Origin of the sequence: Methylobacterium sp. FF17 (genome assembly GCF_025813715.1) — a bacterium.
In the GTDB taxonomy this organism is placed as follows: domain Bacteria; phylum Pseudomonadota; class Alphaproteobacteria; order Rhizobiales; family Beijerinckiaceae; genus Methylobacterium; species Methylobacterium flocculans.
Window position 1 is genome coordinate 571,495 of record NZ_CP107532.1, and the last position, 229,068, is coordinate 800,562.

General features: G+C 69.8%; 207 protein-coding genes, 2 tRNA genes and 1 riboswitch (1 of these 210 only partly in view). Of the genes, 91 read left to right on the top strand and 118 right to left on the bottom strand.

Annotated features, from left to right (window positions below; genetic code table 11):
- The 9 genes from lnt to OF380_RS02585 all read right to left on the bottom strand — a co-directional run.
- A protein-coding gene (gene lnt, locus OF380_RS02545) for an apolipoprotein N-acyltransferase (protein ID WP_264049231.1) crosses the window boundary here: on the bottom strand, positions 1-1,635 show its 5' portion. 42 nt of this gene lie to the left of the window's left edge; 1,635 of the gene's 1,677 nt are visible here — the first part of the coding sequence; it begins with the start codon at positions 1,633-1,635; its stop codon lies off the left edge, out of view.
- Positions 1,636-1,645: 10 nt separating this feature from the next.
- A complete protein-coding gene (locus tag OF380_RS02550; protein WP_264049232.1) occupies positions 1,646-2,752 on the bottom strand; it encodes a hemolysin family protein in 1,107 nt (368 codons plus the stop codon).
- 36 nt (positions 2,753-2,788) lie between these two features.
- Positions 2,789-3,286, bottom strand: coding sequence for an rRNA maturation RNase YbeY (gene ybeY / locus OF380_RS02555; RefSeq protein WP_264049233.1), 498 nt, complete (start codon positions 3,284-3,286; stop codon positions 2,789-2,791).
- A gap of 5 nt (positions 3,287-3,291) precedes the next feature.
- Complete coding sequence (locus tag OF380_RS02560) at positions 3,292-4,416, bottom strand: PhoH family protein (protein WP_404810526.1); 1,125 nt, start codon at positions 4,414-4,416, stop codon at positions 3,292-3,294.
- A 168-nt stretch (positions 4,417-4,584) separates the two neighbouring features.
- Positions 4,585-5,946, bottom strand: a complete 1,362-nt coding sequence (miaB, locus tag OF380_RS02565; RefSeq protein ID WP_264049234.1) for a tRNA (N6-isopentenyl adenosine(37)-C2)-methylthiotransferase MiaB — start codon at positions 5,944-5,946, stop codon at positions 4,585-4,587.
- Positions 5,947-6,021: 75 nt separating this feature from the next.
- Positions 6,022-6,903: a lysophospholipid acyltransferase family protein gene (locus tag OF380_RS02570; RefSeq protein WP_264049235.1), complete on the bottom strand. Its 882-nt coding sequence runs from the start codon at positions 6,901-6,903 to the stop codon at positions 6,022-6,024.
- 27 nt (positions 6,904-6,930) lie between these two features.
- Positions 6,931-7,452, bottom strand: coding sequence for a GNAT family N-acetyltransferase (locus OF380_RS02575; protein WP_264049236.1), 522 nt, complete (start codon positions 7,450-7,452; stop codon positions 6,931-6,933).
- On the bottom strand, positions 7,449-8,126 hold the full coding sequence (gene tsaB, locus OF380_RS02580; protein ID WP_264049237.1) for a tRNA (adenosine(37)-N6)-threonylcarbamoyltransferase complex dimerization subunit type 1 TsaB: 678 nt from the start codon (positions 8,124-8,126) through the stop codon (positions 7,449-7,451). Before tsaB ends, OF380_RS02575 begins: the two co-directional genes overlap by 4 nt.
- A gap of 164 nt (positions 8,127-8,290) precedes the next feature.
- Positions 8,291-8,857 (bottom strand): NifU family protein, encoded by a 567-nt coding sequence (locus OF380_RS02585; RefSeq protein ID WP_264049238.1) that lies wholly within the window; start codon positions 8,855-8,857, stop codon positions 8,291-8,293.
- A gap of 234 nt (positions 8,858-9,091) precedes the next feature.
- Here OF380_RS02585 and rplS point away from each other — a divergent pair, with 234 nt between their 5' ends.
- Positions 9,092-9,547 carry a 50S ribosomal protein L19 gene (gene rplS, locus OF380_RS02590; protein ID WP_055957797.1) on the top strand — a complete coding sequence of 152 codons (456 nt, stop codon included), beginning with the start codon at positions 9,092-9,094 and terminating at the stop codon, positions 9,545-9,547.
- 124 nt (positions 9,548-9,671) lie between these two features.
- Here the strand turns inward: rplS and OF380_RS02595 are convergent, their stop codons facing one another.
- Together OF380_RS02595 and OF380_RS02600 are read right to left on the bottom strand one after the other, a co-directional pair.
- Positions 9,672-11,693 carry a putative bifunctional diguanylate cyclase/phosphodiesterase gene (locus OF380_RS02595; RefSeq protein WP_264049239.1) on the bottom strand — a complete coding sequence of 674 codons (2,022 nt, stop codon included), beginning with the start codon at positions 11,691-11,693 and terminating at the stop codon, positions 9,672-9,674.
- Between the two features lie 375 nt (positions 11,694-12,068).
- Positions 12,069-13,658 (bottom strand): catalase, encoded by a 1,590-nt coding sequence (locus tag OF380_RS02600; RefSeq protein ID WP_264049240.1) that lies wholly within the window; start codon positions 13,656-13,658, stop codon positions 12,069-12,071.
- Positions 13,659-13,796: 138 nt separating this feature from the next.
- On the opposite strand from OF380_RS02600, the gene OF380_RS02605 reads away from it, so the two are divergent.
- The 11 genes from OF380_RS02605 to rimM all read left to right on the top strand — a co-directional run bounded on the left by OF380_RS02605 (position 13,797) and on the right by rimM (position 26,142).
- On the top strand, positions 13,797-14,771 hold the full coding sequence (locus OF380_RS02605; RefSeq protein WP_264049241.1) for a LysR substrate-binding domain-containing protein: 975 nt from the start codon (positions 13,797-13,799) through the stop codon (positions 14,769-14,771).
- 48 nt (positions 14,772-14,819) lie between these two features.
- Positions 14,820-15,869 carry an AbrB family transcriptional regulator gene (locus OF380_RS02610; RefSeq protein ID WP_264049242.1) on the top strand — a complete coding sequence of 350 codons (1,050 nt, stop codon included), beginning with the start codon at positions 14,820-14,822 and terminating at the stop codon, positions 15,867-15,869.
- A 1-nt stretch (position 15,870) separates the two neighbouring features.
- Complete coding sequence (locus tag OF380_RS02615) at positions 15,871-16,218, top strand: diacylglycerol kinase (protein ID WP_264049244.1); 348 nt, start codon at positions 15,871-15,873, stop codon at positions 16,216-16,218.
- A gap of 115 nt (positions 16,219-16,333) precedes the next feature.
- A complete protein-coding gene (gene ilvA / locus OF380_RS02620; RefSeq protein ID WP_264049245.1) occupies positions 16,334-17,878 on the top strand; it encodes a threonine ammonia-lyase, biosynthetic in 1,545 nt (514 codons plus the stop codon).
- A gap of 242 nt (positions 17,879-18,120) precedes the next feature.
- Complete coding sequence (locus OF380_RS02625) at positions 18,121-20,271, top strand: methyl-accepting chemotaxis protein (protein WP_264049246.1); 2,151 nt, start codon at positions 18,121-18,123, stop codon at positions 20,269-20,271.
- Between the two features lie 174 nt (positions 20,272-20,445).
- Positions 20,446-21,336, top strand: a complete 891-nt coding sequence (lgt, locus tag OF380_RS02630) for a prolipoprotein diacylglyceryl transferase (RefSeq protein WP_264049247.1) — start codon at positions 20,446-20,448, stop codon at positions 21,334-21,336.
- Positions 21,333-22,415 carry a class I SAM-dependent methyltransferase gene (locus OF380_RS02635; protein ID WP_264049248.1) on the top strand — a complete coding sequence of 361 codons (1,083 nt, stop codon included), beginning with the start codon at positions 21,333-21,335 and terminating at the stop codon, positions 22,413-22,415. The genes lgt and OF380_RS02635 overlap by 4 nt, the downstream gene beginning before the upstream one ends.
- A gap of 726 nt (positions 22,416-23,141) precedes the next feature.
- Positions 23,142-23,366, top strand: coding sequence for a glutathione S-transferase (locus tag OF380_RS02640; protein WP_264049249.1), 225 nt, complete (start codon positions 23,142-23,144; stop codon positions 23,364-23,366).
- A gap of 38 nt (positions 23,367-23,404) precedes the next feature.
- A complete protein-coding gene (gene ffh, locus OF380_RS02645) occupies positions 23,405-24,964 on the top strand; it encodes a signal recognition particle protein (protein WP_264049251.1) in 1,560 nt (519 codons plus the stop codon).
- Between the two features lie 111 nt (positions 24,965-25,075).
- Entirely contained in the window at positions 25,076-25,438 is a 363-nt protein-coding gene (gene rpsP, locus OF380_RS02650; protein WP_055957770.1) for a 30S ribosomal protein S16, read from the top strand.
- Between the two features lie 17 nt (positions 25,439-25,455).
- A complete protein-coding gene (gene rimM / locus OF380_RS02655) occupies positions 25,456-26,142 on the top strand; it encodes a ribosome maturation factor RimM (protein ID WP_264049252.1) in 687 nt (228 codons plus the stop codon).
- A gap of 86 nt (positions 26,143-26,228) precedes the next feature.
- On the opposite strand, the gene OF380_RS02660 is transcribed toward rimM, so the two are convergent.
- Both OF380_RS02660 and OF380_RS02665 read right to left on the bottom strand, forming a co-directional pair.
- The gene (locus OF380_RS02660) at positions 26,229-27,800 is read right to left on the bottom strand and encodes a sensor domain-containing diguanylate cyclase (RefSeq protein ID WP_264049253.1); all 1,572 of its coding nucleotides are present in this window, start codon (positions 27,798-27,800) and stop codon (positions 26,229-26,231) included.
- A 100-nt stretch (positions 27,801-27,900) separates the two neighbouring features.
- Positions 27,901-28,665 carry a class I SAM-dependent methyltransferase gene (locus tag OF380_RS02665; protein ID WP_264049254.1) on the bottom strand — a complete coding sequence of 255 codons (765 nt, stop codon included), beginning with the start codon at positions 28,663-28,665 and terminating at the stop codon, positions 27,901-27,903.
- A gap of 71 nt (positions 28,666-28,736) precedes the next feature.
- On the opposite strand from OF380_RS02665, the gene trmD reads away from it, so the two are divergent.
- The 3 genes from trmD to mtnA all read left to right on the top strand — a co-directional run bounded on the left by trmD (position 28,737) and on the right by mtnA (position 31,980).
- A complete protein-coding gene (gene trmD, locus OF380_RS02670) occupies positions 28,737-29,438 on the top strand; it encodes a tRNA (guanosine(37)-N1)-methyltransferase TrmD (protein ID WP_264049255.1) in 702 nt (233 codons plus the stop codon).
- A 131-nt stretch (positions 29,439-29,569) separates the two neighbouring features.
- A complete protein-coding gene (locus OF380_RS02675; protein WP_264049256.1) occupies positions 29,570-30,739 on the top strand; it encodes a phosphoserine transaminase in 1,170 nt (389 codons plus the stop codon).
- Positions 30,740-30,882: 143 nt separating this feature from the next.
- Positions 30,883-31,980: an S-methyl-5-thioribose-1-phosphate isomerase gene (mtnA, locus tag OF380_RS02680; protein ID WP_264049257.1), complete on the top strand. Its 1,098-nt coding sequence runs from the start codon at positions 30,883-30,885 to the stop codon at positions 31,978-31,980.
- Positions 31,981-32,052: 72 nt separating this feature from the next.
- Here the strand turns inward: mtnA and OF380_RS02685 are convergent, their stop codons facing one another.
- The 4 genes from OF380_RS02685 to OF380_RS02700 form a co-directional block, all read right to left on the bottom strand.
- Positions 32,053-33,048 (bottom strand): MaoC family dehydratase, encoded by a 996-nt coding sequence (locus OF380_RS02685; RefSeq protein WP_264049258.1) that lies wholly within the window; start codon positions 33,046-33,048, stop codon positions 32,053-32,055.
- A gap of 57 nt (positions 33,049-33,105) precedes the next feature.
- Positions 33,106-34,203 (bottom strand): redox-regulated ATPase YchF, encoded by a 1,098-nt coding sequence (gene ychF, locus OF380_RS02690; RefSeq protein ID WP_264049259.1) that lies wholly within the window; start codon positions 34,201-34,203, stop codon positions 33,106-33,108.
- 68 nt (positions 34,204-34,271) lie between these two features.
- Positions 34,272-34,880 carry an aminoacyl-tRNA hydrolase gene (pth, locus tag OF380_RS02695; protein ID WP_264049260.1) on the bottom strand — a complete coding sequence of 203 codons (609 nt, stop codon included), beginning with the start codon at positions 34,878-34,880 and terminating at the stop codon, positions 34,272-34,274.
- 126 nt (positions 34,881-35,006) lie between these two features.
- Positions 35,007-35,696: a 50S ribosomal protein L25/general stress protein Ctc gene (locus tag OF380_RS02700; protein WP_264049261.1), complete on the bottom strand. Its 690-nt coding sequence runs from the start codon at positions 35,694-35,696 to the stop codon at positions 35,007-35,009.
- Between the two features lie 423 nt (positions 35,697-36,119).
- Here OF380_RS02700 and OF380_RS02705 point away from each other — a divergent pair, with 423 nt between their 5' ends.
- Positions 36,120-36,644: a retropepsin-like aspartic protease family protein gene (locus tag OF380_RS02705; RefSeq protein WP_264049262.1), complete on the top strand. Its 525-nt coding sequence runs from the start codon at positions 36,120-36,122 to the stop codon at positions 36,642-36,644.
- Between the two features lie 7 nt (positions 36,645-36,651).
- Here OF380_RS02705 and mutS read toward each other — a convergent pair whose 3' ends face one another.
- Together mutS and OF380_RS02715 are read right to left on the bottom strand one after the other, a co-directional pair.
- Positions 36,652-39,405, bottom strand: a complete 2,754-nt coding sequence (gene mutS / locus OF380_RS02710) for a DNA mismatch repair protein MutS (protein WP_404810527.1) — start codon at positions 39,403-39,405, stop codon at positions 36,652-36,654.
- Positions 39,406-39,576: 171 nt separating this feature from the next.
- On the bottom strand, positions 39,577-39,870 hold the full coding sequence (locus OF380_RS02715) for a hypothetical protein (RefSeq protein WP_264049263.1): 294 nt from the start codon (positions 39,868-39,870) through the stop codon (positions 39,577-39,579).
- A 191-nt stretch (positions 39,871-40,061) separates the two neighbouring features.
- Between OF380_RS02715 and hrpB the strand changes: the two genes are divergently transcribed.
- Complete coding sequence (gene hrpB / locus OF380_RS02720; protein ID WP_264049264.1) at positions 40,062-42,563, top strand: ATP-dependent helicase HrpB; 2,502 nt, start codon at positions 40,062-40,064, stop codon at positions 42,561-42,563.
- A complete protein-coding gene (locus OF380_RS02725) occupies positions 42,560-43,006 on the top strand; it encodes a DUF805 domain-containing protein (RefSeq protein ID WP_264049265.1) in 447 nt (148 codons plus the stop codon). Before hrpB ends, OF380_RS02725 begins: the two co-directional genes overlap by 4 nt.
- 2 nt (positions 43,007-43,008) lie before the next feature.
- On the opposite strand, the gene lpxB is transcribed toward OF380_RS02725, so the two are convergent.
- The 9 genes from lpxB to OF380_RS02770 form a co-directional block, all read right to left on the bottom strand.
- Complete coding sequence (gene lpxB / locus OF380_RS02730; protein ID WP_264049266.1) at positions 43,009-44,181, bottom strand: lipid-A-disaccharide synthase; 1,173 nt, start codon at positions 44,179-44,181, stop codon at positions 43,009-43,011.
- A complete protein-coding gene (locus OF380_RS02735) occupies positions 44,178-45,038 on the bottom strand; it encodes an LpxI family protein (protein ID WP_264051158.1) in 861 nt (286 codons plus the stop codon). Before OF380_RS02735 ends, lpxB begins: the two co-directional genes overlap by 4 nt.
- Positions 45,039-45,073: 35 nt before the next feature.
- On the bottom strand, positions 45,074-45,886 hold the full coding sequence (lpxA, locus tag OF380_RS02740) for an acyl-ACP--UDP-N-acetylglucosamine O-acyltransferase (protein ID WP_264049267.1): 813 nt from the start codon (positions 45,884-45,886) through the stop codon (positions 45,074-45,076).
- Entirely contained in the window at positions 45,883-46,338 is a 456-nt protein-coding gene (fabZ, locus tag OF380_RS02745; protein ID WP_404810593.1) for a 3-hydroxyacyl-ACP dehydratase FabZ, read from the bottom strand. Before fabZ ends, lpxA begins: the two co-directional genes overlap by 4 nt.
- Positions 46,339-46,513: 175 nt before the next feature.
- Positions 46,514-47,569, bottom strand: a complete 1,056-nt coding sequence (lpxD, locus tag OF380_RS02750) for a UDP-3-O-(3-hydroxymyristoyl)glucosamine N-acyltransferase (RefSeq protein WP_264049269.1) — start codon at positions 47,567-47,569, stop codon at positions 46,514-46,516.
- A gap of 45 nt (positions 47,570-47,614) precedes the next feature.
- Positions 47,615-50,176 (bottom strand): outer membrane protein assembly factor BamA, encoded by a 2,562-nt coding sequence (bamA, locus tag OF380_RS02755; RefSeq protein ID WP_264049270.1) that lies wholly within the window; start codon positions 50,174-50,176, stop codon positions 47,615-47,617.
- Positions 50,177-50,529: 353 nt separating this feature from the next.
- Positions 50,530-51,690: an RIP metalloprotease RseP gene (rseP, locus tag OF380_RS02760; protein WP_264049271.1), complete on the bottom strand. Its 1,161-nt coding sequence runs from the start codon at positions 51,688-51,690 to the stop codon at positions 50,530-50,532.
- A gap of 163 nt (positions 51,691-51,853) precedes the next feature.
- Complete coding sequence (locus OF380_RS02765; protein ID WP_264049272.1) at positions 51,854-53,428, bottom strand: DHA2 family efflux MFS transporter permease subunit; 1,575 nt, start codon at positions 53,426-53,428, stop codon at positions 51,854-51,856.
- 5 nt (positions 53,429-53,433) lie between these two features.
- Positions 53,434-54,642, bottom strand: a complete 1,209-nt coding sequence (locus OF380_RS02770) for an HlyD family secretion protein (RefSeq protein WP_404810528.1) — start codon at positions 54,640-54,642, stop codon at positions 53,434-53,436.
- A 123-nt stretch (positions 54,643-54,765) separates the two neighbouring features.
- Here OF380_RS02770 and OF380_RS02775 point away from each other — a divergent pair, with 123 nt between their 5' ends.
- Positions 54,766-55,410, top strand: a complete 645-nt coding sequence (locus OF380_RS02775; protein WP_264049273.1) for a TetR/AcrR family transcriptional regulator — start codon at positions 54,766-54,768, stop codon at positions 55,408-55,410.
- A 7-nt stretch (positions 55,411-55,417) separates the two neighbouring features.
- Here OF380_RS02775 and dxr read toward each other — a convergent pair whose 3' ends face one another.
- The 8 genes from dxr to OF380_RS02815 all read right to left on the bottom strand — a co-directional run bounded on the left by dxr (position 55,418) and on the right by OF380_RS02815 (position 62,710).
- Positions 55,418-56,581: a 1-deoxy-D-xylulose-5-phosphate reductoisomerase gene (dxr, locus tag OF380_RS02780; protein ID WP_264049274.1), complete on the bottom strand. Its 1,164-nt coding sequence runs from the start codon at positions 56,579-56,581 to the stop codon at positions 55,418-55,420.
- 13 nt (positions 56,582-56,594) lie between these two features.
- Positions 56,595-57,458 carry a phosphatidate cytidylyltransferase gene (locus OF380_RS02785; protein WP_264049275.1) on the bottom strand — a complete coding sequence of 288 codons (864 nt, stop codon included), beginning with the start codon at positions 57,456-57,458 and terminating at the stop codon, positions 56,595-56,597.
- A 2-nt stretch (positions 57,459-57,460) separates the two neighbouring features.
- Positions 57,461-58,288, bottom strand: a complete 828-nt coding sequence (locus tag OF380_RS02790; RefSeq protein ID WP_404810529.1) for an isoprenyl transferase — start codon at positions 58,286-58,288, stop codon at positions 57,461-57,463.
- Between the two features lie 64 nt (positions 58,289-58,352).
- Positions 58,353-58,919: a ribosome recycling factor gene (frr, locus tag OF380_RS02795; RefSeq protein WP_264049276.1), complete on the bottom strand. Its 567-nt coding sequence runs from the start codon at positions 58,917-58,919 to the stop codon at positions 58,353-58,355.
- A 154-nt stretch (positions 58,920-59,073) separates the two neighbouring features.
- Positions 59,074-59,796 carry a UMP kinase gene (gene pyrH / locus OF380_RS02800; RefSeq protein ID WP_264049277.1) on the bottom strand — a complete coding sequence of 241 codons (723 nt, stop codon included), beginning with the start codon at positions 59,794-59,796 and terminating at the stop codon, positions 59,074-59,076.
- Between the two features lie 156 nt (positions 59,797-59,952).
- Complete coding sequence (gene tsf / locus OF380_RS02805) at positions 59,953-60,876, bottom strand: translation elongation factor Ts (RefSeq protein WP_264049278.1); 924 nt, start codon at positions 60,874-60,876, stop codon at positions 59,953-59,955.
- Positions 60,877-61,063: 187 nt separating this feature from the next.
- Complete coding sequence (locus tag OF380_RS02810) at positions 61,064-62,131, bottom strand: 30S ribosomal protein S2 (protein WP_264049279.1); 1,068 nt, start codon at positions 62,129-62,131, stop codon at positions 61,064-61,066.
- 204 nt (positions 62,132-62,335) lie between these two features.
- On the bottom strand, positions 62,336-62,710 hold the full coding sequence (locus tag OF380_RS02815) for a PH domain-containing protein (protein ID WP_264049280.1): 375 nt from the start codon (positions 62,708-62,710) through the stop codon (positions 62,336-62,338).
- Positions 62,711-62,804: 94 nt separating this feature from the next.
- On the opposite strand from OF380_RS02815, the gene OF380_RS02820 reads away from it, so the two are divergent.
- The 14 genes from OF380_RS02820 to radA all read left to right on the top strand — a co-directional run bounded on the left by OF380_RS02820 (position 62,805) and on the right by radA (position 75,972).
- Positions 62,805-63,566, top strand: a complete 762-nt coding sequence (locus OF380_RS02820; RefSeq protein WP_264049281.1) for a pyridoxine 5'-phosphate synthase — start codon at positions 62,805-62,807, stop codon at positions 63,564-63,566.
- Entirely contained in the window at positions 63,563-63,976 is a 414-nt protein-coding gene (acpS, locus tag OF380_RS02825) for a holo-ACP synthase (RefSeq protein WP_264049282.1), read from the top strand. Before OF380_RS02820 ends, acpS begins: the two co-directional genes overlap by 4 nt.
- A gap of 116 nt (positions 63,977-64,092) precedes the next feature.
- Entirely contained in the window at positions 64,093-64,893 is an 801-nt protein-coding gene (lepB, locus tag OF380_RS02830; RefSeq protein ID WP_264049283.1) for a signal peptidase I, read from the top strand.
- Positions 64,894-64,906: 13 nt separating this feature from the next.
- Positions 64,907-65,701, top strand: coding sequence for a ribonuclease III (gene rnc / locus OF380_RS02835; RefSeq protein ID WP_264049284.1), 795 nt, complete (start codon positions 64,907-64,909; stop codon positions 65,699-65,701).
- Positions 65,702-65,774: 73 nt separating this feature from the next.
- Positions 65,775-66,677 carry a GTPase Era gene (gene era / locus OF380_RS02840; RefSeq protein ID WP_264051161.1) on the top strand — a complete coding sequence of 301 codons (903 nt, stop codon included), beginning with the start codon at positions 65,775-65,777 and terminating at the stop codon, positions 66,675-66,677.
- A gap of 130 nt (positions 66,678-66,807) precedes the next feature.
- The gene (locus OF380_RS02845; RefSeq protein WP_404810530.1) at positions 66,808-67,728 is read left to right on the top strand and encodes a class I SAM-dependent methyltransferase; all 921 of its coding nucleotides are present in this window, start codon (positions 66,808-66,810) and stop codon (positions 67,726-67,728) included.
- Between the two features lie 50 nt (positions 67,729-67,778).
- The gene (locus OF380_RS02850; RefSeq protein ID WP_264051163.1) at positions 67,779-68,480 is read left to right on the top strand and encodes a pseudouridine synthase; all 702 of its coding nucleotides are present in this window, start codon (positions 67,779-67,781) and stop codon (positions 68,478-68,480) included.
- 409 nt (positions 68,481-68,889) lie between these two features.
- Entirely contained in the window at positions 68,890-69,366 is a 477-nt protein-coding gene (gene rpsF, locus OF380_RS02855; RefSeq protein WP_055956175.1) for a 30S ribosomal protein S6, read from the top strand.
- A gap of 3 nt (positions 69,367-69,369) precedes the next feature.
- Positions 69,370-69,654, top strand: coding sequence for a 30S ribosomal protein S18 (gene rpsR / locus OF380_RS02860; protein WP_238281979.1), 285 nt, complete (start codon positions 69,370-69,372; stop codon positions 69,652-69,654).
- Between the two features lie 158 nt (positions 69,655-69,812).
- Complete coding sequence (locus OF380_RS02865) at positions 69,813-70,814, top strand: DUF2232 domain-containing protein (RefSeq protein ID WP_264049285.1); 1,002 nt, start codon at positions 69,813-69,815, stop codon at positions 70,812-70,814.
- A gap of 27 nt (positions 70,815-70,841) precedes the next feature.
- Entirely contained in the window at positions 70,842-71,405 is a 564-nt protein-coding gene (gene rplI, locus OF380_RS02870; RefSeq protein ID WP_264049286.1) for a 50S ribosomal protein L9, read from the top strand.
- A gap of 290 nt (positions 71,406-71,695) precedes the next feature.
- Positions 71,696-73,183: a replicative DNA helicase gene (locus tag OF380_RS02875; protein WP_264049287.1), complete on the top strand. Its 1,488-nt coding sequence runs from the start codon at positions 71,696-71,698 to the stop codon at positions 73,181-73,183.
- 189 nt (positions 73,184-73,372) lie between these two features.
- On the top strand, positions 73,373-74,485 hold the full coding sequence (alr, locus tag OF380_RS02880; RefSeq protein WP_264049288.1) for an alanine racemase: 1,113 nt from the start codon (positions 73,373-73,375) through the stop codon (positions 74,483-74,485).
- 50 nt (positions 74,486-74,535) lie between these two features.
- Complete coding sequence (gene radA / locus OF380_RS02885) at positions 74,536-75,972, top strand: DNA repair protein RadA (protein ID WP_264049289.1); 1,437 nt, start codon at positions 74,536-74,538, stop codon at positions 75,970-75,972.
- Between the two features lie 11 nt (positions 75,973-75,983).
- Here radA and OF380_RS28680 read toward each other — a convergent pair whose 3' ends face one another.
- Positions 75,984-78,200: a M10 family metallopeptidase C-terminal domain-containing protein gene (locus tag OF380_RS28680; protein ID WP_318784437.1), complete on the bottom strand. Its 2,217-nt coding sequence runs from the start codon at positions 78,198-78,200 to the stop codon at positions 75,984-75,986.
- 596 nt (positions 78,201-78,796) lie between these two features.
- Here OF380_RS28680 and OF380_RS02905 point away from each other — a divergent pair.
- From OF380_RS02905 to OF380_RS02925, 5 genes are all read left to right on the top strand, one after another.
- The gene (locus OF380_RS02905) at positions 78,797-79,402 is read left to right on the top strand and encodes a CvpA family protein (RefSeq protein ID WP_264049290.1); all 606 of its coding nucleotides are present in this window, start codon (positions 78,797-78,799) and stop codon (positions 79,400-79,402) included.
- Between the two features lie 108 nt (positions 79,403-79,510).
- The gene (gene purF / locus OF380_RS02910) at positions 79,511-81,001 is read left to right on the top strand and encodes an amidophosphoribosyltransferase (RefSeq protein WP_264049291.1); all 1,491 of its coding nucleotides are present in this window, start codon (positions 79,511-79,513) and stop codon (positions 80,999-81,001) included.
- Positions 81,002-81,008: 7 nt separating this feature from the next.
- Positions 81,009-81,758, top strand: coding sequence for an SDR family NAD(P)-dependent oxidoreductase (locus OF380_RS02915; RefSeq protein ID WP_264049292.1), 750 nt, complete (start codon positions 81,009-81,011; stop codon positions 81,756-81,758).
- A 339-nt stretch (positions 81,759-82,097) separates the two neighbouring features.
- Positions 82,098-82,517, top strand: a complete 420-nt coding sequence (locus tag OF380_RS02920) for a dihydrofolate reductase (RefSeq protein WP_264049293.1) — start codon at positions 82,098-82,100, stop codon at positions 82,515-82,517.
- Between the two features lie 36 nt (positions 82,518-82,553).
- Positions 82,554-83,681, top strand: coding sequence for a carboxylate-amine ligase (locus OF380_RS02925; protein WP_264049294.1), 1,128 nt, complete (start codon positions 82,554-82,556; stop codon positions 83,679-83,681).
- A 9-nt stretch (positions 83,682-83,690) separates the two neighbouring features.
- Here OF380_RS02925 and der read toward each other — a convergent pair whose 3' ends face one another.
- From der to OF380_RS02940, 3 genes are all read right to left on the bottom strand, one after another.
- Positions 83,691-85,049, bottom strand: coding sequence for a ribosome biogenesis GTPase Der (der, locus tag OF380_RS02930; RefSeq protein ID WP_264049295.1), 1,359 nt, complete (start codon positions 85,047-85,049; stop codon positions 83,691-83,693).
- A 45-nt stretch (positions 85,050-85,094) separates the two neighbouring features.
- The gene (locus tag OF380_RS02935) at positions 85,095-85,808 is read right to left on the bottom strand and encodes a tetratricopeptide repeat protein (protein WP_264049296.1); all 714 of its coding nucleotides are present in this window, start codon (positions 85,806-85,808) and stop codon (positions 85,095-85,097) included.
- A 149-nt stretch (positions 85,809-85,957) separates the two neighbouring features.
- A complete protein-coding gene (locus OF380_RS02940) occupies positions 85,958-86,566 on the bottom strand; it encodes an NnrU family protein (RefSeq protein WP_264049297.1) in 609 nt (202 codons plus the stop codon).
- A 112-nt stretch (positions 86,567-86,678) separates the two neighbouring features.
- On the opposite strand from OF380_RS02940, the gene OF380_RS02945 reads away from it, so the two are divergent.
- Entirely contained in the window at positions 86,679-87,854 is a 1,176-nt protein-coding gene (locus OF380_RS02945; RefSeq protein WP_264049298.1) for a hypothetical protein, read from the top strand.
- On the opposite strand, the gene OF380_RS02950 is transcribed toward OF380_RS02945, so the two are convergent.
- Positions 87,838-88,749: a LysR family transcriptional regulator gene (locus tag OF380_RS02950; RefSeq protein ID WP_264049299.1), complete on the bottom strand. Its 912-nt coding sequence runs from the start codon at positions 88,747-88,749 to the stop codon at positions 87,838-87,840. The two genes, OF380_RS02945 and OF380_RS02950, sit on opposite strands and share 17 nt — an antisense overlap.
- A gap of 101 nt (positions 88,750-88,850) precedes the next feature.
- On the opposite strand from OF380_RS02950, the gene OF380_RS02955 reads away from it, so the two are divergent.
- Positions 88,851-89,837 carry an aldo/keto reductase gene (locus OF380_RS02955; RefSeq protein WP_264049300.1) on the top strand — a complete coding sequence of 329 codons (987 nt, stop codon included), beginning with the start codon at positions 88,851-88,853 and terminating at the stop codon, positions 89,835-89,837.
- Between the two features lie 10 nt (positions 89,838-89,847).
- On the opposite strand, the gene OF380_RS02960 is transcribed toward OF380_RS02955, so the two are convergent.
- Both OF380_RS02960 and OF380_RS02965 read right to left on the bottom strand, forming a co-directional pair.
- On the bottom strand, positions 89,848-92,424 hold the full coding sequence (locus tag OF380_RS02960) for an ABC transporter permease (RefSeq protein ID WP_264049301.1): 2,577 nt from the start codon (positions 92,422-92,424) through the stop codon (positions 89,848-89,850).
- 3 nt (positions 92,425-92,427) lie between these two features.
- Entirely contained in the window at positions 92,428-93,120 is a 693-nt protein-coding gene (locus tag OF380_RS02965) for an ABC transporter ATP-binding protein (protein ID WP_264051165.1), read from the bottom strand.
- A 178-nt stretch (positions 93,121-93,298) separates the two neighbouring features.
- Here OF380_RS02965 and OF380_RS02970 point away from each other — a divergent pair, with 178 nt between their 5' ends.
- Positions 93,299-93,922 carry an arylesterase gene (locus tag OF380_RS02970; RefSeq protein WP_264049302.1) on the top strand — a complete coding sequence of 208 codons (624 nt, stop codon included), beginning with the start codon at positions 93,299-93,301 and terminating at the stop codon, positions 93,920-93,922.
- A 71-nt stretch (positions 93,923-93,993) separates the two neighbouring features.
- Positions 93,994-94,533, top strand: coding sequence for an RNA 2',3'-cyclic phosphodiesterase (gene thpR / locus OF380_RS02975; protein ID WP_264049303.1), 540 nt, complete (start codon positions 93,994-93,996; stop codon positions 94,531-94,533).
- Positions 94,534-94,580: 47 nt separating this feature from the next.
- Here thpR and coaA read toward each other — a convergent pair whose 3' ends face one another.
- From coaA to petA, 11 genes are all read right to left on the bottom strand, one after another.
- Positions 94,581-95,576, bottom strand: coding sequence for a type I pantothenate kinase (gene coaA / locus OF380_RS02980; RefSeq protein ID WP_404810594.1), 996 nt, complete (start codon positions 95,574-95,576; stop codon positions 94,581-94,583).
- A 26-nt stretch (positions 95,577-95,602) separates the two neighbouring features.
- Positions 95,603-95,926, bottom strand: a complete 324-nt coding sequence (locus tag OF380_RS02985) for a phosphoribosyl-ATP diphosphatase (RefSeq protein ID WP_264049304.1) — start codon at positions 95,924-95,926, stop codon at positions 95,603-95,605.
- Positions 95,927-96,021: 95 nt separating this feature from the next.
- Positions 96,022-96,798: an imidazole glycerol phosphate synthase subunit HisF gene (gene hisF / locus OF380_RS02990; RefSeq protein ID WP_264049305.1), complete on the bottom strand. Its 777-nt coding sequence runs from the start codon at positions 96,796-96,798 to the stop codon at positions 96,022-96,024.
- An 18-nt stretch (positions 96,799-96,816) separates the two neighbouring features.
- Positions 96,817-97,575, bottom strand: a complete 759-nt coding sequence (hisA, locus tag OF380_RS02995; RefSeq protein WP_264049306.1) for a 1-(5-phosphoribosyl)-5-[(5-phosphoribosylamino)methylideneamino]imidazole-4-carboxamide isomerase — start codon at positions 97,573-97,575, stop codon at positions 96,817-96,819.
- Between the two features lie 48 nt (positions 97,576-97,623).
- Positions 97,624-98,286, bottom strand: coding sequence for an imidazole glycerol phosphate synthase subunit HisH (gene hisH / locus OF380_RS03000; protein ID WP_264049307.1), 663 nt, complete (start codon positions 98,284-98,286; stop codon positions 97,624-97,626).
- The gene (locus OF380_RS03005; protein WP_264049308.1) at positions 98,283-98,768 is read right to left on the bottom strand and encodes a DUF2628 domain-containing protein; all 486 of its coding nucleotides are present in this window, start codon (positions 98,766-98,768) and stop codon (positions 98,283-98,285) included. Before OF380_RS03005 ends, hisH begins: the two co-directional genes overlap by 4 nt.
- 37 nt (positions 98,769-98,805) lie before the next feature.
- Complete coding sequence (hisB, locus tag OF380_RS03010; protein ID WP_264049309.1) at positions 98,806-99,408, bottom strand: imidazoleglycerol-phosphate dehydratase HisB; 603 nt, start codon at positions 99,406-99,408, stop codon at positions 98,806-98,808.
- Positions 99,409-99,504: 96 nt separating this feature from the next.
- A complete protein-coding gene (locus OF380_RS03015; protein ID WP_264049310.1) occupies positions 99,505-100,380 on the bottom strand; it encodes an S-methyl-5'-thioadenosine phosphorylase in 876 nt (291 codons plus the stop codon).
- Positions 100,381-100,465: 85 nt separating this feature from the next.
- Positions 100,466-101,356: a cytochrome c1 gene (locus tag OF380_RS03020; protein WP_264049311.1), complete on the bottom strand. Its 891-nt coding sequence runs from the start codon at positions 101,354-101,356 to the stop codon at positions 100,466-100,468.
- Positions 101,357-101,378: 22 nt separating this feature from the next.
- Complete coding sequence (locus OF380_RS03025) at positions 101,379-102,665, bottom strand: cytochrome b (protein ID WP_264049312.1); 1,287 nt, start codon at positions 102,663-102,665, stop codon at positions 101,379-101,381.
- 33 nt (positions 102,666-102,698) lie between these two features.
- Positions 102,699-103,208 carry a ubiquinol-cytochrome c reductase iron-sulfur subunit gene (petA, locus tag OF380_RS03030; protein WP_264051167.1) on the bottom strand — a complete coding sequence of 170 codons (510 nt, stop codon included), beginning with the start codon at positions 103,206-103,208 and terminating at the stop codon, positions 102,699-102,701.
- 624 nt (positions 103,209-103,832) lie between these two features.
- Here petA and OF380_RS03035 point away from each other — a divergent pair.
- Both OF380_RS03035 and OF380_RS03040 read left to right on the top strand, forming a co-directional pair.
- Complete coding sequence (locus OF380_RS03035) at positions 103,833-104,525, top strand: TerC family protein (RefSeq protein ID WP_264049313.1); 693 nt, start codon at positions 103,833-103,835, stop codon at positions 104,523-104,525.
- A 148-nt stretch (positions 104,526-104,673) separates the two neighbouring features.
- Positions 104,674-107,478 carry a PAS domain S-box protein gene (locus OF380_RS03040; RefSeq protein WP_264049314.1) on the top strand — a complete coding sequence of 935 codons (2,805 nt, stop codon included), beginning with the start codon at positions 104,674-104,676 and terminating at the stop codon, positions 107,476-107,478.
- A gap of 146 nt (positions 107,479-107,624) precedes the next feature.
- Here the strand turns inward: OF380_RS03040 and OF380_RS03045 are convergent, their stop codons facing one another.
- The 4 genes from OF380_RS03045 to edd all read right to left on the bottom strand — a co-directional run bounded on the left by OF380_RS03045 (position 107,625) and on the right by edd (position 113,863).
- Positions 107,625-108,554, bottom strand: a complete 930-nt coding sequence (locus tag OF380_RS03045) for an amino acid ABC transporter substrate-binding protein (protein WP_264049315.1) — start codon at positions 108,552-108,554, stop codon at positions 107,625-107,627.
- Positions 108,555-108,844: 290 nt separating this feature from the next.
- Positions 108,845-110,488: a porin gene (locus tag OF380_RS03050; RefSeq protein WP_264049316.1), complete on the bottom strand. Its 1,644-nt coding sequence runs from the start codon at positions 110,486-110,488 to the stop codon at positions 108,845-108,847.
- Between the two features lie 888 nt (positions 110,489-111,376).
- Positions 111,377-111,994 (bottom strand): bifunctional 4-hydroxy-2-oxoglutarate aldolase/2-dehydro-3-deoxy-phosphogluconate aldolase, encoded by a 618-nt coding sequence (gene eda, locus OF380_RS03055; RefSeq protein WP_264051168.1) that lies wholly within the window; start codon positions 111,992-111,994, stop codon positions 111,377-111,379.
- A 45-nt stretch (positions 111,995-112,039) separates the two neighbouring features.
- A complete protein-coding gene (edd, locus tag OF380_RS03060) occupies positions 112,040-113,863 on the bottom strand; it encodes a phosphogluconate dehydratase (protein WP_264049317.1) in 1,824 nt (607 codons plus the stop codon).
- A gap of 337 nt (positions 113,864-114,200) precedes the next feature.
- On the opposite strand from edd, the gene OF380_RS03065 reads away from it, so the two are divergent.
- Together OF380_RS03065 and OF380_RS03070 are read left to right on the top strand one after the other, a co-directional pair.
- Positions 114,201-115,460, top strand: a complete 1,260-nt coding sequence (locus OF380_RS03065; protein WP_264049318.1) for a GGDEF domain-containing protein — start codon at positions 114,201-114,203, stop codon at positions 115,458-115,460.
- A 326-nt stretch (positions 115,461-115,786) separates the two neighbouring features.
- Entirely contained in the window at positions 115,787-116,656 is an 870-nt protein-coding gene (locus OF380_RS03070) for a DUF4336 domain-containing protein (RefSeq protein ID WP_264049319.1), read from the top strand.
- Between the two features lie 118 nt (positions 116,657-116,774).
- Here the strand turns inward: OF380_RS03070 and OF380_RS03075 are convergent.
- The 3 genes from OF380_RS03075 to OF380_RS03085 form a co-directional block, all read right to left on the bottom strand.
- Positions 116,775-116,861 (bottom strand) — tRNA-Leu (locus OF380_RS03075).
- Between the two features lie 37 nt (positions 116,862-116,898).
- The gene (locus tag OF380_RS03080; RefSeq protein ID WP_264049320.1) at positions 116,899-118,089 is read right to left on the bottom strand and encodes an FAD-dependent monooxygenase; all 1,191 of its coding nucleotides are present in this window, start codon (positions 118,087-118,089) and stop codon (positions 116,899-116,901) included.
- 22 nt (positions 118,090-118,111) lie between these two features.
- Positions 118,112-118,366 carry a zinc-finger domain-containing protein gene (locus OF380_RS03085; RefSeq protein ID WP_264049321.1) on the bottom strand — a complete coding sequence of 85 codons (255 nt, stop codon included), beginning with the start codon at positions 118,364-118,366 and terminating at the stop codon, positions 118,112-118,114.
- Positions 118,367-118,589: 223 nt separating this feature from the next.
- Here OF380_RS03085 and map point away from each other — a divergent pair, with 223 nt between their 5' ends.
- The 6 genes from map (at position 118,590) to OF380_RS03115 (ending at position 124,508) form a co-directional block, all read left to right on the top strand.
- Entirely contained in the window at positions 118,590-119,420 is an 831-nt protein-coding gene (gene map / locus OF380_RS03090) for a type I methionyl aminopeptidase (RefSeq protein WP_264049322.1), read from the top strand.
- A 76-nt stretch (positions 119,421-119,496) separates the two neighbouring features.
- Positions 119,497-120,204, top strand: a complete 708-nt coding sequence (radC, locus tag OF380_RS03095) for a RadC family protein (protein ID WP_264051169.1) — start codon at positions 119,497-119,499, stop codon at positions 120,202-120,204.
- A 125-nt stretch (positions 120,205-120,329) separates the two neighbouring features.
- Positions 120,330-121,769, top strand: a complete 1,440-nt coding sequence (locus OF380_RS03100) for a circularly permuted type 2 ATP-grasp protein (protein ID WP_264049323.1) — start codon at positions 120,330-120,332, stop codon at positions 121,767-121,769.
- 129 nt (positions 121,770-121,898) lie between these two features.
- Complete coding sequence (locus OF380_RS03105; RefSeq protein ID WP_264049324.1) at positions 121,899-122,843, top strand: alpha-E domain-containing protein; 945 nt, start codon at positions 121,899-121,901, stop codon at positions 122,841-122,843.
- A 38-nt stretch (positions 122,844-122,881) separates the two neighbouring features.
- Positions 122,882-123,709, top strand: a complete 828-nt coding sequence (locus OF380_RS03110) for a transglutaminase family protein (protein WP_264049325.1) — start codon at positions 122,882-122,884, stop codon at positions 123,707-123,709.
- A gap of 46 nt (positions 123,710-123,755) precedes the next feature.
- On the top strand, positions 123,756-124,508 hold the full coding sequence (locus tag OF380_RS03115; RefSeq protein ID WP_264049326.1) for a peptidase: 753 nt from the start codon (positions 123,756-123,758) through the stop codon (positions 124,506-124,508).
- 87 nt (positions 124,509-124,595) lie between these two features.
- Here OF380_RS03115 and OF380_RS03120 read toward each other — a convergent pair whose 3' ends face one another.
- From OF380_RS03120 to OF380_RS03160, 9 genes are all read right to left on the bottom strand, one after another.
- Entirely contained in the window at positions 124,596-125,252 is a 657-nt protein-coding gene (locus OF380_RS03120; protein WP_264049327.1) for a thiamine phosphate synthase, read from the bottom strand.
- A gap of 40 nt (positions 125,253-125,292) precedes the next feature.
- Positions 125,293-126,084 carry a thiazole synthase gene (thiG, locus tag OF380_RS03125; protein WP_264049328.1) on the bottom strand — a complete coding sequence of 264 codons (792 nt, stop codon included), beginning with the start codon at positions 126,082-126,084 and terminating at the stop codon, positions 125,293-125,295.
- A 4-nt stretch (positions 126,085-126,088) separates the two neighbouring features.
- A complete protein-coding gene (thiS, locus tag OF380_RS03130; protein ID WP_264049329.1) occupies positions 126,089-126,301 on the bottom strand; it encodes a sulfur carrier protein ThiS in 213 nt (70 codons plus the stop codon).
- The gene (thiO, locus tag OF380_RS03135) at positions 126,298-127,443 is read right to left on the bottom strand and encodes a glycine oxidase ThiO (protein WP_264051170.1); all 1,146 of its coding nucleotides are present in this window, start codon (positions 127,441-127,443) and stop codon (positions 126,298-126,300) included. Before thiO ends, thiS begins: the two co-directional genes overlap by 4 nt.
- A 141-nt stretch (positions 127,444-127,584) precedes the next feature.
- Positions 127,585-127,713, bottom strand: a riboswitch (TPP riboswitch).
- 47 nt (positions 127,714-127,760) lie between these two features.
- Complete coding sequence (locus tag OF380_RS03140; RefSeq protein ID WP_264049331.1) at positions 127,761-129,008, bottom strand: adenylate/guanylate cyclase domain-containing protein; 1,248 nt, start codon at positions 129,006-129,008, stop codon at positions 127,761-127,763.
- A 175-nt stretch (positions 129,009-129,183) separates the two neighbouring features.
- On the bottom strand, positions 129,184-131,178 hold the full coding sequence (gene rpoD / locus OF380_RS03145; RefSeq protein ID WP_264049332.1) for an RNA polymerase sigma factor RpoD: 1,995 nt from the start codon (positions 131,176-131,178) through the stop codon (positions 129,184-129,186).
- A gap of 198 nt (positions 131,179-131,376) precedes the next feature.
- Positions 131,377-133,299 (bottom strand): DNA primase, encoded by a 1,923-nt coding sequence (gene dnaG / locus OF380_RS03150; protein WP_264049333.1) that lies wholly within the window; start codon positions 133,297-133,299, stop codon positions 131,377-131,379.
- A 106-nt stretch (positions 133,300-133,405) separates the two neighbouring features.
- Positions 133,406-135,403, bottom strand: coding sequence for a methyl-accepting chemotaxis protein (locus tag OF380_RS03155; RefSeq protein ID WP_264049334.1), 1,998 nt, complete (start codon positions 135,401-135,403; stop codon positions 133,406-133,408).
- Between the two features lie 399 nt (positions 135,404-135,802).
- Positions 135,803-136,264: a GatB/YqeY domain-containing protein gene (locus OF380_RS03160; protein ID WP_264049335.1), complete on the bottom strand. Its 462-nt coding sequence runs from the start codon at positions 136,262-136,264 to the stop codon at positions 135,803-135,805.
- 206 nt (positions 136,265-136,470) lie between these two features.
- Between OF380_RS03160 and carA the strand changes: the two genes are divergently transcribed.
- From carA to OF380_RS03200, 8 genes are all read left to right on the top strand, one after another.
- Positions 136,471-137,712, top strand: coding sequence for a glutamine-hydrolyzing carbamoyl-phosphate synthase small subunit (carA, locus tag OF380_RS03165; RefSeq protein ID WP_264049336.1), 1,242 nt, complete (start codon positions 136,471-136,473; stop codon positions 137,710-137,712).
- A 192-nt stretch (positions 137,713-137,904) separates the two neighbouring features.
- Complete coding sequence (locus OF380_RS03170) at positions 137,905-138,282, top strand: hypothetical protein (RefSeq protein WP_264049337.1); 378 nt, start codon at positions 137,905-137,907, stop codon at positions 138,280-138,282.
- Between the two features lie 165 nt (positions 138,283-138,447).
- Entirely contained in the window at positions 138,448-141,933 is a 3,486-nt protein-coding gene (gene carB / locus OF380_RS03175; protein ID WP_264049338.1) for a carbamoyl-phosphate synthase large subunit, read from the top strand.
- Positions 141,934-142,058: 125 nt separating this feature from the next.
- Positions 142,059-142,532 (top strand): transcription elongation factor GreA, encoded by a 474-nt coding sequence (gene greA, locus OF380_RS03180; RefSeq protein WP_264051171.1) that lies wholly within the window; start codon positions 142,059-142,061, stop codon positions 142,530-142,532.
- A gap of 7 nt (positions 142,533-142,539) precedes the next feature.
- Positions 142,540-143,052, top strand: coding sequence for a hypothetical protein (locus OF380_RS03185; RefSeq protein WP_264049339.1), 513 nt, complete (start codon positions 142,540-142,542; stop codon positions 143,050-143,052).
- 110 nt (positions 143,053-143,162) lie between these two features.
- Entirely contained in the window at positions 143,163-144,194 is a 1,032-nt protein-coding gene (locus OF380_RS03190; protein ID WP_264049340.1) for a mitochondrial fission ELM1 family protein, read from the top strand.
- A 14-nt stretch (positions 144,195-144,208) separates the two neighbouring features.
- A complete protein-coding gene (gene trxB / locus OF380_RS03195; protein ID WP_264049342.1) occupies positions 144,209-145,183 on the top strand; it encodes a thioredoxin-disulfide reductase in 975 nt (324 codons plus the stop codon).
- Positions 145,184-145,435: 252 nt separating this feature from the next.
- Positions 145,436-146,326 (top strand): LysR family transcriptional regulator, encoded by an 891-nt coding sequence (locus tag OF380_RS03200; RefSeq protein ID WP_264049343.1) that lies wholly within the window; start codon positions 145,436-145,438, stop codon positions 146,324-146,326.
- Between the two features lie 13 nt (positions 146,327-146,339).
- Here the strand turns inward: OF380_RS03200 and msrP are convergent, their stop codons facing one another.
- From msrP to OF380_RS03220, 4 genes are all read right to left on the bottom strand, one after another.
- Positions 146,340-147,296 (bottom strand): protein-methionine-sulfoxide reductase catalytic subunit MsrP, encoded by a 957-nt coding sequence (gene msrP, locus OF380_RS03205; RefSeq protein WP_264049344.1) that lies wholly within the window; start codon positions 147,294-147,296, stop codon positions 146,340-146,342.
- A 131-nt stretch (positions 147,297-147,427) separates the two neighbouring features.
- Positions 147,428-149,122 carry an AMP-binding protein gene (locus OF380_RS03210; RefSeq protein WP_264049345.1) on the bottom strand — a complete coding sequence of 565 codons (1,695 nt, stop codon included), beginning with the start codon at positions 149,120-149,122 and terminating at the stop codon, positions 147,428-147,430.
- Positions 149,123-149,207: 85 nt separating this feature from the next.
- A complete protein-coding gene (locus OF380_RS03215) occupies positions 149,208-149,903 on the bottom strand; it encodes a hypothetical protein (RefSeq protein WP_264049346.1) in 696 nt (231 codons plus the stop codon).
- 6 nt (positions 149,904-149,909) lie between these two features.
- On the bottom strand, positions 149,910-151,406 hold the full coding sequence (locus OF380_RS03220) for a leucyl aminopeptidase (RefSeq protein WP_264049347.1): 1,497 nt from the start codon (positions 151,404-151,406) through the stop codon (positions 149,910-149,912).
- Between the two features lie 285 nt (positions 151,407-151,691).
- Between OF380_RS03220 and lptF the strand changes: the two genes are divergently transcribed.
- Genes lptF through rsmA form a run of 5 tightly spaced genes read left to right on the top strand, consistent with a single transcriptional unit; the run spans position 151,692 to position 158,534 of the window.
- Positions 151,692-152,852, top strand: coding sequence for an LPS export ABC transporter permease LptF (gene lptF, locus OF380_RS03225; protein ID WP_264049348.1), 1,161 nt, complete (start codon positions 151,692-151,694; stop codon positions 152,850-152,852).
- Between the two features lie 13 nt (positions 152,853-152,865).
- Positions 152,866-153,954: an LPS export ABC transporter permease LptG gene (lptG, locus tag OF380_RS03230; protein WP_264049349.1), complete on the top strand. Its 1,089-nt coding sequence runs from the start codon at positions 152,866-152,868 to the stop codon at positions 153,952-153,954.
- A gap of 56 nt (positions 153,955-154,010) precedes the next feature.
- The gene (locus OF380_RS03235; protein ID WP_404810532.1) at positions 154,011-156,608 is read left to right on the top strand and encodes an LPS-assembly protein LptD; all 2,598 of its coding nucleotides are present in this window, start codon (positions 154,011-154,013) and stop codon (positions 156,606-156,608) included.
- Positions 156,609-156,642: 34 nt separating this feature from the next.
- Positions 156,643-157,677, top strand: coding sequence for a 4-hydroxythreonine-4-phosphate dehydrogenase PdxA (gene pdxA, locus OF380_RS03240; RefSeq protein WP_264049351.1), 1,035 nt, complete (start codon positions 156,643-156,645; stop codon positions 157,675-157,677).
- On the top strand, positions 157,674-158,534 hold the full coding sequence (gene rsmA, locus OF380_RS03245; RefSeq protein WP_264049352.1) for a 16S rRNA (adenine(1518)-N(6)/adenine(1519)-N(6))-dimethyltransferase RsmA: 861 nt from the start codon (positions 157,674-157,676) through the stop codon (positions 158,532-158,534). The genes pdxA and rsmA overlap by 4 nt, the downstream gene beginning before the upstream one ends.
- A gap of 141 nt (positions 158,535-158,675) precedes the next feature.
- Here rsmA and OF380_RS03250 read toward each other — a convergent pair whose 3' ends face one another.
- The 3 genes from OF380_RS03250 to OF380_RS03260 all read right to left on the bottom strand — a co-directional run bounded on the left by OF380_RS03250 (position 158,676) and on the right by OF380_RS03260 (position 161,655).
- The gene (locus tag OF380_RS03250; protein WP_264049353.1) at positions 158,676-159,683 is read right to left on the bottom strand and encodes a TIM44-like domain-containing protein; all 1,008 of its coding nucleotides are present in this window, start codon (positions 159,681-159,683) and stop codon (positions 158,676-158,678) included.
- An 87-nt stretch (positions 159,684-159,770) separates the two neighbouring features.
- The gene (locus OF380_RS03255) at positions 159,771-160,934 is read right to left on the bottom strand and encodes an ATP-binding protein (protein WP_264049354.1); all 1,164 of its coding nucleotides are present in this window, start codon (positions 160,932-160,934) and stop codon (positions 159,771-159,773) included.
- Positions 160,935-161,022: 88 nt separating this feature from the next.
- Positions 161,023-161,655, bottom strand: a complete 633-nt coding sequence (locus OF380_RS03260) for a S24 family peptidase (protein ID WP_264049355.1) — start codon at positions 161,653-161,655, stop codon at positions 161,023-161,025.
- 205 nt (positions 161,656-161,860) lie between these two features.
- On the opposite strand from OF380_RS03260, the gene OF380_RS03265 reads away from it, so the two are divergent.
- A complete protein-coding gene (locus OF380_RS03265) occupies positions 161,861-162,220 on the top strand; it encodes a DUF952 domain-containing protein (protein ID WP_264049356.1) in 360 nt (119 codons plus the stop codon).
- A 30-nt stretch (positions 162,221-162,250) separates the two neighbouring features.
- On the top strand, positions 162,251-163,339 hold the full coding sequence (locus OF380_RS03270) for a quinone-dependent dihydroorotate dehydrogenase (protein WP_264049357.1): 1,089 nt from the start codon (positions 162,251-162,253) through the stop codon (positions 163,337-163,339).
- A 45-nt stretch (positions 163,340-163,384) separates the two neighbouring features.
- Here the strand turns inward: OF380_RS03270 and OF380_RS03275 are convergent, their stop codons facing one another.
- Complete coding sequence (locus OF380_RS03275; protein ID WP_264049358.1) at positions 163,385-163,813, bottom strand: hypothetical protein; 429 nt, start codon at positions 163,811-163,813, stop codon at positions 163,385-163,387.
- Between the two features lie 50 nt (positions 163,814-163,863).
- Positions 163,864-164,157 (bottom strand): hypothetical protein, encoded by a 294-nt coding sequence (locus OF380_RS03280; protein WP_264049359.1) that lies wholly within the window; start codon positions 164,155-164,157, stop codon positions 163,864-163,866.
- A 281-nt stretch (positions 164,158-164,438) separates the two neighbouring features.
- On the opposite strand from OF380_RS03280, the gene OF380_RS03285 reads away from it, so the two are divergent.
- Together OF380_RS03285 and OF380_RS03290 are read left to right on the top strand one after the other, a co-directional pair.
- On the top strand, positions 164,439-166,736 hold the full coding sequence (locus OF380_RS03285) for an FdhF/YdeP family oxidoreductase (RefSeq protein WP_264049360.1): 2,298 nt from the start codon (positions 164,439-164,441) through the stop codon (positions 166,734-166,736).
- Positions 166,733-167,038, top strand: coding sequence for a Rha family transcriptional regulator (locus OF380_RS03290; protein WP_264049361.1), 306 nt, complete (start codon positions 166,733-166,735; stop codon positions 167,036-167,038). The genes OF380_RS03285 and OF380_RS03290 overlap by 4 nt, the downstream gene beginning before the upstream one ends.
- A 181-nt stretch (positions 167,039-167,219) precedes the next feature.
- Here OF380_RS03290 and OF380_RS03295 read toward each other — a convergent pair whose 3' ends face one another.
- Complete coding sequence (locus OF380_RS03295) at positions 167,220-168,326, bottom strand: alkene reductase (RefSeq protein WP_264049362.1); 1,107 nt, start codon at positions 168,324-168,326, stop codon at positions 167,220-167,222.
- Positions 168,327-168,432: 106 nt separating this feature from the next.
- Positions 168,433-169,317, bottom strand: a complete 885-nt coding sequence (locus OF380_RS03300; protein ID WP_264049363.1) for an HpcH/HpaI aldolase/citrate lyase family protein — start codon at positions 169,315-169,317, stop codon at positions 168,433-168,435.
- Between the two features lie 229 nt (positions 169,318-169,546).
- On the opposite strand from OF380_RS03300, the gene OF380_RS03305 reads away from it, so the two are divergent.
- A complete protein-coding gene (locus OF380_RS03305) occupies positions 169,547-169,879 on the top strand; it encodes a DUF167 domain-containing protein (RefSeq protein ID WP_264049365.1) in 333 nt (110 codons plus the stop codon).
- Between the two features lie 19 nt (positions 169,880-169,898).
- On the opposite strand, the gene OF380_RS03310 is transcribed toward OF380_RS03305, so the two are convergent.
- The 8 genes from OF380_RS03310 to OF380_RS03345 all read right to left on the bottom strand — a co-directional run bounded on the left by OF380_RS03310 (position 169,899) and on the right by OF380_RS03345 (position 175,933).
- Positions 169,899-170,252, bottom strand: coding sequence for a hypothetical protein (locus OF380_RS03310; RefSeq protein ID WP_264049366.1), 354 nt, complete (start codon positions 170,250-170,252; stop codon positions 169,899-169,901).
- 43 nt (positions 170,253-170,295) lie between these two features.
- Positions 170,296-170,667 carry a tRNA-binding protein gene (locus OF380_RS03315; RefSeq protein WP_264049367.1) on the bottom strand — a complete coding sequence of 124 codons (372 nt, stop codon included), beginning with the start codon at positions 170,665-170,667 and terminating at the stop codon, positions 170,296-170,298.
- Between the two features lie 7 nt (positions 170,668-170,674).
- Positions 170,675-171,499, bottom strand: a complete 825-nt coding sequence (locus OF380_RS03320; protein WP_264049368.1) for an FTR1 family iron permease — start codon at positions 171,497-171,499, stop codon at positions 170,675-170,677.
- Positions 171,500-171,536: 37 nt separating this feature from the next.
- Complete coding sequence (locus tag OF380_RS03325; RefSeq protein ID WP_264049369.1) at positions 171,537-172,973, bottom strand: 4Fe-4S binding protein; 1,437 nt, start codon at positions 172,971-172,973, stop codon at positions 171,537-171,539.
- Between the two features lie 22 nt (positions 172,974-172,995).
- Positions 172,996-173,340: a cupredoxin domain-containing protein gene (locus OF380_RS03330; protein WP_264049371.1), complete on the bottom strand. Its 345-nt coding sequence runs from the start codon at positions 173,338-173,340 to the stop codon at positions 172,996-172,998.
- 4 nt (positions 173,341-173,344) lie between these two features.
- Positions 173,345-173,902: an iron transporter gene (locus tag OF380_RS03335; protein ID WP_264049372.1), complete on the bottom strand. Its 558-nt coding sequence runs from the start codon at positions 173,900-173,902 to the stop codon at positions 173,345-173,347.
- A 194-nt stretch (positions 173,903-174,096) separates the two neighbouring features.
- Positions 174,097-175,467, bottom strand: coding sequence for an MATE family efflux transporter (locus tag OF380_RS03340; RefSeq protein ID WP_264049373.1), 1,371 nt, complete (start codon positions 175,465-175,467; stop codon positions 174,097-174,099).
- Between the two features lie 31 nt (positions 175,468-175,498).
- Positions 175,499-175,933 (bottom strand): DUF971 domain-containing protein, encoded by a 435-nt coding sequence (locus OF380_RS03345; RefSeq protein WP_318784662.1) that lies wholly within the window; start codon positions 175,931-175,933, stop codon positions 175,499-175,501.
- Between the two features lie 214 nt (positions 175,934-176,147).
- On the opposite strand from OF380_RS03345, the gene moaA reads away from it, so the two are divergent.
- Positions 176,148-177,185: a GTP 3',8-cyclase MoaA gene (gene moaA, locus OF380_RS03350; protein WP_264049375.1), complete on the top strand. Its 1,038-nt coding sequence runs from the start codon at positions 176,148-176,150 to the stop codon at positions 177,183-177,185.
- 77 nt (positions 177,186-177,262) lie between these two features.
- Positions 177,263-178,129: an NAD(P)-dependent oxidoreductase gene (locus OF380_RS03355; RefSeq protein WP_264049376.1), complete on the top strand. Its 867-nt coding sequence runs from the start codon at positions 177,263-177,265 to the stop codon at positions 178,127-178,129.
- Here OF380_RS03355 and miaA read toward each other — a convergent pair.
- Positions 178,107-179,084, bottom strand: a complete 978-nt coding sequence (gene miaA / locus OF380_RS03360) for a tRNA (adenosine(37)-N6)-dimethylallyltransferase MiaA (protein ID WP_264049377.1) — start codon at positions 179,082-179,084, stop codon at positions 178,107-178,109. The two genes, OF380_RS03355 and miaA, sit on opposite strands and share 23 nt — an antisense overlap.
- Before the next feature lie 19 nt (positions 179,085-179,103).
- Here miaA and serB point away from each other — a divergent pair, with 19 nt between their 5' ends.
- Entirely contained in the window at positions 179,104-180,000 is an 897-nt protein-coding gene (serB, locus tag OF380_RS03365) for a phosphoserine phosphatase SerB (RefSeq protein WP_264049378.1), read from the top strand.
- 204 nt (positions 180,001-180,204) lie between these two features.
- On the opposite strand, the gene OF380_RS03370 is transcribed toward serB, so the two are convergent.
- The 6 genes from OF380_RS03370 to OF380_RS03395 form a co-directional block, all read right to left on the bottom strand.
- Complete coding sequence (locus tag OF380_RS03370; protein WP_264049379.1) at positions 180,205-181,740, bottom strand: DegQ family serine endoprotease; 1,536 nt, start codon at positions 181,738-181,740, stop codon at positions 180,205-180,207.
- 209 nt (positions 181,741-181,949) lie between these two features.
- Entirely contained in the window at positions 181,950-182,918 is a 969-nt protein-coding gene (gene hflC, locus OF380_RS03375) for a protease modulator HflC (RefSeq protein ID WP_264049380.1), read from the bottom strand.
- Complete coding sequence (gene hflK / locus OF380_RS03380) at positions 182,915-184,081, bottom strand: FtsH protease activity modulator HflK (RefSeq protein ID WP_264049381.1); 1,167 nt, start codon at positions 184,079-184,081, stop codon at positions 182,915-182,917. Before hflK ends, hflC begins: the two co-directional genes overlap by 4 nt.
- Before the next feature lie 264 nt (positions 184,082-184,345).
- Complete coding sequence (locus OF380_RS03385; RefSeq protein ID WP_264049383.1) at positions 184,346-184,861, bottom strand: dihydrofolate reductase; 516 nt, start codon at positions 184,859-184,861, stop codon at positions 184,346-184,348.
- On the bottom strand, positions 184,861-185,655 hold the full coding sequence (locus OF380_RS03390) for a thymidylate synthase (protein ID WP_264049384.1): 795 nt from the start codon (positions 185,653-185,655) through the stop codon (positions 184,861-184,863). The genes OF380_RS03385 and OF380_RS03390 overlap by 1 nt, the downstream gene beginning before the upstream one ends.
- A gap of 131 nt (positions 185,656-185,786) precedes the next feature.
- Positions 185,787-186,641 carry a CPBP family intramembrane glutamic endopeptidase gene (locus tag OF380_RS03395; RefSeq protein WP_264049385.1) on the bottom strand — a complete coding sequence of 285 codons (855 nt, stop codon included), beginning with the start codon at positions 186,639-186,641 and terminating at the stop codon, positions 185,787-185,789.
- A 389-nt stretch (positions 186,642-187,030) separates the two neighbouring features.
- On the opposite strand from OF380_RS03395, the gene OF380_RS03400 reads away from it, so the two are divergent.
- Entirely contained in the window at positions 187,031-187,729 is a 699-nt protein-coding gene (locus OF380_RS03400) for an SspB family protein (RefSeq protein WP_264049386.1), read from the top strand.
- A 46-nt stretch (positions 187,730-187,775) separates the two neighbouring features.
- Here the strand turns inward: OF380_RS03400 and OF380_RS03405 are convergent, their stop codons facing one another.
- Complete coding sequence (locus tag OF380_RS03405) at positions 187,776-189,173, bottom strand: cytochrome P450 (RefSeq protein ID WP_264049387.1); 1,398 nt, start codon at positions 189,171-189,173, stop codon at positions 187,776-187,778.
- Positions 189,174-189,316: 143 nt separating this feature from the next.
- Between OF380_RS03405 and fumC the strand changes: the two genes are divergently transcribed.
- The 3 genes from fumC to OF380_RS03420 all read left to right on the top strand — a co-directional run bounded on the left by fumC (position 189,317) and on the right by OF380_RS03420 (position 191,337).
- Entirely contained in the window at positions 189,317-190,729 is a 1,413-nt protein-coding gene (fumC, locus tag OF380_RS03410) for a class II fumarate hydratase (RefSeq protein WP_264049388.1), read from the top strand.
- Positions 190,730-190,743: 14 nt separating this feature from the next.
- Positions 190,744-190,935 (top strand): DUF4169 family protein, encoded by a 192-nt coding sequence (locus OF380_RS03415; RefSeq protein ID WP_264049389.1) that lies wholly within the window; start codon positions 190,744-190,746, stop codon positions 190,933-190,935.
- 183 nt (positions 190,936-191,118) lie between these two features.
- Positions 191,119-191,337 (top strand): ribbon-helix-helix domain-containing protein, encoded by a 219-nt coding sequence (locus OF380_RS03420; RefSeq protein ID WP_264049390.1) that lies wholly within the window; start codon positions 191,119-191,121, stop codon positions 191,335-191,337.
- Here the strand turns inward: OF380_RS03420 and OF380_RS03425 are convergent.
- The gene (locus OF380_RS03425) at positions 191,287-192,117 is read right to left on the bottom strand and encodes a helix-turn-helix transcriptional regulator (RefSeq protein ID WP_264049391.1); all 831 of its coding nucleotides are present in this window, start codon (positions 192,115-192,117) and stop codon (positions 191,287-191,289) included. The two genes, OF380_RS03420 and OF380_RS03425, sit on opposite strands and share 51 nt — an antisense overlap.
- A gap of 187 nt (positions 192,118-192,304) precedes the next feature.
- Here OF380_RS03425 and OF380_RS03430 point away from each other — a divergent pair, with 187 nt between their 5' ends.
- Positions 192,305-193,207, top strand: a complete 903-nt coding sequence (locus tag OF380_RS03430; RefSeq protein ID WP_404810595.1) for an MBL fold metallo-hydrolase — start codon at positions 192,305-192,307, stop codon at positions 193,205-193,207.
- A gap of 16 nt (positions 193,208-193,223) precedes the next feature.
- On the opposite strand, the gene OF380_RS03435 is transcribed toward OF380_RS03430, so the two are convergent.
- The 4 genes from OF380_RS03435 to OF380_RS03450 form a co-directional block, all read right to left on the bottom strand.
- Positions 193,224-194,606, bottom strand: a complete 1,383-nt coding sequence (locus OF380_RS03435; RefSeq protein WP_264049393.1) for a heterodisulfide reductase-related iron-sulfur binding cluster — start codon at positions 194,604-194,606, stop codon at positions 193,224-193,226.
- A 155-nt stretch (positions 194,607-194,761) separates the two neighbouring features.
- On the bottom strand, positions 194,762-195,946 hold the full coding sequence (gene glcE, locus OF380_RS03440; protein ID WP_264049394.1) for a glycolate oxidase subunit GlcE: 1,185 nt from the start codon (positions 195,944-195,946) through the stop codon (positions 194,762-194,764).
- A 102-nt stretch (positions 195,947-196,048) separates the two neighbouring features.
- On the bottom strand, positions 196,049-197,521 hold the full coding sequence (locus OF380_RS03445; protein WP_264049395.1) for a lipopolysaccharide biosynthesis protein: 1,473 nt from the start codon (positions 197,519-197,521) through the stop codon (positions 196,049-196,051).
- Positions 197,522-197,602: 81 nt separating this feature from the next.
- A complete protein-coding gene (locus OF380_RS03450; protein ID WP_264049396.1) occupies positions 197,603-198,613 on the bottom strand; it encodes a magnesium transporter CorA family protein in 1,011 nt (336 codons plus the stop codon).
- 213 nt (positions 198,614-198,826) lie between these two features.
- On the opposite strand from OF380_RS03450, the gene groES reads away from it, so the two are divergent.
- Together groES and groL are read left to right on the top strand one after the other, a co-directional pair.
- Entirely contained in the window at positions 198,827-199,114 is a 288-nt protein-coding gene (gene groES, locus OF380_RS03455; RefSeq protein WP_056094907.1) for a co-chaperone GroES, read from the top strand.
- Between the two features lie 88 nt (positions 199,115-199,202).
- Positions 199,203-200,846 (top strand): chaperonin GroEL, encoded by a 1,644-nt coding sequence (gene groL, locus OF380_RS03460; protein ID WP_056467192.1) that lies wholly within the window; start codon positions 199,203-199,205, stop codon positions 200,844-200,846.
- Positions 200,847-200,963: 117 nt separating this feature from the next.
- Here the strand turns inward: groL and OF380_RS03465 are convergent, their stop codons facing one another.
- The 6 genes from OF380_RS03465 to OF380_RS03490 all read right to left on the bottom strand — a co-directional run bounded on the left by OF380_RS03465 (position 200,964) and on the right by OF380_RS03490 (position 206,909).
- Positions 200,964-202,151 carry a DUF1501 domain-containing protein gene (locus OF380_RS03465; protein WP_264049398.1) on the bottom strand — a complete coding sequence of 396 codons (1,188 nt, stop codon included), beginning with the start codon at positions 202,149-202,151 and terminating at the stop codon, positions 200,964-200,966.
- Between the two features lie 11 nt (positions 202,152-202,162).
- Positions 202,163-203,683, bottom strand: a complete 1,521-nt coding sequence (locus OF380_RS03470; RefSeq protein ID WP_264049399.1) for a DUF1800 domain-containing protein — start codon at positions 203,681-203,683, stop codon at positions 202,163-202,165.
- Between the two features lie 76 nt (positions 203,684-203,759).
- A complete protein-coding gene (locus OF380_RS03475; RefSeq protein ID WP_264049400.1) occupies positions 203,760-204,314 on the bottom strand; it encodes a hypothetical protein in 555 nt (184 codons plus the stop codon).
- A complete protein-coding gene (locus tag OF380_RS03480) occupies positions 204,304-205,221 on the bottom strand; it encodes a ParA family protein (RefSeq protein ID WP_264049401.1) in 918 nt (305 codons plus the stop codon). The genes OF380_RS03475 and OF380_RS03480 overlap by 11 nt, the downstream gene beginning before the upstream one ends.
- Positions 205,222-205,273: 52 nt before the next feature.
- Positions 205,274-206,083: a hypothetical protein gene (locus OF380_RS03485; protein ID WP_264049402.1), complete on the bottom strand. Its 810-nt coding sequence runs from the start codon at positions 206,081-206,083 to the stop codon at positions 205,274-205,276.
- A 178-nt stretch (positions 206,084-206,261) separates the two neighbouring features.
- Positions 206,262-206,909 carry a 2OG-Fe(II) oxygenase gene (locus tag OF380_RS03490; protein ID WP_264049403.1) on the bottom strand — a complete coding sequence of 216 codons (648 nt, stop codon included), beginning with the start codon at positions 206,907-206,909 and terminating at the stop codon, positions 206,262-206,264.
- 219 nt (positions 206,910-207,128) lie between these two features.
- Between OF380_RS03490 and OF380_RS03495 the strand changes: the two genes are divergently transcribed.
- Together OF380_RS03495 and OF380_RS03500 are read left to right on the top strand one after the other, a co-directional pair.
- Positions 207,129-207,404 carry a hypothetical protein gene (locus OF380_RS03495; RefSeq protein WP_264051172.1) on the top strand — a complete coding sequence of 92 codons (276 nt, stop codon included), beginning with the start codon at positions 207,129-207,131 and terminating at the stop codon, positions 207,402-207,404.
- A gap of 118 nt (positions 207,405-207,522) precedes the next feature.
- The gene (locus tag OF380_RS03500) at positions 207,523-209,634 is read left to right on the top strand and encodes an ABC transporter ATP-binding protein/permease (RefSeq protein ID WP_264049404.1); all 2,112 of its coding nucleotides are present in this window, start codon (positions 207,523-207,525) and stop codon (positions 209,632-209,634) included.
- A gap of 12 nt (positions 209,635-209,646) precedes the next feature.
- On the opposite strand, the gene OF380_RS03505 is transcribed toward OF380_RS03500, so the two are convergent.
- The 3 genes from OF380_RS03505 to OF380_RS03515 are packed head-to-tail and all read right to left on the bottom strand — an operon-like array spanning position 209,647 to position 211,275.
- On the bottom strand, positions 209,647-210,363 hold the full coding sequence (locus OF380_RS03505) for an LrgB family protein (protein WP_264049405.1): 717 nt from the start codon (positions 210,361-210,363) through the stop codon (positions 209,647-209,649).
- The gene (locus OF380_RS03510; protein ID WP_264049406.1) at positions 210,360-210,788 is read right to left on the bottom strand and encodes a CidA/LrgA family protein; all 429 of its coding nucleotides are present in this window, start codon (positions 210,786-210,788) and stop codon (positions 210,360-210,362) included. Before OF380_RS03510 ends, OF380_RS03505 begins: the two co-directional genes overlap by 4 nt.
- Before the next feature lie 13 nt (positions 210,789-210,801).
- Positions 210,802-211,275 (bottom strand): tellurite resistance TerB family protein, encoded by a 474-nt coding sequence (locus OF380_RS03515; RefSeq protein WP_264049407.1) that lies wholly within the window; start codon positions 211,273-211,275, stop codon positions 210,802-210,804.
- Between the two features lie 225 nt (positions 211,276-211,500).
- On the opposite strand from OF380_RS03515, the gene OF380_RS03520 reads away from it, so the two are divergent.
- Positions 211,501-211,576: transfer RNA gene (locus OF380_RS03520), tRNA-Thr, on the top strand.
- Between the two features lie 261 nt (positions 211,577-211,837).
- On the opposite strand, the gene dps is transcribed toward OF380_RS03520, so the two are convergent.
- A complete protein-coding gene (gene dps, locus OF380_RS03525; RefSeq protein WP_264049408.1) occupies positions 211,838-212,392 on the bottom strand; it encodes a DNA starvation/stationary phase protection protein Dps in 555 nt (184 codons plus the stop codon).
- A 429-nt stretch (positions 212,393-212,821) separates the two neighbouring features.
- On the opposite strand from dps, the gene OF380_RS03530 reads away from it, so the two are divergent.
- Both OF380_RS03530 and OF380_RS03535 read left to right on the top strand, forming a co-directional pair.
- The gene (locus OF380_RS03530; protein WP_264049409.1) at positions 212,822-214,117 is read left to right on the top strand and encodes a glycosyltransferase; all 1,296 of its coding nucleotides are present in this window, start codon (positions 212,822-212,824) and stop codon (positions 214,115-214,117) included.
- Positions 214,114-214,944, top strand: a complete 831-nt coding sequence (locus OF380_RS03535) for a WecB/TagA/CpsF family glycosyltransferase (RefSeq protein WP_264049410.1) — start codon at positions 214,114-214,116, stop codon at positions 214,942-214,944. Before OF380_RS03530 ends, OF380_RS03535 begins: the two co-directional genes overlap by 4 nt.
- Before the next feature lie 73 nt (positions 214,945-215,017).
- On the opposite strand, the gene OF380_RS03540 is transcribed toward OF380_RS03535, so the two are convergent.
- A complete protein-coding gene (locus tag OF380_RS03540) occupies positions 215,018-216,322 on the bottom strand; it encodes a lipopolysaccharide biosynthesis protein (RefSeq protein ID WP_264049411.1) in 1,305 nt (434 codons plus the stop codon).
- Positions 216,319-217,458, bottom strand: coding sequence for a glycosyltransferase family 4 protein (locus OF380_RS03545; RefSeq protein ID WP_264049412.1), 1,140 nt, complete (start codon positions 217,456-217,458; stop codon positions 216,319-216,321). Before OF380_RS03545 ends, OF380_RS03540 begins: the two co-directional genes overlap by 4 nt.
- 609 nt (positions 217,459-218,067) lie before the next feature.
- Between OF380_RS03545 and OF380_RS03550 the strand changes: the two genes are divergently transcribed.
- The 4 genes from OF380_RS03550 to OF380_RS03565 all read left to right on the top strand — a co-directional run bounded on the left by OF380_RS03550 (position 218,068) and on the right by OF380_RS03565 (position 222,373).
- Entirely contained in the window at positions 218,068-219,315 is a 1,248-nt protein-coding gene (locus OF380_RS03550; protein WP_264049413.1) for a GNAT family N-acetyltransferase, read from the top strand.
- 5 nt (positions 219,316-219,320) lie between these two features.
- On the top strand, positions 219,321-220,229 hold the full coding sequence (locus OF380_RS03555) for a polysaccharide deacetylase family protein (protein ID WP_264049414.1): 909 nt from the start codon (positions 219,321-219,323) through the stop codon (positions 220,227-220,229).
- A 35-nt stretch (positions 220,230-220,264) separates the two neighbouring features.
- Entirely contained in the window at positions 220,265-221,365 is a 1,101-nt protein-coding gene (locus tag OF380_RS03560) for a GNAT family N-acetyltransferase (RefSeq protein ID WP_264049415.1), read from the top strand.
- A 66-nt stretch (positions 221,366-221,431) separates the two neighbouring features.
- On the top strand, positions 221,432-222,373 hold the full coding sequence (locus OF380_RS03565) for a hypothetical protein (RefSeq protein WP_264049416.1): 942 nt from the start codon (positions 221,432-221,434) through the stop codon (positions 222,371-222,373).
- Between the two features lie 16 nt (positions 222,374-222,389).
- Here OF380_RS03565 and OF380_RS03570 read toward each other — a convergent pair whose 3' ends face one another.
- From OF380_RS03570 to OF380_RS03585, 4 genes are all read right to left on the bottom strand, one after another.
- Positions 222,390-223,355: a UDP-glucuronic acid decarboxylase family protein gene (locus OF380_RS03570; protein ID WP_264049417.1), complete on the bottom strand. Its 966-nt coding sequence runs from the start codon at positions 223,353-223,355 to the stop codon at positions 222,390-222,392.
- 23 nt (positions 223,356-223,378) lie between these two features.
- Positions 223,379-224,731, bottom strand: a complete 1,353-nt coding sequence (locus OF380_RS03575) for a UDP-glucose dehydrogenase family protein (protein ID WP_264049418.1) — start codon at positions 224,729-224,731, stop codon at positions 223,379-223,381.
- A gap of 535 nt (positions 224,732-225,266) precedes the next feature.
- Entirely contained in the window at positions 225,267-225,476 is a 210-nt protein-coding gene (locus OF380_RS03580) for a hypothetical protein (RefSeq protein WP_264049419.1), read from the bottom strand.
- A gap of 340 nt (positions 225,477-225,816) precedes the next feature.
- Positions 225,817-227,688 (bottom strand): ABC transporter ATP-binding protein, encoded by a 1,872-nt coding sequence (locus OF380_RS03585; RefSeq protein WP_264049420.1) that lies wholly within the window; start codon positions 227,686-227,688, stop codon positions 225,817-225,819.
- A gap of 102 nt (positions 227,689-227,790) precedes the next feature.
- Here OF380_RS03585 and OF380_RS03590 point away from each other — a divergent pair, with 102 nt between their 5' ends.
- Together OF380_RS03590 and OF380_RS03595 are read left to right on the top strand one after the other, a co-directional pair.
- Entirely contained in the window at positions 227,791-228,258 is a 468-nt protein-coding gene (locus tag OF380_RS03590; RefSeq protein ID WP_264049421.1) for a tRNA (cytidine(34)-2'-O)-methyltransferase, read from the top strand.
- Between the two features lie 87 nt (positions 228,259-228,345).
- Positions 228,346-229,035 (top strand): PspA/IM30 family protein, encoded by a 690-nt coding sequence (locus OF380_RS03595; protein WP_264049422.1) that lies wholly within the window; start codon positions 228,346-228,348, stop codon positions 229,033-229,035.
- Positions 229,036-229,068: the final 33 nt, after the last annotated feature.

Sequence of the window (229,068 nt, forward strand, 5' to 3'; positions counted from 1 at the left end):
GCCCGCCAGGGCGAGGGCGAAGGGCACGTCGCCCAGGCGCGCGTAGAGCGTCCGGCCGGAGATGCGGGCCGGAAGGTCGGCATCGAGGATGCCCTCCACGCCGAGCGGCAGGCTCGCGGTGATCCGCCCGTAGGCATCGACCACGGCGGAGATGCCGGTGTTGGCGTCGCGCACCAGGGGCAGGCCCTCCTCCACGGCGCGCAGGCGTGCCTGGGCGAAGTGCTGGCGCGGCCCGGGCGTGTCGCCGAACCAGGCGTCGTTGGTCAGATTGAGAATCAGCCCCGGTACCGGCGGCGGCCCCGTCGGCGTGGCGCCGGGCACGATCGCACCGGGGAAGATGGCCTCGTAGCAGATGGTCGCCGCCACGGGCGGCAGGCCCGGCACCGTCATGATGCGCTGGCGCGCCCGGTCCCCGGCCGTGAACCCACCCGGAATCGACACGAACTGCCGGATCCGCAGCGCCCGCAGGGTCGCGTCGAGGGGCCCCGGCAGGTACTCGCCGAACGGCACGAGGTGGACCTTGTCGTAGATGTCGCCGAAGCTCGGCCCGGACGCGATGGTCAGGATGCTGTTGAAGAAGCGCGGGCGCTCCTCGCCCGCCGCCGTCTCCATCCGGGCGGCCCCGGTGATGAGTTGCCGGCCGGGCGGGAAGGCGGCGGCGATCCGCGCGAGGGCTTCGGGGTCGCGCTGGATCAGGAAGGGGAAGGCCGATTCCGGCCAGATCACGTGGGTGACGTCGACGATGCCGGTGCGATCCGGTCCGCTGGCCCGGTCGCTGAGCTCCAGGTAGCGGTCGAGGATGTCCTGCCGGTTCTCCGGCCGGAACTTGGCGTCCTGGTTCAGGTTCGGCTGGACGAGGCGCAGGCGCACGCCCGCCACGGGCGGCGACGGAGCGGGGGGCACGCGCGCCGCGCCGAAGGCCGCGAGGCCCACCAGCGCGAGGGCCGCCAGGCCCGAGGGCGCGAAGCGGCCCAGCCGCGTCTCGGCCACCGGCAGGGTGGCGGGCGCGGCCGCGATCGCGACGGCGAGCAGGGTCAGGCCGTAGAGCCCGACAACGGAGGCGCCCTGCATGAGCCAGAGATTCTGGCCGAGCGCCATGCCGAGGGCGTTCCAGGGAAAGCCCGTGAAGAGATGGCCGCGCAGCCACTCGCAGGCGGCGATCCCGACCGCCAGCGCCACGATCCGGAGGGAGCTCCTGGGCCAGAGCAGCCGCGCGAAGGCGAAGCCGGCGGCGTAGAACAGCGCGAGCACGGCGGGGAGCCCGAGGACGCCGAGGGGCAGGGCCCAGAGGAATTCGTCCGCCTCCACCAGGAAGGCCGAGCCGAGCCACCACAGGCCGGCGGTGAGGTAACCGAAGCCCCAGGCCCAGCCGATGAGGGCGGCGGCGGCGACCGCACCGCGTGTGGCGCGCCGACCGGTGGCGGCGCCGTCGAGGAGCCAGACCGCGAGGCTCAACGAAACCACGAGGGCCGGAAACAGGCCGAATGGCGGCATGCCAAGGGCTCCGACGGCCCCGGCGACGAAGGCCACGGCGATGCGGCGCCAGCCCGCGGTCAGCATGACCCACTGCGCGAGGGACGCGAGCGGGCCCGTCGCCGGACCGCGCGCGACGCGGTCCGCGGGTCCTGACGTCATCGTCGATCCGTCACGGTGCGGAGGCTTCGGCCGGCGGCGTCGGGGCCGGCAGGGCCAGCGGCACGACGGCGGTGATGCGCGCGTCGCCGCGCTGCAGGCGCAGGCGCTTCACCCGGCGGGGATCGGCGTCCAGCACCTCGAAGGCGAGGTCGCCCGGACCGCTGATGATTTCGCCGCGCGCGGGCACGCGTCCGGCCAGGGTCACGATGAGGCCGCCGATCGTGTCGATCTCCTCGGCCATGTCGCCGACCGCCGCCACGAGGTCGACGCCGCTGGCCGCCGACACTTCGGCGAGGCCCGCGCGGGCGTCGGCCACGAACACATCGCCCTCGCCCTCCACGCGCTGGATCAGCTGGCCTTCCGCGACGTCGTGCTCGTCCTCGATGTCGCCGACCACCATCTCCACGAGATCCTCGATGGAGATCAGACCGTCGGTGCCGCCATACTCGTCGATCACGAGGGCCATGTGGGTCCGCGTCGCCTGCATCCGGACCAGGAGGTCGATGGCGGGCATCGAGGGCGGCACGAAGAGCACGGGGCGCTGGATCCGGGCCTCCGCCAGGGTGACGGAGAGGTCGACCTGGGCGAGGTTCAGACTGCGCAGGGCGCGCATCCCCCGCCGCGCGCGGGGCGGCAGCACGGGAGCGGCCTCGCCCTCCCCCTGATTCGGCGCGACACGGCGCACGCCGGTCTCGGCCCGGGCCGCGATGTGATCCACGAAGTCGCGGATGTGGACCATGCCGCGCGGGTCGTCGAGGGTCTCGCCGTAGACCGGCAGGCGCGAATGGCCGGCGGTGCGGAACAGCTTCAGGAGGTCACCGAGGTTCGTCTCCATCGAGACCGCGACGATGTCCGCCCGGGGGATCATCACGTCGTCGACCCGCACCTTGTGCAGTCCGAGCACGTTCTTGAGCATGGCGCGTTCGAGGGGCGAGAACGCGTTCTCGCCGGTGTCGGGCTCGGCCAGAGCATCCTCGATGTCGTCGCGCAGCGAATCGCGCGGCCGCAGATGGAACACGTGGAGGAGGCGGTCATACCAGGGCTCGCGGGCCTGGGATTCCCCGTCACCGTTGCTGGGCGCGGCTTGAGCCGCGCCGCGACTTCGATCGTTTGTCATGTCTCTCTGATCTGAGATGTCAGGCGATAGAACCGGTCACTCTGCGCAAGGTTCTGCGGCATACGGGTCCGGAACGCCGAGCGTGCGAAGGGCTGCCACTTCGAGCGCTTCCATCGCGTCGGCATCCGCCTCGCCGGTCTCGTGGTCCTGACCGAGCAGGTGAAGGGTGCCATGGACTAGGAGGTGCGCAAGATGGTCGCTGAGCGGCTTCGTCTGCTCGGCACTTTCGCGCAGCATTGTGTCATACGCAAGAACGACATCGCCGAGCGGCATCGCCACCCCTGCATGGGCGGGCTGCGCGGGGGCGGGAAAGGACAGGACGTTGGTGGGCTTGTCCTTGCCGCGCCAGCTCCGGTTCAGCTCCTGCACCACCGCGTCGGTGGTGAGCAGGATGCTGATCTCGACCGGCCCGCCGGGCGGCTCCGGGGCGACGGCGAGGCCCGCCTCCACCGCGCGAATCACGAAGGCTTCGAGGTCCGGCGCCACCGTCTCCCAGCGCGAATCCTCGATCGCCACGTCGATCTCGGCCTCCATCGGCGTCATGCCGGCGGCCTCCGGCGCGGAGGCGGGCTCCGATCCGCGTCGCCCTCGCCGTGGAAGGCCGCCTCGTAGGCGGTGACGATGCGGCGCACGAGGTCGTGGCGCACCACGTCCACATCGCGGAACGTGATTCGGCCGATGCCCTCGACGCCGTCGAGGACGCGCACGGCCTCGACGAGGCCCGACTTCTGCCCCGGCGGCAGGTCGATCTGGCTCGGGTCGCCGGTGATGATCATGCGGGAGTTCTCACCGAGGCGGGTGAGGAACATCTTCATCTGCATGGAGGTGGTGTTCTGCGCCTCGTCGAGCAGCACCACCGCGTTGGTCAGCGTGCGCCCGCGCATGAAGGCGAGCGGCGCGATCTCGATCACCCCGGTCTGCAGGGCCCGGTCGACGTGGCGCGATTCCATGAAATCATAGAGGGCGTCGTAGATCGGGCGGAGATAGGGGTCGACCTTCTCGCGCATGTCGCCGGGCAGGAAGCCCAGGCGCTCGCCGGCCTCCACGGCGGGGCGGGAGAGAATCAGGCGCTCGACATGGCCCTGTTCCAGCAGCGAGACGGCGTGGCCCACCGCCAGCCAGGTCTTGCCGGTTCCGGCCGGCCCTTCCGCGAAGACGAGCTCGTGGCTGCGCAGGGCCTTCATGTAGGCGTCCTGCGCCGCGTTGCGGGCGCGGACCGCCCCGCGCTTGCGCGTGGCGATCTGGTCGAAGACCGGGCGGTCCGGCTCCGCGCTCACCTCGGCTGCCGGGAAGAGGTTGCCCTGCTGCGTCGTTTCCTGGATCGCTCCGTCCACGTCGCCGAGGGTCAGCGGCAGGCCGCTCGTCCGAACCCGGGCATAGAGACGCTCGAAGACCTTGCGGGCCTTCTCGGCCGCCTCGACGCCGCCCTTCACCACCAGGTGGTTGCCGAGCGCCGTGGCGGTGACGCCGAGTCGCCGCTCGATATGCGCGACGTTCTGGTCGTATTGGCCGAAGACGAGGCTCGCGAGGCGGTTGTCGTCGAAGGTGAGCGACACCTCCTGCGTCTCCTCCAGGCCCCCGAGGCCCGCGGCCGGACCACGCCCCCGCAGCGCGCCGCTGCGTCCGCTCGAACCCTCAGATCCTGCCACGCCGTTGTCCTTCATCGAGGTTCATGCATCGAGGTCCGTGCATCGACGTCTGTGCATCGAGGTTATGCGTTCGCTGCCGGCCCGAGGCAGGCGTCCGGAGACGTTGCGGAGATCGGGTTTCGTTGCGCCACGTCCACGGGTCCACCGGCGCGGCGTATCGCCCGGGGTGGTCCGCGTTCCGGCTCAAGCGGCCGCCGCCGTACCGCCCGGCGCAACCTCGCCGGCCCCCACGGCCTCGCCGAACAGGCTGTTCGAGCCGGCGCGGACCACCCGCACGGGCAAGAGGGTGCCGATGGTCGAGGCGGGCGCGTCGAACTGGACGGGCAGGAGTTGGGGCGTCTTGCCGGCGACCTGACCAGGATGCCGGCCGGCCTTCTCCACCAGCACCTCGACCACGCTGCCGACCGCAGCGGCGTTAAAGGCGTGGCGCTGGGCATCGAGCAGGCCCTGCAGGGCGGCGAGGCGCTGCGACTTCACCGCCTCCGGGACCGCGTCGGCGCTCTCGGCCGCCGGTGTGCCGGGGCGCGGGCTGTACTTGAACGAGAAGGCGCTGGCGAAGCCGATCTCACCGACCAGCCTCATCGTCTCCTCGAACTCAGCATCGGTCTCGCCGGGGAACCCGACGATGAAGTCCGACGACAGGGCGATATCCGGCCGCACGGCGCGCACCCGCTCGATCAGGCGGCGATAGGCATCGCCCGTATGCTTGCGGTTCATCGCCTTCAGAACCCGGTCGGAGCCCGACTGCACCGGCAGGTGCAGGTAGGGCATCAGCGCCGGGATCGTCCCGTGGGCCGCCACGAGGTCGTCGCCCATGTCGTTGGGGTGGCTGGTGGTGTAGCGCAGGCGCAGGAGGCCCGGGAGCTGCGCCAGTTCGCGCATCAGCACCGGCAGGGTGGCGCTGGCGCCGTCGCGGGCCAGGCCGTGATAGGCGTTGACGTTCTGGCCGATCAGCGTGATCTCGCGCGCGCCGCCGCGCACCAGCCCCTCGGCCTCGGCGAGGATCGCGTTCACCGAGCGTGAGACCTCGGCGCCGCGCGTGTAGGGCACCACGCAGAAGGCGCAGAACTTGTCGCAGCCCTCCTGCACCGTGAGGAAGGCGGTGACCCCTTGCGTGCGCCGCTTGGGGAGATGGTCGAACTTGTCCTCGACGGGAAACTCGGTGTCGACCACGCGCTTCGTGCGCGAGCGGGCCAGGAGGTCGCCGAGCCGATGGTAGTTCTGCGGACCGACGACCACGTCGACGGTGGGCGCGCGGGCGAGGATCTCGGCCCCTTCAGCCTGCGCGACGCAGCCCGCCACCACGATCCGGGTGTCGTGTCCGGCCTCGGCCCGCTCACCCTTCAGGACGCGCAGCCGCCCGAGCTCGGAATAGACCTTGTCGGCGGCCTTCTCGCGGATGTGGCAGGTGTTCAGGATGACGACATCCGCCTCCTCCACCGCGTCGGTGGCGGCGTAGCCCTCGGCGCCGAGCACGTCCGCCATGCGGGTCGCGTCGTAGGCGTTCATCTGGCAACCGTAGGATTTGACGAAGGCTTTCTTCAACAGTCCGGTTCCGGAAGGTGCGCGCGGGACATTTCGCGTCGGCCATAGCACGGATCACGGGTGCCGTCGCGACCCCTAATGGGTGGGCAAGCCCGCCTCGGGAACGTCCCCGCCCCGGGCCGGCGCCGGGCTCCGTCCCGGCCAGACCGGCCCCAGGGGGGCGCGCCCCGTCATCGCGCGCTGCACGGCTTCGCGCACGGATGCTTCGGCGAGGGCCGTGGCCCGCTTGCGGTCCGTGCCGGCCTCGAAGGCGATCGGCGCGCCCCAGACCACGTGGACGTCGATGGGCCCGCCGTCGAAGAAGCTGGCGAGGTGGGGCGCGAGATCCATGTCGCCGTACCAGGCGACCTCGGGCCGCTCGCTGCGGATCAGGGGGAGCCCGTTACGGCGCGGATAGGTGATCGCCAGGGGCTGCAGCCGGATCCGGCCCGGACCGCCGCCCTCGCCGGCGAGGGCCGCGCGGGCCGCCCCCACCAGCGAGGAGCGGAAGGGCAGCAGCCGCGTCCCGTCCCCCGTCGTGCCTTCGGCGAAGAGGACGATGAGGTCGCCGCCCGCGATGCGCTCGGCCACCGTGGCGTTGACGCTCGCCGTGTCGGCCCGGCGGGCGCGGTCGATGAAGACCGTGCGCTGCAGGCGCGCCAGCGTCCCGATCACCGGCCAGCCGGCGATCTCCGATTTCGCCACGAAGGAGAGCGGCCGCAGGGAGCCGAGCACGATGATGTCGAGCCAGGAGACGTGGTTGGCGAGCACCAGGGCGGGTTCGCCCGGCTCCGGCGGCGTGCCGCTCTGGGTGACGCGCAGCCCGAAGAGCAGCACGAACAGGCGGTGGAAGAGCACCGGCATCCAGGCCGCGACCCGTCCCCGGCCCAGGCGCAGGCTGAGGAGGTGCGGCCCGACGATCACCAGGAACAGGAGCGCGCAGAGGAGCAGGCGGCCGACCGTGGCGAGGCGCGTCATCGGCGGCTCACCGTGTGGCGCGGCGGATCACGCCAGCACCGCCGTCATGGTCAGGGCCGTCGCCCGGCTGCCGTCGGGGCGGGTGTAGTAGCCCGTCCGTTCGCCCACCCGCCGGAAGCCGTGCCGGGCATAGAGCTTCAGGGCCGGGGCATTGCCCTCGTCCACTTCGAGGTGGACCGTGCGGATGCCGGACTGGACCAGGTGGTCGAGATGGGCGCTCACGAGCTTGTGGGAGAGCCCGCCGCCCCGCACGCCGGGCGCGAGCACCACGGTGAGGATCTCGGCCTCGTCCGCGGCGCGACGCGAGAGCACGAAGCCCTGGATCGCGCCGTTCTTCCAGAGGGCATGCGCCTCGGTGGAGCGCTCGCACAGCATGCGCTCGAATTCGTGGGCGTCCCAGGGCCGGGCGAAGGCGGTGGCGTGGATGCGGGCGAGCGCCCGTGCCTGCCCGGAATCCCGCAGGGGCGTGACGTAGGGGGCCGTCCCCCAGGCCTCCCACCAGGCGGTCCAGACCTCGAACGGCCAGAACGGCGTCAGCGGACGGGTCATCGGCGGGCGAGCCTCGCGTGATCCTGCGGCTGGGCGTCGGGGCCGCGCAGGTAGAGGGGACGGGCGAGCGCCTGGGCCGGATCGGCCAGCATGCCGAGGGAGGCGATCCAGGCGATCTCGGGGGCTCCCGTGCCGGCCACCTCGGCGTGGAGGCCGCGCGCCTTGGCGGCGGCGGCGATCATCGGCGCGCCGGACCCGACCAGGGTGAGGGTGCCGGCGAGCATGGCGGCGGCCTCGTCCACGGGGACGTGGCTCGGCGGCACGACGATGCCGTCGGTCATGCTCATGGCCTGGAGATAGACCGAGCCGTGGCGGGCATCGATGGCGGCGGCGATGAGGCCGTCGCCGTTCAGCGCCAGGAGGGGGGCGAGCAGGGCCGAGAGGGTGGTGACCCCGACGACGGGGATCCCGGTGGCGAGACCGATGGCGCGGGCCGCCGAGAGGCCGACGCGCAGGCCGGTATAGCTGCCCGGGCCCACGGTGACGGCGACCCGGTCCAGCGCCTCGAACCCGCCGGTGACGCGCGAGACCACGCGCTCCACCATGGGCAGCAGCGCCTCGGCGTGGCCACGCCCGAGGATCATCGATTCCTGTGCCAGGAGATCGTCGGTGGTGTCCGATGCGATGCAGACGGAACAGGCGTCGAGCGCCGTGTCGATGGCGAGGATACGCAAACTCACTCCCGAAGGTGACACACGCCCGGGCACGCGAAGTGCCGGGCGGCACCAGCCTAAGACGAAAAAGGCCGCTTCGTCACGGCGAAGCGGCCCCTCAAAGCGAATTTCACGCGGCCCTGTTGCGGCTTTGCGTCGAAGACCTGTTCTCGGATGGCCCGCGCTCAGATCGCCTGGACTTCGCGGATCTCCGGCAGGAAGTGGCGGAACAGGTTCTGCACGCCGTTGCGCAGGGTGGCGGTGGAGGACGGACAGCCCGAGCAGGCCCCCTTCATCTCCAGGTAGACGACACCCTCCTTGTAGCCCCGGAAGGTGATGTCGCCGCCGTCGCCCGCCACGGCGGGACGCACGCGGGTCTCGAGCAGGTCCTTGATGGTCTCGACGGTCTTGATGTCGGCCGGGTCGAAGAATTCCTCGGCGTCGTCGCTGCCCGCCACGTGGCCCTCCGCCAGGACGGGTGCGCCGGACTGGAAATGCTCCATGATGGCGCCAAGCACCGCCGGCTTCACCTGCGGCCACAGGTTGTCGTCCTCGGCCTTGGTCACGGAGATGAAGTCGTGGCCGAGATAGACGCCGCTGACGCCGGGCACGTCGAACAACCGGGTCGCCAGGGGCGAGCGGGCGGCGGCCTCGGAGTCGCGTGCCTCGAAGGTGCCCTCGGGCAGGACCACGCGTCCGGGCAGGAACTTCAGGGTCGCGGGATTCGGGGTGGCTTCGGTCTGGATGAACATTCTGGCAAAGTCCTCGTCCGCTGCGCCGGTTCAAGGCCGGCCGGGAATGGCGCCGGGATGCCCCGACGCCCCTCCTCATGTGGACCGCGCCCGCGATTTTCTCAACCGCTCCGGCGATTGGACAAGCCCCCACGGCTCGTGTAAGGCCCGGCTCAACTCAAAACAGGATGCCGAAATCCTGACGCACGCGATCCCATTCGGGGATCACGGGCGCGCACCGGCAGGAACTTGACCATGAACATCATCCAGCAGCTCGAGCAGGAGCAGATCGCTTCGCTCGGCAAGACGATCCCCGATTTCCAGCCCGGCGACACGGTCACCGTGAACGTCAAGGTGAAGGAAGGCGAGCGTACCCGCGTGCAGGCCTACGAGGGCGTCTGCATCGCCCGCTCCGGCGGCGGCCTCAACGAGAGCTTCACCGTCCGCAAGATTTCCTACGGCGAGGGCGTCGAGCGCGTGTTCCCGCTCTACTCGCCGCTGATCGATTCGATCGCCGTCGTCCGTCGCGGCAAGGTGCGCCGCGCCAAGCTGTACTACCTGCGTGACCGTCGCGGTAAGTCCGCCCGTATCGTCGAGCGCGCCGACCGCCCCGCCGAGAAGGCCGCTAAGGCCGATGCCTCGAAGGCGAACAAGGACGCCCGCAAGGCCGAGAAGGCCGCTAAGAGCGCTGCCAAGACGGCAGCAGAGTAAGACTGCCGCAGAGTAAGACTGCCGCCCATCGAGGATCGCTGGGTTCGCGGGCGCCGTCCCGCGCCCCTCCCTCGGCATCAGGCCCGTTCGCGCAAGCGAGCGGGCCTTTTTCGTGGCTCGCCGATCAGCCCCGCGCGGCCACGCGGCGCGCCGCGATCGTCCCCGTGCCGGCCGCCCAGCCACGCCGGGTGATTCGGGCGGCGAGATCGTTCCCGGTGATCCAGGCCAGCGCCTCCGTCGGCGGCATGGCGCGGGCGAAGTGGTAGCCCTGCACGGCCGGGCATCCGAGGCGGCGCAGCAATTCGAACTGTGCACGCGTCTCGACACCCTCCGCCAGCACCGTCACCCCGAGGGTGCGGGCAAACGCCAGGATGGCCTCCAGCAACACCCGGTCCTGGAGATTGTCTGCGATCCCGTGGATGAAGCTCCGGTCGACCTTGAGGCTGTCGAAGCGCAGGGTTCGCAGCGATCCGATCGACGAGTAGGCCACGCCGAAATCGTCGACGATGATGCTCACCCCCATGTCGATGAGGGCGTCCACATCCTCCCCGCCGCGCTCGTTGGAATAGACCGCCTCCTCGGTGATCTCGATGGCGATGCGGCCGGCGGACAGGCCGTGCGCGGTCAGCTCCGCGGCGACCATGTCGGCGATGGGATAGGTGCCGAACTCGTTGGGCGAGATGTTGACCGAGACGATGGGGTCGTGGTGCCCGCTGGCATCGAGCAACCGCACGAGGGCGCAGGCATCCCGCAGGATGACCCGCGTCAGGTCCCGCGACCGCCGCGTGGCGGCGGCCGCCGCAATCGCGTCCGGCGGCGCGATCCAGCCGAGCTGCGGATGCTTCCAGCGCAGCAGCGCCTCGAAGCCGATGACGAGGCCGGTGGCGCAGTCGATCTGCGGCTGGAACCAGGCCTGGATCGCCCCGGTCTCCAGCGCCTCGGGAAGGTCGCGCTCGATCTCGCGCCGGGTCCGCAGCTGCTGGTCCATCGCATCGACGAAGGGCCGCCAGGTGCCGCGCCCCTCGGACTTGGCGGCGTAGAGCGCCAGATCGGCATGGGTCTGCAACTCGGCCAGGGTGCGTCCGTCGAACGGGTGATGGGCCACGCCGACGCTGGCGCCCGCATACAGGGCCTGGCCGGAGCGGGTGACGATGTCGCCGAGGCGCCGGACCACCGACTCGGCGAGGGCGGCCCCGGCCGCCTCGGTGGGGTGCCCGCCCACCAGGGCGGCGAACTCGTCGCCGCCGAGGCGCGCGATCACCGCGTCGGGACCGAGCACCTGCCGCAGCCCGACGCCGACCTCGATCAGGACCTCGTCGCCGATCGAATGCCCGAAGGTGTCGTTGATCCACTTGAACCGGTCGAGGTCGATCAGCATCAGCCAGAGTGAAACCGGCTGCGTGGCCGCCTGGGCGAGCCGCGCCTCCACGGCCTTCTGGTAGGCGGCGCGGTTGAACAGGCCGGTGAGGTGATCGTGCGTCGCCGCCTGCTCCAGGTTCCGCAGCGCCTCACCGGCCGCGACATTGGCGGCCTGCAGGGAGTCCGTGAGCGCGATGGCGTCGTAATGCAGGCGACGGGACCGGAGATAATGCTCCTCCTGCTGCAGGGACCAGCGGAACATCAGGACGCAGAGCAGCGTGAGGTTCATCGCGATGATCTGCGACTCGAGCGAGCCCTGGACCACGAACAGGGCCACCATGATCAGGGTGTTCGGCAACACGAACGCGATGGCGGGCGCCCGGGCGACCTTGTTCTGGATGATCGACCCGGCATTCAGCCCGGAGAACGCCACCGCGACCGCGATGGTATAGGCTTGGCCGTAAACGGCGCAGGCGACGAGGGCACCGGCCCAGCACAGGCCCGAGAGCAGGCCCCCGATCCAGGCAAAGGTGAGGACCCGCTCCGGTGCCCGGTCGGCGATGCCCTGGCGTCGCCAGCGCCGGCCGAGCACGGCCCGACCTGCATTGATGGCGACGTTGGCGCCGACGAACGAGACCTGTGCCCGGAGGGGGATCGTGCCCCATGTCATGCCGACCAGGGAGAACGAGACGAAGACATTGGAGACGAGGGTTGATGGCAGCCCGTCGAGGATCGCGCGCGCCTGGTCGCGCCGGACGATGGCATCGACGGATGTGGGCTGTGTCATTGCCTGTACTGGCCTTCATCCGTCCGCTGGGCCGGCGTGACGCTGCGCCCCCCACCTCTCCTCATCGCCGACATGTATGAAGAGACCGTCATGTTTCTCCACTAACCGCAGGACATAACCATCAGTTTTGACCGTGTGATCAATAAAGCATCCCGAAAAACATTGCGTTATCCAGCACAGACTCCCGTAGAATAGGATCGTGCAACAGAAGACTCCGATCGCAGCCTTCGCCCGACGATCGTGCTTTGCTGAAGGCCCTCACGGGGGGCTGTGAGCTTATCAAATGTAAAGATCTTCGCGACGCGCGCACGAAAAAGCCCCGCAGGGTCGGCGACCCTGCGAGGCTCTTTTCGTGGTCCGGAAAAGACTTCCGGCTTACTCGGCGGCGACGCGGTGTGCCTGGCTGCCGTCGGTGTAGGTCTCGGCCTGAAGGCGCTTGCCCGGAGCCGCGCGGCCCGGGAGCGGCGGCAGGGCACGGGCCTTTTCCAGGTCGATGCCCGCGCCCTCGGCGACGCGGCGGCCGTAATCCTCATCGGCGTGGAGGAAGTGCCAGACCATCCGCAGCTGGATGGCTTCCGGGCACTGCTTCATGTCGCCGACGAGGTTGGCGATGAGGTCGTCGCGCTCCCAATCCTGGAACGAACGGTAGCGCTCGCCGGCCTGGGTGTAGTCGTCCTCGGTCCGCGAGGTCTGGTAGCGGCCGAGGTTGCCCTGCACCGGCTGGTGATAGTCCTTGGCGGGCTTGGGGGCCTCGCGCAGGCCCTCGGCCAGGGTCGAGGGCTCGTAGTTGATGTGCTTGTTCGGGCCGGTGCCGTCGACGTTGTAGGTCATCTGGCCGTCGCGCTGGTTCGAATAGACCTTCACGCCCGGCTGCGGCGCGTTGATCGGCAGTTGCAGGTAGTTGGCGCCGACGCGGTAGCGCTGGGTATCCGAGTAGGACAGCGTACGGCCCTGGAGCATCTTGTCGTCGGAGAAGTCGATGCCGTCCACGAGCACGCCCGTGCCGAAGGCCGACTGCTCGACTTCCGCGAAGAAGTTGTCCGGCACGCGGTCCAGCACCATGCGGCCCACCGGCAGCAATGGGAACTGGTCGACTGGCCACAGCTTCGTGTCGTCGAGGGGGTCGAACGACAGGTGGTCGTTCGGGCCGTCGGGCATGATCTGCACGCAGAATTCCCACTCGGGGAAGTTGCCGGCCTTGATGTTGTCGTAGAGGTCGCGGGTCGCGTGGCCGACATCCTTGGCCTGGATCTCGGACGCCTGGGCCGAGGTCAGGTTACGGACGCCCTGCTTGGGCTCCCAGTGGAACTTGCACAGCACCGCCTCGCCCTGGTCGTTGACCAGCTTGTAGGTGTTGACGCCCGAGCCTTCCATCTCGCGATAGTTGGCCGGAATGCCCCAGGGCGACTTCAGGTGCGTCACCATGTGGATGGCTTCGGGGTGCTGGGCCACGAAGTCGAAGAAGCGCCAGGCCTCCTGGCGGTTCGTCACCGGATCCGGCTTGAACGCGTGGATCATGTCGGGGAACTTGATCGCGTCGCGGATGAAGAAGACCTTGAGGTTGTTGCCCACGAGGTCCCAGTTGCCCTCGACGGTCTTGAACTTCACAGCGAAGCCGCGCGGGTCGCGCTCGGTCTCGGGGCTCTCCTTGGCGCCGGCCACGGTGGAGAAGCGCACGAACATCGGAGTCTTCACGCCGGTCTCGTTCAGCACGCGGGCGCGGGTGTACTTGGAGGCCGGCTCGTTGCCGATCTTGCCGTAGGCCTCGAAGTAGCCGTGCGCGCCGGCGCCGCGGGCATGCACCACGCGCTCCGGGATCCGCTCGCGGTCGAAATGGGTGATCTTCTCGATGAACTGGTAGTTCTCGAGGGTCGCCGGGCCGCGCTCGCCGACCGTACGGGTGCTCTGGTTGTCGCGAACCGGGTGGCCCTGGCGGGTGGTGAGAATGGGGCGCTGATCGCTCATGCGGTATCTTCTCGCTCGACGGAGATCGACGCGGCACGGGCCGCATCCAGACCTTGGAATGGTTCTGAGACACCCTTATGAACCGGCCCCTGCGATTTGGCCAATGCATCGTTACGAAGACGGTGATAGCCTCAGCCTATGAATATGGCCGGCCTGTCCCTGCGCGATCTGGAATACGTGGTGGCGGTCGCCGAGGAAATGCATTTCGGCCGGGCGGCCGAGCGATGCAACGTCAGCCAGCCCACCTTGAGCGTCCAGGTGCGCAAGCTGGAGGATCTGCTCGGCCTCGCGCTGTTCGAGCGCGGCAACCGGCGGGTGATGCTGACGCCGGCGGGCCAGACCATCGTGCGCCAGGCCCGGGTGGTCATGGCGGAAGCCCAGCGCCTGCTCGTGCTGGCGAGCGAAGGGCGGGGCGCGCCGCTCACCGGACGCCTCGTGCTCGCGGCGATCCAGACGCTGGGGCCCTATCTGTTCCCCCTGATCCTGCGGACGCTGCGGCAGGAATTCCCGCTCCTCGCGCTCGCGCTCAGCGAGGCCCGCACGGCGGAGATCCTGGAGGGCCTGCGCAACGGCCGCATCGACGCGGCCCTTCTCTCCTTGCCCGTGCCGGCCTCGGGGCTGACCGTCTCGCCGCTCTTCGTCGAGCCGTTCCAGCTCACCTGCCCGGCCGAGCACCCGCTGGCGCGCGGCGGTGCCCTGCGTGCCACCGACATCGCGGGGCCGGACCTCCTCCTCCTCGACGAGGGCAATTGCCTGCGCGACCAGACCGTGGCGGCCTGCGGCGCCGGCTCGGCCGCCGGACGCCACGCCACCAGCCTGGAGACGCTGCGCTCGATGGTGGCGGCGGGGGCCGGCTACACGCTCCTGCCGGCGCTGGCGGTGCCGTCCGGCCCGGATCCGAGCGGGCTCACCGTCACCCGCAGCTTCGACGTGGACGGGCCCGGCCGGACCGTGGCCCTGGTCTGGCGCACCAGCGATCCGCGCGCGGACGGGCTCGCGCATCTCGCCGCCTTCTTCCGCGCGCACGCGCCCACGGGCACCGCCGCCTGCCGGGACGACGGCATGCCGCGAACGCGGACCGCGCGCCGTGACAGTGCGGCCGATCCGGTGTAGCGCCCGGCGCGACGGGCATTCCTGCCCGGCCCCTCCCCGGCATCCCCCGTGTCCTCACTGCGCTTCCTCGGCCGTTGGGCGGCCCTCCTCGCGGCCTCCGGACTCCTCGCCTACGGCCTCGAGCACGCACATTTCCCGGCGGCGCTGCTGCTCGGGCCGATGGTGGCGGCCATCGCCTTCGGGGTCGGGGGCGCCGACCTGTCCGTGCCGAAGGCCGGCTTCCAGGCTGCCCAGGCGATGATCGGCTGCCTCGTCGCCCATACCGTCACGGGCGAGATCGTCGCCACGGTCACGGAGGACGGCCTGCTGATCCTCGCGGTTGTCCTCGTCACCGTGCTCGTCGGCGGCGCGGTGGGCTGGGCCCTGACCCGCCTGCGCATCCTGCCCGGCACCACCGCCGCCTGGGGCTCCTCGCCCGGCGGGGCCGCCGCCATGGTGGCGATGTCGGAGGAATACGGCGCCGATCCGCGCCTCGTCGCCTTCATGCAGTATGTCCGCGTCGTGGCCGTCGTGCTCTCGGCCTCCGTGATGGCACGCCTGCTCACGGACGTGTCGGGCAGCGGCACCGCCGCCGCGCCGGCCGCCGTCGCACCGCTCTCCGTCCTCGTGACCCTCGCGGTCGCGGCCTGCGGCGCGGCGCTGGCAAAACTCCTGCGCCTGCCGGCCTACGCGCTGATCGGCCCGATGCTGCTCGGCGCCGCCCTGCATGCCTCCGGCCTCGCAGCCATGGCGCTGCCGATGCCGATGCTCGACCTCGCCTACGCCACCATCGGCTGGTATGTGGGCCTGCGTTTCCGCCGCGAGACCCTGCGCGAGACGGTCACGGCGCTGCCCGGCGTCGTCATCGCCACGCTCGGCGTCATCGCGCTCTGCGGCGGCTGGGCCTACGGGCTGACCTTCCTGCTCCCCATCGACTTCCTCACCGCCTACCTCGCCACCAGCCCGGGCGGGCTCGATTCGGTGGCGATCATCGCGGTCGGCTCCAAGGTCGACGTCTCCTTCGTCCTCGCGGTGCAGACCCTGCGCCTCTTCGTGGTGCTGGTGACCGGCCCCATCGTGGCGAAGTGGATCGCCCGCAGCGCCCCGGCGGCCCCTTGAGATGCACGCCCTCTACCTCGCCTTCCTGAACTCCTGGCGCGGCCTCGTGCACGGGGCGCGCACCGAACGCGCGGTGCGCCTCGAACTCGTGCTCCTCATCGTCGGCGTGCCGCTGGGGCTTCTGCTGGGCGCGACCCTCTGGGTCCGGGTGGCGCTTCTGGCGACCCTGCTCCTGATGCTGGCCGCCGAGTTCCTGAATACGGCGATCGAGAAGCTGTGCGACCACCTCCATCCCGCCCAGCACCCGAAGATCGGGATCGTCAAGGACCTCGCCTCGGCCGGGACCTTCTCCGCGCAAGGGATCGCGGCCCTGGTCTGGATCGCGGCGCTGATCGAGCGCCTCGCCTGACCGGAATCCCGCGACCGAGCCGCCCGCGACAGGACCTCGCTCGCTTCTGGCGCCTCGAGCGCCTATGTCCGGGCGAGCCCCATCGCACCGCACCACCGCCGGAGCCCGTGTCTCCTTGACCGACTACATCCGCAAGATCCTCACCGCCCGCGTCTACGACGTCGCCATCGAGAGCCCGCTCGACCCGATGCCGCGCATGTCGGCGCGCCTCGGCCGCCCCGTGCTCCTGAAGCGCGAGGATCTGCAGCCGGTGTTCTCCTTCAAGCTGCGCGGCGCCTACAACAAGATGTCGGGGCTCGACCCCGAGCTCCTGTCGCGCGGAGTCGTCTGCGCCTCGGCCGGGAACCATGCGCAGGGAGTGGCGCTGGCCGCCGCCCGGCTCAACGTCCGCGCCGTGATCGTGATGCCGCGCACCACCCCGGCGATCAAGGTCGATGCCTGCCGGGCGCGGGGCGCCGAGGTGATCCTGTTCGGCGACGCCTTCGACGAGGCCCTGGGCCATGCCCGGGAACTGGAGGCGCGCGACGGCCTGACCTTCCTGCACCCCTTCGACGACCCCGACGTGATCGCCGGCCAGGGCACCATCGGGATGGAGATCCTGACCCAGCATTCCGGGCCGATCGAGGCGATCTTCGTGCCCATCGGCGGCGGCGGTCTGGCGGCCGGTATCGCGACCTTCGTGAAGTACCTGCGCCCCGAGACCCGGGTGATCGGCGTGGAACCGGACGACGCCGCCTGCATGGCGGCGGCGCTCGCGGCCGGCGAGCGCGTGGTGCTGCCGACCGTCGGCCTCTTCGCCGACGGCGTCGCCGTGCGCGAGGCGGGTGCGGAGACCTTCCGGCTCTGCCGCGAATTCCTCGACGAGGTCATCACCGTCGATACCGACGCCATGTGCGCGGCGGTCAAGGACATCTTCGACGACACCCGCGCGATCTCGGAGCCCTCGGGGGCGCTGGCGCTCGCCGGCGCGAAGGCCTACGCCGCCCGCGAGGGGGACGGCACCGGCACCGGAACCCTGGTGGCGATCTCCAGCGGCGCCAATCTCAACTTCGACCGCCTGCGCCACATCGCCGAGCGCGCCGAGATCGGCGAGCAGCGCGAGGTGCTGCTGGGCGTCACCATCCCCGAGCGGCCGGGCGCCTACCGCGCCTTCATCCAGACGCTGGGCCCCCGCGCCATCACCGAGTTCAACTACCGCCATGCCGCAGGCGCCGACGCGCAGATCTTCGTCGGCATCAATCTCGCCGGCGGACGCCGCGAGAAGCAGGCGCTCATCGCCTCGCTCACGGCGGCGGGCTATCGCGCGGTCGACATGAGCGACAACGAAATGGCCAAGGTCCACATCCGCTACATGGTGGGGGGCCGGGCCACGGGGCTTGCCCACGAGCGCCTCTACCGCTTCCAGTTCCCGGAGCGCCCGGGCGCGCTGATGAAGTTCCTCGACGCCCTGGGCGAGGGCTTCGACATCACCCTGTTCCACTACCGCAACCACGGCGCCGATTACGGCCGGGTGCTCGCCGGCATCGAGGTGCCGCCGGCCGAGCGCGCGCGGTTCGATGCGGCCATCGAGGCGCTGCACTATCCCTGCGTCGACGAGACCGACAACCCGGCCTACCGGATGTTCCTCGATGACGGCCGCGCCTCGGGCGAGGCCGCCTGAACCGGCGCAGCATCCGTGCAGGACACGCTCCGGCACGGATGCAGAGGCGGGCGTGCGGCTGCCGCCCGTCGTCCTTCCGCGGGACCACGGCCGCACCGAACATATCAAATGTTCGGATAGAGCAAGTAACGTGTCGTGAACGTCGCGCACGAAATAAGGTTCGTGCGCGGCTGTCGCGCAATTTTTCCTTTAACATTTGGATACAATACCGGAGGCCGAACTCCTGGATTGGTCCCGCCAGAATGCCACGTCTCACCAGCCTGAATGTCCGCTTGCCCGCGATCACGGTGGGCCTCGCCCTCGTCAGCGCGACCGTGATGGGAGGCCTGAGCTGGTACAGCGCCCGCGACGGCCTGGTGAGCGCCGCGCAGGAGCGCCTGCAGTTCGCCGCCTCGGCGCGCAAGGCCGGGCTCGAACTCGTCTCGGAGCGCGTCGTCGGAGATCTCGCGACCGTGGCGGCCAACCCGCAGGTCGGCGGGAATTTCGGTGACCTCGTGGAGGCGCTCGATCCGGGCAAGGCCGATTACGCGGCGCTCGTGCGTGGCTACACCGAGGGCACGACGCTGGAGGCCCGGCTCGCGGCCGAGGCTGCCGGCACGATGTACGGCCGCCGCCACGCCAAGGTCCAGGAGGTCGCCCGCAAGCTGATCGAGCGGCCCGGCTACGCCGACCTCGTCTTCGTCTCCGAGGATGGCCGCGTCGTCTACACCACCACCAAGGGCGCGGATTTCGGACGTTCCCTCTCGGAATCGGAGCTCCGCGCGACCGGCCTCGCCCGGCTGGTGGAACGCCTGAAGGGCGCTGGCGGGGACGCGACACTCTTCGAGGACTATGCCGCCTACCCGGCCGAAGCCGGTCCCTCGGCCTTCCTCGGCCGCGCCGTGAGCCGGCGGGCGAACGTCGCCATGGGCACCGGCCAGGAGGCCGCCCGGATCGGCTTCGTGGTGCTGCGCCTGACCCCGGCCCTGTTCGACCGCACGCTCTCGGACCGGGGCGGCCTCGGCGAGACCGGACAGGTTCTCACCATCGGCGGCGACGGCCTCCTGCGCAGCAACCCGCCGCTCTCCAAGGCGGTGAAGGCCGGCGGAGCGGCCACGGATCTCGGCCTCGACCGGGCTGCCCTGACCACCGACCGGCCCTTCGCCTACGACGCGGGCGCACAGGCCCGCATGGCTGCGACCGCCCGGGTCTCCGTCCTCGGCGCCCCCTGGACGATCGTCGCCGAGCAGGCCGAGACCGAGACCCTCGCGGCGGTGGACACCCTGACCCGCGCCCTCGCCCTCTCGGCGCTCGCGGTCCTCGCCGTCACGGCGATCCTCGGCCTCCTGTTCGCCCGCGCCACCGTCGGCCCCCTCGGCGCGCTGACCCGGGCACTGCAGGCGCTGGCCCGCCGCGAGACTCTCGCCGAGGTGCCGGGAAGCCGCCGCGCCGACGAGATCGGCGACATCGCCCGGGCCGTCGTCACGATCCGCGACATCTCCCTCGAGGAGGCCGCGCAGCAGCTCACGACCACCGAGGCGGCGCGCCTGCGCGAGGAGACCGAGCGGCGGACGCTCCTGCGTGACCTCGCTGACCGCTTCGAGCGCTCCGTCGGCGGCATCGTCGGCACCGTCTCGCAGGCCTCTTCGGACCTGCAGGACGCCGCCACCGGCATGACCGAGGCGGTGGCCGGCACGGCGCGGCGTTCGACCGTCGTGGCGGCGACCGCACAGGAGACCGCTGGCAACGTCAACGCGGTGGCGGCCGCGGCCGAGGAGCTCGGCGCCACGGTCGGCGAGATCGGCCGGCAGGTGGAGCAGGCCTCGTCCATGTCGGCCCAGGCCGTCGAGGAGGCGGGACGCACCGCCGGGACCATGCAGACCCTGTCGGACGCCGCCACCCGCATCGGCGACGTGGTCGGTCTCGTCTCCCAGATCGCCAGCCAGACCAACCTGCTGGCGCTCAACGCCACCATCGAGGCGGCCCGCGCCGGCGAGGCCGGACGGGGCTTCGCGGTGGTCGCCGCGGAGGTGAAGAACCTCGCCGAACAGACCAGCCGGGCCACCACCGAGATCGCCGGGCAGGTCGAGGCCATCCGCTCGGCCACGACCGGCGCCACCGGCGCGATCCGCAGCATCGTCACGCGGATCGAGGGTATGAGCGTCGTCACCGGCAGCATCGCCGCGGCGGTCGAGGAGCAGGGCGTGACGACCCAGGAGATCGTGCGCAACATGGGCCAGGCCTCCGCGGGAACCGGCGCCATGAGCCAGGACATCGAGGCGGTCGCGCACTCGGCCGCCGAGGCCGGCGCGACGGCGGATCAGGTCCAGCGCGCCTCCGCCGACCTTTCCCGCCAGTCCGAGCAGCTGCGCACGGAAGTCGCCGGCTTCCTCGCCACCGTCCGGGCCGCCTGACCGCGGCTCAGGCATGACCACCCCATGGGCCGGCGGCGTATGCCGGCCTTGACCACCGCATGGGCCGGCGGTGTCCGCCGGCCTTGATGATCGCATGGGCCGGCGGCGTCCGCCGGCCTTGACCCCCCGGGGGGCTTGGCTCCAATGCCCCGGCTCAACCGGGACGCACCGCCGATGCCGCCGCTCCTCGCCCTGCCCTTCCCCGCCATCGACCCGGTGGCGGTCGCGATCGGGCCGATCACCATCAAGTGGTACGCGCTGGCCTACATCGTCGGCCTGCTCGGCGGCTGGTACTACGCGCGCCGGCTGGTGGCGGCGGACCGGTACTGGGGGGTGGTGCGCCGCCCGGGCCTCAACGACATCGACGACCTCATCGTCTGGGTGGCGCTCGGCGTCGTGCTGGGCGGGCGCATCGGCTACGTGCTGTTCTACAACCTGCCGCTCTACCTCGCGGATCCCATCGAGATCCTGGCCATCCGCAACGGCGGCATGTCCTTCCACGGCGGCTTCCTCGGTGCCGTGCTGGCGATGGTGCTGTTCGCCCGGGCCCGCAAGCTCCAGGCCCTGACGCTGCTGGACCTCGCCGCGGTGGTGGTGCCGATCGGGCTGTTCTTCGGGCGGATCGCCAATTTCGTGAACGGCGAATTGTGGGGCCGCATCGCCCCGGACTTTCCCTACGCGGTGGTGTTTCCCACCGGCGGCCCCCTGCCCCGCCATCCGAGCCAGCTCTACGAGGCCGCGACCGAGGGGGCCCTACTCTTCGTCGTGATGCTCCTGGCCGTGCGGGCGCAAGGCTTTCGCAAGCCCGGCCTGATGGGCGGGATCTTCGTCCTCGGCTACGCCCTCAGCCGGACGTTCTGCGAGTTCTTCCGCGAGCCCGACCGCCAGCTCGGCTACCTGTTCGGCACCGAAGACTGGTCGACCGGCGGCATCACCATGGGCATGGTGCTATGCGTGCCGATGGCGCTGGTGGGCCTCGGCGCCATCGCGCTGGCCCTGCGCGGCACCACGCGCCCCCGCGTCACCGCCGCGGAGGCGCCGGCCCCGAAGGCGGACGCGGCGTGACCACCACGCTCTTAGCCGAAATCCGCGACGAGATCCTGGCCTCCGGGCCGATCGGGCTCGACCGCTACATGGGCCTCTGCCTCGGCCATCCGGTGCACGGCTACTATCGCACCCGCGACCCCCTCGGGGCCCGGGGCGACTTCGTGACCGCGCCCGAGATCAGCCAGATGTTCGGCGAGTTGATCGGGATCTGGATCGCGGCGACCTGGGCGGCCATGGGCGCCCCGAACGACCTCCTCCTGGTGGAGCTCGGCCCCGGACGCGGCACCCTGATGCAGGACGCGCTTCGGGCGCTCGCCCGCGCCGCCCCGACCCTGCGCCCCGCGCTCCATCTGGTCGAGACGAGCCCGGTCCTTCGCGCCGAGCAGGAACGGCGCCTCGGCGACGCGTCACCCGTCTGGCACGATTCGATCGCGACGCTGCCCGCCGCGCCGATGATCGTGGTCGCCAATGAATTCTTCGACGCCCTGCCCGTCCGCCAGTTCCAGCGCGCGGAGCGCGGCTGGTTCGAGCGCCTCGTCGGACTCGCGCCGGACGGGAACGCCCTCGCCTTCGGCCTCGCGGCGGAGCCCGACACCCGCATCACCGCGAGCGGCCCGAACGGCGTGCTGATGACCCTGCCGGGGGCCGCCCTCGCGTGCGTGCGCGCTCTCGCCCGCCGCGTCGTCGCCGACCGGGGCGCGGTGCTGGCCATCGATTACGGCCATGTCCGGCCGGGCTTCGGCGACTCGCTCCAGGCGGTGCGCGGCCACGCCTTCGTCCCGCCCCTCACCGCTCCGGGCGAAGCCGACCTCACGACCCACGTGGATTTCGCGGCCCTCGGCCGCGCCGCGACCAGCGAGGGCGCGGCCCTGCACGGTCCCGTCGACCAGCGCGACTTCCTCCTGGCGCTGGGCCTGCGCGAGCGGGCCGAACGCCTCGGCCGCGACGCGAGCCCGGCGCAGCGCGACGCGATCACGGCGGCGGCGACCCGCCTGACGGATCCCTCGCGGCGCGGAATGGGCAGCCTGTTCAAGGCGATGGCGTTCTCGGACTCGGCGCTGACGGCTCTACCGGGACTTCCGCCGGCGAAGCCGTAGACGGATCGTTCGACGCGACTCAATGCGCGCGGCGGGCGGACCGAAGCGTGCCCCGGCCCAGCGCGCGGGCGCCGAGCGGGAACAGCAGCAGGGTCAGGGTATGGGTATCCATGACCGGAGTTCCCGCAGAAAGCCTCTTGCTGCCCAAGGCAGGACTCCCCTGACGCAGAGGCAAAGCAGGGAGAGCACCGGAGTCAGCCACGGCCTGTCCGGTTGAGCCGCCGCCGCGCTGCGCTGGGAGAACAACGGCGCCAAGCCTCCGACCGCGCGCACCGCGATGGCGATACCGTTCGCATCGGCCGTCGTCAGCTTCGCGCGCGCGTTCGCGATCAGGTGCGTCCTGGCCTCGTGCGGCGCGTCCATGGCGCCTCGAACAAGGCGGCTCCGGATCGTCGTACGGTCAGACAAGCCGCGCAGGACATCGCGCGCGGCACACGTTGCGCATCGATGCTTCGGCACGCTCCGCGCAAGGTCATAGGAAGATAATCCTGCGAATTGATCAAGAGGGTGTCAGACGCGAGGCTCTGGTGAAGGGGCAAAACTTGACTCGCCCGCGCCGCCGGACTAAGCGCCCTCCTATTCATGCGACGGCTTGATCGTCATCACGAACGCCGACCGGTCCCCTGAGACCGGAGGTCAACGCCCGACAGCGCGATGCGCCCTCGGGCGGGTTTCGCGTTGGGGACAGGGCGTCGGATCCGGTTCAATCGTCGTCGTCGAGTCCCGATGCCCAACGCACCCGCGAACACGACCCTGCGCATCGAGGATGCGGTGAACGACACCTGCCCCTGGTCGGGCAAGCCGATCGCGGCCGATTCGCTCACCCTCTACAACGGCGCGGTCGTGGGCTTCTGCAACCCGGAGTGCCGGGACAAGTTCGCCAAGGCGATCCGCGGCTTCGAGGACGCGCTTCAGGCGCGCCGGGCCGAGAGCGCGGGCGTGAACCAGTGACCGTTCCGATGACGCTGCCGGTTCAGGGAGCCTGACGCATGTTCGAAGGCCTGTCCGATCGCCTCTCCGGGATTCTCTCCGGCCTCACGCGCCGTGGCGCGCTGACCGAGGCTGACGTCACCGCCGCTTTGCGGGAGGTGCGCCGTGCCCTGCTGGAGGCCGACGTCGCCCTCGAGGTGGTGCGCGGGTTCACCGAGAAGGTGCGCGAGAAGGCGGTCGGCGCCGTCGTCCTGAAGTCGGTCACGCCCGGCCAGATGGTCGTCAAGATCGTCAACGACGAGCTCGTGGCGATGCTGGGTTCGGAAGCCGGCATCATCGACCTCAACGCCCCCGCCCCCGTCGCCATCCTGATGGTCGGCCTGCAGGGCTCGGGCAAGACCACGACCACGGCCAAGATCGCCCGCCGTCTGGTGACCCGCGACAAGCGCCGGGTGCTGCTCGCCTCCCTCGACACCCGCCGCCCGGCGGCGATGGAGCAGCTGGCGATTCTCGCCAAGCAGGTCGAGGTCGAGAGCCTGCCGATCGTCGCCGGCCAGTCGGCGGTGCAGATCGCCCGCCGCGCCATGGACGCCGCCCGCCTCGGCGGCTTCGACGTGGTCATGCTCGACACGGCCGGCCGCATCACGCTCGACGAAGCGCTGATGGCGGAGGCGGCCGAGGTCAAGGCCGCCACCAACCCGCACGAGGTGCTCCTCGTCGCCGACGCGCTCACCGGCCAGGACGCGGTGAACACCGCCCGCGCCTTCGACGAGCGCCTCGGCGTCACCGGCATCGTGCTGACCCGCATGGACGGCGATTCGCGCGGTGGCGCGGCGCTGTCGATGCGCGCCGTCACCGGCAAGCCGATCAAGCTCGTCGGCACGGGCGAGAAGGTCGATGCGCTCGAGGAGTTTCACCCCGCCCGCGTCGCCAACCGCATCCTCGGCATGGGCGACATCGTCTCCCTCGTGGAGAAGGCGGCCGAGACCATCGACCACGAGCAGGCGCTCCGCACCGCGGAGAAGATGCGCAAGGGCAAGTTCGACCTCGACGACCTGTCGATGCAGCTCGCCCAGATGGAGAAGATGGGCGGCATCGGCGGCCTGATGGGCATGCTTCCGGGCATGGGCCAGATGAAGAAGCAGGTCGAGAGCGCCAACCTCGACGAGAACATGTTCAAGCGCCAGCGGGCCATCATCTCGTCGATGACCGCGCAGGAGCGCAAAAATCCCGACATCCTCAAGAACTCCCGCAAGAAGCGCATCGCGGCGGGCTCGGGGACGAAGGTGGAGGAGCTGAACAAGCTCCTCAAGATGCACCGGACCATGGCCGACATGATGAAGGCGATGGGCTCGGGCAAGCGCGGCATCGGCCAGGCTCTCGGCTCGATGTTCGGCATGGGTGGCGGCGGCGGAATGGGCGGCATGCCCGGCCTGCCCCCCGGCATGGCCGAGCCGACGCCGGAGATGATCGCCGACATGCAGAAGCAGCTCGGCGGCAAGCTTCCTCCGATGCCCCCGGGCCTCGGCGGCGGCGGAAAGATGCCGGGCCTTCCGGGCCTCGGCGGACCGAAGGGGCTCCCGGGCCTCGGCGGCTTCCCGTTCGGGAAGAAGAAGTAGGGGCGAATGGCGCGTAGCGAATAACGAGCAGGTCCGGACCGGGACCTGCTCGCTACTCACTACGCGCTATTGGCTCACAGCAATCAGAACACCAATCCTTTGGAGTAAAGCATGTCCCTCAAGATCCGTCTGACCCGTGGCGGCGCCAAGAAGCGCCCCTACTACCGCATCGTCGTCGCCGACGCCCGCGCTCCCCGCGACGGCCGCTTCATCGACAAGGTCGGCGTCTACGATCCCATGAAGGCCAAGGACGATCCGGCCCGCATCGTGCTGGAAGCCGACAAGATCCAGGCCTGGCTCGCCAAGGGCGCCCAGCCGACCGACCGCGTCCTGCGCTTCCTCGACGCCGCCGGCCTCGCCAAGCGCCCCGCGCGCAATAACCCGCAGAAGGCCGAGCCGGGCGAGAAGGCCAAGGAGCGCGCCGCCAAGCGCGCCGAGAAGGCCGCCGCCCCGGCCGAAGACGCCGCGGCCTGAGCCGAGGAATCCCGCGCATGGCTCGCCGTCCCGGAGGCAACACCCCCCACGGTGACGGCGGCCGCCGTGCGCGGCCCGGCCGCATCGGCAGCGATGCGGCCACCTCCGCCCATCGTCCGAAGGCGGAGGCCGACCCCGCCCTGCCGGAGACCGATCCGAGCCTCGTCCGGATGGGCGAGTTCGGTCGGGCGCACGGCCTCAACGGCGAAGTCCGTTTGAAATCCTATACCGGCGATCCGCAGGCCATCGCGGGCTACGGCGCGCTGATCGGGGCGGACGGCCGCCGCGTCGAACTCACCGACGTGCGTCAGGCGGGCGGCAGTGCCCCCGACCTCCTCGTCGTGCGGGTGAAGGGCGTGGCCGACCGCACCGGCGCCGAGGCGCTGAACCGGCTCGCCCTGTACCTGCCCCGCGAGCGCCTGGGCAACGTCGCGGACGAGGACGAGTTCTTCACCGCCGACCTCGTCGGTCTCTCGGTGGTCGATACCGGCGGCGCGGTGCTAGGCACCGTGGCCGACGTGCCGAATTACGGCGGCGGCGATCTCCTCGAGATCAAGCCGGCGCTCGGCGGCGCCACCGCGCTCCTGCCCTTCACCAAGGCTTTCGTGCCGGAACTCGATATCCCGAACGGCCGGATCGTGGTCGATCCCCCGGAGGACCTGTTCGCTCCGGCCGGTCCGCGCCCCCCCGACGAACCGGTCTGAGACGGCGCCCCCTCGATCAAAGTGGAGGCGGTATTCGCTCAGTCCGAGCGACGCCCGAACCCGCCATCCCGAAGGGATCAACCGGATCATCGGGCCTGAGGCGCTTCGGCGCTCCCCCACGTCACATCGGTCCCTTGCACCGGCCCCTGCGGGTCCATCCGAGGACTTCGACTCGCTGCCGCGGCGTGGGTCCGGTTCCGGCCGGCGGCTTTCGCCTCGTAAAGGGCGATGTCGGCGAGCCGGTAGAGCTCGCACGGCCGGGTCAGTTGGTCCGCCAGCGAGCGCGTGCCGGCGAGCCCAATGCTCACGGTGATCGCGCCGGGCGCGATCCCCGCCGCCGCGACGCCGAGCCTCGACACCTCCGCGTGGATCTTGTCGGCGATGCGCCACGCGCCCGCCTCGTCCGTTTCCGGCAGCAGCATCACGAATTCCTCGCCACCGACGCGGCAGACGAGGTCCCCCGGCCGGTGGACGCTCGCGGTCAGGCAACTGGCCAGTCCCTGCAGCACCCCGTCGCCGGTCGCATGGCCGTAGCGGTCGTTGATCGCCTTGAAGTGGTCCACGTCGATGACGAGGAGGGCGTGCGGGCGGGCCGGGTCGACGGGTCCGCTCCAGGAGAGGGCCATCTCCTCCTCGAAGCGGCGGCGGTTCGCCAAACCCGTCAGGACGTCCGTGAGGGACAGCCGGGCCAGTTCGGCCTGCATCCGGGCGCGTTGGCGCAATTCGCGTCCGAACAGGACCGACAGGCCCATGGTCAGGCCGCACAGCACCATCAGGCCGATGACCCGGGCCTTGACCCGCCATTCGGCCTCGATCTCGTCCACCGACAGGGCGACGTTGAGGAGGAGCGGCAGGCTTCCGACCCAGGTGTAGGTGTAGAAGCGTCTGCGGCCATCGCGCGGCGAAACACCCACGAAGGTGCTGTCCCCGTCCTCGATGAAGCGCCGGAACGTCTCGGCACCCGACACGTCCACGTCGATATCCGTGGCGGCATAGGGGTAGCGCATGAACCGGGTGCCGTCGCGCAGGTACAGGTTGATCGCGCCCTGGGCGCCGAGGCCGAGATTCGCGAAGAGCCGGCTGAAATAGGACAGCTTGAGGGAGGCCGAGACGATGCCGCCGAAGCGCCCGTCGGGTTTGTTGATGCGCCGGCTGAGGACGATGATGGGCACCTTCAGCAGGCGCGAGAACACGGGGCGGCTGATCACGAGGCCGAGATTCGCGTCGGCCGCATGGGCGCGGAAATAATCCCGGTCGGCATTGTTCAGCGTGCGGGCCGGGACCGCGTGCGAATCGAAGATCACGTCGCCCTTCTCGTTCAGCACCAGCATCAAGCCCATGTCGGAGGCATTGGTGGCACGGTCGAACAGGACCAGTTGGCGCATCTCCGGGGTGAGCTCGGACAGGCCCGGTGCCGAGAGGTTGTCGATGCCGGCACGCAGGGAGAGGTCGATGATCTCGATGTTGCGCGCGACGTCGCGCTCGATGACCTGGAGCAGGTTCCGGGAGGTCTGGGTGGCCTTGTCCCAGGCATCGCTGCGCATGTCGTAGAGCATCAGCGCGCAGATCAGCAGCATGCCGAGAGGCGCCAGGATGCCGAGGAGGCTCCAGTGGCGCGAGGCCGGCGGCGCTGGGGCGTGACAGGCGGAGGGATGCATCGATGGCCGGACCCGTGGGTAACGATCCCGTGCTATCTCGCATGCCGCTTCCTAAACGAGCTTCGTACGCGCGCAGGGTGTACCGGGCGTCATCCACAAGTTACCGGACGTTTTTCGTCCGGCGGGTGGTTTCGTCCCGGCAGGGCCTGATCGTTTCCGGCGCGGGCCGGGCCTCGGGCGCCGGGGCCTCGAAGATCGCGAGATAGCCCACACCCCCCGTCAGGACCGTGAAGCCGGTCTGCCGGTAGCCGGCCGCCGTCAGTTCACAGGCCAGGAGCGCCGGGGGCGTCCCGTGCCGCGCGGGCAGATCGTCGGCATCCACGATGCCGACCCGGCCGCCCGGCTTCATCGCGGCCGCGAGGTTGTGGAGCAGGCCGTAGGGCTGGGCGATCTCATGGTACATGTGGACCAGCAGGGCGGCATCCAGGGAGGCCGGCGGCAGGCGGGGATCGTGCGGCTCGCCGCGCACCACGGTGACGTTGCCCAGGGCGGCCTTGGCGATCCGCGCCTCCAGGTCCGCGAGGTAGCGCGGGGTGACGTCCTCGGCATAGACGCGGCCCTGCGGCCCGACCCGCTCTGCGAGACGCGTCGCGTAGTAGCCGCTTCCGGCGCCGATATCCGCGACGGTCTCGCCGGGGGCGAGGCGCATCAGGCGGGCGACCTGGCCCACCTCGTCCACCGCGTCACGCTGCTTCTCGGAGGCCCAGAGCGGGGCGATGATCTCGGCCACCGGCCGGTCGGGCTTCGGAAAGGCACTCGCGGCGGCTCCGGGCGGACCGAGGAACTCGGCGCCCACGGCGTGCGCGCCCGGCAACGGGAGGGCGAGCAGGAGGCACAGCGCGGGGAAGGTCCGGAGACGGGTCATGCCGGGATAACCCGTCGCCCGCCCTTCGGTGCCACGTTGACCCCGGCCGTCCCGGCGCGCCATCAAGCGGCATGACCGCTCAGCCCTGGCACGCCACCGTCCTGACGCTCTACCCGGAGATGTTTCCGGGACCGCTCGGCGTCTCGCTGTCGGGGGAGGCCCTGGCGCGCGGGACCTGGGCGCTGGAGGCCCGCGACATCCGCGAGCACGGCCTCGGCCGGCACCGGGCGGTGGACGACACCCCGGCCGGGGGCGGCGCCGGCATGGTCCTGCGCTGCGACGTCCTCGGCGCCGCCATCGACGCGGCGGGCGAAGCCGGCGACACCCGCCCGCGCCTCCTCATGAGCCCGCGCGGCCGCCCGCTGACGCAGGCCCGGGTCCGGGCCCTGAGCACGGGGCCCGGCATCGTCGTGGTCTGCGGCCGCTTCGAGGGCGTGGACGAGCGGGTCATCGCCGGGCGCGGCCTGGAGGAGGTCTCGATCGGCGACTACATCCTGTCGGGCGGCGAGATCGCGGCCCTGGTGCTGCTCGATGCCTGCATCCGCCTCCTGCCGGGCGTGATGGGCAAGGTGGCCTCCGGGGAAGAGGAGAGCTTCGAGGCCGGCACCCTGGAATACCCCCACTACACCCGGCCCCGCGACTGGGAGGGACGGGCGATCCCGGACGTGCTCACCGGCGGCAACCACCGCGCGATCGCGGCCTGGCGGCGGGCCGAATCGGAGCGGCTCACCCGCGAGCGCCGGCCGGATCTCCTGCCCCCCGGCAAGGGGTGAGCGCACGCCATGCGTGTGCGGTGATTCAGGCGCGGCCCGGGGGCGCTTGCGTCCCGCCGGCCATGGGTTCATTGGCGTTCCTGGGATGCTCCTCCCCGACGAGGAGCCTTCAGCTCTCTAGGACGACCACCGTGACCAACCGACCCGCCACGCGGCCCCGCGTGCCGCATTTCTCGTCCGGCCCCTGCGCCAAGCGCCCCGGCTGGAGCCTCCAGGCCCTGGAGGGCGCCGCGCTCGGACGCTCGCACCGCTCGGCGGTGGGCAAGGCCAAGCTTGCGGAGGCGATCGACCTGACCCGCAGCGTGCTGCAGGTTCCGGCCGACTACCGGATCGGCATCGTGCCGGCCTCCGATACCGGCGCGGTCGAGATGGCGATGTGGTCGATGCTGGGCCCGAAGACCGTCGAGGTCGTGGCCTGGGAGGCGTTCGGCCTCGAATGGGTCACCGACGCCCTGAAGGAACTCAAGATCGCGCCCCGCGTGCATGTCGGTGCCTACGGCGTCCTGCCGGACCTCGCGGCCGTCGACACGACGCACAACGACGTCATCTTCACCTGGAACGGGACCGCCGCCGGCGTGCGCGTGCCGAACGCCGACTGGATCGCGGCCGACCGCGAGGGCGTCACGATCTGCGACGCCACCTCCGCCGCCTTCGCGATGCCGCTGGACTGGGCCAAGCTCGATGTCGTCACCTTCTCCTGGCAGAAGGTGATGGGCGGCGAGGCCGCGCACGGGATGATCGTGCTCTCGCCCCGCGCCGTGGCGCGCATCGAGGCCAACGTTCCGGCCTGGCCGGTTCCGAAGGTCTTCCGCATGGCCAAGGACGGCAAGCTGATCGAGGGCATCTTCAAGGGCGACACCATCAACACGCCCTCGATGCTCGCGGTGGAGGATTACCTCGACACCCTGAAATGGGCGCAAGGACTCGGCGGTCTCCCCGCACTCCACGCCCGGGCCGACGCGAATGCCCGCGTGATCCACGACTGGGTGGCGCGCACCCCCTGGATCGGTCACCTCGCGGCGGACGCCGGCACCTACAGCAACACGGGCGTCTGCCTCGTCATCACCGATCCCGACGTGCTCGCCCTCGGCGACGCGACGGTCGGCGCCCTGGCCAAGGGCATCGCCGAGACGCTCGACCGCGAGGGGGTCGCCTACGATATCGGCGCCTATCGCGACGCCCCCGCCGGCCTGCGCATCTGGTGCGGCGGGACCGTGGAGCGGGCCGACCTCGAGGCGCTGACCCCGTGGCTCGACTGGGCCTTCGCCACCGAGAAGGCCAAGCTCACGCAGGCGGCGTGACGGGCGCGCCGTGCCTAGCGCGCGACGGCACGGCGCCCTGAAGCGCCCGCGACAGGCTGGTCACGCGAACGCGTTCTGACGTAAAGGCGGGGCTTCTCAAGGGGCCGTCTCGCCTCGAAACCCAGCGAATCCGGACGCGTGGCATGAAGATCAACGGCCAGCCCTACCGCACCATCTTCCCCGCCGGGGACGGCGCCTCGGTGGCGGTGATCGACCAGACCCGCCTGCCCTTCGCCTTCGAGTTGAAGACCCTGTCGACGCTCGACGATGCGGCGGTGGCGATCCGCACCATGGTGGTGCGCGGCGCGCCGCTGATCGGGGTCACGGCAGCCTATGGTCTCGCGCTCGGCCTGCGCGCGGGCGCCACCGATCCGGCCCTCGACCGCGCCGTCGAGACCCTCGCGGCCACCCGGCCGACCGCGATCAACCTGCGCTGGGCCCTGGACCGGGTCGCCGCCAAGCTCCGCACGGTGCCGGAGGCCGAGCGCGCGGCCTTCGCGTATGCCGAGGCGGGGCGCATCGCCGAGGAGGACGTGGAGAGCTGTCACGCCATCGGCGTGCACGGGGCGCGCATCCTCGCCGACCTGCACCGCGAGAAGGGCCGCCCCATCAACGTGCTGACCCACTGCAACGCCGGCTGGCTCGCCACAGTGGATTGGGGCACGGCGCTGGCGCCGATCTACGTCGCCCACGATGCCGGCGTGCCGATCCATGTCTTCGTGGACGAGACCCGGCCGCGCAACCAGGGCGCGGCGCTGACCGCCTTCGAGCTCAACGCGCACGGCGTGCCCCACACCGTGATCGCCGACAATGCCGGCGGGCACCTCATGCAGCACGGCGCCATCGACCTCTGCATCGTCGGCTCGGACCGGACCACGGCGTCCGGCGACGTCTGCAACAAGATCGGCACCTACCTCAAGGCGCTGGCGGCCACCGACAACCGCGTGCCGTTCTACGCCGCCCTGCCCTTCTCGACCATCGACTGGACGCTGGACGACGGCGTCGCCGAGATCCCCATCGAGGAACGCGACGGGCGCGAGGTCACCCATCTCACCGGGCGCCTCGCGGACGGGGGCTTCGCCACGATCGAGGTCGTCTCACCCGGCAGCCCCGTGGCCAACCCGGCTTTCGACGTCACGCCGGCCCGGCTGGTGACCGGCATCATCACCGAGCGCGGCATCGCCACGGCGAGCGCGGATGGGCTGCTGTCGCTGTACCCGGAGCGGCGCGCGGCGGCGTAGGGCGCGGGGAACCACAGGTCGAAGAACGCGGGATCGAGGCCTCGATCCCGTCGAGCGCGTCGGGGCTCGGCGTCAGGGGGGCGCGGTCCACTGAATGAACACCGAACCGGTGAACTCGAACACCTTCACCCCGTGCTGGTTCACGGCCGTGTTGTGGTGGGTCGCCAGCCCCCAGCCGGCGCGGGACGCCGATCGGCGCTTGTCGGAGAGGGTGAAGGCGTAGCGCAGGGTGTCGCCGGCATAGACGGGGGCGAGCCAGCGCATGTCGCGGAACCCCGGCGAAGGCCCGAGTTGCGGCACCGGCCCGGTCCGGGCCGTCAGCGCGACGTCCCGCGCCCGGGTGATGTGCAGCCGCTTCATCCAGGCGGCGGCGGTGTGCCAGCCCGAGGCGCAGAGCCCGCCGAAATGCGTCTGGCGGGCCGCCACCGGGTCGATGTGGAAGGCCTGCGGATCGTAGGTCCGGGCGAAGGCCACGATCGCCTCAGGCGTGAACAGATGGACGCCGAGATCGCGGGTGGCGCCGAGGGGCGCATCCCCGAGGAAGTCGAGCCGCTCCGCGTCCGTCCCCTCCACCGGGCTGAACGGTTCGATGGGATTGACGACGCGCGGCGGCAGGGGGGTGGCGCCCCGGCGGGCGAACATCACCGTGAAGGCCTGGGTCATCACCGTTTCGTCGCGGCCGTTGCGCAGGGTGAGGTCGAACCGCACGAAGCCCCGGTCGGGCTTGGTGTTCGAGACCCGGCAGCTGTCGACCTTCACGGAGACGCTCAGGGCATCGCCCGGCACAACCGGCCGCAGCCAGCGCAGTTGCAGGATGCCGGGCGAGCCCATGGAGGTGGCCCCCCGGAAGGCGTGCTTCTGGAGGAGCCGCATACCGAAGCCGGCGGTCTGCCAGCCGGAGCCGATGAGCTGGCCGACGAAGGTCGCTTCCGCCGCAGCCTCGTCCAGGTGGAAGGGTTGCGGATCGAACTCGCGCGCGAAGGCGACGAGTTCGTTCCGCGTCACGGTGATGGGACCGCCCTCGATGACGGCGCCGGGGGTGAAGTCCTCGAAGGCGATGCCGGTCATGGGGGCCTCAGTCGGCGAAACGCATGGGGGGCACAGTCGGCGAAGCGCGAGGGAGCCTCAATTGGCGAAGCGGAAGTGCAGCACGTCGCCGTCCTGCACCACGTACTCCTTGCCCTCCAGGCGGAACTTGCCGGCCTCCTTGGCGCCCGCCTCACCCTTCAGGGTGGTGTAGTCGGCGAACGCGATGGTCTCGGCGCGGATGAAACCCTTCTCGAAATCCGTGTGGATCACGCCGGCGGCCGCCGGAGCCCGGGTGCCCTTCTCGATGGTCCAGGCGCGCGCCTCCTTCGGCCCGACCGTGAAGTAGGTGATGAGGCCGAGAAGCTCGTAGCCGGCCCGGATGACCCGGTTGAGGCCGGGCTCGGCGAGGCCGACGGCCTCCAGGAAGTCACCCTGGTCGGCGAGCGGCATCACCGCGATCTCGCTCTCGATCTTGGCGGACACGACCACGGCCTTGGCGCCCTCGGCCTTGGCGCGGGCCATCACGGCCTCGGAATAGGCGTTGCCCTTGTCGGCATCGCCCTCGTCCACGTTGCAGACGTAGAGGACGGGCTTGGCCGTCATCAGGCCGAGGCTCTGGAACAGCTTCTCCTCGTCGTCCTTGCGCTGCACGAGGCGCGCCGGCTTGCCCTCGCGCAGCAGCGGCAGCGCGCGCTGGACGAGATCCAGGGTCTCCTTGGCTTCCTTGTCGGCGCCCTTGGCCTTCTTCTCCAGGGCTATGACGCGCTTCTCCAGGCTGTCGAGATCGGCGAGCATCAGTTCCGTCTCGATGGTCTCGATGTCGGCGGCCGGGTCGACCTTGCCCTCCACGTGGGTGACGTCGCCGTCGGTGAAGCAGCGCACCACGTGGGCGATGGCATCGACCTCGCGGATGTTGGCGAGGAACTGGTTGCCGAGGCCCTCGCCCTTGGAGGCGCCGCGCACGAGGCCGGCGATGTCCACGAAGGTGAGCCGGGTGGGGATGATCTCCTTCGAGGCGGCGATCCGCGCCAGATCATCGAGGCGCGGATCCGGTACCGCGACCTCGCCGACATTCGGCTCGATGGTGCAGAACGGGTAATTCGCCGCCTGCGCCGCCGCCGTCTGCGTCAGGGCGTTGAAGAGGGTCGACTTGCCGACGTTCGGCAGGCCGACGATGCCGCATTTGAAGCCCATGGGTCACCTGTCCGTTCGCGGGACCGCTCGACGGTCCGCCCGCGTGAAATCCGATGTCGCCGCCGCGGTCAATCGCGGGCGTTGACCTGCTTGACGTCGTCCCAGCCGCGCCCCGCCATGGCGAGGTGGACCTTGTTCTGGAAGCTCGCATCCTCGCCCGCCGCCAGGATGGGGGCATGATCGGCCACCGCCCGGCAGAGGTCGTCGACCCAGGCCTCCTCGCCCTTGCCGAAATCGTTCAGCACATAGGCGTGGACCAGGGCCTTGTCGCCCGGATGACCGATGCCGAGGCGCACCCGGCGATAATCGTTGCCGCACTGCGCCGTGATCGAGCGCAGGCCGTTATGGCCGGCATTGCCGCCGCCGAGCTTCACCCGGAGCTTGGCGGGCGCGAGATCGAGTTCATCGTGCAATACGATCACGTCCGACAGCGCGATCTTGTAGAAGCGCTGGGCTTCCTGCACGGCGCGGCCCGACTCGTTCATGAAGGTCTGGGGCTTGAGCAGGATCGCCCGCTCGGACCCGAGGGCCACCTCGGCGATTTCGCCCTGGAACTTGCGCCGCCACGGCCCGGCACGATGCACGCGGGCGATCTCATCCAGCGCGAGGAAGCCGATGTTGTGGCGGTTCTTCGCGTAGCGGGGGCCGGGATTGCCGAGGCCGACGATCAGGCGCATGGCGCGAATCGGTTCCTGCGATGACATGGATCGGGGATGCGCGTGCATCCCCCGAAACGGAGATGCCCCGGCCTGAGGGCCGGGGCATCCACGAGGATCGGGTAAGGCAGGGCTTTCGCCCCCGCCTCAATCCTCCTTCTTCTCGTCCTCGGCAGCGGCCTCGGCGGCTTCGGACGCCTCCTCGGCGGCGGACTCGGCGGACTGCGCCTCGGCGATCGCGGCCTCTTCGGCCTCGACCTCGGCGCCGAGCACGGTCGGCGGCACGATGTTGGCGACCGTGGCGTCGGGCTCACCCGTGAAGGTGGCGCCGGCGGGCAGCTTCACATCGGTGATGTGGATCGCGTCGCCGATCTCGCGGCCGGTGAGGTCGATCTCGATGGCGTCCGGGATCGCGTCGGGGGCGACCTCGAGGGCCAGGGTGTGGAGCACGACGTTGAGCGTGCCGCCCTTCTGCTTGATGCCGGGGGCTGCGTCCTCGTTGGTGAAGTGCACGGGCACCTCGACCGTGATCGACTGGCCGGCGACGACGCGCAGGAAGTCGACGTGGATCGGCACGCCGGACACCGGGTCGAGGTGGAAGTCGCGCGGGATCGCACGGGTCTTCTTGCCGCCGGCATTGATCTCGAACAGGGTGGTCTTGAAGCCACCGGCGTAGATCAGCGTGCGGATACGGATGAGATCCACGGCGATGGATTGCGGGGCCTGACCGCCTCCGTAGATGACGGCGGGAACGTGACCCTGGCGACGAACGGCCCGGGCGGCCCCCTTGCCGACCCGGTCGCGTGCCACGGCCTCAAGCGTCTTGACTGCGCTCATGGCGTGATCCTTTTGAAGATGAAAATTCCGGGTAAACGCGAAAGGCCGCCCGAAACGGACGGCCATACCCCGATCCCCGAAGCGCCCGTGCCTCCAAGGGTGTCTGGCGGGCGCTGGCGCTGCCTATACCCGCAAGTTTCGCCAGCGGCAAGGTTTCGCAGGGAGCCGATTTCCCAAGTGCAAGCCCCGCAGCGGTCGGGTCTTCGCCGGCCCGTCAGCCGACCTTGATCGGCGGCGGACCCGAGCGATCACGAAACGGGCTGACGATCCTGACGGACCGAGGCGGCATTCGCGAGGCTTCGTTACCCGATCCGAAACCCTGGGTCCGATGGGGGGCGAGACCCCGCGCGTTCCGGGCCGGCGGCCGACGATTCGTTCACCCTGACATCCTAGGCTTCGACGCTTGTGGAGCAGGTGGGGCCGATGACGCGACCGATCGTGTGGGCGCTGGGGGTGACGGCGGTGGCGGCGATCTGGGGCGTCGGCCTCGTGGAGCGGTTCGAACGCGCGACGCCCGTCGCGGCCACCGCCACGGCGCCGGCCGCGCTCCCGCCGGCGGCCGCCGTCGCCGCGCGGCCCAACACCGAAACCCTCTTCGCCGATCGGCAGGGACACTTCGCCACCGACGTGACGATCGACGGCCGGCGCCTGCGGATGCTGGTGGATACCGGGGCCACCAGCTGCGCCCTGACCTATGAGGATGCCGAGCGTGCGGGCCTGCGCGTCGGCCCGGCGGATTTCCGCGTGCCCGTGCAGACGGCCAACGGCACGACCTACGCGGCGCGGGTGCGCATCCCGTCGATGCGGGTCGGCAACATCGTGGTCCAGGGCGTGGACGGCGTGGTGATGCCGCGCGGGCTTCTCTCGACCAGCCTCCTCGGCATGACGTTCCTGAAGCGCCTCAACGAGTTCAGTATGAACGGCGGCCGCCTCACGCTGCGCGGGTGAGGCCGCCTCAGGCCCGGTCCGCCCCAACCGCCTTCAATCGATAGAGCGCCTCCAGGGCCTCACGCGGGGTCAGGGCGTCCGGGTCGATATCGTCGAGGGCGAGGCGCAGCGCGTCGTCCGGCGCCTCGGCCGGGGCTTCCGGCATCGGCGGGGGGCTGAGGTTGGCAAAGAGCGGCAGGTCGTCGATGCGCGGCCGCGAGGGGCGGTCCCGCTCCGCCTTCTCCAGGTGCTTCAGGATCGCGCCCGCCCGCGCGATCACCCCGGCGGGCAGCCCGGCGAGCCGCGCCACCTGGAGGCCGTAGGAGCGTTCGGCGACGCCCGGCACCACCTCGTGCAGGAACACCACCGTCCCCTTGTGCTCGGCCACCCGCAGCGTCGCGTTGTCGAGGTGCGAGAGACGCTGGCCCAGGGCCGTCAGTTCATGGAAGTGGGTGGCGAACAGGGCGCGGCAGCCGTTCTGCTCGTGCAGGTGTTCGAGGCAGGCCCAGGCGATGGAGAGCCCGTCGAAGGTGGCGGTGCCGCGCCCGATCTCGTCCAGGATGACGAGGGAGCGGCGGGTGGCCTGGTTCAGGATCGCGGCGGTCTCGACCATCTCGACCATGAAGGTCGACTGCCCCCGGGCGAGGTCGTCGGCCGCGCCGACGCGGGAGAACAGCCGGTCGACCAGCCCGAGGCGGGCCCGCGCGGCCGGCACGAAGGCGCCGATCTGCGCCAGCACGGCGATCAGCGCGTTCTGGCGCAGGAAGGTCGACTTGCCGCCCATGTTGGGGCCGGTGATGAGGCGGATGCGGCCGCGCGCCTCGCCGGTGAGGTCGCAGTCGTTGGCGATAAAGGGCTCGCCCGATTGCCGGAGCGCGGCTTCCACCACGGGGTGGCGCCCGCCCTCCACGACGAAGGCATAGCCCTCCTCCACCACCGGCCGGCGCCAGTCGCGTTCGACGGCGAGTTCCGCGTGCGCGGCGGCGACGTCCAACCCGGCCAGGGCCTCGGCGACCTCCGCGATGGCGGGCGCCTGGGCCAGGATGCGGGCCGCGAGCGCGTCGAACACGGCGGCCTCCAGGGCGAGCGCCCGCTCGGAGGCTCCGGAGATCCGGCTCTCCAGCTGCCCCAGCTCGACGCTGGTGAAGCGCATCGCATCGACCATGGTCTGGCGGTGGATGAAGGTCTCGCGCATCACGCCCTTGAGGCAGGCCTCGCCCACCCCCTGCGGCACCTCGATGTAGTAGCCGAGCATGTTGTTGTGCTTGATCCGCAGGGTGCGGCAGCCGGTCTCCTCGGCGTAGCGCGCCTGCAGGGCGGCGATGACCTTGCGGGAATCCTGGCCGAGCAGGCGGCTCTCGTCGATGTCCGGCGCGTAGCCCGCCCGAACGAAGCCGCCGTCCTGGCGCTTCACCGGCAGCTCATCGGCGAGCGCCGCATGGAGTTCGGCCACGAGGTCGGCATCCACCGCCGCCAGACGCGCGGCGAGGGTCGTCAGGTCTTCCGGCAGGCCGGCGAGTTCGGCGCAGGCTCCCGCCAGGGCCTGTGCAGCGCCAAGCCCGTCGCGCAGGGCCGCGAGGTCGCGAGGGCCGCCGCGCCCCAGCGCGAGGCGCGAGAGTGCGCGGGCGAGGTCCGGCGCCCGGGCGAGGTCGGCGCGGATGCCCGCCCGCGCCGGGCCGTTCTCGGCCAGGAACTCCACCGCCGCGTGGCGGCGCCGGATCGCCGAGAGGTCTGTGAGCGGGCCGGCGAGGTGCTCGGCCAGCAGCCGCGCCCCGCTCGCCGAGACCGTGCGGTCGATGGCGTCGAGCAGGCTGCCCTTGCGCTCGCCGGACAGGGTGCGGGTCAGTTCGAGGTTGGCGCGGGTCGCGGCGTCGATGGCGAGCGTCGCCCCCGTGGTCTCGCGGGTCGGGGCCGACAGGGTCGGGCGCGCGCCGATCTGCGTGCGCTCGATATAGAGGAGCGCGGCGCCGGCGGCGGCGAGTTCGGCGCGTCCGAACTGTCCGAAGCCGTCCAGGGTGGACACTCCGAACTGCGTCTTGAGACGGCGCTCGGCGGAGGCCGGCTCGAGTTCGGCCTGGGGGAGCGGCGTCACCGGCGCGGCGATTCCCCGCCACAGGTTGGCCAGGGCCGGATCGGCGTGGATCGCCTCCGACATCACGATCTCGCGGGGCTCATGCCGGGCGATGGCGGAAGCGAGGTCGCCCGCCGGAACCTCGCTCAGTGAGAAGCGGCCGGTGGAGATGTCGAGGGCGGCGAGGCCGTAGACCGAAGACGTCTCGCCCGCCTTGCGCCGGCCGAGCGCCAGCAGAACGTTGGCGCGGGCGGGGTCGAGGAGGCGGTCCTCCGTGATGGTGCCGGGGGTGACGAGGCGGACGACCGCGCGCCGAACCACGGATTTCGGCCCGCGCTTCTTCGCCTCCGCCGGATCCTCGGTCTGGGCACAGACCGCGACGCGGTGGCCGAGCGCGATCAGGCGGCTGAGATAGTCGTCGGCGCGCTCCACGGGCACACCGCACATGGGGATATCGGCCCCGCCATGCTTGCCGCGCTTGGTCAGGACGATCCCGAGCGCCCGCGAGGCGATCTCGGCATCCTCGAAGAACAGTTCGTAGAAATCGCCCATCCGATAGAACAGCAGGCAATCGGTATTGGCGGCCTTGATCTCGATGTACTGCGCCATCATCGGCGTGGCGCCGGCCGTGTCGAGGATGGCAGCGCTGGTGGTGTAATCCGACGGTGCGGCTCCGGTCTTCGGGACCGATCGGGCGGGGCGCTGTGACATGGCGCCAGCATAGCAGAGGGCGCTCCTTCGCATCAGCGCGGCGCAGCCCTTCGCCTGGGGAGAAGGGTGGAGAACCGGGGACCGCCGCCGATTCGCACCGGAACGGAAGAAGGGCCGGCACGCCCCGCGCGCCGACCCTTCCCTGCCATCCGTCCGGGACGGAAACGCGCCTTAGTAGCGCGGACCGCCCGAGGTGTTGCCCTTCTGCTGCTGGTAGCCGGGCTGCGACGGGTTACGCGAGTTCGGGTCGCTCATCATGCGCGAACGCGGCATGCGGTTCATGCGGCGGTGGTGACGATGATGACGCATGCCGCGATGATGGCGGCGGTAGGCGGCCTGATCGAGGGCCGTGTCGCCGGCGACGGTGACGGCGGGCGCCGGCATCACGGGGGCGGCGGAGGCGGACGTCAGTCCGAAGGCGCCGAGCAACGTGCTGGCGGCCAGAGCGATCGCGAACTTGTTCATGAGGTCCATCTTCCGTCCAGCGCCCGTTGCGCCTTGAGCCAATAAGTCGGACCTCGGGAATGCGTTCCCATGTCGAGCCGCGCAGGCGCGCGTATTTTTCTTCGCGACCGTGGGATTTGGGAAATGTCGTAAACGTGCGCTGACGCGCGATGGCTTGCGAAGCCGCGCGGATCGCGGCACCACCCGACCCGATGACCGATCCTTCACCCGACGCGGGCGTGACCGACCTCCCCATCGAGGCGGCCCTTCCCGCCCTGCGCGATGCCCTCCGGGCCGGCGCGTCGGCCGTGCTCGTCGCGCCGCCGGGTGCCGGCAAGACCACCCGCGTCCCCCTGGCGCTCCTCGATGCGCCGTGGCTCGGGGCCAACGACCGGATCATCCTCCTCGAACCGCGTCGCCTCGCCGCCCGGGGCGCGGCGGAACGCATGGCCGCGACGCTCGGCGAGCGCGTCGGCGAGACCGTCGGCCTGCGGGTGCGGCTCGGCTCGAAGGTCTCAGGGCGGACCCGGATCGAGGTCGTCACCGAGGGCGTGTTCACCCGGATGATCCTCGACGACCCCGAATTGCGGGGCGTCGGCGCCGTGCTCTTCGACGAGTTCCACGAGCGCTCCCTCGACGCGGATCTCGGCCTCGCGCTGGCCCTCGATGCGCAGGGGGCCCTGCGCGAGGACCTGCGCATCCTGGTCATGTCGGCGACGCTGGACGGCGCCCGCGTCGCCGCCCTCCTCGGCGAAGCGCCGGTGATCGCCTCGGAGGGCCGCGCCTACCCGGTGGAGACACGCTACGTCGAGCGCGCCCCGGACCGGCGCATCGAGGAGGTCATGGCGGATGCCATCCTGCGGGCCCTGCAGGCGGATCCCGGCTCGGTGCTCGCGTTCCTGCCCGGCCAGGGCGAGATCCGCCGGGTGGCGGCCCTCCTTGCCGACCGAATCGCGGCGGATACGGAGATCACGCCCCTCTACGGCGCGCTGACGCCTGCCGAGCAGGACCGAGCCGTGTCGCCCGCGGCCCCGGGACGGCGCAAGGTCGTGCTCGCCACCAGCATCGCCGAGACCTCGCTGACGATCCGGGGCGTTCGCATCGTGGTCGATTCCGGCCTGTCCCGGGTGCCGGTCTACGAACCGGGCCTCGGCCTCACGCGCCTCGTCACCGCGCGGGCCTCGCGGGCCTCCGTGGACCAGCGCCGGGGTCGCGCCGGCCGTACCGAACCGGGCGTCTGCCACCGCCTCTGGTCGGAGGCCGCCACCAGCGCCCTGGAGCCGTTCACTCGCCCCGAGATCCTGGCGGCCGACCTTTCGGGGCTCGTGCTCGACTGCGCCGCCTGGGGTGTGGCCGACCCGACCAGCCTCGCCTTCCTGGATACCCCGCCGGGCCCCGCCCTCACGGAGGCGCGGGCGATGCTGCGTGACCTGGCGGCGATCGAGGCGGATGGTCGCCTCACCGAGACGGGCAAGGCGCTGCGCGCCCTCCCCCTACCGCCGCGCCTCGCCCGCATGCTCCTCGGCGCGGCGGCAGGGGGCCGCGCTCGGGAGGCCGCCGACCTCGCTGCGGTGCTGGTGGAGCGCGGGCTCGGCGGGGACGACGCCGACGTCGCCCATCGGGTCGAGCGCTTCACCCGCGACCGGACCCCGCGCGCCACCGACATGCGGCGCCTCGCCCTGGGCTGGGCCCGGCAGGCGGAGAGCTTCGCGCGCGTCGCGGAGACGCGGGCCGGCCTCGACCTCACCGAGGCCGGCGCCCTCCTCGCCCTCGCCTATCCCGACCGGGTGGCGCGGGCGCGGGGCCGCGACGGCGAGTTCCTGATGGCCAACGGCCGCGCGGGCCGGGTGGACGCCGCCTCCGCCCTGGCGCGGGCCCCGTTCCTGGTGGTGGCCGACATCACCGGAACCGCCGCCCAGGCCCGCATCCTGGCGGCGGCCCCGATTGCCCTGGAGACGATCGAGGCCCTGTTCGCGGCCTCCATCCAGGCGACCACGCAGGTGGTGTTCGAGAAAGCACCCCGCGCCCTGCGGGCCCGGGCCCTGCGCCGCCTCGGCGCCCTGACGCTCGGCGAGCGCACCCTGCCGGTGCCAGCGGACCTCGCCTCCGCCGAGATCCTGGCCCGGGGCGTGGCCGAGATCGGGCTCGCCGCGCTGCCCTGGACCCTCGCCCTCGCCCAATGGCGGGCGCGGCTGGCCTTCCTGCGCGCAGCGGACCCGACCTCGTGGCCCGACCTCTCGGACGCGTCCCTGAGCGACTCGATCACGACCTGGCTCGCCCCCGAGATCATCGGGCGGACCAGCCTGGAGGCGATCACCGCCGACGATCTCGGCCGCGCGCTCCAGGCCCTGCTGCCCTGGGACCTGCGGGCCCGCCTGGAGGCGGAGGCCCCGACCCACGTGGAGGTGCCCACCGGTTCCCGCATCGCCCTCGACTACGAGGCCGAGGGCGGGCCGGTGCTGGCGGTGCGCGTGCAGGAACTGTTCGGCCTCGAGCGACACCCCAGCATCGCGGGTGGGCGCATCCCCCTCGTCCTCCACCTGCTCTCGCCGGCCTCGCGGCCGATCCAGATCACCCGCGACCTGCCGGGATTCTGGCGCGGGTCCTGGAGCGCCGTCCGCTCGGAGATGCGCGGGCGCTATCCGCGTCATCCCTGGCCCGAGGACCCCGTGGCCGAGCCGCCGACCCGCCGGGTCAAGCCGAGGGGCACATGAGGGTGCTGCGCGCCGCCCTGGCGACCCTGGACCCGCGCGGGCGGCTGACGGCGCGCGCCTTCCGGCACCGCCTCGTCCGGCTGCTGCTGGCGTTCTTCGGGCTTCTCTGCGCGGCGATCTGGTTCGCATCCCTGGGGCTGCGCGGGCTCGCCATCCTGACCATCGCGGGCATCCTCCCCGTCGCCCTGTCGGCCCTGGCGCAGACGAACCGCCGCCTGCACGACCGTGACCGGTCGGGATGGTGGCTCGGCCTCTACCTTCTGCTGGAAGGGATCGCCACACTGCCCCTGGAGCAGGGAATCGAGACCCACCCCGTCCCGGTGATCCTCCTCGTCGCCGCCCTGCTCGGCTACTTCGCCTGGTTCTGCGTCGAGACCCTGCTGCGGCCGGGTACGACGGGCTCGAACCGCTACGGCCCCGCGCCGCGCGACGAAGGCGGGTAAGGTCAGGACGCGCGCCGGGCCGAGAGGACGATGCGCGCCGCGCTCCGGCTCGGCTGGTCGTCGCCGGGCAGGCGCATGAGGCTGTCGATGCGCGCCAGGGCCGCGACCTGCGCGTCGCGGGCGGGACCGCCGGCGACGAGGGGCGCCAGCGCCTCGGCGAGGCGCGGGGCGGTGCAGTCGGCCTGGATGAATTCCGGCATCGCGTTCTGGCCGAGAATCAGGTTCGGCAGCACGATGGTGGGGACTTGGATCAGGCGACGCGCCACCGCCTCCTCGATCCGCGAGACCTTGTAGGCCACCACCATCGGCACGCCCGCGAGGGCGAGTTCCAGGGTCACGGTGCCGGAGGCCGCCAGGGCCGCCCGGGCGCGCCGGAACAGCGCGTATTTCGGCGCCTCGCCGTGGACGAGGGTGACCGGAACCGGCCAGCTGCCCGCCAGCCGTTCGATGAGGGCGCGGTGCCGGCTCACCGCCGGCAGGACGGCCTCGATCGGTCCGAACCGCGCCACGAGGTCGGCCAGCGTGGCGCCGAAGACCGGCATCAGCCGCTCGATCTCCGAGCGGCGCGAGCCCGGCAGGATCGCCAGCACCGGCGGCCCGGCCGGGCGTGCTCCCGCCTCGTCCGGGCCGGGGCGCAGTTCCGCGAGGCGCTCGATCAGCGGATGGCCCACATAGGTGCAGGTGGGGCCGTTCAGGCGGCGATGCGCCTCCGGCTCGAAGGGCAGCAGGGCCAGCACGTGGTCGATGAATGGACGCATCCGCGCCGCCCGCCACGGGCGCCAGGCCCAGACGCTGGGCGAGACGTAATCGACGATGGGAAGGTCGGGCAGGCGCTTGCGCACCCGCGCGGCCACCGCGTGGGTGAAGCCGGGGCTGTCGATGATGACGAGCACGTCGGGCCGGGCCTCGACCACGTCGCGCACGGTCTGGCGAATGCGGCGCAGGAGCGTGCGCAGTCGCGCGGCGACCGGCAGGTAGCCCATCACCGCCACGTCATCGATGGGAAAGAGCGAACGGAAGCCCTGTTCGGCCATGGCCTCGCCGCCGACCCCGCCGAATCGGATCGGCCGGTCCGAGAGCTCGCGCAGGCCCCGCATCAGCTTGGCCCCGAGCTGGTCGCCGGAATCCTCGCCCGCCACCAGCCAGATCGTCCGCTCGGCCGCCGGCCCGCTCATGTGTCCCATCCCGTTCTGGCGTCCGCCGGCAGCCCGATGAGGAAGAGCCCCGCCCGGTCCGCCGCCGCGATGGTGGCGGGGCGGTCGATGATCAGGGTGAGATCCGCCTGCACCGCCAGGCCGGCGCAGCCGGCGGCGGCGGCATTCGCGACCGTGCGCGGGCCGATCGCCGGAAGGTCGACCCGCAGGTCCTGTCCGTCCTTGGCGAGCTTGACCAGCACGATGCCGGCCTGCGCGCGGCCGTACCCGAAGGGTCGCCGGGCGAGGCCCCGGGCGCGGGCGAGCATCCGGTCGGTGCCCTCCGGCCCCTCGACGGCGAGCGCCCGCTGGCCCACGAGGACCGCGGCCTGGCCGACATCATGGGGCGAGAGGGCGCCGAGCAGCGCGCGCCCGGCGGCGATGGAGGCGCGGGCCGACGCGTCCGGCCGATGCCGGCCCAGAACGCCCTCCGGGCTGAGGAGGTCGGGCGCCACCTCGTGGACGCCGACGACGCCGTGACCGTTCTCCTCCAGCAGGGCCAATGCCCCGCGCAGCAGCCGGTCGTCGCCCCCGCCCGAGATCGCCCTCAGGGCCTCGCGGTTGCGCAGGGCGGCCGCCGCGTTGAGGATCGCGGCCGGGTTCGGTCGCGAGACCCCGCCGGCCGGCACCACGCTCACAGGCCCCCAGGCCTTGAGGATCGACAGGATGCCCGCGATGTCGAGGAGGTCGACGGTCGCCTCCGCGCGGGCCCGCATCGCCCGCTCGGCGAAGCCCCGGATCGCCAGCACCCGGAAGGGGCGGCCGGCCCGGTCGAGGGATTCGGCCACGAGTTGTGGGAGGCGCCCGGCGCCCGCCACGAGCACCAGGGCCGCCGGCATCGCGACGCTCCGCTCGATCGGGGCCGGGTTCGCGGTCAAGCGGCGCTCGGCGTCTCGCGCGGTGTGCAGAGCGAACGCTTGCCGCCCGCGCGGATGAAGGCGACGATCTCGGCCACCGCACGGTGGTTCTCGAATTCGGCCGCCACGTCCTCGAGGCGCTCCATCAGCGTGCCCTCGTTGGCGAACAGCAGACGGTAGGCCCGGCGCAGGGTGTGGATGTCCTCGCGGGCAAAGCCCCGCCGCTGCAGGCCGATGATGTTGAGGCCCGAAAGGTAGGCCCGGTTGCCCAGCGCCATGCCGTAGGGGATGCAGTCGTTCTCCAGGCCCGACAGGCCGCCCACGAAGGCGTGCGCGCCCACGCGCGCGAACTGGATCACGGCCGCGCCGCCGCCCAGGATCGCGTAGTCGCCCACGCTGCAATGGCCCGCCAGCATGACGTTGTTGGAGAAGACGACGCCGTCGCCGACCTGGCAATCGTGGCCCACATGCGAATTGGCGAGGAAGGTGCAGCTGTCCCCGACCGTCGTCTCCAGGCCGCCGCCGGCCGTGCCGGGGTTCATGGTGACGCCTTCGCGGATCAGGCAATCGGCGCCGATCGTCAGGGTGGAGGCCTCGCCCCGGAACTTCAGGTCCTGGGGCGGGTGCCCGATGGAGGCGAAGGGATAGAGCCGCGTGCGCGGCCCGATGGTGGTGCGCCCGGCGACCACGACGTGGCTGACGAGTTCGCAGCCGGCACCGAGGGTGACCTCCGGACCGATATGGCAGAACGGGCCGATCCGCACGCCCTCGCCCAGGGTCGCGCCATCCTCCACCACCGCGTTCGGATGGATCTCCAAGGCCCCGGTCACTCCGTCACCAGCATGGCGCCGATCTCGGCCTCGGCCACCAGGGTGCCGTCGACCCGGGCCTCGCCCCGGAACCACCACATGGTCCGGCGGTGATTCGTCTTGGTCATGTGGTAGCGCACGGTATCCCCCGGGACGACCGGCTTGCGGAACTTGCACTTGTCGATGGTCATGAAGAACACCTGCTTGGTGCGCAGGTCGTCGCTCATGATGTGGCGGCAGCAGATCGCGCCGGCCGTCTGGGCCATGCCCTCGATGAGCAGGACGCCCGGGAAGACTGGCAGCCCGGGAAAGTGCCCGGTGAATTGCGGCTCGTTGATCGTCACGTTCTTGATGCCGACGCAGCTGCGGTCGCCGTCGATCTCGATGATCCGGTCGATCATCAGGAAGGGATAGCGGTGCGGCAGCAGTTCCAGAACCTTCTGGATGTCAGCCGAGCCGAGCTCACGCGGCATGTCGTTCATCGAATCCATCACCTCACCGAGCGCGTCGACGCCCCCGCCGTCCCGCCTCACGTCCTGAAAAAACCGCCAACCCGTCGGAGGCGCCTTCTTTCGGCAGAAGCCGGACGGATGCAAGCCCTCGCGGCGGATTGCGCCGTCGCGGACGCGCGCCCCGACCGGTCGGGCGTCAGCCCTTCGGCTCGTCGCTCCCGCCGCGCTCGGCGAGCCGCGCCAGGGTGGTCAGTTCCCGGAACCAGGCCCGCACGGGTTTGGCCGGTGTTCCGCCCCAGCGACTGCCCGGCGGCACGTCGCGGTTCACGTTGGAAGAGCCCGCGATCTGCGACCCCATGCCGATGCGCAGATGCCCGACGACGCCGACCTGGCCGCCCAGCACCACGTAATCCTCCAGGGTGGTCGAGCCGGAGATGCCGACGCCCGAGACGATCACGCAGTGGCGCCCGATGACGACGTTGTGCGCGATCTGCACGAGGTTATCGATCTTGGTCCCCTCCCCGATCACGGTATCGCGGCTGGCCCCGCGATCGATCGTGGTGTTGGCGCCGATCTCGACGTCGTCCTGGACGATGACCCGGCCGATCTGAGGCACCTTCAGGTGGCCACCCGGCCCCATGGCGAAGCCGAAGCCGTCCTGTCCGAGGCGCGCCCCCGGATGGACGATGACTCGGTTGCCGAGCAGCGCGTGGGTCACCGTCGCCCCGGCGCCGATGGCGCAGTCCCGCCCGATCCGCACGCCGGGTCCGATGCTGGCATTGGCCCCGATGACGGTGCCCGCGCCGATTTCTGCGTTAGGCCCGACGACCGCACCGGGATCGACGTGGACGCCCGGTTCCAGACGCGCTTCCGGATGGATGTGGGCGCCGGGCGCCACCCCGGCGGCGCCGAACAGGGAGGCCGGACGCATCGCCTTGGGATGGAGGCGGGCGAGCAGGCCCGCATAGGCGCGGTAGGGATCGCGCAGGACCAGGGCCACCGTCCCGGCCGGCACGCGCGGTGCGAAGCGCGGGGAAACGAGGCAGACGCCCGCGCGGGTGGCGGCCAAAGCCTCGCCGTAGCGGGCGTTGTCCATGTAGGCGACGTCCTGGGGCGTCGCCGTCTCCAGGGGAGCGGCCCCCGTGATCACGCCCTGCGGGTCGGCGCCCTCGGGCAATGAAACGCCAGCAGCCTCGGCGATGGCGCCGAGGCTGAGGGTGGTGGAGGCAGAGAAGAAGACGGGATCAGACATGCTGTCACAACGCGCCGCCTCCCCGAAAGGAGGCGGCGCTCGTCGTCAGAAGCGCGAGCCGCCGGAGAACCGGAAGGCCTGGAGCTGATCCTTGCCGACGCGGCCCAGGAAGGTGCCGTTGGCATCGAAGGCTTTCACGCCCTCATCCTTCGAGAGTGCGTAGGCGTAATCGAACCGGATCGGGCCGAGCGGCGAGTTCCAGAGGATCGAGGCGCCGACCGAGGACCGGATCGTCATCTTGTCACGGACGTTCACGCATTCGGGTTCGACGCCGATGGTGCCCTGGTTGAAGTTACAGGCGCCGCCCGGAGCGATACCGTTGATGAACTGGTCGCCGTTCACGTTGAACGTCGTGCGGCCGTTATAGCCGAACAGCGTACCCGCATCCGCGAAGACCGCGCCCTTCAGACCCAGATCCCGCGGGATGCCGGGGATCGGGAACTGAACCTCGAGCGTACCGCCGAAGTAGGTCGAGCCGCCGATGGCGTTGGAGCGGCTGTCGCTGATGCCGACGTCGCGGGGGCCGATGCCGTTGGGCGCGAAGCCGCGCACCAGCGACGGGCCGAGGAAGAACTGGTCGGTGATGCGCAGGGGCTGGTCGTTCAGAGCGGTGATGTGACCGCCCTGGAAGCGCACGAAGCCGACGACGTCCTCGTAGAACTCCTTGTAGTAACGGGCATCGCCCGTCACGCGGAAGAACTTCGAGTCGCCGCCGAGGCCGGCGACGTCGGGCTTCAGTTCGGCGTAGAGGCCGTTCCGGGGCGAGGCGAAGTTGTCGAGGGTGGAATAGGACAGGGTCAGACCCGCGAGCGAGGTCAGGGTGCTGCCCTGCGAGCCCTTCAGCGCGATCGAGGCTTCGCCGTCGAGGGCACAGGCGGGATACGCCGCGAGTTCTCCGGCCGCACCGGTCGCCTTCAGACCGGTGGTCAGCGTCGTGTAGCCCACGATCGGGTTCGAGCAGTCGTTATACGGCCGCTTGACCGTGTTCGGGACCTTGAGCTCTGTGTTGTAGAGCGAGTAACGCAGGGTCACGCCGAACTCTTCCGTGATCGGCAGGCCGACGCGGAGCTGGCCACCGTAGACCGTGGTCTCGTAGCGCGAGTAGCGGGTCTGGTCGCTGTACTTGTAGAAGGCGTCGAAGCCCGCCGCGAGGCGGTAGCCGAGGAAGTACGGCTCCGTGAACGAGAAGTCGAGCCCGCGCGAGTACTGGCCGCCGGTGCCGGCGACGCGGACGTACTGACCGCGGCCGAGGAAGTTCGATTCCGAGACCGAGACCTCGCCGATGATGCCGTCCTGGGTGGAGTAGCCGCCCGCCACCGAGAACGAGCCCGTGGGCTGATCCTCGACGTCGATGTTGATGATCACCCGGTCGGCCGAGGAGCCCGGCTCATTGGAGAAGCGGACCTTCTTGAAGAAGCCGAGGCCGTTCAGGCGGCGCTCGGCCCGGTCGGTGAGCACGCGGTTGTAGGCATCGCCCTCGGTGATATCGAGCTCGCGACGGATGACGTAGTCGCGGGTGCGGGTGTTGCCGCGGATGTTGATGCGTTCGACGTAGACGCGCGGGCCGTCCTCGACCACGAAGCCCAGGGCCACGGTGTGGGTGGCGCGGTCGCGCTGGCCGGTGGGACGTACCTGGGCGAAGGGGTAGCCCTGGCGGCCGACCTGGTTGGTCACGCCGTTGAGGGTGCGCTCCACGTCCTCGGCATTGTAGACGTCGCCGACCTGGGCGCGGACCTCGCCGTCGAGGGGCGCGGTGTCGAGCCCCGGCAGGCGGGAATCGATGGCGACGGCACCGACGCGGTACTGTTCGCCTTCCTCGACCGTGACGGTGATGACCCAGCCGGCATCCCCCTCGCCCTCGACGTAGCGGGCATCGGCGTTGATGACGCGGAAATCCGCGTAGCCGTTCTTGAGGTAGTAGCGCCGGACGATGTCGAGATCGTTGGTGATCCGGTCGGGATCGTAGACGTCCGAGGTCTTGATGAAGCTGAGGAAGTTCATCTCCGAGGAGGACATCAGCTCGCGCAGCTTGGATTCGGAGAACGCGCTGTTGCCGACGAAGTTGATCGACTTGATGCCGGTCTTGTCGCCCTCCTCGATGACGTAGATCACATCGAGGCGGCCGTTCGGCAGGTCGACCGTGCGGAAGCTGACCTTCGCCGTGCCGCGACCGGCCCGGCGATAGACTTCGCGGATGCGCTGGAGATCGGCCTGGACGATGCCCTCGCTGAAGGCGCCGCGCGACTTGGCCTCGACCTCGCCTTCGAGGGTGGCCTTCTCGATCTTCTTGTTCCCCTCGAACACCACCCGGTTGATGATGTTGTTCTCACGGACGCTCACGACCGTGCCGCCGCCGCCGCGCGACACCTTCACGTCCGAGAACATGCCGGTCGCCAGCAGGTTGCGGCGGGCCTCCTCGGGCGAGCCCGAGGCGGTGCCGGTCACGTAGGACCGGATCGTGTCGGCATCGACGCGCTTGTTACCCTGGACGACGATCTGCTGCGCCTGAGCGGCGCCACCGAGGACGAGGCCAGCCGCCGCCGCGGCGACTAGGACGATGGTCTGTTCCGCCGACTTGCGCCGGCGCTTCCCCGTCATCGACATCATGTAATCGCCCGTCTCTTTTTATCTACGGCGCGGGTTCGCACCCGCAATCAGGCACCCGTTCTCGGGCATCCTGACACCTAGTCCCAAGCTCAGCTTCTATCGGGATTCCGGAGCTAAGCAAACGCTCGGAGGTCCCGCTTGCCGGGGATTTTGGGGTGACGTGGCCTTCCGGTCACTTAACGTCCCCGACCCATCGGCAAACAGGGTCAACGCGCGGTTGCAGGCGGGACGCACAGCGCCCGCCCGCAGACCGGATTATCGTTGTGATCGAGGCATTTGCGTGTCCCACGATGGGATTGCGGCGGCGATGTCGAGGCCGTTCCCGCAATCCACAGCGTCGTGCGACGCGGTGCTCAGGTGCGGCGCGGCCCCCAGGAAGCGCCGAGGTTCAGGAGGTCGTTCCAGGCCGCGAACAGCATCAGGAACAGCACCAGGGCGAGTCCGATCCGGAAGCCGATCTCCTGCGCGCGGGCGCTCAGGGGACGCCCGCGCACCGCCTCGAAGGCGTAGAAGAGCAGATGTCCGCCATCCAGCAGCGGCACCGGGAACAGGTTCAGGAGGCCGATCGAGACGGAGAGCAGGGCGATGAGCCCAATCAGTCCACCGACGCCGCCGACCTTGGCGACCTCGCCGGAAACCCGGGCGATGCCGATCGGCCCCGAGAGCTGGTCGGGCGATTCGCGGCCGGTCACGAGCTTGCCGATGTAGTCGATGGTCCGGTCCACCACGAAGTAGGTCTCGTAGATCCCGAGCCCGAGCGATTCCACGGGGCCGTAATGGACGAGCTTGGCCTCGCTCCCCTTCGGACCCTGGATGCCGAGGCGTCCGAAGCGGTGACGTCCGAACGGGGTCACGTCCTCCTTGCTCTCGGGAACGGCCACGAGATCCTGGGGCCGGCCGTCGCGCTCGACCGTGATCGTCAGGCTGGATCCGGCGGCGCCCGAGACCGTGCGCTGCATGTCGGTGAAGCTGTTGACCCGCGTTCCCCCGATGGCGCGGATGACGTCGCCGGGCTGGAAGCCGGCCCGCGCGGCGGGGCTGTCCGGCAGCACGGCCTCGACCCGGGCCGGGGTCTCGTAGCGTCCGCCGAAGTAGATGGCCCCGGAGAAGAGCGCGATGGCGAGGATGAAGTTGGCGATGGGCCCGGCGGCGACGATGGCGGCCCGCTTCGGCAGCGGCTGGGTGGGGAAGCTGATCGCCCGTTCCTGCGGGGTCATGCGCGCCACTGCCTCGGCGTCGGGCATGCTGGCGCCGTTCACGTCGCCGTGGAACTTGACGTAGCCGCCGAGCGGGATCGCCGAGAGCTTCCAGCGCGTGCCGTGCCGGTCGTTGAAGCCGAACAGTTCGGGGCCGAACCCGAGGGAGAAGGCGTGGACGCCGACGCCGCACCAGCGCCCGACCAGGAAGTGCCCCATCTCGTGCACGAACACGACGATGCTGAGCACGATCAGGAATGGGATCACGGCGCCGAAGAAACCGGTCGCTGTGCCGCCCATGGCGTTCAGGAAGTCCATACGTCGATCCTCTCGGCCTCCCTAGGGGCCGTCGTTCCGCTCTAGCAGATCGGATGGGCCGGACGCGAACGCAAACCCGAATCCGGGTCTCCAGCGTCGCAGCGACCCGATCGACCGGCCCTGTCCACGCATTCCGGACAAGAGGGTAAAGAGGCGTACCGCCTCAGTGACCGCCGCCCGCCCCCGCCGCGGCGCGGGGCCGGCGGATGAAAGGCACGGCGCAGGCCATGGCCACGAACAGGACGGTCAGGACGAGGAAGACGTCCGTGAACCCCATCACCAGCCCCTGCACGCGCACGGTGTTCATCATGGCTTTGAGCGCCATGGCGTCGGCATTGCCGCCCAGCACCTCGAACTGGCGCCGGGTCATGTCGAGGCGCTCGAGCACGGCCGTGTTCGTCCAGGTGAAGCGCTCGTGCAGGCGGGCGAGGTGGAGGTCCCAGCGGTCGTTCAGCACGGTGTTGATGAGCGCGAGGCCCACCGCGCCGCCGAGGTTGCGCGTGAGGTTGTAGAGGCCCGAGGCGTTCTTCATCCGGGCCGGAGGCAGGGTGCCGAGCGCGATGTTGTTGATCGGGATCATGCACAGCATCAGCGAGCAGCCGCGCAGGATCTGCGGCACCAGCAGTTCCGCGAAGTCCCAGTCCTTGGTCAGGCCCGTCACCATCCAGGTGCCGATGGCGAAGCCGAGGAAGCCGGTCCCCATCATCAGGCGCGGGTCGACCCGGCCCGAGAACCGGCCCGCGATCGGCGCGGTGGCGAACATGCACAGCCCCGAGACGAACATCGTCTCGCCGATCTGCAGGGCGGAGTAGCCGCGCACCCGCCCGAGATAGACCGGGTAGAGGTAGGTCAGGCCGTAGAGGCCGATCCCGAGGACGAAGCTGAAGAGGCAGCCCGCCGCGAAGTTCCGGTCGGCGAAGGCGCGCAGGTCGACGATCGGCTCGGCCGCCGTGAAGGCGCGCCAGAAGAAGGCCGGTCCGGCGACGAGGCAGACCAGGGCGCAGGCCAGCACCGCCTCGTCGGCGAGCCAGTCATGATTCGGCCCCTCCTCCAGCACGTATTCGAGGCAGCCGAGCATCAGCGCCATGAACACGAGACCGAACCAGTCGAAGCGCTTGAACAGCCCGAGATTCGGCTCGTCGAAATCGATCAGCAGGTAGGTGGAGACCGTGACGAGAATGCCCGGCACGACGTTGACGAGGAAGAGCCAGTGCCAGTCGAAGAGGTCGGTGAGATAGCCGCCGACCGTCGGCCCGATGGTGGGCGCCAGCGTCGCCACGAGGCCGATCATCGGCGAGACGATGGAGCGCTTCGAGGGCGGGAAGATCGTGAAGGCGGAGGCGAACACCGTCGGGATCATGCCGCCGCCGATGAATCCCTGCGCCGCGCGCCAGACGATCATCTCGTTGATCGAGGTGGAGGTGGCGCAAGCCAGGCTCATCAGCGTGAAGCCGCCCGCCGAGATCACGAACATCCACCGGGTCGAGAGCACCCGCGAGAGGAAACCCGAGAGCGGGATCGAGATCACCTCGGCGATGAGGTAGCTCGTCTGCACCCAGGGGATCTCGTCGCCGGACGCCGAGAGGCCGGCCTGGATCTCGGCCAGCGACGCCGAAACGATCTGGATGTCCAGGATCGCCATGAACATGCCGAAGACCATGCAGACGAACGCCACCATGCGGCGGCGGTCGAGGGGCGGCTCGGCGGGCGTCGCGGCGGGGACAGCGCTGGCGGCCATCGCGCTCACTCGTGGCGGGCGGCGGTGCGGAGGGACTCGCCCGATGCCGCGCGGGTGTCGACCCGTACGGTCACCGACAGGCCGGGGCGCAGGATGCCCTCGCGGGCGACCTCGGCGGGGACGTGCACGCGCACGGGCAGGCGCTGGACGATCTTGGTGAAGTTGCCCGTCGCGTTGTCGGGCGGGAGCAGGCTGAACACCGAGCCGGAGGCGGGCGAGAGCGACTCGACCTCGCCGACGATGTCGCGGTCCGGATAGGCATCCACCGCGATGTGGACGCGCTGGCCCGGATGCATGCGCTCCACCTGCGTCTCCTTGAAGTTGGCGTCGACGCGCACGCTCTCCAGGGGCACCAGGGCGGCGATGCGCGAACCCGGCTGGACGTAGGCGCCGGCCTCCACGGCCTTGTTGCCGACCACGCCGTCGAAGGGAGCGCGAATCGTCGTGAATTCCCAATCGCGGGCGGCGCGCGCCTCGGCGGTGCGAAGCTCGGCCGCGACCCCTTCGGCTTCGCGGCCCTGTGCCCGCAGCACCTCGACATTGGCGCGCATGGCGACCAGCGACGCCTCGGCCCCCTTCACGGCGGCCTCCGTGCGGTCCCGGTCCGCCCGCGCCTGCTCGATCCGGGCCCTGGCGACGAAATCGACCTTTTCGAGCTGCTGCTGACGGGCGTAATCGGCGCTCGCGCGGACGGCATCCGCCTTCGCGGCGTCGATCTGGGCCGAGGCCTGCAGCATCTGCGCCTGCGCCGCCTCGACCTGCCGGCCGATGCGCGCGATGGCGGCCTCCTGCGTCGCCAGCTTATCGTGCGCCGCCTGCGCGGCGAGGCGGTAATCGCCGTCGTCGAGCCGGGCGACCACGTCGCCCTTGTGCAGCGCCTGCCCGTTCACGACGGGCACGGACGCGAGGTAACCCGGGACCTTGGCGGCGAGCACCGAGATGTCCGCCTGCACATAGGCGTCGTCGGTGCTCACGAAGAAGCGGCCGACGGTCCACCACGCATGCGCCTCGTAGGCACCGCCACCGAGGCCCGCGGCCAGGAGCGCCAACAGGACGAACCGCTTCATGCGGCGCGGCTTCGCCACCGGCTCCATGGCGACGGTCTCGATCACGGCCGGTGTCCGGGCGGCGAGTTCGGCGGGAGGTGAGCCGAGATTTGCCTGACCCGGTTTCCCCGTCCCGATCGGATGCCCTTCATCCTCGCGCACGCTCATGGCTGATCCAGGTCCCGCGCTGATGACCGAACCGTTCGGTCAATTTTGGAACGCGGGCGATGGCGCCGCGCCGAACGACGAGATATGATGACCGAACCGTTCGGTCAACAAGGATCAGGAACCATGGCTACAGTCGGCGCGAAATCGGAGCCGCCGGCGCGCGCGACCGCCGAACCCGACAAGCGCCGCCAGATCCTCGACGGCGCGCGTGCGGTCTTCATGGCCGCGGGCTTCGACGGAGCGAGCATGGGCGAGATCGCCAAGGCGGCGGGGGTCTCGAAGGGGACGCTCTACGTCTACTTCGACAGCAAGGAGGCCCTGTTCGAGGCCCTGACGCTCGCCGAGAAGCGGTGGCTCGCCGAGGTCCTGTTCCGCCTCGACGCGGACGATCCCGACGTCCCGGGCGCCCTGACCCGGCTCGGCCACAGCTACTTAGCCGAGATGATCCGGCCGGAGCACGTCACCCTGATCCGCATGGTCATTGGAGCCTGCGAGAAGTTTCCGCGCCTGGGCCAGGCCTTCTTCGAGGCGGGGCCGGTGCAGGGCGCGACCCGCCTCGGCGCCTACCTCGACGCCCAGGTGGCGGCGGGGCGCCTGCGCCCGGGCGACACGAATCTCGCCGCGCGCCAGTTCCTGCAGCTCTGTCAGGCCGGGCTCCTCACCCGCCTGTTGTTCGGGGCCGGCGACGGCGTCACGCCCGAGGAGATCGCGCACCACGTCACGCAGGCGGTGCGGGTCTTCCTCGCGGGCTACGGCCCGGAAGCCTGAGGGCGACTCAGGCCGCCGGCAGGGCCTCGGCGCTCCAGCGGCGCACCTCGGCGTCGATGGCGAGGGCCGCGTCGACATCCTCCGGGGCCGCGCGGTAGGTGCCCGCGAAGTGCTCGCAGGCCCGCTCCACGAGTTCGGCGATGCCGTAGAACGGGATCGCGCCCTTGATGAAGGCCGCGACAGCGATCTCGTTGGCGGCGTTCATGACGGTGGGGGCCGCGCCCCCGGCGGCGAGCGCCGCGCGGGCGATGCGCAGGCAGGGGAAGCGCGCCTCGTCGGCCGCCTCGAAGGTGAGGCTCCCGGCCGCCGCGAGGTCGAGATGACGCCCGCGCGCGATGGTCAGGCGCTCGCCGAGGCCGAGGCAGTGGGCGATCGGCACCCGCATGTCCGGCATGGCGAGGCCCGCCGTCACGGCGCCGTCGCGCCAGTAGACGAGGCCGTGCACGATCGATTGCGGGTGCACGATGACGTCCAGGCGCTCGGGTTCGAGGGCGAAGAGATGGTGCGCCTCGATCAACTCCAGCCCCTTGTTCATCAGGGAGGCCGAATCGATGTTGATCTTCATGCCCATCGACCAGGTCGGATGGGCGGCGGCCTCGGCGGCAGAGGCGGCGGCGATGCGCTCGCGGGTCCAGGTCCGGAACGGGCCGCCGGAGGCGGTGATGGTCATCTTGGCAACGTCGTCGAGGCGACCGTCGCCGAGGGCCTGCGCGAGCGCGTTGTGCTCGGAATCGACCGGCAGCAGCGTCGCCCCATAGCGCTTGGCGTCCCGCATGAAGGCGTCGCCGGCGCAGACGAGGCTCTCCTTGTTGGCGAGCGCCACGGTCCGGCCGAGCTTCAGCGCCTCGTGGGTCGGTCGCAGGCCGGCGGCGCCGCTCACCGCCGCGACGACGATGTCGGCATCGCGCGCCACCGCCTCGAGCACGGCGCTCTCACCGGCCCCGTTGCGGATGTTGGTGTGGGCGAGCGCCTCGCGCAGGGCCGGCCCGGCGGATGCGTCGGCCAGGGCCACGAAGTCGGGCTGCAGGTTGCCGGCGAGGCGGGCGATGGCGGCGACATCGCGTCCGGCCACGAGGCCACCGATCCGGAACCGGTCCGGATGCTGGAGCAGCAGGTCGATGGTCGATTGGCCGATGGAGCCGGTGGCGCCCAGGATGGTGACGGTCAGCAACGGAATGGGTCCTTCAGGCCGCCGCGAGGCGGCGCGCGATGAGATAGAATCCGGCGAGCAGGGCGACGGCGAAGAAGCCGTCGAGGCGGTCCATGACGCCGCCGTGGCCGGGGATCGCCCGGCCCGAATCCTTCACGCCGTAATGGCGCTTGACGGCGGATTCCACGAGGTCGCCGCCCTGGCTGAGGATGGAGGCGACGGCGCTGAGGAGCGCCACCCCGGCCAGCGGCGCCGTGGCGAGGTCGCTCCAGCCGTTGTCGCAGGCGAAGACCACGATGCCGACTCCCGCGAGCGTGCCGCCGGCGAGCCCGCCGAGCGCACCCGACCAGGTCTTCTTGGGGCTGACGCGGGGCATCAGCTTCGGACCGCCGAGGGTCCGGCCGGTGAAGTAGGCGACGATGTCGGTGGTCCAGACCACGGCGAACATCCAGGCCGGCCCGAGCAGGCCGATTCCCGGATCGTCGCGCAGCGCGGTCGGCACCAGCGCGACCACGGCCGCGCTCGCGAGCCCGGCGAGGGCCCGGAGGCGCGCGGGTCCGTCCTTCGGCACCCACGTCACCAGGATCGCGCCGACGAGGCCGACGCCGAGGGTGATGCCCGGCGCGGCCTCCCCGTGCAGGCAGAGCACGAGGCCGAACAGGGTGGCGGCGCTGAGCGCGAGGGTGAGGCGTCGCGGCGCGATGGCGCTCATGCCGATCCACTCGGCCGCGAACACGATGCCGGCGGCGAGCCAGATCACCGCGAAGGGCCAGCCGCCCAGGATCAGGGCCGAGAGCACGATGGCGCCGAGCAGGACCGCCGAGACGACGCGGGCCTGGAACTCACGCCCCGCGAAGGGCCCGCGCCGGGGCGCGGGCGCCACCTCACCGGGAGTCATGATCAGCCGGCCTTGCCGCTGAGACCGCCGAAGCGGCGGTCGCGGCGATGGTACTCGTCGAGGGCGGCGCGGAAGGCGTCGTCATCGAAGTCGGGCCAGAATTCCGGCACGATCACGTACTCGGCATAGGCCGTCTGCCAGGTGAGGAAGTTCGAGAGGCGCTGCTCGCCCGAGGTGCGGATGACGAGGTCCGGATCGGGGATGCCGGTGGTGTCGAGGGCGCCAGCCATGGCGTCGAAGTCGATGGCGCTCGGCGCGAGCTGTCCGGCGGCCACGGCCTCGGCGAGACGCCGGACCGCCCGCAGGATCTCCTGACGTCCGCCGTAGTTGAAGGCCACCACCAGGGTCAGACCGGTATTGGCCTTCGTCCGGCGCTCGGCCTCGTCCAGGAGGCCGGCGATGTCCGGGCTCAGGCCGGCGCGCTCGCCGATGATCCGCACGCGGACGTTGTTGCCGTGAAGCTCCGCGAGGTCGCGCAGCACGAACAGCTTCAGGAGGCCCATGAGGTCGGCGACCTCGGTGGGGGGACGGCGCCAGTTCTCGGAGGAGAAGCTGTAGATCGTCAGGTAGCGCACGCCGCAATCGATGGCCGAGCGCACGGCCCGGCGAACCGCCTCGACACCCCGGCGATGGCCCTCGACGCGGGGCAGGCCGCGCCGGGCCGCCCATCGGCCGTTGCCGTCCATGATGATGGCGACATGGGCGGGGACCGCCTGGGCCCCCACCGCCGGCTGCGCGGCATAGCCCGCAGGCGCGCAGGCCACCGCGCCTTCATCGGCGCCATGCGCCACCGCGGTCTCGATCTGACGCGCGCCCTCCGAGCGACCCAACGCGCTACTCCCCCATCCGTCGTCCAAGTCGATCACCTGCCGCCCCCGAGTCCCGGAGGCGGTCTTAGACCTGCATGATCTCCTTTTCCTTAGCGGCCAGCACGCCGTCGATCTCGGCGATGTGCTGATCCGTCGCCTTCTGCACATCGGCGGCCTGACGCTTCTCGTCGTCCTCGCTGATGGCGCCGTCCTTCTCCAGCTTCTTCAGGTGGTCGAGCCCGTCGCGGCGCACGTGGCGGACCGCGACCCGGGCCTCCTCGGTGTACTTGTGGGCGACCTTGACCATCTCCTTGCGGCGCTGCTCGTTCATCTCGGGCACGCGCAGGCGGATGGTCTGACCCTCGGTCTGCGGGTTCATGCCGAGATCCGACTCGCGGATCGCCTTCTCGACGGCGGCGATCATGCCGCGATCCCACACGGAGATGCTGAGGAGGCGGGGCTCGGGCACGCTCACGGTGGCGACCTGGGACATCGGCATCATCGCGCCGTAGGCATCGACCTGGATCGGATCGAGGATGCTCGGGGTGGCACGACCGGTCCGCAGGGACCCGAGATCGCCCCTGAGCGAGGTCACGGCGCCCTGCATGCGGCGCTTGATGTCGTTCAGGTCGAATTCTGGAATGGCAGCCATGCGGAGGGTTCCCAACGCGTACTGGAAGATGCGAGGCCGGGCCGCCAGGGCCCGTTCGTGGGCCTCAATGAACGAAAACCCGGTGGGTCGCAAATGGCGTTCGTGACAGCGCGCCAGGAAATCGCCCCTGCGCGCGCCGGGCCCCGGGGTCTCGTCAGGGCACGACGTGGGTTGCTGGAGCCGCGCCGGTGAGGATCGCCTGGATCGAACTCGGGGCGTGGACCGAACCGACGACGATCGAAAGCCGGCTCTCGCGGGCGAGCGCGAAGGCGGCGGTGTCCATCACCTTCAGGTCGCGGGCGATGGCCTCGTCGTGGGTGAGGCGGTCGAAGCGGGTGGCGCTCGGGTCGCGCTTCGGGTCGGCGGAGTAGACGCCGTCCACCTGGGTGGCCTTCAGCACCGCTTCGCAGCGCAGTTCGGCCGCGCGCAGCACGGCCGCGGTGTCGGTGGTGAAGAACGGGTTCCCGGTCCCGCCGGCGAGCACGACCACCTGCCCCTTGTCGAGGTGGTGCAGGGCGGGCTGGCGCGCATAGGTCTCGCAGATCGTCGGCATCGACACCGCCGACATGGTGCGGGCCGGGACGCCGGCGGCGTTCAGGGCCGTCTCCAGGGCGAGCGAATTCATCACGGTCGCCATCATGCCCAACGAATCGCCCGTCGCCCGGTCGATCCAGCCGGCGGCCGAGATGCGCGCGCCCCGGATCATGTTGCCGCCGCCCACCACCAGGGCGATCTGGATGCCGGCCTCACGGGTGCGGGCGATGTCGTCGGCGATGCCGGCGAGGGTCGGCGGGTGCAACCAGTAGCCGTCGGGGGCGGCCAAGGCCTCGCCCGAGAGCTTCACGAGGACGCGGCGAAACGGTGTGGTCTCCGGCATCGAGCCAGTCCCCTCTAACCCGGCCCTGTGAGGGACGGGAAGCCAAATGGAAGCGGAGGGGTGTCTAGCCCAAGGCGGCCCGGAACGTCGAGGGGCGGCGGCATCGCTGCCGCCGCCCCTGTCACGGGTTTCCTCGTGAATCGGAGTGGAGAGCGCTCAGCCGCGGGCGGCGGCGGCCACTTCGGAGGCGAAGTCGGGGGCCTCCTCCTTCTCGATGCCCTCGCCGAGGGCGTAGCGCACGAAGGCGGCGAGCTTGACCGGGGCGCCGGCCTTGCCCTCGGCCTCCTTGAGGACCTGGCTGATGGTCTTGGAGCCGTCATGCACGAAGGGCTGCTCCAGGAGGGTGACCTCCTTGTAGTAGCTCTTCAGGCCGCTCTCGACGATCTTGGTGAGCACGTTCTCGGGCTTGCCGACGTTCTTCTCGCGCAGGATGTTGATCTCGCGCTCCAGGGTCGCCTGATCGACGCCGGCGGCATCGAGCGCGACCGGGTTGGTCGCGGCGACGTGCATGGCGATCTGGCGGCCGAGGGTGGAGAGCACCTCCACGTCGCCCTCGGACTCGAGCGCGACCAGCACGCCGATCTTGCCCAGGCCCTCGACGACCTGACCGTGGACGTAGGACGCGATCACGCCCTTGGTCACGTCGAGCTTGGCCACGCGACGCAGGGTCATGTTCTCGCCGATGGTGGCGATGAGGTTGGCGAGGCTGTCCTTGACCGTGGTCGAGGCGCCGGGGAACGTCGCGGCCTCGAGCCCTTCCAGGGTGCCGTCGGTATCCAGCGCGAGCTTGGCGGCCTCGCGGGCGAAGGCCTGGAAGCTGTCGTTGCGGGCGACGAAGTCCGTCTCGGAGTTCACCTCGACGATGGCGGCGTGGTGGCCGGAGGACTCGACGGCGACGAGGCCCTCGGCGGCGACGCGGCCGGCCTTCTTGGCGGCCTTGGCGAGGCCCTTCTTGCGCAGCCAGTCGACGGCGGCTTCGATGTCACCAGCAGTCTCGTTGAGCGCGCCCTTGCAGTCCATCATGCCCGCGCCGGTCTTCTCGCGGAGCTCTTTCACCAGTGCGGCGGTGATGTTGGCCATGGCGGGTCCTTTCCGTATCGTCAGAAATCGAAGACGTCCGAGGCGGAGGTCTTCCAGAAGGGAGAAGTCTTCGTCGAGAGAGAAGTCTTCTGAAGTGAATGAGCCCGGCGCTCGTGAAAAGCACCGGGCTTCAGGATGCAGTGTCCGACCGGTCGGTGGCGGCCCGATGACGGGCCGCCGGACGGAATCAGGCGGCGGCGGCGGCCTCGACGAAGCCACGGGCCTGGTCGACCCAGCCGTCGCGACCAATGCGGCCGTTGAGCTTGAGGTCGGCATCGACCTTGGCGACGTCGTCGGCGCTCATCGAGGCCAGCTGCCAGTAGTGGTAGATGCCGGCTTCGTTGAGCTTCTGCACGATCTGTGGGCCCGCGCCGTGGAGCTTGGACAGGTCGTCGGGGGCGCCGCGCGGCGCCGAGAGCAGCTCGAAGTGCTCGGTGGACTCGACCAGCGCGGCCACATCGGCCTGCGAGACCGAGCCGGACTCGATGGAGGCCGCCGCGTCGTCGTTGGCGGGCAGCTCCTCGGCCACCGGCTCCTCGGAGGCGCCGAGGTCGACGCCCAGCGAGCCCTGGCCGCGCGAGATGCCGTCGATGGCGGCGCGGGCGATCAGGTCGCAGTACAGGGCGATGGCGCGGCCGGCGTCATCGTTGGCGGGGACCACGTAGGTGATGCCGTCCGGGTTGCAGTTGGTGTCGACGATGGCCGCCACCGGGATGCCGAGGCGCTGGGCCTCCTTGATCGCCAGCTGCTCCTTGTTCGTGTCGATCACAAACAGCAGGTCCGGCACGCCGCCCATGTCCTTGATGCCGCCGAGCGCCTTCTCGAGCTTGTCCTTCTCGCGGGCGAGCATCAGGCGCTCCTTCTTGGTGAGGCCCTGGGCCCCGCCGTCGAGGGTCTCGTCGACCTTGCGCAGGCGCTGGATCGAGCCCGAGATGGTCTTCCAGTTGGTCAGCATGCCGCCGAGCCAGCGGGAGTTGACGTAGTACTGGGCCGAACGCTTGGCGGCCTCGGCGATGGTGTCCGCCGCCTGGCGCTTGGTGCCGACGAACAGCACGCGGCCGCCCTTGGCCACGGTGTCGCTCACCGCCTGCAGGGCCTGGTGAAGGGCCGGCACGGTCTGGGCGAGGTCGATGATGTGGATGTTGTTGCGCGTCCCGAAGATGTAGGACTGCATCTTCGGGTTCCAGCGGTGGGCCTGGTGTCCGAAGTGGGCGCCGGCCTCGAGAAGCTGACGCATGGTGAAATCGACGGCCATGTTCTTTGTACTCTCCGGTTGATACCGCCGCGGAGGAAGCGATCGTGCCGGGTAGGCGACGACCACCGGAAACGCCTCATTCAGGCATGAGGCCGGCTCCGCGTGTGGAATGGGCGGGGCCTTAACAGAGGCCGACCGCCGAGGCAAGGTTTTCGCGCAAGGCGGCAAGGGTTGCGGGGACTTCGCTCCCCGCACCCGCAGTCCTCAGCGAATCGAACCCGCGATGGCCTGCTGGATCCCCAGGATGTTGGCGCCGCGCTTGAGCGTCTTGCGGATCGGCTCGGCCCGGCCCGAAACCCAGATCGCGAGTTCCGAATCGAGGTCGAAGCTGCCCGCCGTCTCCACGGAGAAGGACGTGATCGCCCGGTACGGCACGGTGAGGTAGGAAACCTTGCGGCCGGTCAGGCCCTGCTTGTCCACCAGGATCAGGCGCCGATCCGTGAACACGATGAGGTCGCGGATGATCCGGAACGCGACCTGGACCGGCTCACCCTGGGTGAGGATGCCGGCGAGCTGTTCGTTCACCTCCGCGGGCGTGAGATCGCTGCCGTGGCCGAGCAGTCCATCGAGAAATCCCATCGCGCGCCGTATCCCCCTTCGTGGTCAGGTCTCTTATGTAGGGACGCGTCCGCCCCCCTGTCAGGGCGCAACAGCCTGGCTTGGAATCCGCCCGATGACCGCTTCCGCCCCGCACCCGAACCGCCTCCGGCTCGGCGTCAACATCGACCACGTCGCGACCGTCCGGAACGCGCGCGGCGGGACGGCGCCCGATCCGATTCGCGCCGCCCGCGAGGCCGTGGCGGCGGGGGCCGACGGCATCACCGCCCACCTGCGCGAGGATCGCCGCCACATCCGCGACGCCGACATGGAGACGCTGGCGGGCAGCCTCACCGTGCCGCTGAACTTCGAGATGGCGGCCACCGACGAGATGATCGGGATGGCGATCCGCCTCAGGCCCCACGCGGCCTGCCTGGTGCCGGAGAAGCGCGAGGAGCGCACCACCGAGGGCGGCCTGGATATCGTCGGCGCGCACGAGGCGCTCCTGCCCCGCATCGCGCGCCTGGCGGAGGCCGGCATCCGCGTCTCGCTCTTCGTGGAGCCGGACGCGGCGGTGATGGACGCCGCCGTCCGCCTCGGGGCGCCCGTAGTGGAGCTGCACACCGGCAGCTATTGCGAGGCGGTCGCCGAGGGCGACACCGGCCGGACCGCGCGCGAGCTCGACCGCATCACCCGGGCGGCGGCCTACGGGGCCGGCCTCGGGCTCGAGATCCATGCGGGCCACGGCCTCGCCCTCGACAGCGTCGGGCCGGTGGCGGCCCTGCCCCAGATCGCCGAGCTCAACATCGGCCATGCCCTGATCGGCGAGGCGATCTTCGTCGGCCTGAGCCAGGCGATCCGCGACATGCGCGCCGCCATGGACGGAGCCCGGGCATGATCCTCGGCATCGGCTCCGACCTCTGCGACATGCGCCGGATCGAGAAGTCGCTCGCGCGCTACGGCGAACGCTTCACCCATCGGGTCTTCACGGACGGCGAGCGGGCGAAGTGCGATTCCCGCGCGGCGCGCGCGCCCTCCTACGCCCGGCGCTTCGCCGCCAAGGAGGCCTGCGCCAAGGCGCTCGGCACCGGGATCGCCCGGGGCGTGTTCTGGCGCGACATGGAGGTGGTGAACCTGCCCGGCGGCCGCCCGACCCTGCATCTCACCGGGGCGGCGGCCGAGCACCTCAGGGCGATGACGCCCGCCGGCCATACGCCGAAGCTGCACATCACCCTCACGGACGACCCGCCCATGGCGCAGGCCTTCGTGATCATCGAGGCCGTGCCGGACAACACCGCCGAGACTTAGCCGGGAAGGCCGCGCGTTGCGGCGCGTTTCCGCATGGTCTATGCCGCCGCTCGACCGTCGACGACGGAAGGCGCCCGGAATCCGGATGCCGGCGTCGGACCGGAGATGGCAGCCAGATGGAACGTGCCCGCGTGGACCACCAGACGAAGCGTGACCTGAAGGCCGCCGATACCGGCACCTGGGCGAGCATCAAGGAGACGCTGAAGGTCGGCGGGCAGGCCCTGCTGATCGCCCTCGTGGTGCGTACGCTGCTGTTCCAGCCCTTCAACATCCCGTCGGGCTCCCTGGTGCCGACGCTGTTGATCGGCGACTACCTGTTCGTCTCGAAATATTCCTACGGCTATTCGAAGTACTCCCTGCCGCTGAGCGAGTACCTGCCCTTCACCGCCGATGGCCGGATCTGGGGCGCAACCCCGAAGCGCGGCGACATCGCGGTGTTCAAGCTGCCCAAGGACAACGCCACCGATTACATCAAGCGCGTGATCGGCCTGCCCGGCGACAAGGTGCAGATGAAGTCCGGGCTGCTCTACATCAACGACGTGCCGGTCAAGCGCGAGAAGATCGCCCCCTTCGAGACCACCGGACCCTACGGCGAACAGGCGAAGGCCGAGCAGTATCTCGAGACCCTGCCGGGCGGCGTGACCCACCGGGTGATCGAGCGCGACGGCGACAACGGCTACTGGGACAACACCGAGCCCTACACCGTCCCCGAGGGCCGGTTCTTCATGATGGGCGACAACCGCGACAACTCGACGGATTCGCGCGACCTCGCCAATGTCGGCTTCGTGCCGTTCGAGAATTTCGTCGGCCGCGCGGAGATGATCTTCTTCTCCATCGACGAGGGCACCCCGGCGTGGCAGATCTGGAACTGGCCGGCGAAGGTCCGCTGGAACCGGCTCTTCACGGCGATCCACTAGGACCTCGACCATCGTGACCGAAGAGGCGCGTCCCTCCAGCCGGGCGCGACGCGCGCCCCGTCCCAAACCCAGCCTCGCCGTGCTCGAGGACCGGATCGGGCACGCCTTCGCCGATCCGAAGCTCCTCGCCCACGCGCTCACCCACGTGAGCAAGGCCGGCGGCAACGGCCGCCTCGGCAGCTACCAGCGCCTCGAATTCCTCGGCGACCGCGTGCTCGGCCTCGCCATCGGCGAACTCCTCTACGCGGCCTTTCCGGACGCGGACGAGGGCGAGCTGTCGCGGCGCCTGGCCGGCCTCGTCCGGCGCGAGACCTGCGCGGCCGTCGCCACGGCCTGGGATGTCGGCCCGCACCTGGCGCTCGGACCCGGCGAGGTCCAGAGCGGCGGCCGCCGCAACCAGACCATCCTGGCCGACGTCTGCGAATCGATCCTCGGAGCCGTGTTCCTGGATGCCGGCTACGAGGCCGCCAAGGCCATCGTCAACGCCGCCTTCACCCCCGACACCGACACGGCTGCCCCACGCGGCCGCGACGCGAAATCGGCCCTGCAGGAATGGGCCATGGCCCGCGCCCTGCCGATTCCGTTCTACGAGGTGGTGGAGCGCTCCGGCCCCGATCACGCCCCGGTGTTCCGAATCGCCGTGCGCGTTGAGGGCCTGGAGGCCGGCATCGGCGTCGGCCCCTCGAAGCGCCTCGCCGAGCAGGAGGCCGCCCGCCTCGTGCTGGAGCGCGAGATCCACGGCTCCGACCGACCCGCAACCATGGAGACGTCGGCGGACGTCGATCAAGGACACGCCTCCGATGCCTGACGACGATTTCGACACCGACGACGACTTCACCGATTTCGATCCGCCGCCGCTCCGGCCGCTGCCGGCGGTGACCATGCCGGAGAACACCACCGCGGGCTTCGTCGCGCTGATCGGCATCCCCAATGCCGGCAAGTCGACCCTGCTGAACAGCCTCGTCGGCACCAAGGTCTCCATCGTCTCCCGCAAGGTGCAGACGACGCGGGCGCTGGTGCGCGGCATCGTCATGCACGAGGCCGCGCAGATCATCCTCGTCGATACCCCCGGCATCTTCGCGCCCAAGCGCCGCCTCGACCGGGCCATGGTCCACTCGGCCTGGAGCGGTGCCTCCGATGCCGATGCGGTCTGCCTGCTCATCGACGCGCGCAAGGGCGTCACCGAGGAGGTCGAGGCGATCCTGGCCAAGCTGCCGGACGTGAAGCGCCCCAAGGTCCTGATCCTGAACAAGATCGACCTGATTCCCCGCGACCGCCTGCTGGCGCTCGCCGCCAGCCTCAACGAGCGGATCCCCTTCCAGCACACCTTCATGGTCTCGGCGCTCAACGGCGACGGCATCGAGACGCTGAAATCGACCCTCGCCGGCATGATGCCGAAGAGCCCGTGGCTCTACCCCGAGGACCAGGTCTCGGACGCGCCGATCCGGATGCTGGCCGCCGAGATCACCCGCGAGAAGCTCTACGACCGTCTGCACGAGGAACTGCCCTACCGGTCCACCGTCGAGACCGACCAGTGGCAGGTCCGCCCGGACGGCTCGGTGCGCATCGAGCAGACGATCTTCGTGGAGCGCGAGAGCCAGCGCTCCATCGTGCTCGGCAAGGGCGGGCAGACCATCAAGGCGATCGGGCAGGCCGCCCGCCACGAGATCGCGGAAGCCGCCGAGCAGACCGTCCACCTCTTCCTGCACGTGAAGGTGCGCGAGAACTGGGCGGACGACCCGGCGCGCTACCGCGAGATGGGCCTGGAGTTCCCGCGCGGCTGAGCATGGGCTATGAGAACGGGAGGCCGGGCCCCGCGACGATTCCTGTCGCGCGGTGGACCGGCTCTCCCGCTTTTCCCGTCACGCCCTGAGCCGTCGAGGCGCGCGCGCCGTCGCGCCGGATGTTGTCACCATGTCCCCCATGCCCGTTTCGGAAGCCGTCTATGGGATTCCGCCCCTCGAACTGGCGGCGGTGCCGGATGGCGCCGTCCAGGTCTCGCCCCTGATTCCCGGTTCCGCCCGGCTCGAGGATGTCGCGCCGGAGAGCCTGGAGCGGCTCGACGTGCTGGCCCCCGCCGGCACCATCGAGCGGCGCTACGTGCTGGCGCTCGGCCTCAAGGCCCTGCGGCCCGGGGGACGCCTCACCGCCCTCGCCCCGAAGGATCGCGGCGGGAGCCGGCTCGCCAAGGAACTCACCGGCTTCGGCTGCACCGTCCACGAGAAGGCGCGGCGGCACCACCGCATCTGCGTACTCGCGCGTCCGGACCTCGTGAACGGCCTCGACGATGCGATCCACGAGGGCGGCCCGCGCCACATCGAGAACCTTGCGCTCTGCACACAGGCCGGGATCTTCTCCTACGACCGGCTCGACCCCGGCACGGCGCTGCTGCTCGCGAATCTGCCGCCGCTGGCGGGTAGCGGCGCCGATTTCGGCTGCGGCCTCGGCATCCTCGCCCGGGCGGTGCTGGCCTCGCCCAAGGTGACGTCGCTGACCCTCGTGGATATCGACCGGCGCGCCATCGAGATGGCGGCGCGCAACGTGCACGATTCGCGTGCCGCCCTGCGCTGGGCGGACATCCGGGCGGGCGGCCTCGGGCTCGCCCGCCTCGACTTCGTGGTGATGAACCCGCCCTTCCACGATGGCGGTGCCGAGGACCAGGCGCTGGGCCAGGCCTTCATCGCGCGCGCGGCGGAATCCCTGCGCCCCGGCGGCAGCCTCTGGCTCACCGCCAACACCCACCTGCCCTACGAGGCGCCCCTGAACGCGGCCTTCAAGAGCGTGGCGCTGAAGGCGTCCGCCGGCGGCTACAAGGTCTACGAGGCGCGCCGGTGACGAAGCCCCCGAAGGTCGTGCAGGCGCGTCTCGACCGCCTGCTCGCGAATATGGGCTACGGCTCGCGCCGGGAGATCGCGCTCCTCACCCGTGCCGGCCTCGTCCTCCTCGACGGCGCCCCCCTGCGCGACGCCGACCAGCGCATCCCGGTGACGCCGGACCTCGCGCAGCGCATGCGCATCGACGGCGAGGCCCTCGACCCGCCCCCCGCACTGACCCTGATGCTGCACAAGCCGCTGGGCGTCACCTGCTCGCACAAGGAGGCGGGGCCCCTCGTCTACGGCCTGCTGCCGGAGCGCTGGCGCCGGCGCGACCCGGCGTTGTCCACGGTGGGCCGCCTCGACAAGGAGACCTCGGGCCTGCTGCTGCTCACCGACGACGGCGCCCTCCTGCACCGGATCATCTCCCCGAAGGCCAACGTCGCCAAGCGCTACCGCGTGACCCTCGACCGCCCGCTCAAGGGCGACGAAGGCGCCATCTTCGCCTCGGGCACGCTGATGCTGGAGGGCGAGGAGAAGCCGCTCCTGCCGGTTGCGTTCGAGGCGGAGGGCGCGGTGAACGCCGTGGTGACGCTGCACGAGGGGCGCTACCATCAGGTCCGGCGCATGTTCGCCGCCCTCGGCAACCACGTCGTGACCCTGCACCGGGACCGCGTCGGCGGCCTGGACCTGCCGACGGACCTCGCTCCGGGCGCCCATCGCATTCTCGGCGCGGCCGAGATCGCGGCCGTCTTCGCGGGCGGCGAGGCCTGATCCACTCGGAACCGCAGCCTCGGTTGCCAGCGGATGTCGGAGGATCGCGCGGCCGTCGCCGCATCGAGCGCGTTGCAGACGGCGCGCGGAACCACCCACTGCGATCGGCCGTCGATCGGCTTGGCGAAAAAACCCGCACACCTTGCCAATCCGCAACAACTCGTTTAAGCGCCAGCCCTCGCGTTCGCTCCGGCTGGGGGCTGAACGGACGGTGCCGATTCGTTCGGCACAGGATGCACCTCTGTAAGCGGTGCCCCGTCGTCCCGTGTCTCCGCCTTCGATCAACCGCTCGGGCCTTCAAACGGCTCGAAGGGCTTGGCGCCGGGTGAATTGCGTACGAACCGGCCCGACGCTTCTTTTCCCGCACTTCATGTGCCGTCGGGTCCCTTTGGATATGAAGGGCCCGTTAATGCCTCTCTACGAACACGTCTTCCTGGCGCGCCAGGACGTGACGGCCCAGCAGGTCGAGACCATGGTCGAGACCTACAAGGGCGTCATCGAAGCCAATGGCGGCAAGGTCGAGAAGATCGAGATGTGGGGCGTGAAGTCCCTCGCCTACCGCATCAAGAAGAACCGCAAGGCGCATTTCACGCTCCTCAACGTCGACGCCCCCCCGGCGGCGCTCGCCGAGATGGAGCGCCAGATGCAGATCTCCGAGGACGTCCTGCGCTTCATGACCGTCCGCGTCGAAGAGCTCGAGTCCGAGCCGTCGGCGATGATGCAGAAGCGCGACCGCGACGACCGCAAGGATCGTGAGCGCGGCCGTCGTCGTGACGACGAAGGCTTCGGCGGTGGTGGATTCGGCGGCGACCGCGATCGCGGCGACCGTGGTGATCGCGGCGACCGGGGCGACCGCCCCGAGCGCAGCTTCGGCGGGGAGGCTTAAGTCATGGCGTTTGGTGCTGGACCCGGTGCGCCCGCCGCTGGCGGCGGTGGTGGCGGTGGCGGTGGACGCCGTCCGTTCTTCCGTCGTCGGAAGACCTGCCCCTTCTCGGGCGCGAACGCGCCCAAGATCGACTACAAGGACGTCAAGCTCCTGTCGCGCTACGTCTCGGAGCGCGGCAAGATCGTCCCGTCCCGCATCACGGCGGTGTCGGCCAAGAAGCAGCGCGAGCTCGCCCAGGCGATCAAGCGCGCCCGCTTCCTCGGCTTCCTCCCCTACGTGATCAAGTAAGCCCGTTCGCCTCGGCCCGGCCCCGCCGGGCCGAGGCATCACCGCACGCCCGGCGTGCGCGTTCGTACCGGTTCTCTCGATCGAGGGCCGGGAGTCGTTGGGGCGACAAGGTTCGCCTCTAACCCTGCCCGGATCGGGACAGCGGGACAGCGGAATTGATGGCACAGTACCTCGGCATCGGTATCGGCGCGGGCCTCGTCTCCGCCCTCCTCTTCGGCGTTCTGCTGAAGGCGACGGCGCTCGCGATCCTGCTCTACCTGCTCGCCCCGCTCCCGATCCTCATCGTGGGGCTCGGCTGGAGCCACCGGGCCGCCCTGGTCGCCGCCCTCACGGGCAGCCTTGCCCTGGCCCTCGTCGTCCAACCCTTCCTCGGACTCGGCTTCCTCACCTATCTGGCCCTGCCGGCCTGGTGGCTGGCCTATCTCGCGCTGCTCGGCCGCCCCGGCGCCGACGGCACGATGGAATGGTACCCCACCGGGCGCCTCCTCGCCTGGACCGCCGGCACGGCGGGCCTCGCCTTCGTGGCCATCGCGGTCATCGCCGCGCCGAACTACGAGACCTTCCAGTCGCAGCTGCGCGGCATGACCCGCACCATCGTGCGCATCCAGGCCGACCGCGCCGGCACCACGGCCCCGAAGCCGGCCGCCCCGGACGCCGCCGAAGCCCCGGCCGACGCGGTGCTGCTGGACCCCGCGGAAGCGACGCGGACGGAGGTCGCCAACGCCCTGGCGGCGATCGCACCGGGCCTCGCCACCCAGGGCCTCACGGTCCTGCTCACCTTTTATCTCTGGGCGGCCGCCCGCATCGTGCGCGTCTCCGGCCGCCTGCCGCGCCCCTGGCCGGACCTGGCCGCCACGATGATGCCCCGCCGCGTGCTCGCAGTGCTGGCGGGCTCGCTGATCCTCGCCCTGGTGCCCGGCTATCCCGGCGTGCTGGGCGTGGCGCTGGCGGGGGCCCTGAGCGCCGCCTTCGCGATGCAGGGCCTCGCCGCCTTCCACGATCGCAGCCGGGGCCGGCCCGGGCGCCTCGCCCTGCTGTTCGGCCTCTACGTGATCCTCTTCCTCACCCAGGGCATCGCCCTCGTTGCCCTGACCCTGTTCGGCATTGCCGATACCGCCCTCGACAGCCGACGCCCGCAAGGGGCGTCCGGACGACCCTGACCCACTGAGAACCGAAGGACCAGAACCATGGAAGTCATCCTCCTCGAGCGCGTCGCCAAGCTCGGCCAGATGGGCGAGACCGTGAACGTGAAGCCGGGCTACGCCCGCAACTTCCTGCTCGCCCGCGGCAAGGCCCTGCGCGCCACCACCAACAACAAGAAGCACTTCGAGACGCAGCGCGCCCAGCTCGAGGCCCGCAACCTCGAGCGCAAGTCCGAGGCTCAAGGCGTCGCCGAGACCCTCGAGGGCAAGAGCTTCGTGCTCATCCGCCAGTCGGGCGAGACCGGCGTGCTCTACGGGTCCGTCTCGACCCGCGATCTCGCCGAGGTCGTCACCGCCGACGGCTTCTCGGTCGGCCGCGACCAGTTCGCCCTCAACCAGCCGATCAAGACGCTCGGCCTGCACACCGTGCCGGTCGTGCTGCACCCCGAGGTCGAGGTCAGCATCACCGTCAACGTCGCCCGTTCGCCGGAAGAGGCCGAGCGTCAGGCACGCGGCGAATCGACCACCGAGCGTGAGGCCTTCAACCTCGACGACCTCGGCCTCGAGGTCGGCGCCGCGCTGGCCGAGGCCGGCGACGACCGCGAGTAAGCACGCCACACCGGCGGTGAAGAACGGGGACGAGTGGCCTTGAGGGTTGACTAGTTCCTCGTTTGTTCCAGCATGGACGCCCGTCATCCGCGAGGATGGCGGGCGTTTCGCGTCCGAGGGGTCGCACCGGCATCGCGGATGCGGGCGGGGCACCCTTCACGGGGCGAACACGCGAATCGGCTAAGGTTCGGCTAACCATGCCGTGGCCATGGTCTGCCGGTAGAGACGCGCGGCGGCCTCACACGCCGCGCGGACGAAGTCATCGACGAGTCGGAGCCTCGAATCAGCCCATGGCCCTGCCCAACGCCCTGACGGCCAACCTTCAGCCCGTCCCGCAGGAATTTCGCGTCGCACCGCACAACATCGATGCGGAGCAGGCGCTGCTGGGTGCGATCCTGGTCAACAACGATGCCTATTACCGCATCTCCGACTTCCTCCTCGCCGAGCACTTCATGGAGGATGTCCACCGCAAGATCTTCGAGGTGGCCTCCCAGCTTATCAAGGCCGGCAAGCTCGCGACCCCGATCACCCTGAAGACCTACCTGGGTGACGCCGATCTCGGCGGCCAGACCGTGATGCAGTACCTCGCGCGCCTCGCCGCCGAGGCCACCACCGTGATCAATGCGGGCGATTACGGCCGCACCATCTACGACCTCGCGATCCGCCGCCGCCTCATCACCATCGGCGAGGATCTCGTGAACGGCGCCTACGAGGCCCCGGTGGAATCCTCTCCCCGCGACCAGATCGAGGGCACGGAGCGCCGGCTCTACGAACTCGCCGAATCGGGCAAGTACGACGGCGGCTTCCAGAAGTTCTCCGACGCCCTCACCGCCGCCGTGGACATGGCGGCCAAAGCCTATCAGCGCGAGGGCAAGCTCTCCGGCATCGCCACCGGCCTGTCGGACCTCGATGCCAAGATGGGCGGCCTGCAGCGCTCGGATCTCATCATCCTCGCGGGGCGCCCGGCCATGGGCAAGACCTCGCTCGTGACCAACATCGCCTTCAACGTCGCCAAGGCCTACCAGTCCGAGAAGCTGCCGGACGGACGAACGGAGACGAAGAACGGCGGCATCGTCGGGTTCTTCTCCCTCGAAATGTCGGCCGAGCAGTTGGCGACCCGTATCATCGCCGAGCAATCCGGCGTGGCCTCCTACAAGATCCGTCGCGGCGACATCCAGCCGGCCGACTTCTACAAGATCACCGACGCCGCCCGGGACATGCAGACGATCCCGTTCTACATCGACCAGACCGGCGGCATCTCGATCGCCCAGCTCGCCGCTCGCGCCCGCCGCCTGAAGCGGCAGAAGGGCCTCGACCTCCTCATCGTCGATTACCTGCAGCTGCTCTCCGGCTCCGGCAAGCGCTCGGACAACCGCGTGCAGGAGATGACCGAGATCACCACCGGCATGAAGGCGCTCGCCAAGGAACTGGCGGTGCCGATCATCGCCCTGTCGCAGCTTTCGCGTCAGGTTGAGAACCGCGAGGACAAGCGGCCCCAACTCGCGGATCTGCGCGAATCGGGCTCGATCGAGCAGGACGCCGACGTGGTGATGTTCGTGTTCCGCGAGGAATACTACGTCAACAACAAGAAGCCTCGCGAGGGCACCGAGGAGTTCTTCGCCTGGGAGGCGGAGATGAACCGCGTCCACGGCAAGGCCGAAGTCATCCTCGGCAAACAGCGTCACGGACCCACCGGCACCGTGGAACTCCAGTTCGACGCCAACATCACGCGCTTCTCGAACCTGGCGCAGTCGGACCGCATGCCCGAGCAGATGTAGGTCGGCGGCTCGCCCCCGCGATCATCGCGTTCCCGCGCTCCGGGAGACGCTGGAACAGCCACCGAATCGGGTCGCTCCGCGGATCGGAACCGGGCACGGATATCGCTGAGACACGCCGTCGTCCCGGGGCCGCGCAGCGGAACCCGGGATTCTGCAACGCAACCGGCGCAAGGCCCCGCGATGGATAGGATGGATCCTCAGATCGAAGTTCCGGCGAGCCACGGTGCCCGCCTCACCATCGACCTCGCGGCCATCGCGGAGAACTGGCGCCGGCTCGCGGCCGAGGCGACGGACGCGGCCTGCGCGGCCGTGGTCAAGGCGGATGCCTATGGCTGTGGCCTGGATGCCGTGCTCCCCGCCCTCTGGGCGGCGGGGTGCCGGACGTTCTTCGTCGCGCACCTGGGCGAGGGGATCGCGGCGCGCCGGATCCTGCCCGACGGCGTGATCTACGTGCTCAACGGCCTGCTCCCCGGCTTCGGCCCGGCGCTGATCGCCCACGACCTGCGCCCGGTCCTCGGCAGCCGCGCGGAGCTTGCCGAATGGGCCGGTCTGTCGGAGGCGGCGGGGCGCCGGCTGCCGGCGGCCCTGCATGTGGATACCGGCATGAACCGCCTCGGGCTGCCCGTGTCGGAGGCGCTGGCGCTCTCCGGAGACCCGGTCATCGCTCGGGCGGGCATCGCCCTGGTGTTGACGCATCTCGTCAGTGCCGAACTGTCGGGCGATCCGGTGAATGCGCGCCAGATGCGCGCGTTCGCCGAGGTGCGGGCAGCCTATCCGGGCCTTCCGGGCTCGTTCGCGAATTCCTCCGGCATCTTCCTCGGGGCGCAGGCCCATCACGATCTGCTGCGACCGGGCTACGCCCTGTTCGGTGGCAATCCCACCCCGTGGAAGCCCAATCCGATGCGCCCCGTGGTGCGCCTGGAGGCCGCGATCGCACAGGTGCGCGACGTCGCAGCCGGCGAGACCTGCGGCTATAATGGCCGCTGGCGCGCGGCCGAACCCCGGCGCCTCGCGACCCTGTCGCTGGGCTATGCGGACGGGTATCCGCGCGCCGCCAGCGGTCGCGGCATGGCCCTCGTCGGCGGTGTGCGCTGTCCGATCCTGGGGCTGATCTCGATGGATCTCATCATCCTCGACGTCACCGACGCACCGGAGGCGACGCGCGGCGCCAGCGCCACCCTGATCGGCGACGACCTCGACGTGGATGCGGTGGGACGGGCGGCCGGCACCATCGGCTACGAGATCCTGACGGGTCTGGGTTCTCGCTATGTTCGCCATTATGTGAGAGGACACGACGCCTGACGCCGGCCTGATCCCGAGGGCCGCGCGTCGGTCCCTCCAGCGGAATCGCGATGGCCAAGATCCAACAGACCTTCGTCTGCCAGTCCTGCGGGGCGGTCTACAATCGCTGGCGCGGGCGCTGCGAGGCTTGCAACGGCTGGAACTGCATCACCGAGGAGACCGGCGCCGCCGGACCGCAGGCAGGTCCGGTCAAGACCCGGCCGAGCCGGGCGCGCGGCCGCGTCTTCGCCCTGGAGGGCCTCACCGGCGAGGTGAAGGAGGCGCCGCGCATCCCGTCCGGCATCAACGAACTCGACCGCGTCACCGGCGGCGGCTTCGTGCGCGGCTCGGTGATCCTGCTCGGCGGTGATCCCGGCATCGGCAAGTCGACGCTGCTGATGCAGGCCTCCGCCGCCATGGCCCGCACGGGCGAGCGGGTCGTCTACATCTCGGGCGAGGAGGCGGTGGCGCAGGTGCGCCTACGCGCCGAACGCCTCGGCCTGACCTCCGCCGCCGTGGAACTCGCGGCCGAGACCAATGTCGAGGACATCGTCGAGACCCTGTCCCAGGGGCGCCCGCCGGCGCTGGCCATCATCGATTCGATCCAGACCATGTGGACCGAGACCGTGGAATCGGCCCCCGGCACGGTCACGCAGGTGCGCGGCTCCGCCCAGACCCTGATTCGCTTCGCCAAGACCACGGGCACGGCGGTGATCCTCGTCGGCCACGTCACCAAGGACGGGCAGATCGCGGGCCCGCGCGTCGTCGAACATATGGTCGACGCCGTCGCCTCGTTCGAGGGCGACCAGGGCCACCACTTCCGCATCCTGCGCGCCGTGAAGAACCGCTTCGGCCCCACCGACGAGATCGGCGTGTTCGAGATGACCGACATGGGGCTGGCCGAGGTGCCGAACCCCTCCGCCCTGTTTCTGGCGGGGCGCGACCACGCCGCCCCCGGCACGGCGGTCTTCGCCGGAATGGAGGGCACGCGCCCACTCCTGGTCGAGATCCAGGCCCTCGTCGCCCCCTCGTCGCTCGGCATGCCCCGCCGTGCCGTGGTGGGCTGGGATCCCAATCGTCTTTCGATGGTGCTGGCGGTGCTCGAGGCGCATGGCGGCATCCGGCTCGGCACCCACGACGTCTACCTCAACGTCGCGGGCGGCCTGCGCATTTCTGAGCCCGCCGCCGACCTCGCGGTGGCCGCCGCGCTGGTCTCGTCGCTATCGGGCGCGACGCTGCCGCCGGAGACCGTGTATTTCGGCGAGATCGGTCTGTCGGGCGCCATCCGCCCCGTGGCCCAGGCACCGGCCCGCCTCAAGGAGGCGCTGAAGCTCGGCTTCGCCAAGGCGGTGACCCCGCAGGGACGCGGCGAAGGCGGCGAGACCGCGCTGCAGACGGAAGCCCTGCGCCACATCGCCGACGTGGTCGCGGGCATCGCCAGCAGTGGCCAGCGCCGGGTCGGCGCCCGGCGCGGCCACAACCCACCGGATTACGGCGACGACGACTGAGCCGGCCGACTTCAGAGCAGGAAGTCGGTGGCGACCAGGCTATGGACGCCCGTCAGGTTGATCAGGAAGTCGGCGCGGGCGTCGCCATCCACATCGCCTTCGACCGACGTGACACCGTCGGATTGCGCGAACCGGACGTCGCCGCGCGCGCCGCTGAAGGCGGCCTGCCCGATGAACGCGAACGTGCTCACGGCCTCGAACGCGGTCAGGTCGATCCGGTCGCCCACCTCGAAATCCGCGATGCGGTCCGCGGTTACCGCGGCCGATCCCGTCTCGCCGTCGCGGAAGACGAACGCGTCCGAGCCGGTGCCCCCCGTCAGGGTGTCGATGCCCGCACCGCCGATCAGGCGATCGTTCCCCTCGGCTCCGATGAGGATATCGTTCCCCGAGAGACCCGTCAGGACGTTGGCGGCCGTGCTGCCCACGATGATGTTCGACAGGTCGTTCCCGGTTCCCCGGATTGCGCCGCTTCCCTGCAGGGTCAGGTTCTCGACATTGTCGCCGAGGGTGAAGGAGGCCGTGCTCTCGATGTGATCGGTGCCCTCGCCGGCACCCTCGATCGCGACGTCGCCGGCATTGTCGATCACGTAGTGATCGTCGCCCAGACCTCCGATGAGCTTGTCGCGCCCGAGGCCGCCATTCAGCCAGTCATCGCCGGCCCCGCCGTTCAGCACGTTCGCGACCCGGTTGCCGGTGAGGACGTTGTCGAGGGCGTTGCCGGTGCCCATCCAGGCCGCGGGCCCCGTCAGGACCAGTTCCTTCACCCCCACGCCGAGGGTGTAGCTGACCGAGGATTCGATGACGTTCCGCTCGTTACCCTGCGCTTCCACCACCACGTCGCGGATGTTGTCGACGATGTAGGTGTCGTCGCCAACGCCGCCGATCATCGTGTCGGCGCCGGCTCCTCCGTCGAGGCGATCGTTGCCCGACCCGCCGTTCAGGCGGTCGTTGCCGGCTTGGCCGACGAGGGTGTCATCGCCGCCGCCCCCGTCGAGGCTCCAGTTCACGGCGCTGGTCGCCGTCAGGACGTCGTTACCCCCGGTTCCGTTCAGGGCCACCGGCGGCGCCGGGTTCGCTGTGAAGACACGCAGGCCGAGATCGTAGACGCCGTCCGAGAAGATCGCCGTCTCCACATCGCTCAGCCGATCGACGCCCTCGCCCGTCACCACGGTCTCGCGCCCGTCGAGACGCAGCGCATAGCTCGCGAAGGCCTTCTGGTAGACGGCGCTGTCGCGGCCCTCCCCCCCGTCGAGGATATCGTCGCCCGCGCCGCCATTGAGGCGATCGTTGCCCGCATCGCCGCGCAGGACGTCATTGCCGGCGAGCCCGATGAGGCTGTTGGCGCTGGCGTTGCCGATCAGGATGTCGTCCGCCGCAGCCCCTCTGGCGCTCTCGATCACCACGCCGTTGGCGATCGAGACGCCGCCGGTCAGCGTCTCGGAGGTGGAGATCCAGCCGCCGCCGCCGATCTCGTTCTCCAGCGTCGCGGCGCGGAGATCGATCTTGGCCCGGCTCGTTCCGGTATACGCGATGGTGTCGAAGCCGCCGGTATCCCAGATCGTCGTATAGCCGCGGTTGGCATCGACATCGTCGCTGAAGCGATAGACCGTGTTGTCGGTGTTGTGGGATCGCGCGCCGTAGAGGTGCTGGAGCGCGGCGATGTCGATCGCCCCGAAGGAGCCGGGCTGCACCTTGACCGACATGCCGGGGTCGACGGCGGCGGTGAAGGGATTGTCCTCCGGCAGGAAGGACCACGTGTAGCCCATCACGGTGCCGAGATGAGAGTTCAGGAAGGTCGTGCCCTGATCACCCGGCCCTTCGATGCCCGGCAGCATCCCGGAGAGACCCGGCACGGTCTCGTGGGTATGCTTGAGCCCGAGAGCATGCCCGAGTTCGTGGAACCAGGTCGTCGAGAACGTTCCGAGGCGAACGACCTCCGCGCCTCCCGAAACGTTGCGATCGATCCCGACCGCGGTCTCCACGGAGAGCGTCCCCTCCACGGGCACGCCGGATTCACCGCCAGCGCCCAGGTCCAGCCGAAAGTTGATGTTCGCGGTCCCCGACACCTCCGTGAAGGTCAGGTTGGCGAAGGTCTCCACGTTGCTCATGAGTTCGCGGTGAAACGCCTTCCAGTCACCCTCGTCGAAGTCGTTGACGCCGTTCTCGTTGATGTCGCCCGGCTTGAATCCATAGCTGACAATGGGTCCGGTCCACCCGGCGCCCATCATCAATCCATCGACGACGGCATTCCCCGACAAAGGAGCATTTCGACCGACAGATGCCATGGAGCGATCCTTGATTGAGGCTATGATCGGGTATGTTTCCAGGGCGTAACACGGATAAATTTCCACCGATAGGGCATAAAGCCATGCTCAGCCGGCTGATATATCGATTACAAATGAACAATGACGTTAAATATTCCAAATACGCTCCCAACTAGTCTTCGGTAAGTTATCGGAGCGGGTCGTTTTCCGAGAGGCAAGTGCCCGTCAATCATACGCGCACCCGAATGCCTGGGGGGCCGGACAGGCATGGGGTCGCCCGCGCCGGACCGCTCGGTTGCGTCGGCACAATGATCGCCGAACCCGAAGGCGCATCGCCCGGCCGCCCGGAACGGGCGCCGATCCTGCGTCGTCTCCTGCGTCGTCCGGCAGGCGCCGACCCGACCGGACCGCGTGGCCATCCAGGGCGTTCGAGGGGCGAGATGGCACCCCGGGCCAGGGTGACGGCCGAGTTTCGCCAGGATATACGGAGGGGCGGCCCGGGGAGCCGCACGATCCGCCCATCGTCGCCGCTGCGCCCCATGAAGTGACAACCGTCAGAGATGCCGTTCTCCGTTCTCGATCTCGTCGTGCTGGGTATCGTCGTGCTCTCGGCGTTGCTGGCAGCCGTGCGCGGCGCCACCCGCGAAGTCTTGGCGATCATCGCCTGGGTGGCGGCCGCCGCCATCGCCTGGAAGTTTCACCCCCTGCTGCTGCCCACCGTCAGCCAGCACGTGACGAACCCCACGGTCGCCCTGGTGGCCTCGATCGCCGCGATCTTCCTCGTGACGCTGATCGTCGTGTCCATCATCACCGTGAAGGTGTCGGACATGATCCTCGATTCGCGGATCGGCGCCATCGACCGCTCGCTCGGCTTCCTGTTCGGCGCCGGGCGCGGCTTCCTCATCTGCGTGATCGGCTGGGTCTTCCTGGCCTGGCTCGTGCAGGGCAAGATGCCGCCCTGGGCGTCCGAGGCCCGCAGCCGCCCCATGCTGGAGAAGTCCGGCGAGGCCCTGGTGGCACAGCTGCCGGAGAACCCGGAAGGCCTGCTCAAGCAGTTCAAGAAGCCGAAGGGCGACAGCCCGGCCGATCCCGTGGAGCCGCCGGAAGGCGAGGTTCCGGCCCAGCGCCGCACCGAGGCTCCAGCCACGTCCACGCCGCGACGCTGACCTGCAGGATCGCGCGCTTGGTCGCGGCGCCAAGCGCGATTACATGACGGTTGTCTGACGGTACCCGCGTGGGGGTTCGCGCGGGACCAAGCAGGGAACGACATCACCATGTCTGTAGCCAAGTCGCGTGCCCGTCCCCCCGCTGAGGTCGTGGACGGGCTCGATCGGGACGGCGATACGCTGCGCGAGGAATGCGGCGTCTTCGGCATCTTCGGCCATCCGGACGCCTCCGCGATCGTCGCGCTCGGGCTCCACGCCCTGCAGCATCGCGGGCAGGAGGCAGCGGGCATCGTCTCCTTCGACGGGACGGTGTTCCATTCCGAGCGCCGGCCCGGCCTCGTGGGAGATTCGTTCTCGGACCGCGCGACCATCGAGCATCTGGAGGGCCCGGCCGCCATCGGCCACGTGCGCTACTCCACCACCGGCGGCACCATCCTGCGCAACGTGCAGCCCCTCTTCGCCGAACTCGCCAGCGGCGGTCTGGCGGTGGCGCATAACGGCAACCTCACCAACGCCCTTTCGATCCGCCGCGACCTCGTGCGGGACGGCGCCATCACCCAGTCAACCTCCGACACGGAGGTGATCCTGCATCTGGCCGCCCGTTCCCGCGCGCCGCGCATCGTGGAGCGCTTCACCGAAGCCCTGCGCCAGATCGAGGGCGCCTACGCCATCGTGGCGCTCACCAACAAGAAGCTCATCGGCGCCCGCGACCCGATGGGCATCCGCCCCCTGGTGCTCGGCGAACTCGACGGGCGCTACATCCTGGCGTCGGAGACCTGCGCCCTCGACATCATCGGCGCGAAGTTCGTCCGCGACATCGAGAACGGCGAGATCGTGGTGATTTCCGAGGAGGGGATCGAATCGATCCGCTTCGCGCCGGCCCGGAAGATGCGCCCCTGCATCTTCGAGTACATCTACTTCGCCCGCCCCGATTCGGTGGTGAACGGCAAGAGCGTCTACGCGGTGCGCAAGAATATCGGCCACGAGCTTGCCCGTGAATCGGCCGCCGCAGCCGATGTGGTGATTCCGGTTCCGGATTCCGGCGTTCCCGCCGCGCTGGGCTTCGCCCAGGAGACCGGCCTGCCCTTCGAGATGGGCATCATCCGCAATCACTATGTGGGCCGCACCTTCATCCAGCCGACCCAGTCCGTGCGCGAACTCGGCGTGCGCATGAAGCATTCGGCCAACCGCGCGGTGGTCGAGGGCAAGCGCATCGTGCTCGTGGACGACAGCCTCGTGCGCGGCACCACCTCGGTGAAGATCGTCCGGATGATGCGCGAGGCCGGCGCCCGCGAGGTGCATTTCCGAATCGCCTCGCCGCCGATCACCTACCCGGACTTCTACGGCATCGACACGCCGGAGCGGGAGAAGCTGCTCGCCGCCACCCACGACCTCGAGGGGATGCGCCGGTATATCGGCGCGGATTCCCTGGCCTTCCTGTCCATCGACGGCCTCTACAAGGCGATGGGCGAGGAGCGGCGCGACCCGGTCAACCCGCAATACACCGACCATTGCTTCACCGGCGACTACCCGACCGAACTGACCGACCTCGCCATCGCCGGGCCGCGCCGCCTCGCGCTGCTGGCCGAAGCCGATTGATCCGCCGATGAGCACCACCGACAAAGCCCTCGCCGGCCGCCTCGCCGTCGTGACCGGGGCCTCGCGCGGCATCGGACGTGCGGCCGCCCTCGCCCTGGCGGAGGCCGGGGCGCACGTCGTCGCGGTCGCCCGCACCCAGGGCGCCCTTGAGGAACTCGACGATGCGATCCGGGGGGTGGGCGGGAGCGCCACCCTCGTCCCCCTCGACCTGACCGACTACGACGCCATCGACCGCCTCGGCGCGGGCATCCACGAGCGCTGGAAGCGCCTCGACATCCTGGTCGGCAATGCCGGCATCCTCGGCAATCTCACGCCGATCGGGCACGTGACCCCCAAGACCTGGGCGCAGGTGATGGAGATCAACGTGACGGCGAATTACCGGCTGATCCGCTCCCTCGATCCGCTGCTGCGGATGTCGGATGCCGGCCGCGCCATCTTCGTCACCTCGGGCGCCGCGCAGAAATGCAAGGCCTACTGGGGCCCCTACTCGGTCTCGAAGGCGGCCCTCGACGCCCTGGTGCGCACCTACGCGGCCGAGACGGCGACCACCCCCGTGCGCGCCATGCTGCTCAACCCCGGCCCCTTGCGCACCGCCATGCGCAAGGCCGCGATGCCGGGCGAGGATGCGGAGACGCTGAAGACGCCGGAAGACCTGGCGCCCCACTTCGTCCGCCTCGCGAGCCCGGATTTCACGGAATCCGGCAAGATCTACGATTTCCCGAGCGATCGCGTGCTGACCCCGCGGATGGCGGACTGAACCGAGGCCGCCTTTCGAGACGTCGAACGCCTTCGCCTCCAGGCGGCACGGCCCGGCGCCGTGCGGCTCTCCCGCCCTCTGCGCACGGAATCCCGTCGGGAGCCGAGGGCACACCGCCCCCTGGACGGCGGGGTGATCTCGGCTGTCCTCGCCCCGTCGTTCCGGTTCGTGGCCGGCGAGCCACGACTTGGCGGCGCCGGCCCGGGATCCGTCGGGACTGCGGCGGCGTTTTTTAAGCGATGAACTCCGTGGAAACTGCGTCGTCCCGAGCGTTTGTACCGCGCCTGGCTCACCCCCGCCCGCACCGCCCCTGATTCCCGCCCCAGCCCGGAGACCTCCATGATCGACGTTCGCTGCATCTGCGCCATCGGCCTTCGCGGGCAGCTCGGCCTCAACGGGCACCTGCCCTGGGAGGGCAACACCGATCCGCTCTTCGTGGAGGACGTGACGCGCTTCTTCGCCATCACCATGGGCCATGTCCTGATCGCCGGGCCGAAGACCATCGCGTCGGTACCGGAGTTCGCATTCAAGGACCGCACCATCGACGTCATCCGCAGCCACGAAGATCCGGAGGCGGTGCTGGCGCGCTATCCCGGGCGGCGCATCTTCGTGGGCGGCGGCATCGCGGTCTGGAACGTCTACGCGCAGTACATCCAGCACTGGGACGTCACCCGCCTGCCCTATGACGGCGAGGCCGACCGCTGGTTCGACCCGGCCTGGCTCGTCGGCGGCCCGGCGAGGGCACAAACGGCCGCCTGAGGGGTTGAGGGGAGCGACCTAGCGACAAGGCTCCCGATGACCTCCGCATCCTACCGTTTCGGCATCGAGGAAGAGTACTTCCTGGCGGATGCCGAAACGCGCGGTACTCCGCGCCGCTCGGTCAAGCCGTTCCACGTCCAGGCCGGCGAGGAACTGCCGGAGATCGGGCGGGAACTGCTCCAGTGCCAGGTCGAGGTCTGTACCCCGCCCTCCACGGATTTCGCGCAGGCCCGCGAAGTCCTGTCCCGCCAGCGTGCAGCCCTCGCCAAGCTCGGACAGGCGCACGGCCTTCTGGTCTTCGCCGCCGGCACCCATCCGGTGGCGGATTGGGCGCGCCAACTGCCGACCAAGGGTGACCGGTATCGCGGGATCCTGCGCGACGTGGGACTCGCCGGACGCCGCAGCCTCATCTGCGGAATGCACGTCCATGTCGAGGTGCCGGATCCCGAGCGGCGCGTCGACCTGATGAACCGGCTCCTGCCCTACCAGCCGCTCCTGCTCGCGCTGTCGGCCTCCTCGCCGTTCTGGCAGGGCAAGCCCACGGGCCTGAGCGCCTACCGCCTCAGCGCCTTCGGCGAGTTGCCGCGCACCGGCCTGCCGGACCTCTTCGCCGACGGGGGCGCCCATGAGCGCTACGTCCGGATCATGACCAAGGCCGGCTCGATCCAGGATGCGAGCTTCCTGTGGTGGTCGCTGCGCCCCTCGATCAAGTTCCCGACCCTGGAATTGCGGATCGCGGATTCCTGCACCCGCCTCGAAGACGCGCTGACCATCGCGGCCCTCTACCGCTGCCTCGTGCGTCTCATGGTCCGGCGCCCCGACCTCAACGCCGGGCTCGACGGCGTCTCCCGCGCACTGGCGCAGGAGAATCTGTGGCGCGCGCAGCGCAGCGGGACGGAGGCGGAACTCATCGACGAGGCGAGCGAGGAGGCCCTGCCCTTCGGCCAAGCCCTCGACGCCCTGCTCGCCCTCATCGCCGAAGACGCCGCCGCCCTCGGCTGCGAGGCCGAGGTGGCGCAGGCCCGGGTCATCGTGGAACGCGGCACCAGCGCCGAGCGTCAGACCGCGACCTTCGAGGCGACGCGCAACGGCGACACCTCGAATCGTCAGGCCCTCGACGCCGTGGTGGACTGGCTGGCGGAGACGACGGCGGGCCCGGCGTGAGCCGAAGGCTCAGCCCTTGTTCTCGCGGTCGAACGGGTTCTTCGAGGTCCGCAGGGAGAGCCGGATCGGCGTCCCGGGCAGCTCGAAAGCCTCGCGCAGGGCATTGACGAGGTAGCGCGTATACGACTTCGGCAGGCCGTCGAGCTGGTTGCCGAACAGGGCGAAGTGCGGCGGACGGCTCTTCACCTGGGTGGCGTAGCGGATCTTGATGCGCCGGCCGGACACGGCCGGGGGCGGGTTGCGCTGGGTCGCCGCGCTGAGCCAGTCGTTGATCCGCGACGTCGAGATGCGGGTGCTCCAGATCTCCTCGGCGCTCGTCACCGCCTGCATCAGCTTGTCGATGCCCTCACCCGCCAAGCCCGACAGCGGCACCACGCCGACGCCGCGCACCTGCGGCAGCAGCCGGGTGCAATCCTCGCGCAGCTTCTTGAGGAGACCGTTCTGGTCGGCCACCAGGTCCCACTTGTTGAGCCCGATGACGAGGGCGCGGCCCTCGCTCTCGATCAGGTCGACAATGGTCAGGTCCTGCTTCTCGAACGGGATCGTGGCGTCGAGGAGCACCACCACCACCTCGGCGAAGCGCACGGCGCGCAGGCCGTCCGAGACGGCGAGCTTCTCGAGCTTGTCGTCGATGCGGGCCTTGCGGCGCATGCCGGCGGTGTCGTGCAGCTTGATGCGCCGGCCGCGCCACTCCCAGTCGAGGGAGATCGAGTCGCGGGTGATCCCGGCCTCCGGCCCGACGAGCAGCCGATCCTCGCCGAGCATCCGGTTGATCAGGGTCGATTTTCCGGCATTCGGGCGCCCGACGATGGCGACCTTGAGGGAGCGGTTCGCCGGATCGTCGTCGTATTCCTCGTCCTCGTCGTCGGGCTTGGGCAGGTTCTCGATCAGGGCATCGTGCAACTCGCCGATACCCTCGCCGTGCTCGGCCGAGAACGGGATGGGGTCGCCGAGCCCGAGCGAGAACGCCTCGTAGGCCCCGGACATGCCGGCGCCTCCCTCCGCCTTGTTGGCGATGAGGATGACGGGGCAGCCGGCGCGCCGCACCATGTCGGCGAAGGGCTGATCGGCCGGTAGCACGCCCGCGCGGGCGTCGATCACGAACAGCACCACGTCGGCTTCGAGGATCGCCGCCTCGGTCTGGGCGCGCATCCGCCCGAGCAGCGAGCCCGGATCGGCCTCCTCGAGACCGGCAGTGTCGATCACGCGGAAGACGAGGCCACCGAAATTGACATCGCCCTCGCGCCGGTCGCGGGTCACGCCGGGGCGGTCGTCCACCAGGGCGAGCTTCTTGCCCACGAGGCGGTTGAACAGGGTCGACTTGCCGACGTTCGGCCGTCCGACGATCGCGACGGTCGGCATATCCATGGTGTGCTCGTTTCAGTCAGGCGTCGTGGAAAATAGCGTGGTCGCTCAGCGCGTCACGGGTGGGGGAGCCGCAGGCTCGGCCGGTGCGGCGGCCGTCACGGACACGGGGCCGCCGGCCACCAGAGCCACGTAGACCTCGATGCGCTGACGCAGGTTCTGCGGGGTCTGAACGTCGGCGTTGATCTGGTCGAACCAGCGCCCTGCCCCCTCGTAGTCGCCGCGCTTCAGCGCGACGAGGCCGAGCATCTCGCGGGCGGTGTGCCGGAAAGGGCCGTTCGGCGCGGCGAGGCCCTGCAGGGCCGCGAGCGCTTTGTCGGGCTCAGGCCCGTCCACGCGAAGAAGGGCGGCGCGCAGGCGAGCAAGGTCACGCAGGCCCGTGCTGACGCGGGTGTCGCCGGCGAGCGCATCATACTCCGCGGCGCCCGCCTTGGCGTCGCGCTTGGCCGTCTCGGTGGCCGAGCGGAAGCGGGCGAGCAGGGCGTAGCCGGCCGGCCCCTCGCCCTCGATTGCCTCGAAGGCCTTGTCGGCCTCGGCGGTCTTGCCTTCGCGGACGAGACGGTTGGCGGTTTCGAAGCGCTCGGAAGCCGCCTCGGCCCGCACGCTCTGGTCGTGCTGCCAGTAGCGCCAGCCACCCACGCCGGCCACGACGAGGACCGCCAGCGCGATGATCACGCCGCTGTAGCGACGCCAGATCTCGGCGACCTGATCGCGGCGATAGTCCTCGTTGACCTCGCGGATGAACTCGTTGTTCTCGGCCATGTCGTCTCACGCCGATCGAAATCCGACCAGCCGCTGCATGAAGTGGGGCCTTGCGCCTAACACAGGCGCAAGCCGTTGGCGACCGGCTTCAATAAGCTCTCATCGCACCGCGCCCGGGATCAGGCTTGCGGAGATGATGCTTGCGGAGATCAGGCTTTTCCCGGCCAGGCCGCGACGCCGATCAGAAGTGGATGCAGGTACTTGCTGAAGATGAACCACACGCCGAGGCCGATCACCACCGCCAGGGCATCGTTGCGCCAGCCGGCGGGAGCCGCCGCCGGGCCACCATGCTGGGCCGCGACGGCACCGGGCGCGAGGGCCCGGCGCTTGGCGCTGATGCGCGCCACCACCGCCCAGGCGAGGAAGCTTCCGAACAGCAGGATCGAGCCGAGGTCGCCATTGGCCAGGAGATGCGCCGTCGCCCAGATCTTCACCGCCAGCAGCATCGGGTGCTTGGCCCGGGCGCGGATGTGGCCCGGCAGGTAGGCGGACGCCAAGGCGATGAAGGCGAGGGCCGTCAGGAGCAGGGAGAGATGTCGCGTCCAGACCGGCGGATCCCAGACCGCGATGTAGCCGGACTGGCGATAGAGGTGGAAGCCGTAGGCGATGAGCACCAGACCGAGGAGCGAGGCCAGGGTGTAAGCGAGCTTGTAGCGCCCTTCCCCGACCTCATCGACGACATGCGCGCGTTTGGTCCGCGCCATGGAGAAGGCATGCGTGCCGAGGAACAGCACGAGGCCGAGGATGAGGATGAGCATGGGGGTTACCGCGCGATCGGGTCGATGTGGATAAGCCCACCCGGAACGCGGGCGGACAAGCAGACTGTAACGGTTCAAAACGCAAACCCGTGCCGATGTCCAGGCTTCCCCGATGACGCGCCCCCTCGCCCTCGCCGCTCTCGGAACATGGCTCGTCCTCAGCGGCGCGCACGCGGCGCCGGAGCCGCCCCTGTCCGCCCTGACCCTGGTCGGCCCGCCGGTGACGCTGTTCAAGGCGACGCGCGATGCCTGCGATGGGGTCGACGTCCCCGACGCGTCGGCGCGGGCCTATCGCGATGCGTCCGGCGCCGTCGCGCTGTTCGGGATGCATTATCGCAACCGCGCCTTCCGGGGACCGAGCCTGGATGCCCTGAAGCTCGATTGCGGCGTCGTCCTCGAATCGGGCGGCAAGGCCGATCCGGCCGCCTACGACGACGCCTCCTGGATCACCGCCACCTGGACCGAGGACGGCCGGGCCGTCGCCGCGTTGGTCCACCACGAGTATCGCGCCAACGAGCATCCGGGCCGCTGCCGCTCGAAGATTTACATGGAGTGCTGGTCCAACAGCATCGTCGCGGCGGCTTCCCGGGATGGCGGACACAGCTTCACCCGGGCGGCGCCGCCCGTGGTGGTGGCGAGCGCACCCTTTCGCCAGGAGATCGGTCAAGGCCGCCATCGCGGATTCTTCAATCCATCCAACATCTTTTCCGATGGCAGGTGGCGCTACTTCCTGGCCTCCACGACGGGCTGGACCCTGCCGGGCAGCGATCAGTCCGCCGGCGTCTGCCTGTTCCGCTCGGATGACCCGGCGGACCCGACCCGCTGGCGGGCCTGGACGGGAACGGGCTTCACCGCCGCGTTTCCCGACCCCTATCGACAATCCGTCAATGGGCCGGCGACCTGCGCGCCGGTGACGCCCTTCCCGACGCCGGTGGGCGCGGTGGTCCGGCATCGGGCGAGCGGCGCGTGGATCGCGGTCTTCATGGCCAAGGTCGGCCCGGGGTTTCCGGAATCGGGATTCTACTGGACGGCGTCGCGCGACCTGCTTGCCTGGGACCAGCCGCGCCTGTTTCTGGCAGGCGCCACCCTCTACGACGACCCCTGCGGTGCTCCGGAGGGCCTGATCGCCTACCCGTCCCTGCTCGACCCGAGCGCGACCGGGCGCAACTTCGACGATACCGGCGACAGCGCGATCCTCACCTACGTCACCCTGCGCACGGAGGGCTGCACCATCACCTCCGACCGCGACCTTGTCCGGCGCCCTCTGGCGATCAAGGTGTGGCCGTAGGTTCGGGGTGCGGCTCGCGAAGCAGGTCGAGGAACGCCCGCAGGGGCGGCGGGATGTGCCGGCGCCCCGCATAGTAGAGGAAGAACCCCGGAAAATCAGGGCACCAGTCGGTCAGCAGACGCACGAGGCGTCCTGTGCCGAGGTGCGCCCGGACGCTGTCCTCGAAGACGAAGCCGAGCCCGAGACCGTCAAGGGCCGCCTGCACGATGAGGTCTTGGTCGTTCAGGACCAGCGGCCCGCCCACCGCGACCACGAGGTCGCGCCCGTCCTTTCCGAACTCCCAGCGATAGAGCGAACCGCCCGGAAAGCGCTGACGAAGGCAGCGATGTCCCGCAAGATCGTCCGGATCCAGGGGCGCGGGATGCTCGGCGAGGTAGGCCGGCGCTGCGACCAGCGCGAAGCGGAGCGGCCCGCCCAGGGGCACGGCGATCATGTCGGCCGCCAGGTGCTCGCCGACCCGCACGCCGGCATCGAAGCCGGCCGCGACCACGTCGGTCATCGCATCATCCGCTGCGATCTCCACCTGCACGCCCGGATGCTGGGCGAGGAAGCGCGCGACCAGCGGCATCAGCACGAGGCGGCAGGCGGAACGCGGCGCGTTGATGCGCAACGTCCCCCCAAGGGTCTCGCGGAACGCGCCGGCCGCCCCGACCGCTTCCGCGATTTCCGCGAGCGCGGGGGCGATCCGTACGAGGAGCGCCGCACCGGCCTCGGTCGGGGCGACGCTGCGGGTGGTCCTGTGCAGGAGGCGCACACCCATCCGGGTCTCCAGGCCGCGAAGGGCGTGGCTCAGGGCCGAGGTGGAAACGCCGAGGTCGGCGGCGGCGGCGCGAAAGCTGCCCCGTGCGGCGATAGCCGCGAAGGCCGCGAGGTCGGCGAGATCGGAACGCTGCATTGATGAGTCAGGCTCAACGGTTCATCCCGGAGCCTTGAGCTTATCGACGATCCGCCGCCGTGGCACACCGAACGTCCCGATTCCACAGCTGGAATTTCTGCATGCTGCGACGTCCCCTCGGCCGAACCGGCCTCACGGTGTCCGCGCCCGGTCTCGGCTGCATGGGCATGTCCGAGTTCTACGGGCCCACCGACGAGGCCGCCTCCCTCGACACGCTCGCCGCCGCCGTCGAAGGCGGCTACGATTTCCTCGATACCGCCGACACCTACGGGTTCGGCCACAACGAGGACCTGATCGGCCGCTTCCTGAAGGGGCGGCGCGACGGGATTGTCCTCGCCACGAAGTTCGGCATCGTGCGCCGTCGCGACAGCGCGGAAAGGCGGATCGACAATTCGCCCGCCTATGTCGCGGCGGCCTGTGATGCGTCCCTCCGACGGCTCGGCATCGAGACCATCGATCTCTACTACTGCCACCGCCGCACCCCGGAGACCCCGCTGGGCGAGATGATCGGCGCGATGGCGCGCCTGGTCGAGCAGGGGAAGGTGCGTGGGATCGGTCTCTCGGAGGTCTCCCCGGAAACCCTGCGCGCTGCCCACGCCATACATCCCATCACTGCGGTGCAGAGCGAGTATTCCCTGTGGAGCCGCGCGCCCGAGGAGGGGATGCTGGAGACCTGCCGCGAGCTCGGCGTCACCTTCGTGGCCTACTCGCCCCTCGGACGCGGCTTCCTGACCGGGGCCGTCGATCCGGCGACGCTGGCCGAGGGCGATTTCCGCAAGGGCAATCCCCGCTTCCAGGGCGAGGCCCTCGCTCAGAACCGGCGGCTCCTCGATGGCCTGGGCGCCCTCGCGGCACGCCGCAGCGTCACGCCGGCCCAGATCGCGCTGGCCTGGATCGTGAAGCGGGCCCCGGAGGCGGTGCCGATTCCCGGCGCACGGCGGGCATCGCGCCTCTCCGAGAACGCCGCGGCCGTCGACCTCGTGCTGACGCCCGACGAGATCGCCGAACTCGATGCGTTGTTCCATCCCGACGCGGTCGCCGGGACACGCTACGCGGCCGGCGGCACGGCGGGTATCGAGGTCCTTTGAGGTCGGCGCGTCAGAACTGGCGCAGGTACGGGGCGGGCTTCTGCCCGAGGATGCGCCAGGTTCCGACGAGCCCGAGGACGATGGCGAAAACCACCGCGAGGGCCGCCGCGAGGATCGCTCCCGAGAGGTCGAGGGTGAATTCGAGCTTCATCACGCGGGTGACGATGACCCAGCCCGCCAGCGTCCCGGCGGCGAGGCCGAAGATCGCGGTGGCGCAGCCGAGTGCTCCATATTCGAGGATGTAGGCGGTGAGCAGACGGCCACGGGTGGCCCCCAGCGTCTTCAGCACCACCGCGTCGTAGAGCCGGGCCCGGTGCCCGGCAGCCAGAGCCCCGGCCAGGACGAACAGGCTCGCCACGACGGCGATGCCGCTGGCCCCCCGGATCGCGAGCACCAGCTTGCCCACGATGTCGCTGACCGCCTCCAGCGCCTCCTTCACCCGCACGCTGGTGACGGAGGGATAGGCCCGCGCCACGTCGCGCAGGATGACGGCCTCGGCCTTGGCGTCGGGGCCATTCGGCAGCGTCAGGGTCGCGAGGTCGGAATGCGGCGCGCCTCGGAACGTGCCGGGCGAGAACACCATCACGAAGTTGATGCCGAGCGAACGCCACTCGACCTTGCGGAGGTTGGCGATCTTCGCCGTGAGCGTCCGGCCGAGGACGTTGACCGTGACGGTCCCGCCGACCTTGAGGTCGAGCTTGCCCGCGAGCTCGGCATCGAACGAGACCAGGGGCGCCTTCCCCTCCTCGGCATTCCACCATGTGCCGGCGACGAGGCTCGATCCCTCGGGCAGATCCTCCGCGTAGGTGATGCCCCGGTCGCCGTCGAGCACCCAGGCGGCGTCCTCCGGCGGCTTGATCGCGCCGGCCTCCACGCCGTTGAGGGCGGTGATCCGCCCCCGCATCATCGGCACACGCTCGATCTTCGCACCGGGCGCCTGCGTTCCGAGGAACGCGTGGAACGCATCGGCATCGCTGGAGGGGATGTCGAGGAAGAACAGGTTCGGTGCCTTGGCCGGCAGCGAGTTCGTCAGGGTGCGCCGGACGTTGGCGTCGATGAGGCTCAGGGTCACGAGGAGCGTCACGCCGAGCCCCAGGGAGAGCACGATGGCCGGCGTGAGCGCGCCGGGCCGGTGGAGGTTGGCGAGCGCCATGCGCGGGGCGGCCGAGCGCGGGCGCGGCAACCGGCGCGCCCCCGCCATCAGCCCGAGGGCGACGACGCGCAGGAGCCCGAAGGCGAGCCCGGCGGCGACGAGGAAGATGAGGGCCAGCCGGCGGTCGAAGGCCGTGACCAGCGCCAGGGCGACCAGCCCGGCGAGCGCCGCGGCCAGGATCAGGCGGTAGCGCAGGCGGGTTCCGGCCGTGCCCGGATCCACGACATCGCGGAACAGGCCGGAGACCGGAATGTCATGGGCGCGACCGAGGGGGAGGATCGCGAAGGCGAGCGCGGTCAGGAAGCCGTAGGCGGCGGCCAGCAGCAGCTCGCGCGGCGCGATCGTGGGATTCAGGGGCAGCGGCAGGGACTCGCGGAAGAGCGCGTCGAGGCCGAAGGGCAGGGCCGCGCCGAGCGCCAGGCCGATGGCGATGCCGAGCCCCGCGATCAGCAGCACCTGTGTCAGGTAGAGCAGGACGACCTGCCCGCCCGGCGCGCCCACGCTCTTCAGGGTGGCGATGGAGCCGCGCTTGCGCTCCACGAAGGCCGCCACGGCGTTGGCGACGCCGACGCCCCCGACGATGAGGGCGGTGAGCCCGACCAGGGTGAGGAACTGGGTGAAGCGCTCGATGCTCTTGGCAAAACGCGGATCGGCGTTGGTGCGTGCCCGCATCTCCCAGCCGGCCTCGGGCACGGCCTTGGCGATGGCGGCGGTCCGGCGTTCGAGCTCGTCGTCGTTGGCGCCGGGCACGCGCAGCCGATAGCTCCAGCGGTTCAGGCTTCCGGGCCGGATCAGGCCCGTCTCCTCCAGGGCCTGGTGCGAAACCAGAACGCGCGGCCCGAAGCCGATGCCGTTGGCGATCCGATCGGGCTCCGACACCAGAGTCGCGCGGATCGCGAACGGCTTGCCCGCAATCATGATGCGGTCGCCGACCTTCAGGTCGAGGCGGGTGAGGAGGACGGGGTCGGCCACCGCGCCCAGGGCGCCGTCGCGCTCGGCGAGCAGGTCGGGCAACGGCTGGGCCGGCTCGGTGACGAGGTCGCCCACGGTGGGGTAGTCGGTCCCCACCGCCTTCAGTTCCACCAGGGCCGCACCGGCCTCGCCGGCCACCGCCATCGCCCGCAGCGTCGTCACCACCGAGACGGCACCCTGCGCGTCGAGGGCGGCGCGTTCCTCGGGCGTCGCTGCCCGGTTGATGAGGCTGTAGGTGAGGTCACCGCCGAGGATGCGCGCGCCTTCGCGGCCCAGGCCATCGGTAAGCGAACGCGAGATGGAGGCGACGCCGGCGATCGCCGCGACGCCGAGGGCGATGCAGGCGAGGAACACGGCGAAGCCCGACAGGCCGCCCCGCAACTCGCGGAGCGCCAGGCGCAGGGTCAGCGGGATGCGCACGCCACCGGCCCCCGCGCGCGGCTTCGGGAGAGTCCCGTGCATGGCTCAGGCCCCGACCGGCACGGGCTCTTCGACCCGGCCGGACCGCAGGCGGATCGTCCGGTCGCAGAGGCGGGCGAGGCCTGGATCGTGGGTCACGAGGACCAGCGTGGCGCCGCGATCCCGCTTCAGGGCGAAGAGCAGGTCCACGATCTGGCGCCCGGTCGCCTCGTCGAGATTGCCGGTGGGTTCGTCGGCCACCAGGATCGCCGGGTCCGGTGCGATGGCGCGCGCGATGGCGACGCGCTGCTGCTCGCCGCCGGAGAGTTGGGCCGGATAATGGTGCAGGCGGTGGCCGAGGCCGACCGCTTCGAGTTCGGCCTGTGCACGCCGGTGCGCGTCCGGCTTGTCGGCGAGTTCGAGGGGCAGGGCCACGTTCTCCAGCGCCGTCATGGTCGGCACGAGGTGGAAGGCCTGGAACACGATGCCGATGCGGCGTCCCCGAAAGCGGGCCAGGGCATCCTCGTCCAGGGTGCCGAGATCCGTCCCCTCGACCACGATCCGCCCGGCATCGGGCCGCTCCAGACCCGCCATCACCATCAGCAGCGTGGACTTGCCCGAGCCCGACGGCCCGACGAGCCCGACCGCCTCGCCCGGAGCGACATCGAGGGAGATGCCGCGCAGCACGTGGACCCGCGCAGCCCCGCGTCCCAGGCTGAGATCGATGTCGGAGAGACCGATGGAAGGCCCGGTGGGCAGGCGCGTGGGCGCTTCGGACTTGTCGGAGATCAACGGGCGACCGATCTGTGTGCAGCGAAGGTCATGGTGAGCCGAGGGTCGGGGTTGTGGTCGAATGGGTCTGTGTGAAGTGTCACGTCTCGCCGATATGGTCCGCGCATCGTGGGCGCGCCATCCACCTTTCGGTCTCGCGGTGCTCATGACGCTCTTTGCCGCACTCAGCCTCGGCGCCGTTCCGGCGAAGGCGGCCCCCGAAGCACGAACCGTCAAGCTCGTGGCCTTCGGCGACAGCCTGACGGCAGGCTATCGCCTGCCGGCCGACGCGGCCTTCCCGGCCGTGCTGGAACGAGCCCTCAAGGCCCGGGGCCGCGCGGTCGCGATCGCCAATGCGGGCGTCTCGGGAGACACGACGACGGGCGGGCTCGACCGGCTCGACTGGTCGATCCCCGACGGGACCGACGGCGTCATCCTGGAGCTCGGCGCCAACGACATGCTCCGGGGCACCGATCCGGCGGTCACGCGCAAGGCCCTCGAGGCGATGATCACGCGGTTGACGGCGCGCGGCATCCCCGTCCTCCTCGCCGGCATGCGGGCCTCGCCGAATCTCGGGCCGGATTACGTGGCACGGTTCGATGCGATCTACCCCGACCTCGCCAAGAGCCACGACCTCGTGCTCTACCCCTTCTTCCTCGACGGCATCATCGGCGACCGCCGGTTCAATCTGGAGGATGGCCTGCATCCGAACGCGAAGGGTGTCGAAACCATCGTGTCCGGCATCCTTCCCACGGTCGAGAGCTTCCTCGACCGGTTGAAGCTGCGCTAAGGAAGCGTACGCACGTCTCGCGGGTTCTCGTCCGGGAACCCGCGCCTCCACTCGCACAGCCTGCATTGCCGATGCCCCGCCTGTTCACCGGTCTCGAGGTCCCGCCCGACGTCGCACAGGCGCTCGCCTTGAAGCAGGGTGCCCTGCGCAAGAGCCGCTGGATCGCGCCTGCGGACTACCACATCACCCTGCGCTTCCTCGGGGATGTCGAGGTGCCGGTGGCCGAGGCTTTGCAGGCAGGACTCGCCGAGGCGAAGGCGCGGCCGCCCTTCACGATCACCCTCGACGGCCTGCGCTGCTTCGGCGGCAACAAGCCCCACACCATCTACGCCTCGGTGGCGACGAACCCCGAACTCGCGGAGCTGAAGGAGGAGCACGAGCAGATCGCGCGCCGGGCCGGAGTCGGGCCGGAAGTGCGGAAGTTCGCGCCGCACGTGACCCTCGCACGCCTCAGCCGCGGCTCGGAGCCCCCGGCCGTCGCGGCCTATCTCGGTGACAGCGGCCTGTTCACGCCCCTGTCCTTCCGCGTGGAGCGAGTGGTGCTGTTCTCGGGTCGGGAATCGACGGGGGGCGGCCCCTACGTCGTCGAGGCGGCCTATCCCCTGACCTAGAGCCGCCAGCCTCGTCACGACGGGTCCTCGCCGCGTCGGAATGCACCCTAGAGGCGGCGCAGCGCCACCGTCTCGATCCGGTGACTCGCGCCCTTGGCCAGGATCAGGCTCGCGCGCTGGCGCGTCGGCAGGATGTTGTCGCGCAGGTTCGGCAGGTTGATCGTGGTCCAGAGGGTGTCGGCGATCGCGATGGCCTCGGCCTCGGTGACCTCCGCGTAGCGGCGGAAATAGGAGAGCGGGTCTCGGAAGGCCGTCTGGCGCAGGCGCAGGAAACGGTTGACGTACCAACGATGCAGATCGTCCTCGTGCCCGTCGAGGTAGATCGAGAAGTCGAAGAAGTCGGAGACGAACGGGATCGCGGTCCCGTCGCGCGGCAGGCGGGCGGGCTGGAGGACGTTGAGCCCCTCCACGATGAGGATGTCGGGGGATTCGATGATCCGCTCCTCGCCCGGCATCACGTCGTAGACGAGGTGCGAGTAGAGCGGCGCGGCCACCCGTTTCTTGCCGGCCTTGATGTCGGTGAGGAAGCGCAGCAGCGCGGCCGTGTCGTAGCTCTCGGGAAACCCCTTCCGCTCCATGGCGCCCATGCGGCGAAGTTCGGCGTTCGGCAGTAGGAAGCCGTCGGTGGTCACCAGGTCCACCTTCGGCGTGTTGGGCCAGCGGGCGAGCAGGGCTGCGAGCACCCGGGCCGAGGTGGACTTGCCCACCGCGACGGAACCGGCGAGCCCGATGATGTAGGGGACCTTGGTCTCGTGCTCGCCGAGGAGGAAGCGCTGGGTCGCCTTGAAGAGGCCTTGCGTCGCCGCGACGTAGAGCGAGAGCAGCCGCGACAGAGGCAGGTAGATCGCCTCGACCTCCTCGACGGAAATCGGGTCGTTCAGCGATTGCAGCCGCGCGACCTCTTCGGCCGCCAGGGTCAGGGGCGTGTCGGCCCGCAGCTGGGCCCATTCCTCGCGGGTGAACAGACGATAGGGGGACAGACGCTCCGGGCCCTGCCCCGTCACCGGGTCCTGTCCTTCGGCGGACGCACGGAGCGTCGGCACCGCCGTCACGATGGACGTTTCCGCGTTCACGCAGGCCCCCGGGCCGCTTTCTCGGCGATGCCGCTCTGGGCGGTGCGTCGCTCCAGTTCGGCCAGCACCTCGTCGAGGCCGACGCCCCCGCCGCGCAGCACGACGAGGAGGTGGTAGAGCACGTCGGCCGCTTCGCTCACCAGGCCGGCCCGGTCGCCCTGTACGGCGGCGATGGCGGCCTCAACCGCCTCTTCGCCGAGCTTCTTCGCGGGCTTGGCCGGGCCGCCCGCGAGGAGCTTCGCGGTGTAGGAGGTCTCGGGCGAGGCGGCGGCTCGTTCGGCCACGAGGGCTTCGAGGTCGCTCAGGGTGAACTGGGTCATCTAATCCTGGATCCCGGCGAACCGGACTTATCGTGCCATGCCCCTGAGCAGTGCGGCACGATGGTCGATGACGCAAGGGCTCGGGGTGACAGGCTCTAGCGATCGAGACGCATCGAAAGGCCGGCCGCCGCCATGTGGGCCTTGGCCTCGGACACGGTGTGCTGCCCGAAATGGAAGATCGAGGCCGCGAGCACGGCGCTCGCACCGCCGTCGCGCACGCCCGCCACCAGATCGTCGAGCCCACCGACGCCGCCCGAGGCGATGACCGGCACCGAGACGGCGTCCGTGATCGCCCGCGTCAGGGCGAGGTCGTAGCCGGAGCGCATACCGTCGCGGTCCATCGAGGTCACGAGCAACTCGCCGGCCCCGCGCTCCGTCACAGTGCGGGCAAAGGCGATGGCGTCGAGGCCGGTGGGCTTGCGGCCGCCATGGGTGAAGATCTGCCACGCCGCAGGCTCGTTCGGCCTGGACGTGCGCTTGGCGTCGATCGCCACGACGATGCACTGGCTGCCGTACTTTTCCGCGCCCCGGGCCACGAAATCCGGGTCGTTCACGGCCGCCGTGTTGATCGAGACCTTGTCGGCGCCCGCGAGCAGCAGCGTCCGAATGTCGGCCACGGTGCGGATGCCGCCGCCGACCGTCAGGGGCATGAAGCAGGCTTCCGCCGTGCGGCTCACGACATCGAGCAGCGTGCCGCGGTCCTCGTGGCTCGCGGTGATGTCGAGGAAGCAGAGTTCGTCGGCACCCGCCGCGTCATAGGCCTTGGCCGCCTCCACCGGATCGCCGGCGTCGCGCAACTCGAGGAACTGCACGCCCTTGACGACGCGGCCGTCCTTCACGTCGAGGCAGGGGATGATTCGGGTCTTGAGCACGGGCGGCCTCGATACGGGTCAGGCCGCCGGGGCAGCGTCGGGCGCACCGGTGGCACGCCGGATCGCGTCCAGGGCCTCGCGCGGGTCGATGCGGCCGTCATACAGCGCGCGGCCCGTGATGGCGCCGGCGAGGAGCGCGCAGTCGGGCTCCAGGATGCGATGCACATCCGCGATGGAGGCGAGGCCCCCCGAGGCGATGACCGGAATGGTCACGGCGCGGGCGAGCCCGAGGGTCATCTCGATGTTGAGACCCTTCAGGATGCCGTCGCGGGCGATGTCCGTGTAGATGATGGCGGCCACACCGGCGTCTTCGAAGCGGCGGCCCAGCTCTTCCGCCGTCATGCTGGAGGTCGTGGCCCAACCCTCGACGGCGACGCGGCCGTCCTTGGCGTCGATCCCCACCGCGATCTTGCCGGGATGGCGACGCGCAGCCTCGCGCACGAAGGCGGGGTCCCGCACGGCGGCCGTGCCGATGATGACCCGGCTGACCCCCTTGGCGAGCCAGGATTCCAGGGTGCGCATCTCGCGGATGCCGCCGCCGAGCTGCACCGGCAGCCTGGTCCGGGCCAGGATCGCGTCGACGGCGTCGGCATTCATCGGCGCGCCCGCGAAGGCGCCGTCGAGGTCGACCACGTGCAGCCAGGAGAACCCCTGCTCCTCGAAGACCGCCGCCTGGGCGGCCGGATCGTCGCTGAACACGATCGCCTGGGCCATGTCGCCCTGAACGAGACGGACGCAGCGTCCTTCCTTGAGATCGATGGCCGGGAACAGGATCACGCGTCGGTTCGCTTTCGGGTGGGACGGGTCATAGGTGGGAGGCGCGCCTCAGGGGCGCCAGCGCAGGAAGTTGGCGAGGAGCGCGAGGCCGAGGCGTTGGCTCTTCTCCGGATGGAACTGGGTCCCGGCGATGTTGTCGCGCGCCACCATCGCGGTGACCGCGCCGCCGTAATCGCTGTGGGCGACGCGGTCCTCCGGCCGCTCGGGCGTGAGCGCGAAGCTGTGCACGAAATAGGCATGCAGGCCACCCTCCCCCGTGGGGATCTCCGCGAGCAGCGCATGCTCGCGATCCACCTCCAGGGTGTTCCAGCCCATATGCGGCACCTTCAGCGCCGGATCGGACGGCTGGACGGGCCCGACATCGCCCGGGATCCAGCCGAGGCCGGGGGTCGTGTCGTATTCGAGCCCGCGCGTCGCCAGGAGTTGCATGCCGACGCAGATGCCGAGGAAGGGCCGCGCCCGCTCATGCGCCACGTGGGTCATGGCCTCGACCATGCCGGGCACGGCGTCTAGGCCCCGACGGCAATCGGCATAGGCACCCACGCCGGGCAGCACGACGCGATCGGCCTTGGCCACGATCTCGGCGTCGTCCGTCAGCACGATCCGGGTGGCGTCCAGGCCGGACTCACGCGCCGCGCGCTCGAACGCCTTGGCGGCCGAGTGCAGGTTGCCCGATCCGTAATCGATGATCGCGACGGTCTCGGCGCTCACCTCTGGCCCTCGCTGAACGGAAACATGCCGATGGCCAGATCGCTCGGCGGCACCGAGAGCCCGCCATGGAGGGCGGGGGCCGGACGGACCGTCGCGGTTCCGGCGAGCCAGCGCGCCGCCGCCTTGAACTCCGCCTCCTCGACGCTGGTCGCCATCACCACGTCCCGCACGGGACGGCCCCTCCGGGCATAGGTCCAACGGCGCAGGCTGGACGCCTCCAGCCCGATGAGCAGCGAGACGAGGAGCGTGACCACGAACCCGGCCACCGGCGTCAAGCCGAGGAGATGACCGGCGACGGCCGTAAGGACGAGGAGGACGAGCACGCCGAGACCCGCGAGCCAGAGGCGATGCAGGAAGAACCACAGCGGCCCGTAGGCGAAGGCTGCCCAGGAGAAGCCGTCCGGCACGAGATGCGCGCGTTCGAGGCCGTGCGCCTCTCCGGCGAGGGCATCGCGATCCAGGTGCAACGTGTAGGTCCGCATGGCGTGTCGCCTCCTGTCCCCCGCTCGCGCAAGCAAGTCAGAGCGACCCCTTCGTGGACGGAACGCGCCCGCCCTCGCGCGGGTCGATCGACACCGCCTGACGCAGGGCCCGGGCCAACCCCTTGAAGCAGCTCTCGGCAATGTGGTGGGCGTTGTCACCGTAGAGCGTCTCGACGTGGAGCGTCAGGCCGGCATTCATGGCGAAGGCCTGGAACCACTCACGCACCAGCTCCGTATCGAACTGCCCGATCTTCTCGACCCGGAACGCGGTCCGGAAGACGAGGAACGGCCGTCCCGAGATGTCGATGGCGACCCGCGTCAGCGTCTCGTCCATGGGCATGTGAATATCCGCATAGCGCCGGATCCCCCGCTTGTCGGCGAGCGCCTGCGCGAAGGCCTGACCCAGCGCAATACCGGTATCCTCGACGGTATGGTGGTGGTCCACGTGCAGGTCGCCGGTGACCTTCACGTCGAGGTCGAAGAGGCCGTGGCGCGCGAACAATTCGAGCATGTGGTCGAAGAACCCGACGCCGGTCGCGATGTCGGCGCGCCCGGTACCGTCGAGGCCGATCGCGACGTGCACATCGGTTTCCGCCGTCTTGCGGCTGATACTGGCGGCGCGTTGGGCCTCTTGTGTCACTGATCGGTTCCGGCTCTGGGACGAACCCGCCTTCTAGTGCGAAGTCCGCCCCCCGTGAAGGGCGATGCCGGCCGAATCCACCGGCAGGCCGGGTCCTCAGGCGCCGAGCACCCGGCCCGCGACCGCGTCGAGCTTGGCGAGCAGGGCCGGATCGCGCTGGGCGGGGGCGGTCATGATGGCGCCGTCGAGGGCGCGCTCGGTCCCCGCCGGACAGGCCTCGCGCTCGGCCGGAAAGTCGCGGGCGAGGCGGGCGACGACGCGGGCGGCCTTGTCGGCATTGGCGCGGGCGACCGCCACCACGGCGGCGACATCGACCGCATCATGGGTCGGGTGCCAGCAATCGAAATCGGTCACCATCGCGATGGTGGCGTAGGTGATCTCGGCCTCCCGGGCGAGCTTGGCCTCCGGCATGTTGGTCATGCCGATCACGTCGTAGCCCTGCGCCTTGTAGGTCGTGGATTCGGCGTAGGTCGAGAATTGCGGCCCCTCCATGCAGACATAGGTGCCACCGCGATACACGGTGACGTCTTCGGCCTGTGCCGCCGCCGCGATGCGGGCCTGAAGCGCCGGACCGACCGGGTGCGCCAGCGAGACATGCGCGACGCAGCCGTTGCCGAAGAAGGAGGAGGCGCGGCCGTGCGTGCGGTCGACGAACTGATCCACCAGCACGAAAAGGCCGGGATGCAGCTCGGCCTTGAACGAGCCGCAGGCCGAGAGGGAGACGAGGTCGGTGACGCCGGCCCGCTTCAGGACATCGATATTGGCGCGGTAGTTGATGCCGGACGGTGCATAGCGGTGCCCGCGTCCGTGCCGGGCCAGGAACACCACCTTGGTCTCGCCGATGCGGCCGATGCGCAGGGCGTCGGAGGGCTCGCCCCAGGGGGAGTCGATCCGCTCCTCGCGGACATCCTCGAGGCCGGGCAGGTCGTAGACCCCCGAGCCGCCCATCACACCGAGCACCGCTGCCGTCATGCCGTTCTCCCAAAAGGTTCGCGCCGGTCGCCCCTCCCTGGGGCGCCGGCGCGGGTCGTGTCAACGGAGGCCGGATGGACCCGGCTCAGTAGGTCTTGTGCAGCTCGGGCTGGAGGCCGTGAACCTCGCCGCCAACCTTCGCCCAGACCTTCTTCTTCACGTAGTAGAGCAGGCCCGAGAGCACGAGCAGGAACAGGATCACCCGCAGGCCGAGGGCCTTGCGCGCCATCATGTGCGGCTCGGCCGTCCAGGCCATGAAGGCGGCGACGTCCTTCGAGTACTGGTCCACCGTCTCGGGGACCACCGGCTCGCCCTTGTCGTTCTTGGCGTAGGTCACCTGCCCTTCGCTGATGGGCTTGGGCATCGCGATGAGATGACCGGCATAGTACTTGTTGTAGTAGGTGCCCGACGGGATCTCCTTGCCGCCCGGCGGATCCTCATAGCCGTTCAGGAGCGCGTGGATGTAATCCACGCCCTGCTCGGAATACCCGACGAAGGGCAGAGCATCGATCACGAAGAGCGGAAATCCGCGCTCGTAGGTGCGGGCCTTGGCCAGCACGGAGAAGTCCGGCGGTGCCTTGCCGCCGTTGGCTGCGGCGGCCGCCTTCTCGTTCGGGAACGGCGACGGGAAGGCATCGGCGGCGCGCGCGGGACGGTCGACATCCTCGCCCGAGTCGTTCTGCTCCTTCACCTTGTACTGGGCGGCGAGCTCCTTCACCTGACCGGTGCTGAAGCCGGGGCCGCCGGCCTCGGCAAGGTTGCGGAAGCGCACGAGGCTCATCCCGTGGCAGCTGGAGCAGACCTCCTTGTAGACCTGGAAGCCACGCTGAAGCTGAGCCTGGTCGAAGCGACCGAAGATGCCGGCGAAGCTCCACTTCTCGCGGGGCGGATGAGGGGTACCCTCATCCGCCGACGCGGCGGTGACGCTCATGACGGCCGCGAGCAGGGACGCGGCGAGGAGGCGGGTGGTTTTCATGGTGCTCAAAAGTCCCCTGCCCTCAACCCTTGGACGACGGTGCCGCAGCGGCGCCGACCGGCATGCCGGATCCGCTCACCTGCTTGCCCGGTCCCGTCACGGTCTCGAGGATCGAGCCCGGCAGGGCCTTGGGCGTTTCGAACAGGCCCACCAGCGGCATCACCAGCAGGAAGTGCAGGAAGTAATAGGCCGTGCAGATGCGGGCGGCGATGACGTAGCCCCCTTCCGGCGGCTTGGCGCCGAGCCAGCCCAGCAGCACGCAGACCACGACGAAGAGCCAGAAGAACTGACGGTAGATCGGTCGGTAGTTGCAGGAACGCACGCGGGAGGTGTCGAGCCAGGGCGCGAGCGCCAGGATCAGCACGGCGCTGAACATCAGGATGACGCCGCCGAGCTTGTCGGGCACCGCACGCAGGATCGCGTAGAAGGGCAGGAAGTACCATTCCGGCACGATGTGCGCGGGCGTGACGGCGGGGTTGGCCGGCACGTAGTTGTCTGCGTGGCCGAGGTAGTTCGGCTGGTAGAAGATCCAGTAGGCGAAGAAGACGAAGAACACGACCGCGGCGAACACGTCCTTGATGGTCGCGTAGGGCGTGAAGGCGACCGCGTCCTTGCCCGACTTGATCGGGATGCCGGCCGGGTTGTTCTGGCCAGTCACGTGCAGCGCCCAGACGTGCAGGATCACCACGCCGGTGATCATGAATGGCAGCAGGTAGTGCAGCGAGAAGAAGCGGTTCAGCGTCGGGCTTCCGACGGAGTAGCCACCCCAGAGCAGGCTCTGGATGGTCTCGCCCACCAGCGGGATCGCGCCCAGGATGCTGGTGATCACGGTCGCACCCCAGAAGCTCATCTGGCCCCACGGCAGCGTGTAGCCGAGGAACGCGGTCGCCATCATCAGCAGGTAGATGATCACGCCGAGGATGTAGAGCACCTCACGGGGTGCCTTGTACGAGCCGTAGTACAGGTTCCGGAAGATGTGGACATAGACGGCGACGAAGAACATCGACGCGCCGTTGGCGTGCATGTAGCGCAGCAGCCAGCCGTAATTCACGTCGCGCATGATGTGCTCGACGGAGTTGAACGCGTTGGCGGCGGACGGGTCGTAGTGCATAGCCAGCCAGATGCCGGTGACGATCTGCGTCACCAGCATGGCGATCAGGATGGCACCGAAAGTCCAGAAGTAGTTCAGGTTCCGCGGCACCGGGAACGAAACGAAGGACGAGTGCACCAGCCCGATCAGGGGCAGGCGCGATTCGAACCACTTCGCCAGCCCGCTCTTGGGAACGTAGGTATTGCCGTGTCCGCTCATGGGGCGACCCCCTCCAAATCCTGTTTCAGGGTGTCAGGCGACGGCCTTGCCGCCCTCTTCGCCGATCCGGATCTTCGTATCCGTTTCGAAGAGGTAGGGCGGAATCGGCAGGTTCGTCGGGGCTGGGCCCCGACGGACGCGACCCGACGTGTCGTAGAGCGAGCCATGGCAAGGGCAGGACCACCCCTCGTACTGGCCCTGGTGCCCGATGGGCACGCAGCCGAGATGGGTGCAGTTGCCGTAGACGACGAGCCACTTGGCGTGGCCTTCCTTGACGCGGGCCGCATCGGCCTGCGGCTCGATGAGATCGGACATCGGCACGGCGGCTGCTTCCTTGATCTCCTTCTCCGAACGGTTGCGCACGAAGATCAGCTTGCCGCGCCAGAACACGTTGACGATCTGGCCTTCCTGGATCGGCGTCAGGTCGACTTCGAGGGGTGCACCGGCCGCGATGGTCTCGGCGTCGGGCGCCATCGAGGCGACGAAGGGCCAGGCGAGCGCACCGGCACCGACCGCGAGGCCCGCGCCCGTGGCGAGGAACATGAAATCGCGCCGGCTTCCGTCGGGGCCATCAGGGTTCGCCAAGTGTCAAACTCCAAGCAAGATTGCGCCGGGTGACCGTCGTCCCGCCCTGCGGTGATGGCCGGCGGGGACCTTAGAGGCTTTCAAAGGAATGTCAGCCCGGCGGGACGGAAACATCATCCCATTCGCTTGTGCAATGCGACCCGGCGTCACCGGAAGTCAAGCTGAGACGCCCTGCGGAACCGTGGGTTTCCCGATGTCCCGCCGGGCCGTTGCGGCGGTGCCGCGCACGGTTCCGCCGAGACATGCGTCAGTGCGGGCGGAGGGCCCGGTCCGGGCGCGCGTCATGCGTTCCCTGCGGAGCGCGGACATCCCGACACCCGCACGAGGGAGCACAATCCTGCAGCCCATGTCGCCTCCGCCCGCTTCCCTGATCGAACAGATGACGGAAGCGAGGCCGGGGTGAGACCATGGGTGGGGGACGTGACTCTGGCACTGTCCGGTGACATCGTCCCGCACGATCGCAGGTTGTGTAGACGGTGTGCCGCACCGGCACCCTGCCGTCTGTGCGCGGTCCCGCGGATCGTTTACTCCCCTGCGGATCAGCTTGGCCCTTGGGTCGGGCCAGTGCCGCCGAGAGGCTCGATGGACATCACCGATCCACAATTCGCCCTCGCCGTGCTGCAGATCGTCTGGATCGACCTGCTGCTCTCGGGGGACAACGCGGTGGTCATCGCCCTGGCGTGCCGCGCCCTACCCGAGAACCAGCGGCGAAGGGGCATTCTTCTCGGCGCCGGCACCGCCGTCCTTCTGCGCATCGTCTTCGCCCTCGTGGTTTCATCCCTGCTCGCGATCCCCTTCCTGCGGATCGTCGGCGGTGGCCTCCTGATGGTGATCGCGGTGAAGCTGGCCCTCGGCGAGGAGGAGGACGGCCCGGCGATCACCGAGAGCGATACGTTGTGGCGTGCGGTGCGGACCATCGCGATCGCGGATGCGGTCATGAGCCTCGACAACGTGGTGGCGGTGGCGGCAGCCGCGAAGGGCCACACCTCGCTCTTCATCTTCGGGCTGGTGCTGTCGATCCCGCTGATCATCATGGGAGCGTCCCTGATCACCTCGCTCCTCGTCCGCTTTCCGGCGATCGTCTGGGCCGGGGCGGCGCTGCTGGGCTGGATCGCCGGTGAGATGATCGCCACCGATCCCTTTGTCGCGACGCGGCTGCCGCATCTGGCCCATGCCGCCGAGATCGGAGGGGCCAGCGTCGCGATCCTGGTGGTGATCGCCGCGCTGCTGCTGTCGCGGCGGCGCGCCGCGATTCGGGGGGAGCAGCGTGGCTGACCCGGATCGAAACCGTCCGAGGTCCGGAGATCCGGGTTCGAATCCGCCCCGAGCAGTGACGTCCTCGAAGAGCGGAACCGATTCGATCGCACGCCCGGATGGAGGATCCCCGGCCCGGGGAGCCGGGACAACGATCCTCGACCGCGCTGTGGCCGGCCTCGCGTTCCTCGGCCTGCGCATTCCGGGAGGTCGGCGGCCCCGCCCCGATGCGGCTCCGCAGGCCGCGGAGACGCTGCTGCGCGACCTGTTCGCGGCGTCGTCGGACCCGCAATTCATCTTTCACGTGGCGCCGCCGCACGGGTTCCGACTCGCGGCCTGGAATCCGGCCGCGGCCCGCTCGACCGGCAAGGGCGGCGAGGCGGTCGGACAACCCCTCGACGCGGTGCGGGCCCAGGGGCCGGCCGAGCGGATGCGGTCCGCCCTCGCGCAGGCGGTCGCTTCCGGCGATACGGTTTGCTTCCAGGAGCAGACGGAGAGCACGCTCCGCGAGGCCGTCTGCGAGCCCTGGCGCGATCCGGCGACGCAGGCCGTCGACCGGATCTTCGTACGCATCCGCGACATCACCCACCTGAAGTTCGCCGAGGACGAGGCCCGCGCTTCGAACCGCCTTCTGGTCATGGCCGAACAGGTCGCCCATGTCGGACACTGGCATCTCGAGTTGCGGACCCGGCAGCTGAACTGGTCGGACGAGGTGTTCCGCATCCACGGGCTCGAACCGGGTAGCGTCACGCCGACGATCCGGAGCAGCCTCGCCGCCTACCACCCGGAGGATCGGGCCCGGGTCTGGGCCTCGGTCGCCCGTGCCGTGCGGCGGCGTGAGGGCTTCGACATCGCGCTACGGCTGGTGCGTCCCTCGGGCGATGTCCGCGACGTCCTGGTCCGGGGGCTTTGCCAGTTCGATCCGGCGGCGGGCGGGGTGTCCGGCCGGGTGCCCTCGATCTTCGGCGTGTTCGCCGACGTCACCGAACTGAAGCAGGCGGAGCGGGCCCTGGCGGACAAGTCCGCCCAGTTGGAGGTGACCCTGGAGAGCATGGACCAGGGCCTCCTGATGATCTCCGCCGACGGGACGGTTCCGGTCATCAACCGGCGGGCCGCCGAGATCCTGGCCCTGCCACCCGACCTGATGTCGACCCGGGCGGATTACCGCGCCCTGCGTCGCCACCTGCGCGCCAGCGGCGCCTGGGGGACCTCGATCCAGGACCCCAAGCACTGGCACCTCGACGAGAAGCGCCGCACCACGGACCTGCGGTCCGAACGCCGTCGCGCCGATGGCAGTGTCATCGAAGTCCGGTCCCTGCCCCTGCTGACCGGCGACGGCCACGTCCAGACCCTGACGGACATCACGCAACGCCGGCGGTCGGATGAGCGGCTGCGCGAGAGCGAGGCCCGCTACCGCCTGCTGGCCGACTACACCTCCGACCTCATCGTCCTCGACGACGCCGACGGACGGCACCTCTACATCTCCCCCGCCGTCACGAGCATGCTGGGCTACTCCGCGGAGGCGGCGAACCGCATCGGGCTGCGCACGCTGGTACACCCGGACGACCTCGCGACCCTGTCGAGGACCCTCGACGGCCTCCGGGCCGAGCAGCCGAGCGGATCGGCGGTCTACCGCATGCGCCATCAATCCGGGTCCTACCTCTGGGTCGAGGGGGCGTTCCGGCGAATCAAGGAGAACGGGGGCACCCAGGTCATCCAGGCGCTTCGGGACGTCTCGCAGCGGCAGACCCAGGAGGCGGATCTGCGCAGCGCCCGGATCGCCGCCGAGGCCGCAGTCCGGGCGAAGGCCGAGTTCCTCGCGACCATGAGCCACGAATTGCGGACGCCGCTGGCCGGCATCCTCGGTGTGCACGACCTCCTGTACGAGGATCCGACGCTCACGCGGGATCAGGGCCGCCTCATCGGATTGGCCCGGGAATCGGCGCGCTCGCTCCTCACCATCGTCAACGACATCCTCGACTTCTCGAAGATCGAGGCCGGCCATCTCGCCATCGAGGCGCTGCCCTTCAGCCTGCGATCCATGATCGACGGCTGTCGCGAACTCAGCATCGAGACCCTCGTGGGCCGATCGGTCCGGTTCGGCGTGGAGATCGCGCCCAACGTCCCGAACTGGGTTCTGGGCGACCCGACGCGGCTGCGCCAGGTCATCCTGAACCTCGCCACCAACGCGATCAAGTTCACGCCGCACGGCTCGGTCACCCTGCGGGTCCTGTGGCGGCCGGACCCGTCCGCGCTGCGCGGCCCGCGCCCCCGACTCCGTATCGAACTCGTCGATACCGGGATCGGCATTCTGCCGGAGACGCTGCCGCTCCTGTTCGAGCGCTTCGCCCAGGCCGATGGCTCGACCTCGCGCCACTATGGCGGTACCGGCCTCGGCCTGACGATCAGCAAGCGCCTGGTCCACCTTATGGGCGGGGAGATCGGGGTGGAGAGCCGCTTCGGCGAGGGCTCGACCTTCTGGTTCGAGGTGCCGCTGCGGCTCGCCGCCCCCGAGGGCGAGGCTCGGGACCGGCCCACGCCCCTGCTCCAGAAATCGGAGGGCGCGCTCTGGCGCGTCCTGCTGGCCGAGGACAACGGCATCAACCAGGAGATCATCGGCGCGGTGCTGCGCCAGAAGGGTCACGCGGTGACGATGGTGGATGATGGCGAACGCGCCATCATCGCCGCCTTCGAAGGGGAGCCCTTCGACCTCGTGCTCATGGATGTTCAGATGCCGGGGCAGGATGGTCTCGCGGCGACCCGCGCGATCCGGGCGCGGGAGCAATCCGAGGGCCGCGCCCGCGTGCCCATCATCGCCCTCACGGCCAATGCCATGACGGAGGAGATCGAGCGCTGCCATGCGGAGGGCATGGACGCGCATGTGGCCAAACCCGTCGATTGGTCGGTCCTGTTCGCCACCATGACGCGCCTCGCCGGCGGGACCACGACCCGCGATGCGAACCGCGACCGGTAAATCACCGCCGCTTCATTTCAGGAGCAACGTCGCAGGAGGCGCGGGGGCCCTGAAATGCACGACGCCCCGCCCGGGCAGGGCGAGGCGTCGATCGTCGGATCTGCACCGGTCGCGCGCGACCGGAGCCGATTCTGCTCAAGCCGGGCTCAGTAGGCCGCCGGATCCGGGCTGTCGCTCGGCGAAGCGAAGGCCTTCGCCATGGCCTCGCTCATCGGCAGGTTGAGGTTGATGCCGCGCGGCGGGATCGGCTTCGTGAACCACTTCTCGTAGAGCGCCTTACCCTCGGGGCTCTTGTAGAGCTTCGCGGTGGCCTCATCGACGACTGCCTTGAAGGGCGCGTCGTCCTTGCGGAGCATGATGCCGTAGGGCTCGGGCTTCGAGAGCGCCTCGCTGGAGATCGCGTAAGCACCTGGCTCCTTCGAACTGGCGGCCAGGGAGGCCAGCAGCACGTCGTCCATGACGAAGGCCACGGCGCGGCCGGTCTCAACCATCAGGAAGGCTTCCGCATGATCCTTTGCCGGCAGGATCGTCAGGCCGAGGTTGCGCGCAGTGTTGGCCTCGTTGATCTGGCGGATGTTGGTGGTGCCGGAGGTGGAGACGACGGTCTTGCCCTTCAGGTCCTCGATCTTGTCGAGCTTGGCGGACTTCTTTGCAACGTAGCGCGTCGCTGTCAGGAAGTGGGTGTTGGTGAAGGTTGCCTGCTTCTGGCGATCGGCGTTGTTGGTGGTCGAGCCGCACTCGAGATCGATCGTGCCGTTGGCGATCAGCGGGATCCGGGTCGCGGAGGTGACCGGGTTCAGCTTGACCTCGAGGTTCGGCAGCTTGAGGTGGGTCTTCACCGCCTCGGCGACCTTCTGACAGATCTCGAAGGCGTAACCGACGGGCTTCTGGTCGCCGTCGAGGTAGGAGAACGGAACCGATGCGTCCCGGTAGCCGATGTTGATCTGATTGGTTTCTTTGATCTTCTTCAGGGTTCCCGTGAGGTCTTGCGCCAGGGCGCTCCCTCCCGTGGCAACAGCCAGCACGAGGCTCAGGGCCGCGGCGGAGAGGGTGGATCTCTGATGACTCGAACGCATCTGTAGGCTGACTCCTAAGGGCCGACCACCCCACCGGTGATCGCCGGGGCTTACCGTGGCAACGTAGCAGCGGAACATGCCGCCGCAATCGCTGTTTTCGCGCTGTCCGAAGCGGGAACGCGGCATCCCCTGGCAAAGCGCGTGCCGAACGCGTGTCCATCCTGCACGGCGTCGGTTTTGCCAAAGCAAAAAGGCCCGGCTTTGCAGCCGGGCCAGTTCGCTCGTCTCGAAGGTATTTCGCGGCCGCAGACCCAGACTGAAGGACAGGCCGGGTCTGCCACAAGCTCGACTTAAAAGTCGCGCTGGACGCGGGCGCGAAGCTGGAAGGTGTCGGAGGCGGTGACAGTGCGGACAGCGGCGGGAGCGACGGTAGCCGTGCCATTGATCTGAGCGGCAGTCAGGACACCGTTGCTGTACTGATCGATCACACGACCGTTCTGGACGCCGACCTTGGTGTAGAAGCCCTCGAGACCGATATCAAGGTCCTTAACCGGCGACCAGATCAAGCTGGCACCCGCAACGATCTGATAGTTGTCACGCAGAGTCGGGCTCAGATTGAAGGCGCGGGTACCTACCGGACCGACAAAGCTGTTCGAGGAAGCATTGCCCGCCAAGCTTGAGGCTCCGTATACAGCCGCATTGGCTTCACGCGCGCCACGCGCGAAAGACATCTCGCCGTAGCTGCCGAACACAGCAGAGCGCCACTGAGGGGTCCAGTAGTGCAGGAACGAACCAACAACCGTGAAGCTGGTTGAGAGATCGATCTTACCCGTGAGGGGATTGAGCGTGGCATCCGACATGTAGGGGTCGAAGGCGGCGCCGCTGATCGTGCTTACGCGCGAGGAGTAGCTGCCGTTGTACGAGGAGTAGCCGGTGTAGAGAGTCGCGCCCTCGCCATAGGCGCCCTGCAGGTACAGAGTGTCGCCGGGGGCGATAAAGGGCAGGTTGATCTTCGCGCCGGCCTGCACGGCCCAGCCGTACTCGCTCGAAACGCGGGCGCCCGGACCAACTAGGTTCGGTGCGAAGAAGCCACCGCCGACGGCGGTGAGGCCACCCGCGTTGAAGGCGTTGCTGGTGTTCAGCTCCTTAACGGCAGCGGAGAGCTGCAGAGAGCCCCAGGCGGCGTCGTAGCGCAGGGCACCGACGAAGTCGGGCATGCGATTGCGCTGCGAAACGTCAAGAGCACCGAGGGTAGGAACGCCCGCAGCGTTCGTTGAGACGATCACGCGCGAGAGGGCGCCAACTGTCGCCGATTCCTGCGAGAAGATGGTGTTGCGGCGGAACGACGGATCTTCGAGCGAGATGGTCGCCGAGAAGCCGGTGCCGCCGAGCTTGCTCGTGTAGGCGAGCAGGTTGGTCGACTGCAGGTCCGAGTTCAGGGTGGCGCCGGCGAACTCGAAGTCGTGGGCGTAGAAGTCGAAGAACGAGGAGGCGCGACCAGCGGTGAGGCCGGCGAACTGGATGAACGCCTTGTCGGTGTTCACGAACTGCTGCACGCGGCCGCTCTGGTCCTGGCCGGTGGCGCCGAAGGCGTTACCGATACGCTCCTGGGTGCCCGAGCGGAGACCACCGACAGCGCCGGTGCGCGAAGCGAACTGGAGACGCACGAAGGCGCGCAGGGTGCCGTAGTCCGTCTGGGTGCGGGCATCGACGTTGATGCGGGCGAGACCGATATAGCCGGTCGTATCACCCTGCGAGTTCTGGCTCGTGCGGGCGTCGGTCGGCTGGTAGCCGACGTCGAGGCGGGCGCGGCCGGAGAGACGGATGCAGGTCTCGGTGCCGGGGATGTAGAAGAAGCCGGCGCCGTAAGCGGAGCAGACGCGGACGTATTCGATGGGGGCGGCCTTCTTGACCGGGAGGTCGGCTGCCTGTGCTCCGGCGACCGCGGCAAACCCTGCCGCGGAGGCGAGAAGCGAGCTCTTCAAGAGCTTCATTGATATCTCCAAAAGCTTCGAGACCCGAGGGAAGGCTTGCCACGCCCGAGATCTACGAGGATCCCGATGTCGTACCGCCCTTTGTTTTTAAATAACCGAGCGTTAACCGCTGGAAATTGTTCCGCCCCGACGTTCCCGTCAGCGCAGGGTCACTTTGTGCGAGCGTGTTCCCGGCGGCAACTCGGAATCGTGATCGGTCCGGCGGTTCCCCGGGGCTGTTGCCGCCGTGCAACGTTGATCAGACGGCTAAGTGCCTGTTCCGGAGGCAGGTTTCGGCACAGGAAAGAGCCATCCGGGGTCGCTCGACCGGTCGGTCGGACGCGTGCAAGTCACAGAAAATACGGAATAATTCTTGATGTTTGACACATTCCTGATCTGCGCCTGGAGAATAGACGGCTGGTGATCCGATGGGTTTTCTCGAAGAAGATTCTTCTCGCGCGAGGGGATGCGGATCTGGGGAGAACCAGGGCACAACCAGCAGTTCACCGCAGGGGAGAGGCTCCGTCGCAACGAATCACGCCGCTGCAGGGATGAAAGGGAAGATTGTTTCCCAGGTCGGCGGTCCCGAAGTGCAGGCCAGTTCGTGAATGGTTTCCGTCGAGGTCGGAAACGTCGTCGCTCGTCTCCATCCCCGGGCGATACGAAATCCGCGTGCAACGTGCGTGGGGCGATATGATTCTCGGTCGCCGATACGCTTCGCGCTGACGCGAATAGGTCGGGCCCTCAGTCCCCTGGTGGATCGGGGACGCGGGCGACGCGACGTTGCACGCAGTCGACCAGGACACCGATCCGTAGAACTGTTCGTGAACCGGGTGAATCATCGAGCGACCGGCCGGTGGATGCGTCCCTCCGGCGTCGATGGTGCGGCGCGTCGTCGGCCCGCGCCGATCAGGCAGGCCGGAGGCGATTCGCGGCTTCGGCCGAGCGGCGAATCAGGTCCGGGTCCGGCGTACCCGGGGGGACGACCCAGCTCCCGCCCACGCAGAGCACCGGCTTCAGGGCGAGCCAGTCCGGGGCCGTCGCCTCGGCGATGCCGCCGGTGGGGCAGAATCGGACATGCCCGAAGGGACCCGCCAGGGCCTTCAGCGCCTTGATGCCGCCGGCGGCTTCGGCCGGGAAGAACTTGAAGCGGTCGAGCCCATGGTCGAGCCCGCGCATGATGTCCGCCGCGTTCGCCACGCCCGGCAGGTAGGGAACACCGCGCGCCAGCGCGGCCTTGGTCAGCGGGTCGGTGAGACCGGGGCTGACGATGAAGGTCGCACCGGCCTCCAGGGCGGCATCGAGGTCGCGTTCGTTGAGGACCGTCCCGGCGCCCACCACCGCGCCGTCCACGCGCGCCATGATGCGGATCACGTCGAGGGCGGCCGGGGTGCGCAGGGTCACCTCCAGCGCCGTCAGCCCCCCCGCCACCAGGGCAGCGGCGATGGGCTCGGCCTGGTCGACCGACTCCACCACCAGGACCGGGATGACGGGAACGGAACGCATCAGGGCATCGATGGAGGTCATCATGGAGGTCATGGAATCGCGTCCTTGGCGGGGGTGGAGCGGAATCTAGAGGCCGGCGGCGGCGAGCATGGCCGAGGCGCCCTGCTCCGCGCCGTCGGCGCCGTGGCGCATGAAGGCGAAGAGCTCGCGACCGGTCCCGAAGGCCGGCGGCGGCGCGACGGCCTCCGTGCGGCTCGCCCACTCGGCCGGGTCGACACGGGCCTCCAGCGTCCCGTCCTCCGCACTCAGCCGGACGATGTCGCCATCGCGCAGCCGCGCCAGTGGGCCGCCGCCGAGGGCCTCCGGGCTGAGATGGATCGCAGCCGGCACCTTGCCGGACGCGCCCGACATGCGTCCGTCGGTGACGAGGGCCACGCGAAAGCCCCGGTCCTGCAGCACGCCGAGCTGAGGCGTCAGCTTGTGCAGTTCGGGCATACCGTTGGCCCGCGGCCCCTGGAAGCGCACCACCACGACCACGTCGCGTTCCAGTTCGCCCGCCTTGAACGCAGCCATGACGTCGTCCTGGTCATCGAAGACGCGGGCCGGCGCCTCGATCGTCCAGCGGGAGGGCTCGACCGCGCTGGTCTTGAAGGTGGCGCGGCCGAGATTGCCCGCGACCAGCCGCATGCCGCCATCCGGCTGGAAGGCGTCGGCAGGGCTGCGCAGGATGCTTTCGTCATGCGAGCGTGCGGGGGCATCCTCGAACACGAGTGCGTCGTCGATGAGCTTCGGGTCGCGGGCATGGTCGCGCAGGCGCGTGCCGGCCACGGTGAGGATGTCGTCATGAAGCAGCCCGGCATCGATCAGGCTGGCGATGACGTAGGACATGCCCCCGGCCGCGTGGAAGTGATTCACGTCGCCCGACCCGTTCGGGTAGACCTTGGCGACCTGCGGCACCACCGCCGAGAGCCGGTCGAAATCGGTCCAGTCGAGAACGATGCCCGCCGCCCGCGCGATGGCCGGCAGGTGGATGGCGTGGTTGGTCGAGCCCCCCGTGGCCAGGAGCCCGACCACCGCGTTCACGATCGCCCTTTCGTCGACGCAATGGCCGAGGGGCCGGTAGTCGTTGCCGTCGGCCCCGATCTCGGCGAGGCGGTGCACGGCCGCGCGGGTCACCGCCTGGCGCAGCTTCGTGCCCGGATTGATGAAGGAGGCGCCGGGCATGTGCAGGCCCATCACGTCCATCATCATCTGGTTGGAATTGGCGGTGCCGTAGAAGGTGCAGGTGCCGGCCCCGTGATAGGAGGCGGATTCCGATTCGAGCAGCTCGTCACGCCCCACCTTGCCCTCGGCGTAGAGCTGGCGGATGCGCTGCTTCTCCTTGTTCGCCAGCCCCGAAGGCATCGGCCCGGCCGGGATGAGGACCATCGGCAGGTGCCCGAAGCGCAGGGCCCCGATGAGCAGTCCGGGCACGATCTTGTCGCAGATACCCAGCAGCGCCGCCCCGTCGAACATGCCGTGGCTCAGGGCCACCGCCGTGGAGAGCGCGATGGTGTCGCGGGAGAACAGCGACAGCTCCATGCCGCGCTGGCCTTGCGTGACGCCGTCGCACATCGCCGGCACGCCGCCCGCGACCTGGGCCGTCGCCCCGACCTCGCGGGCGAACAGTTTCATCTGCTCGGGGTAGCGGCCATAGGGCTGATGGGCGGACAGCATGTCGTTGTAGGCGGTGACGATGGCGATGTTCATCGCGCGGCCGGATTTGATCGTCGCCTTGTCCTCGCCGGAGGCCGCGAATCCGTGCGCAAGGTTGCCGCAATTCAGCATCGGACGACGGACGCCGGAATCCCGCTCCCGGGCGATCAGGTCGAGATAGGCTTTCCGGGTCGGACCGGACCGTTCGATGACGCGGGCCGTGACGGCGGCGATGTCCGGGTGAAGCGCGCTCATGGCCAAACTCTCCTCGCATCGGGGCAAAGCCCGCCGCCTCCCGCGATCGGTTGCGAGGACGGGCGTCGCTTCCATCTGAGCACGTCGGCATGCCAACGCACCGTTGCGTGATCTCGCTCCGACCCGTGCGCCGTCAATGGTGCGCGCGTGGATTCCCGGACCGGCCGGGAGCCGTTCGCGGGCCGATCCCCGGCCGGAAACGGCCCGGGGTGATCGCTCCGCGCGACAGAACCGGCTTTTCCGGTTCTTGAGCCGAAAGGTGTCCAATCCATCAGGAAATTTAACGGCCTTCAAGGATAGGATGCACAGCATTGCGCCATCGCTTGCGGTCGATCCCATGCATGATGTGAATCCGAGCCTGATCGAGGCAGCCCGAAGCAGGTCCTGGTATCGCCTGGCGCTTCCCGGCCCCCTCGAGGCCGGGTTCGCCGAGACGGTGCGGATTTCGTCGGGCGCTTATCTCCAGTCCTGGCTCGTCGTCTTCATCCTGTTCAACGTCCTGTCCCTGAAACTGGACTTCGACGTCTTCGGTCCCGAGCGCGTCGTCGTTCCGGCGCTGCTCACCCTCGGCGTCTTCCTGCCGCTCACGATCGCGGCGATCATGGCCCTGCACGGCACACCGACGACGGTCCGCCAAGCGACGGTGGTGACGTCGGTGGCGCTGGTGGACATGGCGATCGTGCTCAACAGCGCGGAGATCGCGCCGCCGAGCCACGCGGACACCTACCGCATCCTGGCCGTGATCGTGCCCCTCGTGGTCGGCATGATCGCACCGCTCTCGTTCCGCCACTGCCTCGTCTTCTGCGGCGCCGCGTTCGTGCTCTATGTCGCGTACGTGACCTGCCTCATGTTGCCGCGCAACGAGCCGACCGGACTGCCGCTGCTGATCGCCAGCCTCGTCCTCGTTCCCCTGAAGCTCGCCTATTCCCGCGAATGGACGCGGAAGGAGACCTTCCTGCTGACCCTGGAGAAGGCGCGCCGGGATGCGGATCTCGCCGAGGCCAACGCGCGCCTCGTCATCCTGTCCGAGACCGATGCACTGACGGGCCTCGCCAACCGGCGCGCCTTCACGGTGGAGCTACAGGCCGGCTGGGCTCTCGCCTGCGCGAACGACGCTTGGTCGGCGGTGGCCCTGATCGACATCGACGCCTTCAAGCGCCTCAACGATACCGCCGGCCACCCGGAGGGCGATCGCTGCCTCCAGCATGTGGCGGGCGTGCTGAAGGCCGCCGCCGAAGCCCAGGGCGCGCATATCGCCCGTTATGGCGGTGAGGAGTTCATCGTCCGCATGCCCCGGGCGGAGCCGGAGACGGCCTGGGCCCTCGCCGAGAGCCTGCGGGTCGCGGTCGCCCGAATGGCCTACCCGCATCCGGGGTTGGGCGAGACCGCGTCGGTGACGATCAGCGTGGGCGTCACCGCCGCGCATGGCAGCCTCGGGGCCCTCGGCGTCAGCGCCGGCGATCTCCTCAAATCCGCCGACGATGCGCTCTACCGCGCCAAGCGCGCCGGGCGGAACCGTGTCGAAGCCGCCTTGCTGGCGCCGGCGCCCGCCAATTCCGACGACCTCGCCGCCCCCGCCACGCACGAGATCGGGTGACGGGCGATCTCGGTGATGACCGCCCGAGTAGACGGACGCCCGGGGATGATCGCACCGGCCGTGCGTCCCGGGGCTTCCGTGCGCCGCATCACGCTTTGCGCGGAACCTGAAATCGAACCGGCTTTAAACGGCGTTCGATAGCCCTGCGCTCCGACGGTGCGTGGAGACCCCCCCAATCACCAGAAAGGCAGCGCGCCCAGACCGCAGAAGGGAGGCCGCTGTGGCGGTGATGGTCTGGATCATAGGCAGGCCGTCATCGAGCGATGGACCTGAAGGCCCCCGGCGCTGGTTTCCCAGGGCAGACCACCTTCCGGGAGCCCAGCGACTTGGCGCACGACCTCAGCTATCCGCCCCTGAACGTCCCGAAACAGGTCGCCGACGGCGTCTGGATCGTGGACGCGGCCCCCGTCCACGCGGGCGGGATACCCCTGCCGATACGCATGACGGTGCTGCGACTGGCCGGCGGCGAGTTGCTCCTGCACTCCCCCATTCCGTACCGCCCCGAGCTTCAGCACGCCTTGGAAAGGCTCGGACGCATCGGGCATCTCGTTGCCCCGAGCGTCGGTCACTGGATGTTCCTGAAGGACTGGCAGGCGGCCTGCCCCAATGCCATCACCTGGGCCGTACCGGGGCTCGAGGACCGTGGGCAGGTTCGCCGCTCCGGTGTTCGGATCGATGCGGAGCTCGGAGACAGGTCGCCACGGGTCTGGGCGAACGAGATCGATCAGGTGCTGATCGCCGGACCGGTGTTCAAGGAGGTCGCCCTCTATCACCGCGCGACCGGTTCGCTCCTCCTCACGGACCTCATCATCAATCTGGAGGCCGACCTTCTCCCCGTGCTCATCCGGCCGCTAGCCCGGGTGCTGGGGATCGTTGCGCCGGACGGCAAGGCACCGCTCTACCTCAGGCTCCTGCTGCGGACGAACCGTCGCGCGGTGGCTGACGCGGCGCGACGGCTCGTGGCGTTCGAGCCCGAACGGGTCATCTTCACCCACGGTCACTGGTTCGAGCGCAACGCCACCGAGGAACTGCGTCGTTCGCTGAGATGGCTTCTCGGCAGCAGCGCGGTTGGCCGGGACGGGCTGCCGCCGTCCCGACAGAAGCGCGGTTCCCCGCCGACCTCGACGATTGTGGCTGGAGTGGCCCTTCTAGGGGTGGTCGCCCTACTCCTCGGCAGGCGAAGGAAGCGGCGCTGAGACGCGGCTCAGGGGCCGGCGACGGTCGCGTGGTTCAGGCTTTCGGGCAAAGCGGGGCACGCCGAACAACGTCCCGCTGCCAGCAACTCGCTGGCACCGTTCAAAATTTATGAGGAATTGGTGCGGACGGCGGGACTCGAACCCGCACAGCCTTACAGCCGCAAGATTTTAAGTCTCGTGCGTCTACCGGTTTCGCCACGTCCGCATGCCGGGACCAGCGGTAGCGGGGCCCGCCGGGGAGATCAAGGCGTCCATCCGTAGAGCCAGGCGTAGCGGCGATTCAGGCCCTCCGGCCCGAGGCGGCGCATCACCGCGTTGCGGATCGGCCCGACCAGGGCACCGGCATGATAGGTTCGGCCGTTGGCGCGAGCGGCCTTGCGCACCCAACGGGCGCGGGCCGACCGGGCGACGGCGTATTGTAGGAGCGCCGCGGACAGATCCTGGGACGCCCCCGCGGGTCCGATGAGCTTGGTGAGCACGGCGGCATCCTCGATGGCGAGGGCGGCGCCCTGCGCCAGGAAGGGCAGGATCGGATGCGCGGCGTCGCCCATGAGGGCCAGCCGCCCGCCCGCCATCGGTCGCGCCGCCGGCCGATCCTCGAGGGACCAGACCAGCCAGGAATCGGGGATCGCGAGCAGGCTCGCGAGTGGCGGGGCCGCGTCACGGAACCGGGCTCGCAGGATGGCAGGTTCGCCGAGTTGGCCCCAGCCCTCGCTGCCCGTCCGCTCGGGAACTACCGCGACGACGTTGACGTGCTGACCGCCGCGGATGGGGTAATGCACGACGTGACGCCCGGCTCCGAGCCAGAGGCCGGTGCTCTCCGCGTCGAGTTCCGGCGGCAGCGCATCCCGAGGCACGATGGCCCGCCACGCCGCAGCCCGGCAGGAGCGCAGGTCCTGGCTGTCGAGGTGGCCGCGCAGGCGCGAGCGCACGCCGTCCGCAGCGATGACGAGGTCGGCCGCGAAGGTCTCGGCACGGGCGCCGCTGCCGCTTTCCAGGGTGAGGTCGGCCCCGTCCGGCCGCTCGGCATAGCCGGTGACGTCACGGCCCACGAGCAGCCGGATCTTCGGACGGCCCCGCACCGCGTCGAGCAGCAGGGTCTGCAGGTCGGCCCGGTGGATGACGTAGTAGGGCGCGCCGAAGGTGTCCCGATGGCTCGCCCCCAGCGCGACGCCGCCGATCGGCTCCCCGCCCCGAAGCGACCGCACCACGACCTGGGGCGGCTCGCTCGCCGCCCTGCGGAGCGCCGCACCGAGGCCCAGGCCGATCAGCACCCGGCTGGCGTTCGGCGAGAGCTGGATGCCCGCCCCGACCTCGCTGAAACCGGTCCGTCGCTCGATCAGCGCCACGGTATGCCCGGCGCCGTCGAGGGCGAGCGCGGCCGTCAGACCGCCGATCCCGGCGCCCACGATGGCGATGTTCAGTCCCGACATCGGGCTGATCCCGTCCGGCGCGTCAGGCGGCGGCCGAGACCCGGTCGTCCCAGACGCAGGTAGCCGGGTCGGCAGTGCCGGCGGCCAGGGTCGGCCGATAGCGGAACAGGGTCGAGCAGTACTGGCAGATCGTCTCGGTCTCGGTGCCCATGTCGAGGAAGATGTGCGGATGGTCGAAGGGGGGCTTGGCCCCGATGCACATGAACTCCTTCGAACCGACATGAATCACGGCCACGCCGGGTTCGTTGTGGAAATGCGGCACCGCCTTGTCAGCCATCGCCTCGTCCTGCCTGCCGGCCCGGTGGGACATGTCGCGTCCGCCCCGGGCACCGTGTGTGTAAGGGTCTGCCCGCCCCCGTCTCTATCCGCTCGCTCGCCATACGCCTAGTGCAATGCGGGCGGGCCGCCGGTGGGCGGCGGGTCCGCGAGGGTTGGCCTCGCGCACGCGCCACCGTACATATGGTGCGACCCGATCCGGCATCCGCACGAAACCGTCATCCATGACCCAGAACGAACAGGCCGTCTCCGAGAGCGGACGCCGCTCGCCCCAGCCGCCGCTCCACGGCCCGGAGGGATTCGAAGGCATGCGCCGGGCGGGCCGGCTGACGGCGGAGGCCCTCGACGTGCTGATGGAGGCGACGGCCCCCGGCGTCACCACGGAGCAACTCGACAAGCTGGCCTACACCTTCGCCATGGACAACGGCGCCTATCCGGCCTCGCTGCTCTACCGCGGCTATCCGAAGTCGATCTGCACCTCCATCAACCACGTGGTCTGCCACGGCATCCCCAACGACAAACCCCTGCGCGAGGGCGACATCGTCAACCTCGACATTTGCCTCATCCTCGATGGATGGCACGGGGATTCGAGCCGCATGGCCTATGTCGGCGAGGTTCAGCGCAAGGCCGAGCGCCTCTGCGAGATCACGCACGAATGCCTCATGCGGGGCATCGCGGCGATCAAGCCGGGCGGATCGACCACCGATATCGGCCGGGCGATCCAGGCCTACGCGGAGGCCGAGCGCTGCTCGGTGGTGCGCGATTTCTGCGGCCACGGCCTCGGGCGCACCTATCACGACGCCCCCACGATCCTGCACTACGTCGAGCCGAGCTACGACGTGAAGTTCCAGCCCGGGCAGTTCTTCACGGTGGAGCCGATGATCAATCTCGGGCGCCCGGCCGTGAAGGTGCTTTCCGACGGCTGGACGGCGGTGACGCGCGACCGCTCGCTCTCGGCCCAATTCGAGCACACCGTCGCGGTGACGGAGACGGGCGTGGAGATCTTCACCCTTTCGCCGAAGGGCCTGCACCAGCCGGTCCCCACGGCCGCCTGACGGCCAGCCCGTGAGCGCCCGGCCCCCGCCCCGACCCGACGCCTCGGGGGACGACCCGGGCAAGTCGAAACCGGGCATGTCGAACCCGGGCAAGCCGAAACCGGGCGAGTCCGAGCCGCATTATCTCGGCCATCGCGACCGACTGCGCGCCCGCTTCGCGCAGGCCGGCGCCGACGCGCTCCCGGATTACGAACTCCTCGAACTCGCCCTGTTCCGCGCCATACCGCGCCGGGACGTGAAGCCCCTGGCCAAGGCGCTGATCCGGCGCTTCGGCAGCTTTGCCGAGGTGATCAGCGCCGAGCCCGCGCGACTTGCTGAAATCGAAGGCATCGGGGCCGGAATCATCGCCGATCTCAAGCTCATCGAAGCGGCAGGCCACCGGCTGGCGCGAGGCGCGATCGCCGAGCGGCCGCTGCTGTCGTCCTGGGCCGCCGTCCTCGAATATTGCCGCGCCACCATGGCCTTCGCGCCCCGCGAGCAGTTCCGGGTCCTGTTCCTCGACCGGCGCAACCACCTCATCGCCGACGAAGTCCAAGGCCGCGGCACGGTGGACCACACGCCCGTCTATCCCCGCGAGGTGGCGCGCCGGGCGTTGGAACTCTCGGCCACGGCGATCCTCCTCGCGCACAACCACCCGTCCGGCGACCCGACCCCCTCGGCCGCCGACATCCGCATGACCCGTGAGATCATCGGCGTGCTCGATCCCCTGGGCATCGTGGTCCACGATCACATCATCCTCGGCCGGGAGGGGCACGCCAGCTTCAAGGGCTTGAAGTTGATTTGAACGTGCTACGTTGCACGTCAGAGAGGTAGGCGAAGACCCCGACGACGGGCCGCTGGCGCGCCTCTTGCCTAGCTGACGTGCTAGGTTTCTTGCCTGGGTGGTGGCGTTTCAAGGGAGAGGCGCGAATGGCGCTCGCTGCATTCGACGAGATGACCGGGCTGCCCGATGGGGCGCTGAGCGACCCCGCCGTGCGTGAAGCCTACAACAGCCTCAAGACCTGGCTCGACACGACGCCGCCGGAGCATTTCAACACCCGCCGCAGCCAGGCGGAGATGCTGTTCCGCCGCATCGGCATCACCTTCGCGGTCTACGGCGCCAACGAATCCACCGAGCGCCTGATCCCGTTCGACATCATCCCCCGCGTCATCACCAAACCGGAATGGGGCTTCCTGGAGCGCGGGCTGAAGCAGCGCGTCACCGCGATCAACGCCTTCCTGAAGGACATCTACGGCGCCCAGGAATGCATCAAGGCCGGCATCATCCCGGCCGACCTCGTCTACCGCAACCCGCATTACCGCATGGAGATGCGCGCCTTCCGGGTCCCGCACGACCTCTACGTCCACATCGCGGGCATCGACATCGTGCGCACCGGCGAGAACGACTTCTTCGTGCTGGAGGACAATGCCCGGACCCCGTCCGGCGTGTCCTACATGCTGGAGAACCGCGAGGTGATGCTGCGGCTGTTCCCGGAGCTGTTCTCGCGGCACCGGGTGGCCCCCGTGGAGAATTATCCGGACGCGCTGCTGGCGACCCTGCGGAGCTTGGCGCCCTCCACCGCGACCCGCGACCCCACCGTCGCCCTGCTGACCCCCGGCCGCTACAACTCGGCGTTCTACGAGCACTCGTTCCTGGCGGACAAGCTCGGCGTCGACCTCGTGGAGGCGTCCGACCTCTTCACCAAGGACGACGTCGTCTACATGCGCACCACGGAGGGCCCGCGCCGGGTCGACGTGCTGTATCGCCGCCTCGATGACGACTTCCTCGATCCGCTGGTGTTCCGTCCGGATTCTGTGCTCGGCGTGCCCGGCATCATGAACGCCTACGAGCGCGGGACCGTGACGCTCGCGAACGCGGTGGGCACCGGCATCGCCGACGACAAGGCGGTCTACAGCTACATGCCGGAGATCGTGCGGTTCTTCACCGGCGAAGAGCCGATCCTGCACAACGTGCCGACCTATCGTTGCCGCGAGAAGGAGGCCTTCGCCTACGTCATGGACAACCTCGCCGAGCTCGTGGTGAAGGAGGTCAACGGCTCGGGCGGCTACGGCATGCTGGTGGGCCCGCATGCCACCAAGCGCGAGATCGAGGAGTTCGGGCGCAAGCTCAAGCATGCCCCCGACGGTTTCATCGCCCAGCCGACCCTGGCGCTCTCGACCTGCCCGACCTTCGTCGCCTCCGGAGTCGCGCCCCGGCACGTGGACCTGCGCCCCTTCGTGCTCTGCGGCTCGGACGAGATCCGAATCGTGCCCGGCGGCCTGACGCGCGTGGCCCTGAAGGAGGGATCCCTGGTCGTGAATTCGAGCCAGGGCGGCGGCACCAAGGACACCTGGGTCCTCGACGCCTGAGACAATCCGGGCTCCCCGCCACGGCGTTCCGTGCCGGGGGCCTTCCCAATCGATTGCCGCCACCGGCATAGTCCCTTCAGCCCAGCGGTCGCAGCGCCCCGCGCCCGGCCGGCGTCTCAACGGAACCCCATGCTGTCCCGGACCGCAGACAACCTGTACTGGCTCTCGCGCTATGCCGAGCGGGCGGAGTTCGTCGCCCGCATTCTCGATGCGGCGCTGCGGCTGGCCGCCCTGCCCTCCAGCTACGGCGGCGGCGAGACCAACGAGTGGGCCTCGGCGCTGGCCTCGGCCGGCGATCCGGAGGTGTTCAAGCCCCTCTACGACAGCGTGACGGAAGCCACCGTCTGCGACTTCCTCGCCTTCAGCCCCCACAATCCGTCCTCGATCCGCTCCTGCATCGAGACCGCCCGCGAGAACGCCCGCAGCGTGCGCACGGCGCTCACAACCGAGATGTGGGACGCGATCAACGGGGCCTGGCTCGAACTGCGCAACTACGAGGGCCGGGACCTCAACCGCGACGAATTCACCCGATTCCTCGACTGGGTGAAGGGCGTCTCGCTCGCCTTCGACGGCTCGGCCTATCGGACGATGCTGCGCAACGATGCCTATTGGTTCACCCGACTCGGCACCGCGATCGAGCGGGCCGACAACACCGCCCGCATCCTCGACGTGAAATACCGCATCCTGCTGCCGGCCTCGGAGAAGATCGGCGGCAGCCTCGACTACTTCCAGTGGACCACGATCCTGCGCGAGGTCTCGGCCTTCAACGCCTATCACTGGGTCTACCGGGAGAGCGTGAAGCCGCTGCTGGTGGCCGACCTGCTCATCCTCAACCGGCAGATGCCGCGCTCCTTCACCAACTGCTACGGCATGCTGGTGGAGCATCTGGACCTGATCGCCGATGCCTATGGACGGCGCGGCGCGAGCCAGCGGCTGGCGAGCAACACGCTGGCACGACTCGAGGGCGAGAACATCAACCGCATCTTCTCCTCCGGACTCCACGAGTTCGTGACGGAGTTCATCGCCGAGAACAATCGACTCGGCGCCGCGGTCATCGAGCAATATCTGGTATAGAGCCGGCCCCAAATCCGAGGCCGCGCAAAGGTCGCCGCATGCGAATTCGCGTCTTTCACGAGACCAATTACACCTACGAGCAGCCGGCCCGGGGCTTGATCCAGGTCCTGCGCATGCGCCCGCGCGACCATGACGGCCAGTATGTCCGGCGCTGGCGCATCGAGCCCTCGGTCGACGGGCGCGTCAGCGAGCGCGAAGACGGATTCGGCAACGTGGTGCACTGGTTCACCGCCGACGAGCCGGCCGAAGCCCTCTCGATCCGCGTGACCGGAGAGGTCGACACGATCGAGATGCACGGCATCGTGCGCGGCACGGTCGAGCGCGTGCCCGACGTGTTCTACCTGCGCGATTCCGACCTCGCCCTCGCAAATGACGGGATCCAGGCCTTCGCCCGCGAGGTCGCGGAGGCCGGGGATCCGGCCCCGCTGCCGATCCTGCATCGGTTGCTCGCTGCGGTCCACGCGCGCGTCGCCTTCGTTCCGGGGCCGGCCAGCGCCAGCACCAACGCGGCCCAGGCCTTCGCGCAAGAGAAGGGGGTCTGCCAGGACGTCACCCACCTGTTCATCGCCGCGGCGCGCCACCTCGAAATCCCCGCCCGCTACATCTCGGGCTACTTCCATCATTCCGACGGCGAGACCGATCAGGGCTCGGGCCATGCCTGGGCTGAAGCCCTCGTGCCGGGGCTCGGCTGGGTCGGCTTTGATGCGGCCAACGGGATCGCCACCACCGAGGCCCATATCCGCGTCGCGGTCGCCCTCGACTATCTCGGTGCGGCGCCGATTCGCGGCAGCCGCATGGGTGGCGGCACCGAAACCCTGGACGTGACGCTTCGCGTAGAGCAGGCACAGGCGAACGTTCAGTCCTGATCGCGCTCGTGCGCGCGAGGGACCCAAGCCCCGGAAAGACCGAGCCATGACCTATTGTGTCGGCGTCCTCGTGGAAGAGGGCCTTGTGATGATCGCCGACACCCGGACCAATGCCGGGCTCGACGACATCTCGACCTATCGCAAGCTGCACCACTTCAACGTGCCCGGCGAACGGGTGATGATGCTGGCCTCGGCAGGCAACCTCTCGATCACCCAATCGGTCCTCAGCCTTCTCGCCGAGGGTGTCGAAGGCGATGCCGGCGAGCCGAAGATGAAGCTCGTCGAGGCGCCGACGATGTTCCAGGCGGCCCAGCTCGTGGGCCGCGCCATCCGCAGGGTGCGTGAGATCGAGAAAGCCGGCTTCGAGGCCGCCAACCTGCGCTTCTCCGTCTCCCTCCTGTTCGGCGGGCAGATCGGAACGGATCCGATGAAGCTCTACCTGATCTACGCGGCCGGCAACTTCATCGAGTGCAGCGGCGACGCGCCGTTCCTGCAGATCGGCGAGCACAAGTACGGCAAGCCGATCCTCGACCGGGCGGTGAAGTACGAGACCGAGCTCTACGACGCCCTGAAGGTCGGGCTGGTCTCGATGGATTCGACCATGCGCTCGAATCTCGGCGTCGGGCTGCCGATCGACATCGCGGTCGCGCGCCGCAACGCCCTGGACCTCGAGGTGAACCATCGCATCGAGGCCGGCGAGAGCTACTTCCACGACCTTCGTGAGCGCTGGTCGGCGGCCCTGCGCGCGGCCCACCGGGCGATTCCGCGCCCGCCCTACGGGCCGGCCGCGGCGAAGTAGTCGGGCCACCCTGCGTCCGACGCGGGCGGCTCGTTTCACCGGGGACAGCGTGAAGGGGGCCGGCCCGTCAGGGGAGCGGCGCTCGGGTCACGGACGATCCGGCGTGCCGCTCGCGATGTCGAGGAAGATCCGCGCCTGCTCCACGCGATTCGAGCCGCGCATCAGCGGTCCCATGACCGCCACACCCGCCGCCCCCGCCGTATGGCAACCCGGCGCTCGCTCGGTGGTGATGCCACCGAGGGCGATGACGGGCAGGCCGGAGGCGGCCGCTCGCGTCAGCGCCGCCACGCCCAGGGCTGGACCGTAGCCCGGCTTGCTCGCACTCGGAAAGATCGGGCTCACGGTGGCGTAGTCGACCCCGGCTCGAGCCGCCGCCTCGACCTCCGGCACGGAATGCGCCGAGACGCCGACGAGCCCGTTCGGCAGGAGCCCCCGCGCCCGGGCGAAGTCGCTCGGCGTGGAGCCGCCCGGGAGGTGCACGCCCTGCGCCTCGAGGGCCGCCGCCAGGGCCGCATCGCCCCCGACGGTCAGCGTGCCGCGGTGCACCCGCACGCGCTCGGCGACCCTGCGGCCGAGGACAAGGCGCGCATCGGGTTCGAGGTCGCGCTCGCGAAACCAGACCCAGCGGATCCCGGCCGCCAAGAGCCGGTCGAGGGTTTCGAGGAGTTGGCGCGCGGCAATCTCCGGGTCGTCGGTGGCCGATCGCTCGGTGACGACGAGCAGCCGCGCGGGCAGCGCCTTCATGCCGACGCGATCCACCCGCTTCGTGCCGGCCGTGCGCGGTTCACGAGCCCACCAGCCCCAGTTGCGGGCTCGACGGCTCGGCCCGGCCGCGCTTAGGGATGCGGCCGGCGCAATGGGCATCGCGGCCGGCCTGGACCGCGTGGCGCATGGCGCGGGCCATCCGCACAGGATCGTCCGCCTTCGCGACGGCCGTGTTGAGCAGGCAGCCGGCGGCTCCGAGTTCCATCGCGATGACCGCATCGGAGGCGGTACCGATGCCGGCATCCACGATGACGGGCACCGGCGAGCGCCGGCAGATCAGTTCGAGGTTGGCGGGGTTCGCGACCCCCATGCCGGAGCCGATCAGCGAACCCATCGGCATCACGGCGGCGCAGCCGAGGTCGGCCAGGCGCTGGCAGACGACCGGGTCGTCGTTGCAATAGGGCAGCACGGTGAAGCCATCATCGACGAGGTGTCGGCAGGCCTCCAGCAGTTCCGCGACATCCGGGTAGAGGGTCTCGCGGTCGCCGATGACCTCGACCTTGATCCAGGTGGTGTCCAGCGCCTCGCGGGCGAGTTCGGCCGTCATGATCGCGTCGCGGGCGGTCTCGCAGCCGGCGGTGTTCGGCAGGAACCGATGCCCCTTCAGGCGGCGCAGGGTGTCCGAGCCGTGGCCCTGCAGCGAGACCCGGCGGATCGACGCGGTGACGACCTCGGCGCCCGAGGCCGCCACCGCGTCGAACAGGATGCTCTGCGTCGGATAGCCCGCCGTGCCGATGAAGAGGCGCGACTGCAGGGGGATGCCGGCGATCACCAGCGGATCGGCGTACCGGTCGTTCGGGGTTTCGGTCATGCCTTCAGCCTCCCTGCATGGCGCGGACGATCTCGATGCGGTCGCCCTCCGCCAGGGGTGTGGTGTTCCAGTCCCGACGGCGGATCACGGCGCCGTTGAGCGCGATGGCGATACCCTGCGGGTCGTCGATGCCGGTCTCCTCGGCCTCCTCCCGGAACAGGGCGTCGAGGTCGGCGGCCGCGCTTTCGCGGGCCTCTCCGTTGACGGTGAGCCTCATGCGAACGCCCTCCGCTCGGATCCACGCCGGAATCGGGCTAGCCCAAAGCCCTCCGCGAAAGCCGGCAAGCTGCCGTCGGCGACGAGGGAGGCGACGGCGTCGGCGGTCGCGGGCGCCAGCAGATAGCCGTTGCGGTGGTGGCCCGTGGCGACGACGAGGCCGGGCGCCAGGGCGTCGATGATCGGCGCATCGTCGTCCGAGGTTGGGCGGAACCCGCTCCAGATGGCCTCCACGGCCATCTCCTCGATGCCGGGAAGGACTCGCCGTGCGCCCTCGAGCAGAGCGTAGAGACCGCCCGCGGTGACGCCGGGAAGGAAGCCGCAATCCTCGACCGTGGCTCCGACGATGAGGTGCCCGTCGCTCTTGGGCGCCATGTGGACCTGTTCCGTCCAGACCATGTGGCCGAGCGTGCCGGTGCGCTTGGTGGTGCGCAAGGCCAGCGACTGGCCGCGCAGCGGCCGAACCGGAAGCGCCAGGGAATCCGGCAGCAGCCCCGCCTCCCCGCTCCAGGCTCCGGAGGCCAGCAGGACGACATCGGCGCTCACCGCGCCGCGATCCGTGCGAACGCCGGTGACGCGGCCGCCGCTCCAGTCCAGGGCCTCGACCGGACAGCCCTCCACGAGGGTGACGCCCGCTGCGAGGCAGGCCCGGACCAGGGCCGCCATGACGAGGCTCGGATCGACCTGATGGTCGTGCGCGCAGAAGAGACCCGCGCTGATGCCGGGGCGCAGGCCCGGCTCGCGGGCGCGCACCTCCGGACCGGAGAGCCAGCGCGCGTCGAGGCCGGAGCGCACCTGAAGCTCGTGGCGGAAGCGCAGGCGCTCCACCTCGTCGCGGCCGAGGGCGAGGACCAGGGTGCCCTCCTCCCGGTAATCGATCCCGATGCCGGAAGCGGCCTGAAGCGCATCGCGAAATGCCGGCCAGCGGGAAAGGCTCTCCAGGGCAAGGGGCAGGAGCGGGTCGGAGCCGGGCTCGTGCTCGGCGGCGGGGGCCAGCATGCCGGTGGCGGCCAGGCTCGCGCCGGCGCCCACGGCGTCGCGTTCGAGCACGGTGACGGTCCGGCCGCCCTGCGCCAGGCGCCAGGCCGCCGACAGGCCGATCAGGCCCGCTCCGACCACGACCACGTCGCTGCGCGCCGGCATCGTGGCCGGGGGCAGCGCGTCGCCGCGCTTCCGTCGAAGGTTGAGGGAAACATTCGGGGTCACGTCCAACGCAATCTCCGCGCGCGGCGCCGAGATTGGTGGAGCTGCAGCTTCAACCGGTGAAGCGTGCCGGGCTCATTCGCGAAACCCGCGGTCCAATCCCTACGCCGGTATGAACCGGGTCAGGTTCGAAGGATTTCCGCGCCGCCATCCGCGAACGGACGGCCATCGGTTTCTCAGCCCCTTGCCGGGGATCTCCCTGGAACGCTCCTGATGTGGGCCGAGGCGGCGCTCCGGTCAATCCCCAGGTCGGCGGTTCAGGCGGCGGGTGGCCGATTCGGCCGGTAGACGCCCATCGGCTGCGCGAACCCGTCGAGGGCGTGCTCGCCCAGGGACTCCGGGATGTCCCACAGGAAGTCCACGAAAGGCTTCGACATCAGGATCGGCTCGCCGAGCGTCCGGTTGAGGCGGGCGATGCGGCTGGCAAGGTTCACGTCGCGGCCGATCACCGTAAAATCGAGACGGGCGCCGGAGCCCACGTTACCGTAGGCCGCCTCGCCGTGGTGGAGCGCGATGCCGGCCGCCACCGGATTGGCGAACCGGCCGAGCGCATTGGCCTCGGCCAGGGACTGCATGGCGCTCTGAGAGGCCGTGAGCGCGCCCTTGGCGGCGCCGCCCAGATCGTCCCCGGGTTCCCGGAAGATCGCCAGGAGGCCGTCGCCGAGATACTTCAGGACCTCGCCGCCCTCGCGCTCGATGGCCGGCACGAGGCAATCGAAGAAGATGTTGAGGAGGTCCACCGCCTCCTCGGGCGTCATGTCCGCGGAGATGCGGGTGTAGTCCCGCATGTCGGCGAACAGGATCGCGGAGCGAATCCGCTGCACGTGGCCGCGCCGGATCGAGCCGCCGAGGATCGCCTTGTGCGGTTCGTCCCCGACATAGATCCGCAGCACATGGTCGAGTTGCTTGTTGACGCTGCGCATCTCCATCACGGCCGCGAGCGTCGGCATCACGAAGCGCAGGATCGCCACGTCCTCGTCGCGAAATCCGGCTTCGGCCCGGGTCGCGAACGAGATCCCGTTGCGGGTGCCGTTGGTGAAGAACAGGGGCGCCACGATGTATTGCCGGTAACCCTCCGCCTTCAGGTCCGGGATCACCGCGTAGGCATCGTCCGCCGTCTCCGCCAGATCGAGGATCATCCATTCGCCGGTCTCGTGGACCCGGAAGAACGGACTCTCGCGGTAGGCCTTGTCGGAGGCTTCCCCGTGCGGGAACAGGCGCACCGTGGAGCCGGTCTCGCGGGTCCAGAACCGACCGACGCCGGAATACTCGGAATGCAGGGCATCGATGGCCGTGGTCGCCCGGTCCACCGGCACGCCGAGGTCGATGAGCCGCTCGGCGAGGCCCGAGAGCAGGTCCTCGGCCTTGGGCATCCGTGCGCCCTCGCTCAACAGCCAGTCGCGCAGGGCGACACATTGCTGGAGCGCGCCGAACGGCACGTCGTTCGCCTCGGACCCGTCGGCTTCGGCGGTCGGTGCGGGCTGGGGCGGGCCTCGATCGAGCATATGGCCAAGGTGGGTTCGGTATCGGGAGACGGCAACAGGAGGAGAGGCCCGCCTGCCGCCGATCCCTGATGAAAATGGACGAGCCCGGTTTCTGTACGAGCCGGATCCTTGGACCAGACGGGCGGGACACCTTGCGATGCCCCGCCCGGGATCACGCTATCGGCGCGTGACGCAATCAGTTGTCGAGGAAGCTGCGCAGCTTGCGCGAGCGGCTCGGGTGCTTGAGCTTGCGCAGCGCCTTCGCCTCGATCTGACGGATGCGCTCGCGGGTCACCGAGAACTGCTGGCCGACCTCTTCGAGGGTGTGATCGGTGTTCATGCCGATGCCGAAGCGCATGCGCAGCACCCGTTCTTCGCGCGGCGTGAGCGAGGCAAGCACGCGCGTCGTGGTCTCGCGGAGGTTCGACTGGATCGCCGCGTCGATGGGCAGAACGACGTTCTTGTCCTCGATGAAGTCTCCGAGGTGGCTGTCCTCCTCGTCGCCGATGGGCGTCTCGAGGGAGATCGGCTCCTTGGCGATCTTGAGAACCTTGCGCACCTTCTCCAGCGGCATGGCCAGCTTCTCGGCCAGTTCCTCCGGGGTCGGCTCGCGGCCGATCTCGTGCAGCATCTGGCGCGAGGTCCGGACGATTTTGTTGATCGTCTCGATCATGTGCACCGGGATGCGGATGGTGCGGGCCTGATCGGCGATCGAGCGGGTGATCGCCTGCCGGATCCACCAGGTCGCGTAGGTCGAGAACTTGTAGCCGCGGCGGTACTCGAACTTATCGACAGCCTTCATCAGGCCGATATTGCCCTCCTGGATCAGGTCCAGGAACTGCAGGCCGCGGTTGGTGTACTTCTTGGCGATCGAGATCACGAGACGCAGGTTCGCTTCGATCATCTCCTTCTTGGCCTGACGGGCTTCGCGCTCGCCCTTCTGGACCATGTTGACGATCTTGCGGTACTCGCCGATCTCGAGGCCGGTCTCGGAGGCCAGCGTCAGGATCTGCTCGCGCAGGCGCGCCACCTCGTTCGAGCCCTTCTCGACGAGGTTCTTCCAGCCGCGACCGCCGAGGCTGCCGACGCGCTCCATCCAGTTCGGGTCGAGCTCCCAGCCCTGGTAGTGGCGCAGGAACTCGTCGCGGGCCACGCCGTGGCTCTCGGCATAGCGCATCAGCCGCCCCTCATGGGAAATGAGGCGCTTGTTGATGTCGTAGAGCTGCTCGACCAGAGCCTCGATGCGGTTCGCATTGAGCGAGAGCGACTTCACATCGGTGACGACGGCGTCCTTCAGCTCGTCCTGCTTGCGCTCCTGCGCGTCGGTGCGGGTGCCGCCCGACGCCTTCAGCTCGGCATGCTCGATCTGCAGCTTGCGCAGCTTGCGGTAGTTGTTGGCGATGTTGTCGAACGTCTCGAGGACGCGCGGCTTGATCTCCGTCTCCATGGCCGCCAGGGAGACGTTGTTCTCCATGTCGTCCTCGTCGTCGCCCTCGGCCGGCGTCGGCGCATCCCCCTCGGCGTCCTCGCCCTCCTCGGCGCCGTCCGCGATCTGCATCGCGTTCTTGGCGTCGGGGCCGGCGTAGGTGGCCTCGAGGTCGATGATCTCACGCAGGAGCACCCGGCCGTCGACGAGTTCGTCGCGCCAGATGATGATGGCCTGGAAGGTCAGCGGGCTCTCGCAGAGACCGGCGATCATCGCCTCGCGACCGGCCTCGATGCGCTTGGCGATGGCGATCTCGCCCTCGCGGGACAGGAGCTCCACCGAGCCCATCTCGCGCAGGTACATGCGCACGGGGTCGTCCGTGCGGTCGGTCGGCTCCTTGGCGGTGGTCTCCCGCACCGCCAGGGGCTTGGCCGGCGCGATCTCGGCGACCTCGCCGCCCTCGGACCCGTCCTCGTCGTCGCCCTCGCCGTTGGCCTTGGCCTCCGCCGTCTCCTCGGTCTCCTCCGCCTCGACGACGTTGATGCCCATCTCGGAGAGCTGGGCGAGCACGTCCTCGATCTGGTCGGGGTCGGACTGACCGTCGGGCAGGACCTCGTTGATCTCCTCATAGGTGATGTAGCCGCGCTTCTTGGCGAGCTTCACCATCCGCTTGACGGAGGCATCCGTCAGATCGAGGAGCGGCCCGTCGGTCTGTTGCTCCGGCGCAGCATCCGTCTCGTCCCGTTCCGTTGCCTTCGTCGCCATGGTCCGCCTATGGTTGTCGTGGCAGCGTCGTGCGGGATCGTCTCGCTCGATCCGCGTCGTCGACGCCGCAATGCATATGATGTGCGGATTGTCGTGGTGACAGCCGCGTCGATGTCAGAACCCGGTATGCAAGCGAGACGCTTGACCGATTGTTAACCATGCGCCGCCAGGGGCGGCCGAATTCGCTCACGACGGCCGCTAAGGGCCCGACGCCTCGTCTGCGCCCGGCATCTCATCGTCCGCCTCCGCTCCGGCGATGACCGCCATACGGGCCTTCACGTCGCACAGCCAAGCGAAGTTCGCCTCCGTCTCGTCCTCGACCAGGGCCCGTTCGGCCAAGCGAAGTTCGCTATTTAGCGCTCCGGATTTGCGGTGCAAGATCACGGCCTGACGCAATGCGTCTTCGAGACGCACAGGATCGGCATGCGCGTCAAGGGTCCAGCGGTCGCCAGGACGGACATGAGAGGCAAGTCGTGCCGCCGCTTCCACGAGTCCGGCACGAGCCAGGCGGCTCTCCAGAACCGCGACGCCGGGCTGCTCCGCATCGGCGTGACAGTCGAGGAGCAGCGAGCGCAGGGCCTGCGCATCGGCGTCGCCCAACTCGAGCTCGGCGAGATCCTCGGCCTCGATGCCGAGAAGTTCGGGGTGGACGAGGAGGCTCGACACGATCATGGCCTCGCGATCCCGGAACGCCACCGGCCCGGAGGCGCTGGTCTCACCCGCGAAGAGCGGATTGAACTTGGTGGTGATTCGCGGCGACGGCGGCGGGTCACCGGGGCGCGGCGTCCGCTGGAAGGCAGGGCGTGCCCCCCCGCCGCGCGGCTCCCACGGTCCGCGCCGGGCGTGATTTGCCTGGGGGGACAGCGTTCGCAGCCGGCCTTCGATCTCGTCGCGGTAGAAGCCCCGCACCGTCTCGTCGCGGATCGAGGAGACGGTCTCGCGCAGGGACTTGGCGAGGCCGGCACGGCGCTCGGGCGTGTCGAGGGGCGCCCCATCGGTGGCTCGCGACCACAGCACATCCACGAGCGGGCGCGCCGCGTCGAGCACCCGGTCGATCGCGGCCCTGCCCTCGGAGCGCAGGAGGTCGTCGGGGTCCTGCCCCTCGGGCAGCATGGCAAAGCGCAGGGACTTGCCAGGGGTCAGGCCGGGAAGCGCCACGTCGAGGGCCTTGAAGGCCGCGCGCTGTCCGGCCCCGTCGCCGTCGAAGCACAGGATCGGCTCATCGGCATTAAGCCACAGGAGGCCGATCTGCTCCTCGGTGAGGGCCGTGCCGAGGCCCGCCACCGCGTTGGGATGACCCGCCAGGGTCATGGCGATGACGTCGACATAGCCCTCGACCGCGATGATCACGCCCCGGTCATGGGCCGGTTTACGGGCCTGGTGCAGGTTGTAGAGGATCTGCCCCTTGTGGAAGAGCGGCGTGTCCGGCGAGTTCATGTACTTCGCCCGGGCATCCTTCTGCATCGCCCGGCCGCCGAAGGCGATGACGCGACCGCGCGAATCGGTGATCGGAAACATCACCCGGTCGCGAAACTTGTCGTACGGAACCTTGATGTCCTCGCCCGAAACAAGAAGGCCGAGCTCGAGCATCAGGTTCCGGTCCACGTCCTTGCCGGCGAGGTGATCGCGCAGGGCGTAGCGCTCAGCCGGCGCGTAGCCGAGACGGAAGCGCGCCCGCGTCTCGGTCCCGAGCTGACGGCGATCCAGGTAGGCGCGGGCCTCCGTGCCGGCGCGGCCCTGCAGCTGCTCCTCGAAGAAGCGAGCGGCCATCTCCATCACCTCGATGGCGCCGGCGCGCTTCGTCTCCTGCTCCCGGGCATCGGCGCTGGGGGCCGGCAGGGAGACGCCCGCCTCCGACGCCAGGCGCTCGACCGCCTCGGGAAAGCTCAGGCCCTCGGTCTCCATCAGGAACGTGAAGACGTCGCCGTGCTTGCCGGAGGAGAAGCAGTGGTAGAACTGCTTCTGGTCGTTCACGTAGAAGGAGGGCGACTTCTCGGCATTGAACGGCGACAGGCCGCGCCACTCGCGCCCCGCCTTCTTCAGCCGGACGCGCCGCCCCACGATGTCGGAGGCGGGCAGGCGCGCACGGATCTCTTCGAGGATGTGGGGCGGATAGCGCATGTGACCTCTGCGGCCGCCCAGCTTAGCGCATGGTTCTTAAAGAGTCCCTGCGGCTCTCACGCGAGGCCGGCGGCGCCGGTCAGGTCGGACCCGGCCGGCGCTCCGTTCAGGCCGCCCGGATCTCGTCCAGGAAGGTGTCGATGTCGCGCCGGACGCTCATCGACTGCGTCGCCAGTTCCGCTGCCGCCGTCAGGACATGCGCGGCGGCGTCTCCGGTGTGGTCGGCCGAACTCAGAACGCGGGCGACGTTCGCGGACACGTCCTGGGTGCCCTTGGCCGCCTCGCTGGCGTTGCGCGAGATCTCGCTCGTGGCCGCGGTCTGCTGCAGCACCGTCTCGGCGATCATGGTGCTGATCTCGTTCATCGTGGCGATCGTCTGCCCGATCTGACGGATGGTGGCGCTCGCCCGCTCGGTGCCGGCCTGGATCGCCACGATCTGGCCGCCGATCTCCTCGGTGGCGCGCCCGGTCTGGGCGGCAAGTTCCTTCACCTCCGCCGCGACGACGGCAAAGCCCCGCCCCGCTTCACCGGCGCGGGCCGCCTCGATGGTCGCGTTGAGCGCCAGCAGGTTGGTCTGGCCGGCGATCGCCGCGATCGTGGTGACGGCGGCACCGATCTGATTGGCGGCGGCACCGAGATCCACCATGGCGGTGTTCGTCGCATCCGCCTCGCTGGCGGCGTGGGCGGCGACCTCGCGGGAGTGGATCACCTGACGCTCGATCTCCTGCAGCGAGGACACCATCTCCTCCGCCGCCGCCGCGACGGTCTGGACATTGGCGGAGGTCTCCTCGGCGGCGGCACTCGATGCGACGGCCTGGCCGTTCGTGTCGCCGGCGAGCGCGCTCATGGTGCGGGCCGTGGCGTCGAGGTCCGAGGCCGCCGACGTGACGACCTGCAGGGAGCCGGCCACCTGCTGCTGGAAGCCTTTCACGAGTTCGTCGACGCGGTCGGCGCGGCGCTGCCGGGCGCTCTGCTGGGCCACCCGGTCGGCCTCCAGCCCCTCACGGGTGATGGCGTTCTGCCGGAACACCTCCACGGCCTTGGCCATCTCACCCATCTCGTCCCCGGCATCCTGGGACGGGACCGCCAGGGCGGTCTCACCCGCCGCGAGGCGGCTCATGGCCCGCGTCATGCCGGCGATCTGCCGGATGAGGCTGCGCGCGATCAGGAAGGCCGAAGCCGCGCCGATGACCAGGATCAGGACCAGGAGCCCCAACTGGACATTGCGGGCGAGCGCCATGGTCGCCCGGTCCTTCGCGGTGATCTCTTCCACCGCCGCCTGGAGCTTGCCGCGCGCGACCAGCCCCGCCTCGTGGATGGCGGCGGCCTTGATCTTGAGGTTCTGCTCGAACAGCTCCTCGCTCTCGACCATCGCACCGGATGCCCCCCGGAAGCTCTCGTCGAGGTTCCGGAGCGCGTCATCGACGGCCTTCAGACCTTGCTGCTGCGCCGGCGTGAGGGACGCGGCTTCGAGCTCGGCGACGGCGGCCTTGGCGTTCGCATAGGCGGTGGCGGACAAGGCCCGGCCCTTCGGATCCCGGGTCGCGAGGAAGCGCCAGTTCATGACGCGGAACAGGAGGACGGTCCGCTCGACTTCCGCGGCGGGCGCGGCGACGGAGCTGGCGCCGCCCGTGCGAAGCTGCGCCGTGAGGGCGGCCGCCGCCCGGGTCAACTCATCGCCCCGCGTGTAGACGCCGGCCTTGTTGTCCCGGATCCGCGCCCCGAGTTCGATCAGGGGCGAGACCTGCGTCGCCAGCGCGTCCGTCTGCGTGGCGAGCTGGGCGTAGAGTGCCCGCCGCTCTTCACTCACGGCATTCGCCTGCAGGTCGCTCGCCAGCGTCCGCATCTCGGTCAGGCTGGACTGCATGCCCGACGTGGTTTCGGGGCGCGGATTCGTACGGTACTCGCTGCTCTGCGCGATGAAACGTTCGGTGATTCCGTTGAAGGTATAGAGATTTCGAGCACTGCGCTCGACCCGATCCTTGATCGCGGCTTTCTGGTCCAGCTGGACAAGCTGGAAGGTCGAAAACCCGCCCAGCGCAGCGGAGAGGAGGACAAGGACTGAAAAACCACCGTAAAGGCGGGATCGAATACCGAATTTCATGGGTGAAGACCACGGTGTCAGGACAGCTGAGACCGAGCATGCTTCAGTTGGTATAAAATGACGTTAAGAATCCCCATTAATGCCAAGTTCGCAGGCAGATATGCTTGATTTAAGAGCAGAGCGGGCGAATAGATTCAGGTGAATCCGAACACAGTAGACGCTTCGACTTCGCGTCATTTCTGGATCGTCTTCAAGCTCCGCAGGCCCCATGGACCCCCGCCTCGCAAGACGTCGATCCCGAACCGCTATCATCGCGGTCGAGATCAACGGGGCAAAGATCTCTCACGACCCGTGGGATATCTTTAGGGAATTCCGCAGATGGTGCAGGCTATCTTCGGGATCGGGCATGCCGAACCACGAAGATTTCGGGGATACCGGGCCGAGGCGAATCCGACCGGCTTAAGCCTTGGCGTTCAGGGCGTCCTTCACGAACCCGCTCGCCTTGGCGAAGTCCATGCGGCCCGCATAGGCGCCCTTCAGGGCGGCGATGACCTTGCCCATGTCCTTCGGCCCGGCGGCACCGGTTTCGGCCACGGCCTTGTCGATCGCCGCGCGGGTTTCGGCCTCGTCCATCTGCTGCGGCAGGAAGCCGGCGATGATCGCGACCTCGTTGCGCTCGTTCTCGGCGAGTTCGGGACGGCCGCCCTGGTCGTAGACCGCGGCCGATTCGTTGCGCTGCTTGATCATCTTCTGGAGGAGCGCGAGGATGTCCTCTTCGGAGGCAGGCTCCTTGCCGAGGCCCCGCGCCTCGATGTCCTTATCCTTGAGGGCGGCCTGAATCATCCGGACGGTGGCGAGCTTCGCCTTGTCGCCGGCCTTCATGGCCTCCTTCATCTCGGTGGTGAGGCGGGCGCGCAGCATCGTGTGACTCCTGACAAGTGGACCCCGGGCGGCGCATCGACGGCGTGGTCTGCGAATTGCTGCGCGAACCGGGGTTCTTGAGACGCGCCGACGCGAGGGCCACATTGACCCTGACGCGGCACGCTCGCTATGAGCGCCGCACGATAAGCCGCCCGCATGCGCCCTCACGGCGCCGGGATCGGCCGGACATAAGCGAGATCACGCCGATGCTGCAAGATGAAGGCGTCCACACGCCTGCCGTGCCCGCGCCCCCCGCCCCCTGGGCCGAGCCCCTGGCCACCGCGCTCCTCGTCCTCGCCGACGGGACCGTGCTGGAGGGTTTCGGCATCGGCCAGACCGGAATCGCCGACGGCGAAGTCTGCTTCAATACCGCGATGACGGGCTATCAGGAGATCCTGACCGACCCGTCCTACGCGGGCCAGATCGTCACCTTCACCTTCCCGCATATCGGCAACACCGGCACCAACGACGAGGACCTCGAGAGCCTGGACGCAGCCCCGGCCTCCGGCGTCCGCGGCACCGTGATCGCCTCCGCGGTGACCAACCCGTCGAGCTGGCGCTCGTCGAGCCATCTCGACGCCTGGCTGAAGGCACGCGGCATCGTGGGCATCACCGGGGTCGACACCCGGGCGCTCACCGCCCTGATCCGCGACCATGGCATGCCGAACGCGATCATTGCCAACGATCCGGAGGGACGCTTCGACCGCGAGGCCCTGAAGGCCCGCGCCGCCGCGCTCGCGCCGATGGAAGGCCTCGACCTCGTGCCGCCGGTCACCAGCCGCGAGCGCTCGGAATGGTCGCAGACGACCTGGGGGGTCAAGGGCGGCTACGGCGACCGCAAGCCGGGCACCGGCCTCAAGGTGGTGGCCATCGACTACGGCGTGAAGCGCAACATCCTGCGTCTCCTGGCCGAGGCCGGCTGCGACGTCACGGTGGTGCCGGCCACGACCACCGCCGAAGAGATCATGGCGATGAAGCCGGACGGCGTGTTCCTGTCGAACGGCCCCGGCGACCCGGCCGCCACCGGCGAATACGCCGTGCCGGTGATCCGGGCGCTCCTCGCCGAGAAGGTCCCGACCTTCGGCATCTGCCTCGGACACCAGCTGATGGGTCTCGCCCTCGGCGGCCGCACCGTGAAGATGGCGCAGGGGCACCATGGCGCGAACCATCCGGTCAAGGACAAGACCACCGGCAAGGTCGAGATCGTCTCGATGAACCACGGCTTCGCGGTGGACCCGGCGAGCCTGCCCGAGACCGCCCTGGAAACCCACGTCTCGCTCTTCGACGGCTCGAATTGCGGTCTCACCCTCACCGATCGCCCCGCCTTCTCGGTGCAGCACCACCCCGAGGCGTCGCCGGGCCCCCGTGACAGCCACTACCTGTTCGAGCGCTTCGTCGCCCTGATGAAGGCCGGTACGCCCGAGACGCTGATCACCACGGCCGAGTGAGGCCCTGGACCGGAGGCGTCGCTCGCGTCTCCGGTCTGCCCGTCCCTGTATGCGCAGCGCGAACCACGAAATGGTTCCCGTCGCGTCACAAAAAATCCGGCATTCCCGGGCATCCCCGCTCCGTCAACGGCGCACCGACGACCGCAAGGGTCGCCGCGTGATCGCATCCGGAATCTCGGCGGGGACCAGCCCATGACCTTCGACGACGCGCGCGACGACTTCTCGCGCCTGCATCGGCTCTTCACCTTCCATCTCGGGGTGGCCGTCACCCTCGCGTGGATGACCGCGCTCTACTCCGCCTGCTACGCCCCTTGGGTCCGCAACATCCGCGCGCTGATCGATCCCGCCGCCGGCCTCGACCGCATCGAGAGCACCTGGTCGTTCCTGTTCGCCCTGCCCGTCGTCATGACGCTGGCCTGGATCGGCCTGTTCTTCGGCCGCGAGATGCTGCGCCGGAGCCAGACCCTATCGAATGCCGCCCTCGAATTCGCCGCCGCGGCCCTGGTCGCCTTCGGCGTGTTCTACGTTGCCATCGATCGGGCGGTCTCAGCGCTTTACCTCGGCGTTTAATCCAGCACGCCTTTCGCCGTTCGGCATACGCGCCCTTCCAAACATGGCATGCTGCGTGTAAGGCCCAAGATCAACGACAATCCACGCCGCTTGCGCCCCCTCGCCCGTGCCGCCGTTCCGGCACCGTGTAAGGCCGGGCGCGCGTGCCTGCAGCCAAGGCGCCCGATGCCGAAACGCACCGACATTTCCTCGATCCTGATCATCGGTGCGGGGCCGATCGTCATCGGTCAGGCCTGCGAGTTCGATTACTCCGGGACGCAGGCCTGCAAGGCCCTGCGCGAGGAGGGCTACCGGATCGTGCTGGTGAATTCGAACCCGGCCACGATCATGACCGACCCGGACATGGCGGACGCGACCTATGTCGAGCCGATCACCCCGGAGATCGTCGCCAAGATCATCGAGAAGGAACGCTACGCGGTTCCCGGCGGCTTCGCGCTGCTGCCCACCATGGGCGGCCAGACCGCGCTGAACTGCGCCCTGTCGCTCAAGAAGATGGGTGTGCTCGAGAAGTTCGACGTCCAGATGATCGGCGCCACCACCGAGGCGATCGACAAGGCCGAAGACCGCCACCTCTTCCGTGACGCCATGACGAAGATCGGCCTGGAGACGCCGAAATCGGCGCTGGCGAACGCATCGGCCGCCAAGAAGGCCGATCGCCAGAAGTATCTGGCCGAGATCGCCCGCATCGAAGCGGCGAACGAAGGCGAGGCGCGCGTCGCGGCGCTCGCCGCCTTCGAGAAGATTTGGCACAGGGGCGAGTCGGATCGGCGCAAGCGCTACGGCGAACACGCCATCGGGCAGGCGCTGATCGCGCTGGCCGAAGTCGGGCTGCCGGCGATCATCCGCCCCTCCTTCACCATGGGCGGTACCGGCGGCGGCATCGCCTATAACCGCGAGGAATTCCTCGACATCGTCGAGCGTGGCATCGACGCCTCGCCGACGAACGAGGTCCTGATCGAGGAGAGCGTCCTCGGCTGGAAGGAATACGAGATGGAGGTCGTTCGCGATAAGAACGACAACTGCATCATCGTCTGCTCCATCGAGAACATCGACCCGATGGGCGTCCACACGGGCGATTCCATCACCGTCGCGCCGGCCCTGACGCTGACCGACAAGGAATATCAGGTGATGCGCGATGCGTCGCTCGCGGTGCTGCGCGAGATCGGCGTCGAGACCGGCGGCTCGAACGTGCAGTTCGCCATCGACCCGGCCACTGGCCGGATGATCGTCATCGAGATGAACCCGCGCGTCTCGCGGTCTTCCGCCCTGGCGTCCAAGGCCACCGGGTTCCCGATCGCCAAGGTCGCGGCCAAGCTCGCGGTGGGTTACACCCTCGACGAGATCGCCAACGACATCACGGGCGGCGCCACCCCGGCCTCCTTCGAGCCTTCGATCGACTACGTCGTCACCAAGATCCCCCGCTTCGCCTTCGAGAAGTTCCCCGGGGCCGAGCCGACGCTGACCACCGCCATGAAGTCGGTGGGCGAGGCCATGGCCATCGGCCGCTGCTTTGCCGAATCCCTACAGAAGGCCCTGCGCTCCCTGGAGACCGGCCTCACGGGCCTCGACGAGATCGAGATCGAGGGCCTCGGCAAGGGCGACGATCACAACGCCATCAAGGCGGCGCTGGGCACCCCGACGCCGGACCGGCTCCTCAAGGTGGGCCAGGCGCTGCGCCTCGGCGTCAGCCACGAGGAGGTGCACGCCTCCTGCAAGATCGACCCGTGGTTCCTGGAGCAGCTCCAGGCGATCGTGGACCTGGAGAACCGGGTCAAGGCGCACGGCATCCCCAAGACGCCGGGCGCCCTGCGCCAGCTCAAGGCCGCCGGCTTCTCCGATGCCCGTCTGGCCGTCCTGGCCAAGACCGACGAGGCGAGCGTGCGCGCCGCGCGCCGCGCGCTCGACGTCCGCCCCGTCTTCAAGCGCATCGACACCTGCGCGGCCGAGTTCCAGGCCCCCACCGCCTACATGTACTCGACCTACGTGGCGCCCTTCGCCGGCACCGTGGTGGACGAGGCGCGCCCGACGGATGCCAAGAAGGTCATCATCCTCGGCGGTGGCCCGAACCGGATCGGCCAGGGCATCGAGTTCGACTACTGCTGCTGCCACGCCTGCTTCGCGCTGACCGAGGCCGGGTACGAGACCATCATGGTCAACTGCAACCCGGAGACGGTCTCCACCGACTACGACACCTCGGACCGGCTCTACTTCGAGCCGCTGACGGAGGAGGATGTCCTCGAGATCATCGAGACCGAGCGTCAGGCGGGCACGCTCCACGGCGTCATCGTGCAGTTCGGCGGGCAGACCCCGCTGAAGCTCGCCCGTGCCCTCGAAGCCGCCGGCGTGCCGATCCTCGGCACCTCCCCGGACGCCATCGACCTCGCCGAGGATCGCGACCAGTTCAAGCGCCTCCTCGACAAGCTCGGGATGAAGCAGCCCAAGAACGGCATCGCCTACTCGGTGGAGCAGAGCCGGCTCATCGCCTCGGACCTCGGCCTGCCCTTCGTGGTGCGCCCGAGCTACGTGCTCGGCGGCCGCGCCATGGCGATCATCCGCGACGAGGCCCAGTTCGCCGACTACCTTCTCGACACACTGCCGAGCCTGATCCCCTCGGACGTCAAGGCGCGCTACCCCAACGACAAGACGGGGCAGATCAACACGGTGCTGGGCAAGAACCCGCTGCTGTTCGACCGCTACCTGTCGGATGCCACCGAGATCGATGTCGACGCGATCTGCGACGGCAAGGACGTGTTCATCGCCGGCATCATGGAGCACATCGAGGAGGCCGGCATCCACTCGGGCGATTCCGCCTGCTCCCTGCCCTCGCGCTCCCTGTCGCCGGAGATCATCGCAGAGCTCGAGCGCCAGACCAAGGCGATGGCCCTGGCCCTGAAGGTCGGTGGCCTGATGAACGTCCAGTACGCGATCAAGGACGGCGTGATCTACGTGCTGGAGGTGAATCCGCGCGCCTCGCGCACGGTCCCGTTCGTCGCCAAGGTGATCGGCGAACCGATCGCCAAGATCGCGGCGCGCGTCATGTCCGGCGAATCGCTGGCGAGCTTCGATCTCCGGCCGAAGGTCCTGGAGCACATCGCGGTCAAGGAAGCGGTCTTCCCCTTCGCCCGCTTCCCCGGCGTGGACGTGCTGCTCGGCCCCGAGATGCGCTCCACCGGAGAGGTCATCGGCCTCGATTCCAGCTTCGGCGTCGCCTTCGCCAAGAGCCAGCTCGGGTCCGGCACCCTGGTGCCGAAGGACGGTGCGGTGTTCGTCTCGGTGCGTGATGCCGACAAGGCGCGCATCCTGCCGGCCATCCGCCTGCTCGCGGAACTCGGCTTCACCATCGTCGCCACGGGCGGGACGCAACGCTATCTCGCGGACCAGGGCGTGCCGACGGAGCGGGTGAACAAGGTGTTGGAGGGCCGGCCGCACGTGGTCGATTCGATCAAGAACGGCGACATCCAGCTGGTGTTCAACACCACGGAGGGCGCCGGTGCCCTCTCGGACTCGCGCTCGCTCCGGCGCGCTGCCCTCTTGCATAAAGTGCCGTACTACACCACTCTTGCGGGAGCGATGGCGGCGGCCGAGGGGATCAAGGCCTATCTCGGAGGCGATCTTAAGGTCCGCGCCTTGCAGGAATACTTCGCGGCCTGAATCATCGCGCGGCTTCCGTCTTGGCGGATGCCGTGCCGTTTGCGGTTCAGGACTTTCTTACTCTGGCCCGGAGGGAGCGCGGTGCTCCTGGCCGGGCCTATTCATTGTGGCGCGAGACGATGACGATAGACAAGGTTCCGATGACGGTGCGCGGTTACGCAGCGCTGGAGGAGGAGTTGAAGCACCGCCAGCAGGTGGAGCGCCAGCGTATCATCCAGGCCATCGCCGAGGCCCGCGCCTTGGGCGACCTGTCGGAGAACGCCGAGTACCATGCCGCCAAGGAGGCGCAGTCCCACAACGAGGGCCGCGTGCTCGAACTGGAGAGCATGATCTCGCGCGCCGAGGTGATCGACGTCACCAAGCTCTCGGGCACGAAGATCAAGTTCGGCGCCACCGTGAAGCTCCTCGACGAGGATACCGAGGAGGAGAAGACCTACCAGCTCGTCGGCGAGCCGGAAGCCGATGTCCGCTCGGGCCTCGTCTCGATCACCTCGCCCATCGCCCGCGCGCTGATCGGCAAGGGCGTCGGCGACACCGTGGAGGTGACGACCCCGGGTGGCGGCAAGTCCTACGAGGTCGTGGCCGTCCAGTACGGGTGATCGGGTGATGCGCGGCAGCGCGTGGCGCGCGGCGGGGCCGATCTTCGGCCTCGCCTTCCTGCTCGGCTCGGCCCAGGCGCAGGACGGTGCCGGCAGGGGTGCCGAGCGGCTCTCCAGCATCCGCGTCGACGTCCAGCCACTGCTCGCACAGGGTGGCGGCGCCCCGGCCGTCGACCTGCGCGAGGATCTCCTTGCCGCCCTGCGCACCGAGTTCGCCGATCGCCTCGGCGGAGCCGGGCCGGTGCTGGTCGTCCGGATCAAGGGCCTGTCGATCAACCCCTATGTGGGCTCGGGAGGGGGACGCGGCCGTTTCGGTGGCGGCACCCAGAGCGACTACCTCGACGGCGAAGCCCTGCTGGTGGGACGCCGGGGCGAAGTCCTGCTGCGCCATCCCCAGCTTTCCGCGACTCCGTCCAGTTCAGGCGGCGCCTGGTACGACGCGGAGTCGGAGCGTCGGCGGATCACGGCCCTGGCCGAGCATTACGCCGGCTGGCTGCGACGGGCGCTTCCCAAGGATTGATCGCTCGCCCCGCAGTGTCGTGCCGGATGGATCGGTCCGACGGGCCGGCGCGAACATGGAGCGCCGGTTGCGGTCGAACGCAGTGGCCCCGCCTTGACCTGGATCGTCCGATGTCGGCAGCGTCCACCATGGTTTCCGCTCCCGGTGCTACCGCGCCGCTCCCCCTTCCCGACCTCGCGCGAGCCCGGACCTGGATCGTCACCGACGGCAAGGCCGGGGACGAGACCCAGTGCATCGGGCTCGCCGAAACCCTCGGCCTGCCCTTCGAGGTCCGGCGCATCACGCCCCGCCCGCCCTTCGGATGGATGGCGCCCTGGGGCCCGATCGACCCCCGTGACCAGCCCGGCGGCCGGAAGGGCGTTCTTGCCGGCCCGCTGCCGGACCTGCTGATCGCCTCGGGGCGACGCGCGGTGCCGTATCTGCGCGCCATCCGGCAGGCCTCGGGGGGACGCACCTTCACGGCCTTCCTCAAGGATCCGCGCACCGGTCCGGAGACCGCCAACTTCGTCTGGGTTCCGGATTACGACGACCTGCGTGGCCCCAACGTCTTCACCACCCTGACGCCGCCGCATCAGGTCACGGCGGCCCGCCTGGCGGAAGCCCGAGCGGCGCCCGATCTCCGCTTCGCCAACCTGCCCTGGCCGCGCATCGCCGTGCTGATCGGTGGCGACAGCCGGCACCTCAGCTACCGCTCCGTCGACATGCGGCGCCTGTTGCGCGACCTGACCAAGCTCGCCGAGGGCGGCTGCGCCCTGATGGTCACGGTGTCCCGGCGCACGCCGCAGAACCTGCGGAACGCCCTGCGCGACCTCGTCGCCGCGAAGGGCGGGTTCTTCTGGGACGGGACGGGCACCAACCCCTACGTTCCGATGCTCGCCTGCGCGCAGCAGATCGTCGTCACCTCCGATTCGGCGAACATGGTCGGGGAGGCGGTGAGCACCGGGGCTCCGGTCCTGCTGTTCGACCTGCCGAAGACCTATATCCGTCACAGGCGGCTCTTTGCCGGACTGGCGATGATGGGCGCTCTGAAGCCCTTCATCGGCCGCCTGGAGAACCTCGAGTACCAGCCCCTCGATGCCACACCCGTCATCGCCGAGGCGATGGCCAAGGCCTATGCCGATCATCGCGCGCGCACGGCCTGAAGGAGACGAGACCGATGGCCCACACGCATTCCAAGCTCATCATCATCGGGTCCGGCCCGGCCGGCTACACCGCCGCGATCTATGCGGCCCGTGCCATGGTGGAGCCGCTGATGATCTCCGGCTTCCAGCCGGGGGGACAGCTGATGATCACCACGGATGTCGAGAATTATCCGGGCTTCGCCGAGGCCATCCAAGGCCCCTGGCTGATGGAGCAGATGCGCGCCCAGGCCGAGCATGTCGGCACCAAGATCGTGTCGGAATACATCACCAACGTGGATCTCCAGGTGCGCCCGTTCCGGCTCGAGGCGGATTCCGGCGAGACCTACACGGCCGATGCCCTCATCATCGCCACCGGCGCCCAGGCGAAGTGGCTCGGCCTTCCCTCCGAGGCGCGGTTCCAGGGCTTCGGCGTCTCGGCCTGCGCCACCTGCGACGGCTTCTTCTTCCGGGGTAAGGAGGTCGTGGTGGTGGGCGGTGGCAACACCGCCGTCGAGGAGGCACTCTATCTCGCTAACCTCGCCGCGAAGGTCATCGTCGTCCACCGCCGGGGTGAGTTCCGGGCGGAGCGCATCCTGCAGGAGCGCCTGTTCAAGCATCCGAACGTCGAGGTGGTCTGGCACCACGCGGTGGAGGAGATCTGCGGCAGCGACAAGCCGCCCTCGGTCACGCATGTGCGCCTGAAGGACACCCGCACCGGCGAAATCACCGAGCGCCGGACCGACGGCGTCTTCATCGCAATCGGCCACCAGCCCGCCACCGCAATGTTCGAGGGCCAGCTCGCCATGCGGGACGGCGGCTACATCGACACCGCGCCGGGAACCACCCACACGGCGATCCCCGGGGTCTACGCGGCGGGCGACGTCACCGACGACGTCTACCGTCAGGCCATCACCGCGGCCGGCATGGGCTGCATGGCCGCCCTCGACGCCGAGAAGTACCTCGCCGCCCTCGAAATTGGCGAAACACCGCAGCAAGCGGCCGCAGAATAGGCAGATTCCGGCGGACGACGCCGCGCCCCGGCTTGCGCGCGCCGTCAAGACAATCGCAAGGTCATCCGACTAACCTAAGCGCTGACGGCATGCGCCGTCGGCGCTTCCCGCATGACTCCCGGACGATGCCAGCTTCGACGCGCGGCTTCCGGCACGGGCGTCGGCCGGGCCTGGCAGGGTCGGCCGGACCGCGACACGGGCGGACGGGGGCGTGACGGGTACGGCGTCGGGTTGCGTATGGGAGTGGACGCCTTGGACTGGGACAAGATCCGCATCTTCCTGAACGTCGCGGAAGCCGGCAGCTTCACGCGGGCGGGCGACGATATCGGCCTGAGCCAGTCGGCCGTGAGCCGGCAGATCAGCGCCCTGGAGCGCGAGTTGAAGGCGCCGCTGTTCCACCGCCATGCCCGGGGCCTGATCCTGACCGAACAGGGCGATCTGCTGTTCCGCGCGGCCCGCGACATGAAGCTGCGCCTCGAGAACACCAAGGCACGCCTCGTCGAGACCAGCGAGCGCCCCACCGGCGACCTCAAGGTGACGACGACGGTCGGGCTCGGCACGGCCTGGCTCGCCCAGCGGGTGGCCGAATTCCTCGACCTCTATCCGGATGTCCGGGTCGAACTCATCCTCACCAACGAGGAGCTCGACCTCGCCATGCGCGAGGCGGACGTGGCGATCCGCATGCGCCGTCCGGCGCAGCCGGACCTGATCCAGCGGCGCCTGTTCACGGTGCACTACCACGCCTTCGCGTCGCAGGATTACGTGAAGCGCTTCGGCGAGCCGAAGACCATCGCCGATCTCGACAACCACCGCCTCGTCTCGTTCGGAGGCAACGAGCCCTCTTACCTGCTCGCCACCCACTGGCTGTCCACGGTCGGACGCGAGGGCCAGGAGCGCCGCTCCATCCACTTCACCGTCAACAACATCACCGCCCTGCAGCAGGCGATCGACACGGGCGCCGGGATCGGAATCCTGCCCGACTATGCGGCGGAGGGTCAGGCGGGGCTGGTGCAGGTGATGCGCGAGACCGAGATGCCCCACATGGAGAGCTATCTCGTCTACGCCGAGGAGATGCGGACCGTGGCCCGCGTCCAGGCGTTCCGCGACTTCCTCGTCGCGAAAGCCCAGCGCTGGACCTACTGAGCAGCGGCCGCGTTCAGACGAACAGCCGCTCCTTCTCAAGGCCCTTGTAGAGGCCGGCGACCTGCTCGCCGTAGCCGTTGTAGATCAGCGTCGGCACGCGCTGGTCGGTGCCGAGCACCCGCTCGCTCGCTTGGCTCCAACGGGGATGGGGGACCGCTGGGTTCACGTTCGCCCAGAAGCCGTACTCGGCCGCCTGCAGGCCCTCCCAGAAGGTCTTGGGCCGCTCGGCGACGAACGAGATTTTGGTGATCGATTTCACCGACTTGAAGCCGTATTTCCACGGCACGACGAGACGGATCGGTGCGCCGAACTGGTTCGCCAACGGCTTGCCGTAGACGCCGGTGGCGATGAAGGCGAGGTCGTTGCCGGCCTCCTCCAGGGTCAGCCCCTCGGTGTAGGGCCACGGGTAGAGGAACGACTTCTGCCCCGGCGCCATCGAGCGGTCGAGGAAGGTCTGCATCTGGATGTACTTCGCGCCCGAGGTCGGCTTGGCCAAAGCCACCAGCTTCGCGAGCGGGAAGCCGGTCCAGGGCACCGACATCGACCATGCCTCGACGCAGCGGTGGCGGTACAGGCGCTCCTCCAGCGGCATCTTGCGGATGAGGTCGTCGATCCCGAGGCTCATCGGCTTCTCGACGAGGCCGTCGATGGCCACCGTCCACGGACGGGTCTTCAGGGCGTTCGCCGCCGGCAGCACCGATTTCGAAGTGCCGTATTCATAGAAGTTGTTGTAGTCCGCGCTGTACTTCTCCGGCGTCAGGGCACGGTCGAGGGTGTAGGCCTCGTTGCGCCGGGCCGGGTAGAGATCGGCGGTGGGGTCGGCCGCCGCCTGCGCCGGTCCGCCACCGAGTAGCGAGGCCGCCGCGAGGCCCGCCGTTCCCCCGAGCAGCGCCCGCCGGTCGAGGAAGACGCGCTCCGGCGTCGCGAGATGTTCGGGCATCTCCCAGTCCCGCTTGCGCCTGATCAGCATGGTCGTCCCTCCTGCGGCACGCCCCAGGCGCGCCCCTGTTCATTCAGACATCGGTTCCCGGCGGCGCCAGCGCAAGGCGGGGGCGCTCACCATTCGGCGAGGGACGCCGAGCAGAGCCGAGGCGCGGCTTGTCAGGGCCCCGGCGGATCGTCGCGGAGCGCCCGCCGCAGCACCTTGCCGACATTGGTCTTCGGCAGGGCGTCGTGAAACACGACGCGGCGCGGGACCTTGTAGCCGGTGAGTTGCGAGCGCGCGTAGGTCCGCAGGTCGTCGGGGGTGGTCACGCCGTCCTTGCGGACCACGTGGGCGACGACCATCTCGCCCGTCTCCTCGCTGACCGCCCCCACCACGGCGCATTCGAGCACCCCGGGATGGCCGGCGAGGACGTCCTCGATCTCGTTGGGATAGACGTTGAAGCCCGAGACCAGGATCATGTCCTTCATCCGGTCGACGATGCGCACCTGTCCGTTCGCCTGGAGCACTGCCACGTCTCCGGTGCGGAAGTAGCCGTCCGGCGTGGTCGCGTGGGCGGTCTCGTCCGGACGCTTCCAGTACCCGGCCATCACCTGGGGGCCGCGCACGCAGAGTTCGCCCGGCTGCCCCTCCTCCATCGTGCGGCCGTCGAGACCGCGGATCACGACATCCGTCGAGGGCAGCGGGAACCCGATCGTTCCCGTCCAGGCCGGAATCCCGGGCGGGTTCGCGCAGACCACCGGCGAGGTCTCAGAGAGGCCGTAGCCTTCGAGGATGGGGCACCCGGTGATCGCCTTCCATTTCTCGGCGACACTCGCCTGCACAGCCATGCCGCCCGCGATGACGAAATCGAGCCTGGAGAAATCGACCTGCGTGATGCCCGGATGGTTGACCAGCAGGTTGAAGAGCGTGTTCACGCCGGAGAAATGGGTGAACCGGGTGCCCTTGAGCGTCTTGATGAATCCTGCGGCATCGCGCGGATTCGCGATCAATAGGCAGCAGCCCCCGACCTTCATGAAGAAGAAGAAGCAGCAGGTCAGCGCGAAGATGTGGTAGAGGGGCAGCGCGGTGACCATCACCCGCGCCTGCCCGTCCTCCGCCGAGAGGCCGAACCAGACTTGGCTCTGCGTGACATTGGCCATGATGTTGCGGTGGGTCAGCATCGCCGCCTTGGCGATGCCGGTGGTGCCGCCGGTATATTGCAGGAAGGCGAGATCGTCCGGCCCGACCGGGACGCGGACCTTGGGGCGATTGCTGCCGGCGCGGACCACCGCGTCGAAGCGCAGCGCCAGCCCCTTCGGGAAGCGGTAGGGCGGCACCGCCCTCTTGAGGTGGCGCGAGGCCAGGGTGATCAGCCGCCCCTTCAGGCCGAGTCCGTCGCCCGGCCCGACGAGCACCACCCGCTCCAGGGCGAGGTCGGGCAGGGCCGCCGTGACCGTATGGGCGAAGTTCTCCAGGACGAAGAGGATGCGCGCACCGGAATCGTTGAGTTGGGCGGTCAACTCGCGGGGCGTGTAGAGCGGGTTGACGTTGACGACGGTGCAACCCGCGAGCAGCACGCCGAAGATCGCGGCCGGGTAGGCGACGACGTTCGGCAGCATGATGGCGACCCGGTCGCCCTTGGCCAGGCCCTGCGCGGCGAGCCAGGCCGCCACCGCCTCGGCGGTCGCACCGAGGGCCGCGTAGGAGACTTCGGCGCCGAAGCTCCTGAGGGCCGGACGCGCGGCCGTGCGCGCCATGCAGTCCTCGAACAGGTCGACCAGCGTTCCGAGACCCGGGACATCGATCTCCGCCGGAATGCCCGGCGGATACGCGGACAGCCAGGGGCGCGCGGCGCTCCGGGTTTCGGCCATGTCGATCCTCCCTGTGATGCGACCCGCAGGCTTTCCGCCGTTTTGGTTCACATCTAAACCATCCTCCGCCATCTCGGCGGCGGGATCAAGCGGTGGCGCGGACGGACTTGGAACGCCGGTGCCATGGCACCACCCCGTTGCAGCAGAGGTGGGGCAGGAAGGCGATGCAAGCCAGTGCTGCGGCTGACAGGGCCTCGGCGAGCGTCATCGGCCGCCGGGGCCAGATCCCGAAGCCGGCCTCATGGGCGAGGCCGAGAACCGCCAGGGCGAACCAGAGCGCCAAGTACCGCATCATTGCCGCGCCGAGCCACCGGAACCAGCGGCGAGCCCCGCCCGCGCGATTGCCGATCATCAGCGCGCCGAGGCCGAGGGCGGTGGCGAAGACCAGGGCGGCGAGCGCCGAACCGAGGGCGTAGCCCGCCGCCATGGGCTGCTGCGTCAGGAACGCCGTGCCGCCGCTGGCGAAGGCGAGGCGCAGGGTCATGCCCCCGAAGGTCGGATACAGGCAGATCCCCAGGAACAGCGCCGCGGCCAGCACGCCGCCGACGAAGCGACGCGGCATGCCGGCCGGGCCGGGCCGGACCGTCCGCATGGCGAGGTGCGCGAGACCGTAGACGATCGCCAGCGCGAAGAGCGGGTAGCGATCGAGGAAGAATCCGTAGAACCGGGCCTCCAGCACGGGCGGCAACGGGGTTCGCAGGTCGAACCCCGTCGCGAAAGCGGCGCCGATCGCCAGGAGTACCGCCACGAGCGGAACCAGGGCCGGCAGCGCGGCGCGCACGCGGGATCAGCCTTCGTAGTTGTCGCGTACCAGACGGTCGAGGAGGCGCACGCCCCAACCCGCGCCCCAGCTGCGGTTGATCTCGCTCGCCGAGGAGGACATCGCCACGCCGGCGATGTCGAGATGCGCCCAGGGCACGTCGTTGACGTAGCGCTTCAGGAACGAGGCCGCCGTGGCGGCTCCGCCGTGACGGCCGCCGGAATTCTTCATGTCGGCGAACTTCGAGTCGATCGCCTTGTCGTAGGCGGGGATCAGCGGCATCCGCCAGACGGCCTCGCCCGTCGCCTCGCCGGCGGCGGTGATCTTGGCCGAGAGGGCATCGTCGTTCGAGAACAACCCGGCGATGTCCTGGCCGAGCGCCACGATGATCGCCCCCGTGAGGGTGGCGAGATCGATCATGAATTTCGGCTTGTAGGCGCTCTGGATGTGCCAGATCACGTCGGCGAGGACGAGGCGTCCTTCCGCGTCGGTGTTGATGATCTCGATGGTCTGGCCGGACATCGAGGTGACGATGTCGCTGGGGCGCATGGCGTCGCCATCGGGCATGTTCTCGACGATGCCGATGGCACCGACGACGTTGACCTTCGCCTTGCGGCTGGCGAGCGCATGCATCGTGCCGACGACGCAGGCGGCTCCGCCCATGTCGCCCTTCATGTCCTCCATGCCGCCGGCGGACTTGATGGAGACGCCGCCGGAATCGAAGCACACGCCCTTGCCGATGAAGGCGATGGGCGCCTCGGACGGGTCGGCGCCGCCGTTCCAGCGCATCACCACGACGCGGGCTTCCTTGGTGGAGCCCTGCGCCACGGCCAGGAGGGCGCGCATGCCGAGCGCCTCGAGCTTGCCGGGACCGAGCACCTCGACCTCGACGCCGAGCTGGGTCAGCGCCTCGGCGCGCCGGGCGAACTCCTCCGGGTGCAGGACGTTCGGCGGCTCGTTGACGAGTTCGCGGGCGAGGATAACGCCGTCGGCGACGGCGTCCGACGCCTTCGCGGCCGTCTCGGCGGCGGCGGCATCCGCCACCATCAGGGTCAGCGAGGTGCCCTTCGCATCCTCGCCCTCGGGCTTCTTCTTGGTCTTGTAGCGGTCGAAGCTGTAGTGGCGCAGGCGGGCGCCGAGCGCGAAGTCGGCGGCGTTCTCCGGTGTCACGTCGAGGCCGGCCAGCGTCAGGGCGGCGTGGGCCTCGCGGCCCGACACCTTGCTGGCGGTGAACCCGCCGAGCGCCGGCCAGTCGATCTTGGCGCGGTCCTTCTCCGAGCCGACACCGATGACGAGGAGGCGGTCGGCGTCGAGGCCGGCGGGGGCCGGCAGGGCCAGCGCGGACAGGGACTTGCCCTTGAAGCGCTCGCTGGCGGCGGCCCGCGCCACGAGGTCGGCGACCCCGCCGCCGATGGCCCGGGCCACGGTCGGCGCCAGCGCGAGGTCGTCGCCCACGAACAGGACGACGTCGCCCCGGCCCACCGGGCCGAGGGGCCCGAACGCGATGGTGATTCCGTCCGCCATGACGCTGCTTTCCGAGAATGAAGGCTCGAACGGGGATCGCGTTCGATCAGGTGCGTGCAAGAGGTGCGGAGCGGCACGGGGTGAGACGCGGCGCTCCGAGGGCTTCTGTGTACTCGTTGAGGCAGAGAACGCAACGCGATCACGGTGCCGCGAAACCGCCTGATTTGGCGCGCCCCGATCGTAGTCGACGGCCGGGGGGCGGGACAGATAGAAACCTCGGCGGAGTCGAGACTCCGCCGGGGCGATGCGGGGGGCAATCCGCGGGACGCCGATCCACGAGAACCCATGACGCAGATCGAGCGCTACATCTTCAGAATCGCGCTCGGTGCGTTCCTGGCCTGCCTGATCGGCCTGACCGGCACGATCTGGGTGACGCAGGCCCTGCGCGAACTCGACCTGATCACGGCCAAGGGCCAGACCCTGGTCATCTTCTTCCTGATCACCGGGCTGTCGCTCCCGACCCTGATCACCGTGATCGCCCCCGTGGCGCTGTTCATCGCAGTGGTCCACGCCCTGAACAAGCTGAACGGGGATTCCGAACTCATCGTGATGTCCGCCGCCGGCATGCGGCCGAGGCGGATCCTGCGCCCGTTCCTCAGCCTCGGCCTCGCGGTGAGCCTCGCCGTGGCCTTCCTCACCATCCAGGTGATGCCCTCCTCCTTCCAGGAGTTGCGCGACGTGCTCACCCGGGTGCGGGGCGACTTCATCGCCAACGTCGTCAAGGAGGGCCAGTTCACCAGCCTCGACAGCGGCATCACCTTCCACTTCCGCGAGCGCGGCCCCGGCGGCGCGCTGCTCGGCCTGTTCATCCAGGACAAGCGCGAGCCGGGCAAATCGGTGGTCTACCTCGCCGAGCGGGGCCAGGCGATGGACTATGGCGGCCAGAGCTACCTCGCCCTGGAGAAGGGCAGCGTGCACCGGCAGCAGAAGGATTCCCGCGACGCCTCGATCATCACCTTCGAGCGCTACACCGTGGATCTCGCCGCCTTCACCCCGCCGGATGCCGAACTGGTCTACAAGCCCCGCGAGCGCGCCACGACGCAGCTCCTGTTCCCGGATACGAGCGATACCTATTACCGGCAGCAGAAGGGCCGCTTCCGGGCGGAGCTGCACGACCGCCTGTCCTCCTGGCTCTATCCCCTCGCGCTGACCTTCATCGCCTTCGCGGCGCTCGGTGACCCGCGCACCACCCGGCAGGGCCGCGGCCTCGCGGTGGCCGGCGCCGTGATCGCCGTGGTGATCGTGCGGATCGGGGGCTTCGCGGCCTCCAGCGCCGCCGCGCGCAGCCCTGGCGCGGTGGTCGCGATCTATGCCGTGCCGCTCCTCGCGATCCTGGTCTCGGCGCTCATCATCTTCCACGGCCCGGTCCTGCGAGCCTGGTCCGCACAGGCCACGGCCGCGCTCACCGGGCGTCTCGGCCGGCGCCCGCGCCTCGGTACGTCGTGAGCCGGGGGCGCGCATGCTGATCGGCGCGACGCTGGGCCGCTACTTCGCCATGCGCTTCGTGCGCACGGTCCTGGGCGTGTTCCTCACCGTCTTCACCCTCGTCTACACCCTCGATTTCGTCGAGTTGCTGCGCCGCGCGGGCGACGCGGAGGGTGCGTCCACAGGTTTGATGGCGCAGCTCTCGCTGTATCGCACACCCGCCGTGGCCGAGGGCGTACTACCCTTCGCGATCCTGTTCGGCTCGATGGCGGCCCTGCTTCAGCTCTCGCGCAAGCTCGAACTCGTGGTGGCGCGGGCGGCGGGCATCTCGGCCTGGCAATTCCTGCAGCCCGGCGCCTTCGTTGCGTTGGCGATCGGGGCGCTCGCAGTCGGCGTCTACAATCCTGTCTCGGCCCTGATGAAGCAGCGCTCCACCGAGATCGAGGCGAAGATCTTCTCCCGCTCCACCAAGGCCAATTCCGGCAAGGACCTGTGGATCCGCCAGCGCAGCCTCGACGGGCAGGCCATCATCCGGGCGGATACGGCGATCGAGGGCACCACCTCGCTGGCGGGCGTCTCGGTCTTCACCTTCGACGACGCGGGCACCTTCGTCGCGCAGATCGAGGCCGGCCGGGCGACCCTGCACGACGGCTACTGGGAGCTGACCCAGGCCCGCGTGATGGCCCAGGGCCAGCCGGCCGAGAGTTTCGACACCTACCTGATCGCCTCGACACTGGTGCCCTCTCAGGTCCGCCAGCGCTTCACGCCGCCGGAATCCGTGCCTTTCTGGCAACTCCCGGCGACCATCGCGCGCTTCGAGCGGGCCGGTCTCGATGCCACCCGCTACCGGCTGCAATACGACGTCCTGCTGGCGCGACCTCTCCTGTTCCTCGCCATGGTGCTGGTGGCGGCCAGCGTTTCCTTAAGGTTCTTCCGCTTTGGTGGCGTGGGCAAGCTGGTGCTGGGCGGCGTCGCGGCGGGGTTCGTGCTGTATGTCGCCCGACAGGTGCTGGAAGGCCTCGGTGCCTCGGGAATCGTGACGCCGGCTGTGGCGGCGTGGTTCCCGGCCGTGGTAGGGAGTCTCCTCGGTACGCTCACGCTTCTCTATCAGGAGGACGGCTGATGTCGGACTCGCGGAAGCGTACGGGGCGGGGGCCTGGGCAGGAGTTGGGACGGGCGTTGCGTAGGGTCACCGACATCGCGCTGACCACGGGGTTCGTGGTGCTGCTCACGGCCGCCACGGCCGGGTCGGGTGGTCGCGCGCTCGCCCAGCCGGGTCCGAAGGCCGGCGCCGCGCCGAAGGCCGCTGCGGCTCCGAAGCCCGCCGACCGCCTCCTCGTGGAGGCCGCGGAGCTGATCTACGACAACGACCGCAACACGGTGACGGCGCGCGGCAACGCGGAGCTGCATTACGGCCCGCGCGTGCTTCAGGCCGACCGGGTCACCTACGACCGCGGCGCCAGCCGCGTCTTCGCCCAGGGCAACGTGCGCCTGACCCAGGCCGACGGCGCCGTGCTGACCGGCGACAAGATGGAGCTGACCGACGACTTCAAGAGCGGCTTCATCGACGCCCTGCGCGTGCAGCAGACCGTGGAGCTGAACGGCCAGCCCGTCCGCACCCGCTTCTCGGCGCCCCGCGCCGAGCGGATCGAGGGTGACACCACGAGCTTCGAATACGGCACCTACACCGCCTGCGAGCCGTGCAAGAACAACCCGGAGACGCCGCCGCTCTGGCAGATCCGCGCCACCAAGATCATCCACAACAACGAGACCCACACGGTCGCGTTCGAGGAATCGGCCCTCGAGATCGCCGGCATCCCGGTGGCCTACCTGCCGTATTTCGAGACCGCCGACCCGACGGTGAAGCGCAAGACCGGCTTCCTGACGCCGCGTTTCCTCAACTCGACGGCGCTCGGCTCCGGAGTGGCGACGCCGTTCTTCCTGAACCTCGCGCCGAACTACGACCTCACGCTCTCCCCCGCCTTCCTGAGCAACCAGGGCATCCTCGGCCAGGCCGAGTTCCGCCATCGCCTGGAGACGGGCTCGTACAACCTGCGCCTGTCGGGCATCTTCCAGACCACGCCGAGCGCGTTCCTGCCCGGCCCCCTCGGCGCGGGCGACCGCGACTTCCGCGGGGCGGTCGAATCCAAGGGCCAGTTCTACATCAACGACCGCTGGCGCACCGGCTGGGACGTCGTCGGTGTGACCGACAAGTGGTTCCTCGACAATTACCGCATCCGCAACCAGAGCATCACCTCGGATTACTTCCGTGAGGCGGTCTCGACGGCCTACCTGATCGGCCAGGGCGACCGCTCGTGGTTCGAGGCGCGCGGCTACTACTTCAAGGGCCTGTCGAGCTTCGACTGGCAGAAGGAGCAGCCCTTCGTCGCTCCGGTGATCGATTACGACAAGCGCATCAATGGCCCGGCTCCGCTGGGCGGCGAGGTCCGCTTCGAGGCCAACATCACCAGCCTCACCCGTGAGGCCACGGATTTCCAAGCGGTGCAGAGCCCCACGGGCTACCTGCTCCGGCCGACCGTGAACGGGCGCACCTACAACCTCTACGACACCTGCACGGTCTTCGAGCGCGGCAAATGCATCGTGCGCGGGCTCGCGGGCACCAACACGCGCGCCTCGGCGCAGGTCTCCTGGCGCCGCTCCTTCATCGACGATGCGGGCCAGGTCTTCACGCCCTTCGTCTACCTGCGCACCGACGCGTTCTTCGTGGACCCGCGCAATTCCGGCTACCAGAACGCCCTGGTGCAGAACATCGCGCGGCAGGATGCCGACTTCTCCGGCCGCGTGCTGCCGGCGGTGGGGATCGACTACCGCTATCCGTTCGTCAGCAATTTCGGGCCCCTCGGCGTCCACACCATCGAGCCGATCGCCCAGGTCATCGCGCGTCCGAGCGAGACCCATATCGGCCGGCTGCCCAACGAGGACGCCCAGAGCCTGATCTTCGACGACACCTCGCTGTTCGAGTGGGACAAGTTCTCCGGCTACGACCGCGTCGAGGGCGGCGTGCGCACGAATCTCGGGGCCCAATACTCGGTGGTGACGCCCGCCGGATGGTACGCGAACGCCATGTTCGGCGAGTCGATCCAGATCGCGGGCGTGAACTCGTTCCGGCGGGGCGACATCGCCAATGTCGGCCTCGATTCGGGCCTGGAGAACCGCCGCTCCGACTTCGTCGGCCGGGTCCAGGTCTCGCCGAACCAGAACATCACCTTCATCACGCGCGGTCGCTTCGACCAGGCGGATCTCGGCGTGAACCGGCTCGAGACCGGCGTCATCGCCCGGCTCTCCCCCTTCGCGCCGATCGACCTGTCGGCCTTCTATTCCTACTATAAAGCCCAGCCCGCCCTCGGCTTCGCCAACCGCCGCGAGGGTCTCACCGCCTCGGCGACCTACCACGTGACGCCGAACTGGTTCCTCACGGGCTCAGCCCTGATCGACATGTCGCACTACCTCGACGTGCGGGACAATTACAAAACCGCTTACGCCGCCTACTTGGCGAATCCGGTCGGCGACGCACCGGTCTATTCGAATCCGGGCCGGTTCTACCTTTCGGGCATGAGCATCGGTGGCGGCTACCAGGACGAATGCACGACGGTCTCAGTGAACTACATCGTCTCGCCCACCGCTGCGGCCCTCGGGACCAGCGAGCGCAACCGGACCGTGCTGCTGCGCCTCGAACTCAAGACGCTGGGCGAGGCCGATTTCCGCCAGAACCTCGGGACCGCGGTCACCGCCGACGGCATCTCGACGGTCCGTTGAGGCGGTTCCGCGATCCCGGCCGGGGAGGCCCGCGATGAGTAGCCCGCACGCGCCGATCGCCCTCACCCTCGGGGATCCCGCCGGGATCGGGCCGGAACTCGCCCTGCTGGCCTGGCGCCTGCGCGATGCCGGGCCGGGCCTGCCGCCCTTCTTCCTGATCGGCGACCCCGGCTTCATCGAGCGTCGCGCCAGCGAGATGAACCTGCAGGTGCCGGTCGCCGATGTGGGGCCCGACCTCGCCGAAGAGGTCTTCCCGCGGGCGCTGCCGGTGATGTCGCTGCCGAGCGGCATGCGGGTCGACGCGGTCGCCGGGCGTCCGGACACCGCACATGCGGGTGCGATCCTCGAATCGATCACCGCCGGGGTAGACCTGGTCCGGGCAGGAACCGCGTCGGCTCTTGTGACCAACCCCATCGCCAAGTACGTGCTGACCGAGGTCGGCTTCGCGCATCCGGGACACACGGAGTTCCTGGCGCACCTCGCCGCCGATCCCGGCGCGGCCCCGCCCCTGCCGGTGATGATGCTGTGGAGCGAGTCCCTTGCGGTGGTGCCGGTGACCATCCACGTCGCCCTGCGCCGCGTGCCCGAACTCCTGACGCAGGACCTCGTGGTCCGTACGGCCCGCATCGTCGCCCATGACCTGCGCCACCGCTTCGGCCTGGCCCATCCGCGCCTCGTCCTGTCCGGCCTCAACCCCCATGCGGGCGAGAACGGTACCATGGGCCACGAGGACCGCGACGTGCTGGAACCGGCCGTGATGCAGTTGCAGAACGAGGGCATCGACATTCGGGGTCCGCTGCCCGCCGACACCCTGTTCCACGAACGCGCACGGGCCGGCTACGACGTCGCCCTGACCCCCACGCACGATCAGGCCCTGATTCCGATCAAGACCATCGCCTTCGACGAGGGCGTCAACGTCACCCTCGGCCTGCCCTTCATCCGGACCTCGCCGGATCACGGCACCGCCTTCGACATCGCCGGAAAGGGCATCGCCCGCCCCGACAGCCTGATGGCGGCGCTCCGCCTGGCCGCCCGCCTCGCCACCCGCGCTGCGAAGGCCGGCGCGTGAGCGGGGACGGCGACCTCAGCACCGACGGCCTGCCGCCTCTGCGCGAGGTCGTGCGCCGGCACGGCCTGGAGCCCCGGAAGGCGCTTGGCCAGAACTTCCTGTTCGACCTCAACCTGACGGGGCGGATCGCCCGCTCGGCCGGGCCCCTGGACGGCGTCACCGTGGTGGAGATCGGCCCGGGCCCCGGCGGCCTCACCCGGGCGCTCCTGGCCGAGGGCGCGGCGCGGGTCGTGGCCATCGAGCGCGACCCCCGCGCCCTGCCGGCGCTCGCCGAAATCGCAGCGCATTACCCGGGGCGCCTCGAAGTGGTCGATGCCGACGCCTTGAGCTTCAATCCCGTGCCGCTGATCGGCACGGGGCCGGTGCGCATCGTCGCCAACCTGCCCTACAACATCGGCACGCCTCTCCTCGTCCGGTGGCTCGCGGGCACGGCCTGGCCGCCCTGGTGGGATTCGCTGACGCTGATGTTCCAGCGGGAGGTCGCCGAGCGCATCGTCGCCGACGAGTCCGACCGGGCGAATTACGGCCGCCTCGGTGTCCTCTGCGGCTGGCGCACCGAGGCGCACATCCTGTTCGACGTGGCACCGTCGGCCTTCGTGCCGCCGCCGAAGGTGACCTCCTCCATCGTCCGTCTGACGCCGCGCGCCGAGCCCCTGCCCTGCTCGGTCCAGGCCCTGGAGGCGATCACCCGAGCGGCCTTCGGCCAGCGCCGCAAGATGCTGCGCCAAAGCCTCAAGGCGGCGGTACCGGATCCGGGGCGGCTGCTCGCCGCCGCCGGCATCCCCGAGACCGCACGGGCTGAGGAAGTCCCGGTTTCTGCCTTCGTGGCCATGGCGCAGGCCCTGAAGGCGTCCTGATCGGACTCAGGTTTTCCCAGAGAGAACCACGTCCCCCGGGAAGAACATTCCGATCCCGGCAGAAGCGTTTCGTTCAAAGGAAAGGCCGCGCGGATCGCTCCGCGCGGCCTTGTCGGGTTGTTATCGCTTCAGCGGAGGGTCTCAGCGCCCCTGCTGGATCGCCGAGAGGACCCAGCGGCCGCCACGCTCGCGCATGAAGGTCCAGAGCTCGAGCGCCTCCGGCTCACCGGTCTCGACCACGCGGTCCGTGCGGCGGTCCAGGGTCACGTCCTTGATGGCGTAGCGCATCGCCACCGTGGCGTACTCGGCATTGCCCTCGCCCCACGACTCGGACAGGTCACCCTGCAGGAGCTTGACGTCCGAGATCCGGTTCACGACGCCGCGCGCCTCGTTGGCCCGCAGTTCCTCGATGAAGTAGCCGGCCATCTCGGGCGTAGCGAGGTTGCGCAGGGCCGCGACGTCCTGGCGGCCATAGGCGGCCTGCACGTCGTTCAGGGCGATCTCGAAGCTCTCGAAGTCGCCCGGTCCGATCTGGACAGGACGCGCCTGCGGGGGCTGGACCGGGCCGCGCGGCTGGGCATTGGCGTTGCCGCCGAGGGGTGCACCGCCCAGGGGAGCGCCACCGAGGGGAGCGCCGCCCATCGGGCCCGGGTTCATGCCCGAGCCTTCGAGGTTCGAGCGAGCATGGCCGGCGGCGGCCGGCTGGCCCTGGCGACGGCGGAACCAGCGCACGGCGAAGGCCACGATCATGACGACGAGGCCGACCTGAAGCAGCAGGCCGAGGAAGGACATGATGCCGCCGAGGCCGCCGAAGAAGCCGCCGCCGAGCAGCGCGCCGAGAAGGCCGGCGCCGAGAAGGCCCGCCATGAAGCCGCCGCCGAAGCGACGACCCGGCTGCGCGGCCGTGTTCATGCCGGGATTGCCCATGGCCGGGCCGGGCTGGGTCTGCGAACGCTGGATCGGCGCGGACGTGCCGGGCGCCGTCGTGGTGGCGGCGGGCGGGGCGTAGGTGCGGGAACCGCGCGAGCCCATGCCACCGCTGCTGCCGCTACCGGGGCGCGCCTCGACGACGGGCGCAGCGAGGGCCAGCGTCGCGGCGAGCGCGAGGATGGACGCGGCGCGCTTGCGACGCGTGGTGGAGGTGAGCATGAAGACGCCTCTGGTGACGAACGTGGAAGTCTCGGCGCGCGTAGCCGTACGCGCCGCTCCTGATATGGTGACGTTCGCGCGGAGGTTTTAGTCCTTCCAGACAGCGCTTTTCGTGGCCTGACGGTCGATTGCGACCGGCGCCGCTGCCGGGAAGACGAGGCGCACGACGGCCCCCTCCCCGGGCTTCGAATCGATGGAGACGGTCCCGTTCTGGCGCTTCATCAGGCCATGGACGATGGCGAGCCCGGTGCCGCGTCCAGCCTCGCGGCTGGTGATGAACGGAGCGAGCGCCCGGGCGGCCATCTCCGGCGACATGCCCTGGCCCTCGTCGGTCACGATGATGCCGACCGCGCCGTCGCCCGGACGCTGCAGTCCCCGGTCCCCGGCGGGCACCGCGAAGGTCGCGATGGTGATGCGACCGGGGTGGAACATCGCCTCGCAGGCATTGGCGACGATGTGGGTGAGCGCCAGTTCAACCTGGGTCGGGTTGCTCAGGCCGGGGGCGAGGTCGGGCACAGTCCGAACGTCCAGGGTGATGCGGGTCGGCAGGGTCGGGCCGACCCGGGCCGCGAAGTCCTCGATCAGGCGGTTCAGATCGACCGGACGGACATCCGGTGCGATGCGGCGCGAGAAGGCGAGCAGCTGCCGGGTGAGGATCGTCGCCCGCTCCGCCGCATCGGTGGAGCGCAGGATCGCCCGCTGGATGAACGGCTCCTCGCGGTCGCCGAGGCGGCGCTTCAGGCCATCGATGTAGCCGATGAGGATCTGCAGGAAATTGTTGAATTCGTGGGCGACGCTGTTGGTGAGGAGCCCGAGGGCCTCGCGTTGGCGCGAGAGCAGCAGGGCTCCCTCCGCGTCCCGGCGCCGGGTGACGTCGACCACCTGTGCGAGGCGCAGATCCGTTCCGGGAACGGGGCAGAGGAGGACCTGCGCCCAGTAGGTCGCCCCCTGCCGGGTCTGCGCCAGAACCTCGGCCCCCTCCGGGCGCTCGCCGGCCAGGACCGATGCCAGGGCGAGGCAGGTCTCACGGTCTCCGTCCGGCCGAAGCATGCGACGGGCATCCGCGCCGGCGACCTCGGCGGACGACCATCCCGTCAGGGCGAGGAAGGAGGGGCTTGCCAGCACGATCCGGGCCCCATCACCCCCGGCCGCGACCAGGAGGGCGGGCACCGCAGACGCCGTCAGGAGCGCGGCGACGCGTGCATCCAGCTTGGTCTCGGAGGCGTGGTGATCGATCCGGGGCGATGCCATGGCTGTCCGCCGATACGAGGCGGGTCCGCCCCTCGGGCCGCAAGGCATAACCGTATCCGCGCATACGGCAAAGCAGCCCGCGCGTATTCTACTGGCGCACCCACATCACCCGGCCGACCCAGGCGATATCTCCGACATTGACGACACGGTCCGCATGCTCGGGATTCAGGGAGGCCAGCTCAATCGTGCGGGCGGTCTTGCGCTTGAGTTCCTTGGCGAGCACCTCGCCGGCGGCGAGCCGCACCACGACCCGGTCACCCTTGCGCACGCTGGCATTGGGCGAGACGATCAATACGTCCCCGTCCCGGTAGAGCGGGGCCATCGAATCACCCTGGACCTCCAGGGCGAAGGCCCGCTCGCCGCCGAGGTCGGGAAATTCGATCTCCTCCCAGCCGGGACCGCCGGTGGGCATACCTTCGTCGGTGAACAGGCGTCCCGCGCCGGCCTGCGTCATCCCGATGAGGGGGATCATGGTGCGCGGCGGACCGTCCCGCGCCTCGATCAGGCGCAGGAAATCGTCCAGGCTAGCCCCGGTGGCGGCCAGCACCTTGGACACCGATTCCGTCGAGGGCCAGCGCTTGCGCCCGTCCGGCCCGATCCGCTTGGAGCGGTTGAAGCTGGTCGCATCCAGGCCGGCCCGGCGCGCGAGACCAGATGCCGAGAAGCCGTGACGCTCGGCCAAGCGGTCGATCGCGGTCCAGATCTGATCGTGAGACAACATCTGAAGCTCAAAACGTCCCGCTGCTAAGACGAGCAGCCTAGAAATAGGAAAGTAGAACTAATTTCCCACGATAGCAATGCCCGTTCTGCCACGAAAATCCGCTGGACACTGCAGCGGCGGCCCTGGAACCTTACGCATATGATAGGCGAGGCATCAGTGGCCTCGGACGTTTGATCGCCTTGCCGAAACCCGTTAGGGAGCCCGCATGCCGATCATCTACAAGATTTGTCCGCGCGACCTCTGGCAGCAGGCCGAAGCGCTCGGTCGCTTCACCGGGGCGCCGATCGACCGTTCGGACGGGTATATCCATTTCTCGACCGCTGCCCAGGTCGCCGAGACGGCCGCGCGGCATTTCGCGGGCGTTCCGGACCTCGTCCTCGTCTCGGTGGAGGCCGAGGCCCTCGGAGCGGACCTGCGCTACGAGCCCTCGCGGGGTGGCGACCTCTTCCCGCACCTCTATGCCGACCTGCCCTTGGAGGCGGTCCGCGCGGTCGTGGACCTGCCCCTCGGTCCGGATGGCCGCCACGCCTTCCCCGAGGCGGTCGTGAACCGCGCCCCGGCGTGACCGACCTCCCCCGGTGACCGGAGTCCTCCCGTGATCAACGCGCTGTTCCCCCTGGCCCGGCCGCTGCTCCACAGCCTCGACGCGGAGACCGCGCACAACCTGACCCTGCGGGGTCTCGCGGCCCTGCCCCTGCGCCCGCCGCCGGTGGACGATCCGCGTCTCGCGGTGGAGGTGCTCGGCCGACGCTTCCCGAACCCCGTCGGGCTCGCGGCCGGGTTCGACAAGGGCGCGGAGGTGCCCGACGCGTTGCTCGGCCTCGGCTTCGGCTTCGTCGAGGTCGGCGGCGTGGTCCCGAAGGCGCAGCCCGGCAATCCCCGCCCCCGCGTGTTCCGCCTCACGCGGGACAACGCGGTCATCAACCGCTTCGGGCTGAACAGCGAGGGCCTCGCGGTGGTCTGCGCGCGGCTGTCCGCCCGGAAGGGCCGGCCCGGCCGGATCGGCGTCAATATCGGGGCGAACAAGGAGGCCACGGATCGGCTGGCCGATTACGTGACCTGCACCCGCGCGCTGGCACCGCTGGTCGACTTCATCACGGTCAACGTCTCCTCCCCCAACACGCCGGGCCTGCGCGACCTGCAGGGCGAAGCCTTTCTGGACGAATTGCTCGCCCGGGTGGTCGAAGCGCGTGACGCGGCCCAGCCCGACACCGCGATCCTGCTCAAGATCGCGCCGGACATCACCCTGGAGGCCCTCGACGCCATGACGGCGACGGCGCTGCGCCGGGGCGTCCAGGCGCTGGTCGTATCGAACACCACCATCGCCCGCCCGACGAGCCTGCGCGAGTCGGGCCTAGCCGCACAGACGGGCGGACTGTCAGGCCGGCCGCTCTTCGCGGCGGCGACGCGCCTCCTCGCGGAGACCCATCTGCGCGTCGGCGGTCGGATTCCCCTGGTTGGTGTCGGCGGAATCGATTCGGCGGAAGCCGCCTGGACGAAGATCCGCGCGGGCGCCAGCCTGGTGCAGCTCTATTCGAGCCTCATCTACGCGGGCCCCGGCCTGATTCCGGAGATCAAGCGCGGACTGCTCCTGCGGATGCAGGCCGAGGGCGCGACGAGTCTCGCGTCGATCGTCGGGCGCGATGCGGCCGCCCTCGCGACGATGCCGGACGAACGGCACTGAACCGCGGAACGGGCGCCGAAGGAGCGCCCCCGTCCTTGGGGCAGATCAGCCGGCTTTCCGAAACAACCGCTCGCGCTTCTGGCGCTCGCTCCAGTGGCTGTCCGGCTCCCGGTAGACGTAATCGGCGTAGAGTTGGAAGCCCGAAGCCGCCTCGTTGTTCATGAGATGGACGAAGACCGTGTCCTGGTATGCCGCCTTGAGCCGCGGCCGTGGCGGAAGCCGGTCGAAGAGCGACTGAACGATCACGTAGGTGCCCGTCATGACATGGATGTCGTAGGGAACGTGGTCGGGCGTGGCGTCTTCCTTCGCCTTCTGATCGCGGACGTTGGCGAGCACCGCGTCGATGAGAACATCGCGTTCCGGCGCACCGCGCCGGCCGGCCAGGACGCCGTTCATCAGATCGAGATCGGTCTCCTTCGGCATCAGCCATCGTTGCCCGAACAGCACGCGGTTCGCGATCGCAGCGAGGCACACGGGTCGTGGTCTCGCGATCGGATCCGGGGCTGCCGCCAGACGGCTTGGATCTAAGGCCGACCCGAAGGGGGCGTGGCCCCACGCCGGCCCGTACCCGCAAGCACGGCGGCCCCCGCGGCGAGGCCGAGCAGGACCCACTTCACGGGCAGGCGTGCCGCTTCATCGCTCGGCAGCGGCTCGACCACCATACGACCGGGAGTGATCTCGACGCCGGGCTTCCCGTAGGCCCGCGCGTCGGCGATCTGCTCGGGGGAAACGGCCCATTCGGCGCCGCTCTGACGGTCGTGCGCCATCACGGCGATCCCCACCGCGAGGGCCACGGCCGTGGCGGCGAAGATCCGCACGGGAGTTCTCATATTTGCATCGATCCCTGAAGAGTCATGCCGCCGGAACCGGCTCGGCCCCGATCGGGGCAGTGGTTTCGGACATATGGTGCATAGCCGAACACACGCTCCGCATTGGAACCGTTTCAACCCGCGCAGGTCTCGCCCCGCGCGGGACGCATGGCACGCTTAAGCGCATGACTGGTCTGCGTTTTCGCGAGATTGAGCGCGCCCCGGCGCACTGCGATATCGAGGCAAGCTCCCCAGCCTCATCCTCATCCATGCCTCTGCCAGGACCCTCTATGGATCATCCGGTCGCGACCCCGAAGCGTTCGTCCGCCGCCGGCGGCTGGGGCGCGCTGAAAAGCTGCGGCAAGCATCTCCTGGGGAGCCGTGCGCCGCTCTCGGGCGCGCGCGCCATGCTGAAGGCCAACCAGCCCGACGGCTTCGATTGTCCGGGCTGCGCCTGGGGGGATCCGGAGCACGGTTCCTCCTTCGAATTCTGCGAGAACGGCGTGAAGGCGGTCTCCTGGGAAGCCACCGACAAGCGGACGCCCCCAAAATTCTTCGCCAAGCACACCGTCACCGAGTTGCGTGGCTGGACCGACTACGCCCTGGAGGGCGAGGGCCGCCTGACGCACCCGATGCGTTATGACTCCGCCAGCGACCGCTACGTCGCCACCACCTGGGACGCCGCCTTCGCGGAGATCGGCGCCACCCTGCGCGGCCTCGGCTCGCCGGATCAGGCCGAGTTCTACACCTCCGGCCGCGCCTCCAACGAGGCGGCCTACCTCTACCAGCTCTTCGCCCGTCACTACGGCACCAACAACTTCCCCGATTGCTCCAACATGTGCCACGAGGCCAGCGGCATCGCCCTTCAGGCGGCCATCGGCGTTGGCAAGGGCACCGTGCTGCTGGAGGATTTCGAGAAGGCGGATGCGATCTTCGTGGTGGGGCAGAACCCCGGCACCAATCATCCCCGCATGCTCGGCGACCTGCGCCGCGCCGCCCAGCGGGGGGCCAAGGTCGTGGTGTTCAACCCCGTGCGCGAGCGCGGGCTCGAGCGCTTCGCCGACCCGCAGAACACCGTCGAGATGCTGCGCGGGTCCAGCGCCCCCGTGGCGAGCCACTACTACCAGCCGCGCCTCGGCGGCGACATGGCGGCCTTCCGGGGCATCGCCAAGGCGGTGTTCGCGGCCGACGACGCCGCCCTCGCGGCGGGCAAGCCGTCGCTGCTCGACCGCGCCTTCCTGCGCAACCACACCGCCGATCATGAGGCCTACCGCGCCGCCGTGGACGCGACGACCTGGGAGGCGATCGAGGACCAGTCCGGCCTGACCCGCGACGACATCACGGTCGCCGCCGAGGTCTATCTCGCCGCCGATAAGGTGATCTGCACCTGGGCCATGGGCGTGACCCAGCACCGGCACTCGGTGGCGACCGTGCGCGAACTCGCCAACGTGATGCTCCTGCGTGGCCATGTCGGCCGCCCGGGCACCGGCCTCTGCCCCGTACGCGGCCATTCCAACGTGCAGGGCGACCGCACGGTGGGCATCAACGAGAAGCCGCCGGCCGCGCTCCTCGACGCCCTGGAGCGTGAATTCGGCTTCGCTGCGCCGCGCAGGCACGGCCACAACGTGCTCGGCGCGATCGGCGCCATGCTCGACGGCTCGTCGAAGGCGTTCATCGGTCTTGGCGGCAACTTCGCCCGTGCCACCCCGGACACCACCTTGGTGGCCAAGGCCCTGGCCTCCTGCGCGTTGACCGTCCACATCGCGACGAAGCTCAATCACTCGCATCTCGTGCCCGGCCGGGTCGCCTATCTGCTGCCCTGCCTCGGCCGCACGGAGATCGACCGGAATTCGAAGGGCAAGACCCAGATCGTCACGGTCGAAGATTCCATGAGCATGGTCCACGGCTCGGGCGGCATCAACAAGCCGGCCTCATCCGAGCTGCGCTCCGAGATCGGCATCATCGCCGGAATGGCGGCGGCCACCGTCGGCTCCGAGCGGGTCGACTGGGCAGCGCTCGCCGACGATTACGACCGCATCCGCGACCTCGTCGAACGCACCATCCCGGGCTTCACCGGCTACAACCTGCGCGTCCGGCGCCCGCGCGGCTTCATGCTGCGCAACCTCGCCGCCGAGCGCAACTTCGAGACCCCGACCGGCCGGGCCAACTTCTCCGCCGGCCCGCTCCCGGAGGCGACGGAGCACCAGCAGGCGAAGCGCGGGGCGGACACCTTCGTGCTCCAGACCTTCCGCAGCCACGACCAGTACAACACCACGATCTACGGCCTCGACGACCGCTACCGCGGCGTCTACGGCGAGCGCCGCGTCGTTTTCGCCCATCCGGACGATCTCGCCGAAATCCGCGCGCGGACCGGCGACCGGGTCGACATCGTCGGCATCCACGCGGACGGCGTCACCCGCGTGGCCGAGGATTTCCGCCTCGTGCCCTTCGACATGCCGCGCGGGTCGCTGGCCGGGTACTATCCCGAACTCAACGTGCTGGTGCCGCTCTCGACCTTCGGCGAGGGCAGCGACACACCGACCTCCAAATCGGTGCTGGTGTCCCTGCGCGCACCGCTCGCCGCGTGAGCGAACCACCAGTAGACGCCGAGACGTTCCTCGCGGTCACCGACTCGGTGGCGGCCCTCCAGCCGGGCCTCTCGACCCTGGAGGCGGGCATCCTGGCCGCCCTGCACCTCGGGCTGGCCACCGACAGCCGCAGCTTCGCCCGGGTGTTCGGGATCGAGCATGCGCTGGTGCTGCGGGCGGTCGAGACGCTCGCGAGCGATGCCGGACTGCTTGCCCTGACGGAGCGGAACGCCCGCACGCAGCGCACCCGCTACGCCGTCAGCGCGGCCGGGGATGCGATGATGGCCCACCTGCACGGGTGATCGGGTTCGATCGCAACCCGGCTCTCCTCCCCCTAGCAGGGAGGAGTTGGAGGTGGGGGTGCGGGCGCGAGGGCCGTCGACCCTGCTCGGGTGCCGACACCCCCATCCCTTGCCCCTCCCCGCAAGGGGGCGGGGCAAGCGCCCTACGTGAACCTCCGCGGTGCGCGGGCTGCCTGTCACCTCAGCGCTTGATCGCCACCGGCCCGTTCATGCCCGGCCAGTCCGAGTAGCCGTTGGAGCCGCCACCGTACCAGTATGGCTTCGGGGCCTCGGCCAGGGGCGCCCCGGTCTCCAGGCGTTGCACCAGGTCGGGGTTGGCGATGTAGGGCCGGCCGAAGCTGAACAGGTCGGCGCGCCCTGCCGCGAGGTCCTTCTCGGCCAGCTCCAGGGTGTACTGGTTGTTGCCGATATAGGCGCCCGCAAAGCGCTCCCGGATCTTTCCGAAATCGACCGAGTCCGGTACGTCGCGGGTCTGCTGGGTCACACCCTCGATCGTGTGGACGTAGAGCAGGCCGAAGGCGTTCAGGGCCTCCACGTAGGCGCCGAAGGTGGCCTTCGGGTCGCTGTCGAGGGGCGTCTTGCCGGGCTCGGTGGTGGCCGGCGACAACCGGATGCCGACGCGGTGACCGCCGCCCCAGACCTCGGTCACCGCCTTCACCACGGCGAGCGGGAAGCGCAGGCGGTTCTCGATGGAGCCGCCGTACTGATCGGTGCGCTGGTTGGTGGAATCGCGCACGAACTGCTCGAGCAGGTAATTGTTCGCCGAGTGGATCTCGACGCCGTCGAAGCCGGCGCGCTTGGCGTTCTCGGCGGCGCGCCGATAATCCTCGACGATGCGGGGGATCTCGTCGGTCTCCAGGGCGCGCGGCGTCACGTGCGGCTGCATGCCGGATTCGGTGAAGGCCGTGCCCTCGGGCTTGAGCGCGGAGGGCGCCACCGGCAGCTGCCCGTCCGGCTGCACGTCGGGATGCGAGATCCGGCCCGTGTGCCAGAGTTGCAGGAAGATCAGGCCGTCATTGGCGTGGACCGCGGCGGTGACGGGTTTCCACGCCTCGACCTGCGCCTCGCTCCAGATACCCGGCGTGTAGGCATAGCCCACGGCCTGGGGCGAGATGTTGGTGGCCTCGCTGATGATGAGGCCGGCATTGGCGCGCTGGGCATAGTAATCCACCGCGAAGTCCGGCGGCACGCCCTCGGTCGAGGAGCGGCTGCGGGTAAGCGGCGCCATCACGACGCGGTTCTTCAGCGTGAGATCGCCCAGGGTGAAGGGCTCGAGGATCGGGCTCATGCGGTCGGCTGTGTCCTGGAGGGGGCGGGCGCGCGTCGGCGCCGGGCTTCTGCCGGGACAAGCAACGGCGCCGGGCGGTGTTCCGCACCCGGCACCGGACGCGGTGCTAGTAGCCCTTCGAGGCGATCGCCTCGCGCCAGTTGACGGCCCGACGCGCCATGCTGATGTGCTGGCGCTCGTACATGCGACCCTCGATCTTGATCGCGCCGCGCTTGGCGTTCTCCGGCTGGTCGAAGGCCTCGATGACGAGGCGGGCGCGGCGGACCTCCTCGTCGGAGGGCGCGAAGCAGGTGTTGGCGGGCTCCAACTGATTGGGGTGGATCAGGGTCTTGCCATCGAAGCCGAGGTCGCGGGCCTGCTGGCACTCGGCCCGGCACCCGTCCACGTCGGCGATGTCGTTCCAGACGCCGTCGAGGATGGTCAGCCCCTCGGCGCGGGCGGCGGCGAGCGTGAACATCATCCAGGGCAGCATCGGCACCCGGCCGGGGACGAGCTGCGCCCAGGTGTCCTTGGCCAGATCGTTGGTGCCGAGCACGAAGCAGGTCAGGCGGGTGCGCCGGTCGCGCCGGGCCTTGGCGATCTCCTGGATGTTGAGGATCGCCGCCGGCGTCTCGATCATCGCCCACACCGCGATGCTCTCGTGAGCGTCGAGGGCTTCGAGGTGGTTGGCGATGCTTTCCAGCACGGCCGGCGAGGATACCTTCGGCATCAGGATCGCGTCGGGTCGCGCCTCGATGGCAGCCTTCAGGTCGGCCTCGCCCCAGGGGGTCTGGGGGGCATTGACGCGGATGATGATCTCGCGCTCACCGTAGCCGCCGCCCTTCACGGCGGCGCAGACCTGCTCGCGCGCGACCTCCTTGGCGTCGGGCGCCACAGCATCCTCAAGGTCGAGGATCAGCGAATCGGCGGACAGCGTCTTCGCCTTGTCGAGGGCTCTCTGGTTGGAACCGGGCATATAGAGCACGCTGCGGCGCAGGCGGAGGTCGGACATCGCGAATTCCCGTGTTGTGCCCTGAAGCTTAGTGCAACGCCGCGATCGAGGCACCCCGATCCACTCGGAATGCTGTGGCATTCCAGCAAATCTGTTGCGCCGCACGCAGGGCCGACGGCACGAAGACCCAAGGAGCATCCATGCCGGAGCCACGCACCTTCGATACCGGGGCTCACAGGCCGAGCCGTTGGGCGGACGAATGCGGGATACGGTCCACCGGGATCGAAGCGTGAGGTCCCTGCCCTATCAGATCGTTCCCGAGGGCGTGCGGCTGGCCCTGCGGCTCACGCCTCGGGCGAACCGGAACGGGCTCGACGGCTTGGTGGCAGATGCGGAGGGCCGGGTCGCCCTGCAGGTTCGGGTCGCCGCTCCGCCGGTGGAGGGAGCCGCCAACGCGGCGCTGGTCGCCTATCTGGCCGACAACCTCGGCCTCCGTCGCTCGGAGATTCGGATCGTATCTGGGGGGACCGGGCGCCGGAAGATGGTGCTCCTGTCCGGCGACGGTGCGGCGATCGCGGATCGTCTGGGGACCTGGATCGGGGACGCCCCGATCCGCCGCTGACGCCGGACACGCGGTCCGATCAGTGCCGCAGCGGCGCCGTCACGCTGAAGATCACCGTATAATCCGGATCCGTGACGACCGGGTCCCCCTCGGAGACCTGATAGCTGCCGGGGGACGCGGGTTCGATCGCCTCCAGGATCGGCGGCACCACGAACGGCTCCCCGGACTCGCCGCGCTGGAGCGTGATCCCCGCCTCCCGGTCCACCGCCGTGACGCGACCGAAGACCTGCTCGCGCCGGACGAGCGTGCCGTCGTGTTCGAGATAGGTGACGCCGACGAGGAGCGTCGCGCCGATCAGCTGGCTCGCGAAATCCCCGTCCCAGGCCAAGCCGGAGGCGTCGTCGCCGGATTCGTCGCTGTCGAGGTCGGACATGGATCCTGCCATCGCAAAGAACCGCGCCGTCGGCAAGCCGGCCTCAGAACAGGCGGCTGCCGTCCGGCACCGGCTGGTCGGGCCGGAACAGCACCACCGCACCGGCCGCGTCGGCGAAGCCCAGGGTGAGGACCTCGGACAGGAACTTGCCGATCTGGCGGGGCGGAAAGTTCACCACGGCGGCGACCTGCCGGCCGGGCAGGTTCTCGGCCCGGTAATGCTCGGTGATCTGCGCGCTGGAGCGCTTCGTACCGATCACCGGCCCGAAATCGATGACGAGCTTCAGAGCAGGCTTGCGCGCCTGCGGGAACGGCTCGGCCGAAACGATGGTGCCGACGCGGATATCCACCGCCAGGAAGGCATCGAAGTCGATGGTCGGGCCTGCGGGGGCGTCGGCGGCGTGGGTCACGTGCATGGCGCCCTCAGGCCGTGCGCAGCCGCCGGCTCTTGCCCGCCGACGACCATTGCATCAGCCCGACCATGACCAGGATGGTGGCGAGATAGACGAGCACCTGCAGGGCGCTCGGGCGGTCCGTGTAGCCGACGAGCGCGTGGAGCACGCGCCCGACGAGGCTGTCCTCGCGCAGGATCGCGGAGGTGTTCCAGAGGGGCCGGTCGAGGACGGTGATCAGGCCCGCATTGGTGAGGAACTGCGCGGCCTGCGCGGCCAGCCCGGCGGCGAGCAGGATGATGAGCGCGCTGGTCACCGAGAAGACGTAACGGGTCGGGATCGCCGCGAGGCCGAAATAGCTCACCGAGGACATCGCCGCGCCGACCGCGACACCGGCGAGCGCCCCGAACTGGATGTCCGGCCCGGAGGTGCCCGAGGCCACGAGACCATAGAGGAACAGCACGAGCTCGGCGCCCTCGCGCAGGATCGCCGCACCGACCACGAGGGCGAGCCCGGCAGCGGTGCTCCGGCCGGTGCGCACCGCCTCGCCCGCCGCGCGCAGTTCGCCCGCCATCTCGCGGCCGTGCTTGGCCATCCAGGTGTTGTGCCAGATCAGCATCAGCACCGCGACGATGAGCACGGCGGCGTTGAGGATTTCCTGGCCCGCGCCTTCGAAGGCGTCGGAGATCGCCTCGGCGAACAGTGCGACCAGGGCCGCGCCGGCCAGACCCCCGACGATGCCGAGGGCGATCCAGCGGCCGCGCCCGGCGATGCCCCGCGTGGCCGCGAGCACGATGCCGACGATCAGGCCCGCCTCGATGACCTCGCGAAAGGCGATGACGAAGGCTCCGATCATGCGGAGAATCCTTTCTCGGTTCGTAGGGCCGGCCGCCCTACCAGATCCAGAACAGCAGCGCCCAGCCGAAGACCGAGAGGGCACAGGCGGCGGCGATGCCGAGGGTCGCGCCGGCCCGGCGCCAGCCCCGCGCGTAGAGTCCCGCCACCGACCAGGCGAGCCAGACGCTCCACAGGCTGGTGCCGAGGAGGAGCGCGGCGCGGGTCTCGGGAACGTATGGGATGTGGATGCCGTCGCCGCGCAGGAACGTGACGGTGAGCGCCGACAGGCCGAGGAAGACGCCGCAACCCGCCACGGGGATCAGCGTCTGGGTGAGGTGATGGAAGCGGTCCTTCGAACAGGCGCCGAGCGCCAGGGTGGCGGCCCCCACCAGCGCGGAGAGCGAGAGGCCGAGCACGATCGCGGTGGCGGCGATGTAGGCGAGCAGGAGGCCGCCATCGAGGACGCTGAGCACGTCGTTGTGCTCGGGGTAATTGGTCAGGATGAACCAGGGCAGCGTGGTCTCGAGGGGCCAGGTGACGCCGCGCTCGATCAGCCAGGTCGCCAGCACCTGCTTGACGTCGATGAACCACGGGCTCGACGACCATTGGAAGGCGCCCACCGCCAGGCCCATCATGCCGAACAGGATGAGCACTGTCTGGTCGAGGCTCGGCTCCGCGCCGGCCACATGCACGATCTCGTGGGTGGGGGAGCGCCGGGCGAGGCGCACGGCGCCGCGATAGCCCGAGCAGCGCCCGCACATGTGGCAGGCCCCGGCGCCGTTCATGGTCTTGACCGGAACCAGCGGCGCGCAGTTGAAGGTTTCGCCTTTCGGCTTCGGCGAGGTCGCCCAGGCGGCGTGATCGACCTGGAAGCTCACCGGGGCGAGCTTGGCCAGCACCGCGAAGACCCCGTTGACGGGGCAGAGATAGCGGCACCAGACCCGCTTGTTGCGGCCGTAGAGCAGCCCGACGACGATCGCCGCCACGGTGGAGCCGCCGAGCACCGCGAGCACCGGCTTGGGATAGCCGTACACGCTGACCATCTGGCCGTAGACCGTGGTGCCGGCGAAGGCCACGAAGGGCCAGCCGCCCCAGGTGATCCAGCGCGGCACGGCCCGGCCGAGGCTCCAGCGGCTGGCGAATTCGGTGAGCGCCCCTTCGGGACAGAGCACGCCGCACCAGGCCCGGCCGACCACCACCATGCTGACCAGCACGAAGGGCCACCAGATGCCCCAGAAGGCGAATTGGGCGAAGACGGTCAGATCGTTCCACAGGTGCGCGCTGCGCCCGGGCAGGGGCAGGAAGGCCGGCACCGCGACCAGCACGAGGTAGACGGCCACCACGCCCCACTGGATGGTGCGGATGGTGCCGCCATGGCGCTGGAGCCATTGCCCGAAATCGGCGAGCTTCGCGTCGATCCAGGCATCCCGCCCGGAATCATCCCGACCAGGATCGCGGCCGTCGCGCGGTATGATGGAGGTCGAGACCGCCATGGGGTGCTGCTTCGCCAGATCTCTACTTCGCGACCAGGGTGGCCTTGGAATTCGGGTGGAAGTCGTCGAACACGTCGTAGGTGCCGGGGTCGACCGTGCGGAACACGATGGACGAGGTCGCGCCGGCCGCCAGGGCCTTCTCGCGCTTCAGCTCCACGCTCTCGAACTCCACCGGACTCGTGCCCGTATTGGTGATCTCGAGCTTGAAGCGGGTGTTGGCCGGGACTTCGATGACGTTCGGGGTGATGGTCCCGTCCTTCATCTCGACCTTGATCACCGGCAAGTCCTGGGCGCGGGCAGGCGCCCCGATCGCGACGAGGCCGGCCGCGAGGGCCGCGGCGGACAGGTAGAGGCGAGCGCTGGCCATGGGCTCAGTAGGCCCCCTTCTTGCCGATGCCCGCGAAGGTGAAGTCCTGGATCACGTCGAAGGGCTTGAACCATTCGGCGACGCCGGTCTCCTTGTCGACGTGGCGGCCGAAATGCCCGTGGGCGCCGGGGGGCGCGACCGTAAGTTTCAGGCGGTAGCGCCCGGGACCCGACAGCTTGACGTTGTCCCCGTAATGCGGCCCGTCATTGGCCACCATCGGCATCAGCCCGCCGGAGACCTTCGGTCCGGTGGCGGCCTCGCCCTCCAGCTTGGTGATCTCGAAGCTGACCGACAGGGCCGGCACCCAGTCGCCTTCGGCGAAGCCGTTGCGATTCTCCTTGGTGGCCCGGATATCGGCCTCCAAGTGGATGTCGGACTGCGCGGCGGCGCGCATCATGTCCGGCGGGTCCATCTCGATCGGCTGCAGGTAGACGGCGGCGATCTCCAGCCCGCCCTGGATCGTCGGCGGACCGATCGGCGTCTCCTTCGCCTGCGCGACGCCGGAGAGGGCGCTGCCGGCGAGTAGGGTGGCGAGGGCGAGGGAGGAGAGAATCTTGCGCATCGTGGCTAGCGCGTAGACCACCCGCCAAGACAAGCAAAGAGGCTTTTTCGTCACGTTTCTAGATCGGAACCATTCCAAACTATAACGTTACTGTGGAAAAATAATATTCGGATCGATTTCCAGCACGCCTGCTTGCCCGTGGACAGTCACGCCGGCCGCCGCAGGGGCGTCGATCCCGGATCGGCAAGTTCGCATCAGGTGGCCGTGGCGCCGGACGCCTCAGCAGGGGCGATCGAGCGGGCAGACCCGAAGGTCCGTCGCGTCAGGCCGGGATAAGCCAGTGCCTGACTGAGCCCGCGTCCCGCCAGCAGGATCAGGAACGAGAGCCAGAGGCCGCCATTGCCGAGGCCGAGTTCGTGAACGGCGAGCAGGGCCGCTCCGTAGAGCGCGCTCGCGGCGATCATCAGGTTGCGCATCGCCCGCGTCCAGGTGGCGCCGATATAGATCCCGTCGAAGGCGAAGGGCAAAGCCGCCATCAGCGGGGCCAGGGCCGCCGGCAGGAGATAGAGCCGCGCCATGGCCCGCACCTCGGGGCTGGTGGTGACGGCGTCGATGAAAGCGTGCCCGACGATGAGGAAGCCGCCCGCGATGGCGCCCCCGAAGGCCAGGCACCAGAGCAGGCTGAGGCGCGCGGCACGCCGGAAGCCCGCCTCGTTCCGGGCGCCCACCGCCTGCCCGCACAGGGTTTCGGCGGCGGTGGCGAAGCCGTCGAGGAAGAAGCCGCCGATCATAAAGAGATTCCACAGGACGGCATTGGCCGCGAGCACCACGTCGCCGGAGCGCGCGCCGAGCGCCGAGAACAGGGTGATGCAGCCCACCAGCAGCAGGGTCCGGATCATGACGTCGGCATTCACGCTGAGCATCCGCGCGAGTGCCAGCGGATCGCGCACCACCCGGAACGGCACCGCGAAGGGCCGGGACCCGAGGCGCGCGAGCAGGACGAGGCCCAGCCCCGCGCCGACCGCCTCGGCGATCAGGGTAGCGAGCCCTGCGCCCGCGACGCTCATGTCCGCCCCGAGGACGAAGACCAGGGTCAAGACGATGTTGGTGAGGTTGATGGCGACCTGCAGGATCAGCCCGAGATCGGTCCGCCCTCGGCCCAGCACCGAGCCGAGGATGGCGTAGTTCGCCAGGGTGAAGGGCGCGGCGAAGATGCGGATGTGAAAATAAGCTGCCAGCGCCGCGATCACGGCGGGGCTCGCTCCGCTCAGGCTGAAGGCGGCGCGGCCGATCGGCCCCTGCAGCAGCACGATCACCAGCCCGACGACGACGGCCGCCGCGAGGGCGCGGGCGAGCGTCCGGTCGACTTCCGCCGCATCCCGCGCGCCCACCGCCTGCGCGGTGAGCCCGGCGGTGGCCATGCGCAGCGACCCGAACGACCAGAAGATCGCGTCGAAGATCACCGCGCCGAGCGCCATGGCCCCGAGGAGGGCCGCATCCCCCAGCCGGCCGATCACGGCGGCGCCGACGAAGCCGAGCAGCGGCGTCGTGACGTTGGCGAGGGTCATCGGCAGCGCGAGCGCGAGGACGCGACGGCTGGTGGCCGGTTGGTTGGAGGGCGTCATACGGCGGACTTTCGGCGGGCGGGCGATCCGGTCAGTGGCAGCCGCAACCGCTGCCGCAGCTTCCACCGCCCTCGCTCGGGGTGGCGGCGGGCTTCGCGGCTCGGCGCATCGGGTCGCGGCTCAGGCCCCTCTCCTCCAGCTCGGACAGGTAGGTCGCCCAGCGGTTCCGGTACTCCCGCCCGAGGTCGTAGAGATAGGTCCAGCCGAACAGGCCGGTATCGTGCATGTCGTCGAAGGTCAGCTTGACCGCGTAGTTGCCGATCGGCTCGACCTTGAGGATCGCCACGTCGCGCTTGCCGCCCACGACCTTGCGCTCGGACGGCGAATGCCCCTGCACCTCGGCCGAGGGGCTCGACACCCGCAGGTACTCCGCCGGCAGGGCGAAGCGCCCGCCATCCTCGAAGGCGACGTTGAGACTACGCTTGTCGCCCGAAAGCCGGATCTCGGTGGGCCAGCGCTCGGGCACCGCGTGCGGATCGACAGCCTGTCCGCTCATGTCAGAGTCCTCGTTCAAGACGTCGGGTTTGCGGGATACCGGAGTTGCAGGATACCGGATTGCATGGGGCCGCGACCTCTGCAAACTTGCCCCTGGCTGCACGAGACCTCATATGACGTCCATGCTAGGTTCGTCATCCGACCGCGCCAACGTTTCATCACCCCAACAGAGCACAGAATCCCGCATGTGGGGTCCCCGCGCCACCGACGACGCCGCTCCGGTCGCACCTGCGCCGCTGATCGACCCGTTCCAGCGGGCGATTACCTACCTGCGCATCTCCGTGACCGACCGTTGCGACCTGCGTTGCGTCTACTGCATGTCCGACGACATGCAGTTCCTGCCAAAGCGCGACCTGCTGTCCCTGGAAGAACTCGACCGGCTCTGCGCCGTCTTCATCCAGCGCGGGGTACGGAAACTGCGCATCACCGGCGGCGAGCCGCTGGTGCGGCGGGACATCATGCACCTGTTCCGGCGCCTGTCCCGACACCTCGATACGGGTGCCCTGGAAGAGCTGACGATGACCACGAACGGCACGCAGCTCGGCCGCTTCGCCCCGGAGCTGGCCGCCCTCGGCGTGCGTCGCGTCAACGTCTCCCTCGACACCCTCGACCCGGACAAGTTCCGCGCGGTGACCCGCCGTGGTGATCTGAAGGTCGTGCTCGACGGTATCGAGACGGCGCGGAAAGCCGGCATCAAGGTCAAGATCAACGCGGTGGCGCTCAAGGGCGTCAACGAGGACGAGATCGCCGATATGATCGCCTGGGCCCATGGCGACGGCATGGACATGACGCTGATCGAAGTGATGCCGCTCGGCGAGATCGAGGGCGACCGCACCGACCAGTTCCTGCCGCTATCCGTGGCACGGGCCCGGCTCGAGCAGCGCTACACCATGACCCCCCTGCCCGATCGCACCGGTGGCCCGGCCCGATACGTGCGCATCGCCGAGACCGGCGGGCGTCTCGGCTTCATCACGCCGCTGACCCACAATTTCTGCGAAAGCTGCAACCGGGTGCGCCTGACCTGTACGGGCAAGCTCTACATGTGCCTCGGCCAGGAGGACGCCGCCGATCTGCGCGCGGCCTTGCGCGCCTCGCCCGACGACGCTCTGGTGACCCAGGCGGTGATCGACGCCATCGCGCGCAAGCCCAAGGGCCATGACTTCGTCATCGAACGGGCGCGTCCGGCGGCCGTTCCGCGCCACATGAGCGTCACCGGCGGATAAGTCTTCCCGGTGGTTTGACCGTCGCAAGTATCGCCCCTAGACCCCGCGCGTATTCAAGATACGAGCGGGAGATGACAATGGCGAAGGTCGCGTTTCTGGGCCTCGGCGTGATGGGTGGGCCGATGGCGCGCCACCTCGCCAAGAAGGGCCACGAGGTCACCGTCTACAACCGCACCACCGCGAAGGCCGAGGCCTGGGTCGCCGAGCACGGCGGGGCTTTCGCCGCGACGCCGCGTGAAGCGGCCAAGGGCCAGGAGATCGTCTTCGCCTGCGTGGGCAACGACGACGACCTGCGCAGCGTCACGCTGGGCGCGGACGGCGCCTTCGCCGGCATGGAGAAGGGCGCGGTCTTCGTCGACCACACCACTGCCTCGGCCGAAATCGCCCGCGAGCTCGCCGAGGCGGCAGATGCCGCCGGGCTCGCCTTCATCGACGCCCCCGTCTCGGGTGGGCAGGCGGGCGCCGAGAACGCCGCGCTCACCGTGATGTGCGGCGGCGACACCGAGACCTATGCCCGCGTCGAACCCGCGATCCTGTGCTTTGCCCGCGCCAGCCGCCTGATGGGCCCGTCGGGCTCCGGCCAGCTCACCAAGATGGTCAACCAGATCGCCATCGCGGGCCTCGTCCAGGGCCTGTCGGAGGCGGTGCACTTCGCCAAGCGCGCGGGCCTCGACGTGGAGTCGGTGCTGGAGGTGATCTCCAAGGGGGCTGCCGGTTCCTGGCAGATGGAGAACCGGGGCAAGACCATGATCGCCCAGAAGTTCGACTTCGGCTTCGCGGTCGACTGGATGCGCAAGGATCTGGGCATCCTGCTCACCGAAGCCCGTCGCAACGGCGCGCAGCTGCCCGTCACCGCGCTGGTCGACCAGTTCTACGCCGACGTGCAGGCCATGGGCGGCAACCGCTGGGACACCTCCGCCCTCATCGCCCGCCTGGAAAAGTAAGCGCCGCCCGCGCCCGCCCGAGGGCTGCCTCGGGCGGGGTCCAGAGCCAGTCCGTCCCCATCTGGTGGCGGAACCAGGTGAATTGCCGCTTGGCATAGCGGCGCGTATCGCCCTGCCCCCGCTGGATCGCTTCGCTCAAGGGAATCGCCCCGTCGAGATGGGCGATCAGGCCGGGCACCCCGTGGGCGCGCATGATCGGCAGCAGCGGGTCGAGGCGGCGCGCATGCAGAGCCGCCACCTCGTCGAGGGCGCCGCCCGCCACCATCGCGGAGAAGCGCGCATCGATGGCCTGGCGCAGGGTCTCACGCTCGGGCGCCAGGAACAGCTTCAGCAGGGGCAGGCCGGCGAGCGGCCCGGGGGTGCGGGCGCCGTGGAACGCCGCGATGGGCCGGCCGGTCGCGGCGAGGACTTCGAGGGCCCGCATGATCCGGGCACGGTCGCTCGGGCGCAGGGCTTCGGCGCCGGCGGGATCGTCGCGCGCGAGTTCGGCGTGAAGGTCCTCCGTCGCCCGCCCCTCCACCCGCGCCCGCATCGCGCTCCGGACCGCCTCTGGCACCGGGGGCAACTCCGAGAGCCCCTCCTCCAGCGCGCGAAAGTACAGGCCGGTGCCGCCGACGAAGATCGGCAGGCGGCCCTCCGCGCGCAGCGCCTCGAACACTGGTGCCGCCTCGCGGGCGAAATGCCCGGCCGAATAGTTCACCGACCCGTCGACATGCCCGTAGAGGCGATGCGGGGCGCGGGCCTCCTCCGCTTCGTCCGGGCGGGCGGAGAGGCGGCGCAGGTCGGCATAGACCTGCATCGAATCGGTATTGATCACCACCCCGTCGAGGTCGCGGGCGAGTTGTAGGGCGAGCCCTGACTTGCCCGAGGCTGTCGGCCCTGCGATGAGGATCGCCGCCGGCAGGACCTGCGCGTGCGTCCCTTGCGCGTGCGTGCGTTGCGTGACCGGCGGCACTGGCGTGGAAAGCTCCCGGATGAGTCTCGTCGCGATCCTGATAGCAAACGAGGGCCGCCCCGCCATCACCGATGCGGTGCTGGCCGAGACCCGGGCGGTGATGCGCACCGAGCATCAGCCCCGCATCCTGCACGGCGAGGTGGCGGCGGAGGTGCTGGTACCGGGTGCGCCCGGGGATGCGCCGGCCCTGGCCCGGCGCCTGCGGGCGGCGCTGGCCTCCGAGCCCATCGATGTGGCGGTGCTGAGCGCGGGCCCGCACCGGCGCAAGCGCCTGTTCCTCGCCGACATGGATTCCACCATGATCGAGCAGGAATGCATCGACGAACTGGCCGACACGATCGGCCTCAAGGATCGCGTCGCCGCCATCACCGAGCGGGCGATGCGGGGCGAGATCGCCTTCGGCCCGGCCCTGCGCGAGCGCGTCGCCCTCCTGCGCGACGTGCCCGTGGCCAAGATCGACGCTCTGATCGCCGAGCGCATCACCCTGACGCCGGGTGGGCGCACCCTGGTCCAGACGATGAAGGCGCACGGCACCCACACCTGCCTGATCTCGGGGGGCTTCACCCTGTTCACCGGGCCGGTCTCGGCGAAGATCGGCTTCGACGAGGCCCATGCCACCACCCTCGGGATCCGGGACGGACACCTCACCGGCGAGGTCATCGAGCCGATCGTGGACAAGGCGACGAAGCGCGCGACCCTGATCAGCCTGCGCGACCGCTTCGGCCTCGACCCCGCCGACACCCTTGCGGTGGGCGACGGGGCCAACGACCTCGACATGATCGGCGAAGCCGGCCTCGGCGTCGCGTTCCGGGCCAAGCCGAAGGTCGCGGCCTCCGCACAGGTGCGCATCGACCACGGCGACCTCACGGCCCTGCTGTACCTGCAGGGGTATTCCTCGGCCGAGTTCGTCGGCTGATCGGCCTCCGGATAGCGCAGGAGCCTCTCCTCCCCCTAGTGGGGAGGAATTGGGGGGGTGGTTGAGCGACCCTCGGGCGATGGCGGCTGGCGGCCCGCCCCCACCCTGGCCCCTCCCCACTGGGGGATGGGAAGTTCACCTCGACAAAGCAAAACCGCCGCCCTCTGGGGCGGTGGCTTCGTGTTCAGACCCTTGGTCCGGAGATCAATCGAGGCCGAGGGCCACGAAGCGCACGTCGCCGCTTGCGCTGGCCACGAGGAGCAGCACCGACTTGCGGCCGTCCTTCTTCAACTGGTCGACGCGCTTGGTCACGTCGGCGGGGGTGTTCACCGCCTCCTGACCGACCTCGACGATGACCTCGCCGGGCTTGATCTGCTTGTCGGCCGCCGTGGAGTTCGGGTCGACCCGGGTGACGAGGACACCCTTCAGGCCGTCCTTGAGGCTGAAGCGCTTGCGCGCCTCGTCGGTGATGCCGCTCAGGTTCAGGCCGAGCGCCTGACGCACCGCGCTCTCCGCCTCCGGCTGCTTGACGCTGGCGAGCTGCGGCTTCTCGGTATCCTCCAGGCGACCGAGGGTGACGGATTTGGTGGTCTCCGCCCCTTTACGGAGAATGAGCACCTCGACGGTCTTGCCGACCGGCGTGGAGGCGACGATGCGCGGCAGGTCGCTCGACGACTTCACCGCCGTGCCGTTGAACTTGACGATCACGTCGCCGATCTCGAGCCCGGCCGTCTTGGCGGGGCCCTTCTCGTCGACGCCGGCGACCAAGGCGCCCTTGACGCCGTCCTTCATGTCGAGGGCTTCGGCCGTGGTCTCGTCCACGTTCTGAATGCGCACGCCGAGCCAGCCGCGGCGGACCTCGCCGAACTCGCGAAGCTGGTCGATGACCTGCGAGGCGTTGTTGGATGGGACGGCGAAACCGATGCCGACCGAGCCGCCGGTGGGCGACAGGATCGCGGTGTTGATGCCGATGACCTCGCCGTTCATGTTGAACAGCGGCCCGCCGGAATTGCCCTTGTTGATGGCCGCATCCGTCTGGATGTAGTTGTCGTAAGGGCCCGATTCGATGTTGCGGCCGCGGGCCGAGACGATGCCGGCCGAGACCGAGCCGCCGAGGCCGAACGGGTTGCCGATGGCGATGACCCAGTCGCCGGGGCGCATCTTCTCGGAATCGCCGAACGGCACGGCCTTCAGGGGCTTACCGGGCTCGGGCTTCACCCGCAGCACCGCCAGGTCGATCTTCGGATCCTTGCCGATGATCTCGGCCTTCAGCTTGCTGCCGTTGTGCAGGATGACCTGGATGTCGTTGGCGTCGCCGATGACGTGGTTGTTCGTCACGACGATGCCGGACGCATCGATGATGAAGCCGGACCCGAGGGAGTTCGATTTCCGCTGCGGGCGGGCACGCTCGGATTCGCTCCGGTCCCCGCCGCCGCGCTGGCCGCGCTTGTTGAAGAACTCCTCGAAGAGGTCCTCGAACGGTGTCCCGGGCGGAAGCTGCGGCCCGGACCGGGGGTTCGTGCGCGCCTCGACGGTGGTGGAGGCGGAGATGTTGACCACCGCATCAGTGACCTGATCCGCGAGGTCGGCGAGGGATTCTGGTCCCTTGGCGAAGGCAGGCGCGGACAGGCCCGTCAGCGCGACCGAGGTCGTGAGCGTCGCGGCGGCCAGGGCCGAGCGGAGAGTGTGGCGCAGCGCTCGGGAACGTGGCGCCCGGACGGCGCTCGCAACGGGGACCATGGAAGACCTCTTGGTGTGCAACGATATCCTGGGCGGCTCTCGCGAAGGACCCGCCGCGCCGGCCTGCCCCGATGAGACGGGCGGCCGGGGACGAACGTCGCGCGAAGCACTCTTAGATCGTCCGGGATGCCCGCCGATCAAGAGTCCGGCGGCGAACCGGGGTTCGCCGCCGATGCGTCATAGCGTCGATTTCACGTCTGGCGTCAGGTTCAACGCGCGCCCTCGGTCGAGCCGGTGGTGCCGGGCTCGGCCTGGGTGCGGGCCGGAGCGCGCGCGGCCGGCGTCGCGGGGCTACGGCCCTGCGGATCGTTGAAGTACCGGAAGAAGTCGGACGTCGGGCTGATGACCATCCGCGTATCGGCGGCCTTCAGGCCATTCTCGTAGGCCTGCATGGAGCGGTAGAAACCGAAGAAATCCGCGTCCTTGCTGTAGGCGTCCGCTAGGATGCGGTTCTTGTCGGCATCGCCCTGGCCGCGCAGGGTCTCGGCCGTCTGGTTCGCCTCCGAGAGCAGCACCGTGACATCGCGGTCGGCCTTGGCCTTGATCGTGACCGCGATCTGGTCGCCGTTCGCGCGGATGTCGGCCGCCTCACGCTGCCGCTCCGTGGTCATGCGCTTGTAGACCGCCGAGCTGTTCTGGGCCGGAAGGTCCACGCGGGTCATGCGCAGATCCACGATCTCGACGCCGAGTTCCTTGGCCTGCTTGTTCACGTCGGCCTGGATCTGGTTCATCAGATTCGCGCGCTCCGTGCGCACGATGGCGTCGCGGGTCGAGCGGGCCAGCAGGTTACGCAGAGCCGAGTTGGTGAAGCTCGCCAGCAGGGTGTTGGCGCGGGCGACGTTGTTGGCGGACTGGTAGAACCGGAGCGGATCGGTAATCCGGTAGCGGGCGAAGGCGTCCACCTCGAGGTTCTGCCGGTCGGTGGTCAGCAGCGTCTGCACCGGCAGGTCGAGGTCGAGCACGCGCTTGTCGAACAGGACCACGTTCTCGAGGAAGGGCAGCTTGAAGTACAGGCCGGGCTTGTCGGTGCCGGTCTGGTTGAGGACGGCGCGGACGCCGCCGAAGCGCAGGACGAGGGCCTGCTGCATCTGGCCGACCGTGAAGACGGAGGCGTAGAGGCCGACGACGAGCGCGGCGGCCACGATCATGAGGCCGGTGCGGAGGGTTTGGTTGTTCATCGGGCCGCTCCACCGGTCGCGTTACGGGGGCCGAACTCGGCCAGCGGCAGCACCGGAAGCACACCGGCGGCGCTGCCGCCCGTGCTCAGGCTCGCGCCGCTCTGATCGATGATGACCTTGTTGACCGAGCCCAGGACCCGCTCCATCGTTTCGAGGAAGATGCGCTCGCGGCTGACCACCGGGGCGACCTTGTAGGATTCGTAGATCTGGTTGAAGCGGGCGGCCTGACCGGTCGCCTCCGCCGTCGCCTGGGTCTTGTAGGCCTCGGCCGCCTGCACGATCCGCTGGGCCTCGCCTCGGGCCTGCGGGACCTTCTGGCTCTCGTAGGTGCGCGCGTCGTTCTTGGCGCGCTCTGCGTCCTGCTGCGCGGCGTTCACGTCGAAGAACGCGGGGCGCACCTCCGGCGGCGGCTGCACGCTGACGAGTTGCACAAGTTCGATGCGCACGCCGGCGCCGTACTCGTCCAGCGCCTTCTGGGTAATCTCGCGGACCTCCTGGGCGACGCTCGACTGCTCGTTGGTCAGGATCGGCTGGATCTTGCGGCGGCCCACCACCTCGCGCATCGCGCTTTCGGCGATGGCCTTGATGGTGCCTTCCGGGTTCTCGAGGTTGAAGACGAAGTCGGACGCCTTCAGGGGGTTGATGCGCCACTGCACCTCGAAGTCGAGGTCGACGATGTTCTCGTCGCCGGTGAGCATCAGGCTCTCCTCCGCCTTGTCGACGGTGCGGGACTGGGCGCCGAGGCCGGCGCGGTAGCCGATCTGCACGCTGTTGACCTGACCGACATTCGGCTTGGTCACGGCGCCGATCGGGGCCGGGAAGTTGTAGTTCAGGCCCTGTCCGGTGGTGCTGAGATAGCGCCCGAAGACCGTCTCGATGCCGACCTGCTGCGGTGCCACGGTGTAGAAGCCGGTGAGGAGCCAGCCGGCCACGACGAGGCCGCCGGCGATCAGCAGACCACGCCCGCCGCCGAGCGAACCGCCCGGCATGACGCCACGCAGACGGTCCTGGCTGCGCCGGAGCAGATCCTCCAAGTCGGGGGGCGTCTTGCCACCGCCGCCACCGCCGTTGCCCCAGGGGCCACCGCCATTGCCGCCGCCGCCTCGGCCCCAGGGCCCTCCCCCGTTGCCGCTACCGCCGCCGCTCTGATTGCTCCAAGGCATGCTCGCCGATCTCTCCTGTTCCAGCAGCGTCTTCGCCGCGCACGAAGCCCACCCGCGCTTCCCGGTCCGCCTTCCCGCAGGCGCGGCCCGGATCTCCCCCGCGTGGACAAGAGTGTTGATCCCGTTGCGCCCAACCCCGCCGGGCGGGCGCAGTCCTGTCAAGATTGCCACTTGGGCATCGGGAGACTGAAAGACAACCGTACTGGAACCCATTGCGCAATGGGTCGCGCCCCGATGGCTTACGCGAAGCTCGGGCTTGCCACCTCAGATCCTCGTCGCTTCGGAGTCTCGCCGCTCGAGATCGACGAAGCTGAAGCCGCAGGCATCGTGCTCGCCGGGGGGATGCGCCTCGCGATGCGTCTCTCGGTAGAGCGCGCGGTCGAAGGGCGGGAAGACCGTATCGCCCTCCGGAGCCAGATCGACCTCGGTGAGATGGATGCGGTCGGCCTGCGGCAGCGCGAGGGCGTAGATCTCCCCACCGCCCGCCACCATCAGTTCCTCCGCCCCCTCGGCGGCGGCGAGGGCCCCGGCCCAGTCATGGGCCACCGCGACCTCCGGCACCGCGAAATCCGGATCCCGCGTCAGCACGATGGTGCTCCGCCCCGGCAGAGGCCGTCCGATCGACGCGAAGGTCTTGCGGCCCATCAGCAAGGGTTTGCCCATGGTCAGGGCCTTGAACCGGCGCAGATCGCTGCGCAGGCGCCAGATCAGGTCGTTGTCGCGGCCGATGATACCGTTGCGGGCGACCGCCACGATGATCGTGATGCGGGGCGCCGCCATCAGACCGCCACCGGGGCACGGATGGCCGGATGGGGCGCGTAGCCCTCCACCGCGATGTCCGCGAAGCGGAAATCGAACAGCGAGGTCACGTCCGGATTGAGCCGAAGCTGCGGCAGGGGCCGGGGCTCGCGGGCCAGTTGGAGCCGCGCCTGCTCCAGGTGGTTCACGTAGAGATGGGCATCACCCAGCGTGTGGATGAAGTCGCCGGGCTTCAAGCCGGTCACCTGCGCGATCATCGCGGTGAGGAGGGCGTAGCTCGCGATGTTGAACGGCACGCCGAGGAACACGTCCGCCGAGCGCTGATAGAGCTGGCAGGAGAGCCGGCCATCGGCCACGTAGAACTGGAACAGGCAGTGGCAGGGGGCGAGCGCCATCCGGTCGAGGTCGGCCGGGTTCCAGGCCGAGACCACGAGGCGGCGTGAATCCGGGTTTCGGCGGATCTCGTCGAGGACCCAGGCGATCTGATCGACGCTGCCGCCGTCGGGTTTGGCCCATGAGCGCCATTGCCGTCCGTAGACCGGCCCGAGGTCGCCGTTCGCGTCGGCCCATTCGTCCCAGATGCTGACGCCGTTCGCCTGGAGCGCGCGCACGTTGGTGTCGCCGGTGAGGAACCACAGCAATTCGTGGATGATCGAGCGGAGATGCAGCTGCTTCGTGGTGACGAGCGGGAAGCCCGCCCCGAGGTCGAACCGCATCTGGTGGCCGAACACCGAAAGCGTCCCGGTGCCCGTCCGGTCGTCCTTGGCGGCGCCCTCCCGCAGGATGCGTTCGAGAAGCTGGTGATAGGCGTTCATCGCGGCTCCGAGGCGGGCTCTTCGGGGATAGCGCGAAGCGGCTGGACTTGCGAGGGTGGCCACACCCGACGTCAACACGTTCGTGAGGCGGTTCGCGCACACGAATCGGACGTGGTGAATCCGGCGCGCGTTCACGCGGAGGCAGGCCAGAGCACGTAGGCGATCATCGCGAAGTTGCTCCAGGCGTGGAGCACCATGCAGGGCCAGAGCCGTCCGCTGCGCCAGCGCAGCCACCCGAGCATCAGCGCGAGGGGGATCAGCGTGACCGGTCGGCTGATCCCGGCCGGAGACCAATGCGCGAGGGTGAAGAGGAGGCTGGTCGCCGCGATCGCGCCCATGGGCGAGATCAGCCGGCGCACGCGCCCGAACAGCGCGCCCCGCAACAGCAGTTCCTCCGCCACGGGTGCCAGCACCAGCACGTAGGCGAACCAAGCAGCGGCGGCCCCGGCGGTCAGGCCGGGCGAGAGGGTGCCGTGCCGGCTGATCGGAACGCGCAGCCATTCGGCGGTTCCCGTCACCCAGGTGATGTGGATCAGCGGCCAGGCCAGCAGGATCAGGGCGAAACGCCGGAGCGGCAGCCCCGGCCCGGAGCCGGGTTCGGGTGTCAGGGCGAGGGTCCGTCGCCAGGCGGGGCCGTCCCGCCAGCGCACGGCGCCGAGGACGAGGCCGGCGAGCAGGATCTGGCGGATCACGTCGACGGCGAGCTCCCGCATGGCGAGCTGGCGTGGATGCAGGCGGCCGCTTCGCCCCGTCGCGCCCATGTCGAGCCAGTCGGTGCCGACGCGAACGATGACCAGGGCGAGCAGGCTGGCCAGCGCGAGGGCGAGAATCGCCGCGAAGGCGAGGCCGGCGAGCGCCGACGCCACCCGAAACCCCGCGCGCAGGCGGGTCGTCCAGGAGGTGGGGCGGGTCGAGCAGGCATCCGGGGCCGGCACGCCGTCGACGGGCAGGCACGAACCATCATCGGGCTTCAAATGCGACCGCACGCCCCCTATAGTGTCACGCTGAACCGACGACGCTCCTGAACGGTGCGATTCGGTGCACGATCCTGCCTCAACGCCCCGGCCCGGCGCCGGAACGGTAACCGTCCCCGGCGGTTCGAACCACGGGCTTTTGGACGCAAGGGTTCGAGGCTCGACAGGCTCGCGGATCTGGCGGAAGCTCCGAAGGTTGTCGTCTCACGATTCCGGCTTGAATCCGGGGCGCCGGTCGCGCAAGTCAGGGATCGCGTGAGGCAAGCCTTTTCGGCCCTTCGGCCGCGCGGGCACAGTTCTGGAGGAGCCGGTCACCGGCCGAATCCAGTCGATTTTCATCCGATCCGGGGCGTCATCACGGCGCGAGACGGCGGACAGGGACCGGGCATAAGCGACCGCAGATGGCAGACGATCTGATCCGCTACGATCTCCTGGTGCAGGACGCCCTGCGCGGCGTGGTGCGCAAGGTGCTGACCGACGCGGCCCGCGACGGGCTCGCGGGCGAGCATCACTTCTACGTCTCGTTCCGCACCGAGGCCCCGGGCGTACGCATGTCGCAGCGCCTGCGGGAAAAGTACCCGCAGGACATGACGATCGTCCTCCAGCATCAGTTCTGGGATCTGGGGGTGACCGAGCACACCTTCGAGGTCGGGCTGTCCTTCTCCGGCGTGCCGGAGCGGCTGCTGGTGCCCTTCGACGCGCTGACGGGCTTCTTCGACCCCTCCGTCCAGTTCGGCCTGAAGTTCGACCTCAGCGAGAACGCGGAGGAGGCGACGGACGCGGACGCGGAGGACGAGACCGCGGGGTCCAGCGGCAAGACCGCCCCGCGCGGCGCGGCCTCCGAACCCACCGAAATGAAGCCCAAGGGCACCGGCCTCGCCACGATCGGCGGACCCGCCGTCCCGAAGCTGATCCCCGGGGTGTCGGCGAGCGGCGGTGCGTCTTCCAAATCCGAGGGCAAATCTGAGGGCAAGGCCGGCGGCAAAGCCGGTGGCAACGCCGAGGACGAGGCCAAAGCGCCCGCCGCGAAGAAGTCCGAGGACGGCCACGAGAGCGGCGCCGAGGTCGTCAGCCTCGACGCTTTCCGCAAGAAGAACTGACCGCACGAAGAACGGAGCCGCGCGCCGGCCCCGGCAACCGGGGCGGTCAGCCGCGCGGCCTCACCGTCATGTGCAAGCCGTGCTCCGGCCGCAGCGTGACGCGGTGGAGCGGGACCACCGGCGCGTGGTCCTCGGCCAAGGTGAAGCGGGCCGCCCGCGTCACGTGGGCCAGCACCACCACCGCCTCCTGCAGCGAGAAGCTCTGGCCGATGCAGACGCGCGGCCCGGCCCCGAACGGCAGGTAGGCAAAACGCGGGATCGACGCGCGGGCCTCCGACAGGAAGCGCTCGGGCATGAAGGCGTCCGGGTCCTGCCACAGGGTCCGGTGTCGGTGGAGCACCCAGGGCGCGACCATCACCAGCGAACCCTTCGGGATCTTGATCCGCCCGATGCGGTCCTCCGCGACGGCCTGCCGGCTCATGAAGGGCACCGGCGGGAACAGCCGCATGGTCTCCTCCATCACCGCCTTCGTCCAGGGCAGCGCCTCGGCGTCGAAATCCGCCCCCGGCGGCACCGCATCCACCTCCGCCTCGACCCGCGCGCGCGCCTCCGGATCCTGCGACAGGCAGTAGAGCGCCCAGGTCAGGGCGTTGGCGGTGGTCTCGTGGCCGGCCGCGATGAAGGTGACGATGTTGGCCTTCACCGCCAGGTCGGTGAGGCCCTGCCCGGTCTCCGGGTCCTGCGCCTTCAGGAGCAGGGTGAGGAGGTCGGCGGGTGCCTCCCCCTTGGCGATGAGGCCGCGCCGACGGTCGATGAGCTCGTCCACCACCTCGGCGAAGAAGCGGATCGCGGGGCGCGCCCGCAGGCGTCCGATCCGCGGTACGAAGCCCGGCACCCCGAACACGTCGAGGGGGTCGATCGGCCCGACCGATTCCAGGAAGCGCGTGATCGCCCGGCCCAAAGCGTCGGGGTCGCTGGCAAGGCCGTGGGTGAAGATCGTCCGTTCCAGGACGTCGAGGGTGACGCGGGTCATCTCCAGGGCGACGTCGATGCGCGTCCCGTCACGGCGGGCCAGCCGGCGGGCGAAGCGCGCGCCGGCCGCGTTCATCGGCGCGTTGAAGCCGAGCACGTGTCGGGCGGAAAAGATCGGCGCGAGCGTCCGGCGCTGGAGCTTCCACTCCTCGCCCTCCGCCGTGAGCAGGCCGTTGCCGAGGCCGGGAGCGAGGACGCGGCGCTGCAGGTCGTCCTTGCGGTAGTTGGCGGCGTTCTCGACGTAGAGGTAGCGGATCAGGGCCGGGTCGCTCACCACGGTGACGCGCCCGAGCGCCCCGTCCGCCGCCACCACCAGCTTCTCGAAATGCACGTCGAGCCAGGTGGTGAGCGGGTTGGCACGGGCCGCCTTGAGGAAACCGAACAGGCCCGGCTGCTCGCGCAGGGGGGTGGGCACCGGGGGCCGGAACCGGGGGGCCGTTTCCGGCGCAACGCGGGCGGTGGCACTCGACATCGGTCTTCACTCCGGGGCCGCCCGAGGGTCAGGCAGGCCATGACAATTCGGCGCCGAGGACACCGCCCCCGGGAAAAGCGCCATCGCGGTTTGGATGCGTGCGGTTTAAGTAGGGTCCGAATTTTCCAGACGAAGAGGCCACGATGTCGCCCACCGAGACGCCCGCCACCCGCACCGAGTCCGACACCTTCGGGCCGATCGAGGTCCCGGCGCATCGCTACTGGGGCGCGCAGACGCAGCGCTCGATACAGAACTTCAAGATCGGCACGGAGCGGATGCCGGCGCCCCTCGTGCACGCGCTCGGCATGGTCAAGCAGGCCGCCGCCCTGGTGAACCAGGACCTCGGCGCCCTCGACCCGAAGGTGGCCCAGGCCGTTGCCACCTCGGCCGCCGAGGTGGTGTCCGGCGAGCACGACCAGGAATTTCCGCTGGTGGTCTGGCAGACGGGCTCGGGCACCCAGTCGAACATGAACGCCAACGAGGTGATCGCCAGCCTCGCCAACGAACTGCTCGGTGGCAAGCGCGGCGGCAAGTCGCCGGTCCACCCGAACGACCACGTCAATCGCGGGCAATCCTCCAACGACGTGTTCCCCACCGCGATGCACATCGCGGTCTCGCGGGAGATCAACGACCGGCTGCTGCCGGCGCTGAAGCACCTGCATGACGCGCTCCAGGCGAAGTCGGAGGCGTTCGCGTCCATCGTGAAGATCGGCCGCACCCACCTGCAGGACGCGACCCCGGTTTCGCTCGGCCAGGAGTTTTCCGGCTACGTCGCGCAGGTGGCACTCGGCACCGAGCGCGTGAAGGCGACACTGCCCGGCGTGCTGGCGCTGGCCCAGGGCGGCACGGCGGTCGGCACCGGCCTCAACGCGCATCCCGAATTCGCCGAAAAGTTCGCCGCCAAGGTCGCGGAGTTGACCGGCCTGCCCTTCACCTCGGCCGCCAACAAGTTCGAGGCGTTGGCGACCCACGACGCGCTGGTGTTCACGCAAGGCGCTCTCACGGCGCTGGCCTCGGGCCTGTTCAAGATCGCCCAGGACATCCGCTTCCTCGGCTCCGGCCCGCGCTCGGGCCTCGGCGAACTCTCGCTTCCCGAGAACGAGCCCGGCTCCTCGATCATGCCGGGCAAGGTCAACCCGACCCAGTGCGAGGCGCTGACCATGGTCTGCGCCCAGGTGATCGGCAACGGCACCACCGTGAGCTTCGCCGGCAGCCAGGGCAATTTCGAGCTGAACGTGTTCAAGCCCGTCATCGCCAACGCGGTTCTGCAGTCGATCCGCATCCTCGCCGACGCGGCGGTGAGCTTCACCGACAACTGCGTCGTCGGCATCAGGGCCAACGAGGACAAGATCGCCGACCTGATGAGCCGCTCGCTGATGCTGGTGACCGCGCTCGCCCCCTCGATCGGCTACGACAAGGCCGCCGAGATCGCCAAGACCGCGCACAAGAACGGCACCACCCTCAAGGAGGAGGCCCTGCGCCTGGGCTACGTCACGGCCGAGGAGTTCGAGCGCGTGGTGCGCCCGGAGACGATGCTGGCGCCCAGCGCCGAGTAAGGGGGCGGATCGGCATGGCGGAGATCATCAACCTGCGCCAGGCCCGCAAGGACCGGGCGCGGGTCGAGAAGGAAGCGAAGGCGGCGGACAACCGCATCGCCTTCGGCCGCCCGAAGAAGGCCAAGACCCTGGCCGAGGCCAAGAAGGCCATCGAGGTCTCGCGCCACGAGGGCCACAAGCTGGTGGGACCGGACTCGGACGAGTGACGATGCCCGCAACGCTCGCCCTTCCGTGGGTGGGGGTGGTTTGGTGACCCTGGTGCGGCAGAGGCTGGCGGTGACACCCCCACTCCTAACCTCTCCCCGCAAAGGGGAGAGGGACGCGGTCTGCGTGAAAAATCAGATGGGTGAGGCTCGTGGCCCCCACAGGCGGGAAGGTTTCGTGCGCCGATGACGAACGGCGTCACCAAGCGCTCCGTGATGATCGCCGGTCATCGCACCAGCGTGTCCCTGGAGGACCCGTTCTGGGAGGCCCTGCGCGAGATCGCGGAGGCGCGCGGTCAATCGGTGCAGGCGCTGATCGGAACCATCGATGCCGGACGAGAGGGCCAGAACCTCTCATCCGCGATCCGAGTGTTCGTGCTGGCGAGCGTGCGCGCCTCGGCCTGACGCGGACGGCCTGCGGATTCCCAGGAGGCTAAGCGAGGCCGGTGCACCGAATGTCCGACGGAAGGCGTTCGCGAAGTGCGACTGGTCCGAGAACTCCGCCTCATGTGCGGCGCGGGTGAAGTTGGCACCCTGGACTACGGCCTTGATGGCGCGGCGCATCCGAATCCAGCCGCGATAGCGCCGGAATGGAACGCCGACCGCCGCGCTGAACAGGTGCTGCATCCGGGAGGAAGACAGGGATGCAGCGGCGGCGAGCCGGCCGGCACTCATCCGGACATCCTGGCAGGCGCGCAGGTCGATGAGAATCTGCGCGATCCGGGCATCGACCGGTTGGTCGGTCCGCCGTCCCGAAAAGACGGACAGGTCGGCGATGGCCTCGCCGGCCCAGTCGCAGGCATCGCGACGCTCGAACAGCGCACGCAGCGCATCGACCTCGCCACGCCTGCCCACGAGGGCGCTGCCGACCGGGTCGGCCGGGCCCATCAACCCGGCCAGCGCCCGCGCGCCGGCATCCGGCTCCCGGTAGAGGACGCCGAGGGGATCGCCGCCGCAATCGAGTTCGTGCGAGACACCGGCCGGGATGAAGGCGGTGCGGCAGGTGATCCAGACCCCGCCCGCGAATCGGATGCGAAAGGCGCCGTAGAGACCCGCGAGATAGACCGGAGCGCCGTGCTGGTGGCTGGCATTGTAGGAGAGCGGACCGGCGAAGAGGGTGTGCGCGCCTTCCACGTGCCAGATCGGGCCGGGCGGCCGCCCGTTGGGCGCAGCACGTTCGTACAAGCCGAGCTTCCTCCCCCCGCGATATTCCGGGGCCTGCCGGGCCCGCACCCATCCTGACGGAGCCGGTCCGTGCAGGAAATGACACGGCCGAGAATCCTTCGCCAGGAGATACGCTGCGCTGACCGATCTCACCCGCCGCCATCTCGCCGCGACTCTAGTGGCGGGCATGACCCTGCCGGGCCGGGCGATGGCGACGCCGATCCCCGCCTCCACCCCGCCGGGGCTCAAACGGGTGCGCCTCGGCGCCTTCGCCGTCACCACCCTGCGCGACGCCGATGCCATGATCGATGGTCCCTGGCCGATCGTCGGAGAGGATCGTCCCAGAGCGGAGATCCAGGCGCTGATGCGGGAGAACAGCCTTCCGGAAACTCGCTTCAAGCCCGGCTTCACGCCGACCCTCGTCCAGACCGGCCGTCAGACGATATTGTTTGATACCGGCAACGGCGAGGTCGGCTTCATCCCCCGCCCCGCCGGAGGCCGGCTCGCGCGCCTCCTCGAACAGGCGGGCCTCTCACCCGAGATGATCGACATCGTCGTCCTGACCCATTGCCACACCGATCATATCGGCGGCCTTCTTGAATCCGGGACACCGCTCTTCCCGAACGCCCGCTACGTGGTCGGCACGCGGGAATTCGCCTTTTGGTCGGACGATGCCCGCCTCGCAGCAGCGGAGGACGGCAACGAGCACAAATCGGCGCGGATCTTTCGCAGCCACCTGCTACCCCTCGCCGACCGCATCCGCTTCGTGAAGCCCGGCGATTCGGTGGCGCCGGGCATCGATGCGCTGGCGGCCTTCGGTCATACACCCGGACACCTCGCCTTCCACGTGGAGAGCGAAGGGGAGCGCATGCTGATCTGGGGCGACTGCGCCCATCACGAGGTCGCCTCGCTGGCGCGACCCGATTGGCATGCCCTGTTCGACATGGAGAAGAGCGCCGGCGCCGCCACCCGACGAACGATCTACGACATGGCGGCCACCGACCGGGTCCTGGTGGCCGGCTATCACACCTCGTTTCCGTCGCTCGGCTACGTCAGCCGCGACGGACTCGGCTACCGCTGGATCTCCTTGACCTATCAGCTCGATCGCTGATGGGCGTCCAGGCTCCCTACTCCGCCGCCAGCATCGTCCGCGCAGGCAGGCCCTCCAGGGCTGCCGGCTTCGGGCCGCCGGTCGCCCAGTCCAGCAGCTCCGCCGTGTGCACGATCGGAATCGCCGTGCCCTTCCCGATCTGGGTGGCGCAGCCGATGTTGCCGGTGGCGATGACGTCGGGGCGCATCCGCTCGATGTTGGCGACCTTCCGGTCCCGGAGACGGTTCGCGATCTCGGGCTGGAGGATGTTGTAGGTGCCCGCCGAGCCGCAGCAGATGTGGCCCTCGGGCACGTCCTTCACGGTGAAGCCCGCGCTCTTCAGGAGGTTCTTGGGCTCGGTGCGGATGCCCTGGCCGTGCTGCATCGAGCAGGCGGAATGGTAGGCGACCACGAGGTCGGTCTCGAGGATCGGCGGCATCAGACGGATGGTCGCCATGTACTCGGTCAGGTCCTTGGCAAGGCCCGACACGCGCCGGGCCTTCTCCGCATAGGCCGGGTCTTCGCGGAACATGAAGCCGTAATCCTTGATCGTCGTGCCGCAGCCCGACGCCGTGACCAGGATCGCGTCGAGGCCCGCCCCGTCCATCTCGGCGATCCAGGCGTCGATGGTGCGCCGGGCCTGGGCGTGGGCGGTCTCCGCCTTGCCCATGTGATGGGTGAGCGCGCCGCAGCAGCCCTCTCCCTTCGCCTGCACGACCTCGACCCCGTGCCGGGTCAGGAGACGGATCGCCGCCTCGTTGAAGTCCGGCCGCAGCACGCTCTGGGCGCAGCCGCGCAGCAGCGCCACCCGGCCGGTACGCGCGGGTGCGGTCTCGCCGTGCAGGGCGGCGCTGGCTTCCAGGGCGCGGGTCTCGGGCGGGAAGGTGCCGGGCCGGTCGGTCGGGTTGCGGTTCGGCAGTTGCGCCGGGGCGAGGTCGAGCATCGCTGCGAGACGGTTGCCCACCCGCGGCAGCCGCGCGACCAGGGGACGGAACGGCGCGCCCAGCTTCGCCCCGAGGAGCGCCAGCCGGAAGCGGTTCGGGTAGGGCAGCACGAAGGCCAGCACGCTACGCAGCAGGCGGTCGCTCAAGGGGCGCCGATAAGTCGTCTCGATGTGTTCGCGGGCGTGGTCGATGAGGTGCATGTAATGCACGCCCGAGGGGCAGGTCGTCATGCAGGACAGGCAGGAGAGGCAGCGGTCCACGTGCTTGACCACCTCCGGCACCGCCGGCTTGCCCCCCTCCAGCATGTCCTTGATGAGATAGATGCGCCCGCGCGGGGAATCGAGCTCGTCACCGAGCAGCAGGTAGGTCGGGCAGGTGGCGGTACAGAACCCGCAATGGACGCAGGTCCGCAGGATCTTCTCGGACGCGGCCATGGCGGGGTCCGCGAGCTGCGTCAGGCTGAAATTGGTCTGCACGGCGTATCCTCGGGTCCACCCTCGCGCCGTTCGCCGGACCGGACTTCCGTCCGGTCGGCTTCGGCATCGTCGTTCGTGGCGTCAGTTTAAGGTCAATCGCATCGGTTGCCGAGCCTTGGAATGGCTCTCAACAGCGCATCCTGGCCCCGACCGGCTCAGACGCCGGCATACATCCGGCCCAGATTGAACAGGCCCGCCGGGTCATGCGCCGCCTTGATGCCCATCGTGATCCGCATCAGCGGCTCGGAGAGCGGCTCGAACACCGGCACCGCCGCGCGGACGGCGTCGGGCGCCCGCACCAGGGTGGCGTGTCCGCCCTGGGTACGGACGGCGGCGCGCACCGTCGCGGCGCCCGCGTCATCCGTGGCGGCGGTGGCGAGCCAGATCAGGCCGCCGCCCCAATCGTAGAACCAGCGCGCGTCGCGCTCGGCCGCGATGGCGGCGACGAGGGCGGGACCATGGGTCGGCGCCGTGGCGATGCGCCAGATCGCGGCCTCCCGGGGCTCGGCGAGAGACGTGGCGTCGCGGATGCGGGCCCAGAGGTCGGCGGTGCCGTCACCCTCCAGGATCTCCGGTTCGCCGAAGCGCTTGAGCAGGCGGCGCAGTTCGCCCAGGCGATAATTGATCGATTCCGAAAAACCCTCGATCCGCATCAGGGTGCGCGCCGCGCCGTCGATGCCGGCGGGCAGGTGGGCGGCGCCCGTCAGCTCGAAGGGCGAGCCGAGGGCGGCGCTCAAGGCGGCGATGGCCCGGGTATCGTCAAGGCCGGCATAGGCCAGGGTCGCCACCCGCTCCTGGCGGGGCAGCACCTTGAAGGTCACCTCGGTGAGGAGGCCGAGGGTGCCCCAGGAACCGGCCATGAGCTTCACGAGGTCGAGGCCGGTGACGTTCTTCATCACCCGGCCGCCGGACTTGATGGCCTCGCCGCGCCCGTTGACGAAGCGCACGCCGATCAGGCTGTCGCGGGCGGCGCCCGCATTGATCCGGCGCGGACCGGACGTGTTGGCGGCGGCCACGGCCCCGAAGGTCGGCTCGCCCTGCGTGCCCATCAGGCCGCGATGGTCCATGGGCTCGAAGGGCAGCATCTGCCCACGGTCGGCCAGCAGCGCCTGGACCTCGCAGAGCGGCGTACCGGCGCGGGCCGCGACTACCATCTCGGCGGGCTCGTAGAGGGTGATGCCGGAGAGCTTCGCGCTGGACAGCGTCGCCTCGTCCTGCGCGGGCCGGCCGATCCCCGCCTTCGTCCCGCCCCCGACGAGACGGAGCCGCTGCGTGGAAGCGGCCGCCGCGCGAACGATCTCGGCCGCCGCGCCCTCGTCATGAGGCTCGTATGAACGCATCGCTTCCTACCCGGTCCGGGATGCTCTGCGGCATCCGCGTTTCACTCTTGAATGACTCCATCTTAACGGAGGCGCGCGCGGAAGGCATCCGGCGTCGCGGGCCTATTCGGAGGCCGCCGGCTCCGACGCAGCGGCATCCGGGGCGGTTCGGGCCGCGAGGCGCGCCTCGATCTGCCCGCGCAGGCCCGCGATGTCGAAGACCCAGACCAAGGCGCCGTAGAGGGCGACCCCGAGGGGGATGCTCAGTGCCAGGCAGCGCACCGGCTCGACGTGACGCAGGGGCAGGAGGCAGAGCGCCATCGCGAGGGCGGCGACGCCGGCCGCGAAGATGTCCCACCACGGCAGGGCGAGGCGATCGGTCCCGGTGAGGGCCAGCAGGGCCAGCAGCAGGGTCGCGGCGCCGAGACCGGCGGTCTGCGCGATCGCCACGCCCTCGGGCCCGAGGTGCGGCGGCAGAAGCCAGAGGCCGAGCCCGTTCACCGCGAGCCCCACCAGCGCGGCGACGATCACCGGGCGGGTGCGGCGGCGGATCTGGAAGACGGGGTTGAGGGCGAAGTTCATCATCGCGAGGCAGAAGAAGCCGGGGATCATCAGGCCCGCATAGGCCGCGAAGGGCCCACGGAATGCCTCCGGCACGACCAGGGCCTGGAGCGCCGGAAGGACGGCCCAGAAGCCGACCGCGCAGGGCAGGAGCAGAGCCACCACCACGCCGGCATTGCGCCCAACCTGGGCCTCCGCCGCCGCCCGGCCCTCCTCCTCCTCGGCCCGGACGGCGAGCTGGAACAGGAGGAGGTCGAGGGCGGTCCCCAGCGTGCCGATGCTGCGGGTGGTGACGTCGGCGGCCAGCGCGAAGTACCCGGCCTCGGCCAGCCCGCCCTGGGCCGCGATGCTGCCCCGGTTGAGGAACGGCATGAGCTGGTAGATCGCGTTGGCGGCGATCAGCGGCAGGCCGTAGGCCGCGAAGAGGCGCCAGGTCTCGCTCAGCCGCACCCGCAGGCGGGGCGTGACGGGATCGCCCAAGGGGCGGCGCAGCAGCCAGGCCGCCCCGGCCTGGCTGACCCCGGCGGCGGCCAGCACCCAGGCCGGCTGCGGCAGGAACCAGGCGGCCCCCGCCATCATGGCGAAGGACAGCACGTTCTTGACCGCCACCAGCCGGAAGTAGAGCCCGCCGTCGAAGCGGGCGCGGGCGAGCGCGGCGTGATAGTCGAAGATGCCGATGCCGAGGGCGGCCAGCGCCGCGCCGGCCGTGATGGCGAGACGGCCCCCGGCATCGAGCCCGGTGGCGAAGCCGGCGCCGAGGCAGAGCAGTGCGACGGCGAACAGCCCCAGCCCGACGATCCCGTAGGCCCGGTCGAGCCCCTGCCGGATCCAGGGCTCGTCGGCCCGGACCCGCGCCGAGTAGAACCGCGTCGCCGACAGGCGCAGCCACTCGAACAGCACCGTGTTGGCGACGATGGCCCCGGCGGTCGCCAGCGCGAACAGGCCGAAATCCGCCGGCCCCAGCAGCTTGGCCACGAGCAGGCCGAGGACGAAGTTCAGGCCGGCATTGAGGACGAAGGCGGCGATCACGGCCATGGCGCGGACGGCATCCTCGGAAGGCCGCCCCGTCGCGGCGCCTCGATCTGGTCAGGCCTGAGCGAAGATTCCGTCAACCGCTCACAGCCAGCCGCGAATCCGGAAGAAAACGATCGGAATGATGGCGCTCACCAGGATGAGCACGAGGCCGTAGGGATAGCCGTAGACCCATTCGAGTTCCGGCATGTGCTTGAAGTTCATGCCGTACATCGAGGCGATGAGGGTCGGCGGGATGCCCACCACCGAGGCCACGGTGAGGACCCGGAAGGTGTTGTTCTGCTCGATGCTGATGAGGCCGAGCGTCGCGTCGAGGAGGAACTGCACGTTCTCCGACAGGCGGATCTCGAACTCGTCGAGGGAGGCGATGTCGCGGCGCACCGCCTCGAAGCGGGGCACCTGCTCCTCGCCCAGGATCTGCTCGCACTCGTTGGCGACGAAGGGCACGATGCGCTCGAGGCCGAGCAGGCTGGAGCGGATCTTGCCGAGCGCCTTGCCCCGCCGGCCGATGCCGCGCAGGATCCGCCGCAGCGCGAGGTCGCGGCGGCGCGGCGTCTGGTTCCGGAGCTTGCTGTCCCCGGCGAGCCCGCCGCTGTGGACATCGAAATCGAAGATTTGGGTGGAGAGCGAATCGAGGTCGGCGCCCATGTCTTCGAGGGCGTCGGCCAGGCTGTCGACCAGCTCCTCCATCAGCAGCAGGAAGATCTCGATGCTGGTGGTGCCCACGCCATCCCCGGTGTCGATCCGCTTCCTGACCTCGCCGAAGGCGCGCAGTTCGTGGAAGCGCACGGTGACGAGGCGGTCCTTGGTGAGCAGGAAGCCCAGCGGCATCAACTGCGAATCCAGCTTGTCGAAGGTGATCATCGGCGTGGAGAGCGAGAAGCCGTTCTTCAGCCGCCGCAGCCGGCTCGAATTCTCGACTTCGCTCAAGGCCGTGCGGGACGGCACGCGGATACCGGTGGACGCCTCGACCCGCTCCGCTTCTTCGGCGGTCGGGTCGTCGAGGTCGATCCAGAGTGCGTGGGGCGGGCAGGCGGAGCCCGCGTCGCCGGTCTCGGGCTCGACCGACCCTTGCGGACCATGAAGCTTGATCATCCGCAAAGGACTTTCGGCAAAGCGGTGGAAGAGGGGAAGAACGTCGTCGTCGGATCGTCGTCGGACCCTGCGACAGTCTTGACTCGAACCGGCCACGCGCCTAACTCGGCGCCATCGTTAGCACTCACCCAGGGAGAGTGCTAACGGCCTGGGTTGAGCGCGCTGCCGCGCCGCATCAACGCCATCCACGAATTTGAAGCAAGAGGGCAGCTCATGAAGTTCCGTCCGCTGCACGACCGTGTCGTCGTTCGCCGCATCGAAGGCGAAGAGAAGACCAAGGGGGGCATCATCATCCCCGACACCGCCAAGGAGAAGCCGCAAGAGGGCGAGATCGTCGCCGTCGGCCCGGGCGCCCGTGACGAGGCCGGCCGCATCAACCCGCTCGACGTCAAGGCCGGCGACCGCGTCCTGTTCGGCAAATGGTCCGGCACCGAGGTCAAGATCGACGGTCAGGACCTCCTGATCATGAAGGAATCCGACATCATGGGCGTCGTCGCCTAAGTCGGTTTCTCTTCGGCAAACCCCCTTTCACGAGCCCTTCGAGGGCGCCGTCCGGCGCCTCGGGGCCCATCACTGACAAGGATCTGACATGGCAGCGAAAGAAGTCCGCTTCGCCTCCGACGCCCGCGAGAAGATGCTCCGTGGCGTCGACATTCTCGCCGACGCGGTGAAGGTCACGCTCGGCCCCAAGGGCCGCAACGTCGTCATCGAGAAGTCCTTCGGCGCGCCGCGCATCACCAAGGACGGCGTCACCGTCGCCAAGGAGATCGAGCTCGCCGACAAGTTCGAGAACATGGGCGCCCAGATGGTGCGCGAAGTGGCCTCGAAGACCAACGACATCGCGGGCGACGGCACCACCACCGCCACCGTCCTGGCCCAGGCCATCGTCCGTGAAGGCGCCAAGTACGTGGCCGCCGGCATGAACCCGATGGACCTCAAGCGCGGCATCGACCTCGCGACGAAGGCCGCCGTCGAGGACATCACGAGCCGCGCCAAGAAGGTCGCCTCGTCCGAGGAAGTCGCCCAGGTCGGCACCATCTCGGCCAATGGCGACAAGGAAATCGGCGAGATGATCGCCCACGCCATGCAGAAGGTCGGCAACGAGGGTGTCATCACCGTCGAGGAAGCCAAGACCGCCGAGACCGAGCTCGACGTCGTCGAGGGCATGCAGTTCGACCGCGGTTACCTCTCCCCGTACTTCATCACGAACGCGGAGAAGATGGTCGCCGAGCTCGAGGACCCCTACATCCTCATCCACGAGAAGAAGCTGTCCTCGCTCCAGGCGATGCTGCCGGTTCTCGAGGCCGTGGTGCAGACCGGCAAGCCGCTCGTCATCATCGCCGAGGACATCGAGGGTGAGGCGCTCGCCACGCTCGTCGTGAACAAGCTGCGCGGCGGCCTCAAGGTCGCGGCCGTCAAGGCTCCGGGCTTCGGCGATCGCCGCAAGGCCATGCTCGAGGACATCGCGATCCTGACCCAGGGTCAGATGATCGCCGAGGACCTCGGCATCAAGCTCGAGAACGTCACCCTGCCGATGCTCGGCCGCGCCAAGCGCATCCGCATCGAGAAGGAGACCACCACGATCATCGACGGTCTCGGCGAGAAGTCGGACATCGAGGCTCGCGTGGGCCAGATCAAGGCGCAGATCGAGGAGACCACCTCGGACTACGACCGTGAGAAGCTCCAGGAGCGTCTGGCCAAGCTCGCCGGCGGCGTCGCGGTCATCCGCGTCGGCGGCGCGACCGAGGTCGAGGTCAAGGAGAAGAAGGACCGCGTAGACGACGCGCTCAACGCCACCCGCGCTGCGGTGGAAGAGGGCATCGTCCCCGGCGGCGGCACCGCCCTGCTCCGCGCCCGTGAGGCCGTCCGCGCCCTCAAGAGCGACAACCCGGACGTCCAGGCCGGTATCAAGATCGTGCTGAAGGCCCTTGAGGCCCCGATCCGCCAGATCGCCGCCAACTCCGGCGTCGAGGGCTCGATCGTGGTCGGCAAGATCACCGACAACACCTCCTCGATCACCTTCGGCTTCAACGCCCAGACCGAAGAGTACGTCGACATGATCCAGGCCGGCATCGTCGACCCGGCCAAGGTCGTGCGCACCGCCCTGCAGGACGCCGCCTCCATCGCCGGCCTCCTCGTCACCACCGAAGCCATGATCGCCGATGCTCCGAAGAAGGACAGCGGCGCCCCGGCGATGCCGGGCGGCGGCGGCATGGGCGGCATGGACTTCTAAGACGTCCAGCCCTGCTAAGCCCAAGGAAACCCAGGTCCGGCCAAGCCGGGCCTGGGGTCAGACTTGGTCCCGGAAAAGAGGGGTCGCCGAAAGGCGGCCCCTTTTTCGTCGTCTCCGTCAGATCAGGCCGAGGTCGCTCGGCGCCACCCCGGCGAAGATCCGCCCGAGGCTCGCCGCATCGAGCCCGTAGAGCCGCTGGAACAGGCCGGCGAGCATCGCGCGGTAATCGGTGAGCACGGGATAATCCCGGTTCTGGAACAGGTGAGCCTCGTCGGCGCGGACCTGCGGGCCGGCGATGCGGCCACCCCGCACGCCGCCCCCGAGCACCCAGTAGACGCTGCCGTGGCCGTGATCGGTGCCCCGGCTGCCGTTCTCGCGAAATGTGCGCCCGAACTCGGAGACCACCACCACCACGGTGTCGTTCCAGGCGCCGCCGATCTCCTGCGTGAAGCCCGCGAGCCCGCGCCCGAGTTCGCTCACGCGGTCGGCGAGGTAGCCGGCGGCGGCCCCCTGGTTCACATGGGTGTCCCAGCCGCCGACATCGACGAAGCCGAGGTTGAACTGATCGCGCATCAGCCGACCGATCCGGCGGGCGGCCAGTTCGAAGCCCTTGGGCGAGACCGCGCCGCGATCGGCCTGGGCCTGGTGGTCGGAGACCGTACGGTAGACCTCGTCACGGACGCGAAAGCCCTCGTTGACCGCACCGGCGAGCGGGCCTCCGGCGTACATCGCGCTGATGAGCCGGGCCTGCCGCTCGTCGATCCCCGCCTTGCCGAGGCCGGCGAGGGCGATGTTCGGCACCGGGTCCGGCCCCCGGAAGATCAGGGGCGACTGTTCGGTGAAGGCGATCGGGCGCACCCGCGTCAGTTCCGAGGCCAGCCGCGCCATGAACCCGGACTGGTAGTTGCGCGATTCGCCCAAGGTCTGGCCGAGTTCGATCGTGTCCTGCGTCTCGAAGTGGCTCCGGGTGAGGTCGCTGGTGCCGGCGAAGGGGACGAAGGCCGCCTGGCCTTTGGCGAAGAGCGGCAGGATCGTGTCGCGCAGGGCCGGGTGCAGGATCCAGTCGGCGTCGAGGGCGAGGGCGGCGGCCGGGTCGGCGGCGTCCGGCCGCGCGATGGCGAGCGTCGGCCGCGCGCGATAGTAGAAGTCGCTTCCGGTGGGGATCACCACATTGGCGGCGTCGTAGGCACCGCGCAGGAAGACCACGAGCAGGCGCGCATCGGCCTTCGGCGCCGCCCAGACCCGCCCCGAAACCGTACCGCCGGCGAGCGCGGCCGCCCCGCGCAGGAGGGCGCGTCTGTTCATTCCCGTCCCCGTCACTGCATGAATTCCGGCGAGGACAGGAACAGCGTGTTCCAGTCCTGGGGCGAGACGGCCCGCGCGAGGGCGGCCCGGGTCGGGCCCGCGAGGGTCTCGGCCAGGGCGCCGAAGTAGAGGCCGTTCTGCAGGAGCGGAAAGGCGGGCTCCTCCCCGCCATCCGGCGTCGGCGCCTTGAACAGGCCGGCCGGGCCGGCCCCGATCTGGCGCGCGACCTCGAAGCGTGCCGTGAGCTGGCCGGGGCCGTTCCAGGCGGCCGCGTCGAGGGGATAGCCATCGGGCGTCGACCGGTTGAACAGCCCTTCGCCGAGCCGGTTCAGCCAGTTCTGGACCGGGCCGGTGTTCAGGATGACCCGGTCGTCATAGGCGAGCCGCACGGCCGACAGGACGTAGCGCATGGGATCCTTGAATCCGGTGCCGAGGGCGGCGGTGAAATCCGGATCGTGGACCAGGGCATCGAGGATGGCCGCGATCGCCCCGTCGGTGCGCGCGAAGACCGCGGCGAGACGCTCGACCAGGGCATCCGGCGGCGGCCGTCCCATCAGGTAGATGGCGATGCCGCGCGAGACGTTGCGGGCCGTGGCGGGATGCCGGCTCAGGATGTCCAGAGCCTGCCCGATCTCGGCAAAGCCCCGGCCCCGGACGACCTGCCCGAGGAAGACCTTGTCGCCGTAATCGTGCCGGGCCGGGTTGAACAGGAACAGCCCCTTATGGACCACGTCGCCCGCCAGCACCGGCTTGACGGCGGGCGGTTCGGGTCGCGTCGCGATGCCCGCCCCCGTGAGGATGCGCGCCAGTTCCTCGACGTCGCGCTGCGCGTAGCCGCCGCCGACACCGAGCGTGTGCAGTTCCATGAGTTCGCGGGCGTAGTTCTCGTTGATCCGGTTGGCGGCGTTCTCGGCATTGTCGAGGTAGCGCAGCATCGCCGGGTGCTCGAGCGTCGCGGCGAGGAGGTCGCGGAACCGGCCGAGGGCATGCGGGCGGATGGCGGTATCGACGTAATCGCCCACCAGCAGGCGCAGGTTGGCCTTGCCCTGATGGACGTTGAAGCGGTTGAACCAGAACCAGGTCATGCGCTCCCGGACCTGATCCGGCGCATAGAGCGCGCGCAGGAGCGTGGCTGCGACCGATCGGCGATAGACCTCGCTGACGGCCTCCTGGTGAGCGGCCAGGGCCGCCCTGCGCGCGTCGAGGTCCGGCACCGCATTGGCCGCCCGCGCCTGCGCGTCGAGGGCGGCGATCCGCTCGCTCAGGTCGCCCTGCGGCCGCATGGCCTCGACCTGTGCCTCGGCCGCCGGCGGCAGGGGAGCGGGAGCCCCCTGCCGCAACTGCGCGGCGAGCCAGGCCTCGCGTCCCTGCGCCCTCAGCGCAGCGAAGCTCGTCGGGGTCGCGCCCCAGGTCAGGGCATCGAGGAGGCGCAGGTCGGCGGCGGGCGAAGCGCCGACCGGGGCGGCACCCGACAGCAGGAGCGAGCCGAGCGCGACGGCCCGACACACCGAACCCCAACGCGAAACGGCCACGGGCGAATCTCCGGCGGATGACGGGGCCGCATGGCGCCACGCAAAGGTGGCGGCGCCATGGTCGCCCACGCCTCCGTTACTTCTTGGACTTGGCCGGTTTGGCGGACTTCGCCGCCTTGGCGGGCTTGGCTCCTTCCTTGGCTCCGTCCTTGCTGTCCGGATCTCTGACGTCGTGATCCTTGCCGTCCCAACTCGCCGCGAAGGCGGGGCTGCCGAGGGCGCGGGTGACCTTCGGCGCCCGGGCGACGGGCTTGCCGGCCTCGGGATCCTTGGGCTTCGGGGGCTTTCCGGCCGGCTTGCCCGTGGGCTCGGCCCCGCCGGCAAGCGCGGCGAGGTGACGGCGCAACGCATCGAGCGGCGCGGTCTTCGCATCGGGATAGTGCTTGTCGACGCGTGTCACGAGGCTGCGGGCCTCCGCCTCCGTGAGGCCGTCGACCACCAGGGCGAAGGGCTCCGCCCCGAGGCTGCCGTGCACGCGGCGCAGGCCGTCGAAGGTGAGGCCCTTGGCCTTCAGCTGCTTCACCACGAGGGTGCGCGCAGTCTTGGCCAGTTCGGCGCGCAGGTCGGGGAACGCGTCCGGCGCCCGGGCGATGGCCCCGAGAACCGCGTAACCATCCACATCAAGTGCCATCGAAAACCCCCTTCACTTCCGCCACGAGCGGGATGAGGACATTGGAGACGTGCGCGCCGTACTTGCCCGAAAAGGTCGGCGGCACCTCGCGCGGCATCAGCGCCTCGGCCAGGGCCGCCGCCTGCGGGATGCGGGTCGCGAACAGGCGGATGCCCGCGTTCTTCGCCGCCGCTTCGGCCTGGAGCCGGGCGAGTGTCTGCTGGTGCTGGCGCACCTGCTGCTGGAAGCGCGTGACCAGGACATGGGGCGGGCGGGCCGGCGCGAGATGGCTGCCGCGCCGGCCGTTGTTGTTCCAGATGGTCTGGACGAAAGCGTCGAGTCCGTAGGTCGAGAGGTAGTCCGGGATCGAGGTGACGACCACGAGATCGGAGCCGCGCACCGCCACCTCGGTCATCGGCGAGATGCCGGGGGCGCAGTCGAACAGGATGTAGTCGTAGCGCGCGGTGAGCGGCACGAACTCCTCCTGGAAGATCGTCGAGAGCTGCCCCTCGATGGCGTGCATCGAGAAATTGCGGCCGGTCAATTCGTAGATGATTTCGCGCTCCACGAGGCGCAGGTAGGGACCGGCGGGCAGGAGCGAGACGGCCAGGGGCTCGTTCTGGTGCGTGGTGACGCTGACCTGATCGCGGATGCGCGGCGCCAGGGCCGGCTTGTCGCGGTTGATCAGCTTCAGGGCGAGGTAGGCTTCCAGCGTCCGCCCGCGGGCGATCATTTCCGCCAGCAGCGTCTCACCGGCGAGGCAGACGGAGACGCTGGCCTGCGGGTCGAGGTCGACCACCAGCACCGAGGCGCCGTCCGCCGCCAGGGCCTCGGCCAGCATGACCACCGTGGTGGTCTTGCCCACCCCGCCCTTCATGTTCGCCACGGCGATGAGACGACCCGGACCCTGCCGAACTGCCTTGCTCATGGACGGGCCTCCCTCCTGGGCATGCCCTCCGGCCCGTGATGTGCCCTGCTGCTCATGCCCGCTGCTCCCGCAAAGCCAGTTCCAGCCGTTTCCGGTTCGCGGCGGTCAGCCGCGATTCGAGGAATCCGTCGATGATCGCGTGCGCCGTGGCCTTGCGGACGGGATCCACCAGGATCTCGGCGTTCTCCGGGGCCCTCGGGTCGCGCAGGCGGATGAGGCCGATGCCGTGCGCCTCGCATTGCGCGGCGATCTCGCCGAGGCGCGCCTCCGCCCGCGCGCCCTCCCGCAGGTGCCAGACGAGGTGGCCGAAATGGGTGAAGCGGGTCTGGGCCAGGGCTTCGTGGACGGCCTGGACCGTCCCGCCGGCCTCCGTTTTCAGCTCGAAGGCGTGGACATCCACCTGCGCCCCCGGCAGCAGGCGAAACCGCATCGCCGAAACCAGGATGAAGTCCGGACGGGCCCATTGTCCCTGCCGGGGCCCGAGGGCCGAAGTGTCCTGCACGAGGCAGAGGTTGTCGCCGAGATCGAGGCCTTTTCGGAACGTGCCTTCGAGATAGGCCTGGAGCGGCGCCATCAGGCGCGCCTCGGGCCAGCGCGCGTCCGGATCGGCGGCGGGCGCCTCGGGGATGGCGACCTCGGCCACGGTGAGGAAGATCTGGCCTCCCTGCCCGCGCAGCCGGCCGATCCGCCCTTCGGCCAGGAGTCGGTCGCGGGCGGCGAAATAGGTTTCCTGGTCGATGGGCCGCTCGCAGGCGCGGGCCAGCATCGCGCGCATCACGCGGTTCAGCACCGGGGTGCCGTCACCGGGCAGCAGGTTCAGGATGCGGTCGGCAAGATCGAGCGGATCGTCGTCGGGTCCCATGAAACTCGCACGTGCATCCGGCGCGCGACGCCCGTTCTGCGCGAGACCATAGGATAGCGGCAATCCGACGTCTGGCCAGGGCCGAAGGGGTCGGAACGCCGATTTCCCTGTTAGCAGCCGAGGTCCAATTGAAAGCCAAGGACCCGACCGGAGGCGAAGCGTCCGGCCGGGACGAGCCTCAGCGGCCGAAGATACCCTTCAGGAACTGGGCCGTGCGGTTGCGCTTCTTCTTGCGCTCGAGTTCGCTGGCGTCCTTGACCCAGGCGACCTGGACGACGCGGCGCTCGCCCTCGAAGGGCTCGTGGCCGTGCCAGGAATTGTCGGCCCGCAGGAACGCGAACATCGTCCCCATGGTGGGGGGCACCTCGACGGCGAAGGGCTCGTAGTTCTTGCCGTCGTAGAGCACCCGCAGGCGGCCGGCCGTCGGTGCATCCCAGGCGTCGTTCATGTAGATCAGCATCGTCATCACCTTGGACGGGCCATCGGTGTGGATCGAGCCGTATTTCGGCTGGCTGCGCTTCATGATCGTGGTGAGGCGCGGGCAGGAGACGAGGTCGATGCCGAACTTCTCGCCCATGATCCGGGAGAATTCGTCGCTCTCCAGTTCCTCGATGAGGGCCTTGAAGCGGCCCTTCAGCGCGACCTCGTCCACCGTGAGGTAGCCGGGCTTGGCGATCGCCGGGAAATCCTCCCGGATCGCATCGACGGCGTCGGCCTTCAGCACGTCGTTGCCGAGGAAGAAGCTGTAGGGCTCGCGCGACACCGGGGCGGCGCGCACGGCATCGAGGTTGAGGATCGACAATCCCGGGTTCGCGGCAGCGGTCATGGCTCTGACGGATGTCCGTTCGGGCGGAACCGGGGCCTCGGCCGACGGTCGCGCGCTGGGTGGGGCGCCCCGACGGAGCGCAATCCCGGTGGATAGAGCCCCCGATTGCGGCGAGCGGACGGCAACCCCTTTCCGCCTCATACGTAAACTGCCATGCTTGACTCGACTGAAACGTAAGAAGCGGCGCCGAGTATCGTGACGAGACGCCTCGCACTCGCCATCTGCGTCGCCTTCGCAACGCCGGCCGGTGCCCAGAGCCCCCTCCCCGCGCCCCAACGCCTGACCTGCGCCGACGCCATGGCCCTGGTGAAGGGCAAGGGCTCCGTCCTGATCAGTCCCGGCGGCGGCGGAATGCCCGAGCGCTTCGTACGGGACCGCAGCCAGTGCAATCTGAGCGAGATCGCCGAGTTGCGCTTCGTGCCAACCCGCGACAATCCGGAATGCCCCATCGGCTATCGCTGCCGGGAGCCGGAATTCAGCGATTGGGACTGGTAGCGCGCGACCGCCGGCCACCCAATCCCGCCACGTTCTCGCCACGGCGCGCCTGCAATGCCGGGCGCAATCCGTGCCCTTCCGGCACCCGACGACAATCATCCGAGACAGGGAGACGCGCGTGGCCGCATTGAGGACGGGCCTCGGCCTGCAGGCGGCGGTGACGGCGCTGTTCGCGCTGGTGCTGCTGATCGCGCCCGGCGAGGCGGCACCGCTCTACGTTTCCCTGAGCGGGTTTGCCATGGCGGGCATCCTGCTCGCCTCGGGTCGGCTCTCGGCCTACCTCAAGGTCTTCGTCTCGGTCTACGGCATCGGCTACCTGTTCCTGGCCGGGGCCAAGCAGCTCGCGGCGCTCGGTCTGCTGCCGCCGACGCTCGCCGCCCTGCTGCCCCCGAGCTTCGCCGCCACCGGCGCCGTGGTCTTCGCCGGAATCGTTCTGGCGATCTCGCACCTCGAACCCATCCGCGCGATCACACTCATCGCCGACCCGTACTTCGCCACGAAGGACAAGCCGACGCGGGAGATCGGGCCGTTCCGCCTGTTCGGCTCCACCGAGGGCAAGATCGGCCAGCGCCTGGTCGCGCTCTCGATCTTCATCACCTTCGCGCAGGTCGCCCTGCAGCTTCGCCTGAACTTCTGGTTCCGCGACCTCTTCAACGCGCTGCAGGAATATAACGCCGACGCGTTCTGGTATCAGCTCGTCTGGGTGTTCACGCCCCTCGCCACGATCTGGGTCGTGGTCGGCATGTTCGACACCTTCGTCGACGCCTCCCTGCATATCCGCTGGCGCACCTGGCTCACCCGCAGCTTCTACGGCCGCTGGCTGGATGCCGGCACGCATTACCGCGTGCCCTTCACGGACGAGCACGCGGACAACCCGGACCAGCGCATTCAGAGCGACGTGAACCTGTTCATCTCACAGACCACGACGCTCTCGATCCGGCTCCTGTCCCAGGCCGCGACCCTGGTCTCCTTCATGGTCATCCTGTGGGGCCTGTCGCGCGACTTCGTGCTGCCCTTCACCGACACGGTGGTCCCGGGCTTCCTGGTCTGGCTCGTGGTCGGCTACGCCGTCATCGGCACCTGGCTCACGCATGTGATCGGCCGCCCGCTGATCGGGCTCGACTTCCGGCAGGAGAAGGTCGAGGCGGATTTCCGGTTCTCGCTGGCCCGCACCCGTATCTACGGCGAGCAGATCGCGCTCCTGCGCGGCGAGCGCGCCGAGACGGTACGCCTCGGCACACTCTTCCACGCCATCATCGACAATTACATCGGCATCATCATTCGGCGGATCAAGCTCGGCAGCTTCACCCTGTCCTACAGCCAGATCAGCGTCGTCTTCCCCTACATCCTGGCGGCGCCCTCCTACTTCCTGAAGAAGATCACCCTCGGCCAGTTCCAGCAGACCGGCGACGCCTTCAGCAGCGTTCAGTCCTCGCTGTCGTTCTTCATCAATTCCTACGTGACGATCGCGGCCTACCGGGCCAACACCAACCGCCTCTCCTCCTTCAAGCGGGCGATGACCAAGGCCGAGGCCATCGGCGGCACAGGCGAGGGCCTGTTCCAGGGCAACGAGACCCGGGGCGACGTCACCGCCACGAAGCTCAGCCTCGGCCTGCCGGACGGGCGCGAGATCGTCAGCGCCGACACGCTCACGATCGCCAAGGGCGGCGCGACCCTGCTCACCGGCCCCTCGGGCTCGGGCAAGTCGACGCTGTTTCGCGCCATCGCGGGCATCTGGCCCTTCGGCAAGGGCCGGATCGACCTGCCCAAGGGGCAATCGGCCCTGGTGCTGCCGCAGCGGCCCTACATTCCGCTCGGAACCCTGCGCGGCGCGGTGGCCTACCCGAACACCACCGACATGTACCCCGACGCGGCGATCCGCGACGCGCTGATCGCCGCGCAGCTGCCGGCGCTCGCCGACCGCCTCGACGAGGTCGATGCCTGGGACCAGCGCCTCTCGGGGGGCGAGCAGCAGCGCCTCGCGATCGCCCGCGCGGTCCTCGCCAAACCCGACTGGCTGTTCCTCGACGAATCCACCGCCGCCCTCGACGAGCCGAGCGAGGCCTCGATCTACCGGATGCTGCGCGAACGCCTGCCCGGCACCACCATCGTGTCGATCGGCCACCGCTCGACCCTGCACGGACTGCACGACCGGCGCCTCGACATGCAGCCCGCCTCGGATGGGCGGTTCGTGCCCCGCGCGGTGCCCTCCCCCGTCCCGGCCGAGTAGGCCTCCCGGGCTTCAGCGCAGGAACGTCACCGCGAGCGGCGCCAGGATCGCGGTGAGGAAGGCGTTGAAGCCCAGCGCGATGCCCGCGAAGGCACCCGCCACCTCGTTGACCTGGAAGGCCCGCGCGGTGCCGACCCCGTGGGCGGCGAGCCCGGCCGCGAAGCCGCGTGCACGCATGTCCCGGATGCGCAGGGCGTTCATCAGGGGGGTCACCAGGATGCCGCCTGTCATGCCGGTGAGCATCACGATCACCGCCGCCAGGGTCGGGTCGCCGCCGAGCGTCTGCGCGATGCCCATGGCGACGCCGGTGGTGACGGATTTTGGCGCCAGCGAGACGATGATGTCGCGGGGGATCCCGAAGGCACGCCCCAGGAGCAGCGCCGAGGTCAGCGCCACCACCGACCCGACCACCAGGGCGGCCAGCATCGGTGCCAGGGCGCGCAGGACCGTGGCGCGATACTCGTAGAGCGGGATCGCCAGGGCCACGGTGGCGGGCCCGAGCAGGAAGTGGACGAACTGCGCCCCCTCGAAATACGTCGCGTAGGGGGTCTTCGTCGTCTCCAGAACGGTGGCGGTGAGGGCGATCGCGATCAGCACCGGATTCGCGAGGGGGTGGCGCCGCGTCGCCTGCGCGATCCGGTCGGCGATCACGTAGGCCAGCAGGGTCACGGTCAACCACAGCAGCGGCGTGCGCGAGAGATAGACCCAGACCGCGAAGTCTCCGGTCATGGGCGTGCCTCGGGCCCGGAATCCTGCCGAGCGTCGGGCTTGGCCTTGGCGAGCCAGCGCGAGACCGCCACGAAGGTCAGCGCGGTGGCGGCCAGCGTCGTCAGCGTCGAGACCAGGACGATCACGGCCAGCGCCACTCCGTGCACCGCGAGCACGTCGAGGCGTCCGACGATGCCCGCCCCCGCCGGCACGAACATCAGCGACAGGTTGGCGAGCAGGCCCTTGCCGGTGCCCTCCAGGCGCCCGTCCACCAGGGCCGGCGCCAGCACGCGCGGGGCGAGGCGCGGCGCCCGGTCGCGCAGGACCAGGAACAGCAGCAGGAGGGCCATGCCGATGAGGGGGCCCGGCAGCGGAAGGCCCGTCGCCCGCGCCAGGGCCTCGCCGATGAGCTGCGCCAGGAGGATCAGGGTCAGGCAGAGGATCATCGCGGCGGCGCGCTCAGCTCAGGGCCACCCGCCCCTCGGCGGCGGTGCGGCGGGCTTCGCCGATGGCCGCCTCGTCGAGGCCGAGCAGGCCGCCGAGGCGCCAGACCAGCGCCTCCTCGAATTCGTGCACGCTGCCGTCGGCCCCGGCCACGGACCAGGCCATGGCGAGGAGGCGGGCGCGCCGGTCCGGCCCGACCTCGTGGCCGATCATCTCCACGAGTTGCGCCATGTCGCGGGTCTGCGCGTCGAACGCGGCCGCCCGGGCGATCAGGGCCTCGGCCTCGGCCCGTGTTTCGACGAAGCGCCCCTCCACCAGCCGGGCGAGGCGCTCGCTCTCCTCCGGCGCCAGCACCCCGTCGGCGCGGGCCACGTGCACGAGGAGCGCGATGGCGGCCAGACGCTCGTCCGCCACCTCGGCGGCGGCGTCGTGCCCGCCGATCCCGAAGGCGTCGGCAGCGTAGGCGCGGAGGCGGGCGATCAGCGACATGGCGATCCTCGAACAGACCCGGCCAGCCTTCGGGGCCGCGCGCCGGGTCGTCAAGGAAGCGGGTTGCCCACCCGGACGATGGCGCGCCACCGTGTCCGCGGTGCATCGATTTTCAGCGACAGCCCGACGCTCCACCGCAGGTTCCAGCTTGCCATCCGACCCACCGCCCGATATGACCCTCCCCCGAACGGTCCCCTCGGAACACAGCGTCCGAACCGGAACCGGGCCGCAATAGCTCAGCTGGTAGAGCACCTCATTCGTAATGAGGGGGTCGGGGGTTCGAATCCCTCTTGCGGCACCATTCGATTCCTCGGTGTTTCAATTCTTCCGGATCGTCCAGCCGCACGGTCGAAGGATCGGCGCGGGTGTGATGCTTCGCGTTTCAGTTCGCGACGGCAAGCGCCGACGCGGTCGAGCGATCTCGACGGACTCGGGCTCCGAGAGCGAACCTCACCCATCCAGCGTGCGCCCTTGGCGCGTGCCCATGAAAAGGCGCGTGCCCACGAAAAAGGGAGGCGCCTCTCGGCACCTCCCCGGGTCGCAATCGACGTGGCGCCTGCGCTCAGCGCTGGCCGGCGTGGTCGCCGTCGCGCATCGCGCCGGTCGGCTCCTGGACGTGGGCCTCGAGGAACCAGAGCTGCTTGTCGACGCCGCGCGACACCTCGGTGAGGAGGTCGGCGGTGCCGGCATCACCTGCCTCGTCGGTCTCGTCGATGTTCTCGCGAACCGCGTTGGCGTAGACGCCGTAGCGGTCGATCAGCGCGGCGAGGTGGTCCGCCACCGCATAGGCATCGAGGGGATAGGGCGCCAGCTTCGAGGCCGAGGCCACGGCCGTGGCGGTGCCCCGCGCGGTGCCGCCGAGCTGGGTGATGCGCTCGGCCACCTTGTCGTTGTAATCGTCGAGTTCGGTGCGGAACCCGTCCAGCATCTCGTGGATGCCGATGAACTGGGGTCCCTTCAGGTTCCAGTGGGCCTGCTTGACGTCGAGCGCGAGGTCGATGCCGTCGGACAGGCGGGCGTTCAAGACGTCGATCGAGACCTTCTTGGCGTTCGACTTGGTGCCGTTCTGCGTCTCGTGGAGGCGCTGGTTGCCGGCTTGGGCCTTGGAATCAGCCATTCGTTTCGTCCTTCAATCCTCACGGACGGGTCGCTGCCGTCTTCGCCCGATGGCGAACGCCAAACCCCGTTCCGAATGCCGTTGAACATGATCGCGGCCGAGGGGCGGATACCGCCCACCGACCGACCAGTCTGGCAACTAACGACGGCGTTCGACGGGTGTTCCTGCGACCCCTGTTTCCGTCCATGCCGATTCCGCATGGCACCCGCCCGCGGGCGCCGCGGGTCCGATCCGCCTCGTCGGCGTCCGGCGAAGCCCCGCCGAGTCGGTGAGGGAAGTGTAAATCGAATCCCGTTCGAACCAACGACGAACCGAAACCAATGTTAAGGTGCCGCAGGTTATCGATAGACCACCGCAGCGTGCCCGCATCTCGAGTGATCCGGACCTCCGCGTTTTCATTCTCGATGGTCCGGGCTGGGTAGGTGGCGGGTGCAGGGACAGGCTCGAAACGCGCTCGCAGGGACGGTCGACGGGGGAGATCTCCTCGACCGTGACCGGCGAATCGAACCCGATCGCGGCCCGGGAGGGGGCACAGTCGAGGCGACGCCGCTGCGCATCCTCGTCGTGCACAATCGCTATCAGGTGCGCGGCGGCGAGGATGCCGTGGTGGAGCAGGAGGTGGCGAGCCTGCGCCGCGCCGGGCAGACCGTCGAGACCCTGTTCTTCGACAATGCCGAGATCCGGACGGTCGCTGACCGCCTGAGCACGGCCTACGAGGCGGCGCATGCACCGCGCGGCATCGCCTCCGTGCTGGAGGCGGTCCGGGACTTCCGCCCGGACGTCGTGCACGCCCACAACGTGTTCCCGCGCATTTCCCCCGGAGTGCACGCCGCCGTGCGGGCGACCGGCACCGCGACCGTGCAGACCCTCCACAACTTTCGCGTGACCTGCGCCAACGGCATCCTGATGCGCGATGCGCGCCCCTGCGAGGATTGCATCGGCGGCTCGCCCTACAAAGCAGTGCGCCATGCCTGCTATCGCGGATCCCGTCTCGGGTCGCTCGCGGTGGCGCGCATGATCGACGTCCACCGCCGGGCCGGGACCTGGACGCGGGACGTCGACCGCTTCATCGCGCTCACGGGGTTCGCCCGCAGCCGCTTCGTGGCCGCCGGACTTCCGGAGAGCCGGATCCGCATCAAGCCGAACGGCCTTGCCGATCCGGGCCCGATCCGGGACGGCGCGCGCGCCGGGATCCTGTATGTCGGGCGCCTGGGACCGGAGAAGGGCGTCGTGCCCCTGGTGGCGGCGGCACGCCTGGCGCGTGGCCCCGTCACCGTCATCGGCGACGGCCCCCTGGTGGAGGCCGTCCGGGACGTACCGAACCTGACCTATCTCGGCCCCCGGGACCGGGACGGCGTGCGCGCCGCGATGGCGGCGGCGGCGGCGGTGGTCGTCCCCTCCCTCTGCTACGAGGGCCTGCCCATGGTCATCGCCGAGGCGTTCAGCGTCGGCACGCCGGTGGTCGCCTCCCGCATCGGTGCGCTCCCCGACCTCGTGGTCGAGGGGGAGACCGGCCTGCACGCCGCACCGGGCGATCCGGCCGCCCTCGCCCGCGCCTTCGACCGGATCGTCGACGATCCGGAGGCCGCCCGGGCGATGGGGCGCGCCGCCCGTGCCGCCTACGAGCGCGAATGGACCGAAGCCTCCGTCACCGCCCGTGCCCTTCCGATCTATCGCGAAGCCATCGCCGCCCGCGCCGCCAGCCCGCAACGAGACGTGCCATGATCCTGTCCGCATCCGATCGGTATCACGACGACGCCAGCCGGCATGCCTGGGGGCACGACCCGGAGGTGGGGCATTTCTCCCTCGGCGGCGTGCCCGTCTCCATCACCGACATGGCCGGCCTCGTCGCCGCGATGCGCCGGCGCCTGCGCCGTGGCCCCGGCACGCCCGGGACCTTCGTGGTCTTCCGCGACGCGCACGGGGTCGTCCGCGCGCAGGACGACCCGGAGATCATGGCCGCCCACCACGCCGCTCTCCTCGTCTGCCCCGACGGGCGCCCCCTGGCCTGGATCGGGCGCCTGCGCGGCCACGCGGGAATCGACCAGGTCCCGGGGATCGAATCCGTCGAGACCGTGTGCCGGGCCGGACTCGCGGAGGGCTGGAAGCACTTCTTCCTCGGGGGCGGCCCGGGGGTCGCCGAGGCCCTGGCGGGGGAGATGGCGCGGCGTACGCCCGGCCTCGCCGTCGCGGGTCACGAGACTCTGCCGTTCCGCCCCCTCACCGAGGCGGAGTCGGAATCGCTGCACGAGCGGATCCAGGCGGCGGGCACGCAGGTCCTGTGGATCGGGCTGAGCACGCCCAAGCAGGAACTCTTCATGCAGGCGCATGCGCCGTTCCTGCCGGGCACCATCGCGATGGGCGTCGGCGCCGCCTTCGACGTGAACATCAACACCATCCCCCGCGCCCCGGCGGCCATGACCCGCGTCGGGCTCGAATGGCTCTACCGCCTGATCCGCGAGCCGCGCCGCCTGGGTCGGCGCTACGCCACCGTGGTGCCGCGCTTCCTCGCCATCGTCGCGCGGGATGCCGGCCCGAGGCCGCGGCCGTAACATCCCTCGCGCCGGGCCCATCGGCGGCCCGGCGATTCAAGGACGGCGCGCCCGCCTTCGAAGGCTGGGGCCCTCACACCGTCGCGGCCGCCCCGGTCTCCGAAGACGGACGCGGGCGCCGGACCTGATACAGGATCACGGCCGTGGACACCGCGTGGCCGAGGACGGTGACGCAGGCGGCGCCCTCGACGCCGTAGGCGCGGATCATCGGATAGATCGCCGCCGCCGTGACGACGGCGCTCGTCAGGAAGGCGAAGAAGATCCCCTGGGTGTCGCGGGTGGTCCGCAGGTAGATCACGCCGAACTCGCGGGCGAGGGTGATGGGCGGCCCCAGCACGATGATGGCGGCGACCAGGGCGAAGCTCGCGAAGCCCGGCCCCATCAGGAGCTGCAGGATCTCGCCGCTGAAGGCGCCGATGAGCGCGCAGACCGCGATGACCGGGATCTCGATCATCAGCAGGACGCGGACGAGATAGCCGGCTAGGGCTGCGCGTCCGCCCTCGCGGAACCGGCGCGCCGCCTGGCGCGGGACGATGTTCTCGAGGCTGGTCATCAGCACGAGGAGGGGTCCGAGCAGGACCTGCGCGGCCCGCAGCCCGGCGGAGGCGTCCTCATTGATCCAGGCGCCCGCGACGATGGTGACGAGCTGCTCGTGCGCCGCCGAGACGAAGACCACGAGGGCGAGCCAGCGCCCGAGCACCCAGTGCTGGCGGCCCACGGCCTGCAGGAGCCCGCCGCGCCAGCGCGTCATCAGGGCCGGCCCGAAGACCGGGAGGGCGGCGACCAGCGCCGCGACGCCGCCGCAGGCCAGCAGGATCGGCGTGTCGACCCGGTATCCCCACCAAAGGCCGGCCACGGCGGCGACGAAGAGGCCGTGCCGGAGGAGTTCGTAGCCGAAGGCCGCGCGCGGTCGCCCCATGGCGAAGGCGATGCGCTTGGCGTTGTCCTGCGCCACGAAGCCGACCGCGAAGACGAAGGCCGCCAGCGGAAGGGCGAGCCCGTCCGCCCCGGGCCGGGAGACGAGGACGGCGCTGTAGAGGGCAACCGCTGCTCCGATCGCGAGCGATACGGCGAGCGCCACCCGCGCCACCGTCCCGAAATAGGCGGGCGAGCGGGCCCGGTGGCCGGAAACGATCATCATCGGCCCGGCCACGAGCTGGTACTGCAGGACCGCCAGGATCACGACCCCGGCCTGGACGAGGACGTAGGCCCCGAAATCCGCTACGCCGAGCAGCCGGGCGGCCAGCACCGAGACGACGAGGCTCATGCCGCTGGACAGCGCCTGGGCGCCCGTGGACCAGATCCAGGCCGCGGACCAGAGCCGGTGCAGCAGCCGGCCCAGGCCCCCGGGCTGCGACCCCACCGAGGATGCCATCATGCGGAGCGACCCGGTTGGTAGCGACCGGGGCTGCAGGGGTCGGATGTCGCGGTGACCCGCGCGAAGGCCGACAGGAAGCCGTTCGCCATGGCATCCAGGGAGAAGTCGCGGGTGACGCGGGCGGCGCTGTCGCGGGCGGCCTCCCAGGCGTCCGGATCGTCCAAGTAGTGCCCGGTGGCGTCGGCCCAGGCCGTCACGTCGAGGGGCAGGACCACGCCCGCCCCGCTCGGTCCGACGAGTTCCAGGGCGGATTGGGCATGGAGCGAGGCGATCACCGGCGTCCCGCACTGGATGGCCTCGTTGGCCACGAGGCCCCAGGGGTCGCCCCGCGACGGGAACAGGAACAGCTTCGCCGAGGTGTAGGCCTCCGCGAGCGCGTCCTGCGCGAGGTAGCCGTCGAACCGCGCCGCCACCCCGGCGGCGGCCAGCCGCGCCTCGGCCACGCCGCGCAGGGGTCCGTCGCCGGTGACCCGGACCGAGGGCGCACGCCCCCGCGCGACGAGCGCCTCGACCACTTCGAGGAAGAAGAGCAGCCCCTTGCGGTCGTCGTCGAGGTGCCCGCAGAAGAGCAGGTCGAAGGGCCGGGCCGCGAAGTCCGGGGACGGCAGGGTGTAGTCCCAACCCGGGGTGATGGGCGAGAGGAACCCGGCGCCGGGGGGCAACCCGTAGGCTTCGAGGAGCGCGAGGCTGCCCCGGCTCGCCCCCACCCCGGCCGCGCTGGCCGGAACGACGAGGCGCCGCGCGATACGGTGCACGATCGACGTCCGACCCGGATCGGTATCCGGTTGCCCATCGGTGGAGATCACCACGGGGATGCCGCGCAGGCGGGCGCAGATGCTGGCCAGCATCATCGTCGGCGAGAAATCGCTGATCAGCACCACGTCGTAGCGCGTCCGGAGGAGCGCCGGCACGATTCCCGGATTCAAGTAGATGTGGCTCACGTAGGAGCGGTGCAGCCGCAATCCGGCCAGCGCGCGGCGCGCATAAGTTACCGGCGGGTCGAGCATCCAGTGCCGCCCCGGTTCGCTCTCGCTGCAGGCGAACACGTCGAGCCCGCCGCCCAGCCCCTCGCCCAGCCGCTCGAACAGGCGGTGGGTGTAGGGCGTGACGATGTTGATGAGGAAAGCGACCTTCATGGCGACTCGTCGCGTGAGAGGAGCGGGTCGGCAGGCCGCCCGAGAGTAGGAACCCGGGTGGCGGCCGCGACGCAGTCCATCCGGGCGAGCGCCTGAACGGGACCCGAGCCCATAAAGTTTCGCGCGCCGGGCGTCGGCGGGCGATCGGCCCCGCGCGCGAACCGCGCCGGGATCGGTGGTGAGGGCAGGAGGCGCAGCTTCACCGGTGTCGTCCCCCGCACCCTGCGCTCCGGGAGGGCCCCCGGCGGCGCGATCGATGCGCGTCCTTCGATGCGCATCTAACCGCTTCCCGCAGTCCCCACCAACGGCACGGGGCCGCTATCCGGTCGGATCAACCGGACTATCGGACTTCTTGGACACTGATGAATTACCGAATGGATTCGTCAATCCGCATTGAGGGCGGAGACGCGTGGTAACCATACCCGATCTTTAGGTTCTGCTTAAATAGTGTCTTTACGGCCTGCGGGTCTAAGTGCCCCTCGATCTTCAGGATCCCGATCCGAACGAACGCGTCGAGGGCCGAGCGCACGGCACGGCCGCCGACTGGACGCGCGCGTTCCGGACGGGCCCACCCGGCGGGACTTCGGCAGAGTGGAAAGTCAGAGAGCGGTGTCCCCGATTCAGCATTCCGATGCCTCCGTCATGGTCGCGAGCCCGGCCCATCGGCCGGACGATACGCTACGCCCGGTCCCCCGGCGGATACGGGTGGAGCGCACCGACCCGGTGGGCTTCGCGGCCGTCGAGCCGGCGTTCCGCACCCTGGCGGACGAAGCGCCGGAGGCGAACGCCTTCCTCGAACCCGCGCTGCTGGCGGCGGCGGAGCGGGCCGACCCGTCGACCCCGATCGTCGTCCTGCTGGCCTGGGACGCCGAGGCTACCTCACGCCTCGTGGGTGCCTGGGCCTTCTCCCGCCACGGCGGAATCCTGCCCCGCCTGCGCGCCCCGGCGGTCCCCTTCGCGTCTCTGGGCAGTCCGGTGGTCCTGACCGACTGGACCGAGGACGCGCTGGCGGCGTGGCTCGCATTCCTGAACGCCGACCCCGACCTGCCCAAGCTCATCGACCTCAACCCGTCGCGCGATTCGGGTCCGTTCCGGATCGCCCTCGACCGCCTCGTCGCGCAGGGGCGCTGCGCCGAACGGGTGACGGCACGTCACCGCCGGGCGATGCTCGAATCGGATCTCGACGGGGAATCCTACCTGCGGGGGACGCTCTCGAATTCGCGCCGGGCCAAGCTGCGCCAGCTGCGCGCCAAGCTCGGGCGCCAGGGCGCGGTATGCTACGTCCTGCACGAGGGCGACGCCGTTGCGGCGGCGACGGAGGATTTCCTCGCGCTGGAGGCGCTGGGCTGGAAGGGCCGGCGGGGCAGCGCGATGCAGTCCGACGCCGTCCAGGCCGATTTCGTCCGCCACGCCCTCGCCGCCCTGGCCGAGCGGGGCCTCGCCAGCATCAGCGCGCTCACGCTCGATGGCCGCACCATCAGCATGTGCGTCCTGCTGCGCTCGGGGGGGACGGCCTTCACCTGGAAGATCGCCTACGACGAGAGCTGCGGCGCCTTCTCGCCGGGCTACCAGCTCGCGCTGGAGGACACCGCGATGCTGCTCGCCGACCCGGCGACCCGCCGCACGGATTCCTGCGCCGCCGCCGAGGTCGGGATGATGTCGGAGATCTGGGCCGAGCGGGCCGAGACGGCGGACCTCTACCTCGGCGTGCGCCCCGGTCGCTCGCCGCGCTTCGCTGCCGCGATGGCCTACCTCACCCTGGTCCGCCTCGTTCCCGAGCTTCGGCGCCGGCTTCAGCTTCGTTCGCGGGTCAAGCCGCTGATGAACCGCCTGCGCGCGCTGCGACGCCGGGCCTGACCGCCATGAGCACATGCGAAGGCCCTGCTCCGACCGCCACCTCGGCCGCGCAGATGACGCCGCCCGCCAACCTGCGGGAGCGGGCGAAAGGCCTTGCCCTGCGCGGGGTGCTGGACCGCGTCCGGCCGCTCGCCTACCGGCGAACCGCCGAGACGATCCGCTGCCTGACCTTCCACTACCTGTTCCCAGAGGAGCGGGAGCACGCGACCCGGCTCTTCGCCGCGCTGAAGCGGGAAGGCGACTTCATCTCCACGGCGGAACTGCTCGCCACCCTCGACGGGCCGGCGCGGCGACTCGGGCGCCTGTTCCACCTCTCCATCGACGACGGCTTCGAGAACATCGCCAGCCAGGCCCATCCGCTGCTGCGCGCCCAAGGCATTCCCTACGCCCTCATGGTCTGCCCGACCTTCGTGCCCGAGCCCGGTTCCGACGAAGCGGCCGGAGCCGGAGCGTTCGACGCCTTCCGGCGCAACGCGCGCTACGCCCGGTCGCTGCCGCTGGCCGATTGGGGCACCCTCGCGCGGCTGGCCCGCGAGGGCGTCGAGATCGGGGCCCACACCCTGACCCACCGGCAGGTCTCCAGCCTCGCGGCCGGCGAACTCCCGGCGGAGATCGCAGGGTGCCGGGCCGAGATCGAGCGCCGCCTGTCGGCTGCGGACGGCCACCCGGCCTGCACCAGCTTCGCCTGGCCGTTCGGGCGGCTCACGTCGATGAGCGAGGCGGCCCTCGCGGTCGCGGCCTCGGCCGGATACCGTGCCATCTTCTCCAGCGTGCGCGGCTCGATGCTGCCGGGGCGCGGGGTTCCGCGCTACCTCCCGCGTCACCACTTCGAACCCGGCTGGCCGATCCGGTCGGTCGTCTACTACGCCACGCGGGCGGAGCGGTCCTTCGTGCCGCCCCCCCTCGTCCACTGATGCCGGCGCCCGCACAATGCGACAGGAACCATGAGATGAGCGCGTCCATCGCCATGTCGGGACTGGCCCCGGAAGAGGCATCCGGCTCGCACCGGTCCCCGTCCGACGTAGTCGGCGGGCGCGCGCTCACACGGGCCGACTACGTCGCCGCCGACGGTTCGCTGCGCGTCCGGCGGGCGGACGCCGCGACCTATGACGATCCCGCCCCCGGCGGGCTCTACACCCACCCGGTCTGGCTGCGGACCTACGGGGTTCGCGACCTCGTGATCGTGGAGGGACAGGGGCCGGATGCGCCGCGCCTGCTCTTCACCCGCGAGGGCGGCGGCCTCCTGCATCTCGGCCGGCTGTTCCGCCTCGAGGCGGACCTCGTCGGCGTCCTCGGCGAGCGGCTCATGGCCGAAACGGGCGTACCCTTCGTGGTGTTCGAGGACGTCGACGTCGCCGGCCCGCTCGCCCCCGGGCACGTGGCCTTCCACTACCAGAACAACTGGCGCCTGCCCCTGCGCGACGCCGCCGAGCGGATGTCGAAGCAGCTCGTCAGCAACACCAAGCGCAAGGCGCGGGGCCTCGCCCGGGAGAATCCGGGGATCTCGGTCCGGTTCGAGGCGAGCCCGAGCCGCGCCGTGCTGGAGCGGATCGCCGCCTTCGGACGCATCCGGATCGAGGGACAGGGCCGACGCTACGGCATCGGCGCCGACGAGCTCGCGCGCCTCGCCGCGGTCGCGGCCGAGATCGGCCATGCCACCATCGTGCGCAAGGACGAGGCGATCCTGGCCGCCGACCTCATCTGCATCGCGGGCGGCCAGGCCCATTTCCTGACCCACGGCTACGATCCGGGCTACCCCAAGAGCAGCCTCGGCATGATCAGCCTGATCAACTCCATCGAGGCGTCTGCGGCACTCGGGCTCACGGACTTCAACCTGATGTGGGGCGACCTGCCCTACAAGCAGCAGCTCGGCGGCGAGCGCGTGCCGCTGCGGACCCTCGTGCTCCGGCGCTCAGCCCTCGCCTTCCTGCATCGGGGCCACCTCGCGGCCCTGGCGCGCTTCGGCTGGCCCGACCTGAAGCGCCGGCTGAAGCCCGCCGTGTCCCGGATGCGGGCCTGGACCGCGACGCTGCGGCCCTCCGCCGGTTGAGGATGCAGGGCGGGTCCACGGGATCCGCAACCGGCGGACATTCCATCGCGCCACGGGGGGGTCGAGATGCACAGCGCGTACAGGTTCTACGGTCTGCTCTACCTCGACGCGGCGACCAGCGGCGGCGTGAACCTTTCGCGCGGGGCCAACCCCGTCGATACCTACCTGCGCTGCGCCGCGACCTGCCACGCCTCCTTCGCGCGTCAGGGCGAGACCTTCGCCCTGATCACCAACGATTCCGCCCTCGTGCGCGGGCGGCTCGCCGAGCTCGGATGCGCGCCGATCGCGGTGGTCGAGATCCCCTTCCACGCGGTGGTTCCGCGCGGCACCCGCTTCTACGCCGCGCATTTCAAGCTCGACGTCCTCGACGCCTTCGCCCGGGGGGACCTCGGCGACCATGTCGGCCTCGTGGACGTCGACTGCGTCCTGCAGCGTCCCCTCGTCCTCTCGGACGCCCTGTCGGTCTACGAGATCTCCGAGCAGGTCTACCCGGCCTACGGGATCGAGCGGGTCCGGGGCGATCTCGAACGGGTGGCGGACATGCCCGTCCCCGCCCCGCGCTGGTTCGGCGGCGAGTTCATCGCCGGTTCGAGCGCGCAGTTCCGACTCCTCAAGACCGGGCTCGATGCCTGCCTGCCGCGCTACGTCGCCGCCCTCGACACCCTGCACCACCTCGGCGACGAGATGGTGGTCTCCGCCGCGATCCATCACGCCGAGCGCAGCGGCCTCGCCGTGGACGACATCGGCCAGCGCGCGCAGATCGTGCGCTGGTGGTCGAGCAAGACCTACCACCGGCAGGTTCCGCTGCGCGACGCCGCCGCCTGCGCGATGCTGCACCTGCCCTCCGACAAGGGCTTCCTCGCCGAACAGGTCGGCAAGACCATGGAGACGGGCCAGTTCCTGCGGGACTACGAGGCCATGTTCCGCCGAAAGCGCCGGGCCCTCCAGGCCAGCCGCATCCTCGACCGGGTGCTGCGCCGGCCCAATCAGCTCGTCGCCGAGATCTGACCAACGCGACCGGGGATCAGGCCGGGGCGTTCTCGCCGAGGAAGCGGTCGAAATACGCGATGGTGCGGATCAGGCCCTCGCGCAGCGGCACGGTCGGCTCCCATTCGAGCAAAGCCTTGGCCATGTCGATGTCGGGCCGGCGCTGGCGCGGATCGTCGGGGGGCAGCGGCTGGAAGACGATCCGCGAGCGCGAATTGGTGAGCGTCACCACGAGATCGGCGAGCTGACGGATCGAGAACTCGCCCGGATTGCCGAGGTTGACCGGCCCGGTCACCTCGGGACCCGTCGCCATCAGGCGCAGGAACCCGTCGATGAGGTCGTCCACGTAGCAGAAGGCACGGGTCTGCGAGCCGTCGCCGTAGAGGGTGATGTCCTCGTTGCGCAGGGCCTGGAGCACGAGGTTCGAGACCACGCGCCCGTCATTCGGATGCATCCGCGGCCCGTAGGTGTTGAAGATGCGGGCGACCTTGATCGCGAGGTGGTGCTGGCGGTGATAGTCGAAGAACAGCGTCTCGGCGCAGCGCTTGCCCTCGTCGTAGCAGGAGCGGTAGCCGATCGGGTTGACCCGGCCCCAGTATGCCTCCGGCTGCGGATGCACCTCCGGGTCGCCGTAGACCTCGCTGGTCGAGGCCTGGAAGACCTTCACCTTGAGGCGCTTGGCGAGCCCCAGCATGTTGATGGCGCCGAGCACGCTGGTCTTGGCGGTCTGCACGGGGTCGAACTGGTAATGCACCGGGGAGGCCGGGCAGGCGAGATTGTAGATCTCGTCCACCTCCACGTAGAGCGGGAAGGTCACGTCGTGGCGCATGAACTCGAAGCGCCGGTGCTCCAGCAGGCCCTCGATGTTCCGGCGGGTGCCCGTGAAGAGGTTGTCGACGCACAGCACCTCGTGCCCCTGTTCCAGCAGGCGCTCGCAGAGATGGGACCCGAGGAACCCGGCTCCGCCGGTGACCAGAATCTTCTTCGTGTCGCCGTATCGCATTCGGATCCCAAGCCTGCCTTCGTCTAAGCGATTGGCCGGTCCTCGCCGGCCTCGGTGCGCATCGGCTGCTCGCGGGACTGGCCGATGCCGGTATAATCGAAGCCGCGCCGCCTCAGGTCCTCGGCCGCGTAGACGTTGCGCAGGTCCACCATCACGGGGGCGGCCATCACGGCGCGCAGGCGGGTCAGGTCGAGGGCGCGGAAGGCGTTCCACTCCGTGACGATCACCACCGCGTCCGCGCCCTCGGCGCAGTCGTAGGCGTCCGCCGTATAGGTCACGTCGGAGAGGAGCGGACGGGCCGCCTCCATGCCCTCGGGGTCGTAGGCGCGGATCGTGGCGCCGCCGTCCTGCAACCCGGTGATGATCGAGAGGGCGGGCGCGTCGCGCATGTCGTCGGTGTTGGGCTTGAAGGTCAGGCCCAGGATCGCGACGGTCTTGCCTCGCACCGAGCCGCCGCAGGCCATGATCACCTTTCGAGCCATCGCGCGCTTGCGGCTGTCGTTGACCGCCACCACGGTCTCCACGAGCCGCACGGGGGTGCCCGCATCCTGGGCGGTCTTGACCAGCGCCAGCGTGTCCTTCGGGAAGCACGAGCCGCCATAGCCCGGGCCCGCATGCAGGAACTTGGAGCCGATGCGGTTGTCGAGCCCGATGCCGCGCGCGACCTGCTGCACGTTGGCGCCGACCTGCTCGCAGAGGTCGGCGATCTCGTTGATGAAGGTGATCTTGGTGGCGAGGAAGGCGTTGGCGGCGTACTTCGTCAGCTCGGCGGTGCGCCGGTCGGTGTAGAGGATCGGCGCGGCGTTCAGGTAGAGCGGGCGGTAGACCTCGCCCATCACCGCCGCGCCCCGCGCGTCGTCGGCGCCGATGACGATGCGGTCGGGGCGCTTGAAGTCCTCGATGGCCGCGCCTTCGCGCAGGAATTCGGGATTGGAGACCACCGCCACGTCCGCCTCCGGGTTGGTCTCGCGGATAATGCGCTCGACCTCGTCGCCCGTACCCACCGGAACGGTCGACTTGGTGACCACGACGGTGAACCCGCTCACCGCCCGGGCGATCTCGCGCGCCGCCGCGAAGACGTAGGAGAGGTCGGCGAATCCGTCGCCGCGCCGGGAGGGCGTGCCCACCGCGATGAAGACCGCGTCGGCCTCCGCGACGGCCCCGGCGATCTCGGTTGAGAAGCTCAGACGGCCGTGCCGGACGTTGTCCGCCACCAGGGCGTCGAGGCCCGGCTCGTAGATCGGCATCCGTCCGGCCTTGAGGAGGTCGATCTTGCCCGCATCCTTGTCGACGCAGACCACGCTGTGTCCGAAATCGGCAAAGCAGGTGCCCGAGACGAGGCCGACATAGCCGGACCCAACCATCGCGATTCGCATGAGGTGCCACTCCAGGCCGGGCTGCGGCCCCGGCAACCAACGTCTCCGCATGCCGGGCCGCTCGGCGCCCCCGGATGCCCGGCTCCCTTAAGACGTTTGTCGGAGTTGTACCACGTCGCTCTGCTGTCCCCGCCCGCAGACGAAGGCGGACGAACGGCGATGATGCTTTGCCAACGATCGAAACACCAAGAAAGTCCACCCTGCGTTCCCGTGGTGGACTTATGGCAGATCAAACCAAGACCTCTTCAACATATGATAGGATGTCGTCGAGACCAGGGAATTTCGCACAAGGCAACGGCCGGTCTTCCGATCGATGTCGGACCGATGTCCTGTCGTCTGCGGTAGTATCGGCAGACCCCGAGCGGTCCTGGCGTCGCCGCCAGCGCGCGTCCCGGGGGGCTTCGGGACAGACATCGCCCGCGTGTTCGGACCGGCGCGCGCCGATCTATAAGGCCCGCAAACGCATTCGGGGCCGCCACCCGACCCTGCTGGTCGCGTGACGTCCCCGAATGCGGCGGCGAACGTCTTTCGAAGATCAGGCCGTCGGGTAGGAGAAGACGCCGACCGAGGCGTGGAAGGGCACGTGCTCGCGGGCGCGGTGACGGCGGGCCTTGTCGAGCAGCTTCGCGTTCAAGCGATCCCCGCCGATATCGGCGAACTGCCGGTCGGTGAGTTCCGCGATCTCGCGGGCCGAGGCGTTCCGCTTCAGCGAGGCGGCGAGATGACTGAGAAGGGACTGGACCATGGGATGTATTCCGGATTTGCGTTGTGGCCGAGGTCTTCGCCCCGGCGCCATGACCGGAATGTAGGCCTTGCCGCAGTGCAGCAGGAGCGCCGATGGCGTCGGGCTGCCATGCGGGGTGAGCATGTAATGGGCAGCTTTGCCCATCGCCTGAGCATGACAGCGTCAAGGTATTGATTTTGCGCAATAATTCTCGCGGTCATGCGCCAGTTCGTCCCTCCTTCTGACCAATGGAGGGGCAGCGCCACCCATACCCGTGTGCGTTGCAGCACGTAGAATTCGGAAGTTGTTCCGAAAGTGGTCATAGTTCTGTTCCGCCCGGCGGGGCGGAAGGCCCGAAAGCCTACTCGGCGGCCGCCTCGTAGGCCGAGTCCGGGGCGGCCTCGCCGAGGAACCCGCCGGACTGGCGCGCCCAGAGCCGGGCATAGAGGCCGTTCGCCGCGATCAGCTCGGCATGGGTGCCTTCCTCGATCACGCGGCCCGCATCGAGCACGATCAGGCGGTCGAGGGCCGCGATGGTCGAGAGCCGGTGGGCGATGGCCAGCACGGTCTTGCCCTCCATCAGGGTGTCGAGGCTGTCCTGGATCGCCGCCTCGACCTGGGAATCCAGGGCCGAGGTCGCCTCGTCGAGGATCAGGATCGGGGCGTCCTTGAGGATCACCCGCGCGATGGCGATGCGCTGGCGCTGGCCGCCGGAGAGCTTCACGCCGCGCTCGCCCACCTGGGCGTCGTAGCCGGTGCGGCCCTTGTGGTCGACGAGTTCGCGGATGAAGGCGTCGGCCTGGGCCAGCCGGGCGGCCTCCTCGACCTCGGCCAGGGTGGCGTCGGGGCGGCCATACGCGATGTTGTCGCGGATCGAGCGGTGCAGCAGGGAGGTGTCCTGCGTGACCATCGCGATGGCGCTGCGCAGCGAGCCCTGCGTCACCCCCGCGATGTCCTGACCGTCCACGAGGATGCGGCCGCTCTCGAGGTCATGCAGCCGCAACAGCAAGGCGGTGATGGTGGTCTTGCCCGCCCCGCTGACGCCCACGAGCCCAACCTTCTCACCCGCGCGCAGGTGCAGGTTCAGGCCCGAGATGATCGAAGTGTCGTCGCGTCCGTAATGGAAGCCGACATTCTCGAAGCGGATGTCGCCGCCGCTGACCCGCAGGGTCCCGGCATCGAAACGGTCGGTGATGGCATGCGGGCGCGCGATCGTCTGCATGCTCTCCTGGATCACGCCGACATTCTCGAAGATGCCGCGCACGGTCTGCATCACCCAGCCCGACATCGCCATCAGGCGCAGCACCAGGGCGAGCCCGGCGGAAGCCTCGCCGGTGGTCATCGCGCCGCGCTGCCACAGGACCACGCAGACCGTGGCGGTGGAGAGGATCAGCACGCTGTTGAGGAGGCTGAGCAGCGTGGTCGTGCTGCTCACCAGGCGGAACTGGTGCAGGTAGGCCTTCGTGTGGATGTCCACCGCATCCCGCACCGCCGCCCGCTCCTCGCGGTCGCGGGCGAAGAGCTTCACGGTGAGGATATTGGTGTAGCTGTCCACGACGCGCCCGATCAGGGCCGAGCGGGTGTCGGCGGTGACGAGGGAGCGGGCGCGGGCGCGGGGCACGAACCAGCGCGTGAGCGCGGCGTAGGCCAGGATCCAGAGCACCACCGGCAGGGCGAGCCAGACCGAGATCGAGCCGAACAGGCCCACCGCCGTCACGGCGTAGATCGCCACGTAGAGCAGCGTGTCGAGGAAGACGACGGCGAGTTCGCGCACGGCCGGACCCACCTGCACCACCCGGTTGGCGAGGCGCCCGGCGAAATCCGCCTGGAAGTACGAGAGCGAGTGCCCCAGCGTGTAGAGGTGCGTGCGCCAACGGATCTGGTTGGTCGCCTGGGGCACGATGAGCTGGTTCGAGAGGATCTCGTGCAGCCAGATCGTGAGCGGGCGAACCACCAGCAGGAGGCCGGCCGCCAGCATCATGGCGGTGCCGTGCTCCTGCCACAGGGTCGCGCGGTCCGCCGTGTTCAGGGTGTCGATGAACCAGCCCATCAGGAGGTAGAGGGACGCCTCGATGCTGCCCGCCACCACCGCGATCACGAACAGCACCGCAAGGGCGCCCCGGATCGGCCTGAGGTAGAACCCGGCAAAACCGAGGACGGTTTTCGGCGGCATGCGCCCGTCGTCGAACGGAGCGAACACATCGATCCGGCGCTCGAGCCAATCGAGAAACATGAGATCATCCGGTTGCTGCAGCACTCCCTTAGCTATGCCGGCTTGACCGTCTGCCAACCGGGGGGCGATGCCGCACGGAACCGCCTCCGTGAAACCCCGCCCATGCTCCGCCTCGCCCTCTACCAACCCGACATCCCGCAGAACACCGGCACGCTGCTGCGCATGGCGGCCTGCCTCGGGGTCGCCGTCGAGATCATCGAGCCGGCGGGCTTCGACGTGTCCGACCGCCACCTGCGCCGCTCGGGGCTGGACTATCTCGACCATGTCCCGGTCACCCGGCACCGCTCGTGGGACGCCTTCGCGGCGTGGCGGCAGGCGCAGGGCCTGCGCCTCGTCCTCGCCACGACCAGGGGCGCCCTGCCCTACACCGAATTCCGCTACCGGGACGGCGATTGCCTGCTGATGGGCCGCGAATCCGCGGGCGTCCCTGACGCCGTGCACGCGGCGGCCGATGCGCGGGTCGTGGTGCCGATCCGCGCGGACCTGCGCTCCCTGAACATCGCCGTCTGTGCCGCGATGGTGGTGGGCGAGGCGCTGCGCCAGACGGAAGGGTTTCCCGGAGGATTTTGAACAGCGTGCAGTTCCGCACTTGAACACCGTTCAAACCATGCGACAACCGATGCCGTGAACAGCGTTCACGCCATCGGGAGCCGCACCATGCTCAACCTGTTTCGCACCGTCGCACGCGGCGCCGCCGCCCGGGCCGAGGAAGACCTCTTCGACCGCAACGCCCTCATCATCCTCGACCAGCAGATCCGCGAGACCCGCGCTGCCCTGGAGCGCAGCCGTCAGGCGCTCGCCGCCTCGGTGGCGGGCGACAAGGCCGAGGCGCGCCGACTTGCCGAGGTCGAGGGACGCGCCGCCGACCTGGAGGCCCGCGCCGTCACGGCGATCCAGGGCGGACGCGACGATCTCGCGGGGGACGCGGCCGAGGCCATCGCCGAACTCGAGGCCGAGCGCGATGCCATCCGGGCGGCCCGGACCCGCTTCGCCGCGGAGGTCGCCCGCATCCGCGCCGTGGTGGCGGACGCCACCCGCCGGCAGGCGGAGCTGGAACGGGGCCGCCGCATCGCGGCCGCCGCCGAGATGGCCCGGCGCCTGCGGGTCAGCCCCGCCCCGCGGGATCGCGCCACCCTGAAGGAAGCGGAAGCGACGCTGGCCCGCCTGCGCGCCCTCCAGGCCGAGGCCGACGACACCGAGGCGGCCCTCAACGAGGCCCGGCCCGGGGCCGACATCGCCGAGCGCCTGGAGCGCGAGGGGTTCGGGCCGAACACCCGCCCGACCCCGTCCGCCGTCCTCGACCGCTTGCGCGCCAGGGCGGACGCCGCCCGGCCTCAGGGCGCCTGACCCCCTCGACCCGTCACCATCATCAGAAAAGGA

Coding starts and splice junctions, on each gene's coding strand:
- OF380_RS02550 (WP_264049232.1), bottom strand. CDS start 2,752: ATGACAAACGATCGAAGTCGCGGCGCGGCTCAAGCCGCGCCCAGCAAC.
- ybeY (WP_264049233.1), bottom strand. CDS start 3,286: ATGGAGGCCGAGATCGACGTGGCGATCGAGGATTCGCGCTGGGAGACG.
- OF380_RS02560 (WP_404810526.1), bottom strand. CDS start 4,416: ATGAAGGACAACGGCGTGGCAGGATCTGAGGGTTCGAGCGGACGCAGC.
- OF380_RS02570 (WP_264049235.1), bottom strand. CDS start 6,903: ATGACGCGCCTCGCCACGGTCGGCCGCCTGCTCCTCTGCGCGCTCCTG.
- OF380_RS02575 (WP_264049236.1), bottom strand. CDS start 7,452: ATGACCCGTCCGCTGACGCCGTTCTGGCCGTTCGAGGTCTGGACCGCC.
- OF380_RS02585 (WP_264049238.1), bottom strand. CDS start 8,857: ATGTTCATCCAGACCGAAGCCACCCCGAATCCCGCGACCCTGAAGTTC.
- rplS (WP_055957797.1), top strand. CDS start 9,092: ATGAACATCATCCAGCAGCTCGAGCAGGAGCAGATCGCTTCGCTCGGC.
- OF380_RS02595 (WP_264049239.1), bottom strand. CDS start 11,693: ATGACACAGCCCACATCCGTCGATGCCATCGTCCGGCGCGACCAGGCG.
- OF380_RS02600 (WP_264049240.1), bottom strand. CDS start 13,658: ATGAGCGATCAGCGCCCCATTCTCACCACCCGCCAGGGCCACCCGGTT.
- OF380_RS02605 (WP_264049241.1), top strand. CDS start 13,797: ATGAATATGGCCGGCCTGTCCCTGCGCGATCTGGAATACGTGGTGGCG.
- OF380_RS02615 (WP_264049244.1), top strand. CDS start 15,871: ATGCACGCCCTCTACCTCGCCTTCCTGAACTCCTGGCGCGGCCTCGTG.
- OF380_RS02625 (WP_264049246.1), top strand. CDS start 18,121: ATGCCACGTCTCACCAGCCTGAATGTCCGCTTGCCCGCGATCACGGTG.
- lgt (WP_264049247.1), top strand. CDS start 20,446: ATGCCGCCGCTCCTCGCCCTGCCCTTCCCCGCCATCGACCCGGTGGCG.
- OF380_RS02640 (WP_264049249.1), top strand. CDS start 23,142: ATGCCCAACGCACCCGCGAACACGACCCTGCGCATCGAGGATGCGGTG.
- ffh (WP_264049251.1), top strand. CDS start 23,405: ATGTTCGAAGGCCTGTCCGATCGCCTCTCCGGGATTCTCTCCGGCCTC.
- rpsP (WP_055957770.1), top strand. CDS start 25,076: ATGTCCCTCAAGATCCGTCTGACCCGTGGCGGCGCCAAGAAGCGCCCC.
- rimM (WP_264049252.1), top strand. CDS start 25,456: ATGGCTCGCCGTCCCGGAGGCAACACCCCCCACGGTGACGGCGGCCGC.
- OF380_RS02660 (WP_264049253.1), bottom strand. CDS start 27,800: ATGCATCCCTCCGCCTGTCACGCCCCAGCGCCGCCGGCCTCGCGCCAC.
- OF380_RS02665 (WP_264049254.1), bottom strand. CDS start 28,665: ATGACCCGTCTCCGGACCTTCCCCGCGCTGTGCCTCCTGCTCGCCCTC.
- trmD (WP_264049255.1), top strand. CDS start 28,737: ATGACCGCTCAGCCCTGGCACGCCACCGTCCTGACGCTCTACCCGGAG.
- mtnA (WP_264049257.1), top strand. CDS start 30,883: ATGAAGATCAACGGCCAGCCCTACCGCACCATCTTCCCCGCCGGGGAC.
- OF380_RS02685 (WP_264049258.1), bottom strand. CDS start 33,048: ATGACCGGCATCGCCTTCGAGGACTTCACCCCCGGCGCCGTCATCGAG.
- ychF (WP_264049259.1), bottom strand. CDS start 34,203: ATGGGCTTCAAATGCGGCATCGTCGGCCTGCCGAACGTCGGCAAGTCG.
- pth (WP_264049260.1), bottom strand. CDS start 34,880: ATGCGCCTGATCGTCGGCCTCGGCAATCCCGGCCCCCGCTACGCGAAG.
- OF380_RS02700 (WP_264049261.1), bottom strand. CDS start 35,696: ATGAGCGCAGTCAAGACGCTTGAGGCCGTGGCACGCGACCGGGTCGGC.
- OF380_RS02705 (WP_264049262.1), top strand. CDS start 36,120: ATGACGCGACCGATCGTGTGGGCGCTGGGGGTGACGGCGGTGGCGGCG.
- mutS (WP_404810527.1), bottom strand. CDS start 39,405: ATGTCACAGCGCCCCGCCCGATCGGTCCCGAAGACCGGAGCCGCACCG.
- OF380_RS02715 (WP_264049263.1), bottom strand. CDS start 39,870: ATGAACAAGTTCGCGATCGCTCTGGCCGCCAGCACGTTGCTCGGCGCC.
- hrpB (WP_264049264.1), top strand. CDS start 40,062: ATGACCGATCCTTCACCCGACGCGGGCGTGACCGACCTCCCCATCGAG.
- OF380_RS02725 (WP_264049265.1), top strand. CDS start 42,560: ATGAGGGTGCTGCGCGCCGCCCTGGCGACCCTGGACCCGCGCGGGCGG.
- lpxB (WP_264049266.1), bottom strand. CDS start 44,181: ATGAGCGGGCCGGCGGCCGAGCGGACGATCTGGCTGGTGGCGGGCGAG.
- OF380_RS02735 (WP_264051158.1), bottom strand. CDS start 45,038: ATGCCGGCGGCCCTGGTGCTCGTGGCGGGCGCCGGGCGCCTCCCACAA.
- fabZ (WP_404810593.1), bottom strand. CDS start 46,338: ATGCCGCGTGAGCTCGGCTCGGCTGACATCCAGAAGGTTCTGGAACTG.
- lpxD (WP_264049269.1), bottom strand. CDS start 47,569: ATGTCTGATCCCGTCTTCTTCTCTGCCTCCACCACCCTCAGCCTCGGC.
- bamA (WP_264049270.1), bottom strand. CDS start 50,176: ATGATGTCGATGACGGGGAAGCGCCGGCGCAAGTCGGCGGAACAGACC.
- rseP (WP_264049271.1), bottom strand. CDS start 51,690: ATGGACTTCCTGAACGCCATGGGCGGCACAGCGACCGGTTTCTTCGGC.
- OF380_RS02765 (WP_264049272.1), bottom strand. CDS start 53,428: ATGGCCGCCAGCGCTGTCCCCGCCGCGACGCCCGCCGAGCCGCCCCTC.
- OF380_RS02770 (WP_404810528.1), bottom strand. CDS start 54,642: ATGAGCGTGCGCGAGGATGAAGGGCATCCGATCGGGACGGGGAAACCG.
- OF380_RS02775 (WP_264049273.1), top strand. CDS start 54,766: ATGGCTACAGTCGGCGCGAAATCGGAGCCGCCGGCGCGCGCGACCGCC.
- OF380_RS02785 (WP_264049275.1), bottom strand. CDS start 57,458: ATGACTCCCGGTGAGGTGGCGCCCGCGCCCCGGCGCGGGCCCTTCGCG.
- frr (WP_264049276.1), bottom strand. CDS start 58,919: ATGGCTGCCATTCCAGAATTCGACCTGAACGACATCAAGCGCCGCATG.
- pyrH (WP_264049277.1), bottom strand. CDS start 59,796: ATGCCGGAGACCACACCGTTTCGCCGCGTCCTCGTGAAGCTCTCGGGC.
- tsf (WP_264049278.1), bottom strand. CDS start 60,876: ATGGCCAACATCACCGCCGCACTGGTGAAAGAGCTCCGCGAGAAGACC.
- OF380_RS02810 (WP_264049279.1), bottom strand. CDS start 62,131: ATGGCCGTCGATTTCACCATGCGTCAGCTTCTCGAGGCCGGCGCCCAC.
- OF380_RS02815 (WP_264049280.1), bottom strand. CDS start 62,710: ATGGGATTTCTCGATGGACTGCTCGGCCACGGCAGCGATCTCACGCCC.
- OF380_RS02820 (WP_264049281.1), top strand. CDS start 62,805: ATGACCGCTTCCGCCCCGCACCCGAACCGCCTCCGGCTCGGCGTCAAC.
- acpS (WP_264049282.1), top strand. CDS start 63,563: ATGATCCTCGGCATCGGCTCCGACCTCTGCGACATGCGCCGGATCGAG.
- lepB (WP_264049283.1), top strand. CDS start 64,093: ATGGAACGTGCCCGCGTGGACCACCAGACGAAGCGTGACCTGAAGGCC.
- era (WP_264051161.1), top strand. CDS start 65,775: ATGCCGGAGAACACCACCGCGGGCTTCGTCGCGCTGATCGGCATCCCC.
- OF380_RS02845 (WP_404810530.1), top strand. CDS start 66,808: ATGTCCCCCATGCCCGTTTCGGAAGCCGTCTATGGGATTCCGCCCCTC.
- OF380_RS02850 (WP_264051163.1), top strand. CDS start 67,779: ATGGGCTACGGCTCGCGCCGGGAGATCGCGCTCCTCACCCGTGCCGGC.
- rpsF (WP_055956175.1), top strand. CDS start 68,890: ATGCCTCTCTACGAACACGTCTTCCTGGCGCGCCAGGACGTGACGGCC.
- rpsR (WP_238281979.1), top strand. CDS start 69,370: ATGGCGTTTGGTGCTGGACCCGGTGCGCCCGCCGCTGGCGGCGGTGGT.
- OF380_RS02865 (WP_264049285.1), top strand. CDS start 69,813: ATGGCACAGTACCTCGGCATCGGTATCGGCGCGGGCCTCGTCTCCGCC.
- rplI (WP_264049286.1), top strand. CDS start 70,842: ATGGAAGTCATCCTCCTCGAGCGCGTCGCCAAGCTCGGCCAGATGGGC.
- OF380_RS02875 (WP_264049287.1), top strand. CDS start 71,696: ATGGCCCTGCCCAACGCCCTGACGGCCAACCTTCAGCCCGTCCCGCAG.
- alr (WP_264049288.1), top strand. CDS start 73,373: ATGGATCCTCAGATCGAAGTTCCGGCGAGCCACGGTGCCCGCCTCACC.
- radA (WP_264049289.1), top strand. CDS start 74,536: ATGGCCAAGATCCAACAGACCTTCGTCTGCCAGTCCTGCGGGGCGGTC.
- OF380_RS28680 (WP_318784437.1), bottom strand. CDS start 78,200: ATGATGGGCGCCGGGTGGACCGGACCCATTGTCAGCTATGGATTCAAG.
- OF380_RS02905 (WP_264049290.1), top strand. CDS start 78,797: ATGCCGTTCTCCGTTCTCGATCTCGTCGTGCTGGGTATCGTCGTGCTC.
- purF (WP_264049291.1), top strand. CDS start 79,511: ATGTCTGTAGCCAAGTCGCGTGCCCGTCCCCCCGCTGAGGTCGTGGAC.
- OF380_RS02915 (WP_264049292.1), top strand. CDS start 81,009: ATGAGCACCACCGACAAAGCCCTCGCCGGCCGCCTCGCCGTCGTGACC.
- OF380_RS02920 (WP_264049293.1), top strand. CDS start 82,098: ATGATCGACGTTCGCTGCATCTGCGCCATCGGCCTTCGCGGGCAGCTC.
- OF380_RS02925 (WP_264049294.1), top strand. CDS start 82,554: ATGACCTCCGCATCCTACCGTTTCGGCATCGAGGAAGAGTACTTCCTG.
- der (WP_264049295.1), bottom strand. CDS start 85,049: ATGGATATGCCGACCGTCGCGATCGTCGGACGGCCGAACGTCGGCAAG.
- OF380_RS02935 (WP_264049296.1), bottom strand. CDS start 85,808: ATGGCCGAGAACAACGAGTTCATCCGCGAGGTCAACGAGGACTATCGC.
- OF380_RS02940 (WP_264049297.1), bottom strand. CDS start 86,566: ATGCTCATCCTCATCCTCGGCCTCGTGCTGTTCCTCGGCACGCATGCC.
- OF380_RS02945 (WP_264049298.1), top strand. CDS start 86,679: ATGACGCGCCCCCTCGCCCTCGCCGCTCTCGGAACATGGCTCGTCCTC.
- OF380_RS02950 (WP_264049299.1), bottom strand. CDS start 88,749: ATGCAGCGTTCCGATCTCGCCGACCTCGCGGCCTTCGCGGCTATCGCC.
- OF380_RS02955 (WP_264049300.1), top strand. CDS start 88,851: ATGCTGCGACGTCCCCTCGGCCGAACCGGCCTCACGGTGTCCGCGCCC.
- OF380_RS02960 (WP_264049301.1), bottom strand. CDS start 92,424: ATGCACGGGACTCTCCCGAAGCCGCGCGCGGGGGCCGGTGGCGTGCGC.
- OF380_RS02970 (WP_264049302.1), top strand. CDS start 93,299: ATGACGCTCTTTGCCGCACTCAGCCTCGGCGCCGTTCCGGCGAAGGCG.
- thpR (WP_264049303.1), top strand. CDS start 93,994: ATGCCCCGCCTGTTCACCGGTCTCGAGGTCCCGCCCGACGTCGCACAG.
- OF380_RS02985 (WP_264049304.1), bottom strand. CDS start 95,926: ATGACCCAGTTCACCCTGAGCGACCTCGAAGCCCTCGTGGCCGAACGA.
- OF380_RS03005 (WP_264049308.1), bottom strand. CDS start 98,768: ATGCGGACCTACACGTTGCACCTGGATCGCGATGCCCTCGCCGGAGAG.
- OF380_RS03015 (WP_264049310.1), bottom strand. CDS start 100,380: ATGACGGCAGCGGTGCTCGGTGTGATGGGCGGCTCGGGGGTCTACGAC.
- OF380_RS03020 (WP_264049311.1), bottom strand. CDS start 101,356: ATGAAAACCACCCGCCTCCTCGCCGCGTCCCTGCTCGCGGCCGTCATG.
- OF380_RS03025 (WP_264049312.1), bottom strand. CDS start 102,665: ATGAGCGGACACGGCAATACCTACGTTCCCAAGAGCGGGCTGGCGAAG.
- petA (WP_264051167.1), bottom strand. CDS start 103,208: ATGTTCCTCGCCACGGGCGCGGGCCTCGCGGTCGGTGCCGGTGCGCTC.
- OF380_RS03035 (WP_264049313.1), top strand. CDS start 103,833: ATGGACATCACCGATCCACAATTCGCCCTCGCCGTGCTGCAGATCGTC.
- OF380_RS03045 (WP_264049315.1), bottom strand. CDS start 108,554: ATGCGTTCGAGTCATCAGAGATCCACCCTCTCCGCCGCGGCCCTGAGC.
- OF380_RS03050 (WP_264049316.1), bottom strand. CDS start 110,488: ATGAAGCTCTTGAAGAGCTCGCTTCTCGCCTCCGCGGCAGGGTTTGCC.
- eda (WP_264051168.1), bottom strand. CDS start 111,994: ATGACCTCCATCGATGCCCTGATGCGTTCCGTTCCCGTCATCCCGGTC.
- edd (WP_264049317.1), bottom strand. CDS start 113,863: ATGAGCGCGCTTCACCCGGACATCGCCGCCGTCACGGCCCGCGTCATC.
- OF380_RS03065 (WP_264049318.1), top strand. CDS start 114,201: ATGCATGATGTGAATCCGAGCCTGATCGAGGCAGCCCGAAGCAGGTCC.
- OF380_RS03080 (WP_264049320.1), bottom strand. CDS start 118,089: ATGTCGGGACTGAACATCGCCATCGTGGGCGCCGGGATCGGCGGTCTG.
- OF380_RS03085 (WP_264049321.1), bottom strand. CDS start 118,366: ATGGCTGACAAGGCGGTGCCGCATTTCCACAACGAACCCGGCGTGGCC.
- map (WP_264049322.1), top strand. CDS start 118,590: ATGACCCAGAACGAACAGGCCGTCTCCGAGAGCGGACGCCGCTCGCCC.
- radC (WP_264051169.1), top strand. CDS start 119,497: ATGTCGAACCCGGGCAAGCCGAAACCGGGCGAGTCCGAGCCGCATTAT.
- OF380_RS03100 (WP_264049323.1), top strand. CDS start 120,330: ATGGCGCTCGCTGCATTCGACGAGATGACCGGGCTGCCCGATGGGGCG.
- OF380_RS03105 (WP_264049324.1), top strand. CDS start 121,899: ATGCTGTCCCGGACCGCAGACAACCTGTACTGGCTCTCGCGCTATGCC.
- OF380_RS03110 (WP_264049325.1), top strand. CDS start 122,882: ATGCGAATTCGCGTCTTTCACGAGACCAATTACACCTACGAGCAGCCG.
- OF380_RS03115 (WP_264049326.1), top strand. CDS start 123,756: ATGACCTATTGTGTCGGCGTCCTCGTGGAAGAGGGCCTTGTGATGATC.
- OF380_RS03120 (WP_264049327.1), bottom strand. CDS start 125,252: ATGAAGGCGCTGCCCGCGCGGCTGCTCGTCGTCACCGAGCGATCGGCC.
- thiG (WP_264049328.1), bottom strand. CDS start 126,084: ATGACCGAAACCCCGAACGACCGGTACGCCGATCCGCTGGTGATCGCC.
- thiS (WP_264049329.1), bottom strand. CDS start 126,301: ATGAGGCTCACCGTCAACGGAGAGGCCCGCGAAAGCGCGGCCGCCGAC.
- thiO (WP_264051170.1), bottom strand. CDS start 127,443: ATGCCGGCGCGCAGCGACGTGGTCGTGGTCGGAGCGGGCCTGATCGGC.
- OF380_RS03140 (WP_264049331.1), bottom strand. CDS start 129,008: ATGCTCGATCGAGGCCCGCCCCAGCCCGCACCGACCGCCGAAGCCGAC.
- rpoD (WP_264049332.1), bottom strand. CDS start 131,178: ATGGCGACGAAGGCAACGGAACGGGACGAGACGGATGCTGCGCCGGAG.
- dnaG (WP_264049333.1), bottom strand. CDS start 133,299: ATGCGCTATCCGCCCCACATCCTCGAAGAGATCCGTGCGCGCCTGCCC.
- OF380_RS03155 (WP_264049334.1), bottom strand. CDS start 135,403: ATGAAATTCGGTATTCGATCCCGCCTTTACGGTGGTTTTTCAGTCCTT.
- OF380_RS03160 (WP_264049335.1), bottom strand. CDS start 136,264: ATGCTGCGCGCCCGCCTCACCACCGAGATGAAGGAGGCCATGAAGGCC.
- carA (WP_264049336.1), top strand. CDS start 136,471: ATGCTGCAAGATGAAGGCGTCCACACGCCTGCCGTGCCCGCGCCCCCC.
- OF380_RS03170 (WP_264049337.1), top strand. CDS start 137,905: ATGACCTTCGACGACGCGCGCGACGACTTCTCGCGCCTGCATCGGCTC.
- carB (WP_264049338.1), top strand. CDS start 138,448: ATGCCGAAACGCACCGACATTTCCTCGATCCTGATCATCGGTGCGGGG.
- OF380_RS03185 (WP_264049339.1), top strand. CDS start 142,540: ATGCGCGGCAGCGCGTGGCGCGCGGCGGGGCCGATCTTCGGCCTCGCC.
- OF380_RS03190 (WP_264049340.1), top strand. CDS start 143,163: ATGTCGGCAGCGTCCACCATGGTTTCCGCTCCCGGTGCTACCGCGCCG.
- trxB (WP_264049342.1), top strand. CDS start 144,209: ATGGCCCACACGCATTCCAAGCTCATCATCATCGGGTCCGGCCCGGCC.
- msrP (WP_264049344.1), bottom strand. CDS start 147,296: ATGCTGATCAGGCGCAAGCGGGACTGGGAGATGCCCGAACATCTCGCG.
- OF380_RS03210 (WP_264049345.1), bottom strand. CDS start 149,122: ATGGCCGAAACCCGGAGCGCCGCGCGCCCCTGGCTGTCCGCGTATCCG.
- OF380_RS03220 (WP_264049347.1), bottom strand. CDS start 151,406: ATGGCGGACGGAATCACCATCGCGTTCGGGCCCCTCGGCCCGGTGGGC.
- lptF (WP_264049348.1), top strand. CDS start 151,692: ATGACGCAGATCGAGCGCTACATCTTCAGAATCGCGCTCGGTGCGTTC.
- lptG (WP_264049349.1), top strand. CDS start 152,866: ATGCTGATCGGCGCGACGCTGGGCCGCTACTTCGCCATGCGCTTCGTG.
- pdxA (WP_264049351.1), top strand. CDS start 156,643: ATGAGTAGCCCGCACGCGCCGATCGCCCTCACCCTCGGGGATCCCGCC.
- OF380_RS03250 (WP_264049353.1), bottom strand. CDS start 159,683: ATGCTCACCTCCACCACGCGTCGCAAGCGCGCCGCGTCCATCCTCGCG.
- OF380_RS03255 (WP_264049354.1), bottom strand. CDS start 160,934: ATGGCATCGCCCCGGATCGATCACCACGCCTCCGAGACCAAGCTGGAT.
- OF380_RS03260 (WP_264049355.1), bottom strand. CDS start 161,655: ATGTTGTCTCACGATCAGATCTGGACCGCGATCGACCGCTTGGCCGAG.
- OF380_RS03265 (WP_264049356.1), top strand. CDS start 161,861: ATGCCGATCATCTACAAGATTTGTCCGCGCGACCTCTGGCAGCAGGCC.
- OF380_RS03285 (WP_264049360.1), top strand. CDS start 164,439: ATGGATCATCCGGTCGCGACCCCGAAGCGTTCGTCCGCCGCCGGCGGC.
- OF380_RS03295 (WP_264049362.1), bottom strand. CDS start 168,326: ATGAGCCCGATCCTCGAGCCCTTCACCCTGGGCGATCTCACGCTGAAG.
- OF380_RS03300 (WP_264049363.1), bottom strand. CDS start 169,317: ATGTCCGACCTCCGCCTGCGCCGCAGCGTGCTCTATATGCCCGGTTCC.
- OF380_RS03310 (WP_264049366.1), bottom strand. CDS start 170,252: ATGTCCGACCTCGACAGCGACGAATCCGGCGACGACGCCTCCGGCTTG.
- OF380_RS03315 (WP_264049367.1), bottom strand. CDS start 170,667: ATGCACGTGACCCACGCCGCCGACGCCCCCGCAGGCCCGACCATCGAC.
- OF380_RS03320 (WP_264049368.1), bottom strand. CDS start 171,499: ATGATCGGAGCCTTCGTCATCGCCTTTCGCGAGGTCATCGAGGCGGGC.
- OF380_RS03325 (WP_264049369.1), bottom strand. CDS start 172,973: ATGGCGGTCTCGACCTCCATCATACCGCGCGACGGCCGCGATCCTGGT.
- OF380_RS03330 (WP_264049371.1), bottom strand. CDS start 173,340: ATGGCCAGCGCTCGCCTCTACCTGTCCGCCGCGGCCCTCGCGGCCGGC.
- OF380_RS03335 (WP_264049372.1), bottom strand. CDS start 173,902: ATGCGCAAGATTCTCTCCTCCCTCGCCCTCGCCACCCTACTCGCCGGC.
- OF380_RS03340 (WP_264049373.1), bottom strand. CDS start 175,467: ATGACGCCCTCCAACCAACCGGCCACCAGCCGTCGCGTCCTCGCGCTC.
- moaA (WP_264049375.1), top strand. CDS start 176,148: ATGTGGGGTCCCCGCGCCACCGACGACGCCGCTCCGGTCGCACCTGCG.
- OF380_RS03355 (WP_264049376.1), top strand. CDS start 177,263: ATGGCGAAGGTCGCGTTTCTGGGCCTCGGCGTGATGGGTGGGCCGATG.
- serB (WP_264049378.1), top strand. CDS start 179,104: ATGAGTCTCGTCGCGATCCTGATAGCAAACGAGGGCCGCCCCGCCATC.
- OF380_RS03370 (WP_264049379.1), bottom strand. CDS start 181,740: ATGGTCCCCGTTGCGAGCGCCGTCCGGGCGCCACGTTCCCGAGCGCTG.
- hflC (WP_264049380.1), bottom strand. CDS start 182,918: ATGAACAACCAAACCCTCCGCACCGGCCTCATGATCGTGGCCGCCGCG.
- hflK (WP_264049381.1), bottom strand. CDS start 184,081: ATGCCTTGGAGCAATCAGAGCGGCGGCGGTAGCGGCAACGGGGGAGGG.
- OF380_RS03385 (WP_264049383.1), bottom strand. CDS start 184,861: ATGGCGGCGCCCCGCATCACGATCATCGTGGCGGTCGCCCGCAACGGT.
- OF380_RS03390 (WP_264049384.1), bottom strand. CDS start 185,655: ATGAACGCCTATCACCAGCTTCTCGAACGCATCCTGCGGGAGGGCGCC.
- OF380_RS03400 (WP_264049386.1), top strand. CDS start 187,031: ATGGCAGACGATCTGATCCGCTACGATCTCCTGGTGCAGGACGCCCTG.
- OF380_RS03405 (WP_264049387.1), bottom strand. CDS start 189,173: ATGTCGAGTGCCACCGCCCGCGTTGCGCCGGAAACGGCCCCCCGGTTC.
- fumC (WP_264049388.1), top strand. CDS start 189,317: ATGTCGCCCACCGAGACGCCCGCCACCCGCACCGAGTCCGACACCTTC.
- OF380_RS03415 (WP_264049389.1), top strand. CDS start 190,744: ATGGCGGAGATCATCAACCTGCGCCAGGCCCGCAAGGACCGGGCGCGG.
- OF380_RS03420 (WP_264049390.1), top strand. CDS start 191,119: ATGACGAACGGCGTCACCAAGCGCTCCGTGATGATCGCCGGTCATCGC.
- OF380_RS03430 (WP_404810595.1), top strand. CDS start 192,305: ATGGCGACGCCGATCCCCGCCTCCACCCCGCCGGGGCTCAAACGGGTG.
- glcE (WP_264049394.1), bottom strand. CDS start 195,946: ATGCGTTCATACGAGCCTCATGACGAGGGCGCGGCGGCCGAGATCGTT.
- OF380_RS03445 (WP_264049395.1), bottom strand. CDS start 197,521: ATGGCCGTGATCGCCGCCTTCGTCCTCAATGCCGGCCTGAACTTCGTC.
- OF380_RS03450 (WP_264049396.1), bottom strand. CDS start 198,613: ATGATCAAGCTTCATGGTCCGCAAGGGTCGGTCGAGCCCGAGACCGGC.
- groES (WP_056094907.1), top strand. CDS start 198,827: ATGAAGTTCCGTCCGCTGCACGACCGTGTCGTCGTTCGCCGCATCGAA.
- groL (WP_056467192.1), top strand. CDS start 199,203: ATGGCAGCGAAAGAAGTCCGCTTCGCCTCCGACGCCCGCGAGAAGATG.
- OF380_RS03465 (WP_264049398.1), bottom strand. CDS start 202,151: ATGAACAGACGCGCCCTCCTGCGCGGGGCGGCCGCGCTCGCCGGCGGT.
- OF380_RS03475 (WP_264049400.1), bottom strand. CDS start 204,314: ATGGCACTTGATGTGGATGGTTACGCGGTTCTCGGGGCCATCGCCCGG.
- OF380_RS03480 (WP_264049401.1), bottom strand. CDS start 205,221: ATGAGCAAGGCAGTTCGGCAGGGTCCGGGTCGTCTCATCGCCGTGGCG.
- OF380_RS03485 (WP_264049402.1), bottom strand. CDS start 206,083: ATGGGACCCGACGACGATCCGCTCGATCTTGCCGACCGCATCCTGAAC.
- OF380_RS03490 (WP_264049403.1), bottom strand. CDS start 206,909: ATGACCGCTGCCGCGAACCCGGGATTGTCGATCCTCAACCTCGATGCC.
- OF380_RS03505 (WP_264049405.1), bottom strand. CDS start 210,363: ATGACCGGAGACTTCGCGGTCTGGGTCTATCTCTCGCGCACGCCGCTG.
- OF380_RS03510 (WP_264049406.1), bottom strand. CDS start 210,788: ATGATCCTCTGCCTGACCCTGATCCTCCTGGCGCAGCTCATCGGCGAG.
- OF380_RS03515 (WP_264049407.1), bottom strand. CDS start 211,275: ATGTCGCTGATCGCCCGCCTCCGCGCCTACGCTGCCGACGCCTTCGGG.
- dps (WP_264049408.1), bottom strand. CDS start 212,392: ATGGCTGATTCCAAGGCCCAAGCCGGCAACCAGCGCCTCCACGAGACG.
- OF380_RS03535 (WP_264049410.1), top strand. CDS start 214,114: ATGATCCTGTCCGCATCCGATCGGTATCACGACGACGCCAGCCGGCAT.
- OF380_RS03540 (WP_264049411.1), bottom strand. CDS start 216,322: ATGATGGCATCCTCGGTGGGGTCGCAGCCCGGGGGCCTGGGCCGGCTG.
- OF380_RS03545 (WP_264049412.1), bottom strand. CDS start 217,458: ATGAAGGTCGCTTTCCTCATCAACATCGTCACGCCCTACACCCACCGC.
- OF380_RS03555 (WP_264049414.1), top strand. CDS start 219,321: ATGAGCACATGCGAAGGCCCTGCTCCGACCGCCACCTCGGCCGCGCAG.
- OF380_RS03560 (WP_264049415.1), top strand. CDS start 220,265: ATGAGCGCGTCCATCGCCATGTCGGGACTGGCCCCGGAAGAGGCATCC.
- OF380_RS03565 (WP_264049416.1), top strand. CDS start 221,432: ATGCACAGCGCGTACAGGTTCTACGGTCTGCTCTACCTCGACGCGGCG.
- OF380_RS03570 (WP_264049417.1), bottom strand. CDS start 223,355: ATGCGATACGGCGACACGAAGAAGATTCTGGTCACCGGCGGAGCCGGG.
- OF380_RS03575 (WP_264049418.1), bottom strand. CDS start 224,731: ATGCGAATCGCGATGGTTGGGTCCGGCTATGTCGGCCTCGTCTCGGGC.
- OF380_RS03580 (WP_264049419.1), bottom strand. CDS start 225,476: ATGGTCCAGTCCCTTCTCAGTCATCTCGCCGCCTCGCTGAAGCGGAAC.
- OF380_RS03585 (WP_264049420.1), bottom strand. CDS start 227,688: ATGTTTCTCGATTGGCTCGAGCGCCGGATCGATGTGTTCGCTCCGTTC.
- OF380_RS03590 (WP_264049421.1), top strand. CDS start 227,791: ATGCTCCGCCTCGCCCTCTACCAACCCGACATCCCGCAGAACACCGGC.
- OF380_RS03595 (WP_264049422.1), top strand. CDS start 228,346: ATGCTCAACCTGTTTCGCACCGTCGCACGCGGCGCCGCCGCCCGGGCC.